Source organism: Perlucidibaca aquatica (genome assembly GCF_001676655.1).
Taxonomy (GTDB): Bacteria; Pseudomonadota; Gammaproteobacteria; order Pseudomonadales; family Moraxellaceae; genus Perlucidibaca; species Perlucidibaca aquatica.
In genome coordinates, this window is record NZ_LZDB01000002.1 from 1 (window position 1) to 230,686 (window position 230,686).

Consider the following 230,686-nt stretch of genomic DNA (forward strand, 5'->3'; position numbering starts at 1 on the left):
GCATCCCTATAATGCGCCCCACACCGCAGCGATGCTGAGGTGTAGCGAAGAAAGCTTGTTGAAAAACAATGACTTAAGTAGCGATAGCGGGTGATTTAGAGGTTCCGCTAGTTGATTCGAAGATGCTGAAAAATTTCTGCAAATTCTGATTGACACGGTGATGAGAATCACTAGAATACGCCTCCTCGCAAGACGCACTGCAGACGATGCAGTGATGAGTTCTTTAACAGTTTAGTCAAACAACTTGTGTGGGTTTTTGCAGTTGTGAGTGACATCGAAAGATGAAAACTATCAACGGCAATAACTTACTCGTGAATTCATGAGAAAGACCAATTGTTCGTTGAGCCAAGCTTGGTGCTCTTAAGGCACTATGTAGTATTAAACTGAAGAGTTTGATCATGGCTCAGATTGAACGCTGGCGGCAGGCTTAACACATGCAAGTCGAGCGGTTTGGTTAGCTTGCTAACCAGATAGCGGCGAACGGGTGAGGAATGCTTGGGAATCTGCCTAGTAGTGGGGGATAACGTTTCGAAAGGAACGCTAATACCGCATACGCCCTACGGGGGAAAGGGGGGGATCTTCGGACCTCTCGCTATTAGATGAGCCCAAGTCGGATTAGCTAGTTGGTGAGGTAAAGGCTCACCAAGGCGACGATCCGTAGCTGGTCTGAGAGGATGATCAGCCACACTGGAACTGAGACACGGTCCAGACTCCTACGGGAGGCAGCAGTGGGGAATATTGGACAATGGGCGAAAGCCTGATCCAGCCATGCCGCGTGTGTGAAGAAGGCCTTCGGGTTGTAAAGCACTTTAAGCGAGGAGGAATGGCTGAGGGTTAATAACCTTCAGCAGTGACGTTACTCGCAGAATAAGCACCGGCTAACTCTGTGCCAGCAGCCGCGGTAATACAGAGGGTGCAAGCGTTAATCGGAATTACTGGGCGTAAAGCGCGCGTAGGCGGTTACGTAAGTTGGATGTGAAATCCCCGGGCTCAACCTGGGAATTGCATTCAAAACTGCGTGGCTAGAGTGTGGGAGAGGAAGGTAGAATTCCAGGTGTAGCGGTGAAATGCGTAGATATCTGGAGGAATACCGATGGCGAAGGCAGCCTTCTGGCCTAACACTGACGCTGAGGTGCGAAAGCATGGGGAGCAAACAGGATTAGATACCCTGGTAGTCCATGCCGTAAACGATGTCTACTAGCCGTTGGGGGACTTGATCCTTTAGTGGCGCAGCTAACGCATTAAGTAGACCGCCTGGGGAGTACGGTCGCAAGACTAAAACTCAAATGAATTGACGGGGGCCCGCACAAGCGGTGGAGCATGTGGTTTAATTCGATGCAACGCGAAGAACCTTACCTGGCCTTGACATGTCTGGAATCCTGTAGAGATACGGGAGTGCCTTCGGGAATCAGAACACAGGTGCTGCATGGCTGTCGTCAGCTCGTGTCGTGAGATGTTGGGTTAAGTCCCGCAACGAGCGCAACCCTTGTCCTTAGTTGCCAGCACGTAATGGTGGGAACTCTAGGGAGACTGCCGGTGACAAACCGGAGGAAGGCGGGGACGACGTCAAGTCATCATGGCCCTTACGGCCAGGGCTACACACGTGCTACAATGGTCGGTACAAAGGGTTGCCAACTCGCGAGAGTGCGCTAATCCCAAAAAGCCGATCGTAGTCCGGATTGGAGTCTGCAACTCGACTCCATGAAGTCGGAATCGCTAGTAATCGCGGATCAGAATGCCGCGGTGAATACGTTCCCGGGCCTTGTACACACCGCCCGTCACACCATGGGAGTTTGTTGCACCAGAAGTAGGTAGCTTAACCGCAAGGAGGGCGCTTACCACGGTGTGGCCAATGACTGGGGTGAAGTCGTAACAAGGTAGCCGTAGGGGAACCTGCGGCTGGATCACCTCCTTAATCGATTACGATGCCTCTATCTGCAAGAACCCACAACAAGTTGTTTGACTAAATGAAGTAGCCCGGACTTAGAGGGCCTGTAGCTCAGTTGGTTAGAGCACACGCTTGATAAGCGTGGGGTCACAAGTTCAAATCTTGTCAGGCCCACCACTAAGTTGGCTGGTCATAGACTAGAGGGCGAGCGACACCTTGAGGGGCCTTAGCTCAGCTGGGAGAGCGCCAGCTTTGCAAGCTGGATGTCATCGGTTCGATCCCGATAGGCTCCACCACTTATGTGAATAGCAAATGTGGTTGCAAGCGGTAAGGTAGATGAAGCGAGAGCTCAGACCTTAATGACGAAGTTCGTTATTAAGGTCTGGATTTTCCAGGTTGACCGGGATGACCGGCAACATGATCTTTAACAATTTGATTCGAGTCTAGGTTTGTTGGATTCAATTAATCGGGAGTAATTCTGGTTATGCGATGAATGCAATATCTAAAAATAGAGAACTGAGTCAAGCGACTTTGGTACTTCTTAGACACTGATCAAACGTCAGATAGGCTGTTTGAATGTAAATTCAATCAGACTGTTTGGGGTTATATGGTCAAGTGAATAAGTGCACACGGTGGATGCCTTGGCAGTCAGAGGCGATGAAAGACGTGATAGCCTGCGAAAAGCTTCGGGGAGGTGGCAAATAACCTTTGATCCGGAGATCTCTGAATGGGGAAACCCACATGGGGTTAATGCCCATGTATCACATACTGAATACATAGGTATGTGAGGCGAACGGGGGGAAGTGAAACATCTCAGTACCCCTAGGAAAAGAAATCAACCGAGATTCCGTCAGTAGCGGCGAGCGAACGCGGAAGAGCCTCTAGTCTTTAGCATCGGTGTTAGTGGAGCAGTCTGGAAAGTCTGGCCATAGTGGGTGATAGCCCCGTACACGAAAACAACGATGTGGAACTAAGTCTAGGACAAGTAGGGCGGGACACGTGACATCCTGTCTGAATATGGGGGGACCATCCTCCAAGGCTAAATACTCCTGACTGACCGATAGTGAACTAGTACCGTGAGGGAAAGGCGAAAAGAACCCTGGTGAAGGGAGTGAAATAGATCCTGAAACCGTGTGCATACAAGCAGTGGGAGCCGACTTGTTCGGTGACTGCGTACCTTTTGTATAATGGGTCAGCGAATTATTCTCAGTAGCAAGGTTAACCGTATAGGGGAGCCGTAGGGAAACCGAGTCTGAATAGGGCGTTAAGTTGCTGGGAGTAGACCCGAAACCGAGTGATCTATCCATGAGCAGGATGAAGGTTCGGTAACACGAACTGGAGGTCCGAACCCACTGTCGTTGAAAAGCCAGGGGATGACTTGTGGATAGGGGTGAAAGGCTAATCAAACTCGGTGATAGCTGGTTCTCCCCGAAAGCTATTTAGGTAGCGCCTCGGACGAATACCCACGGGGGTAGAGCACTGTTTCGGCTAGCGGGTCATCTCGACTTAGCAACCCGATGCAAACTCCGAATACCGTGGAGTAATATCCGGGAGACAGACGGTGGGTGCTAACGTCCATCGTCAAGAGGGCAACAACCCAGACCGCCAGCTAAGGCCCCAAATTCCTGGTTAAGTGGGAAACGATGTGGGAAGGCATAGACAGCTAGGAGGTTGGCTTAGAAGCAGCCACCCTTTAAAGAAAGCGTAATAGCTCACTAGTCGAGTCGGCCTGCGCGGAAGATGTAACGGGGCTCAAACCAGGAGCCGAAGCTGCGGATTTGCACATGTTGCAAGTGGTAGGGGAGCGTTCTGTAAGCCTGCGAAGGTGAGTTGAGAAGCTCGCTGGAGGTATCAGAAGTGCGAATGCTGACGTGAGTAACGATAATGGGGGTGAAAAACCCCCACGCTGAAAGACCAAGGGTTCCTGCGCAACGTTAATCGGCGCAGGGTGAGTCGGCCCCTAAGGCGAGGCTGAGAAGCGTAGTCGATGGGAAACCGGTTAATATTCCGATACAACTCATTATTGCGATGGGGGGACGGAGAAGGCTAGGTATACCGCGCGTTGGTTGTCGCGGGGAAAGGTGGTAGGCAGGTCCCTTAGGCAAATCCGGGGGATCGTTAATGCTGAGAACTGAGACTAGGTCCCATGTGGGCTGAAGTTACCGATGCCATGCTTCCAAGAAAAGCCTCTAAGCTTCAGATAGTGAGTTACCGTACCCGAAACCGACACAGGTGGTCAGGTCGAGAAGACCAAAGCGCTTGAGAGAACTCTGGTGAAGGAACTAGGCAAAATGGCACCGTAACTTCGGGAGAAGGTGCGCTGCTGCGCGTGAAGGACTTGCTCCGTAAGCGCATGGCAGCCTCAGAAACCAGGCCGCTGCGACTGTTTATTAAAAACACAGCACTCTGCAAACACGAAAGTGGACGTATAGGGTGTGACGCCTGCCCGGTGCCGGAAGGTTAATTGATGGGGTTAGCGAAAGCGAAGCTCTTGATCGAAGCCCCGGTAAACGGCGGCCGTAACTATAACGGTCCTAAGGTAGCGAAATTCCTTGTCGGGTAAGTTCCGACCTGCACGAATGGCGTAACGATGGCGGCGCTGTCTCCACCAGAGACTCAGTGAAATCGAAATAGCGGTGAAGATGCCGTTTACCCGCGGCTAGACGGAAAGACCCCGTGAACCTTTACTGCAGCTTGACACTGAACTTTGACTTTACTTGTGTAGGATAGCTAGGAGGCTTTGAAGTGGCGACGCTAGTTGCCATGGAGCCGACGTTGAAATACTAGCCTGGTAACGTTGAGGTTCTAACCTAGGCCCCTTATCGGGGTTGGGGACAGTGTCTGGTGGGTAGTTTGACTGGGGCGGTCTCCTCCTAAAGAGTAACGGAGGAGCACGAAGGTGCGCTAATCACGGTCGGAAATCGTGAGGTTAGTGTAATGGCACAAGCGCGCTTAACTGCGAGACAGACACGTCGAGCAGGTACGAAAGTAGGTCATAGTGATCCGGTGGTTCTGTATGGAAGGGCCATCGCTCAACGGATAAAAGGTACTCTGGGGATAACAGGCTGATACCGCCCAAGAGTTCATATCGACGGCGGTGTTTGGCACCTCGATGTCGGCTCATCTCATCCTGGGGCTGAAGCAGGTCCCAAGGGTATGGCTGTTCGCCATTTAAAGAGGTACGCGAGCTGGGTTTAGAACGTCGTGAGACAGTTCGGTCCCTATCTACCGTGGGCGTTTGAGATTTGAGAGGAGCTGCTTCTAGTACGAGAGGACCGAAGTGGACATACCTCTGGTGCGCCGGTTGTCACGCCAGTGGCATAGCCGGGTAGCTACGTATGGAAGGGATAACCGCTGAAAGCATCTAAGCGGGAAGCCCACCTCAAGATGAGATCTCACTGGAGATTTAATCTCCCTAAAGAGCCGTTCAAGACCAGGACGTTGATAGGCACGGTGTGGAAGCGCAGTGATGCGTGAAGCTAACGTGTACTAATTGCTCGTGAGGCTTGACCATATAACACCCAAGCAGTTTGAGCTTTTAAGATCAAGCTAGCGTTTGCGGTGTCTGAGAGTATCGAAGTTGTTTGACGCTGTTCTCTATGACTCGAATCAAGAATTTGGACGGTGTTGTGTTGAGTAATCAGCAGCGACATCAGGTCCGCCGAATTGCCTGGCGACCATAGCGAGTGTGAACCACCTGATCCCTTCCCGAACTCAGAAGTGAAACCACTCCGCGCCGATGATAGTGTGGCAGTAGCCATGCGAAAGTAGGTCATTGCCAGGCACCTAATGCACGAACCCCTGATCAGTTATACTGTTCAGGGGTTTTTGCTTTTTAGATCAACTACATTTCAGAGCAGATTATGGCGCCCATACTCAGTAAAGGATTTTATCGCCATTACAAAGGGCGCTATTACGAAGTGCTTGATCTAGTCAGGCATTCTGAAAGTGAGGAGTGGCACGTGCTGTATCGCACGTGCTATGGCGACTTCTCGCTGTGGGTACGGCCGTTCGATATGTTTACCGGAACGGTTTTGATTGATGGAGTTGGGCAGCAACGCTTTGCCTATGTAGGGAATCAGCATCCAGAAGGCGTTGTAGCTAGTAATTAGGCTGAAGGACTTAGATTAATAGGGATCAGATAAGTCGCATCGATAAATCGATGGCTTTAATGTCCTTGGTCAACGTGCCCAGCGAAATATAGTCCACGCCTGTTTCGGCAATGGCGCGTAGGGTGGTTTTGTTTACACCACCGGATGCTTCTAGCTGAGCACGACCCGCTGTGTGAAGCACGGCCTCACGCATTTGTTCTAAAGAGAAGTTATCGAGCATGATGCGGTCAGCGCCCGCAGCCAGTGCTAGCTCTAGCTCCTGATGATTCTCAACTTCAACTTCGACCATTTTTCCGGGCGACTGAGCTCTCGCCGTGTTGATTGCTGCCGCAATTGAGCCTGCGGCCATGATGTGGTTTTCTTTAATCAGGAAGGCGTCATAAAGCCCCATACGGTGATTCTCACCGCCACCAATCAGAACCGCATATTTTTGCGCCACACGAAGGCCGGGCAGCGTTTTACGCGTGTCGAGCAGTTTGGCGGATGTATCACGAATTAACTCGGCAAGTTCGCGCGTCTGCGTAGCTGTTGCGGATAAGGTCTGTAGGAAATTCAGTGCGGCGCGCTCGGCGGTTAACAGGCTGCGCGCCTTACCCGTAATTTCAAATAACGTGCTGCCGGCCGCCACTGCTTGGCCTTCATCCACCATCCATTGCAAATTAAGCTGTGGATCAACCGCCATGAAGGTGGCCTCAACCCACAGTTTTCCTGCTAGTACCATTGGGTCGCGAGTGATTACGCGTGCCGTCGCGATGCGATCTTCAGGGATAAGTGCAGCAGTGATGTCACCGTTACCAATATCTTCAACGAGAGCTGACGCTACATTGGCGGCAAGGGCTGCTTTTACGAGCTCGGGGGTCATCATGTGAAAAAATCCAAGACCAGATAGGGGAGGCTGTCCGTTAAGGGCCTGCATTGCGCTAGTATAAATCACCTAATGTCTGTCTTGGAGTTTGCATGCGCATCAGTGCAACGCATTGGCTAGATGCAGCGAGGCATTGCCCCTCTCCATTTTTTAATCAGCGCCCTCAGGCTGAAATATCGCTGACGGTAATTCACAACATTAGTCTGCCACCCTCGCAATTTGGGGGACCGTTTATCGAGCAGTTATTTCTCGGTTCCTTAAATGCGAACGATCACCCTTACTTTGCTGAGATTCATCGGCTAGAAGTGTCGTCACATTTGTTGATCCGTCGTGATGCTGAAATCATCCAATTTGTAGCCTTTGATCAGCGGGCTTGGCATGCCGGTCGCTCTCAGTACTTAGGGCGAGATAACTGTAATGATTTCTCCATTGGTATTGAGTTAGAGGGCAGTGATGATCAGCCCTTTGAGGATGCGCAGTATGAAAGATTGGCACTTGTGATAAAAACTTTATGGCAACATTATCCCGAGTCTATAGGCCGCTTGGTGGGTCATAGTGAGATTGCACCGGGCCGGAAGACCGATCCTGGGCCTTTTTTTGATTGGCCTCGACTGAATCAATTATTAGCAGAGAGGCGTTAAGCCTCCGTTTTATGACGCTGAGTAGGAGCGAACGTACATGAGTTTGTTATTAGCATTGTTGGCCTTGGCAGCCTACTTCGCCTTGCCTTTAGAGTGGCGCCAAGCCGTTGCTAAGCCCGGCAGTCATTGGTTGGGCTGGTGCAGTCAGTTGCCCAAAAGTTTGAGTGCGGGCATTCGGCTGTCGCTCACCTTGTTAATTCCGATGGTTGTTCTGGCAGTCTGCTTGCAGGCACTCAAAGAGCTGGGCTTAAGTCTGCTTATTTTTGTGCCTAGTGCATTAGTGTTGCTCGTTATTTTTGGCGATATAGCGCAGCCATCTGCCGCTGCTAAGCATTTGGAGAATTGGAAGCAGCGCCCGTGGGCCACGCCCATTCCGGATGCGGAACAAAATGACTGGGTCACGCCTGACCTCGCATTGTCGGCAGAGTTAGGTGAGGCACGTAAAGACATGCTGCGTGAGTCCTTGCAGCAGCTTTTCTCACCGTTATTCTGGTTTTTGCTGGCGACCCCGGTGGCAGCCTTGGGCTACTATTTTTTACGCTTGGCTGAACGTGAGTCAGAGGCTGAAAACCAAGACTTGGTCAGTCACTGGCTGACATTGGCCGATTGGATTCCAACTCGGTTGTTGGCATTGAGTTTTGCCTTGGCGGGTAACTTTACGGCCACGTGGGTGGTCATTCGCGAGCGTTTGTTGAAACCCGATGCGCCAGGTCATGAGCTCATTGACGAAGCAGCAGAGGCTGCGGAGCCGGTTGATCTGGATTCTCATGTTGAACCGTCTGTAGCCCTCTCGGAGGCCATGACGGGCTTGCAGGCTCTGCTGCAACGCGCGTTGATCGTGTGGATGGTGATGTTGGCTTTGCATACCTTGTGGCCCGGCGCTTGAGTCAATCCTTATGGCTGAGGAGTGTCATTGCACTTTTGGCCCTGTTGAGTACGGCGTCTCAAGCTCAGCAATCGCCGGCCAAGGCGGCGGTAACACTCACTACTTGGACAGACGACAACCGCCAAGCATGGCAGGTACCGCAGACGCTACCCAAGCGCTGGGTCGTGTTGGGGCCACATCTGGTTGATATGCTGCGGGATCTTCAGGTCCAACATGTCATTGTGGGAGTTCAAGATGATCACCCTTCGGTTGGCCGCTGGCAAAAAAGTCTGACGGGCTTTCCCGTGGTGGCTCAGGCGAGCCAAATCAACGAAGAGCAAATACGACGGGCGAGGCCGGATCTTGTGGTCTATTGGCCTTCTGGGCTTGCTGGAAATCAACAAGCACGTTTGCGTCAATTGGGTATCCCCATGCTCGCCATCGACCCCAAAAAACTCGAAGATCTTCCCGCACGATTAAATTGGCTGGGTGCTTTGGCAGGGCAGTCAGCGCGTGCCGCTAATCAAGCCAATGAACTTCAGAAGAACTTGCAAGAAACCCGGCTACGCTATGCTCAAGGTCCGCGTTTGCGCGGCTTGTATCAGGTCTGGTTACAGCCTTTATATAGCCTTGCGCCACAGCATGTCGTCAGCCAAGCCATGGCTGTGTGCGGGGTAGATTCAATCGTGCCGAAAACATCGGTTCCCGCACCCATTTTGCAATTAGAGTTTGTGTTAAAGGCTAGGCCGGATGTCATTTTGCTCTCGCAAGATCAATTGCTGCCTTCACAAAAGTTTTGGCAGCGCTTTCAGCAAATACCGGCGGTAAAAAAACAACGCTTAGTGGTTGTGAATGATCGTGAGCTCACGCGCCCCGGTCTGTCTTTACTGCGCGAATTACCCACACTCTGCGACCAATTATTACCTTTCCGTACTTTGCCCAACTGATCAAGTATGTCATGCTCGTTGTGACCGATCAGTCACGCGAAATTCTTTACCCAAGATTGTCGTTAGGCTGATCATGACCCGGCTCAACAGGCCGCAATCCGGTATCGGAAAGGAGGCAACATGGCACGGCTTCGTCATTACGGCGACCGCGACCACGTGGAAACACAAGAGTGGTTAGATGCATTGGCATCCGTCGCAGAAAACGATTCACCAGAGCGTGCAAGGCAACTTCTGGAATGGCTGAATAATCATGCACCCAGCTTCGGCGTGCATATTGGCCGACTTAACACCCCCTATGTAAATACCATTCCCCGCGAGCAAGAACCGCTGATGCCGGGCGACCCGAACCTGGAGTGGCGTCTGCGCTCGCTGATTCGCTGGAATGCCTTAGCGATTGTGATGCGGGCGAACCAAAACGATGACGAACTGGGTGGCCATATCGCTACTTTTGCATCATCGGCCACGCTGTATGATGTCGGCTTCAATCACTTTTTTCGTGCACCCAGTGCCGAGCACGGCGGCGATTTAATCTATTACCAAGGGCATTCAGCGCCTGGTATCTATGCGCGTTCCTATCTCGAAGGCCGCCTGAGCGAGGACCAGCTCAACAACTTCCGGCGTGAAGTCGGTGGCAAGGGCTTGTCGAGCTATCCGCACCCCTGGCTGATGCCGGAGTACTGGCAGTTCCCGACGGTATCAATGGGGCTGGGGCCGATCATGGCTATCTACCAGGCCCACGTCATGAAGTACCTGATCAATCGCGGCGTGCTGCCGGATCAGAATCGCAAAGTCTGGGCCTTCCTCGGCGATGGCGAAATGGATGAGCCGGAGTCGCTCGGTGCCATTGCGCTCGCCGGTCGTGAAAAGCTCGACAACCTGATCTATGTCATTAACTGTAATTTGCAGCGTTTGGATGGCCCGGTGCGCGGCAACGGCAAAATCATTCAGGAGCTGGAGTCGGTATTCCGTGGTGCCGGCTGGAAAGTCATCAAGGTAGTCTGGGGCAAGAAGTGGGATCCGTTGCTGGCGCGCGATGTCACCGGTGCCTTGCGGGAACGCATGGATGAAGCGGTGGACGGCGAGTACCAAGCCTTCAAGAACCATGGCGGCGCCTATACCCGCGAGAAATTCTTCGGCAAATATCCGGAGCTGGCCGAGCTGGTTAAAGACCTGAGCGATGAGGAAATTGCCGCCCTCGATCGCGGTGGTCATGACCCATTCAAGGTCTATGCCGCCTACGCTGAAGCCATGGCTACTAAGGGGCAGCCGGTGGTGATTCTGGCCAAGACGGTGAAGGGTTATGCCACGGGAGCTGGCCAGGCCGCCAACAAGACTCACCAGATGAAGTCGCTGGACATCGGTTCGCTGCGCAAGTTCCGTGACCGCTTCGACATGCCGTTCAACGATGAGCAGCTCGAAGAGCTGCCGTTCTATCGGCCGCCCGAGGGCAGCCCTGAACTGAAGTATCTGCACGAGCAGCGTGGCAAGCTCGGTGGCTATCTGCCGCAGCGTCGTCCCCAAAGTCGGGCGCTGCCGGTGCCGAGCATCGAGAGTCTGGCCACAATTACGGCGGCCTCGGAGCGACCGATTTCGACCACCATGGCGCTGGTTCGCCTCATGGGCGTGCTGCTCAAGCAGGAGGGGCTGGGTGATCGCATCGTGCCCATCGTGCCGGATGAGGCGCGTACCTTCGGCATGGAGGGTATGTTCCGGCAACTCGGTATCTACTCCAATGTCGGCCAGCTCTACGAGCCGGAAGACAAGTCACAGCTCATGTATTACCGCGAGGATGTGAAGGGTCAAATTCTCGAAGAGGGCATCAACGAGGCCGGTGCGATGAGCGCCTGGATAGCCTGCGGTACGGCTTACAGCATCCACGATCAGCCGCTGGTGCCGTTCTACCTGTTCTACTCCATGTTCGGTTTCCAGCGCATTGGCGATCTGGCCTGGGCAGCGGGCGACAGTCGCGCGCGCGGTTTCCTGGTAGGTGCCACCTCCGGGCGTACCACGCTGAATGGAGAGGGCTTGCAGCATGAGGATGGCCATTCGCATGTGCTGTCGTCGACGGTGCCGAACTGCATTTCCTATGACCCAACCTACAGCTACGAGATAGCGGTCATCGTGCAGGATGGCCTGCGTCGCATGTTTGGCGAGCAGGAGGACGTGTACTACTACCTGACCACGCTCAATGAAAGCTATCCGCACCCGGCGATGCCGAAGGGCGCGGAAGAGGGCATTCGTCGTGGCTTGTACAAGCTGCAGGCGGCTAAGAAGGGCAAGGGTGTCGAGGTGCAGTTGCTCGGCGGCGGGGCCATCTTGCGCGAGGTCGAGGGCGCGTTGCCCTTACTCGCCGAAGAGGGTGTGCGTGCCACGGTGTGGAGCGCCACCAGCTTCACCGAGCTGCGTCGCGAGGGTCTGGAGGTGGAGCGCTGGAACATGCTGCATCCCGAGCAGAAAGCGAAGCAGGCCTGGGTGACGGAGCAGTTGGCCGATAGCACTGGGCCGATCATTGCGGCCAGCGATTACATGAAGGTGCATGCCGATCAGATTCGCGCCTTCCTACCGGCAGGGCGTAGTTATCGCGTGCTGGGGACGGACGGCTTCGGGCGCTCGGATGCGCGCGGGCAGCTGCGACGACACTTCGAGGTCGATGCTGCGCATGTGGCCTACACGGCCTTGCTGGCACTGCATGAAAGCGGCGACATCAGCACGGCTAAGCTACTGGCGGCACGTGAGCGTTGGGGCATTAATCCGGAACAACCATCAGCGGCGAAGGCCTAGGGAGATCGTTATGGCGACGCATATTGCGGTGCCTGACCTCGGCGTCGAGCAGGCTGAGGTCATTGAGTTATTGGTACCGGCAGGGAGCTCGGTGAAGAAGGATCAACCGATTGCACTGCTGGAATCGGATAAGGCCAGTTTGGAGCTGCCGGCAACGGCGGATGGCATGCTGGTCTCGTGGTCGGTCAAGGTGGGCAGCGTGGTTAAGGCTGGCGATGCGCTGCTGGTACTTGAGGATGCAGCTATTGCAGAGGTGGCCCCTGAGGCGGATGCTGCTCCGCTAGCCATGCCGTCTCCTCCGGTAGTTGCTCAAGCCGCTCAAGCACAGACCATGACCGCGGCGGACGATGACGTTGCCGCCGGCAAGTGCCATGCGGGTCCAGCAGTGCGTAAGCTGGCGCGAGAATTAGGTGCCGATCTCACGCAAGTGCCGGGCACCGGCCCGCGTGGACGAATTCTAAAAGATGATCTGCACAATTGGGTAAAGCAGCGCCTGACGCAACCCGTCGTTGCCGCTTCCTCAGGCGGCATGGCGGGCCTGTTCGGTGACTTACCTCCCGAACCGGACTACTCGAAATGGGGTGTGGTCGAGCTGACGCCTCGTTCGCGCATCCAACGCAAGTCGGCAGAAAATCTCGCGCGCTCAGCGCTGATCGTGCCTCAGGTGACGCAGTTCGACCTTGCCGACATCACCGAACTGGAAGCTTTCCGTCTAAGTTTGCGGGATAGCTTTAAGCAAAACGGACAGGCACTGACCATGACCGTATTGGTGGCAAAGGCGGTGGCTTATTTGCTGCGTGAGATGCCAATGTTCAACAGCTCGCTGGCGCGGGATGGCGAAAACCTCGTGGTGAAAGACTACGTCAACCTCGGCATCGCTGTAGATACGCCCAATGGACTGCTGGTGCCACTACTGCATAACGCCGATCGCATGAGTTTGAGTGAGATGGCTCGCAAGCTCGGCGAATTGTCCGAGCAGGCACGTACCGGCAAGCTGCCGCCGGCCGCAATGCAGGGGGCGACATTCACCATTTCATCGTTGGGTGGAGTGGGTGGAACGGCGTTCACGCCGCTGGTGAACTGGCCCGAGGTTGCCATTCTCGGGCTGTCACGAGCCAGTCAGCAGCCGGTGTGGGATGGCCAGGGCTTTATGCCTCGGCTGATGTTGCCCTTGTCACTGTCCTACGATCACCGTGTGATCGATGGCGCAGCGGCAGCTCGCTTCACGACCCGACTGGCCGTGCTGTTAGCGGATATCCGACGCTTGCTGGTGTAAAGATGACTTAAACGCGTCGGTTTATTTCTCTACAAACGCCCGCTCAATCACGTAGTGAGCCTGTTGGCCGTGGCGGGACTCTGTAAAGCCGCGCGCCTCCAGCATGGCCACTAAGTCTTTCAACATGCTCGGGCTGCCGCACATCATGACTCGATCCGTTTCAGGATTGAGTGGCGGCAGGCCGATGTCGGAAAACAGCTTGCCACTCTCAATGAGGTCGGTGAGACGACCTTGATTGCGGAACTCTTCACGGGTGACCGTGGGGTAATAAATCAGCTTTTCGCGAGCTTCAGCGCCAAAGAACTCATTGTCATGAATTTTTTCGCTGATGTATTCGCTGTATGCCAGCTCGCTGACTTGGCGCACGCCGTGGCAGAGCACCACGTGATCGTAGCGCTCGTAAACTTCCGGATCTTTGATGATGCTCATGAACGGCGCCAGCCCCGTGCCGGTGGACAGCATATAAAGCGTTTTGCCCGGCAGCAGGTTGTCCATGATCAGTGTGCCCGTGGGCTTGCGGCTGACCATCAGCTTGTCCCCGGGTTTCAAATGTTGCAGTTTCGACGTTAACGGACCGTCTTGCACTTTGATGCTGAAGAACTCCAGGTGCTCTTCATAGTTTGCGCTAACAATCGAGTAGGCGCGCATCAATGGCTTGCCTTCGGTCTCCAAGCCAATCATCACGAAATGACCATTGTGAAAGCGCAAGGCAGGATCACGTGTGGCCGTGAAGCTAAAAAGCGTGTCGTTCCAGTGGTGTACGCTGAGGATGGTCTCTTGGCCGATCGTAGACATGTGGTTTCTCTAAAGTAAGCTGCCCGCTCAGGCAGCATTAGCAAGGTATGGAGTCATTTTAACGGGCAGCCTATATCAGTGCCAACGCAAATATTTGATTTTATATATCAGCAAAGCTGACTATGCGGAGCGCTCGCTCAACCAGTTGGCCATCAGGCGCCAGGCCTCTTTAGGCGCTTTGCTGCCAGCCAAGATGCCCATATGGCCACCCGAAATGTGCTCAAAGCGGCTGTCGCTACTGCCCACGAGTCCGAGCAAGGGCCGAACGGCATCGGCGGTGACCATGGTGTCGCTCTTGCCAGCGAAGGCAAGTAAGGACGCTTTGATTTGCAATAAGTCGGCGGTCTGTTCGCCAATCGTCATCAGGCCGTCGGCTAAATCATTGTCGATCCAGACGCGAATCAGCATGTCCTGAACAATGCCGCCCGGGTAGGCCACCATGTTGTCTAGGAAAGCGCCGTTGGTGGCATGGTTGACCACATACTCGCGATCGCCGAGCTGCTTGAGTAAGTCCCAATAGCCCATGATGGAGCCCACAGGGCTGAGCATTTTAAAGGCCAGCACATTGGCCCAGCCCGGCGTGTGTAGCCAGTTCGGATTGATGTTATGCACTCTGAAGCTGGTGTTTTTACGAACCCAGTTCGCCTGCTTGGCGAGCTGTTGATACATTTTGCCAATGGCCCCAGAGGCATGACCGTCAATCGGTGTGCCCACAATCACGATGTTGCGAATGTGGGGGTCACGACTCAATGCGCTGTAGCCCAGCGTGAATACCCCGCCTAGGCTCCAGCCATGGAGGGTTAAGTCCTCAACGCCGGCATGGGCACGAATACGTTGCAAAAACTGTGGCATGAATTCGCTGATGTAGGTATTTAAGTTGAAGTGGGTGTGCTTGCGCCCTGGCACGCCCCAATCAATGAGATAGACCTCATAACCCCGCGCCAACAGGTACTTCACCAGGCTGCGGTCAGGAAATAAGTCATAGATACTCATTTTCACGGCTAGCGGCGGCACAATGACCACCGGCACACGGTGACGGCGCTTCTCGACTTGCAGGGTTTCACCGTCAACGGGAATGCGTTCTTCATTCAACGGTAAGTAATAACGCAGCTTGATGAGGCCGTCATCGAAGAGCACCCGAAAGAGCGTTTGGTCAGCTAGCGTGAGTTTGTCGGCGCGAAAAAATCGGTCGCTGGCATTGGTGAGCGCGACTTCGGCGCGTGCTCGAACACGCTGCGAGGATTGATTCAAGGTGGCGGTCTGTTCACGCACACGCTGGCGAATGTTCTGTGTCAGATCATTAATATTCACGGTAACCCCCTGACGGCACGGCATGGAATGCAATTGCCGCGAAATATAGCCTAGCTGGGGCTTAAAACACTGACCCAATTGAAGAAATGCGCGGCCATTTCGGACAATTGCAATGGTTTGTGGCAGAGTCTGCGGCATTCAAATAACGCCATTTTTTGAGGAGCGTGTTATGTCGTTAAGTCATCAATTACAGGTCGTAAGCTCAGTTTTTGCCTCAACGTTTGCGGCTTGGCGTGGTTCTTCCGTGTTCAAGCAACGCAAGCAGCCTGCTGAGCGACCCATCCTTTTTGATATTGAAGCTTCGCCATACTGCCGTCTGGTGCGTGAAGCCTGCACCGCGTTACAGTTGGATATTGACATTCGCCCCTGCCCCAAAGGCGGCACGCGTTTTCGTTTAGAGGCCGAGCGGTTGGGTGGAAAGCAGCAGTTCCCGCTATTGGTCGATCGCAATAGTGGCGTTGTGTTGTATGAGTCTGCCGACATCATTGCCTATTTGTTTAAAGCCTATGGTCGGGGCGAAACCCCGCCACGCTATCGTGCGTCGGCCCTGCAAAAGGGTGGCAGCTATGTGGCTACAGTGGCTCGAGGCCTGAAGGGATTGAAGGCTAAGCCTTCCCAAGCCCCAGCACAGCCCTTGGCGCTGTGGAGCTTTGAGTCCAGCCCCTATTCGCGCTTGGTGCGAGAGCGTCTCTGTGAGCTCGAGCTGCCCTATACCCTCTACAACTTAGGTAAAGAGCAGTGGGCGGATGTAGGCCCGGCGGTACGCCGCGTAAAATCAGGGCCGTATGTACCGATGGTTGGCGGTAAGCGCGAAGCCTTTTTGCAGCAGTATGGCCGCGTGCAAGTGCCTTATTTAGAGGATGCCAATACAGGTGCGGCGCTGTTCGAGTCGGAAGATATCCTTGCCTATTTAGACCAGACCTACGCGCGCTAAGTGCACGGAGTTTGCTATGACGATTTTGACCCACCCTGTTGTTGCCGCACTCTTTGAAGCGCATGTGCAACATAGTCATGCGCTTTTAACCGGCGATGGTTTGATCCCGCACCTAACCCATGAGCTGGACGCGGATCTTGCTAATGCCAGCTTGCTGACCCTCAATGCCGTCGTGACCCGCGACATGATTAAGTCGACGGTGCACGCCTATGCCGTAGAGATGCCCATGGCTGGCGGTATTCCCGAGCTGGTTGGCGATATTGCGCGCATGCTGCATGCGCATCCCATGCAGGAAACAACGCGGCTCATTGATGTCATTTCTGATCAGCAAGTGCGTGAAATCGTCGCTAAAGCCGTGGAGATGCGTGAAGTTCGTGAGCGCGTTATTCATGAGGTACTGGGTAATCCGGTCTTGGCCGATATGGCCGGCGATTTAATTCTGCGGGGCATTAAGGGCTATTTGGCGCAGGGCAACGAGGCGGCAAAAAGTATTCCAGGCGCATCGGCACTGATGGGCTTTGGCAAGTCCATGCTCAGTAAGGCATCCCCAGACTTGGAAAAGAAGCTGGATGAAGGCCTGCAAACCTATGTTCACAAAAGTACGCAGGCGACCCTGCGCAGCAGCGAAAAAGCCTTACTCGAGCGTCTCAACGATAAGGCCTTGCAGCGCATTGCGTTGGACTTCTGGGCCGAAATTAAGCACCAGCCAGCAAGCGCTTTGCGCCGATTCGTGACAGCGGAAACGCTAGAAGAATGCTTTGTGATTGGCTACGAATACTGGCGCAGCGAGTTACGCAAAACGCCGTATTACCAGGCCGTTATTGACGTAGGTGTGGATGCGTTCTTCGATAAATATGGCGACAGCTCCTTGGCCTTTATTCTTGAAGAGGTGGGGGTGACGCGCGAGATGATCCTGCGTGAAATCGTACGCTTTGCTCCGCCAATTTTGGCGACCTTGCATGAGCAGGGGCTTTTAGACGGCATTATTCGTCGCCAGCTCCTGCCCTTTTATGCCTCAGGCCGTATTGAAGCGGTCTTGGCGGCGCACGGAGTGTAAGCGGTGGCTATTTCGTTAAAGGATCAGCTGCTAAAAGCGGGGCTCGCCGATAACAAGCGGGCACGCCAAGCCGATCATGTCAAGCGCCAAGCGGCCAAGGGTAAACACGAGGGCGAAAGTGCCGCGTTAGCGGTGCAAAAAGCCCGCGAAGCTCAGGTTGAAAAGGACCGCGAGGCCAGCCGGCAGTTCGTTTTGCAGCAAGAACAGAAAGCGGTTGCCGCGCAGATTCGCCAGCTGATTGAGGCGCATCGTATTGAGCGTAAAGGCGGTGAATTGAGCTACCAATTCACCCACGAGCGTAAGGTGAAAAAGCTCTTAGTCAGCGAGCCGCAGCAGTATCAACTCATTCACGGTCAAATTGCGATTGTCACCTTGGATAGTCAATACGAACTCGTGCCGACTGCGATTGCAGAGAAAATTCAGCAGCGAGATCCTTCGCCTATTGTGCTGCTGAATACGCGCCAGGCCAGTGCCGTGGCAGATGATGACCCCTATGCCGACTATCAGATTCCCGATGATTTGATGTGGTAATACCCATTGATAGCGCTGGGCGAAACATGCCGGTTGAGGTTTTTAGAAAATGTTGAAGTGGATGGTTTTAGCGGTGTTCATTGCTTCTGCACTGTATGTGCAGCGCAGGGGCAAAGTTCAGCACAAGTTTTCGCGCCAATTCTTTGATCATTCCACGTTGATGGCCCCCATTAACGTCATCATGTACTGGTGGTCGAAAGTGCCCACCACGCCGTATCTGTCGAGCGATCACTTTGCCGACCTAAAAGTGTTGGAAGCGAACTGGGAAACCATTCGCGATGAAGCCCAGGCGCTGGCGGATAAAGGCCTGATCAAGGTCTCGGCGGAGTACAACGATGCCGGCTTTAATTCTTTTTTCAAAGTGGGCTGGAAGCGCTTCTATTTGAAGTGGTACGAGGATGGCCATCCGTCTGCCGCCGAGCTCTGTCCGAAAACCACGGCCTTGGTGCGTAGTCTCGACTCGGTCAAGGCTGCAATGTTTACCGAGTTACCGCCGGGCAGCCGTCTGGTGCGTCATCGTGACCCGTATGCCGGCTCCTTGCGCTACCACTTAGGACTGATGACCCCGAATGATGATCGTTGCTTTATTGATGTTGACGGTGAGCGCTACAGCTGGCGCGACGGTCAGGGGGTGATGTTTGATGAGACCTACATTCACTACGCTGAAAATGGCACGGATCAGAATCGTATTATCTTACTCTGTGATATTGAGCGGCCGATGACCGCACGCTGGGCGCAAGCCTTCAATGGCTGGTTCTCGCGCCATGTAATGACGGCGGCAAGTTCGCCCAATACGGAAGGCGATAAGACCGGTGGGATCAATCAGGCGTTTCGTTATTTGTATCAAGTGCGCTTGCGCGCCAAAGCCCTGAAAAAGACCAATCGCACGCTTTATTACGTACTGAAGTGGCTTATTTTGGGCGGCCTCATGGCGTGGATATTCATTTTCTGATGCGACACTCATGACGCAAGATCACGCCGGACAATCCTTTAGCGACTACGCTCGGCTGTCGCCGGACCTGGTGATCGATGCCATCGAGCATACGGGGCGTCTGTCAGATGCCCGCGTGTTTGCGCTGAACAGCTATGAGAACCGGGTCTATCAGGTCGGCATTGAAGATGAGCTGCCGCTAGTAGCCAAGTTTTATCGTCCCGGTCGCTGGAGCGACGCGCAAATCCGCGAAGAACACAGTTTCACGCGGGAACTGGCGGCGGCCGAGCTGCCGGTCATCGCGCCCATTGCCAATGACGATGGTGAAACGCTGTTTGGCTATGGCGATTACCGCTTTGCGCTGTTTTTGCGTAAGGGCGGGCAGGGACTGGAGGCTGGCGACCTCGATCAATTGCATCGGGTGGGTATGTTGCTTGGGCGAGTGCATCAGATTGGACGCCAGCAGGCATTCAGCCATCGCCCAGTACTCGATATTGAGCGTTACCTGACGCAGCCTGTGTGTCGGGTCGAAGCTCGCCTGCCAGCACATTTGCTGGCGGCCTATCGCACGGTGATCACGCAGTTGCAGGTCTTAATTCAGGCCAGTGGCCTAGGCCAATTGCGTCATATTCGCACGCAAGGAGACACCCATCCGGGCAACATCCTTTGGACGCGTGACGACGGCCCGTGGCTGCTTGATTTCGACGACTGCCAGTCGGCTCCAGCGGTGCAAGACTTATGGATGTTATTGAGCGGCTCGCGACCTGAGCAGGAGCTACAACTCGCCGAATTGCTAGACGGCTATCAGATGTTTTGCGATTTCGACGCCCGTGAGTTGGCGTGTATAGAGGCATTGCGTAGCTTACGCATGATTCACTACGCCGGTTGGCTGGCTTTGCGTTGGGAAGATCCTGCTTTCCCCGCAGCCTTTCCTTGGTTCGATACCCCGCATTACTGGCAAACCCATATCGGCGAGCTGCAAATGCAGATCGAGCGCATGGGTGAGCCGCCACTGCGCATGCTCTAATCTCATCACTTACCACTGGTCGCTCGTTTTGGTTGACGCCAATCAGCGCCAGACGAGAGGTAGTGTGCGCTGCATGAATACTGGCGTATGGTCTTATTTGACCTGACGAGTGTCGGGTTACCGAAATCGGAGGCCTGTCGTGACGCCGAATACCTTCAATGATCTGCTCAAAGACTGGACTGCGCGGCAGCTATCGCAGCGGCAGAAGGTGACTCGCACCATAAGCTTGTATGACACCGACATGGTCAAGGTGAAAGCCTTGGCTGCAGTCTTTGGCCTGAGTGAGCAGGAAATTGTGGCGAGCATTATTCACCACGGACTGTTCGAGCTGGAATCAAAGATTCCCTATGAGCAGGGAAACAAAGTGATACGCGTCGAAGAGGGCGAAGATGTGTATGAAGATATCGGCATGATGCCGCGTTATATCGACAAGATTAGAGAAATTACGCGAGGGCGGTGAGGTTGCTTAAGGATTCATGGGTTTTTGCCCGAGCTCGTGCGTGATGCCGAGCTCGGGCTTTTTTTCTTAACCCTGACTAAAAATGAAATTGCGGAAGTTTGGCTTGCGCATCTTCATCCAGTACTTCCAAGTAAAGCCGGGCCAAATGGTGAAGTTGCGGCCGGTTTCATTGTCGATATACCAGCTCTTGCAGCCACCTTCGCTCCACACCATTTTCTGCAGTTCGGCTTGGATTTTGTCATTGTAGGCAGCCTCAGCCGCCGCCTTAACTTCAATGACGTTGGCTTGCTGGCGGTCCATCTCTTCCAAGCAGGAAATAACGTACTTAATTTGCTGCTCAATCATGAAAATGATGGAGTTGTGACCCAGTGCCGTATTAGGCCCAAGCAACATGAACAAATTCGGTAAGTCTTTCAGTGTTGTGCCAAGGTAGGCGCTCATGCCGCCTGTCGTTTCACGGGTTTCAATGCCACTACGTCCGTAAATCTTTAATGGACCCAGCGGATCGGCCACATCAAAGCCGGTGCCGCAGATGATGGCATCAACCTCATGCTCAACGCCGTTGCTGTCAATGACGCTATGGGCGCGCACTTCTTTAACGCCAGCAGCAACAACATCCACATTGTCTCGCGCTAATGCGGGGTAGTAGTTGTTGGAGAACAGTACGCGTTTGCAACCGATGGTGTAGTTGGGCGTGAGTTTCTCTCGCAGAACGGGGTCTTTGACTTGGTTAGCGAGGTGCCAGCGTGCCAGCTTTTCAATCACGACCATGAGCTTGGGGTTAACAAAGCCCAACGCAAAGCCTTCGGCTTGCCAATAAATGCTGGCGCGGAATAACCGCTGTGAGCTTGGAATGAACTTGAATAGCTTCTTCACGTTATCGTGCATCAGGCCGTCGGGCTTTGGCACTAACCACGGTGGCGTGCGCTGGAACAGCACCAACTTGTCGACCTTGGGGGCGATTTGCGGCACGAATTGAATGGCGCTGGCGCCTGTACCAATAACGGCGACGCGTTTGCCAGTGAGGTCGTAATCATGGTTCCACTGGGCGGAATGGAACATCGTGCCCTTGAAGCCATCAAGGCCCTTTACATTGGGTAGCGCCGGGCGGCTCAGACCGCCGATACCGGACACGACCACGCGAGCTGTGTAGTGATCGCCGTTACCTGTAGTGAGCTGCCAGTGCTTTTTGGCTTCAATCCAGCGCGACTCAATGAGCTCACTGTTGCCACGGAAGTGTGGCATCAAGTCATATTTGTTCGCGCACTTCTTCATGTAGGCGAGAATTTCTGCTTGGCCGGAGTAAAAACGCGACCAATCAGGATTCTGCTCGAAGGAGAACGAATACATATGCGAAGGCACATCACAGGCCGCACCAGGATAGTGGTTGTCGCGCCAGGTGCCGCCGATGTCGGCTGCTTTTTCGAGGATGATGAAGTCGCTACGGCCGGCTTTTTTCAAAAAAATGCCCATGCCGAGGCCAGAAAATCCGCTACCAATAATGGCAACGTCGTAATGAGGAATTGTCACTGATTGCTCCTGTCGCTGCTGCCGACTAAGGTCGACAATGGATGTAGCGAGAGGCTATCACGAATATGACAGTGCGTGATGTAAGGGTTTTGAAAATGGCCTGGTGAGCAGGCCATTTTTGGATTAACGCTTGATCGGTGTGATTTTACTGCCTTCAATGCTTAGGCTGGCCATCAGGCCTTGTTGATCAAAGATGAATGCATAGGTGTCTCCGGTGAGCGTCGTTGATGTCAGGCTTTTTGCGACGCCCTCATTCACGACAACCACATTAGGCCCAACGCCGACTTCCCAGCCCTGGCTGGTTTCCAGGTATCGCAGCGATTTCTCATTCATGAGAAACAACACATAACCAAACGATTGAGCGCCTGCTTGCAGCCCCCAAGATGCGGAAACGGAGTTGAAGTAGCCATTGGCTGCGCCATTTTTAAGCAATACGCCTTCGCCATAGCTGCCGCCAAAAATCAGACCCGCTTTAACCACATTCGGAAATACCAGAATGCCACTGGCTTGCTTGCCCATCGCCGCGGCAACGGGGTTGCTGCGATAGAGTTTGTCGAGTGCCTGGTTGGCAGAGCGATTCAGATCTTCAGCGCTGGCCGCAGCCGCTACGGGGCTCACTAAAGCCAAAGACACCGGGGTCGCAATGCCGAGCAAAAGCGAAAGTGAAGCACTTTGAATGATATTCATAACAGTCTTCTTTTGAGTGGGTTGTGCTAGCACTAACGCTCAACGTGGTATTTGGTGCGCACACGGAACTCACTATAGACTGAGCGCCATTTTCTTCAGGAGCAACACAGCATGTCGAACTCGCCTCAAGCCAGCACCATCAGCATCAATGGCAAAGACCGTTACCATGAGCCAGCACCTGAGCACATTAATGTCGAAGAATTCCGTAAGGTGGTGATGAGCCGACGCTCGGTGCGTAAGTTCACCAGCAAGCCTATCCCTCAGACGGTTGTGGACGATTGCTTGGATATGGCTCTGCTGGCCCCGTGTTCTTCAGGGCTACAGCCTTGGGAGTTTTATGTTGTGCGCACGCCAGCCAAAAAAGCCAAGTTGGTTAAGGCTTGCATGAGTCAGCTAGCCGCGAAAACAGCCTCTGAGCTGATTGTGTGCGTCGCCCGCACCGATCGTGTTGAAGAGTTCTCGCGCAAAATGCTGCGGGAATGGCCCATGCCGGATGTACCGACCTTGGTTAAGCGCTATTACCAGCTAATCCCCTATAACTACGCGCCGGGTCCGCTGAACAGCTTCGCCATGGTGAAGAAAGCCGCGTTTGCGGTGGGTGGTCTGGTGGCTCCTGTGCCACGTGGTCCATACACCAGTTCGGAGGTGCAGCTCTGGGCTGCCAAAAGCACGGCATTAGCCTGTGAGAATTTGGTGCTGGCCTTCCGCGCTCATGGCTATGACACGTGCATGATGGAAGGCTTCGATGAGGTCCGCGTACGTAAGTTACTTAAACTAGAAGACGCTGCTTTCCCGGTCATGGTCGTTGGTGCGGGTGAGCGTGCCGATGATGGCGTATTCTGGCCTCAGGTACGTTTCGAGCGCGAACTCTTTGTGCATGAGGTCTGATATGACGATTCAGTCATGGATGATTTATGGCGCCAACGGCTATACCGGCGAGCTGATTGCTCGTCAGGCGGTAGCGCAGGGCTTACGTCCGATGCTTGCTGGACGCAGCGCAGGAAAACTGCAGGCATTAGCCACTGAACTAGGTCTTGATTACCGGGCCTTTGGTCTTGGCCAGCCGGACACCGTAAAGGCTGGCCTGGCGGGGATCGATCTGGTGATGCATTGCGCGGGTCCGTTCTCAGCCACCAGTGCACCGATGGTTGAAGGCTGCCTCGCGGTTGGCGCGCACTACTTGGATATTACCGGTGAGGTTGCCGTATTCGAGCACATACATAGGCTGACCGCGCGGGCCCGCGAGGCCAATGTCGTGCTTTGTCCAGGTGTGGGTTTTGATGTCATCCCCACGGATTGCGTGGCGGCTAAGCTGAAGCAGCTACTGCCGGATGCAGAGTACCTTTCGTTGGGCTTCCAATCGCCCACAGGACCATCCCCTGGCACATCAAAAACACTACTGGAAGGACTGTCTAAAGGCAGCATCGAGCGCCGCGACGGGCGACTCGTTAATGTACCTATGGGCAGCAAGCATCGCGACATTGACTTCGGTCGCGGGCCACGTACGGCCATGTCTATTCCGTGGGGTGATGTGTCGACGGCATATTACACCACCGGCATCGCCAACATTGACGCGTGGATTCCCTTGCCAAAGTCGGCCATATACGGCGCCAAGGTCATGAACCTAGGCAAATCCATCTTTGGCCTGGCCTTCGTGCAAAACTTTCTCAAGGGTCAAATTGATTTGCGCGTGAAAGGCCCCGACTTAGCCACGCGAACGGCGCAGCCGACCTATGTGTGGGGTGAGGCGCGTAATGCCGCAGGCATCACGCGAACGGTGCGTATTCGTACGAATAATGTCTACAGCCTGACGGTTGATGGGGCGTTGGCTGTGGTGACCTGGTTGCTCAACAATCAACCCACGGGCGGCAGCTACACGCCAGCGATGTTGATGGGGCCGGAGTTGGTCGAAAGCTTACCGGGCTCGGGTACGTTCCAAGTGAGTTAATGCTGGATTGGCGATGCGTCATCCTGCGAATTCCCGCGGCCTGAAGCATCGCGTTCATTCGTCATTAGGGTAAGCTTGCTGCCGCGTTACGCGTTTGACTGAAATAGCCTGAGCCGCGTCTGACTTTTCCACAGAGATAAATCATGAAAAATTTATGGGCAGCCTTTGCGATCATGTTGGCGTTTACGCTGACCACGGAAGTGGCTCATGCCAAGCGTTTTGGTGGCGGTAAGTCATTTGGCCGTACGTATCAAACCACGCCTGCACAGCCAAGCAAGTCCAGTGCTGATGCCCCTGCGCAGCGACAGCAGGCAGCCGCTCATTCAGCCGCGCAGCCTGCAAAGGCTGCAGGCAAAGGTATGATGGGCGGCCTGTTAGGTGGCTTACTGGTCGGTGGCCTGTTTGCGGCTCTCTTCGCGGGCGGTGCGTTCGAAGGTCTACAGTTTATGGACATCCTGATTGCGGCGGCGCTGGCCTTCGTTGCCTACAAGATTTTCCGTTTGCTGCGGCAGGGTAATGCGCCTGCTGGAGCCGCTACGCGTGCGCCACAGCCTGCCTATGCAGGCACGCCGAACACTGCACCTCCTGTCTTTGGCAATCGTCGAGATAACTTTGTGAGCAGCAGCCCGGTGAGTGCAGGCAGCGATGCAGTGCCTATGACGTTGCCCCTAGGCTTCGATACACCCGCTTTTCTGGATGGTGCAAAAGAACACTTCCGCACGTTGCAAGACGCCTGGAACCAGAATGATCTGGCCAAAATCGAAGAGTATGCGACGCCTGCGTTGTACGCCGAGTTGGTCGCCGAACGCGCCAGCTTGTCCGGTGCTCAACACACCGAAGTCATTCGTGTGGATTCTGAGCTGGTTCGTGCCGATGAAAAATTCGGTCTCGCCGAAGTCAGTATTCGATTCAGCGGCCGCTATCGTGATGTCGTGGAAGGTGTGGAAGAAGATTTTACCGATGTGTGGCACCTCGAACGTGATGGTTCTAAGGCCGAAAATCCTTGGCTGATTACGGGTATTGAATCGACTTAAGCGGCAGTCGCATGACGCGCTACGCCGTCATCGATTTTGAAACCAACGGCCTCATGCCAGATCAAGGCGGCCGAGCCCTGGAAGTGGCCGCCGTCTTGCTGCAGGATGGCCAGATTGTCGATTCCTGGCAGAGCCTGATGAACCCCGGCGTTCGCGTGCCGCGATTCATTACCTCGCTCACCGGCATTACGCCCATGATGATTCGCGGAGCACCCGCGCCTGAGCGGGTGATGGCTGAAATTGCTGAGTTTGTCGGTGATGCCATCTTGGTTGCCCACAACGCCAGCTTCGACCGCAAATTCTGGCAGCATGAGCTTTCGCGAATAGACCTAGCGCATCAGCACGAATTTCTCTGCACCGTCCTCATCGCCCGCCGGCTCTATCCCTGGGCCAGCAACCACAAGCTCGCCACCCTCGTAGACCTGCACAACATCCCTGTCGACGGTCGTCATCACCGAGCTCTAGCGGATGCCAGCATGACCGCGCACTTATTTCTGCGCATGCAAGCCGACCTGGCCGCATTATATCAAGGCGCTGAAACCAAGCCCGGCTTCCTCAACACCTACCAGAAAACCGTCAAAACTCAACTCAAGTCCGCCCCTAGCTCACCCCGAACACATGTCTGACAGCTGCGGGCTCGCCGAGCTATTTATGCACTGAAGCAGGTCTGGCGCTGAGGGGGAATGGTGCAGGAAACGTTCGAGGCATGGATGCCGAGAAGAGCGCTCAGGGATGGGTTCACAGCGTTTTCCAGCACCATTCCCCCTCAGCGCCAGACCGTCGTTAAAGCGCATAAAAAAGCCCGGAACAAGTCCGGGCTTTTCGCGCATCAGTTCAACGAGATCAGGTCAATTGAGCCATGTTGATCTTGTCGGCCTGATCCGTGTACTCGCTCATCTTATCGAAGTTCAAGTAACGGTAGATGTCGGCAGACATGGCATCGAGCTTGCCTGCGTACTCCATGTACTCGGCTACGGTTGGCAGTTTGCCCATCACCGCGGCAACCGAGGCGAGCTCAGCCGAGGCCAGATAAACATCAGCGCCCTGACCGAGACGGTTCGGGAAGTTGCGGGTCGACGTGGAAACGCAGGTAGTGTTCGGCGCGACGCGAGCTTGGTTACCCATGCACAGCGAGCAGCCCGGCATTTCGGTGCGGGCACCGGCACGGCCGTAGATGTTGTAATAGCCTTCTTCCATGAGCTGGTGCTCATCCATGCGGGTCGGCGGAGCCAGCCACAGGCGGGTAGCGAGCGAACCGCCTTCCACCTTGTCGAGCAGTTTGCCGGCAGCACGGAAGTGACCGATGTTGGTCATACACGAGCCGATAAACACTTCATCGATCTTGGCGCCAGCGACTTGCGACAGTGGCTTGGCATCGTCTGGATCGTTCGGGCAGCACAGGATCGGTTCTTTGATCTCGTTCAGATCGATCTCATAGATGGTGGCGTATTCGGCATCTTTGTCAGCGCGCAACAACGATGGGTTGGCCAGCCACTTCTCCATGGCAACAATACGACGAGCCATGGTGCGAGCATCGCCGTAGCCGTTCGAGATCATCCACTTCAGCATGGTGATGTTCGAGGTCAGGTACTCGGCAACCGACTTCTCGCTCAGGGTGATCGAGCAACCGGCGGCGGAACGCTCAGCCGAGGCATCGGACAGTTCGAACGCCTGTTCAACAGTCAGATCTTCCAGACCTTCGATTTCCAGGATGCGACCGTTGAAGACGTTCTTCTTGCCCTTCTTCTCGATGGTCAGTTCGCCACGCTGGATGGCCGCGTAGGGAATGGCATGCACGAGGTCACGCAGGGTGATGCCAGGCTGCATCTTGCCCTTGAAGCGAACCAGTACCGATTCCGGCATGTCCAGCGGCATGACACCGGTGGCAGCGGCGAAAGCGACCAAGCCAGAACCGGCTGGGAAGGAAATGCCGATCGGGAAACGGGTGTGCGAATCGCCGCCGGTGCCGACGGTGTCCGGCAGCAGCATGCGGTTCAGCCAGGAGTGGATGATGCCGTCACCGGGACGCAGCGAAACCCCGCCACGGTTCATGATGAAGTCCGGCAGCGTGTGGTGAGTCTTCACGTCGACGGGCTTTGGATAAGCGGCAGTGTGGCAGAACGACTGCATGACGAGGTCGGCAGAGAAGCCCAAGCAAGCCAAGTCTTTCAGCTCGTCGCGGGTCATCGGGCCGGTGGTGTCCTGGGAGCCGACGGTGGTCATGTGCGGTTCGCAGTAGGTGCCGGGACGCACACCTTGGCCTTCAGGCAGACCGCAGGCGCGGCCGACCATTTTCTGAGCCTGGGTGAAACCTTTGCCTGTGTCTGCAGGTTGAACCGGTGTACGGAACAGAGTAGAGGGTGCCAGACCCAGCGCTTCACGAGCTTTCTTAGTCAGGCCACGGCCAATGATCAAGTTGATACGGCCACCGGCACGTACTTCGTCGAGCAGTACGGGCGTCTTCAGCGGAGCCTTAGCAATTTCGGCGCCGTTCTTGGTGGCGGTAACTTCGGCGGATTCGTGGTTGATGTGCAGGACAATTTCATCGCCCATGTTCATCTGGCCAACATCGAGCTCAATCGGCAGTGCGCCAGCATCTTCCATGGTGTTGAAGAAGATGGGGGCGATTTTGGAGCCGATGCAAACACCACCGTCACGCTTGTTCGGGATGTGCGGCAGGTCGTCGCCAGTGAACCACAGCACCGAGTTGGTGGCGGACTTACGGCTGGAGCCGGTGCCGACCACATCGCCGACATAGGCAACAATGTTGCCCTTGGCCTTGAGTTCTTCGATCAGCTTGAGCGGACCGACTTCACCCTGCTTAGCGGGAACGATGCCTTCGCGGGCATTCTTCAGCATGGCGTTAGCATGCAGTGGAATGTCTGGACGGCTCCACGCATCTTGGGCTGGCGACAAATCGTCCGTGTTGGTTTCGCCGGTGACTTTGAACACCGTGACCTTGATTTCGCGAGCAACTTCCGGACGGCTGGTGAACCATTCGGCATCGGCCCAAGACTGGATGACGGCCTTGGCATAAGCGTTGCCGCCCTTGGCTTTTTCTTCCACGTCGTGGAAGGCGTCAAATACCAGTAATGTTTTCTTCAGGGCTTCAGCGGCGGTAGCGGCGAGGGCTGCATCATCTAAAGCTGCAACCAGCGGCTCGACGTTGTAGCCGCCGAGCATGGTGCCGAGCAGGTAGGTCGCGCGCTCTTTGGTCACTAGCGGGGAACTGGCTTCGCCTTTCGTGACGGCAGCCAAGAATGCAGCTTTTACATAAGCGGCTTGGTCCACGCCTGGCGGAATGCGATTTTCGAGCAAATCAACGAGGAATGCTTCTTCGCCCTTAGGCGGGTTTTTCAGTAATTCAACCAGCGAGGCAACCTGGGCTTCATCCAGGGGCTTCGGGGGAACGCCGAGAGCGGCGCGTTCGGCAACATGTTGACGGTAGGCTTCGAGCACGGGGTGTGTCCTCTACGGGGGCGGCGGAATGCTGCCCCAATGGGCTGCCGTCACCGAAGCACACGGCATGCCAATTGGGGAAAGCACGAAATTCGGTTGAAAAGTGTAGCGGAAAGACCTGCTAAAAGTAAGGCTGTTCATCCTTTGCAACAGCATCCGTTAGTCTCAAATGAACAGCGACCAGTAAATCGGCTTATTTAAAGCCGAAGCGCTCATCCAGCGTGCCCTTATCTTGCGGGCTTTTGGTTGCGTAGTCGCGGGGGGGCTCGTAGCCGATCAGTTCGCTGTCCGCATACTGATCATAAGTGTGGGGTTCGCGAGCTTCGGGCGTACTGATGCTGGTAAATGCGTTCGCTGGATTTGAGTCTTTGCTTCGTTTCGGGTCATCGCACAGTAATTGTGCCCCTTGAATTAAGTGCTGGTGCACTTCCCGATAGCGCTGCGTCAGTTCATTAACGAGTTCGGCGGTTTCGCTGAAATGGTCACTAACATCGCTCTGATAGCGATCATGGCGCGCTTGCAAGTCTTGCAGCAGCATTTCGAGCTCTTGAACTCGGCGATCAGGCGCTTGGCGTTTCGTGAATACGACGCCCGCCGCTGCACCTAAGATAAAAATCAGCAAATAGACCAAAACACCCATCTTACGCTTCTCCTGAACAGCCGTGCTCAAACCTAATTGGCATTGGCGCGGCTAGGCACTATCTATACCATCTGCCACCACTCGTTTGAAAGTGCAGCGTACAGGAGTGCTCATGGCCGAGGCCATTGTTGTTTCGTCACAATCGTTATTGCCAGCCACTTTGGCGGCCGGTGAGCATCACCTGCTGTTAACAACCGCTACGTCTGTGATTGAGTTGGCGATCCACGTACCGAGTGTTCAAGCGGTCGGTTTGGCCTTGGTGTGTCACCCACATCCCTTAATGGGCGGAACGTTTGAAAATAAAGTTGTCACCACGCTTGCGCGCACGTTCCGTGATCAACGTTTAATGGCCATTCGATTTAACTTTCGCGGCGTTGGGGCTAGCACGGGTCAGTTTGATCACGGGCAGGGTGAGCAGGACGATGCCTTGGTGGTGATGCGCTGGGCACAGCAGCAATTTCAATTGCCCTGGCGACTGTTGGCGGGATTCTCCTTTGGTGCTTTTGTGGCGTTGCGTGTGCACACCGCATTGGCGTCGAATAGCACGGTTGAGCCGCCACCGCTTCCACGACTCTGTTTGGTTGCGCCGCCGGTCACGCGCTTCGACTTGTCGGCAGCGTCCCTCGTCGAGGGTACGGAAGTGATCTACGGTGATGCAGATGAAGTGGTCGATCCGCAGGCGATCGCGCAATGGCTGCTTGCAGCAGGTGCGGGTGTCAGAATCACTACCGTGCCAGGGGCGGGCCACTTTTTCCACGGTCAGTTGGCGGTATTAAAGGGGTGGGCTCAACGAGTCTGCGAAAAATTGATGAATGCCAGTGAAGAGCAACGTTAAGCATGACGCCATTGCAGTGTTACGAGCGCGATATCGCGAGTGGTCAGTTTCAATTTGATCCGGCGCAGTCGGAAGCAGTGATTGCATTGACTGAGGTTCATGCGGCGCTGCAGCAGCGTTTTGACGTGGCTAAAAAAGTCCGTGGCCCGGCGCGCTTGCGAGAAATTAAGCGGCAGAAAGTCCCGGCTCAAGGCTTGTATCTGTGGGGCGGGGTGGGGCGGGGTAAAACCTACCTCATGGATTTGTTTTATGAGCAAATTCCGTTTCGCCGAAAGATGCGCGTGCACTTTCATCGCTTTATGCAGCGTGTGCATAAAGATTTGGCGGCCCTGCAAGGCACAAAAAACCCCTTAACGGTTGTTGCCGAGCGTATACATGACGAAGCGGTGGTGATCTGCTTTGATGAGTTTTTTGTCACCGATATTGCCGATGCCATGATACTCGGCGGGTTGTTTGAGGCGTTGTTTGCTCGGGGGGTGACCTTGGTGGCAACGTCCAACATTGTGCCGGATCGTCTTTATGAGAATGGCCTGCAGCGGCAACGATTTTTGCCGACTATCGCCATGGTTAAACAGTTCTGTCGTGTCTTAAATGTTGACTCTGGTGTGGACTATCGCTTGAGAGTGTTGGAGCAGGCGGAGTTGTATCACTCGCCACTGGGGGATGCGGCAACACTGTCTTTAGCGAAATCGTTTCGCGAAATCACAATTGGCCAGCAGATTGTGCAAAGTCCTATTGACATTAATGACCGCTCGGTCGAGGTTATGTCCCGCACCGACGATGTGCTCATGTGTCGTTTTTCGGAGCTGTGCGAAAAGCCCCGAAGCGCTCACGATTACATTGAGATTGCGCGCGAATATCACTCGGTTGTGTTGGCAGATGTGCCGGCGCTGGGGGCGTCCAATGATGACGCTGCTCGCCGCTTCATCAATCTCGTCGACGAGTTTTACGACCGAAGTGTGAAGCTGATTATGTCTGCGGAGCTACCCATTCTTCAGCTTTACAGCGAAGGCCGGTTGAGTTTCGAGTTCCAGCGCACGCAAAGTCGACTGCAAGAAATGCAATCGCGAGACTATTTGGCGCGCGAACACCGCCCTTGAGTTTTTACCGACTCTAAACAGCGGCGGCGCGGGCCTTGTACTACGCCAACCCACTATTTGGAGAAGAACCATGATTCCACGCACCCTGTTTTCGCCCGAGCATGAAGGCTTTCGTGACACGTTGCGGAAGTTCCTAGAGAAAGAGTCCGTTCCGCATCACGCCCAGTGGGAAGAAGACGGTCAGGTTTCGCGAGAGCTATGGCTGAAAGCCGGCGAAAATGGGTTTCTATGCCCTACATTGCCAGAGGCTTACGGTGGGCCGGCAGCGGACTATCTCTACTCCATCATTGTCATGGAAGAGATTGCACGCATGGGTCAGAGCGGCATTGGCTGGGGGCTGCATACCGATATCGTCGCGCCGTACATCGAGCATTACGGCAACGAAGAGATGAAACTGCGCCTGCTACCGAAAATGGTTAGCGGTGACTTGATTGGTGCCATCGCCATGACAGAGCCGGGCGGTGGGTCTGACTTGCAGGCAGTGAAAACGACCGCGATTGATCAGGGTGATCACTACTTGCTGAATGGGTCGAAAACCTTCATTACCAATGGCCAGATGGCCGACATCGTTATTGTGGTTGCGAAAACAGACCCTTCGCAGGGTGCCAAAGGCATTTCGCTGTTTGTGGTCGAGCGCGGCATGCCTGGCTTTGAGCGTGGTCGTAACTTGCACAAAGTCGGGATGAAGGCTCAAGACACCTCTGAGCTGTTTTTTAATGACGTTAAAGTGCCCAAAGCCAACTTAATTGGCGCCGAAGGCATGGGCTTTGTCTATCTAATGCAGGAATTGCCCCAGGAGCGTTTAGGCATTGCCGTTAACGCGGTGGCGCAGATGGAGGGCGCGTTGCAGCTGACCCTAGACTATGTGCGTGAGCGTAAAGCCTTTGGTAAGCGCGTCGGCGACTTCCAGAACACCCAGTATAAGTTAGCCGAGATCCACACCAAGATTGAAGTGGCACGGACCTATGTTGACCGTTGTATTGAGCTGCATATGCAGAAGAAGCTGGATATTCAGAGTGCAGCTGCGGCAAAATACTGGGTAACCGACCTGCAGTTCGAAGTGGCTGATGAATGTGTTCAGCTCTTTGGCGGCTATGGTTACATGTGGGAGTATCCGATTGCGCGTATGTGGGCAGATTGCCGCGTACAGCGTATCTACGGTGGCACCAATGAGATCATGAAGGGCATTATTGCTCGCACACTGATCTAATTGCGGCTCGTCTGAGTGCTTAAAGCGCCCAATCGAGAATTTTTATTCGCTTGGGCGTTGTCAAAGTCGAAGACCTTGGGTACTATTCGCGACCTCATTGCGACAGCCTGATTTTCAGGGGTCGCGGACTCTGTTTTTATGAAGGCATGTTGACATGAAGACTTTCAGTGCCAAGCCCGCAGACGTTAAGCGCGACTGGTTCGTCGTTGACGCAGACGGCAAGACTCTCGGTCGTTTAGCGACCGAAATTGCAAGCCGCCTGCGTGGCAAGCACAAGCCGGAGTTCACTCCGCACGTTGATACAGGCGACTACATCGTAGTTGTGAATGCCGCTAAAGTTGCTATTACTGGCAACAAGGCTCACGCCAAAGTTTACTGGCACCACACGGGTTTCCCCGGTGGTATCAAGGGCGTCAATTTCGAGAAGCTCATTGCTGCTAAGCCAGCTGCGCCAATCGAGATCGCTGTCCGTGGCATGTTGCCAAAAGGCCCATTGGGTCGCGACATGCTGAGCAAGCTGAAGGTTTACGGTGGCGCCGAGCACCCGCATTCTGCACAGCAGCCCAAAGAACTGATCATCTGAGCTGAATGCTATGACAACAAATTACGGAACAGGCCGTCGTAAGACAGCTACTGCACGCGTTTTCATCAGCCCAGGCACTGGCAACATTGTTGTCAATGACCGTCCGCTGGATACCTATTTTGGTCGCGAAACTGCGCGTATGGTTGTTCGTCAGCCACTCGAGTTGGTTGAGCTGCTGACCAAGTTTGACATCAAAGTTACTGTCGCTGGCGGCGGTATCGGTGGTCAAGCTGGCGCAATCCGTCACGGCATTACCCGTGCGCTGGTTGAGTACAACGAAGAGCTGAAGTCGCCGCTGCGTAAGGCTGGCTTCGTGACTCGTGATGCCCGTGAAGTTGAGCGTAAGAAGCTCGGCCTGCGTAAAGCACGTAAGCGTCCACAGTACTCCAAGCGTTAATATTGGCCGCCTTAGGGCGGCTAATAGTGGGGAATCGTCTAACGGTAGGACTACGGTCTCTGACACCGTCTGTCTAGGTTCGAATCCTAGTTCCCCAGCCAATTTAAAAGCCCAAGACCTTTGTCTTGGGCTTTTTTGTTTCTCAGGATGTTTGTATTTCATCCGGACAAACCCCATGCAATACGGCTGTTTCAGGCGATCAATTACCTTGTCAGTGGTAGGTGATTTCATTACCATTACTCGGTTTTCTAAGCAGAGCCGAAATGCCCGTCTTGCGTGCATTTTCGGTGGCCATTAGCTGATTCGGAGAGTGCGTCAATGAGTACTGACGGCGTAAATGTTGATCGCCGGCGCCTGTTGATTGGTGCCACTGCAGCCATGGGCGCAGTTGGCGTCGCAGCGGCTGCGGTTCCCTTTGTAAAGTCCTGGAACCCAAGCGCCAAAGCAAAAGCCGCGGGGGCATCGGTCAAGGCCGATATCAGCCAACTTGAAGTTGGCCAGCGTGCGGTCTTCGAGTGGCGCGGTAAGCCGGTTTGGGTTGTGCGACGCACGCCACAAATGCTGGCTGACCTTCCGAAAAATGATGCGGATCTGAAAGATCCTACGTCGTCGGAAGAAGGGCAGCAGCCAGAGTACGCACGCAATGCGGTGCGCTCTATCAAGCCTGAGTTTCTGATTCTGACGGGTATTTGTACGCACTTGGGCTGCTCGCCGTTGTTTAGGCCTGAAGTTGCTGCAGCCGATCTCGGCGCGGATTGGAAAGGCGGCTTCTTCTGCCCTTGCCACGGCTCGCGTTTTGATTTGGCCGGTCGCGTTTTTAACAATGTGCCTGCGCCGACGAACTTGGTGGTTCCGCCCCATATGTATGAGTCGGATGCAATCGTGATCATTGGCGAGGAGAAAGCATAATGGCCAATATCGGCAAAAGCTTGATGGGCTGGGTGGATGCGCGCTTCCCCGCGACTGAAACTTACGAATATCACATGTCGAAGTATTACGCCCCGAAGAACTTCAACTTCTGGTACTTCTTCGGCGTGCTGTCCATGATCGTGCTGGTCAATCAGCTGGTCACCGGCATTTGGCTCACGATGTCCTACAACCCATCGGGTGAAGGCGCATTTGACTCCATCGAATACATCATGCGTGATGTGGAATACGGTTGGTTGTTGCGCTACATGCACTCGACGGGCGCGTCGGCGTTCTTTGTGGTGGTTTATCTGCACATGTTCCGTGGCTTGCTCTACGGTTCGTACAAAAAGCCACGCGAGCTGGTGTGGTTGTTCGGTATGGCCATCTACTTGGCACTGATGGCTGAAGGCTTCTTCGGCTACCTGCTGCCTTGGGGCAACATGTCGTACTGGGGTGCTCAGGTTATTCTGAACTTGGCTGGCGCTGTACCTGTTGTGGGTGAAGAGCTGGTGACTTGGGTGCGTGGCGATTACCTGATTTCGGGTATTACGCTGAACCGCTTCTTCGCGCTGCACGTGGTCGCGATTCCGTTGGTGCTAGTGGCGCTGGTGTTTATGCACTTGGTCGCTCTGCATCACGTGGGTTCCAACAACCCTGACGGCGTTGACATCAAGAAAGTGAAAGATGAAAACGGCATCCCGTTGGATGGCGTGCCGTTCCACCCTTACTACACCGTTCATGATTTGGTGGGCATTGTGGTGTTCTTGGCAGCGTTTAGCGCGGTCTTGTTTTTCTTCCCAGACGGTGGCGGCTACTTCCTGGAGCGTCCGAACTTTGAGCCGGCGAACCCCCTGAAAACGCCCGAGCACATTGCACCGGTTTGGTACTACACCCCTTACTACGCGATTTTGCGTGCGGTGCCGTCGAAGCTTGGTGGTGTGATTGCCATGGGCGCTGCCATTGCTATCCTGTTTGTGTTGCCTTGGCTGGATAAGAGCCCAGTCAAGTCCATGCGCTACAAGGGTACGCAGAGCAAGATCTGGTTGGGCTTGTTCGTGGTCAGCTTTATCGGTCTGGGTTACCTGGGTGCGGTACCTTCTGACCCCATTAAAACGATGATTTCGCAGATTCTGACGATCATTTACTTCTTGTTCTTCTTACTCATGCCGTTCTACACCTCGATGGAGACGGTCAAAGCCGTACCTGACCGTGTCACAGGGGGAGCACACTGATGAAAAAGCTGATTCTTGCCCTTTGTCTGGTTTTCGCTCCCTCGTGGGTCTTGGCCTCGGGTGGCGGCGGTTGCGGTGAGTTGCATGAGTGCGAAAAAGCTCCCGTTGACTTGCGCAACAAGGAGTCACTGCAGCACGGTGCTCAACTCTTTTTGAGTTACTGCTCGGGCTGCCACAGCGCCAAGTATCTTCGTTATGAGCGTATGGCTCAGGACTTAGATATTGAGCCTAAGCTGGTTGAGAAGTACATGATGTTTGCGGCGGACAAGATCGGTGATCCGATTGACCCCAAAGTAAATCAAAAGGATCAGGCGAAGTGGTTCGGTAATGCACCACCTGACCTGTCCTTGGAAACACGTTTCCGCTCACCCGATTGGGTTTATACCTACCTGTTGAACTTCTATCCCGATGACAAGCGTCCTTGGGGTGTGAACAACCGTGTCTTCAAGGACGTAGGTATGCCACACGTTTTGGATCCGCTGGAGCAGCAGTTAGGCCCAGAGGAGTTTGAAGCGGCCGTGGGCGACCTGGTCAATTTCATGACTTACATGGCTGAGCCTAGCCGTGTGACACGTGAGAGCATGGGTGTTTGGGTGCTGTTGTTCTTGGCGCTGCTGATGGTGCCAGTGTACTTGCTCAATAAAGAGTTTTGGAAAGACGTCAAATAAGCTAGTCGGCTGCACATGCCGTGCAGTCGGCTTTTGACAAAGGGGGACGTCTAAACGGGCGTCGCCCTTTTGTCTTTTTTGTTGTTAGGAGGGTTTCATCATGGCAACCGCTGCGCGTCGCGCCTCAATGACGTTTTATTCGGATGCTGCCGATCATTACAGTCACCGTGTCCGCATTGTTTTAGCGGAAAAAGGTGTTTCTGTTGATGTCATCAATGTGCGAGACAATAATCGCCCTGCGGACTTAGCAGATTTGAATCCGTACAACCAGCTTCCCGTTCTCGTGGATCGTGAGCTCTCGTTGTACGAAACCAAGATCATGATGGAATACCTCGACGAGCGTTTTCCGCACCCGCCTTTATTGCCGGTTTATCCTGTGGCGCGTGCTCAGGCTCGACTGCTGGCCTATCGTATCGAGCGCGACTGGTGCGCCTTGGTGGATGCAGCCTTGACAAGTAAGGGCAAGGAGCTGGTTATTCAGAAGGCGCGTAAAGATTTGCGTGACAGCCTGATTACCATTGCGCCGATTTTCCAAGAAAAAGCGTTCTTTATGAGCGATGAGTTCTCATTGCTGGATTGCATGTTGGCGCCCATCCTGTGGCGTTTGCCGATTCTCGGCATTGATCTGCCCGAAAAAGCCTGTGCCCCGATGTTGCGTTACATGGATCGTATCTTCCGTCGTGATGGCTTCTTGGCTAGCTTGACGGATGTCGAGCGAGACATGCGTCGCGGAGGCTAAGCGATGTCGTTGAAGGGTACGCGTCCCTACTTGGTGCGGGCATTGAATGAATGGATTTTAGATCAAGGCTGGACGCCGTATTTATTGGTCAATGCCCAGTGGCCCCAAGTGCAGGTGCCTGAGGCATTTGTTGAAGACGGCCGGATCGTGTTGAACATCAATCCGTCTGCGGTTCGTGAGCTGCAGCTGAACAATCATGAAGTGACTTTTTCAGCACGCTTCGCGGGCTCGCCTCAGTGGGTTCAAGTGCCCATCGGTGCGGTCTTGGGGATTTATGCGCGAGAAAATGGCGACGGCTTATTCTTTGATGAGGATGAGTACACGCCAGATTCGGCGCCAACCGCTGACGTGAAGGCGGCTGAGTTACCTAAAAAGGAAACTAAGCCACGCCCCAGTCTGCGTGTAGTGAAATAAATCAGCTGGCGGTATCAGGCAAAATATCCACAATCTTGACAATGCGAGTCACGCCATCCAGTGCTTGTAAGCGAACGATGGCGCGATCGGTTTCGCGTTGCGTTAACTTGCCCATCAAATAAAGTGTGCCGTTAATGGCGGTTACCGTGGCCTGGCTGCTGCGTAGGCCATCCGCTGATAGCAGGCTGAAGTTGGCTTTGCGTTCCAATAAGTCATCACCTAAGCGATCGCTGATTGAGCGATTCAGGCCAATGCTGAGTTCGTTGTGCACGACCTTCACATCGGTATAACGCTTTGCCACGGCACCAATTTGCGCCTTAATGTCTGCATTGGGCACTTCACCGACCAGAAGGACGGACTGGTAGAAGCTAACCACTTCAATGCGAGCGTCTTTGGCAGCAGGCACCATCTTATAAACATCGACGCGAACTGACTGCGCCAGCGTGAAGTCATTGATGCGCGAGGAAGTGGTGCGCGTCCCGGGCTCGGCAACACTTGGGCCTACGCCGACTTTAGCCAGGGTGGTGCAACCAGCTAAAACCGTGGTGGCGAGGGCTAGGGCTGTAAACGTTCTGGTGCGTTTTAGATTAAGCAAGGTCGGGATCTCCGAAAAGTGAGGTGTCGATTAACGCGCAACAGCAGTGCAATGTAAACAATTGTGCTTCATGAACCCGATAAGCGCGATGTTCCGGTATTTGAATGAGTGCATCGCCAGAGGTGAGCAGGCGTGCCACTTCACCGCCATTGGCGCCAGTAATGGCAACTACGGGGCAGCCGCGCTCCTGCGCTGCTTGCACGACCGAGACAATATTCGCAGCGGTAGCGGTAGCGGACAGCACAATGAGGACGTCGCCTGGCTGTGCAAATGCTAAAAATGGGCGTGAAAAAGATTCGGTCAGGCGATTATCTTGCGCAAGGGCGCTGAGCGTCACACTGTCGGGTGCCAGCACGAAGGCGGGCAGGGCGGGGCGTTCATGTTCAAATCGATTGAGCATTTTGCTGACAAAGGACTGGGCATTGGCGCCCGATGCACCATTGCCGCAGCAGATAATTTTGCGCTCATGAATCAGGGCGTCGACCATAACCAGTGCGGCTTGGGATATCGCTTCAGCCTGCTCTTCAGCTAGGCGCGATAGCATATTCATGCTGTCATGACACATCTGGGTGATTTGAGCTTGCATCTGAACTCTCTAAAAAGCGTTAAAGGCAGCCTGTATCCACCGTTGCTGCCAGGTGGGTGGTATTCCTTCAAAAAGCATGACATCAAAACGCAGGTGGTATTGCTGCCAGTGCGGTTCTCGGCATAAAAAATAGCGCGCCGCCGCAATGATGCGCTGTTGTTTCTGCGCTGTTATTGAGGCGGCCGCACCACCAAAGTTGCTGTGGCGGCGCCAGCGGACTTCGGTGAAAACAAGCCAGCGATTATGCAAGGTTATTAAGTCGATTTCCCCACGGCGACAATAAACATTGTGCGCGATCAGTTCATGGCCTTGTTGCCGTAGAAAGTTGAGTGCCGCGTTTTCGGCGAATTGACCCGCTTTTTGGCTGGGGGAGCTGGCAATTAGGGGCACTGGTTTCATTGGGCATCATCCGTGATGGTCTGGCTAAGTTGTAGTTCAGCCGGGGAGATATCGCTAGTTTGTCTTGGTGATGACTCGCGATGCCGCGATAATGCGCCAACTTTGACGGAGGCCCGTGAGCATGACTGTGACGATTAAGCCGGGCTGCTTGTATGTGGTGGCAACCCCCATTGGCGATGTAGGCGACATGAGTGTTCGTGGGCGTGCTGTATTGGCCGCAGTCGATCAGGTCGCGGCTGAAGATACGCGGACTTCAGCGAAACTTTTCGATCAATTGGATTTGCGCACGCCGCTCACCGCTGTTCATGACCATAACGAGGCGCATCGAGTGCCGGGGCTGATTGCCAAGCTGCAAGCCGGAGAGTCGTTGGCATTAATTTCAGATGCGGGTACGCCCTTAATCAGCGACCCCGGATATCGCCTCATCGCCGCTGCGCATGATGCGGGCATTCGCGTGGCTCCTGTTCCTGGTCCTTGTGCGGCGATTGCCGCATTAAGCGTAGCTGGATTGGCATCTGACCGATTTCATTTTGAGGGCTTTTTGCCCAGTCGTCAGGGGCCGCGAGTCGCGCGTCTGAGCCTATTGGCGGAGGCAACACCCACCTTGATTTTGTATGAGGCGCCGCATCGCATCGTGGAGACCTTGGAGGACTTAGTCGCTACGTTTGGCGCGGATCGCCTGGCAACGCTGGCGCGAGAAATCACCAAAACCTTTGAGACGATTAAGCGTGCGACTCTGGCTGAGCTATTGGCTTGGGTGATGGCGGACAGTAATCAGCAGCGCGGCGAGATTGTCTTGGTGGTAGCCGGTGCGCCGGAGCGTGATGCTGAAGACACGCGTCCGCTCTCTGCGGAGGCTATTCTGCGAGTGTTAGTGCGTGAGCTTCCGGTGAAGCAGGCTGCAGGCTTGGCAGCCGAACTGATGGGGCTGAAGCGCAATGGACTTTACGATATGGCGCTTAAGTTAAAGCAGGAAAGCGATTCGCCTTGAGTTAAGGGGGCTTGAGCCTTAAGCTGCGCGCCGGAGTCGGCTGGATGATCGCTGCCCTGCTTGCAGGGGGGAGGAAAGTCCGGGCTTCATAGGGCAAAGTGCCAGGTAACGCCTGGGCGGCGTGAGCCGACGGAAAGTGCAACAGAGAGCAGACCGCCGAACGCTTCCACTATCGTGGGGTGCATTTGTCGTCCGCAAGGACGACAAAGTGCCCCCACACCGCCGCTTGCGGCGGAGTGGGGCGTGGTAAGGGTGAAACGGTGCGGTAAGAGCGCACCACGAGTCTGGTAACAGACCGGTACGGCAAACCCCACTTGAAGCAAGACCAAATAGGTGTCCATACGCGCGGCCCGCGCGGGACACGGGTAGGTTGCTCGAGCCCATCGGCGACGATGGGCCTAGAGGAATGATCGTCCACGACAGAACCCGGCTTACAGGCCGACTCCGACCTAATCTCTTTGCGTGTAAGGTTTGTACGACTAATTCACTTATAGCAAAAAATTCTAGCGCTTCTGATAACCTAAAATATTCTGCAAGATAGTTTCGTAAGTAATTGATTTTAATGACCTACGACTCCTTGGTCTATTTGATGTGAATTCAATAAGTTCTTGATTTAAATAAGATAAATACCGCTTATAACCACCGCCCTTTGATGTTGACGGATTAGGGGGCGCTCTCTATATTTGCCCGCAGAGTGGGGAAAAGTGTGGGTTTGTGGTTTTTATTTCAAATAATCACCCGCTCTAGGAAGAAAAACGCATGTTTCGTGGTTATGACGAACTGACTATGGACGCAAAGGGACGCATCGGCTTGCCGACGCGCTACCACGACCGCGTCATGACTGAAAGTCAGGGCAAGTTCGTGCTGACCGTGGATATTCGTGAATCTTGCCTTGTGCTTTACCCGCTAACCGAGTGGGAACAGATTGAGCTGCGCTTCAACGCCTTGCCAACGTCCAGCGTGGCGATGACTCAGTTAAAGCGCCGCATTTTGGGTTATGCCACCGAAGTCACGCTGGACAGTGCGGGTCGATTCTTGGTGAGCCCTGAGCTGCGCCAGTTCGCGCACTTAGATAAAGCGGTCGTTGTCGCTGGCCAAGGTAAGAAGTGTGAAATTTGGCACAAGCCCGCTTGGGATGCGCTGCAGGCCGAGCTGCTGAATGCAGATTTCTCTGCGGCTGAATTGGCGCAAGCCATCGACACTCTGGCGCTCTGACCATGACTGACTTCCAGCATCTCACCGTACTGTGTGATGAAACCGTGGATGCGGTGCTGACGCAGACTTCTGGCTGCTATATCGATGCCACGTTCGGCCGTGGTGGTCATACACGCAAGTTGTTGGCGGCATTGAGCCCAACGGCTCGTGTCATTGCGTTTGATAAAGACCCCAAAGCTATCGAGACGGGAGAGGCGCTGGCTAAGGCGGACCCTCGTTTCAGTATCGTTCATGATTCTTTTGCGAGCATGAAGTCGCATGTGGCGGGTCTTGGCTTGCTGGGGCAGGTCACTGGCGTTTTAGCTGACTTGGGCGTGTCTTCCCCACAGATTGATGACGCTGAGCGTGGCTTCAGCTTTATGAATGATGGCCCGCTGGATATGCGTATGGATACCACGCGTGGTCAGAGTGCAGCTGATTGGCTGGCGACGGTGAGTGAGGCCGACTTGGCTGATGTGCTGAAGACCTATGGTGAAGAGCGTTTTGCCAAGCGTATTGCGCGTGCGATTGTGACGGCGCGCGGCCAGGCTCCCATTACTCGCACCAAGCAGCTGGCGGACATTGTTGCCGTCGCGCACCCAGCGTGGGAAAAGCATAAAAATCCAGCAACGCGCAGCTTTCAGGCTATTCGCATTGCGGTCAATCGTGAGCTCGGCGATTTAGAAGATTTTCTCGAGCAAAGCTTGGCGGTATTGGCTCCCGGCGGGCGCTTAGCGGTCATTAGCTTTCACTCTTTAGAAGATCGCATGGTTAAACAATTCATTAACCGTGAGGTCAAGGGCGATGACTTTCCGCCGGGCCTGCCAGTGACCTGGCAGCAGATGAAGCCTGGCCTTAAAAAGATCGGCAAAGCCATTGAGCCAAGCCCGAGTGAAGTGGCCATGAACCCGCGTGCGCGCAGTGCGCATTTGCGCGTGGCTGAGCGCTTGCAGGTGTTCTCATGATGTGGTCCACACGCTTAAGCGCAATGGCTCGCATGATTGTGCAGCCCGAAATGCGCCAAGTTGCCGCCATTTTGATGGCCCTGATTGCTGCGTCACTGGGCGTTGCTTACAGCGTTCATAAATCCCGCGTCTATCTCAACCAATTGCAAACCTTGCAAGTAGAGCGAGATCACCTGGAAGTGGAGTGGGGTCAGCTATTACTGGAGCAGCAAGCTTGGGGCGCTTATGGTCGTATTGGTAAAGTCGCTACCGATGAATTAGGCATGCGTACCCCCGCGCCCCATGAAGTCATGATGGTGCGGCCATGACACAAATTCCTCTCAAGAAGAACACCACCACGGGCGGCACTGCATTGCAGTTCCGCCATCGTCATTTCTTCTTGGGCGGCGCCTTGCTGTTTTTGTTTGCGGGCTTGGTTACGCGTGCCGTGTATTTAACCGTGGTAGACAGTGAGTTTTTGCGTAAGCAGGGCGATGCGCGATCCCTGCGTATTGAGCCTGTTATGGCCATGCGCGGCATGATTTTGGATCGTAACGGGGCGCCGCTGGCGGTCAGCACACCCGTGGTGTCTATTTGGATTAATCCACGCCAAGCCTTGGCAGCGAATGCGTCGATTGCCGATTTGGAGCGCGATTTGGCGCTGCCTGCGGGCTCCTTAGTTGCGCGCGTGAAGCGCAATGCGCGCAAAGGCTTTATGTATGCCAAGCGGCATTTATCGCCTGCGGCCGCCGAGCTGATTCTGGCCAAAGATATGCCAGGTGTGTATGGCATGACGGAATATCGTCGTTTCTATCCTGAGGCAGACGTAACGGCGCACATGATTGGCTTCACAGACCTCGATGACCAAGGCAAAGAAGGTCTTGAGATGGCGTTCAATGATCTGCTGTCGGGTCAGACTGGCGCTAAGCGAGTCGTGAAGGATCTCAAAGGGCACCGTGTGCAAGATGTGGCACTTATTAAGGCGGCCCATCCCGGTAAAAACATTACATTGAGCTTTGATACCCGCGTTCAATATGCGGCGTATCGGGAGCTGGCTCGAGGTGTCGCTGAGCACAATGCATCCGCTGGCGCATTGGTGTCTCTGGATGTGGATACAGGGGAGGTATTGGCCATGGCGAATATGCCCTCCTATAACCCGAATAACCGTAAGCAATTGACCGTTAATGCCCTGCGTAATCGTGCGGTTACCGATCAGTTTGAGCCGGGCTCAACCCTCAAGCCATTCACTGTGGTGGCTGCGCTAGAGAGTGGCAAGTATTCAACGCATAGTCACTTCAATACTCATCCCGGCACCTACAAGGTGTTGAATAAGTTAATTCGGGATCATGAGAATTACGGGGTGATTGACATGTCGACGTTGCTCACCAAGTCCAGCAACGTGGCGTCTGCACAAATTGCAATGGCGCTGCCCCGCGATACCTTGCCGCTGTTGCATCGTCGCCTGGGCTTTGGGCGTAACACCGGCAGCGGCTTTCCTGGAGAAAGCGCCGGCAGCATGCAGCCACAAAGTCGTTGGAATCCCGTGGAAGTGGCGACCATGTCTTATGGCTACGGCGTCACAGTCACGGCGTTGCAGTTGGCTCAAGCTTATGCGGTTATCGCGAGTGGCGGCATTCAACGCCCGGTGAGCTTTACCAAGGTCAACGGCCCGGTCGCGGGCAAGCGCATCATGGATGAGAAGATTGCACGTGCACTGATTCCGATGATGGAGACCGTGGTTACTCAAGAAGGTACAGCCCTGCGCGCAGCGGTTCCAGGCTATCGTGTTGCGGGTAAAACGGGCACTGCGCACAAAGCGCAAGCGGGAGGATATGCCAGCGATGCTTACATGTCATTGTTTGTTGGTTTGGCTCCCGCCAGTGCGCCTCGCGTGGTAACCGCAGTGATTATTGATAACCCCCGTAAAGGCGGTTACTACGGTGGCCTTGCAGCAGCACCGGTTTTCTCGCGCATGATGTCGGACACGTTGCGACTAATGAATATTGAGCCTGACCGCAGTGCGGAGCGCTTAGCGGAGCAGCATCGTTACCCTCACCCATCAACGTGGGCTCGCCCAGGGCGGGAGGGCTAAATGAAAACGCTGGCGCAAATTTGGTGGGATGTACCGGCTGAGTGGGCTGATGTGCCTGTGCCCTCGCTGGTCTCAGATTCTCGTTTGGTTAAGCCGGGTGCAGTTTTTGTAGCCCTAGCAGGTTTGCACCACGATGCGCGTAGCCATGTGCCGGCAGCCTTGGCTGCAGGTGCCGGAGCCATTCTGGTGGAAGCAGGTGGGGAGTGGCTGGTTCATGCTGAGCAGGCCGGCGTGCCCGTTTTAGTGGTGCCGGAGCTGACGCAGCAATTAGGCCATTTTGCTGCGCGTTTCTATGATCAGCCAGCGGCTGAGATGACCGTTATGGCCGTCACCGGCACCAACGGTAAAACCAGTATTGCTAACTTAATGGCAGGCGCGGCTCTTCAGCTGGGTCGTCGTAGTGCAGTGATTGGTACGCTGGGCAATGGCTTCTATGGTGAGCTAGCGGCATCGCAATTCACCACGCCGGACCCGCTGCAACTCCAGCGCCTACTTGCAGAGTTCCGTGATCGCGGTGCTGAGCTGGTTGCAATGGAGGCGAGCTCGCACGGTTTAGAGCAGGGTCGAATGGTGGGCACTCCCATCCATACCGCGCTGTTTACGAATTTAACGCGTGATCATCTGGACTATCACGGCGACATGGCGAGCTACGCAGCGGCTAAGGGACGTTTGTTTTCCTGGCCTGGCCTGCGTGCAGCCGTCATAAATGCCGATGACCCGCAGGGTGAGCTTTATCGCCAGCAACTCGCTGCCGACGTGCAATGCTTGCGCTACAGCTTGAACGCCACCAGCGCTGCCGATGTGGTTGCTGAGCAAGTAGCGCCTTCGCTGGACGGTCTGCGGATGCAAGTGCGCTACGGCCATGTGTCGGTGAGTCTTCACAGCCCGCTTCTCGGCCGTTTCAATGCGAGCAACCTACTCGCCGTGTTGGCAGGCTTGCTGACACTGGGCTATGACCTGAAAGCGGCCGCAGATGCACTGGCATCCGTGCCACCCGTCGCGGGGCGCATGCAGTGTCTTCGTCAAGGTAACTCGCCTTTGGCGGTTGTGGATTACGCCCATACCCCCGATGCCTTAGAGCAAGCGCTCAAAGCCGCGCGCGAACACACCGCGGGCAAGCTCTGGTGTGTATTCGGCTGTGGCGGCGGTCGTGACACCGGTAAGCGAGTGGACATGGGCCGTATTGCGGCTGAGCTCGCCGATACGTTGGTGCTGACCACGGACAACCCCCGTGAAGAGGCGCCGGAATCCATTCTTCACGATATTCAGCAAGGCCTTCAGGGTCGTGCGGCGGTGGTGATGGTGGATCGCGCCCAGGCCATTGCCTATGCCCTTGCCCATGCAGCCGCCGATGACGTGGTACTGGTGGCAGGAAAAGGCCATGAAACCTATCAAGAAGTGATGGGTGTGCGTTACCCCTTTAGTGATGTTGAGCAAGTACAGCTAGCGCTAAGCAAATGGAGTGCAGCATGAGACTGTCTGAAATCGCACGCGTGGTGTCGGGCGAATTAATTGGCCTGGATGCGGATGTCGGAAGTTTTTCCAGTGATACCCGTTCGCTGCAGACCCATGATGTGTTTATTGCGTTGTCAGGGCCCAATTTCGACGCCAATGCCTTGGTGTGTCAGGCCGCTGAAAAAGGCGCCGTTGCCGCTGTGGTCTCGCGCATGGACCCCAATGCAGGTATTCCCCAAATTATTGTGAGCGATTGCCACCGCGCCTTGGGTGAGATAGCTGCTGCGTGGCGTGCGCGTTTCCCGCAATTAGTGCGTGTTGCCATGACCGGTAGTGCCGGCAAGACCTCGACGAAAGAAATGACCGCGCGCATTTTTGAACAGCAGGGCGAAACGCTGGCGACTCTGGGCAACCTCAATAACGACATCGGCGTGCCGCTGACACTATTGCGTATTCGCGAAGAGCATCAGTTTGGCGTGTTTGAGTTGGGCGCTAATCATGCCGGCGAAATTGCTTACACCTCTGGCTTGGTTCAGCCCCAAGCCGCCGTGATTATTAACGTTGGTACCGCCCATCTGGAAGGCTTTGGCAGCCGTGCAGGCATTGCCAAAGCTAAAGGTGAGATCTACGACGGCCTCACGCCAGACGGCATCGCCATCGTCAATATCGATGACGACTTCGCCTCGTATTGGTTAGAAAAGTTGGCAGGCCGTCGCGTGCAAACCTTCTCGGAGCACACGATTGCCGATGTCTATGCCACCGACATTCATGCCGGCGACATGCCGCTGTTTGCCTTCACGCTGCACATTGGGGCGCAGAGCTCGCCGGTTCAGTTACAGATTCTGGGTCGTCATCAGGTCATGAATGCGTTGGCGGCAGCCTCGCTGGCACACGCCTGCGGCATCAGTCTGGCACGCATTGTTGAAGGCCTGCAAAAGACACGAGCCTATGCTGGTCGAAGTGTGCCGCACAGCTTGGGTCATCAACGCTATGTCATTGACGATAGCTATAACGCCAACCCGAGCTCTGTTAAGGCCGCGATTGACCTGTTGGCAGCCCTGCCGGGTCGTCATGTCTTGGTGCTTGGGGATATGGGGGAATTGGGCGATGCCACGGCATCGGGTCATCTTGAAGTCGGAGAATATGCAGCTATGAAAAATATCGACGCCCTTTATGCAACGGGGCAGCACAGCGCCCATTATGCCGCCGGTTTTGGCAGCCAAGCACAGCTGTTTCCGGATCACCAAGCGTTGCTGAAAGCCTTGGAGGCTGAGCTGCAAGGCGTGGTGACCATTCTCGTGAAAGGCTCGCGCAGCGCACGTATGGAGCGCGTTGTGCAAGGCCTGACGGGCGAAGTAGGAGTGCACTGACATGCTACTTTGGCTTGCCGACCAACTGGCGCAACACTACAAGGGTTTCGGGGTATTCAACTACCTGACCTTCCGCTTCATGCTCAGCATTGTCACCGCGTTCGCGTTGTCGCTGTGGTGGGGCCCCCACTTGATCGAAAAGCTCAAAGAAATGAAGTTTGGTCAGGCTATTCGTAATGATGGCCCGCAAACACATTTGGCAAAAACCGGTACGCCCACCATGGGAGGCGTACTGATTCTGCTGACTATTGCAGTGAGCACGTTGTTTTGGGCGCGCTTAGACAATCTCTACATCTGGATTGTGTTGGCCGTCATGGTGATTTTTGGTTTCGTCGGATGGGTCGACGACTACCGTAAAGTGGTTGAGAAAAACCCACGGGGTCTGCCCAGTCGTTGGAAGTATTTTTGGATGTCGGTCGGTGGTTTAGGTGCGGCCATTGTTCTTTACCTCACCGCGAAGACACCCATTGAAACCAGCTTGATCGTGCCGTTCTTTAAGGACGTGATTATCCCGTTGGGCCTGTTCTACATTGTGCTTAGCTACTTCGTTATTGTCGGGGCCAGCAATGCGGTGAATCTCACCGATGGCTTGGATGGCTTAGCCATTATGCCGACCGTTATGGTCGCGGGTGCGCTGGCAATCTTTGCCTACCTGACCGGCAACATCAAATTCGCCACCTACTTACAGATTCCATTCGTAATCGGTGCTGGTGAGCTCATCATCATTTGCGGCGCCATTATCGGTGCCGGCCTCGGCTTCCTCTGGTTCAACGCCTATCCCGCGCAAGTATTCATGGGCGATGTCGGTGCGCTGTCGCTGGGCGCGGTGCTCGGCACCATCGCTGTCATCGTGCGTCAAGAAATTGTGCTGTTTGTCATGTGCGGCGTCTTCGTCATGGAAACAGTCTCGGTGATGTTGCAAGTGGCCAGCTTCAAGTTGACCGGCAAACGTATTTTCCGCATGGCACCGATTCATCACCATTTTGAACTAAAGGGCTGGCCAGAAACGCGTGTGGTTGCGCGCTTTTGGATCATTAGCTTCATGTTGGTGCTGGTTGGTCTTGCGACCTTGAAACTGCGTTAAGGAGTGGCGGGCATGCTTATTCAGCGCGACGGTTTGCGGGTGGTCATCGGTCTGGGAAAGACTGGGCTGTCCTGCGTCCGTTATTTAAAGGCGCAGGGTTATCCCGTTGCGGTTAACGATACGCGTGAGCATCCGCCAGGCCTGGCTGAGCTGCGGGCAGAGTTTCCAGATGTTGAGGTCAGCCTCGGTAAGCTCGATGCGGAATTGTTCTTGCGTGCCAGCGAAGTCATCAGCAGCCCTGGTATCTCCATTCGCGAGCCGGCCATTGCCGCTGCAATGGCTGCGGGTGTCTCTGTGGTCGGTGATGTGGAGTTGTTTTGCCGTGCGGCAAAGGCACCGATTGTGGCAATTACCGGTTCCAATGCGAAGAGTACGGTGACCACGCTGGTTGGCTTAATGGGCGAAGCTGCCGGTAAGCGTACGGGCGTTTGCGGCAATATCGGCACGCCGGTGTTGGACATGCTCGCTGAGGGTGAAAAAGACCTGTACGTGATGGAGCTGTCGTCATTCCAATTGGAAACAACACACTCCCTGAAGGCGGCCGTCGCGGTCGTGCTGAACCTCAGCGAAGACCATATGGATCGCTACACCGGCATGGTGGACTACCACCAAGCCAAGCATCGTATTTACCGTAACTGTGAGCGCTTTGTGTTTAATCGTGAGGATGCGCTCACAGTGCCATTAATTGCCGATGATCTGCCCCGTGCCAGCTTTGGTTTGGGCGTGCCAGATTTGAATGATTTTGGTGTACGTGTCGTCGAGGGGAAACCCTACTTGGCGCGCGGTCGCGAGACGCTCATGCCGGTCAGTGAGCTGCAGATTTTTGGTGATCACAACGTGGCGAATGCGCTGGCCTGCCTAGCGCTAGGTGAGGCCGTTGGCCTGCCCATGGATGCCATGCTGAACACGCTACGTTCATTCACCGGTCTAAAGCATCGCTGCCAGCGCGTGGCCATGCACAATGGCATCGGTTGGTACAACGACTCTAAGGGCACCAATGTTGGCGCGACCCTGGCAGCGATCAACGGCCTAGGCGCAGCGATTAGTGGCAAAATTCTGCTGATTGCTGGCGGTGTAGGCAAAGGGCAGGACTTCACACCGCTTTCGCCTGCCATGGCACAGTTTGGTCAGTCACTTATTCTCATTGGCGAAGATGCCTCGGTTATTGATGTGGCTGTCGCGGCGGCATTGCCACGCTTCCATTGCACAAGTCTGGATGAAGCCATTGCTCAGGCGCTGCGTTTAGCCAAGCCGGGCGATGCCGTGCTGCTGTCTCCTGCCTGTGCCAGCTTTGACATGTTCAAACATTACGAAGATCGCGGTGATCAATTCGTTGCGGGCGTTCGTCGTTTGGTTGAGGGGCACGCATGACCAGCCAAAGCATGAATCAACCGGTGCAACTGCTACGAAATGTCGTTGCTGAGCTAACGGAGCGCCAGGTCTTGCTGGTCGCTTCCGGCTTCTTGTTGTGTATCGGTTTGATCATGGTGGGGTCGGCTTCAATGGGTGTTGCCGAGGCCACATTCGGCAATCCGTTCTACTTCTTTATTCGTCATGCCATCTACCTCTGCATCGGGCTGGTCGTGGGTGCCGTGGTACTGCAAGTGCCGATGCAGTTTTGGAGTCGCTACAGTTACTGGGTGTTCTTGGTCGCGTTGATCCTAATCGCGATTGTGTTGATTCCAGGCATTGGTCGTCGCGTCAATGGCAGCATGCGCTGGATTGGCTTTGGCGGCATCACCATGCAGCCCTCTGAAGTGATGAAACTGGCGGCGGTTTTGGCGATGTCGGCCTACCTCGTGAGACGTCAAGAGGAAGTTCGCAGTCGCGCAATGGGATTCGTTAAGCCCTTAGTGGCGCTGTTTTTTGTGGTCATGTTCCTCATGCTAGAGCCCGATTTTGGTGCCAGCATTGTGGTCATCATGGCGACTACCTGCATGCTGTTCCTGGCGGGTGCGCCGCTTAAGCAGTTTCTCGCCGTCATGGGTACGGTGACGCTGGCGGGTATTCCTGTCGTCATGATGGAGTCCTACCGTATGAAGCGCCTGTTGGCCTTCACAGACCCGTGGGCTGATCAGTACAACACCGGCTATCAATTGGTTCAGAGCTTGATTGCATTTGGGCGTGGTGACTGGTTCGGTGTGGGGCTGGGTCACAGCGTGCAAAAACTGTTTTATTTGCCCGAAGCACATACCGACTTTGTCTTTGCGGTCTATGCCGAAGAGTTTGGCTTGATTGGTGTGCTGGTTTTGCTGCTGGCGGTGGCTTCCTTGGTCACAGCCGCTCTGCGCATTGGCCAGCGAGCTGAACGTGCCGGCCAATATTTTTCTGCCTACGTCGCCTACGGTTTGGCGGTGATGTTGGGCGTGCAGTCCGCGATCAATATCGGTGTAAACATCGGCTTCTTCCCAACCAAAGGTTTGACGTTGCCGCTGGTGAGCTACGGTGGGTCGAGTCTGGTCATGGTCTTCGTGATCCTCGCCATTCTGCTGCGCATTGATGCCGAGTCTAGTCAGGTCAGCGAGCGTGGTTTGCGACGCACAGAGGGAGGCAACCATGGCGCTCGTTAAATCGGTTGTCGTGATGGCGGGTGGTACCGGTGGCCATGTGTTCCCGGCATTGGCAGTGGCTCGTGCTCTGCAGGCGCAAGGTGTCCGTATTCACTGGCTCGGCACGAAAGCTGGCATTGAGGCAGATCTAGTGCCCAAGGCGGGCTTCGATATTACTTATCTCGATGTTGGCGGCTTGCGCGGTAATGGTTTAAAGCCGCTGCTGAAAGCCCCCACCAAATTGCTGCGTGCCGTCTGGAAGGCCACTCGCGTGTTTTCGTCAGTGAATGCCGATGCCGTGATTGGCTTGGGTGGCTATGTCACGGGTCCTGGCGGCTTGGCGGCACGGCTGTCCGGCTTACCGCTGTATATCCATGAGCAAAACGCGATTGCCGGATTTACCAACAAGGCTTTATCCAAGTTTGCAACGCAGGTTTTGCAGGCATTTCCTGACGCATTTGAGCCCTGTGAAAAAGTGACTTGGGTTGGCAACCCGGTCCGCGATGAAATTGCCACACTGGCTCAGCCCAATGCGCGTTATGCCGCTCGCCGAGGCCCACTGCGCGTGTTGGTCTTGGGCGGCAGTTTGGGTGCCGTCGCATTAAATGAATTGGTGCCTGCTGCCTTTGCGGAGCTTCCCGAAGCACAACGTCCAGTGATTCGTCATCAGGCGGGGCGCAAGCATGCCGATAAAGCCGCTGAGGTTTATCGCAAGCTCGGTGTGCAAGCCGACATCCTGCCGTTTATTGATGACATGGCCGCGGTTTACGACTGGGCTGACTTAGTCATTTGCCGCTCGGGCGCACTCACGGTGTCTGAAATTGCCGCGGCTGGTGTGGCTTCAATTCTCATTCCCTTCCCGCATGCGGTTGATGATCACCAGACCGCGAATGCACGTTTTTTAAGTGATATAGGGGCGGCTCGCCTGTTTCAGCAACGCGATCTGACGCCCGCTGCGTTTGCAGTCACGCTGGCGGAGTTGCTCGATCGTAAGACGCTGCAGCAGATGGCAGAAAAAGCCCGCACGCTGGCCAAGCCCGATGCGACGGCTTTGGTCGTCAACGCTATTTTGAGAGGTCATGCATGAAAGCCATTCCGCGTACGCGCTTAATTGAAATTCCAGAAATGCGCCGCATTCGCCGTATTCATTTTGTCGGCATTGGTGGTGCGGGCATGTGCGGTATCGCTGAGGTGCTGCTGAACCAAGGCTATGAAGTAGCTGGCTCGGATGCGAAAGCGGGCAAGACCACTGATCGACTGAAGTCCTTCGGCGCCGAAATTTTTATTGGTCACGACGCGGCACATATTGAGAAGGCGGATGTGTTGGTGGTTTCCACTGCCATCGATTCGAGCAATCCTGAAGTGAAGGCTGCGCAGGAACGTCGTCTGCCTATCGTTCGCCGTGCCGAGATGCTGGCAGAGCTGATGCGCTATCGCCACGGCATTGCCATCGCGGGTACGCATGGCAAGACCACCACGACCAGCCTGATCGCATCGATCCTGGGCGAGGGCGGCTTTGATCCAACGTATGTGATTGGCGGCCTGCTCAACAGCGCCGGCACCAATGCCAAGCTCGGCAGCAGCCGCTATTTTGTTGCCGAAGCCGACGAGAGCGATGCTTCCTTTTTGCATTTGCAGCCCATGGCCTCGGTCGTCACCAACATCGACGCCGATCACATGGATACCTACGGCGGCGATTTCGAGGTGCTCAAGCGCACCTTCATTGAATTCCTGCACAACCTACCGTTCTACGGCCTCGCCGTGGTCTGTGGCGATGATCCCGTGGTGCGTGAGCTGTTACCGAAAATTGCGCGCCCAACCATTACTTACGGTTTCGATGCTGATAACGATGTGCGTGCCACCGATGTGCATCAGGAAGGCCTGCAAACTCACTTCACCGTGCATCGTTTAGGCCGTGAACCGCTGCGGGTCACCTTGAATCTGCCAGGTCTGCACAACGTACTGAACTCGCTGGCGGCTATTGCGATTGCGACGGATGAAGAAGTGGAAGACAGCGCCATTCTCAGTGCGCTCGGCAACTTCCAAGGCGTGGGTCGTCGCTTCCAGCGTCTTGCCGAAGTGGGTGATGTGCAGCTCGTGGATGACTACGGGCATCACCCCCGTGAGGTAGCCGCGACGATTGCCGCAGCACGTCAGGCTTTCCCTGGTCGCCGCTTGGTCATGATGTTCCAGCCGCATCGTTACAGCCGTACTCGCGACTGCTTCGAAGACTTCGTGCAAGTGCTGTCTACCGTGGATCAGTTGCTGCTGCTCGATGTCTATAGCGCGGGTGAAAAAGCCATTGCCGGTGCCGATAGCCGCACGCTGGCGCGCAGCATCCGTACGCGTGGCTTGGTTGATCCGGTGTTTGTGGAAAAGGCCGAAGAGCTGGCTCAGCTGTTGCCTTCGCAATTGCGAGCCGGCGATGTGCTGCTGACACAGGGCGCAGGCACGGTCGGCGCGATTGCGCTGGAGCTGGCTCAGAACGGTCTGTATCTGGCCGCTGGGAAAAAGTGAGATTGATGATGACTATGATTGATGTGAAGCGTTTTGGCCGTGTTGCCGTGCTCATGGGTGGCACTGCGGCTGAGCGTCCTATTTCGCTGATCAGTGGCGCTGCGGTGCTGAAGGCATTGCAGGCAGCGGGCGTTGATGCCCATGCGTTTGATCCAGCCGAACGTGACATCGTGGAAGTCCAAGGCTATGACCGCGCATTCATCGTCCTGCATGGCCGTGGTGGCGAAGACGGTGTGATGCAAGGCGTACTCGAGCAGTTTGGCGTGCCTTACACCGGCAGCGGCGTTATGGCCTCTGCCATTGGCATGGACAAGGCACGCACTAAGCAGTTGTGGCTGGGTTGTGGTCTGCCCACACCGACCTATCGTCGCCTGTCGGCTGGCTGTGATTTTGCCGCTGTGGTGGCCGAGCTGGGTTTGCCACTCATGGTCAAGCCCTCACGCGAAGGCTCCAGCATTGGCATGGCTAAGGTCTACACCGTGGATGATTTGGCCAAGGCTTATGCCGTCGCCGCCGAACACGACAGTGAAGTGATTGCTGAGCACTTTATTGAAGGCAGTGAGTACACCGTTAGCATGCTGAACGGGAAGGCGCTGCCGGTGATCCGCATGATCCCAGCTAACGATTTCTATGACTTCGAAGCCAAGTATCAGCGCAACGATACGCAGTACAAGATCCCCTGTGGCCTAGCTGCAGAAGAAGAGCGCCAGTTGCAGGCCATTGCTGAAGAAGCCTTTGAGGTGATTGGCGCAAAGGGTTGGGGCCGCATTGATGCCATGCGCGATAGCCAAGGTCGTTTTTGGCTGCTCGAAATCAACACGGTGCCCGGCATGACCGATCACTCACTGGTGCCAATGGCCGCTCAAGCAGCCGGCTTGGATTTTAGCCAATTGGTGTTGGCGATTTTGGCTCAAACCTTTGGCAGCGAGTCAGCCTAATGTCTAGCCAAGTCACACGCCGCCCCATTGCTCGTCCTTCAGCCCCGCGTTCGGGTCTGTGGTCGGCTTGGGTTGCACGCGCTGAGGGCTTGGGTGAGCAAGGCTCGCGAGTCTTGAATGTATTGGTGTGGGTCATGTCCTTGAGTGCCGTGCTGGTGATTGGTGCGGGCCTGCAAGTGATGGCTAAAAACTGGGCATTGGAAACACCGATTCGTCACGTCGAAATTGCAGGTGACTTGGTGCAGACGCAGCGTGAAGAGTTGTTGGCTTCACTTGAGCGCACGGTCAGAGGGAATTTTTTCACAGCCAACGTTAGCGAGTTGCAAGCCTTGGCACAGCGCTACCCTTGGGTGGCTCAGGCGCAAGTCAGCCGCCAATGGCCGGATAACCTGCGCGTGACATTGGTGGAAAAACGCGCCCTGGCGCATTGGGGCGATGACGGTTTAGTGAGCAGTCATGGCGATGTGTTTCGACCACAACGAGTCATGGGCTTAGCAGATCTGCCGCGTTTGGATGGCCCGCGTGCGCAGTCGCGATTTGTATTGCAGCAGTACCAAGCGATGGACCGTATTTTGCACCGAGTGGGCTTGCGTATTGAGTCCTTGCAGTTAACGGGTCGGATGAGTTGGTTGCTGACGTTAGAAGGAGGCGTCGAGGTGTTGGTCGACGCACAAGACACCTTGGCCAAACTAGAGCGCTTTACCGTGCTTTATGACCGCCAGTTAGCCGCGGATATTGGCAGCATCGCACGCATTGATCTGCGCTATCGCAATGGCGTTGCCATTGGCTGGCGTCAGGGTTGATTTTAGTTTTTTGATTGAGGTAATCGGTCGCTCGCGACCAGGAAGGCAGAGATGGCAAATATGACACAGGCTCCCATGATTGTTGCGTTAGACATCGGCACCTCTAAGGTGGTTTGCATGGTCGCCCAAATTAACCAGGCAGAGCAGAGTCTGGAAATTGTGGGCTATGGCATGAAGCCATCGAAAGGCATGCGAAAGGGCGTGGTGGTCAATATTGACCAGATGCAGGAAGCCATTCAAAGCGCAGTAGCTGAAGCGGAATTGATGGCCGATTGCCGAATTCACTCGGCCTATATTGGTATCGCCGGCAGTCACATTGGTGGCCGCAATTCGCAGGCTGTTGTGGCTATTCGGGATGGCGAAGTTACGCAGACCGACATCGAGCGCGTGATCGATGCCGCTAAGTCCGGTGCCAACCCCGCAGACCAACGCATTCTGCATGTGTTGCCTCAGGAATTTATTGTGGACGACCAAGGGGATGTGCGTAACCCCTTAGGCATGGCGGGTGTTCGTCTTGAAGGCCATATCCACCTGGTGACCTGTTCGGCGAATGCAGCCCAAAATTTGGAGAAGTGCGTTCGTGGTGCTGGCCTCGCCATTGATGACATCGTGCTTGAGCAAGTGGCTTCCAGCCATGGCGTGCTCACCGATGATGAAAAGGATTTGGGTGTTTGCTTAGTCGATATTGGCGGTGGCACCACCGATATCGCTGTCTTTGTGCGCGGCGCGATTCGCCACACGGCCGTGATTCCCATTGCCGGCGATCAAGTCACCAACGACATCGCCATGGCCTTAAGAACGCCTACGCCTGCCGCCGATGAAATTAAAGTGCGCTACGCCTGTGTCGTGCCACAAATGGTCGACCCTGAGCAAACCATCAGCGTGCCCGGCATGGGTGATCGCCCGGCGCGAACCCTGGCCCGTCAGACCTTGTCGGCCGTGGTTGAGCCACGCTACGAAGAGCTCTTCAGCATTGTGCAGATGGAGTTGGAGCGTTGCGGGTATGCCGATCAATTAGCTGCTGGTGTGGTAATGACGGGCGGCTCAGCCAAGATTGAGGGTGCGGTGCAGTTAGCCGAATCCATTTTCCATTTGCCCGTTCGCATTGGCATGCCGAAATCATTGAAGCTCGGCGGCATGGAAGAGCTCTTACATAACCCGATTTATGCCACCGGCATTGGCCTGTTGTTCTACGGGATGCAGCGTACCCTGGCCTCCGGGCTGACAGGGTCAAATCGTGTGCAGCGTCGCGAAGACGAAGGCGCCAGTTTTATTGGAAAAATGAAGGGCTGGTTCGCCAGCAACTTCTGAGTATTGGCTCTCACGAGCAACAGTTTTACCAATGGCTAGGCGGGCCATCGGAAAGGGCAGGAAGCCTCACGGCGCAACACTTATAAAAAACGGCGGAAGCCCTTAGGGGCTGGAGAATTAACATGACGAACATTTTCGAATTTGCAGACAACACGCCGGAACTCGGCACAGCCATCATTAAGGTGATTGGTGTGGGCGGTGGCGGCGGCAACGCAGTTGAGCACATGGTTAATAGCGATGTGCAAGGCGTTGACTTCATCTGCGCGAATACCGATAAGCAGGCACTCAATAAAATGAATGCCAAAACCTTGCTGCATCTGGGTGACAACGTGACGCGCGGTTTGGGCGCTGGCGCAAATCCTGAAGTAGGTCGTCAGGCAGCGGTTGAAGATCGCGATCGTATTCGCGAAGCGCTGCAAGGCTCCGACATGGTGTTCATTACCGCTGGCATGGGCGGCGGTACGGGTACCGGCGGTGCGCCAGTGGTTGCTGAAGTCGCCCGTGAGATGGGCATTCTGACGGTTGGTGTGGTGACTAAGCCTTTCCCGTTCGAAGGCAAAAAGCGCATGGATGTGGCCGAGCAGGGCATCGAATCGCTGTCACATCATGTGGACTCGTTAATCACTATTCCTAACGGCAAGTTACTGCAAGTCCTCGGCAAGGTGTCGCTGGTAGACGCCTTCAAGGCCGCCAACAATGTGTTGCAGGGTGCCGTACAGGGCATTGCCGACATGATTCTGAATCCCGGCGTCATCAACGTCGACTTCGCCGACGTGCGTACGGTCATGTCCGAGCAAGGCTTGGCCATGATGGGCACCGGTTCGGCAAAAGGTGAAGAGCGTGCGCGCATCGCTACCGAAATGGCCATCCACAGCCCGCTGCTCGATGATGTTCAGCTCAAGGGTGCTCGTGGCGTGCTGGTGTCGATTGCTGCCAACGAAAGCCTGGGTCTGGATGAGTTCTCCACGGTCGGTGACATCGTGTCGAATTTTGCCTCTGAAACTGCCACGGTGGTGATCGGTACGATTCTCGACGAAACCTTGGGCGATGAAATTCGCGTCACGGTTGTTGCCACGGGCTTGCCGAAGGCCAGCGCAATGCGTGCTGCACAACCCAAGGCGGGTATGACTCTGGTGGCAGCGGCGCCAACCGTGCAAGTGGTGCAGCAACCCACGATGGCCGTGCCCGTGCAGCAGGTCGTTAATGGGGGTTCGGTGCCAGCGCCTGAGCAAGATCCGTATGCGAAGTACGATCGCCCAACCTGGGAGCGAAACAAAGAAGCCGGCAGTACACGTCGTGGCGATACCAGTTTGCTGAACATTCCAGCATTCCTGCGTCGTCAGGCTGATTGAGCAGTCAGGGCGGCTCTGCTACCATGAGCCACCTTTGACATGATTTGTTACAAATGCTCAAGCAACGTACCGTCAGACAAGTCATCCGCGCCAGCGGTGTCGGCCTCCACAGTGGCGAGAAAGTCTTTCTCGCCCTGAGGCCTGCGCCTGTCGATTCGGGCATCGTGTTTCGCCGCACGGACCTCGAACCGCCAGTCGTTATTCCGGCACAAGCCTTGCTGGTGCGCGAGACCATGATGTCATCCAATCTGGTGATGGGTGATGTCCGTGTCGGTACCGTTGAACACATCATGTCGGCTCTCGCGGGCCTTGGCATCGACAACGCCGTGATCGATGTCAGTGCTCCCGAGATTCCAATTATGGATGGCAGCGCTGGGCCTTTCGTGTTTCTGATTCAAGCCGCCGGAATCGTGGAACAGGAAGCGCCCAAGCGTTTTGCTCGCATTAAGCGCCGCATAGAAGTTAGAGACGGTGACAAGATTGCCGCCTTCGACCCCTACGATGGCTTCAAAGTGTCCTTCACCATCGACTTTGATCACCCCGCTTTTCGGGATGAGCATCGCTGGGCCAGCGTCGACTTTTCGACCACCGCCTTTGTCAATGAAGTGAGTCGCGCCCGTACTTTCGGGTTTCTGCGTGATATTGAATACCTTCGTGCCAATAACCTCGCTCTCGGTGGCAGCATGGACAACGCTATCGTGGTCGATGATCAAGGTGTCATGAACCAAGATGGCCTGCGTTTTGAGGATGAGTTTGTCCGTCACAAAATGCTGGATGCCATTGGCGATCTGTATTTGTTCGGTATGGGCATTTTAGGTGCGTACGAAGGCTTTAAGTCTGGTCATGCGCTCAACAACAAACTGCTTCGAGCCCTGTTTGATCATCCCGATGCGTGGGAAGAGGTCACTTTTCCAGATGAGCGCCTGACCCCGATCAGCTACGTCAAGGCGGATGCGATCCATTAATTGGCGCGTTGAATGCGATTGAAAAGATAAAAAACGCGCTTAAATTGCGCGTTTTTTATTCGTTTGTACCCTTGCGATTCTTATGGGAATAGCTTGCCAAACGACGGAAACCTCCGCTAAGCTCCGAATTCTCCAAGGAATCTGCCATTTCTTGCAGATGCTTTGCCGCATTTTCACTTAGGGTTGGCAAGGGTTTTGCAGAGGTAGGTGGGCACGGGGACGCTGTTGAAATGAGAATGCGCAAGCGCTGAACGGAGTTGAATTCAGTGTGTTGCTTCAGTTGTTGCAGCAGGATTTTCTGCAGGTAGCGCAACTGGCTGGCGGTGGTCGCATGATCTGCGCACACGGTGAGTGTTCCTTCTCGCAGCGAAGTTAACCGGCAAGAAGACCGGATGGATTCATCAACTATTTGTTGCCAAATCATCTCATGGGTTGCGCGCAGGGAGTTCCCCCGCAGCAATGGCGAAAAGCTGCCGAGCTTGAGTAAGTCTTTAAGTGCGGTCGGTTGTGCTTTTCGATTCATGAGTAGTGGTCGCAGATCAAGGCGTTCAGCATGCGCAAAGTGCGCGCGTTCGCCAAGAGGTATTCGAGATGAACATTATTTTTTTTAACCGCAAGCATAATCGTCCGATTCGCCTGCAGTTAAATCCTAAAATTATTGGCAGCGCGGCAGCAGGTCTGTTTGTGCTGGCCAGTAGCATCGGCGCGACCGGCTATTGGGCTTACAACAAGCTCACGTCCTCGCCGGTGGCGCAGCTCAGTGCGGCTGACCTTGCGCAGCAGGAAGAGCTTGCTGCCATGGCGGCACGCATGGCCGATATTCAAGCCCGCATGATGCGTATCGATGCGTTGGGCGCACACTTGGCTGAGAGTGCCAAAGTGAAAGGCGACGAATTTGATTTTTCTCGCAAGCCGCCGATGGGTGGTCCAGAGCAGCCCATTGAGTTGCCTGAAACAACAGCCGACGTCGATAAATCTTTATCTTCCTTAGGTACCGCGCTTGAGCTGCGCGAGGCGCAATTGTTAGCGCTCGATAAAGTGCTGCAAAGCCGTCGTCAGCAGGTCAATCTCAATAACATGCCGGTGCGTGACGCCTACATCAGTTCAAACTTTGGCTATCGTGCGGACCCCATGACGGGTCGTACCGCATTCCATGGCGGCATTGATTTCGCCGGGACTGAAGGCAGCGATGTGTACTCAGTAGCGGACGGCGTAGTGACGTATTCTGGCCAACGCACAGGTTATGGCAATGTCGTTGAAATCAATCACGGCGATGGCTTGGTGACTCGCTATGCACATGCTCGTGCGGTCGCGGTGAAAGCTGGCGATATGGTCAGCAAAGATCAGCTGGTGGCCTATATGGGCTCGACGGGTCGATCCACGGGGACGCATTTGCACTATGAAGTGCTGCGTAACGGCAAACAAATTGATCCCACCACGTTTATTCGAGTCGCAAAACGCTAAATTTGCCTGTTTTTGCGGTTCTAATAGCCCGGCCCTTGTGCCGGGCTATTGCTTTCTGCATCTCTCTAGCACGCAACACTTTCCAGACTAGGGAAAGCAGGTAGAATGTTGCGCTGATTTGCCTATCTTCTGAGTAGTGACCATGTTTTCTCGTTTTGTCAGCGGCTTGTTCGGTACCAAAAATAATCGTGAACTAAAGCGTATGCGTCAGATCGTCGAGCGTATTAATGCGCTTGAGGCCACGACCGATGCACTGTCTGATGATGAGCTTCGGGCTAAGACGGCCTCGTTCAAGCAGCGCTTCCAAGCCGGCGAAAGTCTGGATGCGTTTTTGCCCGAAGCCTTTGCCGTATGTCGTACCGCTGCCCAGCGTGTCTTGGCCATGCGTCATTACGATGTGCAGATGATTGGCGGTATTACACTGCATGAAGGCCGTATTGCGGAAATGCGTACGGGTGAAGGTAAAACGCTGACGGCAACACTGCCGGCGTACTTAAACGCCTTGTCTGGTGAGGGCGTGCATGTGGTTACGGTGAACGATTACCTGGCCGCACGTGACGCTGAATGGAACCGTCCGCTGTTTGAGTTCCTTGGCCTCACCGTGGGTGTGGTGCGCTCGCAGCAGCCGCCAGATGAGAAGCGCGCGGCTTATCGTGCCGACATCACCTATGGCACGAACAACGAGTTCGGTTTTGATTATCTGCGCGACAACATGGCGTTCCGATTAGAGGATCGTTTTCAACGCGGCCATGCTTATGCATTGATCGACGAAGTCGACTCTATCCTCATTGATGAAGCACGCACTCCCTTAATTATTTCTGGCGCTAGCGAAGACTCTTCGCGTCTGTATACCCAGATCAATTTGTTAATTCCGCGCCTCACGCGCCAGGCTCAGGAAGAAACGGTCGATGGCGGTCACTACTGGATTGACGAAAAAGGCCGCCAAGTTGAGTTGACGGAAGCTGGTCATGAGTTTGTTGAGCAATGCCTGGTAGAGATGGGGTTGTTGGCGGACGGTGAGAGTCTGTACTCACCTGCTCATTTGAATTTGCTCCACCATGTGCATGCCGCGCTCAAGGCGCATGTGCTGTTCCAGCGTGATGTGCATTACATCATCACGGGCCGTGACGTAGTGATTGTGGATGAGCACACCGGTCGTACCATGCCGGGTCGTCGCTGGTCCGAAGGCCTGCATCAAGCCGTGGAAGCCAAAGAAGGCATGCCGATTCAGGCAGAAAACCAAACGCTGGCCACCACCACTTTCCAGAACTTGTTCCGCCTGTATCGCAAATTGTCCGGCATGACCGGTACGGCCGATACGGAAGCGCCCGAGTTCCACCAAATTTATGGCTTAGATGTGGTGGTGATTCCAACGCATCGCCCGATGGTGCGTGTGGACCATGATGACTTGGTCTACTTAAGCCCAGACGACAAGTACTTGGCGATTGTTAAAGATATTAAAGAATATCGAGAGAAGGGTGCGCCGATTCTGGTCGGTACTGCGACGATTGAGACCAGTGAATTACTGTCGCGCCAGTTGCAGAAAGAAGGCATTGAACATCGTGTTCTGAACGCCAAGTTCCACGAGCAAGAAGCTGAAATTGTGGCCCAGGCGGGCCGTTCCGGTACAGTCACCATCGCGACCAACATGGCCGGCCGTGGTACCGATATTCTGCTCGGCGGTAACTGGAAAGCCGAAGCCGCTAAATTAGGCGACGACATTACGCCGGAGCAAACCGAGGCGCTGCGTAAGGCCTGGGAAGAGGATCACGCCCGCGTGATCGCGGCGGGTGGCTTGCACATTATTGGCTCTGAACGACATGAGTCTCGCCGTATTGATAACCAGCTGCGTGGTCGTGCGGGACGTCAGGGCGATCCGGGTGTGACGCGTTTCTATCTGTCGCTAGAAGACGATCTGATGCGTATTTTCGCCAGCGATCGTGTGAAGAGCATGATGCGTTCACTGGGCATGAAGCCGGGCGAAGCGATTGAACATCCTTGGGTTTCAAAGTCGATCGAAGGCGCGCAGCGCAAAGTAGAAGCGCGCAACTTCGACATCCGCAAAAACTTGCTGAAGTATGACGACGTGGCCAACGAACAGCGCCGTGCCATCTATACCCAGCGCGATGACATCCTCAGCACGGGCAGTATTCGTGAAAACGTCACGCTCATTCATGATGACGTGGTGGACAGCATTATTAATGCCTACATCCCGCCGTTAAGCCTCGATGAGCAGTGGGATATTGCCGGTCTTGAGCAGGCATTACAGACTGACTTTGGCATGACCTTCCCCGTGCAGCTCTGGCTCGATGAAGACAGCAAGCTCGATGAAGAAGGCGTGCGTGCGCGTCTGCGTAAAGCGATTTTGCAAGCTTGGTTGGATAAGCGCGAACGCATGGGCGATGACACGGCTAACCAGCTAGAAAAGCAGGTCATGCTGCAGATTATCGACCGCCATTGGAAAGACCATCTGGCCGCCATGGACTACCTGCGCAAGGGTATTCATTTGCGCGGCTATGCCCAGAAGAATCCTGAGCAAGAATATAAGCGCGAAGCCTTCCAGCTCTTCGAACAGCTCATTAACGCCGTTAAGTTGGAGCTGATTCAAACGCTGGCGCGTCTGCATGTGCCGACAGCGGAAGAAGTTGCTGCCATGGAAGCTCAGCGCGAAGCAGAAGCCAACGCCATGGCCCTGCACTTTGATCATGCCGATGCCGCTACCGCTGAAGCCGAAATGGCTGCGATTGAGGCCGGTGAGCCACTGCCGACACCCGCCCGTGCTGAAGAACCGCAAACCTTTGTTCGCGACGGCGCGAAAGTAGGTCGCAACGATCCTTGCCCGTGTGGATCGGGTAAGAAATTCAAACATTGTCACGGTCAGCTGGCCTAAGCCAGCTTAACGCTTAGTAAGGAGTTCGACATGGCTGTGGGTGATCTGTCGCTACCCGTCATGCTGCCCATCAACGGCGTGCGTATTGGCATTGCTGAGTCGGGCATACGGTATAAGAATCGTCGCGACCTCGTGGTTTTTGAAATTGCGGAAGGTGCAGCGACGGCGGCTGTGTTTACCACCAACGCCTTTTGTGCCGCTCCGGTGCATGTGGCCAAAGCGCATCTGCAAGCGGGCTCGCCACGTTACTTAGTGATTAACACAGGCAACGCCAATGCCGGTACCGGCGAGCCCGGTATGGTGGCTGCTCAGGTGTCTTGCCAAGCATTAGCGGGCTTGACGGGTGTGGCGCCTGAACAGGTACTGCCCTTTTCCACCGGCGTTATTGGCGAGTTATTGCCGGTAGCGCGCTTGCAGGCGGGCTTGCCTGCCGCCTTGGCAGCGCTGGATGCGGATAGCTGGACTGCAGCTGCGCACGGCATCATGACCACGGATACGCTGCCGAAAGGTGCCAGCGAGCAATTTACGGTAGACGGTAAGACCTACAAAGTGACGGGCATCTCTAAAGGTGCGGGCATGATTCGTCCGAACATGGCCACTATGCTGGGCTATGTGGCGACGGACGCTGCGGTAGCGCCGGATGTGCTGCAAGCCTTGTTGCGTGATGTCGTGGAAGGCTCTTTCAATCGCATCACCATCGACGGCGATACCTCCACCAACGATGCCTGCGTCCTGATTGCTACCGGCAAAGCGGGAAATGCGCCAGTGACCCGACCTGAAGGCGAGCTTTATAGCGCCCTGCATACGGTACTGACCCGGGTCTTCTTGCGCTTGGCGCAGCTCATCGTGCGTGATGGTGAAGGCGCGACGAAATTCATGACGGTTCGCGTAGAAGGCGGCGGCAATATTCAAGAGTGTTGTGATGTGGCCTATGCCGTGGCACATTCGCCATTGATTAAAACCGCGTTCTTCGCCTCTGACCCGAACTGGGGTCGTATTTTGGCTGCGATTGGTCGCTCCGGTGTGCCGGCCTTGGATGTGTCGAAAATCAATGTCTGGTTAGACGATGTTTTGCTCTGCCAAAACGGCGGCGCGGCAGCGTCCTACACCGAAGCTCAGGGCGCCGCTGTGATGCAGCAGGCCGAGATCACTATCCGCATTGATTTGGGTCGTGGCAACTATAGCGATACGGTATGGACCTGCGACTTCTCTTACGACTACGTCAAAATTAACGCGGACTACCGTTCTTAAGTGCGTAAGTTCGCCCGCTCTGATGTCTAGCGCCTTGCTTCGCGTGGTTGCCGCGGTCATTCGTGATCGCGATGGCCGCGTGTTGCTCGCGCAGCGTCCCTTGCACACGCATCAGGGAGGCTTGTGGGAGTTTCCCGGGGGCAAAGTCGAGGCGGGCGAGACCGAAGCGCAAGCCTTAAGTCGCGAGCTCACCGAAGAGCTCGGGCTAACACCTACCGCGCTTGAGCCGCTCATTCGTATTCGCCATGACTATCCCGATAAATCGGTTGAATTATCGGTGTGGCAAGTTACACGTTGGACCGGCGAGTCTTATCTAGCGGGTTTATCGGGAACGCCTCACCAACTAGGCCGAGAAGGGCAACCCGTAGCGTGGGTAAGCCCAGATGACCTACTTCAACGTCCTTTCCCTGCGGCCAACCGACCCATCGTGTCGGCTGTGCGTATGCCCATGCGGTGGCGTATTACTCCCGCGTTAGCATCGCTGACGGATCTTCAGTCCTGGGCTGAGCAGCGCCTACCGGCTGCCCTGCAAGCCTCTTCAGATCAGCGCGAGGGCTGGCTGCTGCGCCTACCGCACTGGTCCGCACAGCACTATGCTCAGGCCGCCGACTATCTTCAGCGCTTTTTGTTGACGCATGCCGCACACGAACGTGTTGCACTGAGCCTGCATGGCGAGACGGACTTGCTGAAGCAGTGGCCGGCCGTAACGCATTTCCACCTAACGCAGGGGCAGGTTCAGCAGTGTCTAACGCAGGGCGTGGTGCTGGAGACGCTTAAGGCGAGGCCAGAGCAGCAATTCACAGCGGCCTGCCATAGCGCCGACGAGCTCGCCAGCGCCACGCAGCTAGGGGTGGATGCTGTGTTCTTGTCGCCTGTGCTAGACACGCCATCCCATCCGGGTGCGGCGACCTTGGGTTGGTCGTCATGGGCTTCGCTTGTGCGCGGGGCCACGGTGCCGGTTTACGCCTTGGGGGGCGTTACGCCAAGTGATGCGGCTTACGCCCGCTCATTAGGCGGGCAGGGTGTGGCCGGTATCAGTCAGTTTTAGCGGTATCGAAATCATCCAGATCAGGCGGTGTAGCGGCTGGAATGGCATATTTTTCGCTAGCCCACGCGCCTAGATCGAGCAGACGGCAGCGATCGCTGCAAAAAGGCTTGTAGGTCGCCGCTGCACCCCAAACCACGGGCTTGCTGCAACTCGGGCACTGCACCACGCGGGTGACCGAGGAGGATGTGTTTTCCGCTGTCATGCTGACGCTAACTCCAAATACTGTTGATGCAGGGTATCTAACTGACGCTGCAAATCCGCCACGCTGCCTTCATTGCTAACGATGTCATCGGCTCTTGCCAACCGTTGGCCACGCGACCATTGCGCTTGCATGATGGCCTTAATCTGCTCTGCGCTAACGCCATCGCGTTGGCTGGCACGGAGCATTTGCGTGGCCTCGCTGACATCAATCAACAGGGTGCGTTGCACAAAATTTACCTGGCCACTTTCCCACAGCAAGGGCGAAGCCAGTACCGCATAAGGTGATGTAGCGGCCTGCAGTTGTTGTCTCAAGCCTTCGCGTATGGCCGGGTGAGTAATCGCCTCAAGTGCCAATCGTTGCTCTGGATCGGAGAACACCCGCTGACGTAGCCACGGACGATTGAGCTGGCCATTTTCGAGCAAAGCCTCATCGCCAAAATACTGATGAATAGCCGTTAACGCGGGCTGGCCCGGCGCCACAATTTCCCGTGACACCACATCGGCATCCACAATGGTGATGCCCAGGGAGTGTAAGTAGTCCGTTGCCGCCGTTTTCCCGGAGCCAATGCCGCCGGTGATGCCTAAAATCCAGCTTGCCATGCTGCGTTTTCTCTACAAAGGAATTGGGAACCAGAACAACAGCAACCCCGAGGCTGCAAGCGCAGGGCCGAAGGGGAACTCCCCCAGCGCACCTTTGCGGACTCTGAACCAGAGCGCAATGAGCAACCCCAGCAACGATGACATGAGCAGAAGTTGGGGCAGCACTAAACCACCCAGCCAGGCACCCAGCGCGGCGAGCAGTTTTGTATCGCCACCGCCCAAGCCGTCGCGACCGGTGACTAATCGGAAGCCGGTCGCCATGAGCCAGAAAACGGAGAAGCCGGCCATGGCACCCCAGAGCGCTTGCTGAAGGCTTAGGCCTAACGGGTTTTGGCCGATGCTGGCGAGAAATAGCCCTACCCAAAGCAGCGGCAGGGTGATGCGATCGGGCAGCCATTGGCTATTCCAATCGATGATGCCACCGACCACCAGCGTCATTGAGAAGCCGTAGACCGCAAGCGTGCCCAACACATCTCCGGTGAACTGCCACGCCACTACCGCTAAGGCTGCGCTAATGAGCTCCACCAGTGGATACCGAATACTGATGGCGGCGTGACAGTGGCTGCAGCGTCCGCGCAGGAATAGCCAGCTGAGCACTGGGATGAGGTCACGGTAGCGAATGGGGGTAGCGCACTGTGGGCAGTGAGAGCGAGGCAGGCTCAGCGACAATGAGGGCGTGGGTGAAGCGGAATCCGGCTTGATGCCTTGCTCCACCAGGTAGGCCTCCAGTTCTGCTTGCCACTCTTGCTCAATGATGCGCGGCAAACGATAAATCACGACATTGGCAAAGCTGCCCAAAATGAGGCCAAGCAGGGCGATTAAGGCCAGCAGCAGGGTGTTATCCATCAAATCGCATTTCCTAGTTCAAACAAAGGCAAGTACAGCGCCATAACGATGATCCCGACGAGCACACCGAGGCCAGCCATTAATGCCGGTTCAAGCAACTTGAGTAGCAGAGTGCAGCGGCTCTCAAGCGCATCTTCAAAGTGTTTAGCCAACTCATCGAGCAGACTGACGAGCATACCGGATTCCTCGCCAATCGCGATCATCTGTGCGCTATGGGAGGGGTAAGTTGCCTGTGATGTAAGGCTATCTGAGAGTCGTTGGCCCTGAGCAACCGCTTGATAAATCTCCGCTTGGGCAGGAGACAGTGGCGACTCCGCCACCAGGCTCGCGGTTTCAGTGAGGGCGTCCAATAAGGGGAGCCCGGCACGTAAGGTTTCGTGGAGTGTGCGGTGCCACAAGCCTAGCCAATAGGCTTTGGATAGGCCGCCGGCTAAGGGTAAATGCCATAAGACCTTGAGTAAAAATGAGCGAAATGGCGCTTGGGTTCTCCAACTGTGCCTAGCCCAAAGCAACAGCACTGTAAGTAGCACGATGCAGGGAAGGGTCAGCCATTGAACGAGCGTACTCAGCGCCATGATCTGGAGAGTCAGCCACGGTAATTCAGCACCAAAGCTTTGATAGAGATCGGCAAAGCCGGGCACGACCCGCCACAGCAGAAAAGTGGTAACGGCCAGAGCGCCCCAAAGCACAGCCAATGGATAGCGTATCGCAGCTACCACTTGGGCCTTTAATTGGATGCGCCGCGCCTGCCACTGCGCTAGGCGCTGAATCTGAAGATCGAGCTGACCAGAGCGCTCCGCCACGGCCAGCAGTTGCACATCGCTGCGTCGGAATCCGGCTTGATGCGACAGCGTTACGGCAAACCCTTGGCCTTGCTCGATGCCCATCAGAACCGGCTGCCAATAGGCTTGCAGGCTGCTAGAGCACTGCAGATGCAGCAGCGATAACGCAGGGTGAAGGGCAATGCCCGCGTGTAATAACGTCGCCAGTTGCTGAAGCCAGCGTTGCTGCTGAAGCGCAGAGGCCGGCTTAGGCTTCCTCATAGCCCAATACGCGATGCAATTCATGGCGACTCACACAGCCTTGTTGCCACAAGGCTTCACCGTTAGCGCGTAGGCTCGACCAGCCCGCTTTTACCGCACAGGCTTGAAGCGCATGCCTGTCTGCACCCGAAAGGCAGAGCTGGGCCAGTGCGGGTGACATCTCAATATGCTCGAACAAACCAATGCGCTGGCTATGGCCTTGTTGACAGGCCTCACAACCGTGTCCGGCGCTAAAACCACCGTGCTGGGTGTCAATGACTTTGCACCGATCACACAAGCGCCGAATAAGTCGCTGCGTGACAACTAAGCGCAAACTATCGGCGAGCAGGTAGGCAGGAACACCTAAATGCCGCAATCGGCCGAGTGCTTCAATTGCAGTGCCTGAATGTAATGTGGACAGCACGAGATGCCCGGTTTCCGCGGCCTGTAAAGCCATTTCTGCGGTTTCACGATCACGAATTTCACCGACCATTAAAACGTCTGGGTCCTGACGTAGCAGGGCTTTAAGTATTTCAGCAAAGCCCAAGCCAATACGCGGTTGTATGGGCGTTTGGTTAATGCCGGGTAGTAGTCGCTCAACGGGGTCTTCAATGGTAGCGATGTGACGGTGACGGGCATTTAGGTGCTGTAAACAGGCGTAGAGCGAGGTGGTTTTGCCGGCGCCGGTGGGGCCGGTGATCAGAATCAAACCGTCCGGCCGGGTCAAATGATGAAGCAAGGCATGCTCAGTGCTCGCGGGAAGATGTAATGCGGCCAGCGTTGCCGTGTGACCTGCATCCGCTAGTCGCAAGCACAGCTTCTCGCCATGAAGAGTGGGGATGCTCGCCACACGAATGTGGCTCAGCCCCTGGCCAGCATCGCCTAAGCGACCATCTTGAGGTAGTCGCTTCTCGGCCAGATCCATTTGCGCCATAACTTTCAGCCGAGACACCAGTCGTGGCTGCCAAAGTGGGGGTACATCGAGCCAGTCCTGAAGCAAACCATTAATCCTTAAGCGCAGGCAGGCTCCTTGCGGCTGCGGATCAATATGCAGATCAGATGCCCCGAGTTGCTGAGCTCGTATCAAGAGCGAGGTGACCCAGGGCACCACCTCTTGGTCTTGCCGAGGCAAAACCAAGCCTTCTGACAACATCAGGCTCATGGCAGTTGCCCTTAAATTGCGAGACCGGTTTGCTGTTTGCTGCAGCTAGGCGCAGACCCGTTGGCCACCGTTTTTCCAGTCCAGATGGCATCGCCGGCACTGGTGTCGACCTGCATTTCAATTTTGCAGGACCCCGCTTCGTTATTCCCTATGACCGCGACAGTCAGGGTTGTGCTGGTGCTCGACACGGTGATGCCATTGCTGGCCGAATACTTGGGCTGAGGCAGGGTGGTTTGAATTTCAGCAGCGGTATCGCACGCTGAACTGGTCATTCCGTTTTCAAGCAAGCATTCGGAGATGGCCAGCTTTAGCGGTTCGATCTGGCTGAGATTGACGGACCATTTCGCCCGCATAACGTAGTTTTGATATTGCGGAATTGCCACGGCGGAGAGAACGCCGACGATCGCGATCACGATCATGAGCTCGATCAAGCTAAATCCGTGTTGTGATGGGTGCTGTAACTGAACGGGATATTTCATGGTGTGGCCTCCTTGCCAAGGCGGGAGATGCTGAGTGATCTCACGCAGAGCCGCATGCTCATGACTAAAGGCTAGGAACGAAACATCGCTTTCGCTAGGGCCGTCTGAAACTAAATTTCAAGCAGGTCGGTGTGGGGGCTGCGCTTGTCAGGGCGAGGGTGGCTCGTTATTATCGCCGCCCACACAAACGCTCGTTTGTGCTTTTGCCGGCATAGCTCAGTAGGTAGAGCAGCGCATTCGTAATGCGAAGGTCGGGGGTTCGACTCCTCTTGCCGGCACCATATAAATCAACAGCTTGGCGTGAATAATGCGCCGTCTGTCGCTCAGTTATCGAATGATTGTCCAATTGCTGTCGAGATGTACTTCTGGAAAATGGGCGTAAGCCTTCCCTAAAACTGAACATCAGTTCTTAGAGCCTGCGTCCTGTTGTGTATTGGTCTCCGCTATTGCGCAGCGACGAATTCTGCCTTGCCTCGCAACCACCCTCCCAGCGCGCCAAACAACGATCCGCCGATTATGTTGAGCACCGGCAGTATCCACAGAGGCTCCGGCAATGGCACGAGTGCGGGATTGCCGACTGCAATATGCGTACCGAGCACGCCCGTGGTGAAGAAGGTTGCGCCACACGCGCCACGGCAAAAGCCCGTGATCGGCGTAAGGTGCTCATAACCTGCCATCACACCGCCGAAGACACTGAGGATGAGGAGAAACACGTAGGCTGGTATTGACCAGCCTAGTGCAAGGCCGGTGACGGCGCCAAAAGTGAGCGGCAGGAATAAGGTTGCAAGCAAGGCTATCGGCAGGGGCTGCGACGACAGCAGTTTAATCTTCGAACGTAAATCAGCCATAACGGTTGCTCTTTTTCTTACGGTCTTATCGGCAGGGCTGGCTCATCAAGTTTCCGCAAGCGGGCGCTGGCGGTACGTTGGGTGGTGCGGCTACGCGCCCCAAGACCAGCTTTGAGGGCCGGTCTTTCGCGTGATAAATCGTGTTCACACTGGGAACGAAAGAGATCATGAAGCCCCAGTCTCCGGTGACGGGAGACGGGGTATCGATAATCAGGCGCAGGGCGCTGCCTTTGCGTATGCGGTGGGCAAACGGCAGTACTTCGGCGCGCACTTCGACCACTTCGCCGGGGCTGAGTGCTACGCCATCTTTGCGCAGGAATGTCGGTACGGGATGCGTAGCCGTCGTTAGTTTTTCATCGAGCGTTCGTTTCGACGCACGCTGCCAGCCACGCTGGATGTAGACCTCTTTACCATCGGCCCGAATTTCAGAAAGCGTAACTTGAATATCGATCTCGTTAGACGTGCTGCTCAACCATAAGTCGGCACTGCCAGCGCCTAGATATTGCTCATCCTGCGTGAAGGGCTGTGTTGTAAAAACGGCTTGATGTAGTGGCGAGCCGGGTACCTTCCAAAGCTCATCTAGTGCCGAGGCGGGAATGAAGTTGGGTAACAAGGTAGGAATGGGTAACCCACCTGGAAAGGGGTTTATGCCGGGTGAAAGTGAGGGGTACAGGTAGTTTGTGGAGGCGGCATCTTGGACTTTTTCACGCGTCATCGCGCCATTAGCACCGAGATAGAACGTGCTGGCTTCAGGCTTGGGTAGCTCGTTATAGGTGGTGATCCAATTCGGTTTTTCATCGTCTACCCGCACTTCGTGCAAAATTTGAATGTGCGGTGTTCGTTCCCAGCCATTTTTTTCTCCGCGCAAATAGTGGTCGAAGAATTTTTCTGCGAGGTCGGTGTAGGTTTTGTTGTGGTAGGTAAAGTCGTGATTCCCGTTAGACCATAATGTCCACACATTGCCGAGCTTGGTCTTGTCAAAAAAGCCCCCGGGCTGAATAAAGCCGCCCATGCGCGAGCCGGTTTGTTCATCCTGCCAATACAGCACATTGAGCATGGGTACGGTGATCTTCGATAAGTTTCGGCTAACGCTGCGTTTATCGTAGTCAAAGGCATCGTCGCGATAGGTACCGTGGAGCAGGCCCTCCACTGCGAACGAGCGGTAAGTGGCAAGGTTGGTGGCGTGATTGGCGGCGCATTCGGCGTCACTCGCGAGTACGGCGGTGGGTACGGCGGCTAAGCTGGGCACTTCTTGCTGTACGGTAAACAAGCCAGTGAAAGTGGCGTTCAGTATGCCGCCGGGGGCTCCCACGTCGGCGTATAAATCGGTGAGGACATTCGCGGGCGCAATGGCTTTCAGGTGGGGTGGCTGCTCTGCCGCCGTAAACAATTGCATGATGCCGGGATAGGAGTAGCCGAGCATGCCGATGTCACCATTCGACCAGGGCTGTGCTGCGGCCCATTCCACGACCTCGGCACCATCTTTAGCCCATTGCGGCGAGAACAAATCAAAATTGCCACCGCCCGAACAGCCGGTGCCGCGTATTGATACTCCTAAGAAGCGGTAGCCTTTGGGCAGCAGTCTGGCTTTTAGGTCGGGTAACGAACCAAAGTCGGGGCCGGTTCCAGCGCTATAGCCATCATATTGCAGGAGTACCGGCCCCTTTTCTGCGCCCTCTAAATACTCGAGGTAATAGCGCAGTCGAACGCCATCGCTAACCGCAACATAGTCTTCTTGAATGACCGTTTTCGCCGTTGTTGGCGCGAGTGCTGGGGTTGCTGGCGTAGAAGCGGTCTCTTCTTTGTTAAAGCCGCAACCACTGAGTAGCAGGGCTAGCAGCAGTGGTTTCATTGCGTTCATAGGGTCAACCTAGGTTATTTTTATTGTTAGATTTGACCGGGGCAGTGTAAGCCGTTCCCTCTAGAACGGCTTAGTGCCACATTTAAAAAAGTAGGGCAAAGAATTGAGCGGTGCCGGTACGGTGACATCGGCGGGACCCTTAAATTCGCGGCTGGTTTCCACATGCTGCCAGCAGCCTTTAGGTAAGTAGACCTTTCGCGTGACCGCGCCTTGAGTAACAACCGGCGCAACGATGACATCCGGCCCCAGCATCCATTGTTGGTCCTCAGAGCGTGCGCGGGCGTCGTCTGGGTAGTGGAACCAGAGGCCGCGTGTGGGCGGAATGCCGGTCTCTTGCGCTTCCTTCCACAAACGCATAATGAGAGGCGCTGCGGCCAAGTGTAAATCTGCCGCTTTGCGCCAATGCGCTAATGTTTGGTCACCGTAGAACCATGGCATACGCACGCCATTGCTGGATGAGTTATGCACTCGGAAAACGGGCGATAGCGCGGCCCAGAATGACCAACGGGTAAACAACTCCGCATCAGCAGCGCCTACATGGTAGTCAAAGTAGCCACCAATATCGGTATTGAAACCATAGGAGCCTGTCGCGCTTCGGCTCAACATGTCGGTGGTGAGCGAGGCGATGCCAGAGGCGCGTGACCAGTCACTGGTTTCATCGCCAGGGAAGTTGGCCGACTCATAGGCGGAGCTGCCTTTGCGACCGGAGTAACCTGCGCGAGTCCAGAAAAATACCTTGCGCCCTGTTTTTTTCTCGACTTCATCCAGCACTTCACGCGTGGTTTTATGGAATAACGTGGGGTAGTGGTTATGCATGGTTTCGCCGGTGCTGCCATCGTGAAAATGCATATCCAACGCAATGTGTTCGCCAAAGTCTTGCATGAAGCCATCGGCGCTGAGATCCAGAACCATTTCACGGATGCGACCCTGCCACCACTTCACTGCTTCTGGGTTAGTGAAGTCGATAGCCGCTCCGAGACCACCAAAGGGCGTGCCAAAGAGATAGGGCAGGCCCAAGCGGTCGGTGGTGACATAACGGTTGGTAATCGCCTCCACAAATGTCTCTTGGCGCTCGGTATTGGCGGGGTCAATGCCCACATAGTTGCGAATATACAAATAGGCTCGAATGCCGCGTTTATGCAATGTTTGGATGATCTCTCGGCTGGTCTCACGCGGGAGAATTTCCCAGCCTTCAAATACGTAGCCCTTAATCGGCAACTTGTCTGCGTCAATGCGCTTTAAGTCGTCGCGTATTTTCGCTTCATAGGTCTCGGCGGTATCGGCCTCGGCAGAGAGTACGCGCACGGCACGGGACAGTGTTGGGCCCAAGTCGGCGGGGTCGGGCACGCGGTGCCGCCCTTGAATGCTCGACAGGCTTTTCACAATCGAGGGCAGGCTACCGGGAATGACCAGGTAGGTCATTTCAGCCCCAAGGGTGTTGACTTGCCACGCATTCGGGTTGGCAGCGCCCAGGTTGTAGCGCGAGGGTTTGGTGCTATCCAAAAAGAAGCCGTAACCGCCCGTGGACGCAAAGGCCGTGGAAATGTAGTAGGCCGAGTCTTCACCGGAGGGAAACATGAACGAATTGCCGCTGCCGGAGAGTGGGTCGGCAACAGGCGCTGCGGGCCCAGCTCCCACATTTTGTGCCTGAATGAAGTTGGTTAACGACTTGCCGCGTTGGTTTACCGCGTTGTGGCGGCCGCCAAAACCATGAAAGGATTCATCCGCTTTCAGGACAAAGCTGTCGGCGATAAATGCGACGCCGGCAGAAGGCGTGACGGAGACGCTGACTGCGAAACTGGAGGCTTCGTCTTCAACAATGCGTGCGGTAATGACGCGACCCGTCGGGTCATTGGTGGCAATGGTGAGTTCAACGCCACGAGGAATGGCCTTCGCCGCAGTGACTTGGGTGCCGTGAAACTGAACGCCGACCAGAGCTTGAGTAATGTAGTTCCCTACCCACGGCGTGGCGCGTAACTGCGGCGATACGGAGGCGCCCAGCAAAAAACTGAATGGGGCATGTAGGAGTTGGTCTGGAATCAGATTGCCGCCTGCGGGTTGATCCAGTACAAGCCCGGGTTGCAACGGGCCAGCGGGGGAGCTTGCCTGTTTAAGCACCAAGGCATTTTGCGCATTAAAAAATCGGACTTGCAGGGGGTTGCGATCAATTTCGACGCGACCCGACGCGGACTTGAGCGTGAGCATTTGCTCACCCATGACCAACTGCGACGCAGCGGCTTGGCGACTGGCAGCGGTCTCTTTTTCGCTATTACAGGAACTTAAAGCGAAGGGAAGTAGTGACGCACAAAGTAGCAGCGACCAACGCGTGGATCGTATTTTTGGCCGCAAGGTTGCAAGGAAGGAAGGGCGCATCATTTTAAGCTCCGCTAAATAAATTCAAATTGACGCAATCGGCCATGGCTGCATAGCCCAGTGGACTGGGGTGCAAGTTGTCGCCACTGTTGTATTGAGGTGCTAGATAGCCCGGCCGGTCTGGGTCACTCAGGCAAGCCTCGAAATCCACTACCCCGTCACTTAATTTTTGCTGACGAATCCACGCGTTGGTTTCATCACGGCCCCGGCGCGCTTCTGCAGTGCCGTGCAGGATTTGCACATGCAAAGGGGTCGCGCCTAAAACGGGAAGGCCATCCCAGACGCTGCCTTCGGCTGGCGGGATAGTGCCCAGCACAATTTTTAGGCCAGCCGCTTGCACGCGTTCCACAACGGATTTCAAGCCCGCAATCATTTCTGCAGAGGTGGGGGCCGCGCCAAGATGGGGGTTGCCAAAGTCATTGGTGCCGATCATCAGCAACACATGGCTTACGCCGGTGGTTTGCAGAACGTCCGTATCCAGTCGTTTCACGAGTGCGGGGCCAAACTGGGGCAACCAGCCATCATTAAGCAGTTCGTTGCCGCCAATCCCGGCATTGGCCACAGCAATGGGAAGCCCGGCTTTGAGAATGCGGCGCTGTAAATGATCCGGATAGCGTTGATCGGTGGCGGTCATGCCTTGGCCTTGGTTGCCGAGAAAGCTCGTGGTGGAGTCGGAGCCATCCGTAATCGAATCCCCCACAACGACCAGTATTTTTACACTCGGGCGACTCAGCACCTCTAGAGCTTCAATGACCAGGAAGTTGCTGGTATAGCCTTCGGGTGATTGCTGATAGGCGGCGCCACTGGCATCGGCGGCATGATCCCCGGGTGTGCTGAGATAAACGAACTCATTTGCCCCCAAGTGGCGCGTGACTTGTGGCGTGAGGCCTGGGGCATGAAAGCTAATGCTAATGCGCTCAAATGGGGTAATCGAATAATGAGTCCAATCACTGACGCGCGTTTCACCAGGCTTTAGGGTGACTTTGGATTGGCCATCAAATGTGAGCAAGCACTGACTGTCTGGTATGACATCGGCGCTGCCAGGCGCGCGTTCGCGTGCAACATGCACACGATCCAGCTCTACCGGCAGGCTAGAATAACGATTGGTGATGCGAAGGCGAACAGTCTGTCCTGGCCAGTGAGGTGCGAAGGACTGGCGCACCGAGAGGCCAGAAATCGGGTGGGTAATGAGGGCGTCACTGGGGGCATTTTTCCAGGACGTCACGATGTGCTGCTCGTGGGTATCGGAGACCGGCGTGCAGGGCTTCTCGAGCGATGACGCAGGACGATTGTTGGCCGACTCCTGTTGGCTGGGACGGTCGCTACATGCCGTTAGTAATGCAAACGCCAGTGCAGGGAAGGCAAGCAAGCCGAACGTTGAAACGTGAGAAGTCATGGTGGCTTGAATACCTTCTTATTCTTATGGGATGAGCCGCTAAATCTTATTTGATACGCTGAAGTGTCAGAATAAATGTGATACTTTCCAGTGTCAACTTCCTTTATGTAGCCGTTATGACTTCGCCCACGACTGATTCGGCATCTGAAACAACCGCAGCTACTGGCAAACAGGGGCGTCCTTATGCGGGCATGGCGGCAACACAGCGCCAGCTTGAACGACGGAATAAACTGATCGAGGCGGGTGTGGTTCTGATTGGCCGCGATGGTTTTGCGACGGTCACCATTGATGCTGTTTGCGCGGAGGCGGGGCTCACCAAACGCTATTTTTATGAGGCCTTTTCGAGTCGTGAAGGTTTGCTCACGGCGGCTTATGAGTCAGTCACCCAAGAGTTTTTGCAAACTATTTTGATCGCGACCCTGCCGCATCTTCAGGATGCGCGCCAGTTGGTTCGCTCGGGGCTAACTGCAACCTTTGGTTTTGTGAAACGACATCCTGATAAAGGCCGCCTGTTAATGATTGAGGCGATGTCGGTTCGCGGGCAGTTAAGTCACGTCTTTGGTCAGCGCTATGACGACTTCGTGAAGTTATTAATCGACTTTACGCGTCCCCTGTTGGTGCAGGGCGCTCCTTCAGATGTTGTCTTCAATATCATGGCAAAAAGCATGGTGGGCGCCATTATTCATCTCTGTCATGGTTGGATTGCGACTGACTTTAAGCAGCCCGAGCAGGAGCTGATTGAAGGAATGGAGCGGATCATGGCAGGTATAGGCACGAGTTTGGGGGTCAAGGGCTGGGTCGTTCCCTCGTAAGCCGTCACGAAGCAGCAAGCGAATTTCTCCGTATATTTTTTAAGCTGGCGGCTTAGTGGCTTTCGCTTTAAACTGACATTACAGCCGGTCAAAAAAGCCGGTAATAAAAATAATAAAGAGAAATGTCATGCGCCATGTTCTGAGCTCATGCCTGTGGCTGACTACTGCCTTTTTAGTCGCCTGTGGCGAAGATTCGTCCGTCAAAATTCCCAGCTCACGTACGTTGCCCACGATAACATTGCAGGTCAGTCCTGCGGCTGTGCCAGAGGGGGATGCCCCTCGCGTTCTGGCACTCACACTTCGGCGCCAAGGCGAAGACCTATCTGCCGCGAGTTCCGTGCGCCTTCAGGCGTTGCCGAACACCGCGACCGCTCAAGATTTTCAGGCACTGGACACGGTCGTGACCTTTGCGACGATGCAAACCGAAGCTACGGCCAATCTCACCATTCTCGGTGATACCACTGTTGAGCCCGATGAAACTTTGACGTTGCGGTTATCCGAGCCGCAACAAGCCACCCTATCGATGTCGACTCAAGTCCTAACCTTACTCAATGACGACCAAGCGCAAGCGCGGGTGAGTGTGCTGGGCCAATCGGTGGCTGAAGGTCAGCGTGGCGTAACGCAGGCCGTGGCAACGTTTCGGTTAGCAGAGGTGTTGGATCAAGCCACTGTGGTCAAGTTCACCAGTCTTGATGAGTCAGCTATTAGCACGGGTGATTTGGCAGATTATGTCGGGCGTGTCAGTGACTCAGTGACCATCCCTGCGGGCCAGCTCTCGGTAGCGGTGCCTTTTGATGTTCGTGGCGATGGGCGCTTTGAGCCCGATGAATCCTTCACCGTCAAAATTCTAGAGGTCGTTGGTGGGGTTGCCGAAGCGGGTCAAGATCGTGCGGATATCACGATCCGTAATGACGACCTGAAGTCGCCTTTTAAAGTCGGTGCCTCTCGTGTGGATAGCACGCCCACTGAATCCTTATGCACCGGCGGCTATGGCATTTTCTGCGGCTGGTATGCCACGGCGTCTCGACCCAATGCGATTGGAGGCCAGGACACGCTGTTTACCCGTGCGATGGTGGTGAGCCGCGAGGCGATTGCCACTGAGCCAGAGCAGTCGGTCGTCATCATCACGACCAGCGCTATTGGTGTTTTCGCGGCCTATAAAGATGAAGTGACCACCGATGGTCGTGTGCTTAAGCGTCCTGGCCTCTATGACACGCGAGTGCGTTTGGCTGAGGCTTTGGGCATCCCCGTGGACCGGATCTTTATTCAGTCGGACCATTCGCATCGTGCCCCAGACACCATTGGTATCTGGGGTGGCGTGCCAGCCAGTTTCTACAGCCGACTCCAGCAAGACATGCTGACGGCTGCCAAACAAGCGTGGCAGCAGCGTCAGCCCGCTGAGCTGTATGTTGGGGCGATTGATGGCGACAAAATTGCCTGTCCTGCCCAGTATTTTATTGATGCAAACGCGAACCTCGGAAAGTCTAAGTTGCCGCGCTGCACGGTGAAGTCGCTGTACAACTTCGACCCTAATAAGTGGGTTGATGACGAGTTTCGTGTCCTGGAGGCGCGTCATCCCGACACTGGGGCGCGTATTGCCACATTTATTAATTATTCGCCTCATGCCACGGTGCTCGACGACACCGGCGATGCTGTTTTTTCCGGTGACTGGACCGGTTGGGCCGCCGCCATGTTGGATAAAGATGGTGCCGTGGGCTTGGCTACCGTGGGTACGTTGGGCCGCACCGACTTCAAGTCTGAAAATGATGAAGGCGATGGCACTGTACGTAATTTAGCGCGGGAAAAATCGGCCCGTGCGCGTCTGCGCTATTTCCTTGATTCGCTTTATCACAGCGAGTCCGCGATGACCGTGGTGGCAGGGGTGACGCCCTTTGTGCGCGTAAAGGGAGACCGCATCGCGAGCGCAGAATGGTTTATTCGTGAAACCGTGACGAACCCCATTTTCTTTGGCAACTATGCGCCCTTTGTTGGCATTCCTGGACGCGGCTACCCCTCCGATACTCAGGCCAGCATTGATCGCGCTATTTTGCCGCCGTTCCTCAACGGTAATATTCTGGGTACGTTTGCGGGCGCATTCCGTATTGGCGATTTGTTCTTCGGCACGGCCCCCGGCGAAGAGTTCCCAAATGCTCAGCAACAGCTGCGTGACGCCGGTGGGGTAGGCGGGGCGCAAATGCATTTCTTCTTAGGCGCCACGAATGACTTCCTCGGCTATATGGGGCCGGCCAGTAGTTATGATCAGGTCGTCGCCCAAGGTGCGACGTACTTTTTCTGCCCGCCGGGCGAGTTTGAAAGCAACGGTCGCGATGTACTAAGCCCCATTACTTCGCCCCTAGGCTATGAGGCGGGGCGCTTAATGGATGAGGGCTCTTGCCCGGATCATTTTGTGCTTATGTCATCGCCTCATATTGGCGATCATGTGGCCTGCTCGATTCAGAAAGCCAGCGCGCGCATCGGCTTCACCGCCGGTGAGCTGCCGCCACAGTGCCAGCTGTTAACGGCCACGGACGATGTCTTATCACCTTCCCAATCGGTGGGCGCTCAAGTACCTGTGGGCGCTGATCGCTCGGCACCTGTCAGTCTGATGGGCATGGTGCAAGATGCGCTGGTGGATCTCCTGAATACGATCCAAGCAGCCATTTCCGGGCAATGGAATGGGGTGGTGAGCGGTGTCCAAACATTACTGAGTCACGCCATACAAGCCGGGAGTGAGTTATTGAATTCCGGCTTGGCTGCGTTTGTCAGTGAGGACCCGGCGACGGGCCTGAGCAATTTGTTGACGGGTGTGTCACCTGGTGATGTGGCTAGGGCCGGTGTTGCCGTCGTGGATATGACGCCCGATGTTGGTTACTGCGCTGGCCAGTATTGCGATGTCACCGATAAGCCAGATGGCTTAAGTGGTGGCGACATTGACCCATTCCTGACGCATAAGGCTAAAGAGTCCAGTTATGGTGTGCAGTCGCGCTTAACGGCGCGTGCCATTGTGTTGGAAGGGGTTAATAAGAAGCGCATTGCGCTTATCAAGACCGACAATTATTTAGCGCAAGATGCATTGCTGCGGCGCGTTGGCCAGCTCTTGCAAGCCGCAGGTTCGCAGGTCGGCTACGAGCAAATTCTACACATGGTGACGCACAATCACTCGTCGTCCTACTCTGCTACGCCGGCCTGGGGTGTCTGGGTTTTCCAAGATATTTTTGACCCGCGTTTCTTTGAGCGCCAAGCACGTGCCATGGCCTCCGCCATTTTGCAGGCCGAAACCAATCTAGTGCCGGCGCGCATGGGTGCCACGGAGGTTCGCCACAAGATATTCAAAGGTAATGTGGTGAGATTGGCAGTAGCCAATGACGGCACGCCGGCAGGTTATCCGCTGGAGTACGGTGATCTTGGCCTCACCGTGATGCGTCTGGACGATATGTCTAATCCGCAAGCACCTAAGCCTTTGGCGATTTGGATGAACTGGGGTGAGCACCCAGAGTCTTTAGATACCCACAAGCTGCATAGCGCCGACTTTCTCGCGGCGTTGGAGCGATTTGTGGATCGTGAGGCAGGTGTTCCCTTGGTCTTTAGTCAGGGCGATGTGGGCAGTGCGGAAGCCTCGGGCAATAGCGAGCAGCTCATTGCCGATGATGGCCAAGTGTGTGGTCGTCATGCGCCCTCGGGCGCACGGGACTCGCAATGTGCGCCAGGCCAAGGCGTGGTGCGTGATTGGAATCACAAAGGCTATGCGCAGGTGGAGCGTGCCGTGCGCTTTCTCGCCGATGATGTTCTGAAGGCCTGGCATACCATTGGCCGTAACGAAGGTACGGTGAAATTAAGCAGCGACTTTGTCGTGGATTATCGCAATGCGAAAGTTCCTGGACCGCTGTCGCACCCATACCCTGCGGTGTCGAATTGCAGTACCAAGACGACCGTAGAGGGTGATGTGGGGGTGCCCATAACCGGGTTGCCAGATTGTGGACGCTATGGCTTCCCCGGCGATAATCCGCTAAGTGGCCAGCTCGGATTGGTCTATGCCACGCTGAAGGCCGAAGGTGTTCCCTTGCCCGACCATTACGATGCCACCGCTTATACCGGTATTGAAGAGAATTTGCGTATCTATCTTCAGGCCTTTCGTATTGGGGAGGTTTTGTTGGCCTCCTGTGCTTGCGAGGCTCAGGCTGATCTTATTTTGAATTTGGAGTCTCGTTTGAACCAAGTGCCGGACGACATGTATGCCGGCTTTGATTGGTATTGTGTCGCAGAAGATAAGGGTTTGCTCCCCCGCGACTCACGCTATGCCGCTGCCTGCGATTTGCAACGTGATAAATATTACGATGTCCGTGAGTTCCCCACCAACATCCCCGGCGTCTTAGATAACGAGGGAGGCCGACGCGATCGCGTGCGTGCGCAAATTCATAACGATGCCCAAGGTTGGGATCGTGTGGAGAATGTCTTGGTAGCGAATGCCGAGGCCGCAGATACACGCCGTATTTGGGGCAATTTCAGTCGCACGGAGCTACCACCTCAACGCGGATATGCATTGCCGGTTGGCATTGGTCATGCCGGCGATTATGTCGGCTATACGGTGAGCTATCGAGAGTTCATGAGCCGTGACAGCTACCGTAAAGCGCTAACCAGTTACGGCCCGCATACCGCGGACTATATGGTGACTCGACTAGTGCAAATGGCTGGCGCGATGAAAGGTGGCCCTGAGTTATTGGCCGAGCCGCATGATGCCTTGGCGCAAGTGGATGAAGTGCGTCAAAAGGCGCAATCGTTGGCGTTGGGCCAAGTCACCGGTGCTGCCTACGATGCCTGGCTGGCGGCATTGCCCGCTGACCAGGGGCCGGCGCAAGCGGTGCGTCAGCCCAGCACGATTCCGCTCTTTAGCGCAGCTACCTTCCGTTGGCGTGGGGGCAATACCCAAGTCGATAATCCTTTCGTCACGGTCTCGCGTTGTGTTCAGGAAAATGCAGGTAGTTGCCAGAGCTGGCAAGCGTTTGCGGACATGACCGGTGAAGTGCAAACGCGCGTGCATTGGCCGCAAGGTTTGCCGGGCATGGTGTCTACCTATGCAGGTCAATTTGCTTGGGAGTGGACGGCCAACTTTGAGGCCTTTAAAGCCTTCCCTGCGCGTATGGGTAGTACGCCTCTGGGCCTGTATCGCTTCGAGGTCACCGGTTGTATTCAGGATGTGATGACCGCCCCAGCCGATCACTTGCCCGGCCGCGCAGCAACGGGTTTGCGTGCGCTACTACCGGATCTGCTCGACCATCAGCTCAGCAACATCATGCCGATGGATTGCCCAGGCGGTGCCACGCGTTATGCACTGAGCTCGAATGCCTTCCGCGTTACCGATGGGCCGTGGCGTCGTACGTATCAGTCTGAGTTTCCCTACATTTCTGACGAGTCGGGTAGAGACACGCGCTTCTGCGAGCAGTGCAGTTTTAGACCGTGGATGCAGTAAGTCGTCGCAGCCTGCGTGGGGCATAAATCATGCCCCACGCAGCGGCTTCTTGATGCTTAGGCGAGTGCCGCGATTTTCTCGCGCTGTGCCGCCAGTGCCGCTTGAGCGCGCTGGTTATCCGCGATTTTCTCGCGCTCTTTCGCAACGACATCAGCCGGTGCGCGCGCCACGAAAGACTCATTACTGAGCTTGGCTTCAACGCGGGCGACTTCCTGCGCCAGTCGGGCGATTTCTTTATCTAAGCGCGCGACCTCCGAGGCCACATCAATCAGCCCGGCCAGGGGCACGCCCAGTGTCATGTTACCGACGAGTGCGGTCGATACGGGTGGCAGCTCGGCTTCGCTGGCAATCACGCTAATGCTTTCGAGGCGACCCACGAAGCGTAGCAGCGCGGCTTGGCGGTTGAGGCGGGCGGCGTCTTCCGTTGAGGCATTGGTGACCAGCAGCGGTAGCGGTTTACCCGGTGAGATGCCGAGCTCGCCACGGATGTTGCGCAATCCAGCAATGACCTGTTGAATCCACGCCACTTCGGTTGCTGCGTCGGCATCTACCCGTGACAAATCAGGCTCTGGGAAGCGCGCCAGCATGAGGAACTCGCCCTCAACGCCTGCCAGCGGCTTAACGCGCTGCCAAATTTCTTCGGTAATAAACGGCATCAGCGGATGAGTCAGGCGCAGGATGGTTTCGAGCACACGCACCAAGGTACGGCGAGTCGCGCGCTGCTCATCGGCGCTGGCTGTTGTGCCTTCCGCTAATACCGGCTTGGTCAGCTCCAAATACCAATCGCAGTACTCATTCCAGACGAAGTCGTAGATGGTCTGAGCGACGTGGTCGAAACGGTATTCCTGCATTGAGGCGATGACGGCGGCCTCGGTCTCCTGCAGGCGCGAGATGATCCAGCGGTCGGCCACCGAGCGCGCCAGCGGCAGCGACTCATCGAGCCCTACATCCTGACCTTCTGTCTGCGACAGCACATAGCGCGTCGCGTTCCAGAGCTTGTTGCAGAAGTTGCGATAGCCTTCGACTCGGTTCATGTCGAACTTGATGTCGCGACCGGTGGAGGCCAGCGCGCAGTTGGTAAAGCGCAGGGCATCGGTGCCGAAGGCGCGGATGCCTTCCGGGAATTCCTTGCGCGTTGCCTTCTCGATCTTCTCGGCCATCTTAGGCTGCATGAGACCGGTGGTGCGCTTAGCCACGAGGTCATCGAGCGCGATGCCGTCGATGATGTCGAGCGGGTCAAGCACATTGCCCTTGGATTTCGACATCTTCTGGCCTTCGCCATCGCGCACGAGGCCGTGCACATAGACAGTCTTGAACGGGACTTGCGGCGTGCCATCCTCATTCTTCATGAAGTGCATGGTCATCATGATCATGCGCGCGACCCAGAAGAAGATGATGTCGAAGCCAGTGACCAGCACATTAGTCGGATGGAAGGTACTGAGGTCCGGCGTCTTGTCCGGCCAGCCGAGCGTGGAGAAAGTCCACAGCGCCGAACTGAACCAGGTGTCGAGCACGTCGTCATCCTGACGCAGCGCGAAGTCGTCGGCGAGGCCGTGCTTGGCGCGCACTTCGGCTTCATGGCGACCGACATAGACGCGACCTTCGTTGTCGTACCAGGCCGGAATGCGATGGCCCCACCAGAGTTGTCGCGAGATGCACCAATCCTGAATGTCGCGCATCCAGGCGTAGTACATGTTCTGGTACTGCTCGGGTACGAACTTGATGCGACCGTCCTCGACGGCTTCCAGCGCGGGTTTGGCAAGCACGGAGGCCTTCACGTACCACTGGTCTGTCAGCCAAGGCTCCACGACCACGCCGGAGCGATCGCCGGTCGGCACTTTGAGCGCATGTGGCTTGATCTCTTCCAGCCAGCCCTCGGTTTCCGCCAGTGCCACAATCTGCTTGCGCGCTACGAAACGGTCGAGGCCAGCGAAAGCGGCCGGGCAGGTCTCGGCAGGCAGCGGCGCGAACGTACCGCCGGCCATGACTTCGAAGGTCGCGAGAATGGCTGCGTTGCGGTCAAGGACGTTGATTAGCGGCAGGTCGTGGCGCTTGCCGACTTCATAATCGTTGAAGTCGTGCGCCGGCGTGATCTTCACGCAGCCGGTGCCGAAGTCCTTGTCCACATAGGTGTCGGCGATGATCGGAATCAGGCGGCCGGTGACCGGCAGGCGGATCATCTGGCCAACGAGGTGCTGGTAGCGCTCGTCGTCCGGATGCACGGCGACGGCACTGTCACCCAGCATTGTTTCCGGACGCGTGGTGGCAACCACGAGATGGCCATTGCCCGACGCCAGTGGGTAGCGGAAGTGCCACATTGAGCCCGTCTTCTCTTCCGAAAGCACTTCCAGATCAGAGATGGCCGTGTGCAGCTTCGGATCCCAGTTCACCAGACGCTTGCCGCGATAAATCAGGCCATCTTCGTGCAGGCGCACAAAGGCTTCCTGCACGGCCTTCGACAGCCCGGCGTCCATGGTGAAGCGCTCGCGCGACCAGTCCACTGACGAACCGAGGCGACGAATCTGGTTGGTGATGGTGCCGCCCGACTGTTCCTTCCATTCCCAGATTTTCTCGAGGAATTTGTCGCGGCCGAGATCGTGGCGACTGACGCCGTTGGCGGCGAGCTGGCGCTCCACCACCATCTGCGTGGCGATGCCGGCGTGGTCGGTGCCCGGCTGCCAGAGCGTGTTGTGGCCGCGCATGCGGTGGAAGCGCACGAGGGCATCCATGATGGCGTTGTTGAAGCCGTGACCCATGTGCAGCGAGCCAGTGACATTCGGCGGCGGGATCATGATGCAGTAGGGCGTGCCAGTGCCTGATGGCTTAAAGCAGCCTTCGGCTTCCCAGCGCTCGGCCCAGCGGCTTTCGATATCGGCGGGGTTAAAAGTCGGTTCCATCATGATCTCGCAAAAAACTAGTCGGCTACCCCGGCATGCACAGCGAGGTAGCGTGGAAAACGCCGATTATAGCGGGGTGCTGGCGTTGCGTGTGGCGCCGGCGCGCCAAACTTGCAGAAGTGCCACCGGATACATCACCACGCCGAAGGCACAGAGCGCCGTCATCACCGTCTCAGCAACGGTGAGTTGGCTGGCCACCAGCGTGGCGGCGGTGAGGTTGCGAATAACGACCATGCTGTTTAGGCCTTTATGCGGTACTGTGGCTTGGTGGCTGACCAGCCCCAGCAAAATTGCCAGCCCTGCAGCGGCAGCAGCGATTTGGGGGTGATCGGGCAGGCGCGGAAGTTCACGCCAGGCAATCAGCACAATCAGCACTAAGACTGAGAGTGAGGCCATGCGCTCAAGATTGGCTGCCAGACTGGGAGAGACGGGGTGACGTTGAAACCACGCCAGCCCGAGTTGGAAGGGCAGCCATTGCGCCAAAATCAGTGAGGCTAAAACCACAAAGGCGCTGATGGAGGCCTCATGGCCTCCCAGTAAGACCAACGTGGCTAATGGCAGGGTCACAATCGCTATCGCGGCGCTGGCCACCATGAGTGCCACGACGCTGCTCGAGGCCGTGCCGGTCTTACGCGCAAGGGCGGCGCCTGAGGTGCCACAGCCCGACAAGAGGCAAATGAGCAATCCTAGGCTTGCCAAATGGTCGATGAATGCAAGGAATTGCAGCAGCAAAATGAACGACGTGGGCAGGGCGTAGGCCCAAAACACGTGCCGTAGCGTCAGTAATTCACGAAACGGCAGGCGGGCCTCACCCGCAGCACGCGCGCTCAATGCAAGCATGACCAACCAAGCACTGAGTGGCGACAACACGGCGAGCCAGTTCATCTCAGCTTTTCAACTCATGAGCCTGAACGGCATAGCCTAAACGCTTGTATTCCTTCCAGTGCCCACGCGCCTGCTCGCGCTCCTCGCTGCTACCGGCGACGATCTCGATCACACGCTGAAAACGTTCGAAACCGGCGGGAATGTCGGCGCTGAGATTGATCAGAATGTCGCGGCTGTCACTGGGCAGTGCGTCCCAGCCGATGCGTACCGGCGGTGGCGGCGTGGGGCCGTCACCGACCAAGTGATGAGGAATAAAGGCTTCGGCCTTGAAGGCCCAGAGCAGCTCATCCAGCGCTTCCGCTTCGGCACGACTGGCCGCCTGCAACAGGATCTTGCGATTCTGTTGCCAGGCTTTATCGACGAGCCGGCAGGCGGTGGTCAGGCGTGCCGACAAGGGCGCGTCCGCTGCCAGCACATAGAAGGTGATTTCCACGTGCGCCTCAGACAGCCGCGCGGGCGCGCAGGAATTCCAACAGCAGCGGCACCGGGCGACCGGTCGAGCCCTTCTGCGCGCCACTCAACCAAGCCGTGCCGGCGATGTCCAGATGTGCCCACGGATAGGCCTTAGTGAAACGTGCCAAATAGCAGGCTGCCGTAATGGAGCCGGCCGTGGGGCCGCCGATGTTGGCGATGTCAGCAAAAGGCGAGTCCAGCAGTTCTTGGTAATCGTCCCAGACGGGCATGCGCCACGCACGGTCATCGACACGCTGGCCCGCCGCGAGGAGTTCGTCAGCCAGGGCATCCTGAGTTGAAAACAGGCCGGAGGCGACCTTGCCGAGTGCGACCACACAGGCGCCAGTGAGGGTGGCAATATCAACCACGGCGGCCGGCTTGAAACGCTCCACATAGGTCAGCGCGTCGCAGAGCACGAGGCGACCTTCGGCATCGGTATTGAGAATTTCCACGGTCTGGCCAGACATGGTTTTCACGATGTCACCGGGGCGCGTGGCCGTGCCCGATGGCATGTTCTCGGCGCAGGCGATCACGCCGACCACATTGAGCTTGAGCTTGGCGAGCTTGATCGCCGCCATCACGCCCAGCACCGAGGCCGCGCCGCACATGTCGTACTTCATCTCGTCCATGCCGGCACCCGGCTTCAGGCTGATGCCGCCGGTGTCGAAAGTGATGCCCTTGCCGACCAGCACCACCGGGGCATCCTTGGCCTTGCCACCGTTGTAGGTCATGGTCACCAGCTGCGCTTCGTGCGCGGAGCCGGCCGATACCGACAGCAGGCAGTGCATGCCGAGCTTGTGCATCTCGGCTTCACCGAGCACGTCCACGCTGACGCTGCCGTCATCACCGAGCGCACGCGCCATCTCACTGAGATAGCCGGGGTAGGCCACATTCGGCGGCTGGTTGCCGAGGTCGCGGGCGAAGCTCTGGCCGGTGCCGATGCATTGGCCCCAGATCAAGGCATCCTTGGCGATTTTCAGCTCGGCTTTGTCGGCGATGGCCAGCGTGAGCCTGGCGAGCAAATCGCCAGCCTCCGGCTTCTTCGACTTGTAGTTATCGAAGCGATAACTTGCTTCCAGCGCAAAGCGCGCGAGGTCGCTGATGCGGCTGGCCAGCGAGCTGCCAGCCACCGGCAGTTCGGCCAACGTCGACAGCGCCTTGCCGATTTTGCCCGGAACCGCTTTCACGCTGGCCAGCGCAACCTTGTGCCAGACCTGCAATGACAGCTCGCCGCTGTCCGGCAGTGCACCCGTGCCGACGACCAGCACCAGACCGGCCTTGATGCCGGGTAGGCTGTACAGCGGTAGCGTCTGGCCAGCCTTGCCGTCGAAGCCGGCATGCGCCAGTGCCATGGCTAGAGCACCTTCCGAGGCGGCATCTAGGGCGGTAGCGCCGGCGCTGAGGGTTTTTCCTGAGACAGCCACAATCAATGCCGGGTGTTTATCCAATGCAAGGGCGGCAGGGGCGACAGCAGCAACGGCAAGATCCATGAATTTCTCCAGACAAAATGCAGGGTTATGGCGGTAACATCATGTGGCAAGACAAAGCCGGATGGATGTTTGATAATCTCGCCCTAGTGTAATGGTCAGGACGGCTTTTGCCAGTGCGAAGCACATGCCCTGATCGCTATTTTCAATGTGTCGTTTATTCAAGGACGCCTGTGTGATCATCCGTCGATACCTCGCCACGCAAGTCTTGGCGACCAGCTTTGCGGTAGCCGGCTTGCTCACGGTGATTCTGATGAGCAGCCGCGTCATTCAGTTTTTCGAGAAGGCGGCGAATGGCAAAATTGCGGTGGACCTGCTCACCGCCGTGCTGTGGTATCGCTTGCCGGGTTTTCTCGAGCTCATTTTGCCTCTGGGTCTTTTCATTGGTCTTTTGTTGGCGCTAGGCCGACTCTATTTAGACAATGAAATTGCCGTGCTCGCGGCGGCGGGGATTGGCCCTCAACACCTCATGCGCTGGCTGCTGCCTAGCATGCTCTTTGTGATGGGCTTAACCGCGTTGATGGCGCTTTGGTGGTCGCCCAGCGGGGTTGCCGAATCCAATCGTATTTATGCTGAGCAAGCCAACCGAAGTACCTTTGAATTGATTCAGCCCGGGCGCTTTCAGCGGGTTGGGGAGCGCATGCTGTATGCCGATTTAAGCCCTGATCGCTCCGTTTTGCGCTCGGTAGTGTTGTTAGAGACGCGTGCAGAGAATGATCAAGCCACGGGAGAGCGACAGGTCATTGTCAGGGCGCGCGAAGGTCGACGCGTTAATGATCCCATTCTTGGTCCCGATACCGTCGAATTACGCAATGGTGAGCGCTGGCTGTTGCGTGCTGGCAGCGCCGACTATCAACGCGTGGCGTTTGAAAGTTACCGCTTACGTTTAAAGCAAACGGAAACGCCAGTGGCCGGCAAGGATTTATCGGCGTTATCAACGCCGGCGCTTTGGCAAGAACGCACAAACTCGCCCATGGCCGCGGCTGAATGGGGCTGGCGTACTTCCTTGGTATTCATGGTGCCGATCATTGCTTTGTTGGCTTTGCCTCTTGCCAAAGTTAATCCACGGCAAGGACGCTATCTCAAATTGTTGCCCGCAATCGTGTTGTATTTGAGCTATGTGGTGCTGCTGGCGGCTGTGAAAAACGGTGTTGAAAAAGAGTCATTACGCAGCAGTGCGTATTGGGCCGTGCATGGGCTTTATCTATTCTTAGCCTTGGTCATGTTGCATGGCAAACCCCGTCGGAGTGCTAGCAAATGAGTCGTTTAGGGCGATACGTCAGTCTGACGGTGCTGGCCAGTATGTTGTTGGTTCAGGCCTTGCTGCTTGGGCTTGATCTGGTCTTTAGCTTTATTGGCGAATTGGATAACGTCAAAGGCAGTTACGGCGCATGGGATGCTTTCCGCTACACCCTGTATGTTATGCCGGGTCACATCTATACGATTTTGCCGATGTCGGCGCTTATTGGTGCATTGGTAGGCCTAGGCTCACTGGCATCCAGCTCTGAACTTACCGTCATGCGGGCTGCCGGAGTGAGTATTTCGCGCATTGTGGCGTGGGTCATGGCCGGTGCGCTGAGCATCATTATCATGGGTCTGGCCTTGGGCGAATTTGTGGTCCCACATACCGATCAGCGCGCAGAAACATTGAAAGCCCGTGCCCAGGGTCAAGACTATACGCCGGGTCGTATCAGTGGGTATTGGCAGCGCGAAGGGCAGGAGCTGATTAACATCCAACTCGTGACCCCAGAGGGTCAGCTGCTCGGTGTGAGTCGTTACCGATACAACAGCGAAGGCCTGTTGCAGGAAGCCAGTTTTGCCGCCACGGGAGAATACCTTGGCAGCAGTGGTTGGCGCTTAAGCGATCTGCGCGTGACCACCTTTTTGTCGGATGGCCGCAGCCAAACCTCAACACAGCCGCAGTTGCTCTGGCCGGTGCGTTTAACCCCTAATTTTCTGCGCGTGGCTGCGGCAGACCCTGAGCAACTGGGCTTAGCTGACCTGCGACTGTATTCGCGGTATTTGCATAAGCAGGGACTGGATGCGGGAAACTACGAACTGCAATTCTGGAAAAAAGCGCTCAGTCCCTTAGCCGTATTTTCGATGGTGCTGATTGCCTGCTCGTTTATTTTTGGACCCTTGCGTTCAGTGACCTTGGGTTTACGCATCATTACGGGTGTGCTGGTCGGTCTGGTTTTTCGTTACACGCAGGATGCGGCCGGGTTTGCCAGCTTGCTCTTTCACGCCTCGCCATTCTGGGCCACGTTATTGCCCATTGCGCTCTGCCTCAGCGCTGGCGCCTACGCTATTTACCGGGTGCGATGATGACCAGCTGGCAGCGATGGTCGGCAACCGATATTGGCAATCGCCGAGCCCAAAATGAAGATGCGTTAGTGTGTCGCGATTACGACGGGCTTTGGGCTGTCATCGACGGCATGGGCGGCATTAACGCCGGAAATGTCGCCAGTGCCGCCCTTGCACATGCCATTGAGCACATGGAGCTAAAGTCCTCTTTGCCGGATGCGGTCGATCAAATTGAAGATTTAGTACTGGCTGTGCACGATCAGTTGCATGACTTTGCTCAACAGGAAATACCACGCCGCACACTGGGTTGTACCCTGGCTTTAATGCGGTTAACGCAAACGTGGGGATTGGTGGTCTGGGTGGGTGATGTGCGACTGTATCGCTGGCGCGATCAGGCCCTGACCCGTCTCACGCAGGACCATCTGGATGCCAGTCATGAGCTTACGCGACTTATCGGCGATGGCCTGCTCTTGCCGGACTTCGCTGTGGTGCGTGTGCAAGCAGGTGATCGCTATTTACTCGCCAGTGACGGCTTGCATAACGAATTGAGCGATGCGCGCTTGGGCTATTGGTTGGCGCAGGCGCCAGAGTTGGCACAGCGAGAGCTGGTAGCAGAAGCGTTAGCGGCTGGGGGGCGAGACAACCTCAGCTTGATCATTCTTGAGGTGGAAACGGATGCCATCAGCTCGAGTCGGAGCATTCAGCCATGAACTCACGTGATGACTTGTGTGAAGTGAATGCTGCGCTTCTGGAGTTAGTGCGCCTGCAGTTAGCGGGTGAGCTGGATGCTTCAACGGCATGGCATACCCGCCGCGATATGCTCAGCTCCGTAGAGGCAGCTTGGCATGATTTGAGCCAGGACTTAACGCCAGAAGCGCTGGCCAGCCTGCAACCCGTGGTTGCTCCGGTGCGAATCAGTTGGCGTGAGCGCTGGCAGAATAGATCTCGGTTCTCGTGGGAATTCAAATGGCCGTCATTCAAGACGGTCAGACTGCCGACCTTGCCCACGTTCAAGTTTCGTACCATGGCACCTCAGCAGCTTGTCTCACGGCTGGCTGAGCTGCCTTGGTGGACGCTGTTCTTGGCGTTGGCGATCGCTACCTTCTACTACGTCAGTACTCTCTAAGCGGCATTAGTGCTGCGACTTATCGCCAAATAGACCTAAAAATCGATACGGTTTGCGCTCGGGCGCAGGCACTCGCAAGACAGCGGTCTGCGACAGTTGGTCGTGCATGCTGCGCCCCGCACCCACGCTGAAGGGCAGCAAGGCCCAGAGATAGTTCGCCGCAAAACCGATGGCGACACTCCAGCTCAATGCTTTGGCATCCTGCGGGTTTAGCACCCATGAGGCGGTGGCACTCAGAAATGGCAAGGCACAGGCCGCTAAAAAGCGCTGAAAGCTACGCATCCACGTCAGGCGTTGCCCATTCAGGTCGCGTACTTCCAAACGCCAGGTTTGCATGCCCAGCGTTTGCCCACTGCGCGTCCAGCAATAACCGTAAAACAGGAAAATGGCTGCAAACGACAAAGGAAACATCAGCCCTTGGCGTATCGCCGGCGAGAGCAGGGTGGCGGTGCTGCCGGTCGCAGCTGCGGATGGGGTGAATAGCGCAATCACAATCACGTTAATGACCGCAACCAAGGCAACCAGCAAAAGACTGTCGTAGACCAAGGCAATGAGTCGAACGCCTACGCCAGCGCGGGGCAGCGCTTGGGTGGTAGGGGCTAATGCGGCTGGGGTACGTTTTTTGCGAGCAACTGTGCGACGAGACATGACTTCCGCTCAAGCATTAAGACAGCTGAATGGTAACGGACTGCAAGCAAATTAGAGAGGTAACACGAGGTAAAAATTGGTGCCGAGAAAGGGAATCGAACCCTTACGATGTCTCCACCGGCGGATTTTGAGTCCGCTGCGTCTACCAGTTCCGCCATCTCGGCCCGAGAAGGTGCGCGGATTATAGCGATGCCATGCAGGTCGTCAAGCCCTGTTATACTGCGCACCCATTTTCTGGCCGAGTGTGGATGGAATGCAGCGCAGTGATTTTAATTTCGACTTGCCCGATGAGCTGATTGCGCGCTATCCCCTAGCCGAGCGCAGCGCGTCGCGTTTGCTTTGTCTGGAGGCGGACACTGGCGTTGTGGCGCATCGTGGTATGCGAGATTTGCCGGCACTGTTAGCACCCGGTGATTTGCTGGTGTTTAACCAGTCACGTGTGATGCCGGCGCGTTTGTTTGCCCGCAAAGCCAGTGGCGGGCAAACAGAAATTCTTATTGAGCGACTGCCGTCGCCGCAGGAAGCCTTGGCGCATGTGCGCGCCAGCAAGTCGCCCAAGCCCGGCAGTGAGTTGCTGTTGGCCGATGGTACGCGCGTCTGCATGCGCGAACGGGTCGGCGATCTGTTTCTGTTAGTGGCCGACGAACCCTGGCAAGGCATTATGGCCCGTCTCGGTGAAATGCCGCTGCCGCCATACTTTGGCCGGGCGGCCGAAGCCTCCGATTTAGAGCGCTACCAAACGGTCTATGCAAAAGAAGCCGGCTCGGTGGCAGCGCCCACCGCAGGGCTGCATTTTGACGAGCCCTTGTTGGCTGCGCTGCGTGATCGTGGCATTGAAACCGCCTTTGTGACCTTGCATGTGGGGGCGGGCACGTTTCAGCCCGTACGTGCCGACGATGTGCGCGATCATGTGATGCATGCCGAGTGGCTGACACTCAGCCCCGAGACCGTGGCTGCCGTGCAAGCGGCGAAAGCCCGGGGTGGTCGTGTCGTGGCTGTAGGGACGACGAGTGTGCGTGCCTTGGAGTCGGCCGCATGGGCGGGGCAGGGCGTTGATCCTGATTCGTGGTCGTTGGCTGCTGGTTTTCCCGCCGGTAACGGGCGTTCCGTTGAAACGCTCAAGCCGTTTGCGGGCGATACCCGTATGTTCATCACGCCGGGCTATCCTTGGCAGCTGGTGGATGCGTTGGTGACCAATTTTCATTTGCCCGAGTCGACCTTGCTCATGCTGGTGTCGGCGCTGGCATCACGCGAAACGGTGCTGGCGGCGTATGCCGAAGCCATCGCTCAGCGTTATCGTTTTTTCAGTTATGGCGATGCCATGTTCATTGCCCGCGACCTCACCTCACCTGAGCTCGCGGCTAGTGGCGTGAGTCAGCCTTCGGAGTCCTGATGCAATTCACCCTTAAAGCCACCGACGGCAAAGCACGTCGCGGTGAACTCACGTTTGATCGCGGTACGGTGCAAACACCGGCCTTTATGCCGGTGGGCACCTATGGCACGGTCAAGGGCATGTTGCCTCGGGATATTCACGCCATCGGTGCGGAAATTATTCTCGGCAATACCTTTCATTTGTGGCTGCGGCCGGGCACCGAAGTCATCAAGGCGCATGGCGATCTGCATGATTTTACGCAGTGGCAGGGGCCTATCCTGACCGATTCCGGCGGCTTCCAAGTGTTCAGCTTGGGTAAGCTCCGCAAGATCACCGAAGAGGGCGTGAAGTTCCAGTCGCCGGTCGATGGCAGCAAGGTTTTCCTCAGTCCCGAAGAAAGCATGCGTATTCAGCGTGACCTCGGCTCGGACATCGTGATGATTTTCGACGAGTGCACGCCGTATCCGGCCACACATCAAGAAGCCGACAAGTCGCTGCAACTGTCGCTGCGCTGGGCCAAGCGCTCGAAGGAAGCGCATGGGGATAACCCCAATGCCCTCTTCGGGATTGTGCAAGGCGGCATGTACGAAGATTTGCGCTTGCAATCGCTGGCGGGGCTAGAGGCGATTGGTTTCGACGGCTATGCCATCGGCGGACTGTCCGTGGGAGAACCCAAGGAAGACATGATTCGTATCTTGGACTTTTTGCCAGAGCATTTGCCCGCCGACAAACCGCGCTATGTGATGGGTGTTGGCAAGCCTGAAGATTTGGTCGAGGGCGTGCGCCGTGGCATCGACATGTTCGACTGTGTCATGCCCACCCGCAATGCGCGCAATGGCCACTATTTCGTCACCGACGGCATCGTGCGTATTCGCAACAGCCAGTACAAGACCGACACCGGTCCGCTCGATCCGCACTGTGATTGCGAGGCCTGTACCGGCTTCACGCGTGCGTATCTCTATCACCTCGATAAATGTGGCGAGATGCTCGGTGCTCAGCTCGGCACCATCCACAATCTGCGCTATTACCAACGCCTCATGGCGGGTTTGCGCGGCGCTATTGAAACCGGTAGATTGCAGGCCTTCGTGGATGATTTCTATGCCCGACGTGGCTTGCCCACGCCCCCGCTTAACCCTTAAAACTGGAGTGTTGTAATGAGTTTCCTGATTTCTGATGCCATGGCTGAAGGTGGCGCTGCTGTTGCTGGTCAACCGTCCATGACGGGCCAGTTGGTGATGCTGGTCGGTTTTGTGGTGATTTTCTACTTTTTGCTGTGGCGCCCACAGGCCAAGCGTCAAAAAGAAGCGCGCGCACTCATTGATAACCTGCAAAAGGGTGATGAAGTCGTGTTTGCCGGTGGCTTATTGGGTCGCATCGTTAAACTTGAAGGCGACTTTGCCGTGATTGCATTGAATGACTCCTTAGAAGTCAAAGTGCAGAAAGCTTCCGTGGTTGCCAGCCTGCCAAAGGGTACGCTGAAGAGCCTCTGAGTGTTCCCGCGCCCGACCCCGTTGGGCGCTTTCTTTTTTTGTGTCTGCAGGTGTTCGCATGCGTTTCCCCGCCTGGAAATTTGCTCTGATCTTCGTCGTCATGATGGTCAGTACTATTTACGCCCTTCCTAACTTTTATCCTGATGAGCCCGCTTTGCAGGTTTCGGGTTCACAAGCCAGTGTGCCGGTGGATGCGGATTTACTTAAGCGCGCCGCCTTTGCTTTGGACGAGGCGAAAATACCTCACCATGGTGATGAAGTGCAGGCCAAAGGCGTGCTGCTGCGCTTGAAAACGCCAGAACAGCAGGTCCAGGCGCAGGCGATCTTACGCCGTGCTTTGGGTGATAACTATGTGGTGGCGCTGAACTTGGCACCGACCACACCCGCTTGGCTGAGCAGCATTGGCGGTAAGCCGATGAAGCTAGGTTTGGACTTACGGGGTGGCGTGCACTTCAAGCTGGAAGTGGACGTCAACAAAGCGCTTGAGCAGCGTCAAGAAGGCTATGTTGTCGATATTAAAAAGCTGTTGCGTGACAAACAGCTGAGCTATCGCACGGTCTCTGAGCTGCCTAATGGGGCGCTAGAGGTGCGCTTTGCCTCCGCTGCGGACCGTGATGAGGCGCTGGCCTTACTGCGCACGGATCTGCCTGATTTTCTGGGCACGGCAGTGGAAGGTGCTGAGGGGCCAACCCTGGCGCTGGATTTCACGCCAGCCAAACGTCGTGAAATCACTGACTATGCGATTGGTCAGAACTTAACCACGCTGCGAAATCGTATCAATGAGCTGGGTGTGGCGGAAGCCGTCGTGCAGCGTCAGGGCAGTAATCGCATCGTGGTGGAATTGCCTGGCTTGCAAGATACCGCTGAAGCGAAACGTATTCTGGGTCGTACAGCCAGTCTGGAGTTCCGCTTTACCAGCATGGATTCCGCAGAAGGCTTTACCACGCCACCCGGCACTGAGCGTTTCGAGCGCAGTCAGGGCGGCATGGTGTTGCTGGAGAAGCGTAAGATTGTGACGGGTGAGCGCGTCACCAATGCGCAGTCGAGTTTCGACGAGTTCTCCCAGCCCCAAGTCAATATTAATTTGGACACCCGCGGCGGACGCCTAATGGCAGATGCCACTCGCGACAACGTGGGTCGCCAGATGGCCGTATTGTTCGTGGAAAACAAGCAACGCGTGCGCTTTGATACGGATGCAGCCGGCAAAGTGACGGAAGTCCGTGAGCCGTATGTGGACAAACGCGTCATCAACGTGGCCACGGTTCAGTCGGTGCTCGGTTCGCAATTCCGTATTACCGGTTTGGATTCGCCGGCTGAAGGTCAAGAGCTCGCGCTGCTGTTACGTGCCGGCGCTTTGGCTGCGCCCATGTACTTTGTTGAGGAACGCACGGTAGGTCCTAGCCTAGGCCAAGACAACATCGACAAGGGCATGCTGTCCACGCAAGTCGGTTTCGCGTTGGTGGCTATATTCATGGCGATTTTTTACCGTGTCTTCGGCTTGGTGGCCAATGTGGCACTGTTTTTTAACGTCGCGGTGCTGATTGCGGTGATGAGTACTATTGGTGCTGCGCTGTCCTTGCCCGGTATTGCGGGCATTGTCCTCACAGTGGGTATGGCGGTGGACGCCAATGTGCTGATTTTTGAGCGTATTCGTGAAGAGGTTGCGCGTGGTCTGTCACCGCACTCGTCGATCGTGGCTGGTTACGATCGAGCCTACGGCACAATTTTGGATGCCAACTTAACCACGCTCATTGTCGCCGTCATCCTGTTTTCGATCGGTACCGGCCCCATTAAAGGCTTTGCCGTGACGTTGGCTATCGGCATTCTCACTTCGATGTTCACGGCGATTACGTTTACGCGTGGCCTCGTGCAATTAATTTATGGTGGCCGTCGCGTCACCCGCTTGAGTATTTGAGGACGCGTCATGTCTGAGCCCCGGATTATTCGTTTCATGCGGTTCCGCCGCGGCATGGCCATTTTTTCGGCTGCCGTGGTATTAGTGGGTTTTGTGTCATTGGTGACTAAGGGTCTGAATTTAGGTTTGGACTTCACCGGAGGCACGGCCGTTGAGTTGCATTTTGAGCAAGCGGTACAGCAACAGGAAATTAGCCGAGCACTGGCAGCGGCCAATGTGGACGATGCGGTCGTGCAATATCTGGGCGATGCAAACTCAGTGATTGTGCGTATGCCGCCGCAACCGGGCGATGCCACTAGTCTGGGTCAGAAAATTGCTAACTTAGCGAGTACGCCGGGTAACCCTGCCGTGGTTCGCCAAGTCGATAGCGTGGGCTCGCAAGTGGGTGACGAGCTCTACGCTAACTCGCTGATGGCTGTTGGCTTATCTTTGGTCATGATGATGTTGTATGTGGCGGTTCGCTTCCGCTTCAAATTTGCCGTCGGCGCCGTGATATCGCTCTTCCATGATGTGTTGTTCACCGTTGGGATGTTCTCGCTCTTAGGCTTGCCCTTTGATCTCACCGTGCTGGCGGCGGTATTGGCACTTATTGGCTACTCACTTAACGACACCATCGTGGTCTTCGACCGTATTCGCGAAAATTTCCGCAAATTACGCAAAGCCGATGCCATTGAAATTGTCGATATTTCGCTCACTGAAACCTTGCGTCGTACCATCATGACCGTTGCAACAGTGGCACTGGTGGTTTTTGCCCTGCTACTGGTGGGCGGGCCCGCCTTGCACTGGTTCTCGGTGGCGATGTTGATTGGCTTGTTTGCAGGCACCTACTCATCGATTTACATTGCGACCAGTTACGCTTTAGCCATGGGTCTATCAAAAGAAGACTTTATTGTTGAAGTCAGCAAAGAAGAGGATGACCGTCCATGATTCGCGTCCACCACCTCAATAATTCGCGCTCGCAGCGTATTCTCTGGTTGCTAGAAGAGTTGGGCTTGGCCTATGAGGTGGTGCGCTATCAGCGGGATGCCAAGACGATGTTAGCGCCGCCTGAGTTACGAGCGGTGCATCCCTTGGGTAAGTCGCCTGTTATTACTGATGACGACATTACCGTGGCGGAGTCGGGTGCGATTATTGAGTATCTCGTCGAGCGCTATGGCCAGGGTCGATTGCAGCCCGCGCTAGGCACCCCTGAGCGCCTGCGGTATACCTATTGGCTGCATTTTGCCGAAGGCTCGGCCATGCCACCCTTGTTGCTTAAGCTGGTCTTTTCCTTCTTGCCTAAGTCGCCGGCCCTGCCAGCCCTGCTGCGCCCTTTGGTGCGTAAGGTCTCGGAAGGCGCTCAAAAAAGCTTTATTGATCCGCAAATCTTGCAGCAACTGAACTACTTTGAAGCGGAGTTGGGTCGCCACGAGTGGTTTGCTGGCGACAGCTTTTCAGCAGCGGACATTCAAATGAGTTTTCCGCTGGAGGCCGCTGCAGCACGTGGTGGTTTAGATAAAAAATGGCCCAAAGTGTCGGCGTTTTTGCAGAAAATCCATGACCGGCCTGCCTATCAGCGTGCCTTGGAGCAGGGTGGTCCCTACCAGCTGATGAGCTGATGGGCACGCAAGTACTACAAAGCAGTCACAAAAGTGGCTTGTTGTTGTTGAAAATTTAGGCAATTCTTTACGCATACTTCACTCAGTGAACGTGATGGCTATGAAAAAGAAGCTGGTATTGGCAATTTCTCTCTCGGCAGGCGGTGCTTACGGTGCCGAGCTTCAGCCGTGGCTGTCCTTAAAAAACCTCTTCGCTGTGTTACCTGCAACATTGAAGCCCCTGAGCCCTGAAGAAAAGCGACTGCGCAGTGCTTTTGATGCCATTGAGGGCGGAATTAATGCCCCCAATGTCGGTTTAAGTCTGGTGAGTAGCGAGTCAAAACTGGACGGTGTGGCTTGCCAAGCAAATGGCTGTGAAAACGGAGATGCGGTCAGTCTCAGTCAGCAGCGCAATGGCTTGTCTTGGAACTTGCCCAGCGCGGGTGATTTTTCGTTTTCGCCACGAGCCGAAGTGGTTCGCTATCAGTGGTCTAGCCCTAGCCAAAATTTGGTGAGCAGCAGTAATTTCGGTATGGGTGTAGGCATAGACAGCCTATACAAACTAAGCGATAGCTATTCGGCGTATGCCAGTGCGGGCATGATGCAAATGACCAAGGGCAGTGCTTACGAAGGGCTGTTCGGAGTGCGTCGACAGTTCAGCGATGCCAGTTTGTTTCTGGAAGCCCGTTGGGCTGACTTGAGTCAGCCCAAGCAGATTGAAAATGCCTATGACTTTAGTAACTTGCGCATAGGCATTTCACATCAGTTCAAAGGACTTTAGCGCTTTAAGGCTTCGGGTAAATGCGGTGCTAGCGTCGTTAGCAAGCCTTTAAACACCTTAGCGTTGCCTGCAACAATATTGCCGGATTCCAGATAGCCGTGACCACCGGTAAAATCTGAAACCAAGCCACCTGCTTCACGAATAATCAGTTCGCCCGCGGCGATATCCCAGGGTGCTAAGCCAAACTCAAAGAAGCCATCTAGACGACCCGCAGCTACGTAAGCGAGGTCTAGCGCAGCCGAGCCTGCACGACGTAAGCCTGCTGTCTGACCGGCCACGGCTTTGAACATATTCAAATAGCCATCCATCGCATGCATTTGGTCAGGACGGAAGGGGAAGCCGGTACCGATGAGCGCGCCTTCCAAGCCACGACGTTCCGACACACGGAGGCGACGGCCATTCATGGCGGCACCGCCGCCACGGCTGGCGCTAAAGGCTTCGCGGCGCATCGGGTCCAGTACCACCGCATGCTCGGTCACGCCATTTTGCTGAATAGCAATGGACACCGCATATTGCGGAAAGCCATGAATGAAGTTGGTGGTGCCATCGAGCGGGTCGATGATCCAGAGCCATTCCTGTTCGCCACCTTTGCCCGCCTGAAAGCCTGACTCTTCCGCTTGAATGGCATGGGTGGGGTAGGTCTTGCGGACAAATTCAATAATGGCGCGCTCGGCGGCTTTATCGACTTGTGTTACGTAGTCGTTAAGGCCTTTGGCTTCGACATCGACGAGGTCGAGGCGATCGGCGGCCTTAGCGATAATGTCGGCGGCCAAGTTAGCGGCGCGCAGCGCCATGGTCAGCATGGGTTGCATGGAACAGACTCTGATAAAGAACGGTTGAAGCGCATAGTGTAACATGCGCGACCTATGAACATCTCGACTCGCATCATCCTCGTCAACACCTCGTTGCCGGCTAACATCGGTGCCGCCGCACGCGCCATGAAAACGATGGGTCTTTACGACCTCGTTTTGGTGGCACCGAAACAATTTCCGCATGCCGATGCCAGCTCCCTGGCCTCTAGTGCATCAGATGTGCTCGCCAACGCGCGGGTCGTCGCGACGCTCGAGGAGGCCATTGCAGACTGCCAGCTTGTGTTGGGCACGAGCGCGCGCAATCGTACGATTGGTTTGCCCCAGCTCGATGCGCGAAGCGCTGGCTCGACCGCGCAGCAGCATGAGCAAGCGGGAGCTAAGGTGGCGATCATTTTTGGCCGCGAAGACCGTGGCCTCACTAATGAAGAGCTCATGCTCTGCCATGCCCATGTGTTTATCCCAACCAATCCTGTCTATGGCGTTCTGAATGTCGCCGCCGCGGTGCAAGTATTGGCCTACGAAGTCCGAATGGCCTGCTTGTTGGCTGAAGATACGTGTGATGAGTTTACCGGGACGTACTCGCAGCGTCCCCAGCCTGTGCCCGATCCGCTGGAGCAGCAAGGCATGCCCATCACGCTAGTGCCATGGGATGAAGAGTTGGTCAAAGGCGAAGACATGACGCAGTTCTACGAGCACTGCGAGCGCACGCTAATTGCGGTGGGTTTTTTGGATCCGGAAAATCCCCGTCAGATCATGACGCGTCTGCGCCGACTGTTTGGGCGGACACGATTGGATCGCCCAGAGTACAATTTGTTGCGTGGTTTCTTTAAGCGCGTATTGGCGTTGAGCGGCGAAAAAGTTGGCCGTGGCGGCGTTATTCTTACCGCGAAGTCTTCGGGGAAAAACGATGTTTGAACGCATTCGAGAAGATATCGACTCTGTCTTTGCTCGTGACCCGGCTGCGCGGACCCGCTTTGAAGTTTTTCTAAACTACCCCGGTCTACATGCCGCGATGGCGCATCGCTGGTCGCATGCGCTATGGCATGCGAATTGGAAAGGGCTGGCCCGTTTCATTTCGACCCTATCGCGATTTTGGACCGGAATTGAAATACACCCCGGCGCGAAGATAGGCCGTCGTTTTTTTATCGATCACGGCATGGGCGTGGTGATTGGTGAAACGGCTGAAATTGGCGACGATGTGACTCTATATCACGGCGTCACGCTGGGCGGTACTTCCTGGGATGGTGGCAAGCGCCACCCCACGCTAGAAAATGGGGTGGTTGTAGGCGCCGGTGCCAAGGTGTTGGGTCCGATTACTGTCTCGGCTGGTGCACGTATTGGCTCGAATGCCGTCGTCGTGAAACCTGTCCCGGCTGGTGCCACCGTTGTGGGTACACCGGGTCGCATCATTATTCGTACCGAAGTGGATGCAGAAGAGCAGGCGCGCCGAGACTATGCGGCAAAAATTGGCTTTCAGGCCTACGCCGCTAACCCTGACTTACCCGATCCTGTGTTGGACGCCATGCGAGATATCTTGGATCACATGCAGGCCAATGAAGCGCGCATGGATATGTTCTGCAAAGCACTGAAAGAGGCCGGTATTAATGTCTGCGATCAAAAGCCGGACGCTCTACTAGCCACTACTTTGGCTACGGTAAAACCCGATTAAGTGGCAGGGGCATGCGGACTCTAGAGTCATGCTTGCCCCTAAATTACTGATCGCGGCGTCTGGCAATCTGAGGCTGATCTCCCTACAATCCCGACCGTTCTACTGGGTCTAATACTTGACTGTTTTACTTGGTTTTAATACCCTAGTGAAATACTGGGTTAAGTAGTGGAGATGTTGCATGCGATTAACGACGAAAGGCCGCTACGCTGTAACGGCGATGTTGGACTTGGCGCTGCATGCGCAAAAAGGCCCAGTCAGCTTGGGCGATATTTCCGATCGCCAATCGATTTCGGTGTCGTATCTCGAGCAATTATTTGCCAAGTTACGCAAAAGCGGCTTGGTCAGTAGTGTGCGCGGCCCCGGTGGCGGTTACCAGCTGGCGCATCTGGCCGGCGAAATTTTTGTGGCCGATATCATTGATGCAGTGGATGAGTCGGTGGATGCCACCCGCTGTGGCGGTCAAGGCGATTGCCAACAAGGCGTAACTTGTCTGACGCATGAACTATGGAGTGATCTCAGTGATCAGATCCATCATTTCTTGGCCAACATCAGCTTGCAAGAGTTGCTGACGCGGCGTCAGGTGCAGGCCGTGTCGATTCGCCAAAGCGAAGCACAAGCGCGCCGTCGTCTGGATATTGAAGCTGGTGCCAGTCTGGCAGTAGCTAACTGAATTGAGTGTTAGGGGTAATTCATGAAGCGTCCGATCTATCTCGACTATTCCGCGACCACGCCGGTGGACCCGCGTGTGGCCGAAGCCATGATGGATTGCCTGCGGGTAGAAGGTAATTTTGGCAACCCAGCGTCGCGTTCGCATTTTTATGGCTGGCAAGCCGAAGAGGCGGTTGAGGATGCGCGTGGTCATGTGGCTGCGTTAGTGAATGCCGACCCGCGCGAAATTGTTTGGACATCCGGTGCGACCGAGTCCAATAACCTCGCCATTAAGGGCGTTGCCGGTTTTTATAAGAGTAAGGGCAAGCACATTGTGACCTCGAAGATCGAGCACAAGGCCGTGTTGGATGCTTGTCGCCAGCTTGAGCGCGAAGGCTTTGAAGTAACCTATCTTGACCCGGAAGCCGGCACCGGCCTGATTCATCCGGCGGCGGTTGAAGCCGTGTTGCGCGATGACACTTTGCTGGTTTCGCTGATGCATGTGAACAACGAGATTGGCACCATCACCGACATCGCAGCGATAGGCGAGATCACGCGTGCGCGCGGCATTCTGTTTCATGTTGATGCCGCTCAGTCGACCGGCAAAATTGACATTGACCTCGACAAAATGAAAGTCGATTTGATGAGTTTCTGTGCCCACAAAACCTACGGTCCGAAAGGTGTTGGCGCGCTGTACGTCCGCCGCAAGCCCCGCGTACGTTTAGAAGCACAGATTCACGGTGGTGGACACGAGCGCGGCATGCGTTCGGGTACTTTGGCCACGCACCAGCTGGTCGGCATGGGTGAAGCCTTCCGCCTCGCGAAACTGGAAATGCATGAAGAGCAGGCACGTTTGCGTGTATTGCGCGACAAGCTTTGGATGGGCTTGCAGGGGCTGGAGCAAGTGTTTCTGAATGGCGATGCCGTTCAGCGCATCGCCGGCAACCTCAATGTCAGCTTTAACTTCGTTGAAGGCGAGTCGCTGATCATGGCGCTGAAAGATCTTGCCGTTTCGTCAGGTTCTGCCTGTACCTCCGCCTCACTCGAGCCTTCCTACGTGCTACGCGCCTTAGGTCTCAGTGATGAGCTGGCACATAGCTCCATTCGTTTTACCCTCGGTCGCTTTACCACCGAGGACGACATCGATTTCGTGATTGGCCACGCCAGCCAAGCCGTCAACCGCCTGCGTGACCTGTCTCCTTTGTGGGATATGTACAAAGACGGCGTAGACATCAGTTCCGTGGAATGGGTCGCGCACTAAGCGCACCCTCTGCAACCAGGAGAAATATCATGGCTTACAGCGAAAAGGTCCTCGACCACTACGAAAATCCACGCAATGTCGGCAAGCTCGATAAGCTGGATGACTCCGTCGGCACCGGCATGGTGGGTGCACCAGCGTGTGGCGACGTGATGCAGCTGCAAATCAAAGTGAACGAAGCCGGTATTATCGAAGATGCCCGCTTCAAGACGTATGGTTGTGGTTCAGCCATTGCGTCCAGCTCGCTGGTGACCGAGTGGGTCAAGGGCAAGACCCTGGACCAGGCTGCCACGATCAAGAACACCCAAATTGCGCAGGAGTTGGCTCTGCCGCCCGTGAAAATTCACTGCTCGGTGCTCGCTGAAGATGCCATTAAGGCAGCGATTGCTGACTACCGTCAGAAGCACGGCGCCTAAGCGCAATATGTTTACTGGGGCCCGTGCCGAAAGGCGCTGGCACAGCTGAGGAGACACGAGTGGGTATTACCCTGACAGAATCGGCCGCGCGCCACGTTCAAGCTTGCCTCGAGGGTCGGGGCAAGGGTGAAGGCATTCGCGTCGGCATCAAGACATCCGGCTGCTCAGGCTTAGCCTATGTGCTGGAGTTTGTTGATGCGGTAGAAGAGGCTGATCAAGTCTTTGATTCTTTTGGGGTAAAAGTCATTGTTGACCCGAAAAGCTTGGCCTATCTCGATGGCACCCAAATGGACTTCGTTAAAGAAGGCCTGAACGAAGGCTTCAAGTTCACTAACCCGAATCAGAAGGGCGAGTGCGGTTGCGGTGAGTCTTTCACCGTTTAAGCGGAGTGTGGGTGTGAACCTGAATACGGACTACTTCAGCCTCTTTGGCTTGCCCGTGGTATTTGAGCTAGATGCCAATGCCTTGCAGCCTGATTGGCGAGCTTTGCAGCAACAACATCACCCAGACCGTGCCCCTGCTGATGATCCCGTAGCGCAACGTCAGGCGCTGCAAATGACATCGCACATTAATGCTGCTTATGACACGTTGCGCGATCCTGTGCGCCGTGCCCGCTACCTGCTGGAATTAGTCGGGCAGGGGGGAGATGCTGAGCGGGTCAGCGTCATGGACACGGATTTCCTGATGGCTCAGATGGAACTTCGCGAGTCGTTGGAAGAAGCTGCCGCCGTCCATGAGCTGGATGCCATTGAGGCAGAAGCCCAAGATTGGCTGGATGCGCTGCTGCGCGAGTTTCCTCTCGATTACGTGGCGCAGGATTGGCCTGAAGCCACAGATTGCCTGCGAAAAATGCAATTCATGACACGCTTGCTGGCGGAGATCCGCGAGCAGCGTGAACGCCTCGAAGACGAACTGGACGATTTCTGATGGCCTTGCTGCAAATCGCCGAACCTGGCCAGAGTCAAGCGCCACACCAACATAAACTGGCCATCGGGATAGACCTTGGCACCACGCATTCTCTCGTGGCCACGATGCAAAGCGGCTTGCCGCGTGTATTACCGGCAGAGGACGGCAGTTTCTTGTTGCCTTCGGTGGTTCGCTATCTGGCGGATGGCGCGGTGGTGGTGGGGGAGGCGGCACGCCAAGCGGCAGCCAGCGATGCCCTGAATACCTTAGTTTCCGTGAAGCGCTTCATGGGTCGCGGTCTTGAAGCGGCCCATCAGCTCGGCGACCAGCTCCCCTACGAGTTGGTCATGCACGACAACGGCATGCCCTATTTCAACACCATCGCGGGTCTAAAAAGCCCCGTGGAAGCGTCGGCTGAAATTCTCAATGTGTTGCGGGTGCGCGCCGAAGCGGCCTTAGGCGGCGATATTACCGGTGCGGTGATTACCGTCCCGGCCTACTTTGACGAGGCGCAGCGCCAGGCCACCAAGGATGCCGCCACGCTGGCTGGCCTGAAAGTGCTGCGTCTGCTCAACGAGCCCACGGCGGCGGCTGTCGCCTATGGGCTTGACCAACAGCACGAAGGTATCCACGCCATTTATGACCTTGGCGGCGGCACCTTCGACATCTCTATTTTGCGTCTGCATCAAGGTGTGTTCGAAGTGCTCGCCACCGGTGGCGACTCTGCGCTGGGTGGCGATGATTTCGATCATGCTATCGCCAGTTGGATTATGGCAGGAGCCGGCATTGTTAATCCGGATGCTGAAATTCAACGTCGTCTTTTGCAGACGTCGCGGCGCGTGAAAGAAGCGCTTAGTGCGCGTGATTCGGTGCCCCTGTCGTTGGCGGCCGGTACCGGTGGCGCACCGGCAGATTGGCAGGCGACGCTGACTCGCGAACATTTCGAATCACTTATTGCTGCCCGCGTGGATGACACCTTAAAGGCTTGTCGCCGCGCCCTTCGCGATGCGGGTCTGAAGCCTGCAGATTTGAGCGAAGTCGTCTTGGTGGGTGGCTCTACGCGTGTGCCGCTGGTGCGTCGTCGTGTCGCTGAGTTTTTCGGTAAGCCTGCATTGGATCATCTTGATCCAGATCAGGTTGTGGCCGTGGGCGCGGCGGTACAGGCCAATATTCTTGTTGGCAACAAGCCCGATAGCGACCTGCTGCTGCTCGATGTTATTCCGCTTTCGCTGGGCCTCGAAACCTACGGCGGCTTGGTTGAGAAGGTCGTGCCTCGCAACACCACCATTCCGGTGGCACGTGCGCAGGAATTCACCACCTTTAAAGATGGCCAAACCGCGATGAGCCTGCACGTATTGCAAGGCGAGCGTGAGATGGTCAGCGACTGTCGTTCGCTCGCGCGCTTTGAGCTGCAAGGTATTCCGCCGATGGTCGCCGGTGCGGCACGGATTCGCGTGTTATTCCAGGTCGATGCGGACGGCCTGCTCAGCGTCAGTGCGGAAGAAACGACATCCGGCGTGCGTGCTGAAATTGTCGTCAAACCATCTTGGGGTTTGCAGGATGACGACATTCTGCGCCTGCTGCGCGAGTCGCAGGCTGCCGCCGTGCAGGACATGCAAGCGCGTGCATTGGCCGAGGCCCGTGCGGAAGCCGAGCGCCTCTGGATTGCTACTGAAGCTGCCTTGGCGCAGCAGGGTGAATTGCTAAGTGCCTCCGAGCTGGCCGAGTTACAGGCCGCCGTGCAGGGCCTGAAAGCCCTGGCCATTGCCGACGATGCCGCTGCCATTACCGCTGCTGCTGAGGCACTTAACCACGCCAGCGAAACTTTTGCTGCCCGGCGCATGGACGCCGGCATCCGTCAGGCCTTTACTGGCAAGACGCTGACTGATTTCGAGGAACACTGATATGCCCAACATCATTCTGCTGCCGCACCACGAGATCTGCCCGAACGGTGCCGTGATTGAGGCTGAAGTCGGCGAAACCATTTGTGATGCGGCCTTGCGTCAGGGTTATGCCATTGAGCATGCGTGCGAGAAGTCCTGCGCCTGCACGACCTGTCATGTGGTGGTGCGCGAGGGATTTGATTCGCTTAATGAGCTCGATGAGCTGGAAGAAGACATGCTCGACAAAGCCTGGGGGTTGGAGGCGGAGTCGCGGTTGTCGTGTCAGGCGGTCATGGGTACTGAGGATCTCGTCATTGAGATTCCTCGCTATACGCTGAATCATGCTTCGGAGAAGCATTGATAGGGTGGGGCCGGCGCTAACGGGTGATACAGGTGCGCGCTCGCCGTGAATACGTCCAGCCCGCGCGTTGCATCGCGCGGTCGTTCACGCGGTTCGGCGCGATGCGCCGACAAACCCCGCGCTCACCCCTGTAGGCTCTCATGCGCCATTCATGGCGCATGACGGCGCGACCTGTTTCACCCGTTAGCGCCGACAGCTCTCTCATACGTCCCCGAACTTCCGGATTCCAAGAGGGTTCGCTGCGCGTCCCTCCTGAGATATTTAGCTGACTGCAGACGCGGGGCCACACGCTGAGCGCCCGAGGCGGGGAGTAGTTGTACAAACCGTCATGCGCCATGGATGGCGCATGGAGCCTCCATGGATGGATTCACGGCGTGTTTGAACAGCTCAATCCTGCCTCGGAAGCGGGCCAGCTAAAGAACCCAAACCATCTCTAGCAGTTACCCACAGACGCCGGTATAATCCGCGCCCAAGTTCTGGCATGACATGTGCCCGACGCCTCTTTCTAAATTGTGACACTGGAGCCCACCATGGCCGTTGAACGCACACTTTCCATCATCAAGCCCGACGCCGTTGGCAAGAATGCCATTGGTGCTATTTTCAGCCGCTTCGAAGCTGCCGGTCTGAAGATTGTTGCCACCAAAATGAAGCACCTGTCGAAAGCAGAAGCCGAAGGCTTTTATGCTGAGCACGCTGGCCGTGGCTTCTTCAACGACCTGGTTGCTTTCATGACTTCCGGTCCTGTTGTGGTTAGCGCTTTGGAAGGCGAAAACGCCGTTCTGGCCCACCGTGACATTCTCGGCGCCACCAATCCAAAGGATGCAGCGCCAGGCACCATTCGTGCTGATTTCGCTGTTAGCATCGATGAGAACGCTGCTCATGGTTCGGACTCGACAACCTCCGCTGCTCGTGAAATCGCTTACTTCTTCAGCTCGCTGGAAGTTTGTGCACGTACCCGTTAAGGTTGCGTAGGGCTCTGCGCTTTAATGGCGCAGAGCGGCCGTGAAAGCGGCGAGTTGATGCAAAGGCCGCAATACCTGAGTACTGCGGCCTTTGTGCATGATAAAAGTGGTAAAAATGACATGACTGACGCTGCCCCTATCGACGTAACTGTACCGCCCAAGGTCAATTTGATCGGGCTCAGTCGCGAGCAAATGGAGGCCTATTTCGCCACCCTGGGTGAGAAGAAATTCCGCGCCGGTCAGGTGATGAAATGGATTCATCAGCAAGGCATCACAGAGTTTTCTGAGATGACCAATCTGGCGAAGTCGCTACGCGTCAAGCTAGAGCAGTATGCGGAAGTGCGTCCGCCCAAAGTCACACACAAGCATTTCTCAGCGGATGGCACGCGTAAGTGGATCATCGAAGTGGCACCCAATGCTATGGTCGAGACCGTGCTCATTCCCGACGGCGATCGTAAAACCCTCTGTGTGTCGTCTCAGGTTGGTTGTGCCTTGGACTGCAGCTTCTGCTCGACGGGCAAGCAGGGCTTTATGCGCGACCTGACGCCGGCAGAAATTATTGGCCAGGTTTGGATTGCCAATCGCTCCTACCTCGATGATGGCGAATTCAGTGGTCGAAATGCGGACGGCGAATTAACCCGGACGCGCGCGTTGACCAATGTTGTCATGATGGGCATGGGTGAGCCGCTACTCAATCTCGATGCGGTTTTGCCGGCTATGAGCTTGATGCTGGATGACTATGCTTACGGTTTGTCTAAACGTCGTGTCACGCTATCCACCTCGGGCGTGGTGCCTATGATGGACAAGTTCACGCAGGCCATCGATGTGTCGTTAGCGGTGTCATTACATGCGCCCAATGACGAGCTGCGTAATGAGCTAGTTCCCATCAACAAAAAGTACCCGCTGAGTGAGCTAATGGCAGCGTGCAAGCGCTGGTTGGTGCACCATCAGGGCAGTGAAGTGGGTCGTCGTCGCGTGACCATGGAATACGTCATGCTGGCAGGCGTCAATGATCAGCCAGAACACGCGACCCAATTAATTGATCTGCTGCGCGATGTGCCCAGCAAGATTAATTTGATTCCGTTTAATCCTTTTCCGCATGCGCCCTATGACAGTACGCCGCGAGCACAGATTATTGAGTTTCAGAATCAGCTGATTCGTGCCGGCTACACCTGTACTATCCGTGCCACGCGGGGTGATGATATTGATGCCGCCTGTGGTCAGTTAGTTGGTCAAGTTAAAGATAGAACGCGTCGCGCTGAGCGCTGGCAGGCACAGACGCGCAGTAATGAGATTATTCGAGTTTAACTCGTTGAATTTAGAAATTTTTTGAGGATAGTTTCTGTGAGCTCGTCAGACGAAATGAGTGTATCTGCAAATGGCAATAGCACTAGCTCAACGCCCGGTCAGCAACTTCGGCTGGCGCGCGAAGCCTGTGGCTTGTCATTGAATGATGTGAACGCAGAAACCAACTTGTCAGTTAAGTATCTACAGGCGTTGGAAGCAGATGATTTTGCTGCCCTGCCCGGTTTGGCGTTCGCGCGTGGCTATGCTCGTCGCTATGCACAACTGGTGCACTTGGATGGCGCCACATTGATTGCCGAAATTGATGCGCTTGCTGCTTCAAAGGGCATTGTTGTTACGCCCGCCTTAGCAAGCTCCAATCCTGCGATGCAGCGAGCTAGTCTCGGTTTTTCGGAAGTCAATGCGCGGAAAGCGAGTGATGTGCCGAGTGTCATCCCTAAGCTGATGGCCATGTTGCAGCAAATCAGTATTTCGCAGATTTTATCGTTAGGCTCATTGGCACTGCTGCTGCTGTTATTGCTGGGCACATTGTTTTGGCAGGGTAATAAAACTGACGTCGTTGAACCATTAGCTGATCACGGCGTGCTTGATATCGACGCTGATGTAGCACAACAAGTTCCACCGGAAGCACCAGTGACTCCGGAGGTCATTAGCCCAGTGCCGCCTGTGGGTTCTGAGCTTGTCGGTGCTGTTACTACAGCGCAGCCCGCCACTGACCCAGCGTCAGCAACAGCAACAGCAACAGCAATTGCGCCTGATGCATCAGCTTTGCCTGCAGCCACGACCCCTGCGCCATTGTCGACACCGCAAACGCCTGTTCCAGCGCCTGTTGCCGCACCAGCACCAGCCCCTGCGCCGGTAACAGCCCCGGCATCGGCAACGAAAGCCACCACCGTTGCGCCAGCGCAGGCATCCCTCGTACCTGCTCCAGGCTCTACAGCGGTTGCTAGCAAGCCGATTGCACCTGCCACTAAGCCGGCCTTGGTGGCTGCGCCGGCACCTAAGCCGGTAGCGCCAACGCCTGTACCTGCCACGGCTATCAAGCCGGTAGCGTCAGTAGCACCGCCCCCCGGTATTGATAGCCTGAATTTTAGCTTTATCGGTAAGTCCTGGATCAGTGTGCGTGATGCCACAGGTCAGGAGTTGGTGTACGGCCTAAAAAATGCCGGCCAAGCTGTGACGGTGACAGGACAAGCGCCATTCTCGATCAACATTGGAAATGTTCACGTCACGTCATTGAGCCGTAATGGTCGGAGTGTGAACTTGAAACAGTATGCGCGTGGCGAAATTGCTAGTTTCCGTCTTGCACCGGTAGCGCCGGCACCCGTGCCTAAGCCCTAAGTATTTAAGCCCGTAACACCCAGTTAATGCGTTGTTGTGATTGAGGATGTGCCAAACATGCATGAGTCGCCGATCAAGCGCCGTCTGACCCGCAAAATTCGGGTGGGCAATCTATTTGTGGGTGGTGATGCGCCAATTTCGGTGCAGACCATGACCAATACCGAAACCTGCGATGTAGCAGCGACGGTGGCACAAATTCAGCGCTGTGTGACGGCAGGTGCAGACATTGTTCGTGTGTCAGTACCTTCGATGGAAGCAGCAGCAGCGTTTGGGCAAATCCGTAAGCAAGTGCCGGGCGTGCCGTTAGTAGCAGATATCCATTTTGATCATCGCATTGCCCTAGCGGTTGCCGAGCAAGGGGTTGATTGTTTGCGCATTAATCCGGGCAATATCGGATCGGACGACAAGGTTCGTGAGGTGGTAGCGGCAGCGCGTCATCATGGCATTTCAATTCGCATTGGTGTGAATGCCGGCTCGTTGGAAAAAGACCTGCAGAAGAAATATGGTGAACCGACGGGCGCTGCGTTGCTGGAATCCGCGATGCGCCATATTGATATTCTGGATCGACTGAACTTTCACGAGTTTAAAGTCAGTGTGAAAGCGTCCAATGTTTTCCTCACCTTGGATGCCTATCGCTTGCTCTCCGCGCAAATCGATAACCCACTCCACCTCGGGCTCACCGAGGCCGGTGTGTTTCGTTCGGGAACGGTAAAGTCAGCCGTCGCGATGGGTGGGCTGCTTTTGAACGGCATTGGAGACACCTTGCGCGTTTCCTTGGCTGCTGAGCCAGAGGACGAGGTCAAGGTTGGCTTTGATATTTTGAAGTCGCTAGGCATTCGCTCCAACGGCATCAACTTCATTGCCTGCCCTAGCTGTTCGCGTCAGGAGTTCGATGTCATTCGGGTTATGAATGCCCTTGAGGCACGACTCGAGGATGTCCGAACACCCATGGATGTGTCCGTCATTGGCTGCAAGGTCAATGGCCCGGGTGAAGCCAAGGAGGCGGATATCGGCGTGGTGGGTGCGTTGCCGAAAAGCTTGGTGTATCGCAACGGCGAAAAAAGCCATCTGATCGATACCAACAATCTGGTCGATGAAATTGAGGCCATGGTTCGCGCTAAGGTGGCCGACAAAGCCGCTGCTGATGCCAAATTAATTATTAAAGCGTCGGCAGAATAAGCCGACGCTTGCTGAGAAAGTTTAATGAGCCGTATTAACGCCATTCGTGGCATGAATGACATTCTGCCCGAGGCGACCCCTCGCTGGCAGCAGCTCGAGACTGCACTGCGCAGCTTGATGCAGCGCTACGGTTATCGCGAAATCCGTCTGCCGGTTGTAGAGCCCACGCCGCTCTTTAAGCGCGCCATTGGTGAAGTCACCGATATCGTTGAAAAAGAAATGTATAGCTTTGAGGATCGTAGTGGTGAGTCACTCACGCTGCGACCTGAAGGAACGGCAGGGTGTGTCCGCGCCTGTTTGGAGCACGGCCTAACCCATAACCAGAGCCCTAAACTTTGGTATACCGGCCCGATGTTTCGCTATGAGCGTCCTCAGAAAGGTCGTTACCGCCAGTTTCATCAGTTTGGCGTTGAAACCTTCGGCCAAGCTGGCGCAGATATGGACGCCGAACTCATTTTAATGACGGCGCGTTTGTGGCAATCGCTTGGTTTGACCGATGTGGTCTCCTTGGAGATCAACAGCCTCGGGGAAAGCGAAGGCCGTGCGGCCTATCGCCAAGCGCTGGTCACGTATCTGGAGCAATTTAGAACCCAGCTCGATGATGATTCTCAGCGTCGCCTAACGACCAATCCGCTCCGCATTTTGGATAGTAAGGATGCCAATACGCAGGCGATCCTAGTCAATGCTCCGCAGCTGAGCGACTACCTGGATGAGGGATCACGCCAGCACTTTGCGACTCTCTGTGCCCAGCTCGATGCGTGTGGCGTGACCTACCGCGTCAATCCAAATTTGGTGCGCGGTCTGGATTACTACAATAAAACCGTTTTTGAGTGGGTGACAACGGCGCTGGGCTCACAGGGTACTGTCTGTGCCGGGGGTCGTTATGATGGATTGGTGGCACAGCTGGGTGGGCAAGCAACGCCTGCCGTGGGTTTTGCCATTGGCTTAGAGCGACTGGTGTTATTGCTGGATGCAGTGCATCCCGTCTGCGAAAGCGCGGAAGCAGATGTCATGGTGCTGGCGCTGGGCGAGGGTACGGCCCAGCATGCTATTTGTCTGGCCGAGCAACTGCGGGATGCATTACCCGCGTTGCGTATCGTGTATAACTGCGGCGGTGGCAGCTTTAAATCGCAATTTCGTAAGGCCGATAAATCCGGCGCACAACTGGCATTAATTGTCGGTGAGGCCGAGGTCACGACGAATACGGTGGGAATTAAATGGCTGCGCGTGGATCGAGAACAAATTTCCTGTGCAATGTCGGATGCTGCTGAACACATTCAGCAGGTTTGGGCATAAGACTGATTATTGAGGGGTAGGTTGTGAGCTATAACGAAGACGAAACGCTAGATCAATTGAAAACGTGGTGGGCTCGTTACGGCACGCCATTGTTGCTGTCGGTGGCGGTCGTTTTGCTGAGCTTCTCGGGCTGGCGTTATTGGACGTCGAGCCAGTTAGAGGCGGCTAGCGAAGCCCAAGCCTTGCAGCAACAAATGGCAACGGCCATGCAGCGTTTAGCGGTGAATACCGAAGATAAAGCGGCCAATACCGATGTGCAGCGTTTGGGTCAGCAATTAATCAATGAATATGCCCGCACCCCTTATGCGGTGGATGCGGCCCTGCTATTGGCAAAGCGCGCGGTTGATACGGGTGATCTCGCTGCCGCTGAAAAGCAACTGCGTGCCGCGATTGATTTGAAGCCATCGGCTGAAATCACGCTGTTGGCTAAGACCCGACTCGCGCGTGTATTGGCCGCCCGTAAGCAATATCCAGCGGCCTTGGCGGTCTTGGATGAGCTAGGTGATGACGATGCAGCAGCACCGTTAGTGGCTGAAGTCCGCGGCGACATCCTCTTGCTACAAGGTCAGCGCGATGCCGCAGCGAAAGCCTATGCGGCTGCAGATGCAGCCCTGGCTGCGCGGGATGAAGCCCGTCCCGTATTGGATTTGAAGTTGGCCGATGTGGGCTTAACGCCGGCTAAACGTGCCAGCGACGCAGACTCGGGAGTTTCTCCATGAGCACGGAAGGAAAGACCTTAGGGGTCTTGAGGCCTCTGCTGCTGGCGGCTTTAGTGTCCGCTATCAGTGCTTGCAGCAGCGTGCCTTCGGGCGACGCAGCGGCGCCTGCCGTGGCAGCCCCCTTAAAAGCGGGAGAGTTGCCTCGACTGCCGGAAAAAGCCATTAACATTGAAGATCGCTGGTCGGTCAGTGTGGGGAATGGTGCGGGCGGTGAAGCTTTGTCTTTGGAGCCAGCCGTTCAAGCGCCGGCCATTTATGTGGCGAGTCGTAACGGGGTGGTGAAGTCCATTGGCAGAGCGTCCGGTACTGAGCGTTGGGAAATCAAGCTCACCGATGGCGTTACGGGTGGCGTCGCCGTAGACGATGACTTGCTGATCGTGGGTACAGACCAAAGTGATCTGCTCGCCATCAATAACAAAAACGGCAAACCTGTTTGGCGCGCGCCGCTCGGCTCGGCGTTGTTATCCACGCCGCGCATCAATGCAAAAGTGGTCGTTGTACAAACCTTAGATGGCCGTGTGCAAGTCTTTGAGCGCACCACTGGCAAGCGTCGCTGGCAGTTTGATACCCCGGTTCCGCCACTGTCACTGCGTGGCAATGCGGCGCCGGTGATCAGTAATGACAAGCTTTATGCGGTCAGTGGCCAAGGCGATTTGTATCAGCTCGATCTCGCGACTGGCCTGCCGATCTGGCAAACGCGCGTGACTAACTCGCGCGGTCGCGGTGAAATTGAACGCCTCATGGACATTGATGGCGACCTCGTGCTTGACAGCAATGGCACGCTCTACACCGCAGGCTTTCAGTCGCAATTAACCGCAACCGACACACAGCAAGTTCGTCGCCGCTGGCAGCTTAATGTTTCCACCACGCAGAGTGTTGGCGTGGACAATGCGCAAGTCTATGCCGTGGATGTGGATGGCACGCTGGCAGCAGTGAATCGCATTACCGGTGCATTGGTGTGGAAGCAAGAGTCGTTGAAAGGCCGCAAATTGCTCGCGCCGGTGATTTGGCGAGGGCTGGTAGTGGTTGGCGATAGCGAAGGCTATCTGCATATTTTTAGTCCTGTCGACGGCGCCGTGCGTGGCCGTGAACGCGCCGCCCGCGATCCGCTCATGAGCGTGATGGTGGATGCGCCGCAACTGTTAACGCTGACGGTTGATGGCACCCTGCGTGCCTGGGACATGAAGCTGTAACCGGCTGTTTGCCGGCTTTGAGAATTTGAGATGAAACCTGTTATTGCCCTTGTAGGGCGCCCTAATGTCGGCAAATCCACGCTGTTTAACCAGCTCACGCGTAGCCGCGATGCGCTGGTTGCTGACTTGCCTGGTCTTACCCGTGACCGTAAATATGGCGATGCCAAGAACGAAAACAAATCGTTTATTGTGATCGACACCGGCGGTATTGGTGAGTCAGAGCAGGGCATTGATGCCCCGATGGCAGAGCAATCGCGCTTAGCCATCGAAGAAGCAGAAATCGTGCTGTTTCTGGTCGATGCGCGTGCGGGGCTTACGCCATCCGACACGCAAATCGCGACAGAGCTTCGCTCACTGAGTAAGCGCGTACACCTCGTCGTTAATAAGATTGATGGTATTCAGGAGGAAGTCGCCTTGGCGGACTTCCATGCCTTAGGTTTTGGCGAATTGCACGGTATTGCGGCCAGTCACGGCCGTGGCATCACGCAGATGATTCAGGCCGTACTCATTGACTATCCGGAAGATGAGGAAGAGGTTGATGACCCTGAAGCGGGCATCAAAATTGCGATCATCGGCCGTCCGAATGTGGGTAAATCAACGCTGGTTAATCGCTTATTGGGCGAAGATCGCGTGGTCGTTTACGACATGCCGGGTACCACGCGTGACAGCATCTATATTCCCTACGAACGTCAGGGACAGCGCTATACCCTGATTGACACGGCGGGTGTTCGTCGTCGTGGTCGCATTGATGAAGTCGTTGAAAAGTTCTCGGTGATTAAGACCCTGCAAGCCATTAAAGATGCGCATGTGGTGGTCATGGTCATGGATGCGCACGAGAGCATTGTGGATCAGGATCTCAACCTGCTGGGCTTTGCGCTGGAAGCGGGTCGCTCCATCGTCATTGCGATTAACAAATGGGATGGCATGACTGACTATGAGCGGCAGACGCTAAAGACCGACATGCTGTTGCGCTTCGACTTTATTCCGTTTGTGAAAATCCACCTCATCTCCGCGAAATTTGGCACGGCTGTTGGTGATTTGTACCCGTCCATTCAGCGAGCGTTTGAGTCGGCGATGATCAAAGTGCCGACCAGTCAACTCACACAGCTCTTGGCCGATGCAATTGAGCAACATCAGCCTCCGCTAGTTTCTGGTCGTCGTATTAAGCTGCGATATGCCCACATGGGCGGCTCGAACCCGCCGCTGTTTGTGATCCACGGCAATCAGACCGAGTCCGTGCCAAAAGACTACAAGCGCTATCTGGAAAATGTGTTCCGTAAGCATTTACGCCTGCAAGGAACGCCTATTCAGCTGGAATTCAAGACCAGTGATAACCCGTATAAGGATCGTGTGAATAAACTCACGGAAGCGCAATCTGAGCGCCGTCGGCGCTTTGTTCAGAAGCATAAGAAGCGTGAACGCAGATAGCGCTTCGGGTTGGATTAAAGTCTACTTAGCGACATGGGTGGTCGGCTCATCTCTGTCGCTAAGTGCCGATGAGCTAGGTTTTGATGGCAATCAGGTTGCCATTCCCACGGTCATTTCCGCTGCACGACTCACGCAGTCAGTTCTTGACACACCCGCCTCCATTACCGTGATTGATCGCGCCATGATTCGTGCTCTTGGCACGCGTGAATTGCCCGATATTTTGCGCTTGGTACCTGGCATGGTGGTTGGACGAGAGTCTGGCTCTGAGGCTTTTGTTGGCTATCACGGCACATCCGCCGACGGCGCTCGGCGTATGCAGGTGCTGGTGGACGGACGATCCATTTATGAAGCCGCGTTGGCGCGTGTGGATTGGATAGGCTTGCCCTTAGATGTGGAAGACATCGAGCGTATTGAGGTCGTTCGCGGCCCAAACTCAGCGACTTATGGCGCCAATAGTTTCTTTGCGGTAGTCAATATCATCACACGCAATGTCCAGGAGGTGCCCAATGCGGAGCTCTTGGTTAGGGCTGGTGATGATCATATCCGCGACGGATTTGCCCGATTGTCACTGCATGGCCTAGGTGGCGATTGGGCGTGGTCCGTATTTCATCGCGAAGACACAGGCTTTGATATTAATGCCCGGAAAAAGACACCATTCAAAGACGATAAAGTGGTGGACGGTGGCTATGGCAAAGGCCAATACACGACAGTTAACGATGGCTTGCTCACACTGTCGGCTGGCTTTTCGCGCATGGTGGCCGAGCAGGCGCGGCGCAACGATACCTCCATTTACCGCGAGCTACCCGTCGCCACATTAGAGACAGGCTATGTGGGCGTGCACTGGGATCAGCCCCTAAACAGCCAGCATCGACTTAATCTTAAGGCCAATATAAATACGCTGAACCGCGATGAGCCTTGGTATGTGCGCATTCCCTATTTGGTGGTATCACCGGAGTTGACGGCACTTTTTGCACAAGACAAATCGCTCGCTAATCGCTTTGCAGATGACCCCGTGATGACCTGCGCGAGCCCAGACTTCGTCACCAATGCGCGACTTCGGGCGGTTTGCTTACGGCTAGCGGATCGCAACTACACGGACTTGCGGAATTACACGACCAATCAAGATTATCGCGAACAGCGTGTTGAGTTTGAAGTGAGTGACCTTTGGTTGCCGTTGCCATCCTTGAGAGTGGTGCTCGGCGCTAACCTGAGTCAGTCGCAGGCGAGCTCCGTAAACTTCCTCAATGGGGACGCAGAGAATCGGGTGAGCTCAGGCTTTGGTCATGCGGAGTGGCGCCTGAGTGATCAGTGGCTGTTGAATGTGGGCGCTGCGGCTGAGCGGGATGATCAGTCGGGAGAAAATTTTTCACCGCGGGTGGCGTTGTCGTGGCAGCTCAAACCGAACCAAGTGCTACGCGCCATTCACTCGCGGGCTGTGCGTACGCCAGATATTGCTGAGAGTCAGTTCAATGCACACTACTATGCGACCACAGACGACCGTTCGCAAAGTGCCTACGATGGGGCTTTTTTTCAATCTGCCGTTGCCGACGGTAGTGCGAAAACAGAGCGTATTCGCTCCAATGAAATTAGTTATTTCGCCCAGTATCAACGGCTACCGGTCAGTCTCGATGTGCGCCTATTCCGTGACGAATTAGACCTTACACGGAATCAGTTGGAAATCGATGACCTCATCATCGGGGGCTACGAGTACTATCTCATGCGGGGCGCGGAGGTCAGTACCGAGTGGCGGCCGTCGAGTTTCCAGCGTGTGCAACTGAATTATGCCTATCTGCGCGTTAATCGACCTTCAGATCGGGGTAATGAGAATACGGATTTCGTACCCACGCACAGTGGCAGTGCCATTTGGGCATGGTATGACCCTAATGGCTGGCGGGGCTCACTGGCCTACGGTTTTTACAATAATTTAAATAAAGACCTGTTTTTTGACCGACTCGACGCCCACGTTGGGCACGTGCTGCGCGTGTCCGAAAAACAGACCTTAGATTTGGGGCTGACGGCTCAAGTTCGCCTGACTCGTGATGCTGAGTTGAGGCGAGATAACGGTGTGGATTCGCCGCAGCGAATTTGGGCCAGCGTCGGCTGGCGATATTAATTCTGACTAGGCTATCAAGGATGATTGCACGCAGCAGAGAGCGAGGTTCGCGTAGTTGGCAGCGATGCGTGGCCTTCACCTGCGCGATGGTTGTGTGCTTTTTTTCGGTCAACACACACGCCATGACCCGAGTCGGATTGTGGGGTGCACCTTCTGCGGTAGTGCAGCAGTTGCGCTCCACGCAACCGCAGATCGATTGGCAGGCCGAGCCTTTGGGGGCGGACACGCAGCTCCATATCGCGTGGCATGCCGATGCCTACGATCGGTTGCTGACAGCGGAAAAGCGTGAACCCATCCTGCTGCTAATTTCCTCTCTGACACAACGCAATCTCGCCCGCGCACACGATTCGGCTTTGCTTTGGGGGCCGCCGCTCCTCCAGCAAGTGCGATTGGCTCGACGTGTTATGCCGTTGGCTAAACGTGTGGGGGTGATTGCTCGCCAAGGGCTGGATCGTGAAGCGCAACTGAGCCAGGCGCGCCACCTAGAGACGCTTGCTGCAGGTGTGAGGTCGGAAGGCATTACCTTAGTTCCCTTACTCTTGACGCCACCCATCTCGGCGCGCGCCCTCGCGGAAGCATCAGAACAAGTCGATATTTTTGTGGCGACTAACGACGAGGTGTTGTTTAACCGCGATACAGCAAAACTGATTTTGCTCACCGCCTACCGGCATCAAAAGGCTTTGATTGGGCCCAGCCCTGCCTTTGTGAGTGCCGGTGCCGTGGCGACGATGGCTGTTCCCAAGTCGGCACTGATTGCGGAATTAATTGCGCGTGTTGAGCATTGGCAAAAAACCGGTCGGCTTGGGGAGCCCAAGACGGTAGAGCAGTTTCAGCCATTACTTAACCCACAAGTCGCACGTTCACTGGGGCTTTATTTGACGCCTGACTTACTTCGTGAGGCTCAGCCATGAGTCAACAAATTCGACTCAGCCAACAGCAGTTACGTATGGCGGTTTTGGTGCTCGCCTTAGTGCCTGCTTTGGTGGTTATGGCGCTGGTGTTAGGCACGACTACGAACATCCGTTTGCAGGATGATCTGAAAGGCCTAGATATTTCAGCTCAGCAAACAGCAGATCAATTGGCTGCAAGCGCCGACTACGCACTGATGTCGAATCAGCAAGACTTGATGAGTGCCGGCATTGAGCGTGTCACCCGCCGGCCTGAAGTTGCGGCAATTCGTGTGTTTGATGCACGGGGCCAGCTGTGGCTGCATAAGGGCAGAATGTCCTCAGAGTCGCTCTTCGCGGATGATGAGCTACGCCAGTATCGTGCCGTAGTGGTGGTGCCCAAAGCCACGGCCGATCCCAACGATTGGTTTGCAGGTGAGTCTAGTCAAACCGATGCTGAGCGTTTAGGCGAAGTCCAGCTCTGGGTCAGCACGAATCAGATTGAGCAGCGTGAGCGCAGTGTGTTGGTGCAAGTGACACTGCTGGCCATCTGCGTCTTGCTGCTGACGTTGGCCCTAGCGTGGGGCATCTCTGAGCGCGTGTTGGCACGATATGCCTTGCTGGATTATGACGCGCAACGGCAACGTTTAATTAGCCAAGATCTGATGCGCCAAGCGAATAAGCACTGGCGCACAGAGCAGGCGCTGCAATTGCGCTGGGGCAAATGGTCACACGATGTGCGTACGCCACTCCATGGGGTCAGCGGCTTACTGGAATTGCTCGACACCACCACCCTGGATGACGAGCAGCAAACCTACGTGCGATCAGCACGCGATGCGGCACGCGCACTGGAAATCAGCTTGCGCAATAACCCGTTGGCGACCACGAGCGATCAGCTCGACGGTTTGAGCGATGAAGCATTGAGCGAAGCTCAACGGCATTGGTTAAAAAGACGAATTTTGTTGATTGAAGACGACCCGGTCAGTACGCACCTAATGACCAGTTTGTTGCAGTCCTGGGGCGTCGAGTTGACCGCGGTGGCCACGGGTCATGAAGGCCTGCAGGCGCTTCAAGCGAGTTGGGATTTGATTTTGTTGGATGGTGAGCTGCCCGATTATGACGCCGTGTCTTGGTGGCAGGCCATGCAAGCATTACCGTCGAGCGCCTGCGCGTTGCAAGGGCCTGTGGTCGTTATCACCGCTCACGATGATGACAAATACCTTGCTAAGTATCAGGCAGCGGGTCTGGATCCGGTGCTGATCAAGCCCGTAAGAGGGCGGCAGTTACTTAGTGTGTTAACGCCGCTGCTCCGCGTTCACTGACTCATTTCTTTTTCTGTGCGGGCAACAGAATAGCCGGGTTGATGCGGCTGTCGTTCAGGCTCACGGTCCAGTGTAAATGCGGGGCAGTCGCTCGCCCGGTGGCACCCACCAAGCCCACAACCGTTCGCTTTGTTACCTGCTGCCCCACCGTCACCTGAATGTCGCTGAAGTGGCAAAGCATAGAAAACAGGCCCTGACCGTGATCAATAATCACGGTACGGCCATTAAAGAAGTAATCACCGATTAGCGCGACGGAGCCCTCTGCAGGTGCCAATACCGGCGTGCCTTGTTTGCCCGCAATATCAATACCTAAGTGGGGCGCGCGTGGCTCGCCATTAAAAAAACGACGTAAACCAAACTCACTGCTCACACGGCCATGCAGTGGCCACTGGAAGACGGGCCATGGGGCGACGTTTTGTCCGCTATACACCCGATATACCGCTTTTTGTTCCGCCGCTTCGCGTTCAAACCGGGCGTTTTGCTCGATGTTGGGCGTGACATATTGCGTTTGCGTGAGCTGAAGGTGTTGCTCTGCATACGCCCGCTCGCGCACCGTAGTTGCTGCAATGAGTTCACCGCGATTATTGACCAGCTGCTGTGAGCCGATGTCGCTAAGGCCTATGCCGATCATTGCCGTGGGTTGATTGTTGACGAGACCCACCCAAACGGGACGGTCTTGATATCGCAGCGGGTTGCCCTGTGCCGCTTGAGTCAGTACCTCCGCTGTTACCGGCACAGACCAGAGGCCGCCATTCACCACTGTCTGGTCGGTTTGAGCTTGAACGGTGGCGCAGCTGGATAGCAACCAACTGCCGAGTAGGAGTGCGCCAAGTCGCATTATTCCTGTCTGTTGCGAGTTCGTCTTGACCGTCATTTTGGGTTCTCAAAAGCAGTGGCATGAATTGCCGTGATGGATGCGGAGACTTCGCCCGCATTCAGTTTTGCGCGCACAACATCGCCCACGCGAACCTGTGTTGCATCGCGGAGTACGCTACCGTCCTGCTTGGAAATAATCGCGTAGCCACGTGACAGTACGGCGAGCGGGCTCACCGAATGGGCGCGCTGCATTAAGTTATGCAAATGCTGTTGGCGTTGCACTAGGCGCTGCTGTATCGCCCGCAATGCTCGCTGTTGCAGCGTCGATACCCGTTGCGCGAGCGCGGGTATTTGCCGTGCAGGATCACGTGCTTTTAAGCGGATGATGCGTTGTTGCAGTCGCTCACGGCGCTGTGTCAACAACTGTCGAAGCTGGCGTGTGAGGCGTAATTCCAATTCGTCTAAACGCTGACGCTGATCCAGTAATTGTCGAGCCGGACTGCGTAAGCGTCGTTGCACGACATGAAGGGCTAATTGACGGCGCTGATGGTCGCGTTGCCACGCATTGAGCAGACGCGCCTTGGCCAACTTGGCTTGCTCCCGCCACTGTTGTTGATTTGGGCTGACGAGTTCGGCCGCCGCCGACGGGGTAGGGGCACGAACGTCCACCACAAAATCGGCAATGGTGAAGTCAATTTCGTGGCCAACACCGCTCACCACGGGCACCGGCATGTCCGCTAAGGCGCGAACGACGGCTTCATCGTTGAAGGCCCAGAGATCTTCAAGCGATCCGCCGCCACGAGCCACAATCACCACATCAAAGGGCGGAATACGTTGCCCTTGGGTGTCTTGGAAATCATTTTCAAACAGGGATTTTAGTAGCGCCAAGCCCGCCACAATGGCGGGTGGTGCTTCAGTGCCTTGCACGGGTACCGGAATCAAGGTCACTGGCAGCCCAGGCGCACGCCGTTTTAATACCTGCAGGATATCCCGCACGGCCGCCCCGCTGGGTGAGGTCAGCACGGCAACCCCGCGTGGGTTCGCGGGGAGTGGGCGTTTGCGCTCTGCCGCAAATAAGCCTTCAGCCGCAAGACGTGCTTTCAGCATCTCATAAGCCTGTTGCAGGGCGCCTAACCCAGCATCTTCGAGATGCTCTACCAACAGTTGATAATCGCCACGCGGCGCGTAAAGGCTGACACGAGCGCGAACCAGCACTTGTTGCCCATTTTGCGGCGGCTGTTGCAACCTTGCTGCCGTGCGTGCGCCTTTAAACATAGCTGCACGCACCTGTGCCTGGTCGTCTTTAAGGGTGAAATACAAATGCCCGGAGCTGGGTGCCGATACATTAGACAGTTCGCCACGCAGCCAAATTCGCCCGTAATTGAATTCCAGTAGCTCGCGCACACTGCCGTTGAGCTGGCTGACCGTGAGCACGGAGGGCGGAGCAGACATAGCAAGCACTCAAAGAGTTTGTTGGAGGTTTAGTATAGGCAGTCCAGGGGCAATGGAGAATTGCTCATGCATGTCATCAAGTCTGCGCTTGCTACCTGACGGGAGCGACTGAAATCGTTATACTGCGCGGCTAATTTCGGTTGCCCAATGGAGTAGCGCCATGCTCGACATCGTTCAAGAAGCCCTGACCTTTGATGACGTCTTGCTGCTGCCCGCATACTCCAACGTGCTGCCCAAGGATGCCTGCCTAAAAACGCAGCTCACCCGAGGCATCCAACTCAATGTGCCATTGGTCTCTGCGGCCATGGACACCGTCACCGAAGCGCGCATGGCCATTGCCATGGCGCAGGAAGGCGGCATCGGCATTCTGCACAAGAACATGGACATCGCCGCTCAGGCCGCCGAAGTGCGTCGCGTGAAGAAATTCGAAGCCGGCATGGTGCAAGACCCGATCACGGTCAGCCCGAAGACCACGGTCGGCGAGCTCATCGAGCTGACCCAGGCCAACCGCATTTCCGGCGTGCCGGTCATGCAGGGCGACCAAGTTGTCGGCATCGTCACCAGCCGCGACCTGCGTTTCGAGACGCGCATGGATCTGCCGGTATCGGCCATCATGACGCCGCAAGACAAACTGGTCACGGTGAAGGAGGGCGAGTCGCCCGAGCGCATCAAGGCCCTGCTGCACGAACACCGCATCGAGAAGGTGCTGGTTATTGATGATGACTTCCGCCTAAAAGGTCTGATCACGGTCAATGACTTCCAGAAAGCCGAACGCTTCCCGAACTCTTCCAAAGATGCCCATGGTCGTCTCCGCGTTGGCGCTGCCGTCGGCACCGGCGCTGAAACGCCGGCTCGCGTCGAAGCGCTGATCGAAGCGGGTGTAGACGTGCTGGTGGTCGATACCGCTCACGGCCACAGCCAGGGCGTTATCGATCGCGTGCGCTGGATCAAGCAGAACTACCCATCCATGCAGGTTATTGGCGGCAACATCGCCACCGGTGAAGCGGCGCTGGCGCTCATGGAAGCGGGTGCCGATGCCGTCAAGGTCGGCATCGGTCCAGGCTCGATCTGCACCACGCGTATCGTCGCCGGTATTGGCGTGCCGCAGATCTCCGCTATCGACCTCGTGGCGCGTGCGCTAAACAACCGCATCCCGCTTATTGCCGACGGCGGCATCCGTTTCTCCGGCGACATCGCCAAGGCCATCGCCGCCGGTGCCAGCTGCATCATGGTCGGCTCGTTGCTCGCCGGTACCGAAGAGGCGCCGGGCGAAGTCGAGCTGTTCCAAGGTCGCTACTACAAAGCCTACCGCGGCATGGGCTCGCTCGGTGCCATGGCGCAGCGCGGCGGCGGTTCCGCTGACCGTTATTTCCAGGATGCCTCCGCGGGCGTCGAGAAGCTGGTGCCGGAAGGCATCGAAGGTCGCGTTGCTTATAAGGGCCCCATGAGCGGCATCATCCACCAGATGCTCGGCGGCCTGCGTTCGAGCATGGGTTACACCGGCTCGGCCGATATCGAAGACATGCGCAGCAAGCCCAAGTTCGTGAAGATCACCTCGGCCGGCATGAAGGAATCGCATGTGCACGACGTGACCATCACCAAAGAAGCCCCGAACTACCGCGTAGGTTGAGAGCCGTAACATGACCCATGATATTCACGCCCACCGCCTGCTCATCCTCGATTTCGGCTCCCAGTACAGCCAGCTCATTGCCCGCCGCGTGCGTGAGCTCGGCGTGTATTGCGAACTGCGCGCCTTCGACATGACGGACGACGAGATCCGCACCTTCAATCCCAAGGGCATCATCCTCTCCGGTGGCCCGGAGTCGGTGACGGAAGCCGGCAGTCCGCGTGCGCCGGACAGCGTGCTCACGCTCGGCGTGCCGGTGCTGGGCATCTGCTACGGCATGCAGACCATGGCCGAGCAGCTCGGTGGTCGCGTCGAGGGTTCGGATATCCGCGAATTCGGCTATGCCGAAGTCACCGTCGAGTCGGATCTGGCGCAGGCCACCAACAACAGTGCCGACACCCGTCACGATGCTTTCTTCGGCGACTTGCATGACCGTCGCAACGCTGACGGTGAATCGCTGCTCGATGTCTGGATGTCGCATGGCGACAAAGTCGTCGCCATTCCCGACGGCTTCCGCATCACCGCGTCCACACCAAGTTGCCCGATTGCTGCCATGGCCGACGAGGCCCGCGACTTCTACGGCGTGCAGTTCCACCCGGAAGTCACGCACTCTAAGCAGGGCGGTGCCATGCTGCAACGCTTCGTCCACGACATCTGCCAGACGCAGGCGCTGTGGACCCCGGAAAACATCGCCGAAGACGCCATCCGCCGCGTAAAAGCGCAAGTGGGCGATGACCAGGTACTGCTCGGTCTGTCCGGCGGCGTCGACTCTTCCGTGGTTGCCGCGTTGCTGCACAAGGCCATCGGCGACAAGCTTACCTGCGTGTTTGTGGACAACGGTCTGCTGCGCAAGGGCGAGGGCGATCAGGTCATGGCCATGTTCGCGCAGAACATGGGCGTCAAGGTCATCCGTGTCGATGCCGAGGACGAGTTCCTTGGCAAGCTCGCCGGCGTCGCTGACCCGGAAGCCAAGCGCAAGATCATCGGCAATACCTTCATTGATATTTTCGACCGCGAATCCGCCAAGCTGGCAGCCGGCGGCGTGAACTGGCTGGCTCAGGGCACGATCTATCCGGATGTCATTGAGTCCGCTGCCAGCAAGACCGGCAAGGCTCACGTCATCAAGTCGCACCACAATGTGGGTGGCCTGCCCGAACACATGAAAATGCAGCTGGTCGAGCCCCTGCGCGAGCTGTTCAAGGACGAAGTCCGCAAGCTCGGTCTCGCCCTGGGCCTGCCTTACGACATGGTCTATCGCCACCCGTTCCCTGGCCCCGGCCTGGGCGTGCGCATCCTCGGCGAAGTGAAGAAGGAATACGCGGACATCCTGCGCGAAGCCGACCACATCTTCCTCGAAGAGCTGCACGCGGCCGGCTGGTACCACAAGACCTCGCAGGCCTTTGTCGTGTTTCTGCCGGTGAAGTCTGTCGGTGTCGTCGGCGATGGCCGTCGCTACCAGTGGGTAGTGTCGCTGCGTGCCGTCGAGACCATCGACTTCATGACCGCGCGTTGGGCGCATCTGCCCTACGAGCTGCTGGAGAAGGTCAGCAACCGCATCATCAATGAGATCAGCGGCATTTCACGCGTGGCTTACGACGTGAGCAGCAAGCCGCCGGCCACGATTGAGTGGGAATAACCGTTTTCTTGTGGTGCTAAGTCACAGGCCTTAGTATGACTGAAATCTATAGGACGGTTTCAGTCATGCCACAGTCTGGTCAAGCCACAGAAAACGCTACCTTGCAAGCTGTGCGTGCGCTATTGCCGGCATTAGTGGCGCAAGGTGTCAGCACAGTCATCGTGTTTGGCTCGGCGGCGCGCAATGCCTTACATTTCGACAGTGACTTGGATATTGCTGTGCAATTGGCCCAGCCGCTTTGCTTGGCGAAACGTCAGCAATTGATTGAATTGCTGACATTAGCCACCGGTCGCGCCATTGATTTAATCGACTTGCGTACGGTAGGCGAGCCACTGCGCGGGCAGATTCTTCATACGGGTATTCGCCTGCACGGCAGCACGGAAGATTACGCCAACATCATGCAAAAGCATGTTTATGATATGGAAGACTTTATGCCCTATGTGGCTCGCCTGCACCAAGAGCGGCAGAAAGCATGGCTCAAGTAATCAACAGTAAACTCGATTCGCTTCAGCGCTGCTTGGCGCGTATAGAGGCGCGCTGCCCGGTCTTGCTGGAAGATTTGCTGACCGATTTGGATGCGCAAGATGTGGTTGTGCTTAATTTAAGTCGCGCGGTACAGATCAGTGTCGATATGGCGTTAATGGTGTTGGCATCTAAACAGGCGCCAAGCCCAGATACCATGGGTAAGGCATTCGAAGCGCTCGCCGAACTGAATATCATTTCAGAGGCGCTCTCAATGCGTCTGCGAAAAGCGGTAGGTTTTCGCAATCTCGCGGTACACAGCTACGATGCCATTCGTTGGGAAATTGTGTTTGCTATTGCCCGCGAGCACTTAAATGATTTCCGAGATTTCGCGAAACACATTCGTCAGCATGTTTGAAGCCAATTTACGCGGCGAAGATTTTACCAGCTCAGACGAGCACTTCATGCGCCTCGCCCTCGCCGAAGCCGAGCTCGCCGCGGGCAAAGGCGAAGTCCCGGTCGGTGCGGTGATCGTCGCGCCCGATGGCGAGACCGTCATTGCCCGTGGGCATAATCAACCCATCACCACCCACGATCCCACCGCCCATGCCGAAGTGGTCGCCATTCGCGCAGCGGCGCAGGCGCTACAAAATTACCGGCTGGATGGCTGCAGCTTGTTTGTTACTCTGGAGCCCTGCACCCAGTGCGTCGGGGCACTGGTCCATGCACGCCTGAAGCGCGTGGTGTTTGCGGCGAGTGAACCGAAAGCGGGCTCCTTGCAGAGTGCACGCCAGCTCATGGCGCCGGAGTCGGGCTATTTCAACCATCGCTTTGTCTGGCAGGGTGGGGTGCTGTCGGCGGAGGCCAAAGCGCAGTTGCAGGCCTTCTTTAAAACGCGTCGGTCGTCACTGGCTGTTTCCGTGGCTCAACGCCCGGACGATGAAAGGCCGCTGATTTAGAAAGCCGATTGATTTGTGGCCTGCAATTTGCTTGAATGCGTGGCATTGGTAGCGACTGCGCCCGTTGCCGTCGCCGCACGTCAATGCTGTCATCGGCTTGTCTTGTTTGGCGAATACTTTTGCGCACACCAAGGAGAATGAAGATGAAAAAGTTGCAAATGATTGCTCTCGCAGCCGCACTGTCGGTAACCGGCGCTCACGCTGCTGTGGCTGAAGCCACGGTGTCCACGGCTGCACAAAGCGGCTGGACCGTTGGTTCCGTGGTGACAGCCATGGGCGGCACCTTCACCGTGATCGCTATCACGGCAGGCGTTGCCACGCTGGCCGTGGTGGCTGCCAACAACGGCGGTTCGTCGGGCACCACCGGTACTGTTGCGCCAGTTCTGAACTAAGCAGTCTGTGGTGAAAACAGAGGCATGTGCGTAACCACATGCCTCTGTTGTTTGTGGTGAATAGGTTTCAAATTAAAGGATTTAGCGCATGAAAGTAGCAGTTCGCTGGGCAGTTCCCGTGGTATTGGCGATGGTGAGCAGCGGTTGTGTACTGGCACCGGGTCAATCCGTGAATCCGCCGAACGCCTTCTTTCGTGACGATGCCGATGTGCAAGTACTGCCCATCTCCAGTAAATTGATGGCGCAACTGCAAGCGTCAGATCAGGCTTCGGCGCAAGTGCCGACGGAATTGCTGACGCACAAACCGTCCGACTACCGTGTTGGTTCTGGCGATGTGCTGAATGTCACCATTTGGAACCAGCCCGAACTGATGCTCACGGGCACCTCCAGCACCAATCCAGAGCAGGCCGGGCGTGTGGTTCGCCCCGATGGCACCATTTTTTACCCGTTTGCCGGGGTGGTGAAAGTCACGGGCCTCACGCTCGATGAAGTGCGCACCACGCTCACGCAGCGCCTCACCAAAGTCTTGCAAAGCCCCCAGTTAGATGTGTCCGTCAGCCGTTACGGCAGTCAAAAAGTCTATTTGGGTGGCGCTTTCCGTCGTTCACAGCCGCTGGAAATTACCACCGTACCGCTGTCGCTCACCGAAGCCATTGGTCGCGGCGAAGTCAGCACCACCGACGCCGACTTGTCGGGCCTCATTTTGAAGCGTGACGGCGTGACCTACCCCATCAACCTTGAAACCTTGGGTTTAGACGGCACCAACACCAGCCGCATCTACCTCAAGCACAACGACGAGCTTTACATTCCCTACAACGATCGTCGCAAGGTGTATTTGATGGGTGAGTTGCAGCAGCAGCGTGCCTTGGCCTTTAAAACCACCGGCATTAGCCTAGCCGATGCCCTGAGCTCGGCTGGCGGCCTGCGTCAGGAAACCTCGAAGTCGGAAGCGGTCTATGTGATTCGTGACACCAGCCCGGCGGGTCGCCCGGGTGCCGTCACCACCATTTTTACCTTAGACAGTGATTCGCCCACGGCCTTGGCGCTGTCGGCGAGCTTCCAGCTCAAGCCGTCGGATGTGGTGTATGTGGGCACGGCGCAAATCAGCCGTTGGAACCGTTTCTTAAGCCAGCTCTTCCCTTCGGCGAGTTTGGTGAATCAGGCACAAAACATTCGTAACGATAACTAAGCCATGACTATTCGCCTCATGATGCGCCTCGCGGGGGTTTTACTGGCCGCGGTTGCCAGCGTGGCCTGTTCGCCGCTCTGGCAGGGCACCGTGCAGGGCCTGCGTGACAGCGTGAAGTCGCCGGCGGCACAGCTCATGGCGAAAGCGCCGGCCGAGGCGGGCAACCTGCTGTATGTGGAAAGCGCGGGGCGTGCCGCGATTCATGTCGGCGTGCCATCCCCGAATGACCCCAATACCGTGTGGTGGGCGGCGCCCGATGGCGTCACCTTGACCTTGCACGACGGTCGGCTGCTCGCGACTGACGGCCTGGATGGCGACCTGCGCGATGTGCGTTGGGCCGAAGCGCCATCGAGCTGGGCATTAGACACCCTGACGCAAGCGAGAATGGTGAAGCAGCGCGATGCCTTTGCCGGCACCGTGGCCGATACCCAGTACACCTACGGCTTTAAAGCCCAGCCTGCGCGCGCCAGCGTCTGGGGCCCGAGTCAGCGTGAGCTGACCTTGGTACAGGAAGTCCCACAGGCTAAGCCAGCGCTCGGCGTGGCCTGGCCCGGTGATCGTTACTGGCTAGACGCCAGCACCGGCCTCGTGCATCGCGCCGAAATTTACTATCGCCCCGACCGCTTCCTGGTGTTGGTGCCGAAAACGCCGTGGTCGTGGCAGCCCAGCAGTACCGCAGGCCTGCAGCGCGTGCTGTCGGTGAATCGCGACGCCGACCCACTGACCCTGCGCTTTACCCTAGACGGCCCGTTGCGTCTGCACCAAGCCTTGGCGCGCTTACCCGTGCAAGATCCCCTCGCGGTGCGCGTGTTACAGCGCAGTGCCGTGGCTGAGCAAGCGGCGAATCAGCGTTTTCTGGCCGCTAGCCTGCAATCCGTTACGCAGGATGTCCGCTTTCCCGGCCTGCCCGCATGGCGCGACAAGCTGGGCAGTATTCCGAGCAATGGCCTGACGCCCATTCCCGCCCTGAATCCCGTGCGCTTGGAGCTCATGCCCACCGCGAATCCGGTGTTGGCGCAAGGCGATGTACTGGTACTGGGCCATCGCCAACAGCACATTACGGTGTGGGATGCTCGCTTGGCCCAGCCCTGTCGGCAAGATTATCAACCGTGGTTGCCAGTAACTGGCTACGTGAATGCTTGCTTGGGTGATCTCGCCGGCTCAGACGTGGTCTGGCTGGCTCGCCCCGATGGACGGATTCAGTCGCTGGCGGTTGCTGCCTGGAACGCTGAGGCTGCGCCGTGGCCTGCGCCCGGCACCCATGTAGTCATTGATAACCCTGCCTTGGCGCGCAGCCTGGCGCACCCCGAGCTCATTCGCGATTTCGCTTGGGCCTTAACCCGTGATTTTGAAGGTGGGCGAGCGCCATGATGCGGTTGAAACTCACTCAACTCAGCCTAGCCGTTGGCCTGCTAACCGGCAGCCTAAATGTTTACGCCGTGGATACCAGTGCCAATGACTTTGGCATGACGGGCGTTTTGCAAACGCCAACCGCGCGCATGCGCGAAGCTGGCGACTTGTCGTTTAGCGTGAACCAAACCGAGCCTTACACGCGCATCAATATGATTCTGCAGCCCTTTGATTGGCTGCAGGGTGGCTTTCGTTACATCGATGTGTCGAATCGCTTGTTTGGTCCGGATATTGCCGGTGGCCAAAGCTATAAAGACAAAGGCATTGATGTGAAGTTTCGCTTAGCGAAAGAGTCACGTGACCTGCCGGAACTGGCGGTGGGCCTACAAGATTTAGGTGGCACAGGCTTGTTTGCGGGGGAATACCTGGTCGCGTCGAAACAGTATGGCGAATTTGATGTGGCAGCGGGTTTAGGCTGGGGCTATGTCGGTGCGCGGGGCGATTTTGCTAACCCGTTAAGCGTGATCAGTGATAGTGCCGATGAGAGGCCTAAGTTTCGTGATAACGCAGGCGATGAAGCTGGCGACATTAACGCCAAGCAGTTTTTCCGTGGTCGTGTCAGCCCCTTTGCCAGCGTGCAATATCAGCCCCTGCATTCCCCCTTTATTTTCAAATTGGAATACGAAGGCAACGATTATCAATCCGAGCCGCAGGACAATAATCAAGAACAAGATTCGCCGTTTAACGTGGGCGTGGTGTGGCAAGCAGCCCCCTTTATTGATTTTCAGCTCGCCTTGGAGCGCGGAAATACGCCCATGGTGGGGCTAACCTTCCACACCAACTTAGCGAAAACGGCTATCCAACCGCGTCGCTACGACCCTGCGCCGGTGCCGCTACGCCCAGAGGGGACTGCACCCGATGTCACATCAGAGGTTAGCGCTAGTGACTTAGCGGCATGGGCTCCAGTGCTGGAAGAGCAAGCCGGGTTGGTGATTCAGCACATGAGCCTGCGCGGCGATGAATTAATCATTGAAGCGGAGAGCCAGCGCTATCGCCACGGCAGTGAAGCGGCGAGTCATGTCGCGCGGGTGCTCGACCAGCGAGCGCCTGAACAAATTCGCTGGTTTACGTTGCAGCAGGAAACGTATGGCCTAACCTTGGCTGATACCCATATCGACCGTCCGCTGTGGCGGAAAACGCAGTTAGCGCCTAGTACCCCCGGTGAGCAAGCCGCGGCGATACAACTAGAAGCCCCGGCGCTGCTCGCCGCAGACAGTGCGCCCGTACATTACCAGCCCCCCCAGGATCCACTAACCGGCGGCATTGGCTTAGGTTATCAACAAACCCTTGGTGGCCCAGACGGCTTTGTGCTGTACCAGCTCTCGGTCAATGCCGAGGCGGAATACCGCCTAGCGCCCGGTGCGTGGTTCAGTGGCGTGGCCAGCTATCGATTCTTTGATAACTACGACAGCTTCGATTACACCGGCCCCAGCAAGCTCCAGCGTGTGCGCACCTTTGCCCGTGAATACCTTACCACCAGTGACATCACCGTGCCCAATGCGCAATTCACGGCGGTGACTGACCTCGCGCCGAATTGGTTTGGCATGGTCTATGCCGGTTACTTAGAGAGCATGTTTGCCGGGGTGGGGGGCGAAGTGCTGTACCGGCCCTTTGGCCGCGGTCTGGCGGTGGGCTTTGACCTGAACTACGTGCAACAGCGCGACTTCGACCAGCTCGCCGGGTTTTGTGACACCGCCGACGACAATGGCACGACAGTGAACTGTGATTATCGCGTGCTTACCGGCCATGCCAGCTTGTACTGGCGCACGGGCTGGGAAGGCGTATTAGCCACGGTGAAAGCCGGTCGTTACTTAGCCAAAGATATGGGTGTGACGCTGGATGTTAGCCGTCAATTCCCCAACGGCGTGGAAATGGGGGCGTATGCCACTGTGACCGATGCCGGCAGTGACTTTGGTGAGGGCAGCTTCGACAAGGGCATTTACGTGAAAGTACCGTTTGACTTGTTCCTGCCCAAGGCCACGCGTTCGGTGGCTAACATTAACTGGAACCCGCTCACGCGAGACGGCGGTGCCTTGCTGAATCGCAAATACCCGCTGTTTAACCTCACGGAACAGCGCGAGCCCGCATTATTCAAAATGCCCGGTACTTTCTAACAAATTCTTACAGCACATCGTTTAGAATTCAGCCGTTTTCATAAGACGGCTGTTCTACAAGCTACGCACGGATACGCGTTTTCAAGATCACACGCCAAATCTTGTGGCGGTAGCGTGTCTAAACTGGGGTAAGCCGCGTGTTTGATCGTATTTTGGTGGTGTGTGTGGGCAATATTTGCCGCAGCCCTACCGCGGAGTTCCTGCTAAAAGCACAGTTGCCCAGCAAACACATCAGCTCGGCAGGTCTCGGTGCCTTGGTGGGCCATGACATGGACGCGAAAGCACGGCGCGCAGCCGAAGCGCAAAGCCTGAGTTGCCCCCCGCATCAAGCGCGCCAGCTCACCCGTGAGCTCTGTCACGCAGCTGATCTCATTTTAGTCATGGAAAACCGTCATCGCGAAGGCGTGACCCAGCTTTGCCCCGAAGCCCGTGGCAAAGTCTTTCTATTAGCACAGGGCCTAGTGCCCAGCGATATTGCCGACCCGTACCGCAAAAGCGATGCGGTGTTTGCGCAAACCTATGAACAGTTGCAACAAGCCTGTGCGGCTTGGGTGCAGCGTTTAACCCGTTAAGTTTTCGATAAAAGCAGGTGACCCCCTTGGTTAATTCCCAAACGCCCGTCGCGCAAGCGCCGCAATTGCCTCGCTATAGCCAGAATGACGATGAAATTGACCTGCGTGCCTTGGTGGCCAATGTGTTGGGCGCACGCAAGCTCATTGGCGGTGTTACCGCCGCTGCGTTTGCTCTTGGCTGTTTCTATGCCTGGGTGGCCACCCCGATTTACCAAGTGGATGCCAGTGTTCAGGTTGAAGACAGTAAAGGCAGCGCTTTAGGCGGTGCAGTGAAAGACTTGGAAGGTCTGTTCGATACCAAATCGCAAGCTACCACCGAAATTGAATTGCTGCGTTCACGTATGGTGCTGGGCCGAACGGTAGACATGCTGGGGCTAGACATTGTCGCCGAGCCCGAGTACTTCCCACTGATTGGACGCGCCGTGGCACGCCGCCACCAAGGCCTGCAGCCGGCTAACGCGTGGCTGGGGTTGGGTGGCTGGGCTTGGGGGGGGGAAAGCCTGAAAGTGACACGCCTGTTAGTACCCGAGGCTTGGGAAGGCAAGGCACTCACGGTCATTGCCCAAGCGGGTGGTCGTTACGACGTGCTAGACCCTCGCGGTGAGCTGTTAGGCCGTGGCCGGGTGGGGGAAGAGTTCCTGCCGGTGTCGGGGCAAGGCCAAGTGGGCCTGTTCGTACAAGCCTTGGTGGCAAAGCCCGGTGTGCATTTCACCTTGGTGAAGCGCCCACGCTTAAGCACTATTAGTAGCGTGCAGCAACAGTTCTCTGCCAGTGAAAAGGGTAAACAGTCCGGCATTATTCAGCTCACACTGAAAGGGCCGAATGCAGCGCAGGCGGTGCGAACGCTGAATACCATTGCTAACCAATACGTGCGACAAAATGTGGAGCGTAAGTCGGCCGAGGCGGAGCAAACGCTGAAATACTTAGACCAACAGCTGCCGGAAACCAAACAGCAGTTGGAAGCTGCCGAAGTGCGCTTTAACGAATACCGTAGCCGTAACGGCACGGTGGATGTGACCAAAGAAAGTGAGCTGTTGTTGCAACAGTCGGTCGCCGCCGAAACCGGTTTGGTGGAGTTGCAGCAGAAGCGAAAAGAATTGCTGGGTCGATTTACCGCGGAACACCCCAGTGTTAAAGCCTTGGATGCGCAAATTGGCGCCATTCAAGCGCAACGTAGCAAGTTTGCCGGTGAAGTGGACGGCTTACCGAAAACGCAACAAGAAGTGTTGCGTTTAACCCGCGACCTGCAAGTGAACCAAGAAATTTACACCGGCCTGTTGAATAACGCGCAACAGCTGAAAGTGGTGCGCGGTGGCACCGTGGGCAATGTGCGCGTCATCGACTACGCGGAAAAGCCCTTAAAGCCCGTTGAACCTAAGCGCTCGATGATTGTGGCGTTGTCACTGGTGCTCGGGGTGCTACTCGGTATTGTGCTGTCTGCGTTGAAGCAAGCTTTGCGTCGGGGCATTAAAGAAGCCCGTGAGATTGAGTCCAAATTGGGCTTGTCGGTGTTTGCCACCATTCCGCAGTCGGCTATGCAAGACCAATTGGAACGTTCACGCTCCCGCAGCGACGGCAAGGTGTACCTGTTGGCGCATCACGACGAGCAAGATACCGCCATTGAAAGCTTGCGCTCGCTGCGCACGACGTTGCATTTTGCTTCCTTAGATGCACGCAACAATGTGTTGCTGATCGCCGGCCCGGCACCGGGTGTGGGTAAATCGTTTGTGTCAGCGAACTTGGCTGCGGTGTTGAATAAAGGCGGTGAGCGCGTGCTACTCATTGATGCCGACTTACGTCGTGGCCATTTAAACGAGTATTTTGGCCGTCCCCGTGGCACTGGCTTGAGTGATTACATAGCCGGAAAAGCCACCGTAGATGCCGTCATACAGTCCACAGGATTGACTGACTTTGACTTTATTGCCACCGGCAGCATTCCACCCAACCCCTCCGAATTGCTGCTGCATCCGAATTTCGAGCGACTGCTGCTCGACATGAGCAGCCGCTATGACCGTGTAATTGTGGATGCGCCACCCGTGATGGCGGTGACCGATGCCGCAATTATCGGGCGACATGTGGGAACTGTTCTAATGACGGTGCGCTATGCACAAACCCCATTGGCCGAATTGGAAGGCGCGAGTCGCCGCCTGCAACAAGCGGGCGTGACCGTTAATGGGGTCTTGCTGAATGGTATCGACACCTTTGCGGGTTATGGGTATGGCTACGGCTATCAATACACCTACGCGTACCGATCGAAAAATTCAGATTAAACAAGGATTGTGAGATGACAAAGAAAGCATTAATCACCGGCATTACTGGCCAGGATGGCTCCTATCTGGCCGAATTTCTGCTGGAAAAAGGTTATGAAGTTCACGGCATTAAGCGCCGTGCGTCATCGTTCAACACCGAGCGCATTGACCATATTTACCAGGATCCGCACACGCCGAACCCCAAGCTTAAGCTGCACTATGGCGACCTGACCGACACATCAAACCTGATCCGTATTTTGAAAGAAGTGGAGCCGGACGAGGTCTACAACCTCGGCGCGCAGTCGCATGTGGCGGTGAGTTTTGAATCGCCGGAGTACACGGCCGATGTGGACGCCATGGGCACGCTGCGCCTGCTCGAAGGCATCCGCTTCCTGGGTCTGGAAAAGAAAACCCGTTTCTACCAGGCTTCAACCTCTGAGCTATACGGTCTGGTGCAAGAGATTCCGCAAAAGGAAACAACGCCGTTCTACCCGCGCAGCCCGTATGCCGTGGCCAAGATGTATGCCTACTGGATCACGGTGAACTACCGCGAGGCCTATGGCATGTATGCCTGCAACGGCATTTTGTTCAATCACGAATCACCGCGTCGTGGCGAAACTTTCGTGACACGCAAGGTCACGCGTGGCTTGGCCAACATCGCGCAAGGGCTGGAGCAGTGCCTGTTCATGGGCAACATGGACTCACTGCGTGACTGGGGTCATGCCAAAGACTATGTGCGAATGCAGTGGATGATGCTGCAGCAAGATGTGCCAGACGACTTCGTGATTGCCACGGGCGTGCAGGTCACGGTGCGTGAGTTTATCCGCCGTGCCGCGCTGGAGCTGGGTGTGACGCTGCGCTTTGAAGGCGCTGGTGTGGATGAAATCGCGGTTGTCGAAGCCATTAGTGGCAGCAAGGCCTCGGCGCTTAAGGTAGGCGATGTCATCGTGAAGGTAGACCCGCGCTACTTCCGTCCAGCCGAAGTGGAAACGTTGCTGGGTGATCCGACCAAAGCCAAAGAGAAACTGGGCTGGGTGCCGGAAATCACGCTAGACGAGCTGATCGAGGAAATGATTGCACATGATTTGAATAAAGCGAAACAATACGGGTTACTTAAGAGCATGGGCTACAATGTTCCGATAGTGTGCGAGTAATACGGTTGGTTGAAAAGGCAGACTGATGAAGTTTATATTTCCTTCTCGCATAAAAAAGATTTTTTTTGCAGTATTTCTTGGCAAAGGACTTATGGCAGGGCGCCAACTCCTACTAGTTCCAGTATTTTTGAGTGCTTGGGGTGTTGATTATTACGGAAAGTGGTTGGTCTTGAGCGCTCTGCCAACTTTTCTGAGTATGTCGAATCTGGGTGTAGGAACCTCAGCAAATATAGCAATAGCAATTGAGGCCAGTGCACAGCGCAAAGATAATGCAGAGCGAATTTTCTTAACATCGCAGTGGATGATTCTGGCAGTTGCTTTTCTGACAATATTATTCCTGTTGATTTTCATGCAACTCACCGGCTGGGGAGATGAAGAAAATCAACTTGAGCATGCCCGTTTAATTTTAATATTTCTCTTGGTAGGTGTTTTTGTGCAGATGCTGGCATCACCAATTTTTGGATGGTGGACAAGCATCGGAAAGCCCGAAATAAGTTATCGCATGCTGAACACACTCTCTATTGCAAGCATCGCTATCAGCATATTTATTCCCAGTGTGGGAGGTAGTGCGCTAGATTTATCAATAGGGATGTTGATATGCAATATAGTATGGCTGGCGTATGTAAACGTGAGGACATATCGAGCACTGGAGTGGAGTCTGAAAGTATACTCACGTCAGTTATTCGACTTCTCGCTGTCAAAAAAACTCTTGCAGACAGGACTAGGACATCAGCTCACACCACTTTGGCAAGGGGTCTTTTTTCAGGGCTCTATCATAATGGCTGGTAGCATGCTCGGACCTTCTGGTGCTGCACTCTGGGGTACTCTCAGAATAGTGATAAGAAGTGGCAATCAGGTTTTGGAGCTGGTCAGTCAGACTTTGTGGACGGAGTTTCAAGCTTTATACGCAAGGAAAGATGTAGCTGCATTAAGGCGGATGCACAGGCTTGGACTATTGATTTCATTGGCGTTGTCGTCATTAGTAGCTCTTTTTCTGGCAACTTGCGGGCCGTTTCTGTTTGATTTTTGGACCGGAGGGAAGTTTGTCGTCGATAATACTTCATGGTTTGCTCTGATTTGCTCACTGATTCCCTTTTCACTATGGTGGCTCAGTAGCGAAATGCTTAGAGCAGTTAATCGACCATGGCTTATTAACGCTTGGGCGCTAGCGTTTAGTTTAGTTTTCCTGATATTGATCCAACTGCTTAAAGTTAAGGGTATAGCAGCATTTTCAATATCTTCCTTAATTTTTGATTTATTAATGATGGCAGTGATAATTCCGACTGTGCACAAATTCTTACGAGAGTTGGAGCGTAATGAAGATGGAAAATCGCTAGGAGAAAAGCAATGAATGATTCCTTAGTCTCTCATCACAAGCGATCGCAAGAAGCTTTAGCTAAGATGTGCTACCCAGCTTTTAAGTTACTCCTATTGTTAGGGAGGTTTGCCAAAAAAAAATTGAAGTTTGAAGGAGTTTTTTTTGCAGTGAGAAGAGCCTATTGGCGCGCCATAATAAATCAGCTTGGTGCCTATAGTGATATTAGCCCTAATGTAGTAGTAAAGAATCCACAAGGTTTGAGTGTCGGCATTAGGTCATGCATTGGCTCGGGTTCATTTGTTGATGCAGCTGGCGGAGTGAAGATAGGTGATTATGTAATGATCTCACATATGGTATCAATTAACTCGATAACGCACCCTATCGAGCCGCCATATCATGCTGTAGTAAAGGCTGAAACAAAAATAAATGATTATGTATGGATTGGTGCTGGTTCTATTATTTTAGAGGGTTGTGAGATAGGTGAGGGAGCAATTGTTGCTGCTGGCTCCGTAGTAAGGCAGTCAGTAGCTCCCTGGACTATTGTGGCAGGTATTCCAGCTCGTCATATTAAGAGCCTAAAGAAGCCAAATCTTGAGTAATGATGTTCATTTAGAAGTTGTGCATCATATTTCTATATTATAAAAATCCTAGACTAGGGGAACAAAAGCGTGCGTCAGGCTAAATTGAAAGCAATTGTGTCTAACGGCAGTTACAAGTTTCATTTGGCACCTTTGGCATCAGAGCTTTCAAAGCGCGATCATTTGGCTGCCTTCTTGACGGCAGGCTATCCAGGCGCTGCTATCAGAAAATTTGCTTATTTTTTTTCTGGTAATGCTAGTCTGCAGCGTCTTGTTGATCGCGCTGAGGATATTCCTGACTCTCAAGTACATGCGCTCGGCGTACTGGAGCTGCTTTTCAAGTCGGCAGATATTCTGATTCGAAAGCATTCAATTACTTTGCAACAACATATTCATTGCTTTGCTTTCAGGTTATATGCAGCTAGTGCTGGGTATTTCCTTAAAAGAACGCCAACTGATATTTACCATTATAGAAACTGTTATGGAGGCAGTTCAGTATTTTTGGCGCAAAAACTAGGTATAGCTACTATCTGTGACCATTCGATTGCTAACCCCAGATTAATCGGCTGGCTGATCGATCATCGGGGTCAGTTTCCAGATTTATCACAATATGCAGCTCTACGAGAGCAGATGCTCCCTCTTTATCGCGCTATGGAAGATGATCTGCAGCATGGCGATACGATTCTTGTAAATTCAGATTTTGTTCGAGAGAGCTTAGTCCGGTATGGCTATCCTCCAGAGAGAGTCAAGGTGGTCTATTTGGGTGTGGATGATGCTTTCATATCAGCATTGGATAGTGCATGCGAAAAAAAAGTTAATGATTCAACCCGTTTGCTTTTTGCAGGTGGCTGGCAGTTTCGTAAAGGTATAATGGATTTAATCGAAGCATTAAGTGACTTAGATCGACCGTGGTCTCTAGAAATTGCTGGAGGTGCTGATCCAGAGGTGCTATTAGATAAGCGCATGCAGAGTTTTATGGCGGATGAACGTGTAACTTGGTATGGGACTATTCCAAGGCAAGATTTATCAGCTTTGATGGCTAGAAACAAGATATTTATTTTTCCAAGTTATTGTGAAGGATCGGCGCGAGTAATCTTCGAAGCTATGGCTGCAGGTATGTTTATTATTACAACTGAGAACGCTGGTTCAATTGTGAAGAATGGTGTTAATGGCATAATTGTACCTCCAGGTGATATAAAAGCACTAATGGTTGCAATTGTAAGTGCTTTTGAAAATGAAGCATGGGTTGATAGTGTTGGGAAAGGCAATGCAGATTTAGTTCGTGAAAAGTACTTGCAGCGAGATTATGCGGACCGCGTGCTATTAGTATATAATGATATCCTAGGAATAAGTCTAAATTAATTATATTTTTAAAAAAAATCCTAGTTGTAATTTTCGATATTAATTTATGTGGCGCAGTTTGGGCATCAATAATTTTCCCTGTTTTTTATTGGGAAAATAATATTATTATGTGTCGATAATAATAATTGTGCGGCTAAATTAATGATAATTTACTAGTCTCTCCACTATCGAAGTAAAATGCTCACTCAAAGTTGATGAAAAACTAACCAATTCTTTAGTAGTATTCCAACATGAAGCTTTCGATATAAATTGAGTCGATCGAGTTTTAATTAATTTTATTGCAAAGATAGTTTTAGTATCGAGGCTCGTGATTAGGCCTAACCTTCAAGCCGGCAACAATGACGAATTATATGAAATAACTGCAATGGAGCTATTTATAGAAATTGATTTGCTTAAAAATAATAGAGTCGCGATTAATGCACGATTAAAGTTATTCTATAGTAATGTTTATTTATGCAAGAAATTTTTATTATGTATCGATTGAGTGCCAATTTAAATTTGGCGTGGATATAATTGGTGAGTAGCTTGACGGCAGGGTTAAATGCATCGTTCTATTACGATAGAATGGATAGAAATTTTTCGAGAGCTGGTGATTTTTTAGTTTTATTGCTACCGTCTTTGGGGCTTTTGAAATTTTCATTAATTGGCGAGCTTTTTTTTAATGAAGTTCTACTTGTTTTATTATTACCATTTATGGCTTCCTCGGCATTGGCTTCTATAAAAATAAGACGGATATTTATTATATTAATTATGGCATTACTCTGGTTGATGTCGCAGATCGTAACTGATATTTACAGAGGGACTGTAACAGAAGATTTTCTTCGAGGATGGTCAAAAATTATTTTTTTTATGGCTAGTCTTATCAGTTTAGCTGTTTTAATTAGTACTCCAAAAAGAGTATTTCTCTGGTTTGCAGGCTGTATTGTGCCTTTATTTTTTAGATCTATTGGAGCCTTTTCTGGTGATTTTTTCACGGTTTGGAAGTTTGGAACTGGTGCTGCTATTTTGTCTCTGATATCGTTGCCGTGGATTTATATGTTTTTTAAAGATCAATATGATAAAAAATCGTTATTTGTAATTGCTGGTTTTTATTTTTTTATTGGGATTCTGTCGTTTTTTTTTAATTCTAGATCTTTTGCAGGCTTAAGTATATTGACTGGATTAATAATATTAATTTTCTCAAGATATAAGTGGAAAACGCTAGGTACTCGTTCAATTATTTTAGGCTCAATATTGATTGCATTTGTAGGATTAGTAATATTGCAGATATATTCTGTAGGGTCATCAGAGGGGATTTTCGGTGAAGTTGCAAAGCAAAAATATGAGATGCAAAAATCCAGTAATAACCAAGGATTGATTGGCCTTGTTGTTGGTGGAAGATCGGAGATTCTAGTTAGTACGGAGGCTATTTTTGATTCCCCTGTGCTAGGTCATGGATCATGGGCTAAAGACTTTAAGTATACTGCTCTTTATCAGGAGCTATTGTGGGAGAAAACATTAATTAATGAAAATTCGCTTAATGCATCAGCTTCAGTTGATGGTCTTATCCCAAGTCACTCTTATTTATTTGGTGCATGGGTTGAGGCTGGGCTTTTAGGTGGGATTTTTTGGATATATATTTTTCTAATTTCAATATTTCGAGTGCTGCCAGCTATTTTTTTAGTTGGGAATGGCGTTGCGCTTATTGCCTTATTGGCATTGCCGGGTTGGATTTGGAATATATTTTTTTCACCATTCGGCGCTAACGTACGTGTTGATGCTGCTGCTGTCATAGTTATATTTTCTGTAGTTATGATTTCAGGCGATAGAATTCGAACAAATAATAGGCTAAATGTACAATGAAAGTCTCTGTTGTAACAATTTCATATAATCAGGCTGAGTATATAGAGAGAGCTTTACGCTCTGTTATTGAGCAGGAAGGCATTGATCTAGAGTATATTGTAGTTGATCCGGGCTCATGTGACGGAAGTCGAGATATAATTCTTCAATATTCATGCATGATTGACCGAATTATTTTAGAAAAAGACAATGGCGCTGCTGATGGACTCAATAAAGGTTTTGCAGTCGCAACAGGTGATATTTTCGCTTTCATTAACTCTGATGATGAGCTTCTTCCTGGGGCTTTAGCAAAAGTGGTTTTAGAGTTTGAGCGGGATAAAAATCTTAATATTATCTCTGGTTGCGGATATTTTATTGATGAGTCTGATAAGTCTTTGAGGCGAATTATCCCGTCTGAATTTACTCCTTGGCTTTATGCTCATGGTGCAGTTACTCTATTTCAACAAGGAACATTTTTTAGACGTGAATGTTTTACTCATATTGGCGGATTCAATCCTGAAAATCGCACCTGTTGGGATGGTGAACTTTTCTTAGATATGGTTTTGGCTGGCTTTAAGCCTAAAATAATTTATGAGGATTATGCGAATTTCAGAATGCATGGCAGTTCAATAACTGTATCGGGGCGCTTAGAAAAAAGCTATAAAGCTGACATGAGTAGACTTTTTGAGAAGGCTATGGGAAGAAAGACAGATAGATATTATATATTTACCTGTTATATTGCACGGCTTTTGAAATTGGCATTTCAGCCAAGCTATCTTTGGAATAGTATTTTTCGCTGAAATTACTGTTCTAATTTTTCTATTAATTAATCATAATGTGCTTTTTCCTAAAACTGTCAAGTGCTAGTAGATATCCATTTCTTCCCTTTTGCACACTGCATCTGAGTTGCACTAAGTTGCTTAGTAGGTCTTCTAGTTGTGACTTGTCTAGAGCTCTGTGTGTTGTTAATTTTATATTTTTTATGGGTGTGGGACATTTTAGTCAGATCATCTGGTGTCGGCATGGAAAATATGGAAGTCTGTTCAGAAATAAGTGATATGACGGTTGTCTTTTTTTAATTAGTAACGCTCAATAATCCTTTCGAGAGCCACACTTTAGTAAATTTTTAATTTTCGTCACTGTTAATCATAAAGGCTTCCTTCTGCTATGAAAATTAATGAAAAACTATTTTCAGACCCTTTTAGAAGGCCAGCGCATTCTATGAAAAATAAAATAATGCGTGTAATATGGTCCTGCGTTTACTTTTTTTTGTTCAGACCCTCTCCAAGATTATTATTTAATTATAGGTCAATGTTGCTTAGATTATTTGGTGCAACTATAGGTCATAGATGTGCAATCTATCCAAAAGCAATCATATGGGCACCTTGGAACCTTTGTTGTGAAGATGCCGTTGCAATTGCAGACTATGCTGAAATATACAATCCAGCGTTGGTAACATTGAGATCTCACGCTATTGTTTCTCAAGGCGCATACATATGTACAGCAAGTCATAAGATTAATAGTTCTGACTTTGAGCTATTTTCAAAGCCTGTGATAATTGGTCGTTATGCTTGGGTGTCTGCGCGAGCATCCGTACTTCCGGGAGTGGTTTGTGAGGATGGTTCTGTACTCGGTCTTGGCGCAGTTACAAGCAAGAATTTGATGGCCTGGACTGTCTATGTGGGAAATCCATGCCGCAAGGTTAGTGATCGCAAGAAAACAAATTTTTTATAAGGGCGATTAACATGAATCGTGTTGCAGCAAAGTCACCATACAGTTTTTCCGAAAAACTTAAGATGGCTCTATGGTGGTTTTCTGAGGCAATTTTTTTCAGACCCTCGCTTCACAAGATGAACTTTTGGCGTTGTTTTATCTTACGTTTGTTCGGTGCTCATGTTGGGAAAAATACATTTATAAACTCTAAAGCAAAAATCTGGTTCCCATGGAATCTCAGTATTGGCGATAACTCTGGGATTGGTTTCGATGCCTTAATATATAATCTCGATCTAGTAACTATTGGAGATTGGGCAACAATATCTCAGCGTGCCCATATTAATACAGGATCACATGATTATAATAATCCAGAGTTCACTTTGCTGACTCGACCTGTTAAAATTGGTGATGGTGTTTTTGTTGGCGCTGACACATATATTGGATGGGGTACTAAAATAGGTGAGCGTGCTGTTATTGGTGCCAGAAGTGTGGTGATTTCCGATATTCCAGAAAGGGTTGTTGCAGTTGGGCATCCTTGCAAAGTAATTAGAGAGCTCGATTAATATGTCCGCTTTGAAGTTTTCGGTGATTGTCCTGACTCGTAATGAGGAGCAGGATTTGCCCGGTTGCCTTGAAAGCCTAAAGTGGTGTGATGACATACATGTCTTTGACTCGTTGAGTGATGACCTGACCGTTGAAATTGCACGTGCCCATGGTGCCCATGTAACACAACGGGCCTTCGATAATTGGTCGTCGCACCAGAATTGGGGCTTACGGAACATACCCTTCAAGTACGAGTGGGTTTACTACTCTGACGCGGATGAGCGGGTGACACCCGAACTTGCGCAGGCCATGGCAGATTTTGTTGCCTCACAACCTAGCGCAGTGGCGTGTCGCGTTCGACGCAGGGACTACTACATGGGTACTTGGCTGAAACATGTTAGTGCTTCGCCCTTTAATATTCGCTTATTTAAGCCAAATTTTATACGCTACGAACGATTGACTAATCCGGTTACTATTGTCGAAGGTGAGGTGGCGGACCTTCCCCAGCATTTTGACCACTTCCCTTTCAGTAAGGGCATGACGCACTGGATCAATAAGCATAATAACTATAGTACCTTCGAGGCGCGCCAGATCATTGCAAACCAAGATAACGGTAACGATTTCAGTGTCCTGAAAGCTTTTCTCTCCAGCGACAGGAGCGTTCGGCGCTACAATCAGAAAGAGCTCTATTACCGAATGCCTCTCCGACCCGTGATCATGTTTATCGCCATGTATGTGCTGCGTTTCGGTTTTCTGGATGGGCGTGCAGGATTTTCATATTCATTGCTAAGAGCAATTTACGAGTATTTTATTGTCTTGAAAGTTAAAGAAATTCGAAAAAACCGTGAATAACATAGCTATTAATTTCTCGCACAAATTTATGCCCATATTTTTCGGAATATATTTTAAGTATTATTATCTGTTATTTTATATTTTTTTGCCGGGTATCATGCAGGAGTCATTTCTGCTATTTTTGATTAAATCAAAAATCGGGTTTGTAAGAATCTGATTACGTGCATACATAACGACCTCTTCTATCAAACCGCTGTGCAAACTTTTTTGTTCCCATTGAAAAGCTGGATGTCGTTATTTTAGCTGCTGCCATATGTGAAAAAATCATCATGATGAATTGTATTATCTTCCATGAAGCATATAAGGGTTATTGTGCAAATGTTGTTTTTCTTGGGCGCTTCTTGCTTTTATCCAAACCGAGCCCCGCAGCTCACGTCGGAAAGCTGCCTGCTTACCTACACGCTGGGGTCCATTAACGAGCTTAATGCCGTCGCCAAAGTCGTCGGCATTAAACTATACGAAAGCTATAATCGCCACTACGGCATTGACCATTGCAGTGTGATATCAACCTGTATAGTCCGAACGATAACTTTCACCCGACCAACAGTCATGTGGTATCGGCCATGATTTTCCATTCCCACGAGGCTATTCATAACGGGTTTGAAGGAGTTGTGGTGCGGGCCAGCGGTTCGCCCATGTGCGTATCTCTGCATGTGGGGAACATGGCTGGGGTTTCGCAGTTTGAGCTCGAGCTCTACCGCGAAATCTATCTACAGAATACTCTGCCCATGCTTTCACACATCAATGTGAGCATTGGCACTTACGTAAGTATTCGACAAGTGTGCGAGTCAGTTGCTGAAGTCAGCAGTTTCAAAAGCAGTTTGTTGTTTGACACCACTAATCTCTATTGCATGTTACGTAAGCTCATGGAGATTAGCACCCTGGCCGCGATGGGCTGGCGTGCTCGCATTCAGCTACGTGAATGTATGACCGATGCCTACCGTTGGTTTCCGGAAAGTGCCAAAGAGGTACGTGCATGAGGGTCCTGGTGTATGGCATTAATCACGCGCCCGAACTCACGGGTATTGGTAAATACAGTGGTGAAATGACCGCTTGGCTGGCGCAACAAGGTCATGAAGTTACTGCAGTCACTGCGCCGCCGTACTACCCTGACTGGCAGTTGCGACAGGGATATTCGCGTTGGCGTATCACCCGTGCGGTAGAGCAGGGCGTCACAGTTTACCGTTGTCCGCTTTATGTGCCACGCCAACCTTCCGCTCTTAAACGCATGCTGCACTTGCTCAGTTTCTCACTCACCTCTACGTTTGCCTTGCTTTGTCTGTTGCGTTGGCGCCCCCAGTTGGTGGTGTTTGTAGTGCCCACGCTCTTTTGTGCTCTGCAGGCTTTACTTTATGCACGACTGACCGGTGCTCGCGTCGTGCTGCATGTACAAGATTATGAAGTAGATGCCTTGTTTGGGTTGGGCATGGCTAAAGCGGGTCTTCTGGCTAGATTTGCTTACGGCTGTGAGCGCTGGCTTATGCGGCGCTTTAATCGAGTCTCTACCATTTCCACCGGTATGCTGCAGCGTGCCCGCCATAAAGGTGTACCGGGAAGCCGACTGATGTTTTTCCCAAACTGGTCTGAAGTAGTTCGATTTCAAGGTGTAGCACGCAGTTCGGATTTACTGCGGCGTTTAGGCGTGAACCCGTCCCATCGCGTGGTGCTGTATGCTGGCAACATGGGTGAAAAACAGGGTTTGGAGCAAGTGCTTGAGGCGGCATTGCGCCTCCAGAGCGAATCCATGCTCTCTTTTTTGATGGTGGGTGAGGGTAGCGGTCGCGAGCGCTTGCAGGATTTGGCGCAAGGGCTACCCAACGTGATTTTTGCACCCCTGCAACCTTATGAAGTGTTACCCGCGCTGCTGGCTTCTGCCGATGTGCATTTGGTGGTGCAGAAACGAGGTGCGGCTGATGCCGTGTTGCCCTCCAAACTTACCAATATTCTTGCGGTAGGCGGCAATGCTGTCATAACCGCCGATTCTGACACCACGTTAAGCCAGCTCTGCCAAGATCATCCCGGTCTAGCCGTCTGTGTTGAGCCCGAGTCGGTCACGGCGCTTGCGCAGGGTATTCAGATGGCATTAGCCATGCCAACAGTCAATCATGCCGCTAGAAAGTATGCCCAACAGCACCTCGATAAGGATGCCGTGCTGAATCGTTTTATACATGAAGTAATGAGGCCTATGGCCAAGGATGCAGCATGAAGATTTTACAGGTGATTTCTACCGTAGACCTAAAAGCTGGTGGTCCCATTGAGGGCATGATTCAGCAAGGCCTTGAAATGCAGCGGTTGGGTCATGAAGTGCATGCACTTACCCTCGATATCCCTGGGTTGTCGTTGGACCCTCGCTTGGAAGCCCGTTCGGTTATATTTTTGGGGCCTTCACAGTTAAATTATGGTTTCAACATTCGCCTAGAGCCGTGGCTGATTGAGCACGGTGCTTCTTACGATGTGGTGATTGTGCATGGTATGTGGCAATACCATGGCCTAGCGGTCCGCAATGCGGCTGCTGTAGCGGGCTTTCCCTACGTAATTTTTTTACATGGCATGCTTGATCCCTGGTTTAAGCACGCCTATCCGTTAAAGCATGCAAAAAAGTGGCTGTATTGGGCCTGGGCTGAATACCGTGTGCTGCGCGACGCGAGTTTGGTGCTGTTCACTACTCAAGAAGAGTTGCTGTTGGCGCGCCAATCGTTCTGGCTGTACAGAGCGCGCGAACGGTTGGTGGGGTATGGCATTCGAGATCGAGCTATTCCACGGGGGCAGGCCGCCTCGGCATTTTTGCAACAATTTCCTGCCTTGCAAGGTAAGCGTTGCTTACTGTACTTGTCTCGTATACACCCTAAGAAAGGCTGCGACTTGCTGATTCAGGCGTTGCCTGCAGTTCTTCAGCATGACCCTGCGCTACACTTGATTATGGCCGGGCCCGATTCTGCTGGCTGGGTAGCCGAGCTGCAGGACATGGCCGAAAAGGTGGGTGTGGCGAATCACGTCACGTTTACGGGCATGCTCACCGGTGATGTGAAATGGGGTGCTTACGATATTGCGGATGCCTTTGTGCTGCCATCACACCAAGAAAATTTCGGCATTGTGGTTGCCGAGGCACTGGCTTCGGGTTTGCCCGTGTTAACCACGCATCAAGTCAATATCTGGCGCGAAATTGAGGCAGCAGGGGCAGGGGTTATTTGCCCAGACACGCTCGAGGGCACGGTTATTGCTCTTGAGCAATGGCTGCTCATGCCCACGGATGCCCAGCAGCGGATGCGCGAACATGCGGTTGCTTGTTTCCACAAGCATTTCGAGATTGTGCAAGTCACGGGCAATTTGATTAACGCATTAAGCGATGTCGCCGAGGGAGTGGTGCCAGACCATACGTTTCAGGGATCCTTCTTTTGATTTTTCAGGCGCCTGAAGTTATGCATGCTTTTCGTCGTTGGGGTATCACGTTCGTCAATCTCGGAGCGTTAATCGCCATCGCCGGTATTGATGTGTGGGCTGGGCAGCAGGTTTCCTTGTGGGTGCTTTATGTCTTGCCTGTCCTGGCAACGACTTGGCGCTTAGGTCTTGGTCCTGGTGTCTTATTTTCGTTCTTTGCGATTGGGCTGAGCTTCGCAGTCGGCTGCCTATTTGGTCACCCATTTGCTGGGTTGTCTTTTTTTGTGATTGCCAGTTTATCTCGGAGCGTAATTTTGCTTTTGTTGGTTTGGCTGGTGTCTCGACTCAGAGAGAAAGAAGTCGTACGGGTGCATGTGGGGCGTATTAATTTTGATTGATCTCTACGTTATTGCATGTATCTTTATGGCCCCAAGATGATTGAGCGGGAAGTCTTGCCGTATAAAAATCGGCTTTCTGGACATATTGAGCAGTATATTAGCGCTGTTATCGATAATCCAAAAGTTCGCTATGATGAGTTTTCGAAACTATCTGCTGTGGCAGATTTAGTGTTTCCAAAAAATATTTTGGAGTTTTCTGCTGAAGGCCGAATGTTGGAGTATTTTTATTCCCATGCATTAATTCACAGGGCTGATCTCTTAGATATGACCAAGACAGGCCAGTCAGCCGTGATTGGCACTACTTGGGATATGATGAATTTAAAGTCTTTGCAATATGATGCCGTTCTTTCTATTGTGCCTATTCATCATGCAACAGATACTGAAAAGATGAGTTATCTTAAAGGGGCTTTTCGAGTCCTGCGTCCTGGTGGTGTTTTGGCATTCGCTGAAGTAGAAGAGGGTTCTCCGGTGCATGCCTTTCTTGATGGTTTCGTTAATCAGTATTCCAGAGCGGGTCATATCGGTGCATATCTTAAAGCGTCATTCACACAAAAAATGTGTTCAGCAGGTTTTGAGGATGTTACTACGGTATTAAAACCTGTGGTTTGGCATTTTCTTAATGAAGAAGACATGTGCGCTTTTATGATAAAGTTGTTTGCGCTGGATTCACCGCCACAGAACACACTTCTCCATGTGTTGCAAACGCAATTAGGCTTGAGTCAAGATATCCATGGCATTCATTTGAACTGGCCGCTACGTTATTTTCGAGGGGTCGTTCCATGTTGAGGCCACTCTTTGCATTTGCAGATCTCTTAGCCCGCTACTTGACGTTTAGACTACTGTCTCATCGGGCTCTTGAACCATTGGGGCGTAGATTTATTTTTATTTATGCATATTTACGTTTTATTTGGGTGCATCGTCGAGTCCCTCGAGATAAGCGGGATCATTTTAATGATTTTTTATTTCGTGTAAGAGTCAGTGGTGTTTTGCGCGAACCATTACGAAAAGCGATTACGGATAAAATACTTGCAAAAGAGTATATTGCTCAGAGGTTAGGCCCAAATTATACAGTTCCAACAGTGGTAGTACTTGACACAGATGAGGAAGTTAGAAATTACCATTCCAATTGTTTTCCACTAGTTTTCAAGCCATCACATTCTTCAGGCCGCATACTAATTGTGAACAATATCAATGAGTATTATGCAAAATTAAAATATTTGTCTGACTGGCTTAAGCATGATTATTTTTTTCAGTCACTCGAAGAGAATTATCGCGGTTTAGTTGGTCGAATATTAGCGGAGCCTTTTATTTCCGCAGAATTTTTTCTTGAGGGCTCTATTCACTGCCGACAAGGTATGCCCAAAATAGTAACTTTTATTGATCGCTTCAATCCATCCAAAAGTCGGGAGTCGTTTGATGTTAATTTTCAAGCACTCAATGTGGCATTGGGTTGTCCTTATCAACCGTTAGCATTAGATCGACCTGTTTTTTGGCAGGATTTACTGAATGCTGCCACCAAACTGGCACATGATTTTGCTTATATTCGTATTGATTTCTATGCAAGTCGCGATGCTTTTTTAATAGGTGAGCTGACAAATTTACCCGCTGGAAGCTACGGTCGCTTTAGCTCACTCGATGGCGCTGATCGTTTTTCTGCGGCATTTTTTAATTGATAATATTTTCTTTGCGTTTATATCAGAATTTCCGCTATAAAATTTGTTTGCTATCTAGTGCCTTTGCATGTGTGTTCTTAGTAATAACTATTTTTGCGTTATCACCTCAGCCTCTCACGGTTCAGACCCTCCCGAACCAAGATAAATGGGAGCACATACTGGCGTTTGCCGTGCTCCAAGCCCTTGCCTCGCTTCTCTTTCGTGCACATGTGCTTCCCGTCGCCGGTATGCTCGTCACCTATGCGGGAAGCATTGAGCTGATTCAGTCAACCATGCCAGGGCGAACCGGCTCTTGGGCGGATTGGGGGGCAGGCGTGGTGGGAATTCTACTGGCACTATTAGTGCACATAGGCATTACGCGATACAGGGCAGGTCTGAAATGATGATGAAGATTGCGGTCGTCGGTACCGGCTATGTCGGTTTATCGAATGCTTTGTTGTTGGCGCAACACCATGAGGTGGTGGCGCTGGATGTGGTTCCCGAGCGGGTAGCCAGTTTGAATCGTCGCGAGTCCCCGTTGGCCGACCCCGACATGCCCGGCTTCCTCGCCAACCCTCGCTTACATTTTCGCGCCACGCTAGACCCTCGTGAGGCATACAACAGCGCGCGCTTCGTGATCATTGCAACCCCTACCGATTACGACCCAGTAACGCTTAGCTTCAATACCCGTACCGTTGAAGGGGTGGTGGCCGATGTGCTGGCTCATAACCCATCGGCCATCATGGTGATTAAGTCCACCGTGCCCGTGGGATTTACGGCCAGCCTACGTCAACGTCACCCCGAGGCCGCTATCTTGTTTTCGCCCGAGTTTCTGCGCGAAGGCAAAGCGCTGCACGATAACCTGTACCCGTCGCGCATCATTGTAGGGGAGCGTTCGGCACGAGCCGAGGAGTTTGCGGCCTTGTTACGTACCGCCTCGCGGAATTCGGATGTGCCAGTACTCTTCACGGACGCCACCGAGGCCGAAGCGATTAAGCTGTTTGCCAATACCTATTTAGCCATGCGCGTGGCCTACTTCAACGAGCTCGATTCCTACGCCATGACGCATGGCCTAGACAGTCGGCAGATCATTGAAGGCGTGGGGTTGGATGCGCGCATTGGCATGCACTACAACAACCCGTCCTTTGGTTATGGCGGTTATTGCCTGCCGAAAGACACCAAGCAACTGCTAGCCAATTTTCAAGAAGTGCCCAGCAACCTGATTCAAGCCATTGTGGATGCCAACCGGACCCGCAAGGATGTGATTGCCGAGGCTGTGCTGGCTCGTCAGCCTCGCGTGGTGGGCATTTACCGCTTGGTCATGAAAGCGGGCTCGGATAATTTTCGGGCCTCTGCCATTCAGGGCATCATGAAGCGCATAAAAGCCAAAGGGGTTGAAGTCATTTTGTTTGAGCCCGCCTTGAATGAGCCAACTTTCTTTAACTCCCGTGTGATCACTGACTTGCAGGCCTTCAAGGCCGAGGCCGATGTAATTGTGGCTAACCGTTGTACCTCGGAGCTTGCCGATGTCACGGCCAAAGTGTTTACCCGTGACTTGTTTGGTCATGACTAAATCCCCCTCCCTCTTATTAAGACCCTGAGTACCCCTAGATGAAGAAAGCATTAATCACCGGCATTACTGGCCAGGACGGCTCCTATCTGGCCGAATTTCTGCTGGAAAAAGGTTATGAAGTTCACGGCATTAAGCGCCGTGCGTCGTCGTTCAACACAGAGCGAATTGACCATATTTACCAGGATCCGCACACGCCGAACCCCAAGCTGAAGCTGCATTACGGCGACCTGACCGACACCTCAAACCTGATCCGTATTTTGAAAGAAGTGGAGCCGGACGAGGTCTACAACCTCGGCGCGCAGTCGCATGTGGCCGTGAGCTTTGAATCGCCGGAGTACACGGCCGATGTGGACGCCATCGGCACGCTGCGCCTGCTCGAAGGCATCCGCTTCCTCGGTTTGGAAAAGAAAACCCGTTTCTATCAGGCTTCAACCTCTGAGCTATACGGTCTGGTGCAAGAAATTCCGCAAAAGGAAACCACGCCGTTCTACCCGCGCAGCCCATATGCCGTGGCCAAGATGTATGCCTACTGGATTACGGTGAACTACCGCGAGGCCTATGGCATGTATGCCTGCAACGGCATTTTGTTCAATCACGAATCGCCGCGTCGAGGCGAAACCTTTGTTACGCGCAAGGTGACCCGTGGCTTGGCCAACATCGCGCAAGGGCTGGAGCAGTGCCTGTTCATGGGCAACATGGACTCACTGCGTGACTGGGGTCATGCCAAAGACTATGTGCGCATGCAATGGATGATGCTGCAACAAGATGTGCCAGACGACTTCGTGATTGCCACGGGCGTGCAGGTCACGGTACGTGAATTTATCCGCCGTGCCGCGCTGGAGCTGGGCGTGACGCTGCGCTTTGAAGGCGCCGGTGTGGATGAAATCGCGGTTGTCGAAGCCATTAGTGGCAGCAAGGCCTCGGCGCTTAAGGTGGGCGATGTCATCGTGAAGGTAGACCCGCGCTACTTCCGCCCGGCGGAAGTGGAAACACTGCTGGGTGACCCGACCAAGGCGAAAGAGAAACTGGGCTGGGTGCCGGAGATCACGCTGGACGAGCTGATCGAAGAGATGGTAGCCCACGATCTGGACAAGGCCATGCAGCATGCCACGCTGAAGCAGGCGGGGTTCAAGGTCTCGGTGAGCCACGAGTAAGTCATGACAACACTCTCACCGAATTCGCGCATTTATGTGGCAGGTCATCGCGGCATGGTCGGTTCGGCCATCGTGCGGCAATTGCAGGCGCGTGGCTGTAACAACCTGATCACACGGACGCATGCCGAACTGGAACTGGTCGATCAGGCCGCTGTTCGCGCCTTCTTCGCGGCCGAAAAGCCGGAGGTCGTCATACTGGCCGCGGCTAAGGTCGGCGGTATTCTGGCCAACAACAACTTCCCGGCGGACTTCATCTACGACAACCTCATGATGCAGTGCAATGTCATTCATGAAGCCTACCGCACCGGCGTGCAACAGCTGCTCTTTCTGGGCAGCTCCTGCATCTACCCGAAGCTGGCACCGCAGCCCATGCCGGAGTCCTGCCTGCTCACCGGCACACTGGAACCGACCAACGAGCCCTATGCCGTGGCCAAGATCGCTGGCATCAAGCTCTGCGAAAGCTACAACCGCCAGCATGGCACGGACTACCGCAGCGTCATGCCGACCAACCTGTATGGCCCGCACGACAACTTCCACCCCGCAAACAGCCATGTGGTACCGGCCATGATTCGCCGCTTCCACGAAGCGGTACAGAGTGGTGCCGACGAGGTCGTGGTCTGGGGCACCGGCACGCCGATGCGCGAATTCCTGCATGTGGATGACATGGCAGCTGCCTCGCTGTTTGTGCTGGACCTCGATCGCGAAATCTATTTGGCCAATACCGAGCCCATGCTTTCGCACATCAATGTCGGCACCGGCACCGATGTGACCATCCGCGAGCTCGCCGAAACCATTGCCGCCGTTACTGGCTTCAGTGGCCGACTCGTGTTCGACACCAGCAAGCCCGACGGCACACCGCGCAAACTCATGGATGTGAGCCGTTTGGCCGACATGGGCTGGCGTGCCCGCGTTCAGCTGCGGGACGGCTTGCAGGATGCTTACGACTGGTTCCTCGACAATGCCCATGTGGTTCGCGGCTGAGGCGCTTGCCATGACGGCTTTGCTCAGCGCACAGGACTTCACCCACGTGGTGCGTCATGCGCCCTTGATCTCGCTCGATCTCGTGGTGACGAATTCGCACGGTGAGGCGTTGTTGGGGCAGCGTCTGAATCGACCCGCACAAGGTTACTGGTTCGTGCCCGGCGGGCGTGTCCGTAAGGATGAGCGGTTAGCCCAAGCCTTTCTGCGGCTCACGCAGGAAGAGTTAGGCCTAGCGTTGCCGTTGAATGAGGCGCATTGCTTAGGGCCTTACGAGCACCATTATCCCGATAACGTTTTCGGTACGGATTTCAGCACGCATTACGTGGTGCTGGCCTACCAACTTACCCTAGATCTGGATTTAGCGGCGCTGCCGCAGGCGCAACACGGTGCCTATCGGTGGTGGCCGCTCGCCGAGTTGCGCGCAGCCCCCGACGTGCATGTGCATACGCAGTGGTATTTTCCGGCCTGATGCCGATGTCATTACTCATTACAAGGAGTTGCTGTGACTAATTCTTCCTCAATGTTGCTGCCCGTGATCATGGCGGGGGGTTCCGGCACACGCCTGTGGCCGCTCTCGCGCGAGGGTTACCCCAAGCAGTTTCTGGCGCTCGAAGGCTCGCTGACCATGTTGCAAAACACCTTGGCGCGCTTGCAGGGGCTGAACACCGCACAGCCGCTGGTGATTTGTAATGAGCAGCATCGTTTTCTGGTGGCCGAACAGCTGCGGCAAGTGGATGCACTACACCGCAATATTTTGCTCGAACCGGTGGGTCGCAATACCGCACCGGCTATTGCCTTGGCGGCACTGCAGGCTGTGGCGTCGGGCACCGACCCCCTGCTGTTGGTGTTGGCTGCAGACCATGTGATTGAGCAGGTGGATGCCTTTCAAGCGGCGATTTGCCGTGCCTTACCGCAAGCCGAAGCCGGCGCGTTAGTCGCCTTTGGCATTGTGGCGCGTAGCCCGGAAACGGGGTATGGCTACATCCGACGGGGTGAGCCGGTAGGCGCTCAGTCGGGTGAAGGCGCTTTCCGCATTGCCGCGTTCGTGGAGAAGCCTGCGCGTGACGTGGCGGAGCAATACCTCGCCAGCGGTGAATACGATTGGAATAGTGGCCTGTTTCTGTTTCGTGCCAGTCGTTACTTGGACGAGTTAGCCACCTATCGTCCGGATATTCTGGCAGCCTGCCGCCAAGCCATGGCGGCTGCCCAGACCGATATGGATTTTATTCGCGTCGATGCGGAGGCCTTCAAGCAGTGCCCGGATGACTCGATTGACTATGCGGTGATGGAAAAGACCACGCGTGCGGTTGTGGTGCCCATGAGTGCCGGTTGGAGCGATGTCGGCGCGTTTGCGTCGCTGTGGGAAGTTCTGCCGAAAGATGATGCGGGAAATGCCACGCGCGGCGATGTCCTGCATACCGATAGCCACAACAACCTGTTGTTTGCTGAAAACGGCTTAGTGGCAGCGGTGGGCCTGCGAGACATGGTGGTGGTGCAAACCAAAGATGCTGTGCTGGTAGCTCCCCGTGACCGTGCTCAAGAGGTCAAGCAGATTGTGGCGCGCCTGAAGGCCGATGGCCGCACCGAGCATCAGCTCCATCGTGAAGTCTATCGCCCCTGGGGCAAGTACGATTCGGTCGATTTTGGCACGCGCTACCAAGTCAAACGCATCACCGTGAAGCCGGGCGCCAAACTCAGTGTGCAAATGCACCATCACCGCGCCGAGCACTGGATTGTGGTGTCGGGCACCGCTCGCGTCACCTTGGATGGCGTTGAACGCCTGCTCACGGAAAACCAGAGTATTTATTTGCCGGTGGGTGCCGTTCACGCGCTGGAAAACCCTGGAAAAGTGCCGCTAGAGCTGATTGAAGTGCAAGTGGGCAGTTATTTGGGCGAAGATGACATCGTGCGGTTTGAAGATCGTTACGGACGAGCCTGAGGGGTTAAGGTTGCTGTGAGCGCCACCAGCTTTTCATCAGCAACCAGCCATTGCAGGCGATGATGACGGGTAGTACGACGTAAACGAGTAGGCTCATGGCGGCACTCCGGATTCTGTCAATGAATGCCATGACTGTAGTGAAAAAAAGCCAACCGTTATAGGCCATAACGGTTGGCTTTTTTTATGCGTGTGTAACCGCGAGCCGTGTAAACACGAGCTTAGTAGGCGTTTTTTCCGAAAAAGCCTTTCAGTGCCGTGAGCACAATAATCTTGATATCCAAATACAGAGACCAACGACGAATGTATTCAATATCGTATTCGATGCGCTTTTGCATTTTTTCCAGCACGTCGGTTTCGCCACGCCAACCATTGACCTGCGCCCAGCCCGTAATGCCCGGTTTCACTTTATGGCGCAGCATATAGCCCGGAATCTGCTGTCGGTAGAGTTCGTTATGCGCCACCGCGTGCGGTCTGGGCCCCACAACAGACATGCTGCCGCTCAGCACATTCATAAATTGAGGGAGCTCATCCAGCGAGGATTTGCGTAAAAAGCCCCCGATGGGTGTGAGACGGCTATCGTTTTGCGTTGCTTGTTTAACCTCGGCGCCGTTGTCTTCGGTGGTCATGCTGCGAAACTTCCACACGCGGATTGGCCGACCATTTAAGCCATAGCGTGTTTGTTTGAAAATGGCTGGCCCCGGTGACGTGAATTTGACGGCGGCGGCAATACCCAGCAACAACGGGCTGAGTAGGAGCAGGGCGGTACTGCTCACGACAATGTCTAAGCTGCGTTTGAGTAGCTGATCGGCCAGCGTGAAGGGGGTGTCATAAATGCTGATGGTGGGTAGGCCATCGATGAGCTCGGTGCGCGCATTGAGTAAATCAAAGGTAAACACATCCGGCACAAGATACACCGAGCAACTGGTATCGGCTAATTCGGCAATGAGGTCTTGCACGGCAGCCTGCTCGCATAACGGTAGCGCGAGGTAAATTTGATCATAGCGCCCTTGCCGAGCTGCCGTTAAAAAAGCATCGCGTTGACTCAGCGAGTAACTTTGCTGAACCGTAATGCCCATCCACGGGTTGTTGTGGAGGCGGGTACGCAAAGTGCTGGCCGATGGGCTATCGCCCACAATGCACGCACTGCGTTGATTCAATCCCCATTTGCGAAAAATGCCCAGCACGGGGCGGTACAGTAGGCGTACTCCCAGCATGAGCAGCAAGGTGGTCATGAGCCAAGGCATTAAGACCTGCTTGGGGGTGAGGGCTAACAAGCGTCCGGACAAATAACTGAAAAAAATGAGCACGCCAAACGCAATGACAACCGTTACCGTGGTTCGGAACAGCAAATGACTGAGGTTACGGCTGCGATGAGAAACATACAGGCCGCTTAGCGCCGCCGTGAGTTCAAAACTGAGCGCAACAATGCCCAGCATGATCAGTGTGGTGTCGGTCAGCAAAGTCTCAGGGTTGTGCAGCCGCCACGCGGTTAAAATCAGTAATAAATCTAAGGCGCGTTGCGCAAAATCGACCGATTTTTGGTGGCCTGAAATAATCCCGGTTCGTTCCATGGTAAAGCGGCTTCCTCATCTGCTCATCGACGGCAGGTGTTGCATTCTAGTCGGCTTTACCGTGAGGTCAACGTCAAGAAAAAACGATAGACGCAACCGCAATTTCAAGCATAAAATATGCGCATAGTTCCATGCGCATGGAGATACATATGCCACTTACTCCATTTGTTGCCGGAACGCGTCCTCGTTCATCGGGAAAACGCGCGACTAACCTCAGCCTCAGTGCCGATGTATTAGAGGCTGCCAAGGCGTTACAAATTAACCTCTCGCAGGTCTGCGATAGCTACCTGCGAGAGTGCGTTCAGCGTGAGCAGGAGCGTCGCTGGCGCGAAGAGCATGCGGCGTTCATGGCCGCTTACAATGCCACGATAGAAGCTGAAGGCTTGCCACTGGATGCGTGGAGAAGCTTTTGATGGCGCGTTTCGATATTTATGCCAACCCCAGTGCGCAGGCCGGCACAACGCCTTATTTGCTGGATGTACAAAGCAATTTGCTGGATGGCTTAGATAGCCGAGTGGTTATCCCCTTGCGTAGTCTGGGCAGTTTTGCCAAGGTCAAATTGCCCGAGCGCCTTACGCCTGTGTTCACGATAGATGGCCAAGACTTCTTGCTCGAAACGCCCAAAATGGCTGCGGTGCCACAGCGTATCTTGAAGTCGCCGCTGGGCTCACTGGCGGCAAGCCAAGCCGAAATCACTCGTGCACTGGATTTCTTATTTAACGGCTATTGAGTCGTTCATCCAATCTCTACAGGGAGTGTGATCGCGTGATCTCCACCGTTGTTCTACCCGTTGCCGGTCTCGGCACCCGTTTCCTGCCCGCCACCAAGTCGGTCCCCAAAGAGCTGCTGCCCGTGGTGGATCGCCCCTTGGTGCAATATGCCGTGGAGGAGGCGTTTCGTGCCGGCATTCGTCATGTTGTGCTGGTCAGTTCGCCGGTGAAGTCGGCGTTGGAAAGGCACTTGCAGCCGGCCGATGCCGCGCTGGTGGCAGAGCTGGAGGCTAAAGGTAAGCACGACTTAGTGGCGGCCCTGCAATCGGCCACGCCACCCGGCATGACGGTGACCGTGGTGTATCAGGCGCAGGCCTTGGGGCTGGGCCATGCCGTGCTGTGCGCGCGTGACGTGTTGGCGGCGTTGCCCGGTGGTGAGCAACAAACCTTTGCCGTGATGCTGCCCGATGACTTTATTGATGCGCCTGCGGGCCAAGCCGGTTGCTTGGCCGACATGGTCGCCCTGCATCGCGACACCGGTGCGTGGTCGTTGGCGGTGGAAGAAGTGCCGCGCGCGCAAACCGACAAATACGGCGTGGTGAGCTTGGCCGAGGGTTCGCTGCGCATGACCGCCATGGTCGAGAAGCCGAAACCCGCCGATGCCCCGAGTAACTTGGCCGTGGTGGGGCGCTATGTGCTGCCTGGCGCAGTCTTTGCCGCCTTGGCCGATGTTAAGCCGGGTGCCGGCGGCGAAATTCAACTCACCGATGGCATTGCCGCTTTGCTCGCCAGTCACGATATTCGCGCCCATCGCTTTGCCGGTGTGCGCTACGACTGCGGCAGCAAACTCGGCTACGCCAAAGCCAATATCGCCTTAGCCCTGCGCGACGCCGACATGGGGCCTGCGTTAAAAGCGTGGCTAGGCAGTGGAGTGTTGGCGTGACGAAGCCACAAATTAACCGCGAACTTCGCCACCAGCTGCCCAGTTGGCAGCACCTGCGCTATGCCGAAGTACCGCGCTGGCAGGCCTTGCACTTGCGCGAGGTCTGGGGCGATGCCACGCAAGCAGCACAGCGGGTGCACGACTTAACCCGGTGTCACGATGGCTTGCGCCTCGATTTCAGTAAGCAACGCATCGACCCGCAAACCTTGTCGCATTTGCTCTCGCTTGCCGAGGAAGTGCAGCTGCCAGAGGCCATTGCCGGGTTGATGCGCGGTGATCGCGTCAACCTCACCGAAGACCGTGCGGCCTTGCACACGGCCCTGCGCTTGCCGAAATCGGCCGAGCTGGTGGTGGAGGGTGAGGATGTGGTGGCGCAGGTGCACTCCAGTTTGGCGCGCGTGCGTGGCATGGTGCAGCGCATTCATGAGCGTCAGTGGCGCGGCGTGACCGGTGAGGCCATGACCGATGTGGTGTGCATTGGCGTGGGCGGCTCCGATCTCGGCCCGTATTTGGTGACCAACGCCCTCGCGGAGTTTGCGCCGCCCATGGCCCAGGCCTTGCGAATCCATTTTGTCAGCTCGATTGACGGCACCCAAATTGCCGACTTGCTCAATACCCTGCGCCAAGACAGTACGCTGTTAGTCATTGCCTCGAAGTCGTTTACCACGCTGGATACCTTGTCCAATGCCGAGACCGCGCTGACGTGGATGCAGTCGCGCCTGAAACAGCGCGAGCGCATTTTGCAGCACCACGTGGTGGGCATTTCGGCGAAGCCGGAGAAAATGACCGCGTACGGCATTCCCGAAGCCAATCAAATTCGCTTATGGGACTGGGTGGGTGGCCGCTTTTCCTTGTGGAGCGGCATTGGCTTTCCCATCGCCCTGAAGCTCGGTATGGCCGGCTTTGAGCAGCTGTTGGCGGGCGCGCACGCCATGGATGAGCACTTCCGCACAGCACCACTGGCTGACAACCTGCCCGTGATCATGGGCCTGCTCATGGCCTGGAACTCGACGTTTCTGGGTATTAACGGTCAGGCCATTTTGCCCTACGACGCCCGTTTGAAACTGTTCCCCAGCTACCTGACGCAGCTGGAAATGGAAAGCAACGGCAAGTCGGTGGATCGCTACGGGGACCCCGTACCTTACGACACCTGCCCCATTCTCTGGGGCGAGGTCGGCTCCAACGCGCAACATGCGTTTTACCAATTGCTGCATCAGGGCACGCAACCGGTAGCCTGCGATTTTATTGCGCCGATTCGCCGTTACCAGCGAGCCGATGAGTCGGGCTTAGCCTTGCAGCATCAGCACGAGTTGTCGTTGGCGAACTGCTTTGCTCAAGCGCGTGTGCTCATGCTCGGCGACGACACCGGCGTGGCGCACCGCTATTACCACGGCAATCAGCCGTCCAGCACACTGCTCATGGATGTGCTCACTCCGTACCGGCTGGGTCAGCTCATTGCGCTGTATGAGCACAAAGTGTTTGTGGCGTCGGTGATTTGGGACATTAACCCCTTTGACCAATGGGGCGTGGAGCTGGGTAAGCAGTTGGCCAGCAGCACGCACGCGGCCATGACTCAGCGACAGCCGGATCTTTCTGCGTTTGATGCCTCCACTCAGGCTCTGTTAGAGGCGGTGCGCTCATGAATTTAGTGATTCACGGCAATACCTTGTTTGCTTGGACGGCCGCGGCGCAAATGGCCGCTCAGGGCCATTCGGTGCTGCTCTGCCCGGCGTGGAGCGTGCTCATTACGGTGCCCGACGACGAGGTGCTGCGCGAGCCCGGCTTGCGTGAGGCCGCATTGATGCAGCAGCGCGCGGGTCGCTTGCGGCTCGGCAAAGGCGTGGATGTGTTGTTGGCTGCTCCGGGTACCGCGCCGGATGTGCTACCCGTGCATCAGCATTGGCTGGCGCAAGATGCCGGCCCGCGGCGCTTGCAAGATCACTGTGAGGCCTTGCTCGTGGCGGCCTGCCAGCAGGCTAGCGCGGCCAGCAACCTGGTGCTGCCAGCATTCGCTGTACTCACACCGTACCCGATTGGCACCTTGGTGAGCCTGAACGCGCATTTGCAGGCCGTTTATGCCTATCAATGCCAGCAGGCCAAGGCGGATCAGCGGCCTGTGCCATCGCGGGCGCCCGTGCTCTATCACTTTCCCCTGTTCGTGCGTGGCGGTTTTGCCTTGCACGATTTCATGAACCCCTCGCTGCTGCTACTGGGATGCGATGAATCCGATGCGGAGGCGTTTTTGTTGGAGGGCCTGCGTCCCATTTTGCGCCGGGCTCAAGAAACGCTGTGGGTGTCGTTAGCAGCGGCTGAAGTCATTAAGAGTGGTGTTAATGCCATGCTCGCCACGCGGGTGAGCTTCATGAATGAGCTCGCTGAGCTCTGCGAAGTGTTGCAGGTGGATGTGGAGGATGTGCGCCAAGGGTTGGCTGCCGACCCGCGCATTGGCAGTGCGTATTTGGAGCCCGGCTGTGGCTTTGGCGGCCCCAGTTTTGCCGATGAAGTCATCGATTTTTCGCGGACCTTGGAGCAGTCGCTGGACCGGCCGTCGCTGCTCGGCACGGTCATGAGCATTAATCAACGCCAGCGCGAACTCTTGTTCCGGAAAGTCTGGCGTTATTTCCAAGGGGATTTGGCAGGGCGTTGTTTTGCTGTTTGGGGCGCGTCCTACAAGCCGGGTTCCTCGAGCGTGCAAGGTTCGGCGGTGCATCCGTTGCTGCAGGCACTGTGGGCGCAAGGCGCCAGCACGGTGGTGTATGACCCCATGGCCGGTGCCAACTTGGCCGCGCAGTACACCGACCAACCCTTGCTGACCGTGGCCAGTTCTCAGGCCGAGTCATTGCAGGGCTGCCGTGGCCAGGGTGTAGACGCCCTGTTGCTGGTCACCGCCTGGGAAGAATTCAGTGCGCCGGATTACGCCCTGCTCAAGCGCGCCTTGCGTACGCCGGTTATTTTTGATGGCCGTAATGTCTACGATCCAGCGTTTATGCAGAGCCAAGGATTTACGTACGTAGGCATTGGTCGTGGCGAGATTGTTTAGTATGATTTTGTTCTGCTTTTGTATCAGAAGGATTTCATACACATGGGCTACCGAGTCAAAGTGAAGCGCGCCACGGGGCTATCCTTAGTGATGCTGCGTGTGTTCCAGCAGCCGTATCGCTTAGTCAATGCGCGAGAGCTGCACATCTTGCCAGAGCTTTATCGTGAAGCAGCGGTGATTGATCAGGCCATGGATGCCTATATTGTGCGGCGTCAAAAAGGCTGGTTGGCATTTTGGCTAGACCAACTGCTGGTGCTGTTGCATCTGCGCACGCGTGAGTCATCCAGACCCTCCGCACATTAAGCGCGTTGCAGATTTTTCCACGCCGTGTGAGTAAACTCACGCGGCGTTTTTATTGGAACTTCACTTGGATAATCGGCTCATGACACACCCTGCCAAGCTCCCTGCATTTAAGGCCTACGATGTGCGTGGCCCGGTCCCCGCGCAGCTGCACATCGATATGGTCTATGCCATTGGCCGTGCCTATGCCCGCGTGATTCAGCCGCAGGGCCCCGTGGCCATTGGTTATGATATTCGCGATACCAGTGCGGCGTTTGCCCGTACGCTGGCCGCTGGCTTAAATGCCGAGGGCGTGGCCACGCGTGACATCGGTCTGGGCGGTACGGAAATGGTCTATCACGCGGCAGGCCAGCCCGGCATGGGCGGCGGGTTGATGGTCACCGCCAGTCATAACCCGGTGGGGGACAACGGCATCAAGATGGTGCGTGGCGAAGCGCGGCCCATCAGCGGCGATGATGGCTTGGCCGAGATGGAGGCGCTGACGCGTCAGCTATTGGCAGAACAGGCACAGGCCTTGGGGCAGGGCTATGCCACAGGCGATGCCGTGGCTTATGCCTTTGGTCCGCTGACCGATGGCAGCCAGTACCAACCTCACCCTGCGTTGCATGCCACGCTAGACTTGCACGCGAGCTACATTGCAAAAGTCCGTTCATTTGTAAATTTCCCGGCCTTGCAGCAGGCCTTGCAGGCGAGTGCCGACGCGGGCCGCCCCTTGAAACTGGTGGTCAACGCCGGCAACGGCTGCGCAGGTCCAACCTTTGATGCGCTGGTGGACGGCTTGCCGCTCAGCATCACCCGAGTTTTTCACACGCCCGATGGCCAGTTCCCCAATGGCGTGCCCAACCCGATGTTGGCCAAATGCCAAGACGATACGGCCAGCGTGGTACGGGCAGAACAGGCCGACGTGGGGATTGCCTGGGATGGCGACTTTGATCGCTGCTTTTTCTTTGATGAAGCCGGTGGCTTTATTGAGGGCTATTACCTCGTGGCCCTGCTCGGCACGCAATTGCTGCAGCATGAGCGCAACGGCGCCGTGGTCTATGACACGCGCTTAACGTGGAACACCATCGCGCAGGTGGAGGCGGCGGGCGGTCGCGCCTTGGTGAGCAAATGCGGTCATAGCTTTATTAAAGCGGCCTTGCGTAGCGAAAATGCCGTGTACGGTGGCGAGATGTCGGCTCACCATTATTTCCGCGATTTTCATTATTGCGACTCCGGCATGATTCCGATGTTGTTACTGCTGGAGCGCTTAGCGCTGAGCGATCAACCGTTGTCGGCCTTAGTCAATGAGGCGCAAGCGGCTTACCCCTGCAGTGGCGAAATTAACTTTAAGGTCAGTGACGCCCGCGCGGCGATTGCGCGGGTGGAGGCGGCAGTGCAGGCCGAGTTGGACGCAGGGCGTGAGACGCTGGTGGCCGAATCGGCGCTCGATGGCCTAAGCCGTGAGTTCCCCCAATGGCGTTTCAACCTGCGCATGAGTAATACCGAGCCGGTAGTGCGTTTAAACGTGGAGTCACGTGCCGACGCTGCCATGATGCAGGCCAAAACTGCCTGGCTGCGGGAGCTGTTAAGCGCGTAGCGGAGAGTCGTATTAGTGCTCCAGTTTTTTGCGCTCGCGCTCAATTTTGTAAACATAGTGTTTTGGCGCAGTGCCTAAGTGAGGCTCAAGTAACGGGTACTCCATGGGGTTGCCCGCTTGCTTGGCGGAACGTTTAATATTTCCGAGTCCCGCGTTATAGCTGGCAAACATGAATTTGCGTCGTTGGCTGGGGTCATCAATGTGCGACCATGCATCGTAAAGTTGACGGTTGTAATAAATTCCTGCGGCAATACTGTAGTGCGGGTCAAACGGATCGGATAGGTGTGGATTTCGTGACCGAATTTCTTGAAATGTTTTCGGCATAATTTGCATTAAGCCCATGGCACCGGAATGTGACCGCGCTCGTGGTTTGAGTTCGGACTCAACCATGGCTTGTGCTTTGAACCAGCGCCAGTCGGTAACGATGCCAAAATAGTGCTTGCTGTACTTGCGAAAATGGTCATCAAAAGCACTTTGCGATTTGTGACGTTCACCACGTCGTGAGTCATGCAAGTTGATGTGAGCTACCGAGCTTTTTTTATCTCCAGCAGCGGGCTCCATCGTAACGGCGTCCGTCTCTGAACCCGTAAACCAAGATTTAGCTTTGCTTAAAAAGCTGGTGTTCGTGGTTTCGGGTGGGGGGCTACTTTGGTCTAATGTGCCGCCCTCTAATGTACGTGCGACCTTGTTTTTCTGGTCTACAGTATCGGATAGCCGGATAACAACTGTAGGGGGTTCCGACTCACGCGCATGTGCAAATGACGGGTCGAACAAAGGCAGCAGGAGAGCGACAAGCGCCCTACTACTTGGTCGGGAGAGAGGCATGACGGTTAATTCAAGCTGAGGCCAATGATGATACCCATGCCGATGCCATTGCCGACAAAGATACCTAGCATGACAAGCCCAACCGATAAATTGCCGGCAGACAACGCATCCTTTATCCGAAAGCCCATGCGCTTTTCAAAGACGGCGCTGGCTGTCCAGCTAATTAACAAGCTTAAGATGGAGCCGGTGGTGGCATAAATTAAGTTCAAAATGATGGGGTCAAGGTCGCTCATGGTATGACTTCTGGTGAGTTAGTGAATCTTGATTGTAACTTTATGTAAACGGATTGCTAGTGTTTTGTCTGTGCTTTACGTCATCAATTGACGGAGCGCATTCAGCCGCTCTCACGAGGATAATTCATAGGATGGATGTTTATGCGTTGCGCCAATGGTATGTCTTGCAGTGTAAACCGCGGGAAGTGTTTCGCGCGGTAGAACAGTTGGCCAATCAGAGTTATGAGGCGTTTGCGCCCTCGTTTCGTCGCGAGGCGATCCGCAAAGGCAAGCGCGAGGTGGTGGTTGAGCCTCTATTTCCGCATTACTGTTTCGTGCGCCTCAGTGATATCGCCGATAACTGGGCGCCGATTCGCTCCACCCGGGGCGTGAGTAAGTTAGTGCGCTTTGGCGATTTGCCCTTGGCGGTGCCGGACGCCATTGTGACCGCGCTTCAGGCGCGGGAGGCCGCGCTGGATAACCCGCATGCGCAGCCGGAAGCGCTCTTTATGCCGGGCCAAACAGTGACGATTACCGAGGGCCCGCTGGCCGGATTGTCGGCCGTATTCGATGCGCGTGATGGCGATGAGCGCGTGATTTTGCTGCTGAAGCTGCTGCATCAACAGCAGCGCGTTTATCTGCCCATTAGCCATGTGCAGGCCGTAAAGGATTAAACTACGCGTCTGTTTGGCCGCGCTCACGAGAAGTCAGTTATGACCCGCTATTTGCTTTCCATCGACCAAGGTACGACCAGCACCCGCGCCATCGTCTTCGACGAACTGGGCAACAAACGCTCCATGGCACAGGTCGAATTGCAACAGCATTTTCCAGCGGACGGCTGGGTCGAGCACGATGCCATGGACATTTGGTGGGCTACCGAAACGGTCTGTCGCGATGTGCTGCGACGTGTCGGTTTACATGCTCGTGACCTCGCGGCAATTGGCATCACCAATCAGCGCGAAACCACGGTGCTATGGGATCGTAGCAATGGCATGCCGCTGCATAAAGCCATTGTTTGGCAAGATCGACGCACTGGCGAGACCTGTGCTCAGCTGAAAGCGGCGGGGCATGAGCCGATGGTGCAAGCCAAAACCGGCCTGCTGCTCGACCCGTATTTCTCCGCCACCAAACTGGCTTGGCTGCTCGATAACGTGCCCAACGCCCGCGAGCGTGCTGAACGCGGCGAACTGGCCTTTGGCACCATTGATAGCTGGTTACTCTGGCGTCTCACCCACGGCCGCCAACACGCCACCGATGCCACCAATGCCTCACGAACCTTGCTGTTCAATATCCACACCCAGCAATGGGATGACGAGCTGCTAACGCTTTTCCGTATTCCGCGCTCCGTGCTACCGGTGGTGAAAGATTCCAGCGATGACTTTGGCATTTCTGCGCCCGATTTCCTCGGTGCCAGCGTGCCGATTTGTGGCATGGCAGGCGATCAACAAGCGGCACTCATCGGCCAAGCGTGTTTCCAGCCGGGCATGGTGAAAAGCACCTATGGCACGGGCTGCTTCATGGTACTCAACACCGGCTCCACAGTCGTGCAGTCGAGCAACCGTCTGCTTTCCACCGTGGCATATCGCTTGAATGGTCAGCCCACCTATGCCGTGGAAGGCTCGATTTTTGTGGCTGGAGCCACCATTCAATGGTTGCGTGACGGCCTCAAGCTCATCGGCTCCGCGTCCGAAACCCAGGCGATTGCTGAGGCCACCGGCGACAGCCGAGGCGTTTACATGGTGCCGGCCTTCACCGGCCTTGGTGCACCGTACTGGGATCCCCGCGCGCGCGGCGCTATTTTTGGCCTCACGCGTGACACCGGCATCGGTGAAATTGTCACCGCCGGCCTACAGTCTGTCTGTTTTCAGACACGTGACCTCATGGAGGCCATGACGCGTGATGGCGGAGATCCTGTCATTACCCTGCGTATCGACGGCGGCATGGTCGTCAACAACTGGGTCGCGCAATCCTTGGCCGATATTATTGGCGTACCCGTGGATCGTCCCACCGTGACCGAAACCACCGCGCTGGGCGCCGCATTTTTGGCCGGCTTGCGCGTTGGCGTGTTCGCGTCTTTAGATGATATCACTGCGCTTTGGCATTGCGATCGCCGCTTTGCGCCAACGATGCCAGCGGATAAGCGCACTAGCCTCTATGCGGGCTGGCTCGACGCCGTGCGCCGCGTGGCGTCGCAGCCGCCCGCGGCGGAATAACCTAAGGATTTTTTTGCTGGTGCGGGGGCTATGTCCTTACGGACGCGTTTAGAACCCCAAAATGCGGTGAGCAAATTTTAATCACCGCATTTTGGGGTTCTAAACGTGTGCAAAACAGGTGCGCCCTCCCAAGGAGCTTCAAATGTCGACGTATTTAGTGACTGGTGGCGCAGGTTATATTGGCTCTCACACGGTGCTGCAGTTGCTGGAGCAGGGCGACCACGTGGTGGTATTTGATAACCTCAGCAACAGCAAGCCCGCTGCCTTGCGTCGCGTTAGAGCCATTGCTTCGAGCACGCTGGGCTGTGCGCCAGCGGAGGTGCCGCTGACGTTTTGCCAAGGTGATATTCGAGATGCCAATGCCTTGCGTGAGGTGTTTCAAGCGCACCCGGCGATTGAGGCAGTGATTCATTTTGCGGGCTTGAAGGCGGTGGGTGAGTCTGTACAGCAGCCGCTACGGTATTACGACAACAATGTGGTGGGAAGCATACGCCTACTGGAGGCGATGGCAGCGGCGGGCGTGCATCGACTGGTATTCAGTTCATCCGCCACGGTGTATGGCGACCCGCATGAGGTGCCGATTCGTGAGCATTTCCCGTTAAGTACGACGAATCCTTACGGTGCCAGTAAGTTGCATATCGAGGATATGTTGCGCGACTTGCATGCATCAGCGCCGGAGCGCTGGCAAATTGCGATCTTGCGCTACTTCAATCCCGTCGGTGCTCACGCGAGTGGTGAGATTGGCGAGGACCCGAACGGTATTCCGAACAATCTCATGCCCTATATCGCTCAAGTCGCCAGTGGCAAGCTGGAGCAGTTGCGTGTGTTTGGCAGTGATTATGCAACGCCGGATGGCACGGGCGTGCGTGATTACATTCATGTCGATGACCTTGCGCGCGGTCACTTGCTGGCCTTGCAGCGTTTAGCGCGCGGAACCGCAGCGGCAACGGATGAGTTGACTGGGAATTTGGTTGCGGTCAATTTGGGTACGGGTAAGGGCTATTCCGTGCTGGATATGGTGGCGGCATTTTCAGAAGCGGCAGGGCGACCTATTCCTTATCAGCTTGCGCCTCGTCGGACAGGCGATGTGGCGCAATGTTTTGCTGACCCGAGATTGGCCGTGCAGGAGTTGGGCTGGTCAGCCACCAAAGATCAAGCCGATATGTGTCGAGACCACTGGCGTTGGCAGTCTAAAAATCCGCTGGGCTATGAGGATTAATCCGATCACGAGGCTGCCTAGGTAGGCAGCCCCACCAGCAAGAACTCCAGCAGCGCCTTCTGAGCATGGAGCCGGTTCTCGGCTTCATCCCAGACTACGGCGCGCGGGTCGTCGAGCATGTCTTCTGAAATTTCTTCGCCACGATGCGCCGGCAGGCAGTGCATGAACAAGGCGTCGTCTGCCGCTAAATCCATGAGGCGCGGATTGACCTGATACATGGCGAAGCGCCGCTTGCGCACGCTCTGCTCCGACTCCTGACCCATGCTGGTCCAGACATCGGTGGCGACCAGGTGTGCGCCTTCAGCGGCTTCCTCGGCGGTCTTCACCAGTTCGGCACAATGCGCGTATTGCTCCAGCAGCTCGGGGTCGGGCTCGAAGCCGTAAGGGCAGGCGATGCGCAGCTTGAAGCCGAACTGATGCGCGGCATGCACATAGCTGTTGCACATATTGTTGCCGTCACCGATCCAGGCGAACTGGCGGCCGGCGAGGGCACCGCGATGCTCCACGAAGGTTTGCAAGTCGGCCAGCAGCTGGCAGGGGTGATGGTCATCGGTCAGCGCGTTGATCACCGGCACCCGCGAATGCGCGGCAAAGCGCTCGATGGTGCTGTGCTCGAAAGTACGAATCATCACGGCATCGACCATGCGCGAGATCACGCGTGCCGAATCCTCGACCGGCTCGCCGCGACCGAGTTGGGTATCGCGTGGCGACAGGAAGATGGCCGAGCCACCAAACTGCGCCATGCCAGCTTCGAACGAGACGCGGGTACGCGTCGATGACTTCTCGAAGATCATCGCCAGTACGCGATTTTTCAGTGGCTCATGCACCACACCGTCGCGCAGCATTTTCTTCAGCACGATGGCGCGATCGAGCACGGCTTGCAGTTCGGCCGGCGTGAAGTCGAGCAGGGTGAGAAAGTGGCGCGTACTCATGCCGCCACCACGCCTTCGGCGCTCAGAAAGTCACGCACAAGGGCGCTGATGCGATGCACGAGCTCGTCGCTCTCGGCCTCACTAATGATCAGCGGCGGCAACAAGCGAATACGATTTTCGGCGCTGACGATGAGCAGCACGCCGGCCTCGCGGGCCAGGGCCACCAGCGGCGCGGCAGAGGCGACGGGCAGAATCACGCCGATCATCAGGCCGGCACCTTCAACGCAAACACCGTAAGCGCCGAGTTCGTCGCGGAAACCCTGCATGATGCGCTCGCCCATCGCAGCGGCATTGGCAATCGGGCCTTTCAGCAACTCCTGAACGGTGACCAGCGCCGCACGCGAACCCAGTGGCGTGCCGCCATAGGTGGTGCCGTGCTTGCCGGGGCTGAACAGGCTGGCAGCTTTGCCGGCGACCAGCGTGGAGCCGATCGGGAAGCCATTGCCCAGGCCTTTGGCCGTGCTCACCACATCGGGCAGGATGCCGGCGTGCTGATAGGCAAAGTACTGGCCGGTACGGCCGTTGCCCGTCTGGATTTCATCGACCATGAGCAGCCAGTCGCGCTGATCGCAGATAGCGCGCAGATCCTTGAGGTAGTCAAAGCCGTTGTGTGCGGTACGCACGCCGCTTTCGCCCTGAATCGGTTCGACCAGGATAGCGACGATATTCGGATTGCCCGCGGCCACTGACCGGATAGCGTCTAGGTCATCAAAGGGGACGCGTACAAAGCCTTCCACCAGCGGCCCAAAACCTTCTTGAATTTTGGCATTTCCGGTGGCGGTGAGCGTGGCCATGGTGCGGCCATGAAAGCTGTTTTCCATGACGATGACGGTGGGGACGGCGATGCCTTTTTTATGGCCGTGCAGACGCGCCAGCTTGATGGCTGCTTCGTTGGCTTCGGCACCGGAGTTGCCAAAAAATGCGTGCTGCATGCCCGAGACTTGGCAGAGCAGGTCGGCCAGCTCCTCTTGCAAGGGCACACGATACAAATTCGAGGTGTGAACCAACGTCGCGGCTTGGTCAGCAATCGCCGCCGCAACAATTGGATTCGCATGGCCGAGACCGCAGACCGCGATGCCTGCGGTAGTGTCTAAATAGCGCTTACCGTCGGTATCCCAAAGCCAAACGCCTTCGCCGCGCACAAAAGCCACTGGCTGACGGGCATAAGTCGGCATCAGGGCGGGCGTGATCGGGGGCAGCGCAGGCGTGGTCATAACAAATCTCGACGGCAAGTCTTGGGGTAAAAAGGCTCAAGGCCAGCAGGGTAATCGCGGAGTGTAGCGCGGGTGCTGTTGCACGCCAAGAACGCGCAACATCTGCTACCATTTAAAACATCCTGCAACGGGTTATTTGGAGAGCACCATGGACATCGAAACCCTGATTAAGAAACAAATTGCCGACAACAGCGTCATTCTTTACATGAAGGGTACGCCACAGTTCCCCCAGTGCGGATTTTCCGCGCGCACGGTGGAGGCGCTGACACAGGTTGGCGAGCCGTTCGCTTATGTGAATATCTTAGAAAACCCTGAAATTCGTAGCACGCTGCCACGCATTGCCAACTGGCCGACCTTCCCGCAACTGTGGGTGAAGGGCGAGCTCATCGGTGGCTGCGACATCGTCATGGATATGGTTCAGAAGGGCGAGTTGGCCCCGCTCATTAAAGAAGCGGCAGTTAAAGCCTAACGCGGTAATTTCACCCTGAGCCCGGAGGTTTCCATGTTACCCCTTGTCATGATGGCACTGCTGTTTCTTGCGGTGCTGGTTGTTGTCCTGAGTGTTAAGCAGGTTCCGCAAGGCTATGAATGGACCGTGGAGCGCTTCGGGCGCTATACCCATACGCTAGGCCCAGGCCTACACTTCATCATGCCGTTTTTCGATCAGATTGGTCGCAAACTCAGCGTCATGGAGCAGGTGCTGGACATTCCGGCGCAGGAAGTGATTTCGCGTGATAACGCCATGGTGCGTATTGACGCGGTCTGCTTCTATCAAGTCATCGATACCGCGCGCGCAGCGTATGAAGTGCAAGGCCTTGGCTACGCAATTCAAAACCTCGCCATGACCAATATGCGTACCGTCATCGGTTCGTTGGATCTGGACGAAATGCTGTCGCAGCGCGATCAGATCAATGGCCGCTTGCTGGCCGCCATTGACCAGGCCACTAGTCCGTGGGGCATCAAGATCACCCGCGTTGAAATCAAGGACATCACGCCACCGACCGATCTGGTCGAGGCCATGGCCTCGCAGATGAAGGCTGAGCGTATGAAGCGCGCCTCGATTCTGGAAGCGGAAGGCCGTCGACAGGCGGAAATTCTCACGGCTGAGGGTGAGAAGGTCGGTCAGATTTTGAAAGCAGAAGGTGAGCGCCAGGCGGCTTTCCTTCAGGCGGAGGCGCGTGAGCGTCAGGCCCAGGCGGAGGCGAATGCCACCACTGTGGTGTCGGATGCTATCGGCAGCGGTAACCTGCAGGCCATTAACTACTTCATTGCACAGAAGTATGTTGAAGCCTTTGGTCAGCTGGCTGCGTCAAACAACACCAAAGTCATCATGATGCCGGTCGAGGCGACGCAGCTCGTGGGCAGTGTGGCGGGTATTGGCGAGCTGATGAAGGCTATTCAGGGCGGCACCGACGCTGCTGCGAAGCGCTAATCATGACCGCCTCGCTGTGGTGGATTGTGGCGCTGGTATTGGGTGGTTTAGAGCTGCTCAGCGGCTCTTTCTATCTACTCATGTTGGCTGTCGCGGCCGCGATGACTGGCATTGCAGCGTTTTTTGGCCTAGCAGATACGATTGCTCAAGGTGCTCTGTTTTCGCTCTTGGCGCTGCTGCTGTGTGTGCTGTGGTCGCGGCGCAGACCGGCGGTACTGAAGTCTCAGGCCAATGTCATTAATCGGGGCAGCGGGCGCTGGCTGGGTCGCGAAGTGACTTTGCCCGATGGCATTGTGAATGGGCTAGCGCGCGTGCAACTCGACGACAGTCATTGGACGGTTCGCGGCCCGGACTGCCCGCCCGGAACGCATGCTGTGATCACGGAAGTAGACGGTAATGTCCTCGTGGTGACGCTGAAGGATTGAAAAACAATGCTGCGCCAAGCATGCTTAGCGCAGAAATGATTAACCCCCCACTCTTATAGGAGATGCCTCATGGCCGTTCTCGTTGGCAAACCAGCACCAGACTTTACCGTACCCGCCGTTCTCGCCGATGGCACCATTGTTGAAGATTTCAGCTTCAGTGCAGCCACTAAGGGCAAGTATGCCTTGGTGTTTTTCTATCCACTGGACTTCACCTTTGTTTGCCCATCCGAGCTGATTGCTCTGGATCACCGCATTCCAGACTTCAAAGCCCGCAATGTGGAAGTCGTTGGCGTGTCCATCGATTCTCACTTCACCCACAACGCTTGGCGCAACACCGCGGTGAACGACGGTGGCATCGGCCAAGTGAAATACACGCTCGCCGCCGACATCACGCATGAAATTGCCAAGAACTACGACGTAGAGTCCGCTGGTGGCGTGGCTTTCCGTGGTGCTTTCCTGATCGATCCAGAGGGCGTTGTACGCTCGCAGATCGTAAACGACCTGCCGCTGGGCCGTAGCATGGATGAAATTCTGCGCCTGTTTGACGCCCTGCAATTCCACGCTGAACACGGCGAAGTCTGCCCAGCAAACTGGAAGAAAGGTGATAAGGGTATGGACGCATCGCCAGCAGGTGTTGCCAAGTACCTGTCTGAGAATGCAGACAAGCTCTGAGTTCGGGCTGCCTGTAGCCTGAGTTGAAAGCAGAAGGCCTTGTTTCGCCGGCTAATCATGCCGGTTAAACAAGGCCTTATGCTTTCAGGGCAGCGTACGGGTGCCGAAACTCAGCACACCTCGGAAGTTGAAACTCCCTGTGCAGAATCCCTGAAATGCTGCAGAGATCAAGAGCTGCCGTCCCTGCGGGAGGAAGATGCTTTTAGCGGGCATTCTAGCCCGCTAAAAGCATCTTCCTCCCGCAGGAGCCACCCTCAAAAAATGCACCATTACATGGCACAAGGCTTGCAAAGAGACCTTGGTAACCAGGACGGAATGCCATGAGTGTGATTGCAACCCCTTTTGATGAGATGTACGCCGGTACTGGCAAGGTACGCCCCCATTACCGTCACTATGCTGAGTGGTTGGCGCAACGCCCGGCCGAGGAGATGGCGCAGAAGCGTCAGGAAGCGGATCTGCTGTTTCGCCGTGTTGGCATCACCTTCGCGGTGTATGGTGATGAGGCGGGTGCAGAGCGGTTAATTCCCTTTGATACCATTCCGCGCATGATTCCTGCCTCAGAATGGGGCGTTTTGGAGCGCGGTCTGCGTCAGCGTGCACTCGCCTTGAACCTCTTTCTGCACGATATTTATCATGAGCAGAAAATCCTCAAGGCGGGAGTGATTCCGACCGATATCATTTTGAAAAATGCCGATTACCAGCAGGCCATGGTCGGGATTACGCTCCCGAATCAGGTCTATGCGCATATTGCGGGCATCGATTTGGTGCGTGGTGATGACGGCACCTACTACGTGCTTGAGGACAATCTACGCACACCCAGTGGCGTGTCGTACATGCTCGAAAATCGCAAGATGATGATGCGGTTGTTCCCTGAACTATTTGCCACGCATGGCGTCGCTCCAGTGGATCATTACCCCACGCTGTTGCTAGAGACGCTGCAAGCGGCTGCGCCTTCGGGTGCCAATAGTCCAACGGTGGTTGTGCTTACCCCTGGCCGCTACAATTCCGCCTACTTTGAGCATGCCTTCCTGGCTCAGCAAATGGGTGTGGAGCTGGTAGAGGGGCCCGATCTGTTTGTGCGTGATGGCTATGTGTGGATGCGCACCACCTCCGGCCCCAAGCGCGTGGATGTGATTTACCGCCGTATTGATGATGCCTTCCTAGATCCATTGGCTTTCAACCCTGATTCTGTGCTTGGCGTGCCCGGCATTCTTGCCGTGTATCGTGCCGGTCGTGTGGCCATTACCAATGCCGTTGGCACCGGCGTGGGGGATGACAAATCTATCTACCCCTACGTGCCGGACATGATTCGGTTCTACCTGACCGAAGAGCCGATTCTGCAGAATGTGCCCACGTGGCTGCTGCGAAACCCGGATGATCTTAAATATGTGCTGGATCACTTGCCTGAGCTGGTGGTGAAGGAAGTTCATGGCTCGGGTGGCTATGGCATGCTCATTGGGCCGACCAGTTCAAAGGCGGAAATCGAAGCTTATCGACTGCGTATTTTGGCCAACCCCAGCGAATTTATCGCGCAGCCCACGCTGTCTTTGTCGACCTGCCCGACCTTTGTCGAAAGTGGGGTGGCGCCACGGCATCTCGATCTGCGGCCGTTTGTGCTGTCTGGCAAGGAAGTGGTGATGGTGCCTGGCGGCTTGACTCGTGTCGCGTTAAAAGAGGGCTCGCTGGTGGTGAACTCGTCTCAGGGCGGCGGCACCAAAGACACTTGGATTGTGGAGGATCGCGCATGTTAAGCCGTACCGCATCCTGCCTGTTTTGGATGGCGCGTTACATGGAGCGCGCAGAAAATTTGGCACGACTACTCGATGTCAGTCAGCAACTGACCTTAATGCCAGGAGCGGATGAGTCAGTGCTTGCCATGCCCCTCGATATCATTGATTTGCGCGAGCAATTCATGGCGACCAACAAACCGTTGAATGCGGAAGAAATCGCCTACTTTCTGATGTTGCAGCACGATAGCCCGTCCAGCATTTATGCCTCGTTGAAGCAGGCGCGTGAGAATGCGCACGTGGTGCGCGGTACCATTACTGGGGAGCTTTGGGAGGCGGTAAACGCCACATGGTTAGAAATGAAAAGTCTGACCCGTGCAAAATTACGCAGTCAGGGCTTCAGTCGGTTTCTGGAGTGGGTGAAAGAGCGCTCGCATCTGTATCGCGGCGTGTTGGTCGGGACGAGTCAACGCAACGACGCCTTTCATTTCTCGCGCCTCGGTACTTACTTGGAGCGCGCCGACAACACCGCGCGTCTCTTTCGTTATCACCTAGAAGCTTTTGCCGCGCCGGATCAAACCGGGCGACCCTCCTACTACGCTTGGGCCGCTCTACTGCGTTCGCTATCGGCGTTTGAGGCCTATCGCGATAGTTACCGAGACAGCCTCAGCGTAGACCATATTGGCGAGTTGCTTGTGTTGCGCGAGGACTTGCCGCGCTCCCTGCATGCTTGCTTTGCCGAAATTAATGAGACCCTGGCGCAAATTCAGGGTGAGCAGGCGAGAGAAGTGCGTCGTTTAGTGGCAGAAGGCTATGCGCGCTTGCGTTTTGGCTCATGGCACGATGATTTTGCTGCCGACCCTGTGGCGGTGCTCGATCAACTCATCATTGATTTTGCTATTATTGGCGAAGCCATTGCCCAAGCCTATTGGGCAGAAACTTAAGGGAAACCACCTGCCCATGACGTACTGTATTGCCCTCAACTTGGCCGAAGGTTTGGTCATGGCCTCCGATACCCGAACGAATGCTGGCGTCGATCACATTGCCACATTCGCTAAGATGACTGTTTTGGAGGCGCCAGGCCGGGCGGTCTTGGTGCTGATGTCGGCGGGCAACCTGGCGACCACGCAAAGCGTCCTGAGCTTGCTGCGGCAGCGAGTGGGTGATGACGGTCAGCCAGCCATTTTGCAGGTGCGATCGCTCTATGATGCGGCGGTAGAAATCGGTCAGTTGTTACGCGAAGTGATTTCGCGTGACTCCGGTCAGCACGCCAGTGGCGTAGATTTTGGCTCGTCGTTTCTGCTCGGCGGCCAGGTAGGTGGCGAGCCACCGCGCTTATTCAATATTTATCCGCAGGGCAACTTTATTGAGGCCACCGTGGATACCCCCTATTTTCAGATTGGCGAGGCGAAGTACGGCAAACCCATTATTGATCGCGTTGTGAATTTTCAAACACCGCTGAAGGAAGCCAGCAAGTGTGTGCTGATTTCCTTTGACTCGACCATTCGCTCGAATTTGTCGGTGGGCTTGCCCATTGATTTGCTGCTGTATCGTCGTGATGGTTTTCAGGTCAGCAGTAAGCAACGCATTGGCGAAATGGACCCGTATTATCAGATGATTCGCCAAACGTGGTCGCAAGGTCTTCGCGAGACCTTTGCGCGTTTGGCAGATCCTGACTGGGCTAATTAATCGCTGGTGACGTCGTCGCTCGCGGACTCAGCAAACGGGTAAGCCATTTCCCACCGATTCACGATGCCGCAAAACAATTCCGCGGTGATGTGCGCATCGTAGAGCGCCGAGTGCGCCTCACTTTGATTGAATGCCAAGCCTGCCGCCTCGCACGCACGAGCCAACACCGTTTGGCCATAGGCCAGCCCTGCGAGAGTGGCCGTGTCAAACACGGAGAACGGGTGGAAGGGCGATTGATTTTTTAAGTTTTGGCGATCAATGGCCGCATTGAGGTGGGCTAAGTCAAAATTGGCATTGTGCCCAACTAAGATGCAGCGCTTGCAGCCTGTGTCTTTTTGAACTTTCTTTAATGCCGCGAAAATGGTTTTCAAGGCATCCGCTTCGCTCACCGCTAGGCGTAGTGGATGGTTGGGGTTAATGCCGTTGAACTTCAGCGCTGCAGGGTCCAGTACTAAACCTGGCTCGGGCTTCAGATGGGCATGGAAGCGTTGTACTGGCTGCCATTGCCCCTCTGCATTAGGTAATACCACGACGGCAGCGACCTCTAGCAGGGCATGTGTTCCCGCATCGAAACCGGCGGTTTCAACATCCACCACCACCGGCAGAAAGCCGCGAAAGCGCGCTTTAACTGCCGGGTTGCTGGCGAGTGTGTCGAGGTCGGGGGCCGTCTCAAATTCACTCACGCGTGCACCTGCCAGCTAATATTTTCACCGGCGCGCACGGGGACAACTTCCGTAGTGCCAAAGGGGTAGCTGGCGGGGACAGTCCACGCCGATTTAACCAGCGTGATGGTGTCTTGATGGCGCGGCAGGCGGTAAAAGTCTGGCCCGAAGAAGCTGGCGAAGCCTTCCAGTTTGTCGAGCGCGGCAACCGACTCAAAGGCTTCGGCATAGAGCTCGATAGCGGCATGCGCGGTGTAACTACCGGCACAGCCGCAGGCACTTTCCTTGGCCCCCTTCGCATGCGGTGCGCTGTCGGTTCCGAGGAAAAACTTCGGGCTGCCACTGGTGGCTGCTTCCAGTAAGCGGACTTGGTGGCGACTATGTTTGAGGATGGGCAAACAATAGAAGTGCGGGCGAATAGCCCCTGCGAGCATGTGATTGCGATTGAATAACAGGTGATGCGCGGTGATGGTGGCGGCAACGCGGTCGGGTGCGGCTTTGACGAAGTCCACGGCATCGCCGGTTGTAATGTGTTCCAGTACGACGCGCAGGGTGGGGTGGCGATCCACCAGCGGCGCCAACACGGTGTCGAGAAAGACCTTTTCGCGCTCGAAAATATCAATGTGGTTGTGTGTCACTTCACCATGAATTAGCAGCGGAATGCCGACTTCTGCCATGGTTTCAAGAACGGCATCGACCTTGCTTAAATCGGTCACGCCGGATTGTGAATTAGTCGTTGCCCCAGCAGGGTAAAGCTTGACGGCATGAACAAAGCCGCTGGCCTTGGCGCGCAAAATGTCATCACGCGTGGTGCCTTCAGTGAGGTACAGCACCATCAGCGGCTCAAAGCTGGAACCTGCGGGACGGGCAGCTAAAATACGTTCGCGGTAGCTGCCGGCTTGTTCGGGCGTGACCGCAGGCGGAATTAAATTGGGCATAATGATCGCGCGGCCAAAGTAACGGGCCATCGCCGGGACGGTGTGAGCGAGCAGTTCGCCATCGCGCAGGTGCACGTGCCAGTCGTCGGGGCGTGTAATAGTCAGAGATTGCATGGCCATTCCAGGGGTCGTCAAACGCAGTAAAGACGCATAGGCTACCGGATGGCGACGAGTCGGCAAAGGTCGCAATGACATTGAGTGCAAATATGGCAGGCGATAAATCCACAAAAGCAGCAGCCTGGGAGGCTGAGTACGACACCATACGCGAGCTCTTGTCGCATAAATTCGGTGTTTTGCGCTTTCCTAAGCCGCTAGAGACAGATGTTCGCGAGTATATGCACCAGCGTGCGGTAGCGACGCTGCGTGAAAGTTATTGGATGGTTTTTCTTCTTTATATTTGCTCTGTGGTCTTGGCGGTTCAGCAATTTGCGGCACCTTGGCGGTTACGTCAGTTCCCTGAAGATTTCCAAGTCACGCTGTGGTTGTTTACGGCCACGGGGATTGCTGTGGTGTTGGTGGCCACGTGCATACGCTTTAAAGCGCTGGATCGTTACCACATTTGGTATGTCACAGCGGGTTCGGTGATTGCCTTGATCTCGCTCACCATAGGGCCCTCCTTTTACATCGATGACTCGCTGCAACAGCAATCCTCCTATTTCATGATTTACGTGCTGCTCATCATTTATGGCGTGGCTAACTTGCGGTTATTGCAGGCGGCAGCTATTGGCGGATGCAGCCTGTTGGCATCGCTTGCAATTCTTTATGTGACCGGTGAAACCAAGGAAGTGAGTACGCTGATGCAGTACGGCGTCATGGCAAATCTAGTGGGCTGTGGCAATGCCTATGTGCTCGAAATACGCGATCGTCGCTTGTTTTTGCAGTCACGCTTGCTTGAGCTGGAAAAGCGTCAGCTCAACCGACTCTCCGAGCGCATGGTGCAGTTGGCACGTGAAGATGGTTTGACCGGTTTAGCCAATCGCCGCCACTTCAACGATACGTTTATGGTGGAGTGGGAACGTGCTCGACGTGAGCGTCAGTCACTGGCCTTAATCTTTGTTGATGTTGATCACTTCAAGGCTTACAACGATAGTTATGGGCATCTCGAAGGCGATAGGGCGCTGGTTGCAGTCGCTGCCACCATGAAGCCCTTGGCCCGGCGAGCCGGTGACTTGGCGGCACGCTATGGCGGTGAGGAGTTTGTTCTATTGCTGCCCAACACCTCTAGTGAGGGCGCAAATGAAGTCGCCGAGGAGTTATTGAGCCATGTGGATAACCGCCAAATTCCACACAAAGCCTCGTCGGTAGGGCGCTTTCTGAGTGTCAGTATTGGTGTTGCCAGCATCGTGCCCGATGTTCATTTAGCACCGTCGCAGCTCATTGATTTGGCCGATGCTGCGTTGTATGCGGCGAAAGAGAGCGGTCGCCACCAGATTGTGGTGAACGATCTGGGCTAATGCCAAGATTTGCAGCGGTTCCCCGCGACGCGCTGTTTCGCGTACAATTTGCCGCCTGCTTTCGCTGCAACCCGTTTCAGCGTTTGCCCCCTTATTTCTCCTGCGCGTGAGTTCAATTCATGGCTGACATCAAGAAGGTCGTTCTGGCCTATTCCGGCGGTCTCGACACCTCCGTCATCGTTCGCTGGCTGCAAGACAACTACGGTTGCGAAATCGTCACCTTCACCGCTGACCTCGGTCAGGGCGAAGAGGTCGAGCCGGCACGCGCCAAGGCTCAGGCCATGGGCATCAAGGACATCTTCATTGAAGATCTGCGCGAAGAGTTCGTGCGCGATTATGTGTTCCCGATGTTCCGCGCCAACACCATCTACGAAGGCGAATACCTGCTCGGCACCTCGATTGCGCGTCCGCTGATCGCTAAGCGTTTGGTTGAGATCGCCAACGAAGTCGGTGCTGATGCCATTTCGCACGGTGCCACCGGCAAGGGCAACGACCAGGTTCGTTTCGAGCTCGGTGCTTACGCGCTGAAGCCGGGCATCAAGGTCATCGCGCCGTGGCGTGAATGGGATCTGACCTCGCGTGAAACGCTGATGGCCTATGCCAAGACCCGCGATATCCCGATTGATTTCGCCAAGGCCGGCAAGAAGTCGCCGTACTCCATGGATGCCAACCTGCTGCACATCTCTTATGAAGGCGGCGTACTGGAAGATCCGTGGACCGAGTGCGAAGAGTCCATGTGGCGCTGGTCGGTGGCCCCGGAAGCGGCTCCCGATGTTGCTACCTATATCGATCTGACTTTTGAGAACGGTGATGTGGTTGCCATCAATGGTGAGAAGCTGAGCCCAGCCACCGTGCTGACCAATCTCAACCAGATCGGCGGTGCCAATGGCATCGGCCGTCTCGACTTGGTCGAGAACCGCTATGTCGGCATGAAGTCGCGCGGCTGCTACGAGACGCCGGGCGGCACGATTTTGCTCAAGGCGCATCGTGCCATTGAGTCGATCACGCTGGATCGCGAAGTCGCCCACCTTAAGGATGAGCTGATGCCGCGTTACGCGTCGTTGATTTACAACGGCTACTGGTGGTCGCCAGAACGCCTGCTGTTGCAGGGTCTGATCGATAATTCGCAGGTGCATGTGAACGGTGTGGTTCGCCTGAAGCTGTACAAGGGCAATGTCATCGTGGTGGGTCGTCAGTCAGCCAACTCGCTGTTCGATACGCGTATCTCGACCTTCGAAGATGATGGTGGCGCCTACAACCAGGCCGATGCTGCCGGCTTCATTAAGCTCAATGCGCTGCGTATGCGCATTGCCGCCAACAACGGACGCGCACTGCTCGGCAAGTGATGTCCGCCGCTCCTGCCGCGCTTATGTTTCCTGGGCTACGGATGCCCGAGAAACATAAGCGCGGCGGCAGCGGACTAGGCTACGGCGTAGTCAGCTTGAGCGGCACCACCAACATCCCTTCGGTGGCTACCCCTTGCCCCTGATCCAGCAAAAATATCCGCTCAGCCGGCACCACTTTGCTCTCCAGCAGCGCCGTGACAATGACCCGCCCGCGTTGCTGCGCCAGTGCATTGAGCGCGTTGTCGCTGACGACTTGCAGCCCGGCAAGGGCATCCATTAAGCGTGCTTCATAGCCGGCCTCGTTGAGCTCCATTTTGCCGCTAGGCGCGGGCACTTGCGACAGCTCGCGCAGGGCGCTTACGGCTGATCGGCTTTGGGCCTGACGCAGCAAATATTCCAAGGCTTCGATGCGACTGTCTTTGCGGCCTTGCAGACGCTGGGCAATGGCGGCGTCGACTTTCTGGCGCTGCAAAGCTGCACGATCCGCTTTGGCATCGCTGAGTCCGCGTACTTCAAGTTGCAGGGCGGGGCGTGCGCTCAGTACCTTTTCCAGCTTGCCAAGGTTGTCGCGAGCCGCCGGGCTGAGCTCCGTGCTGCCGAGTGCGAACGGGACTTCGCCGAGGCTTGCCCCATCACCACCCAAAAGGTTGCCGAGCACGCTGAAAGGCGCAGTAATGGCGCGTTGCAGCAAATTCACGAAGGCCTGCCAGATAATCGGACCGATAGAAAACTCGGGGTTGTCGAGGCTGCCGCTCAGGGGTAAATCGATGTCGATGTTGTCATCGACATCGCGCAGGATGGCGACCGCCAGTTTCAGCGGCAGGCCAATAGATTCCGGCGAATCGACCTTTTCACCCAGACGTAGCTGGCGCAAGACCACCTTGTTGTCGGCTTTCAACTGTCGCTTTTGAATTTGATAATTGAGGTCGAGATCGAGCTTGCCACGGTCGATGCGGTAACCGGCAAAGCGTGCGGCATAAGGTGTCAGGCTGCTCAGTTCGAGCTGACGGAACTGTAGGGCCATATCGAGGCTAAGGTCGCTGGCAAGCGGATTCATCTGGCCACGAATGCTGACTTCGCCGGAGGGTGAGACCACGCCTTTCAGATCGACTTTGGCACTGGCAACATCACGACTGTCGAGGCCGGTAATGCGGCCTTGCAGCTTTTCGATGCCGGTAGCAAAGCCCGGCGTCATGCTTTGGTCACCAAAGAGCATGGCGCTGCGGCGAACGCTTACCGTGTCGATGCGGACAGACATCGGCTTGCTGGCAGTAGCAGGTGGAGGCGGCGGTGTTGTGGCCTCGGCCTTGGGCGCGATGGCCAATTGCGCCAGATTGAGCTGACGATCCGGAGAAATGAGCACCTGCCCGAAGAGGCCGTCGGTATCGATGTTGTTGATACGCAGCTGATTGCGCTCAAGTTGCAGGTTGAGCCCGTTAATTTGCAGGCGCTGGGCGGCGAGTAGGCGAACCTGGTCCTTGCTGTTGAGGATGTTGAGCTGAGAAATGCCCGCATTACCGGTCAGGCGCACACCCGATTCTGGGTCCCATTTCAGTGCCAGTTCGCTACTTGCGGTGCCTTGTTTGAGCTCGATGGCCAGTTGTTGTGCAAGATAGGGTTGTGCCAGCGTCAGCGGCAGGGCGCTGCTGCTCAGGTTGAGGCTAACGGATGGCTGCTCAATGTCGACCTCACCCGCGATGGCGATGCGCCCTTGCTGGAGCTGCGCGGTGACTTGCAGTGGCAGTGGTTTAGGTGCTGGCCAGAGCAAGGGACCCGTGCTGACATGAATGTTGTTCAGCGTCGCTTTCATGGCGGGTTGCGTGCTGGCATCACGCCAATGGATGGCCCAGTCAGTCAAAGCCAGTTGATCTAGGGTGAGTTGCCAAGGTTTTGCCGGGGCGGTGGTTTTGGCCGCAGTTTCTGCAGCGTCGGCCTTGGCATTGCCGCGCTTGTTAGGCTGCGCCAGTGCCTGCAGCAGGGGCAGATTACCTCGGCTGTCGCGCTGAATCTGCAATTCAGCGGTGGCGGCACTGATCTGGCCAATGTGCACCGTCTGCGCCGGCCAAGCGACATCGATTTGGCTGATGTCTAGGCTGGGTAGATCAAACAGTGGTTGCTTAAGCTGACGCGGAAGGCGCAGCGAGAGGTCGCGTAATTGCAGGGCCGCTTGAGAGATTTTCGCCGAGGCCTGAGCGTTCACGACCTGGGCTTGATAGGGGAGTTGCAGTGCAAGCCGACCACTGTTCACGGTCAGCGGTAACGGCTCCGGCAGCATGGCTTGCAGGCGGGTGAGTGGCAGATTGGCGAGGCTAAACCTGCCTTGGCTGCTGAGGTTTTTCAGATCGATGCGGCCATCCCACGTCAGCTCGGTATCGTCATCGAGACGTGTGCTGAAGGCGATGCGGCCCTCTTCTTTGCTGGCATAGGAACGCAGATCGTGCACTTCAATGCGGCTAGAGGCCAAGCGCACATCGACCACCGGCTTCATCTTTTCGTCGCGGAAATGCAGCTTGCCCTGATCCAGCAAAAAGTGGTCGATTGCCCAGCGCAGGTTGGATGGCGGCTCGTTAGGGTCCGATGCGGGCACCAGTTTGAGCAGATTGAGCTCACCCGCAGGGTTGATGATGGCGTTCACTTCCGGGCCGATTAGCGCAACATCATCGAGGCTGATGCTGCCGCGCCAGAGCGAGGCCAGCGAGAGGTTGACGCGAATCTGCTCAGCGGCGACTAATACATCGCTGCCATCTTGAATCTTTAGGTGTTGCAGCGCCAACTCGCCTCGCAGTGGATTGAGACGGATGTCGCCAACACTCAGCTGCACGGGTAGTTTTTGCGCGACCGCCCAAGGCAATAGGCGTTTCAGTAAGGGTGGGCCGCCGAGCCAAAGTAGCAGGCAAAATGCCAGCCAAGCGACCAGCAGACGAAGGCTCCAAATGTGCCAGCGAGGGCGTGTCTTAGGCGCTGTATTCGGCGTCGCGCCACTGAGTTGCTTGCCTTGTGTAGCCGTGGCTTCAGTCATATTGCTTGTCCTTGAAATCGCATAAGTCCTCGATCCGGCAGCTTCCGCAGCGCGGTTTGCGCGCGATGCATGTGTAGCGTCCGTGGAGGATGAGCCAATGATGGGCATCTTGCCGGAATTCTTGAGGTACGTGGCGCATCAACGCTGCTTCCACGGCATCTACATCTTTGCCTTTGGCAATGCCTGTGCGGTTGCTGACGCGGAAAATATGCGTGTCCACCGCAATAGTGGGCCAGCCGAACGCGGTGTTGAGCACCACATTGGCTGTCTTGCGGCCAACGCCGGGCAAGCGCTCCAAGGCGGCACGGTCTTCCGGTACTTCGCCGCCATGCTCGTCGAGCAGAATGCGGCAGGTTTTAATGGTGTTCTCCGCCTTGGTGTTAAACAGGCCAATCGTTTTGATGTACTGCTTCAGCCCCTCAACGCCAAGGGCCAGCATTTTTGCTGGGGTGTTGGCGATGGCAAACAATGGCCCCGTGGCCTTATTCACGCCAACGTCGGTGGCTTGCGCCGAAAGCAATACGGCAATAAGTAACTCAAAGGGATTGCGAAAATGTAGCTCAGTGGTTGGGTGCGGATTGTCGGCACGCAGGCGAGCAAAAATTTCCTGGCGTTTAGCGGCATTCATGGCGGGCAACACAGATGTTTAATTTCAGGCATTCTATCGTGCAATTTAAGCAGTGGTATGAATAGGAGTGATGACGATGACGAATCGTAGCGGGAAGGGCGCATTGATTACCGGCGCATCAGCGGGTTTAGGCGAGGCATTTGCTCGCTTGCTGGCTGCTGAGGGGCACGATGTGATGTTAGTGGCGCGCCGCACGGAGCGACTGCAAGCGCTCGCCGATGAGCTGTCGGCAACGCATGGCGTGCGAGCGATTGTCTGCACACTGGATTTGTCGGTAGTCGGCTCGGCAGCTCAGGTCCAGGCAGCAGCGGAGTCTGCCGATTTTCAAGTGGATATTCTGATTAACAATGCTGGGCTAGCCGAGCCGGTCTCGTTTCTGAATTTACCCGTCGACAATGTGCGCGCCATGATTGAGGTGATGATTACCGGACTCACCGAGCTGACGCATCGATTTGCTCAGGGAATGGCTGACCGTGGCTGGGGTCGCATTATCAATGTCTCGTCCTTGTCCGCCTTCGCTCCCAACTCACCCGGCATGCTCTACACCGGCATTAAGTCGTATGTGTTGAATATCTCGCAGGCATTAGACATGCAGCTGAAGCCCTCTGGCGTGCACGTCACGGCGTTGTGCCCGGGCTTCACATGGACAGAGTTTCATGACACCCAAGGCACACGGGAGTGGGCGAATCAGTTGCCGGCCTTTGCTTGGCAGGATGCGCCGACCGTGGTGAAGGCGGGTTGGGAGGCGGTGACTCGTGGTGAGCCGGTGTGTGTGCCGGGTGTGGTGAACAAAGCCGTGGCATCGTTTACCAAGCATTTGCCTGAGCGTCTGCGCTATTTATTTGGCAAACACGCGCGGATGGTTCATTAAGCCAGCGCGGATTTCTCTAAAGCGTCCTGGGCTGCCTGGGCTGCTGCGCGCAGTTCAGGCAGCTGCGCCAGCAATACCTCACTAGTTTCCCCCCGTGCTTGTATGGCACTGAGCTGTTTCTCGGCTTTTTTGAGCTGGCTGCGCGCCATGGCGGCCGCAATCATCAGGGCGCTGCGTTCGGCATCGGTGAGCGCGGGCTTGGCTTTTTCGGCCTTGCGCTTAGCCAGCGCCTCTGTTGCTAAGGCTAAGCGGCTATTACGAGCCAGAAAGCGTTCGCGGGCTTTATCGGCGCGATTTTTTGCCTGCTGAAGGGCATCAGCAGATTCGTTCTGCGGTGGGTGCCACGTGAGCGGAATGTCAGCACCCGGCACTAGGTCAATACAGTCCACGGGGCAGGGGGCCACGCAGAGATTGCAACCCGTGCACTCCGCCTCAATGATGGTATGCATGAGTTTAGCCGCGCCAACAATGGCATCGACCGGGCAGGCTTGAATGCACTTGGTGCAACCGATGCATTCATCTTCGCGAATAAAAGCCACCAAGCGATGGCTGGGTGTGATGCCATAGTCGGGGTCGACCTGCTCCGGGGCTTGCACCTGTAACAAGTGGGCAAGTGCCTGAATCGTCGGAATGCCACCGGGTACGCAATGATTGATGGCCTCGCCCTGAGCCATTTGTTCGGCATAGGGACGGCAGCCGGACGTTTTGCACAGGCCACATTGGGTTTGTGGCAGCAGGGCATCAATCCGATCCACGAGGTCGATCGTGACAGTTGCGATGCGAGAGTTGGGCGTGGGTGACGACATGGGCTGAGCTGGCTTAAGTCAAAAATCGGCGCACTGGCAGCGGAATAATGGGTTGATTATTGCATCGTGACGCAGACTACGGCAAAGTCGGTCGTCTTTTAATTCTGGCAATTGACCATGTCTGATCTTTTACATCTCTCGGCAACGCAATTAGCCGCTCGAATTCGCTCCGGTGAAGTCTCATCGGCTGTGGTAGTAGAAGCGCATATTGAGCGCCTGCGTCAGGTTAACCCTATCATTAATGCCGTGGTGGTAGAGCGTATTGCGGATGCCCGAGTAGAAGCAGCGAATGCCGATCGTGAAATTGCTGCGGCACGCGCAGCGGGCACGCTCGATCAGCTGCCACCCTTTCTGGGCGTACCGTGCACCATCAAAGAAAGCTTCCATTTTGCAGGCATGCCTAATACCTCGGGTTTGGTCAGCCGCGTGGGCTTGAAGGTCGCAGAGGATGCGCCTACCGTGGCGCGCCTGCGAGCAGCCGGTGCAATTCCGCTGGGTGTGACCAATACCTCCGAAGTCTGTATGTGGATGGAAAGCTATAACCATGTCTATGGTTTAAGCCGCAACCCCTACGACCCTTCGCGTACCGTTGGCGGTTCCTCGGGTGGCGAGGGCGCGATTGTTGGCAGTGCCGCATCGCCCTTTGGTTTAGGGGGGGATGTGGGTGGCTCTATTCGCATGCCGGCGTTTTTTAATGGCGTCTTTGGCCATAAGTGCTCGCCGGGTTTAGTGCCAAATGAAGGTCAATTTCCTGGCCCCTCCGGCAATATTGATCGTCACCTGTCAACAGGCCCCTTGTGCCGTCGCGCAGAAGATTTGGAACCCCTGCTGCGTATTATGGCGGGTGATGGCGCGGATCAGTTGAAGCCGGTTGGCGACGTTGATGTGTCTCGCCTGCGTGTTCTGCAATTTGCTCGTGAGCTAGCCATTTCGCCAGATGCCGATCAAATGGGCGCACGCGATCGTGCCGTACAAGCCCTGATGGCTCGCGGCGCTCGTGTTGAGGCCGTGCACTTGCCGTTAATGGCCAAGGCTCGCGACTTGTGGACTGCCATGCTGGCTACTGCTGGCAGTGAGCACACGTTTGCAGACCACTTGTTTGGTTCGCGCAGCCCCGTACCGGCGCTGAAAGAGTTTGGTAAGTTGGCATTAAAGCGCTCGGATCACACCTTCCCCTTGGTGGTGTTGGCGCTATTTGAGCGCCTGCCCGAGCTGACCCCGGCGCGCACCGCAAAATTGCGAGCAGAGGCCCTCACCTTGAAGGCTCAACTGGAAGATTTGCTCGGCGATGACGGCGTGCTTATCACACCGACCTATCCCACGGTGGCGCCTAAACACCACAAGGCTTTGTTGCCGCCCTTTAACTTTGTGAATTGCGCGGTATTTAATGCCCTGTCCTTACCGGTCACGGCCGTGCCGACCGGCCTCAACGCGGCGGGCGTTCCCACCGGTGTGCAGGTGGTTGCCAAAGAGGGTAACGATCACCTGACCCTGGCAGCAGCACTGGCGCTCGAAACAGCCTTGGGTGGCTGGGCTTATCCTGTGGTTCAAGGCGCTGTAGCGCGTTAAGGAGTAGTAAATGGAAATTCGTCGTGGCATCGCCGAGGCTAATGGTATTGAACTGGCCTATGAAGATATGGGAGATGTCCTGCATCCCACCATTCTGCTGATTATGGGGCTGAGTGCTCAGCTCACCTTATGGCCACTGGGCTTTTGTGAGCAGCTGGTGAAAGCGGGCTATCGTGTGGTTCGCTTTGATAACCGCGACATTGGTTTATCCACCAAATTGTCGCATTTAAAAGTCACCGGCCCCGTGTGGAAGCGCTTTCTGCGTGCTCAACTCGGCTTGTCCAGCCCCGTGCCTTATACGCTGCACGATATGGCGGAAGACGTACGTGGTCTGCTCGATTTCTTGCAAATTCCTAGCGCGCACGTGGTGGGTGCATCCATGGGCGGCATGATTACTCAGGTCTTTGCGGCCAAGTATCCGCAGCGCGTACGCTCAGTCGGCATCATTTTCTCCAGTACCAATCAGCCCTTCTTACCTCCGCCCAAGCCGTCTGCCTTAAAGCCATTGATGTCTGGGCCGGGCAAGGGTGCTACGCGCGAACAGATCATCGCTCATTCCGCTAAGTTCATGCGCACCATCGGCAGCCCCAAGTATCCGTTTACGCAGGATGAGTTGGTGGCCATGGCAACCGAGCTGAATGCGCGTAGCTATCATCCTGCCGGTGTGGTGCGTCAATTCAACGCCATTATCGGTACCGGTAGCCTGAAGCCGCTCACGCGTCGTATTGATAAACCCACCGTGGTTATTCACGGCACAGCCGATCCGCTGGTGCGTCCTGCTTGCGGCAAAGCCATTGCGCGCAATATCCCCAAGGCGCGTTTGGTGATGATTCCGGGCATGGGTCACGACCTGCCGCCTGGCGTGTGGGAGCGCATTACGCATGCGTTAATCGTGAACGCTAAGCAAGCCTAAGCAATCGGCAGTATGGAAAAGGCCGGCTGGGTTCCCCCGCCGGCCTTTTACTTTGTACGGAATTTACTGGAATGAGCTTTCGAATTAGGCCGCTTTCGCGACCTCACCCTCCAGCTTTTCACGCCAGTAGGCCACGAGGGCGCTGTTTTCGTGATCCCAGGGGTGGAAATCCGGCTTAAAGAAGTCCAGATATTCGCTGGTTAGATTGCTCAGGATGCCGTTGCGGCCGAACAGCTTGTTCAGGCCAAAGGCCCAGCTGCGCAGGTTGAACAACTGCTTGTCGCGCGCCATGAACTGCAGCTGGAAGGCCGATACCACGGCAGCGAGGATGACCGTTGCCAGCACCTGAAACACCACGCGTTCAGCATAGTTGTTACCCGGCACCTGCTTGTAGAGATCGAAGGCAACGGCTTTGTGCTCGGTTTCTTCGATGGCATGCCACATCCAGATCGGGCGCATCTCATTCGACAGATTGTTCATGGTGTCGGTATCGGTGAGCAAACGGTTGGCGATGATGCCGGTGAAGTGCTCCAGCGCCACGGTCACGGCCAGCTGCTGACGCTTGGTCAGGATGCGACGACCCAGGTTGAGTAGGCCGAGGGTGAACTTTTCGGCACGCAGCGCGGGCAGTCCCTTGGCTTCCAGCATGTGGTTCATGCTCACATGCTCTAGCGAATGCATGGCTTCTTGGCCAATGAAACCAGAGATGTCTTTGGCGGTGACATTTTCACCTGCATGCTCACGCAAGGCGCGCACGGAGTCGACGAAGAAACGTTCGCCAACCGGAAAAAGGGTGGATAGCGTGCCCATGAAGTGGGTGCAGAACGGGTCATTGAAGGCCCAGTGGTCTGGCACCTGATTGGCATCGAAAGCGAAATCCATGCGGGTCGGTTTAATCTGAATGACATCCGGCGTGGCTTTGCGTGCGGCTTTAGTACCCATGGTAAGAACTCTCATAAGCGTGACCACAGCGTCACGACAAGAGAGAACTTACCGGTTCTATGTAACAGTGTCAAATGTAAAGGTTTGAGTATTTCCAACCTAATTGGGTTTCAGGCCTTCTTCACGAACTCGGATTTCAGCTTCATGGCGCCGATGCCGTCGATCTTGCAATCGATGTCGTGGTCGCCATCGACCAAGCGAATGTTTTTCACCTTGGTGCCGACCTTGACCACCAGCGATGAGCCTTTGACCTTCAGATCTTTGATGACGGTGACGGTATCGCCGTCCGTCAGCACATTGCCGTTAGCGTCTTTGATCACGCGTTCGCTGTTACCGGCTTCGGCGCTATCGGTGGCTGACCATTCATGCGCGCACTCTGGGCAGACCAGCTGGCTGCCATCCTCGTAGGTATAAGCAGAACCGCAGATTGGGCAGGGTGGGAGCGTTGTCATTTATATGTTCCGTGGGTTAGAGGCGAGCGCGCAGCCAAGTGCCGATGTCGTCGAGTTCATCCATACAGACGGCATGGGCCATGGCGTATTGCTGCCAGGCTACCTGGCCACCGAGGGCGGTGACCACGTCGCAAGCGGCGCGTCCCATGCTAGGTGGTACGACATCGTCATGGCTGCCATGGGCGGCGAAAATCGGTGTACGAAGGCAGTCCGCGTTCAGCTCATCGCGCAGCAGTGCCGGGCTGGGCAGATAGGTCGACAAGGCCAAGATGCCTGCTAGCGGCTCGGCGTGGGTGAGGCCGGCGATCCAGGCAATGGCACCGCCCTGCGAAAAACCAGCCAGCACGATGCGACTACAGGGGATGCCACGGGCATTCTCGCGGGCGATAAGGTCTCGCACGATGTCGCGGCTGGCGCGGATGCCCGCCTCATCGACTTCGCGCTGGTCACCGTCTAGCGAGAGAATGTCGTACCAGGCCGGCATGACATAGCCGCCGTTAATGGTCACCGGAATCGAGCTTGCCGTGGGGAAAACAAAGCGGACGGCGGCATCGGTGGGCAATCCCAGTTCGGGAATGACCGGAACGAAATCGTTGCCATCAGCCCCGAGGCCGTGCAGCCAAATCACGCTGAGGGTTGGGTTGGGCGCGGTTTCGCGCTCGATGACTGCGGGCATGGTGTAGAGATCCTGATGAAGTGCAGGTGCGGGAGTGTAGCGGTGATTGACAGGGCGCGACGAGTGTTGCCTGCTTGCGCCATCGCTAAAATGGCTTGATGAGGATTTCCGCATGAGAAAATTGCCGCGTGATGCGCAAAACGACTACACCCGCGAAATGGCCACTGCTCGCCGCGCAGTGGTGACGGCCGAGACCGGCGCCGAGCTCAATCATACCGGTAGCTATTCGCTGGATCCGGCGCTGTTACCCGGCAATATCGAAGGTTTTTCCGGCATCGTGCAGATGCCCATGGGTTTTGCCGGCCCGCTGCTGGTCGATGGCGAGCACGCGCAGGGCGAGTTCTATGTGCCCATGGCGACCACCGAGGGCACGCTGCTGGCCAGCTACAGCCGCGGCATGCGCCTGACCCGCGAGGCCGGCGGCGTGCGCACGACCGTGATTGATGACGCCATGCAGCGCGCGCCTATTTTCGTGTTCAGCGATGCCCGCCACGCCCGCGACTTCGGCCATTGGGTCACCGCCAACTTCGCGCAGATCGCCGCGGCGGCGGAAGAGACCACGCGCTCAGGCCAACTCCGCGACATCCAGCAGTTCAGCATGGGTAAGATGCGCTGGCTGCGCTTCAACTTCACCACCGGTGATGCTGCCGGCCAGAACATGGTGAGCAAGGCCACGCATCACGCCTGCCAGTGGATGCTGGCGCAGCAGCTGCCTGGCCTGGAGCACTTTTCGCTGGCCGCCAACTTCGATACCGATAAGAAGCACTCCCAGGTCAACAGCCTGCACACGCGCGGCAAGCGCGTGGTGGCCGAGGTCACGCTGCCGGCCGCGCTGCTGCGCGAAGTTATGCACACCAGCGGTGAGGCGCTGTTCAAGCAGCGGCAGCTATCCAACATGGGCGCCCTTATGGCCGGCTCGGTCAACAACGGCGCGCACTTCGCCAATGGTATCACCGCCCTGTTCATCGCCTGCGGGCAGGATGTGGCGAATGTGGCGGAGTCATCCGCCGGCTATGTGCATGGCGAGCTGAAGGCGAATGGCGACTACTATTTTTCGGTGACGATTCCGGCGTTGATTGTGGCGACCTATGGCGGCGGTACGGGATTACCGACTCAGCGCGAATGTCTGGAGGTTATGGGCTGCTATGGCGAGGGCAAGGTCCGCAAGTTGGCTGAGATCGTCGCCGCCACCGTGCTCTGCGGCGAGCTGTCACTGGCGTCGGCTATTGTTTCGGACCAGTGGGTGTCGAGCCATGACAAGTACGGTCGCAACCGGCCTTGAGCAGAGCCGGCATAGCCTCATGAAGCCTTAGAGACTGGTCTGCAATCGATCAATATCTTGCTTCAGCAAGGTATTAGCCAGTACTGAAAGCTCGACGCCACGAGCTTTTGCCAAATCCATGAGTGCTAGCTGCAGGGATTGATCGAGATAAACAGGCAGCAAAATTTCTTCGCGAACATGGAAAAATTTACCGCGCTCCCCGTGACTGAAGTCATATTCATTTTGCATGGCTTTACCCTCTGTACTGGCGATTTTCATGCGCAGTCGCTAAACGTGCAGAGATGATGCGGATGCGTATCCGGCTTGGATCTCTGTCACGCCATGTATGTATTACAACAGCAATCCGTTGCTGTCCAATCTCACCAAGCGTGATCCAGCGCTCTTCGATATCACTGTGCTCTGTGTCCGGGATAGTCAGTGCTTGTGGATCTGCAAACACTGCCGCGGCCATTTCAAAGCTGATGCCGTGCTTCTTCAAGTTGGATGCTGCTTTAGCGGGATCCCACTCGATGTGAAGACTCATGCTTACTTCACCGCCATCCCCGGCTGCGCGCCGTCATCCGGCGTGAGCAGGAAGATGTCGCTGCCACCCGGGCCAGCGGCCAGCACCATGCCTTCGCTCATGCCGAACTTCATCTTGCGTGGGGCGAGGTTGGCGACCATGACGGTAAGGCGGCCGACCAGCACCTGCGGGTCCGGGTAGGCACTCTTTATGCCGGAGAAGACCTGACGGGTTTCGCCACCGAGATCGAGCTGCAGGCGCAGCAGCTTGTCGGCACCGTCGACATGCTCAGCTGACAGGATGCGCGCCACGCGCAGATCGACCTTGGCAAAGTCATCGATGCCGATGGTCGCAGGCGTGGCCGTATCGGCGGGCTTGTCGGTCTTTGCCGAAGCCTTGGCATCAGCCGGCTTTGCGGCAGCTTTGGCCGGCGCAGCAGCAACCGGCTGGGCATTGGCCAGCGAGTCCGTCGAGTCCGCCACCATCGCCGCTACCAGCGCTGGATCGACGCGAGTCATCAGTGCTTGGAAGGTTTGGATGTGCTGGCCGAGCAGCAGGGAACGGCGGGACTCCCAATGGAAGTCGGGCAGATTCAGGAAGCCGGCGCTGGCCTCGGCCATGGCCGGCAGCACCGGTGCGAGATAGGTCATGAGCTGGCGGAACAAGTTGAGGCCAACTGAGCACACGGCCTGAACTTCGGCATCCATACCCTCGACCTTGGCCAGCGCCCACGGCTTCTTCTCGTCGATGTACTGATTGGCGCGGTCAGCCAACACCATGATCTCGCGGATGGCGCGGCCGAATTCACGGGCTTCGTAATGGGCAGCGATGCTGTCGCCGGCGGCGATGAAGTCATTGAGCAGCTGCGGCTCGGCACAGTCGGCGCTGAGCTGGCCATCGAAGCGCTTGCTAATAAAGCCGGCGCAGCGGCTGGCGATGTTGACGACCTTGCCGACCAGATCCGAGTTCACGCGCAGGGTGAAATCTTCGAGGTTGAGGTCAATGTCTTCAACCTTGCCCGAGAGCTTGGCGGCAAAGTAGTAGCGCAGGTACTCCGGGTTCAGGTGCTTGAGGTAGGTCTGCGCCTGGATGAAGGTGCCGCGCGACTTCGACATCTTCTGGCCGTTCACGGTCAGGAAGCCGTGCGCGAACACGCCGGTCGGCTTGCGATAGCCCGCGCCTTCGAGCATGGCCGGCCAGAACAGGGCGTGGAAATAGACGATGTCTTTGCCGATGAAGTGGTAGAGCTCGGTGTCGCTGCCCACCTTCCAGTAGTCATCAAATTGCAGCGTCGGGTGGCGAGCGCACAGGTTCTCGAAGCTGGCCATGTAGCCCACTGGGGCGTCCAGCCAGACATAGAAGTACTTGCCCGGCGCATCCGGAATCTCGAAGCCGAAGTAGGGCGCATCCCGCGAAATATCCCAGTCGGCGAGGCCGGACTCGAACCACTCCGCAAGCTTGTTGGCGACTTCTTCCTGCAAGGTGCCGCTGCGTGTCCACGCCTTCAGCATGGCCTCGAAATTCGGCAGCTTAAAGAAGTAGTGCTCGGACTCTTTCTCGATTGGCGTGGCGCCGGAGATGGTCGAGCGCGGGTTCTTCAGCTCGGTCGGCGAATAGGTGGCACCGCAGACTTCGCAGGAGTCGCCGTACTGATCCAGCGCGCCGCACTTCGGGCAGTCGCCCTTGATGAAGCGGTCGGCCAAAAACAGTTGCTTTTCCGGGTCAAAGAGCTGGCGGATGGCGCGCGTGGCGATATGACCACCGGCCTGTAGTGAGTCAGCCGCTGCGCCAGGGATGCCATCACGCAGGCGAGTGTAGATTTGCGAGGCGCGGGCGCGGTTCTCGTCGGAGTGCGTGGAGTGATAGTTGTCGAAACGAATGCCGAAACCGGCGAAATCACGCTCGTGCTCAGCCTTCACGTTGGCGATTTGCTGCTCTGGCGGCAGGCCATTCTGCTCGGCCTTGAGCATGATGGCGGTGCCATGAGCGTCGTCGGCGCAGACATAATGCGCTTCATGACCGCGAGCGCGCTGGAAGCGCACCCAGATATCGGTCTGGATGTATTCAACGAGATGGCCGAGGTGGATCGGGCCGTTGGCGTAGGGCAGGGCGCTGGTAACGAGCAGGCGACGGGTCATGAGCAACTTCGTTAGGTCAGAAAACAGGTGGGTAATGATAGCATCGCCCTGCCGCATTACACTGCCTTGCAAAACCTCATGTCGTTAATCGTCTACGTTGGGAAGCTGTTATGGATATGCCAGAAGTGATTATTGTGGGGGCAGGCCTAGCGGGCTTGAGCGCCGCTCGACGACTACAGCAGCAAGGTGTGAGCGTGCAGGTTCTAGAAGCACGCGATCGCGTTGGTGGACGTAGCTGGACGGAATGGCATGGGCAGACGCCCGTGGATCGCGGCGGCGCTTGGATAGGCCCAACGCAAAATCGGATGCTGGCCTTAGCCAAAGAATTTGGCCTGAAAACGGTCGCTCAGGGTCGCGAAGGGCGCTCTGTGTATTGTGTCGGCAACTCCCGCAAGGTGCATGGCGATAAGCTGCTGGGTTTGATCTCCACCAGTGGGGCACCCCATGATTGGCGCATTCTTCCCGATCTGCTGAAGTTAGAACATCGACTGAACGCTATGTCCGCCACCGTGCCGGTCGGTCGTCCTTGGGATGCGGCAAACGCTCAAGCTTGGGATAGCCAAACACTGGGCGACTGGCTGCGTCAGCAAATATGGCAAGAGCGCACCCGTGTGTTGGCCGAAGCCACGTTTGAAACCGTCTGGGGCGCTAATGCCCACGAGATGTCGCTACTCTATGCACTGCATTACATTGCGGCGGCGGGGGATGAAACTCATTTGGGCACGTTTAATCGCCTAACGGCGAGCATCGACGGTGCGCAAGACCAGCGCTTTGCGCTGGGCAGTCAGTCCGTGTCGCTCGCGCTGGCAGCCAGCTTGGGGGATGCCGTGGTGTTGAATGCCCCGGTGCATCGCATCAGCCAAAACGACGAGGGTATTACCGTCGAGGCCGGAGAGCGTGTTTGGCAGGCTCAGCACGTCATCGTTACCGTTCCGCCCTTATTGCGGCCCAGCCTGGGCTTTGAGCCCGCTTTACCGCAAGCGCAACTTAGCCATTTGTCGCAGATGCGAATGGGGCGGCTCATGAAGTACGAAGCCATCTATGACCGCCCGTTTTGGCGGGATGCCGGATTGAATGGCACGGCCGTTTTGGCGGATGGCTTAGTGAATCTTGTTTTTGATGTATCCCCTGCGCAGGGCAATGAAGGCGCGCTACTCGCCTTTATTGGGGGCGCGCATTTAGATTTAGCGCAAGAAATGTCACCCGAAGCACTACGCGAGCACGTCTTGTCCGCATTTGCGCGTTGTTTTGGCGATGCGGCGCTGACGCCACTGAACTGCATTGTTCAAGATTGGACGCAAGAAAGTTATAGCCTGGGCGGGCCGACGGCGATCTCTGCTGTGGGGACCTTAACGCAATATCGCGATGCCTTATCGCGGCCCGTCGGCCAGATTTTTTGGGCGGGAACCGAGCTGCCCGGCTATTGGACCGGCTATTTAGAAGGGGCTGTTTTGTCCGGGGAACGTGCTGCCGAGCAAGTGTTAGCTGCTCGGCAGCGTTAATGGGCTAGGCTGCTTGAGTCGCTTTTAACGCATAGCTTTCCAAGGCTTTCACACGTGCTGCGATGAGGTGGCGATTATCGTGCTGCCAGGGGTGGAAGCCGGGACGGTAGAAGTCTAGGTACTCTGGGATAATGCGAGTCAGCATGCCCGGCTTCACCAGCAAGAACTTGGCGAAGCCCAGAGCATCTCGCCAGTTTCCCAGCTGATTGTCGTGTTTAAGCAGGCTGTATTGCATACGCAGCGTAATCAGCAGGAAGAAGAATGTGGCCTGCGCCATGCCCCTCACTCGCAGCCAGTAGTCGTCTTCTGTGGCGGTAAACACATCAAAAGCAACGGCTTTATGCTCCGTTTCTTCGACGGCATGCCACATAAACATGTCGGCATAGACGCCTTGAATATCTTCAACAAAATCCGTTTGTTTCAACATGAGGTTAGCCAAGATGGCCGTGAAGTGCTCAAAGCCCACGGTGAGGGCCAACTGCTCCCGCCGTGAATAGCGCTTCTTGGCGAAACTCAGCGCTTTTTTCATGAAGGTGATTTTGGATTCAAGCGGTAACTTGTGTTGATCAATTAAGGCCTGATTAAAGGCTTCGTGTTCTTTACCGTGATTGGCCTCTTGACCAATGAACGCCCGAATCTGAGCTCGTAATTCTGGGTCAGTAATTTCGTTTTCATAATTCCGAACCGCATGAATAAAGAAGCGCTCACCATCAGGGAAGGTGGTGGAGAGTGCATTCATGAAGTGTGTGATCCACACATTCCCTTTGTACCAGTATCGCGGCAGCGCGGGGATAGCAAAGTCCATGCGGCGAACGGTAATGGGCAGAGGCGTTTTGCTGATCATGTAGTACCTCGAAATTAAATAGTGGGTAGTAAGAACCCTACCTATCGAAGCGTGACTGATGAGTCTTTTGATGAGTAGGCGGTGAGTTGCCGTAAATCGGTCATTTGTGGCCAGGTGGTCCATTGTAAGTGCAATACGCCAAACCTATACACACTTACCACGCAATAAGGGTTCAACGCAGCGAGTGACGCAGTAGTGTAAAGCCATCTAAAAAATTTTAATGGCTAGGCAATAGTCATATTAAAAGTAAAAGGCTAGGCCATGACAAAACTTAGAAGATTAAATGCAAGGGTGTGGCTAATTTCGAAGCTAAGAAGCTATAGCCCATTAGCGTTTGCTTTATCGTTATTTGTTGTTGGTACTTTACTTACTTCTAGTATTAGTTATTTGATATATATTCAATACAAAAACAATGCTCAGCTAGAATTTGAAAGTGAATCAAAATATGCCGTAGGAAAGATACAAAACATTATATCTAGCTATGAGATTGTTTTGCGGGACTTGAGGAGTCTTATCTACTCGGTTGGTTTGGAAAATATCAACAGGAAAAACTTTAAAGACTATTTTGTTTATCGAAATGTAGCACAAGAATTTCCGGGCGCAAACGGGTTAGGATTTGTAAGAAAAGTAAAACAAAATGATTTGGATAGATTTATAAATCTAACACGAAATGATGGGTATGCTGATTTTAAAGTAAAAAACTTTTTTCCATATAACGGCGACAATTGGATTATTGAATATCTTGAGCCTTCTTCTTCAAACAAATTGGCTATTGGTCTCAATTTGGCATCAGAGCCTAGTCGATTAAAAACTATAGGGGAAGCAATAAAGTCTGGACGTGCGATGCTGACGCCGCCCATTACGCTGGTGCAAAATAAGAATAAAATTAATAACGGATTATTGTTTATATTGCCAATATATCATCCGTTTGTCGTGTCGAAAAATAATCCAAATAAAAAAAAATGAGGCGTTTGGGCTTACGTACTCGCCGTTGCTGCTTGATTATTTAATGAGGGATTTTTATAGACTGCAAAATACGGTAAATGTAGATATTTATGCGAAAAATATAAATGGTGATTTGGTTGTACTATATAAAAGTAAGAATAGAAAAGCTGATATTGATCCGGAAAAATCATTTCATCATGTTGTGGATGTTTACGGACAAAAATGGGACTTCTACTTCACGCCGAGCCAGGAGTTCTCCAAGAAAACGGCGAGAAGCATTGCTCCAATTTTAATTTTAATGATTTTTTCAAGCATCCTGCTATCTGTAATTGGATATTTCTATGCGCTAAACAATTTGCGCAAAATTGAGATGATGGCCGATAGCGCAAAACTAGGTGCCATTATTAGTAATGCCAATGATGCAATCATTTCATTTGATTTGTACGGCTGTATTACTTCATGGAATGAGGCTGCAGAAAAGATTTTTGGCTATAAGCAGGCACAAGTGCTTGAGAGTAAATTTTCAGATTTTTTTGTTCCAGACTATGTAAAAAATGTACATGATTCAATACTTGAAAAAATCATGTCTGGAGAGTCAATTTCACATTTTATTTCACCCCTTACTCGAAATAATGGTCAGACCTTCCAGGCTGAAATGACTTTTTTCCCGATTAATCAAGGTCAGTTGAATAGTACCGGTTATGCCATGTTTGTTCGAGATGTGACAATACAGGTTGAGTCTGAAGAGCAAGTAAGGCTGCTTAATGAGAATTTAGAAAATTTAGTGTCTCTGCGTACATCTGAGTTAGATATTGCACGACGAGATCTGCAAATGATTTTTGACTCAATGCCTTCCATGATAGGTTACTGGGATAGTAATTTAATAAATAGAGTTGCTAATAAGGCTTACAATGATTGGTTTGGGATTGATCATAGTAACCTTAAAGGTAAATCTATGAGGGAAGTCATAGGGGATGAACTATTTGAAGATAATAAAGTCTACATAAATGGAGTTTTGGCAGGTGAGCCGCAAACGTTCGAGCGAAGCGTGAAGAGTAAGCATGGTGATATCGTTCGACATAGCTTGGCTCACTACATACCAGATATTATAGATGGAAAAGTAAAAGGATTTTATGCTATTGTAAATGATATTACTGAGGTTAATAATAATAGGCTGCAGTTGGAGTCGTTGCTCAGACATAATCAAGTGCTGCTAAGTACAATCAGTCAGCAAATGCTTTATTCAGTTACGGATAATCGAGGAAGAATCATCGAGGTGAATGATAACTTCTGCCGGGTCAGTGGTTACTCTCGCGAAGAGCTCATTGGTAAAACTCACCAAATGATTAATTCTGCTGAGCATCCAAAAGAGTTTTGGGTGGATATGTGGCGAACCATCTCCTCGGGTAATGCCTGGCATAAGGAGGTGTGCAATCGCAGCAAAAATGGACAAATTTATTGGGTTGATAGCGTAATCGCTCCGTTTACAGGCTCAGCTGGCAATATTGAACGCTATGTTTCGCTACGCACTGACATTACCCTAAGAAAGAGCGCCGAGTCTGAGCTCGCTCACGTAGCGGATCTTCTTAGCAATGTGTTGCAAGCCGCTTCTGAAATGTCCATTGTCGCGACCGATCAGTATGGTCATATTTCGCTATTTAATGCTGGTGCAGAAAATTTACTGGGTTATACCTCGGATGCGGTGGTTGGCAAAATGCCGAATGAACTACTGCATTGTGCATCCGAAATTAAGCAGCATAGTGAAGAGTTATGTGAACGATTTGGTGTATCACTGGATGGGTTTCAGGTGCTCGTTTTTGGCGCTGAACAGCGCGGTGTGGAAGTGCAAGAGTGGACCTATTTGACCCATTCCGGCAAAGCGCTACGTGTATCTTTGGCTGTGACGGTGATGCGAGAAGCCAATGGTGATGTTTCAGGCTATCTCTTTATTGCCCAAGACATTACAGAGCGACTTCGTAAAGATATGGCTTTGCAGGAGGCTAAACGCTTTGCCGAGCAAGCTAATGAAGCAAAAAGCCAGTTCTTAGCCAATATGAGTCATGAAGTGAGAACTCCCATCAATGGCATTATGGGCTTGTGTTACATGCTTGAACGCCAGCCTTTGCCCGCGGCCTCACATCAACTCATTAGTAAAATTCAATTGGCCAGTCAAAGCCTTTTGGAAATTGTGAATGACGTACTCGATTTCTCGAAAATTGAAGCGAATAAAATCGATATCGAGCAAGTGCCCTTCAAGCTTAAAGAGCTTATCGATAATGTTTCTGGTATTGCTCGTGCAGCGATTCGAGACAAAAAGGTCGTGTTGGAAGTTAGTTCATTGCCAGAGTCTGCCAATCAATTAATTGGTGATCCTTTACGTATCGGCCAAGTGCTAACGAATTTGCTGAGTAACGCGCTTAAGTTCACCGCCAGTGGCTTTATTAAACTAACCGTGACGCAGTTATCTCAAGATGTTGATGAGTCTACCGTTCGCTTGCGCTTCAGTGTGTCGGATAGTGGTATTGGTATTCCTGAGACTAAGCTAATACAAATTTTCGATGCTTTTAATCAAGCGGATTCCTCTACATCGCGTAGCTATGGCGGTACCGGTCTAGGTTTAACCATTAGCCGAAAATTGACCGAACTCATGGGTGGTGTCATTTCAGTTGAAAGTACAGTGGGGCAGGGCAGCGAGTTTATTATCGATCTGCCGTTTGCGCTTGCAGCAAACGTCCCCAGTAAGAGCACGGGAGCTGGCCGGTCGCAGGCCAATGGCGTCATTCCTGAAAAACGGCTGGAAGGACTTAAGCTTTTAGTTGTGGATGACAGCGACTTAAATCGTGAAGTTGCTGAGTACATCTTACGGGCAGAGGGAGCTCAGGTCGAAACTGCATTTGACGGTGTTGACGCAGTCGAGCGTGTATTAGGCGCAAATCCGGCGTTTGATTTGGTGCTTATGGATATTCAAATGCCGCGCATGGATGGTTACGAGGCTACGCTTGCCATTCGTCAACATGCACAGTTTGCTGATTTACCTATTGTGGCTCTGACTGCCGGAGCAATGGGCTTTCAGCGCGATGCAGCCCTGGCCGCAGGCTTGATTGGATTTGTAACGAAGCCCTTTGATGTGGATCAGCTGATCGATGAAGTCTGTCAACACACACAACGGAAAGAAAGTGTGGGCAACGAACACGATGAGATCATGGATGCGGAGCTCCTTTCTGCACTGCAAGGTTTTAAAACTCGCTTCCTCAGCAATCGCTTACCTAAGCACGTGCAGCAAATGCGAGAGTACCTATCGAACCCAGCGCCGGAAATGTTGTCTAAGTTGACCCCGGTATTGCACTCCTTAGCAGGCGAAGCCGGCATGGTGGGCTTATCTGAGCTGGGCGAGTACGCGCGCCGAATTGAAACGGCCATAGCCTCACAAGCAATCGAGCCTAAAGACTTAGTTGAGCAAGTTGAGTTACTCGTCACTGAAATTGAGCAGGTATTGATACGCGGTGCTTAGGTGCATTCGTGACCTGAGACCGCTAGCATACAAGCTCATTTTTTTGGACGTCTCACACCCATGAGTATCACCCGCGCCGTGGTCGATGCCGTACTGGCCGCGCATCACGATCCTTACCTTGGTCCTGACGCAACTTACCTCTTGTTAGCGGTCCCGCAGGACACGCAGGTCACAGACGATGGCCGTGTTTTTGTGCACATGGCACTGCCGTATCCCCACGCCAATCCTGCTGAAGCCTTTGGCACTAAGCTAGAAGCCGCATTGCATGTGGCCGGTGCGCGTGACGTTCATATTCGTTGGTCATTAGCCATTCCGCGTATCAAGCCTCAGGGTGAGGTCGCGCCGCTGACCTTGGCGCGAAATGTCATTGTGGTGGCGTCCGGTAAGGGCGGTGTGGGCAAATCCACTACCGCCGTGAACTTGGCTCTGGCCCTGGCCCGAGAAGGTGCCAAGGTGGGCTTGTTGGATGCCGATATCTACGGCCCCAGCCTGCCCACAATGCTCGGCGTGGGTAACGGCAAATACCCCGACACGGTGGACGACGCCTGGTTTGTGCCGCATCACGCGCATGGCATTGAAGTCATGTCGATTGGTTTCTTACTTCAGGGCGATACCCCTGTGGTTTGGCGCGGGCCGAAAGCCACCGGCGCGCTCATTCAACTCGTTACGCAGACGCGCTGGTCATCGTTGGATTATCTCGTAGTGGATATGCCGCCGGGCACTGGCGATATTCAGCTCACGCTGGCACAGCGCGTGCCCGTGGGCGGCGCCGTCATCGTCACCACGCCGCAAGACATTGCCACGCTGGATGCCAAGAAGGGCATCGAGATGTTCCGCAAAGTCGACATCTCCGTGCTGGGTGTGGTCGAGAATATGGCGCAGCACATCTGCTCGAATTGCGGTCACACCGAGCATATTTTCGGTGAGGGTGGCGGTGCCCGCATGGCGGCGCAGTACGACACCACGCTGCTGGCGCAGCTACCGCTGGACCGTCGCATTCGCGAACAGACGGATAGCGGCGTGCCGACAGTGGTGGCCGAGCCGAATGGTGAGCTGGCCGGTTATTATCGTGAGATGGCGCGTCACACCGCTGCCCGCTTGGCGCTGGGGCCGCGTGTGGCCGATACCCGTATTCCTTTGAACCCAACGCACTGAGTGCATTGAACGAGACTGCAGCATGAGCATCAAATCAGATCACTGGATTCGTCGCATGTCCGAACAGCACGGCATGATCGAGCCCTTCGAGCCGGGTCAGGTTCGTCAGCAAAATGGCCAGAAGATTGTGTCTTACGGTACCTCGAGCTACGGCTACGATGTGCGTTGCGCGAATGAATTTAAGATCTTCACCAACATTAATTCGACCATCGTGGACCCTAAGAATTTCGACGAAAAGAACTTCGTGGATGTGGTCTCGGATGTTTGCATCATCCCGCCGAACAGTTTTGCGTTGGCGCGCACGGTGGAGTATTTCCGGATTCCACGCAGCACGCTGGTGGTGTGTCTGGGCAAGAGCACGTATGCGCGTTGCGGCATTATTGTGAATGTGACGCCGCTGGAGCCAGAGTGGGAGGGGCATGTGACGTTGGAGTTTTCTAACACCACTAACCTTCCAGCCAAGATCTACGCTAATGAGGGTGTGGCGCAGATGTTGTTCTTTGAGTCGGATGAGATTTGTGCGACTTCTTATAAGGATCGGGGCGGCAAATACCAGGGGCAGACGGGGGTTACGCTGCCTAAAACTTGATTCCGCCATCCGGTGCGGCCTGACACTGGAAAACACGCCGCAAGTACGTCCCTGTAGGCTCTCATGCGCCATCCATGGCGCATGACGGTTTTCCAGTGTCAGGCCGCACCAGATGAACAGCGTTCTCTTTTCGGGCGTTCGCGCCGTGAGCTTGGAGTTTCCTAATGTCGCATCGCCTTACGCTCGATTTTTTGTTGAATGATTGGCTGAACGCCGAAGCCCTTTGCCAGCGCGCGTTTCATGCGGAGCATAGTCGCGACACCTTTGCTGCGGTGCTGGATCTTAGTGAGCAGATTGCGACGGAGCAGTTTGCGCCGATTAATCGGCTCACGGATATCCAAGAACCGGAGTTTGACGGGGTGACGGTGCATCTGCCGAAGGAGATGCCGATTGCGCTGGCGGCCTTCAATGAGGCCGGGTTGATGTCGGCGAGCAAGCCGGCGGAGGTCGGTGGCATGCAGCTGCCGACCGTGGTCGAGATGGCGTCGATGAGTTTTTTCTATAAGGCGAGTGTGTCGCTGGCGGCTTATCCGATGCTGACGCGCGGTAATGCCAATACCATATTTGCGCATGGCACGCCGAAGCAGGTCGAGGTGTTTGCGAAGACGGGCTTTGCCGGTACGACCTACGGCACGATGTGTTTGAGTGAGCCGCAGGCTGGCTCTAGCTTGTCCGATATTGCCACGCGAGCGGTGCCTGATGCGGGTGGTGAAGATGACCCGCTGGGTGCGCGCTATCGTTTAACCGGCAACAAGATGTGGATCACCGGCGGCGAGCACGAGATGGGCGACAACATCATCCACCTGGTGCTGGCGAAAATTCCGGGGCCGGATGGTAAGCCGGTGGCGGGCGTTAAGGGCATTTCGCTATTTATCGTGCCGCGTATTTTGGTGGATGCCGAGGGCCGACCTACAGGTCAGCGCAATGATGTGGCGCTGGCCGGGCTCAATCACAAGTGTGGCTATCGCGGGGCGGTCAATACGCTGCTCAACTTCGGCGAGGGCAAGTTCCTGGTCGAGGGTCGGGCGGGGGCGGTGGGCTATCTGATCGGCGGCGAAGGCAATGGTTTGCGCTGCATGTTCACGCTGATGAACGAGGCGCGCATCGCAGTGGGTCTGGGCGCAACCATGCTCGGTTATGCCGGTTACGAAGCCTCGCTGGATTATGCCAAGCAGCGTCCACAGGGTCGTCATGCCGGTGCTGGCGGCAAAAATCATAGCAGTCCACAAGTGCCGATTATCGAGCACACCGATGTGAAGCGCATGCTCATGATGCAGAAGGCGATTGCCGAGGGCGGGCTGGCACTGGGCCTGTTCTGTGCACGCTTGGTCGATGAAGAAAGTACCGGCACGCCGGAGCAGGCGAAGGCCGCCGGGCTGCTGCTGGAGCTGTTGGTACCGATTGCCAAGAGCTGGCCCAGCGAGTGGGCGCAGGAGGCCAACAGCCAGGCTATCCAGATTCTCGGCGGCTATGGCTACACGCGCGATTTCCCGGTGGAGCAGTACTGGCGCGACAACCGTCTGAACATGATCCACGAGGGCACGCACGGCATTCAGGGCCTGGATTTGCTCGGCCGCAAGGTGCTGATGAACGAGGGTGCGGGGCTGAAGGCGCTGGCTGCGCGCATCGGCGAGACGGTGACACGTTCGGCCTCGGCGGATGCCGGCTTGCAGGCTCATGGTCGGGCGTTAAAGGCGGCATTGCAGGAAGTCGTGGCGGCAACGCAGGCGGCCTGGGCGACGGGCAATCCGGCCGAGGCGCTGGCGAATGCGACGAGCTATCTGCAGGGTTTCGGGCATGTGGTGCTGGCGTGGATCTGGCTGGAGTTGGCGCTGGCTGCGCAGGCCGCCGATGCGGGGCAGTGGCCTTCCGGCTTCCTGGCCGGCAAACGCGGGGCTTGTGATTACTTCTTCCAGTATGAACTGCCGAAAATCACGCCGTGGCTAGGTGTTGTTGCCCGGCGTGAAATGGTGTGTGCGCGAGCTTCCGCCGACTGGTTCTGAGTTTCAAGGCTTCGCCAAATTGTTACATCCGACATCCGGTGCGGCCTGACACCGGAAAACACGCCGTGAATACTTCCCTGTAGGCTCTCATGCGCCATCCATGGCGCATGACGGTTTTCCAGTGTCAGGCCGCACCAGATGACAGCGGTCACTTTTGCGGATTTGGGGCGCAAATTTTCGCATCTGTCCCTGATGCATCACCGCGCAAACTGGCCGCGGCAGAGGCATCGTGGAGATATTAGGTTTCCGAACCGATGTCGCTTGTCGGTGACTTGGCCGCGAAAGGATAGGCACTACCGCCTTTACCCTTTGGTGGAATACGCAGGGACAGCAACATGGTGGCAGTCAGCGTTAGCACGGTGAACGACAGTGACCAGACGACGGGGATTTTGTAGATGTCGATGATCAACATCTTGATCCCGATAAACGCCAAAACCAGAGCCAAACCGTAACTCAACAAGTGGAAGCGTTCGTGGACGCCGGCCAGCAAGAAGTACATGGCGCGTAGACCGAGAATGGCGAACACATTCGAGGTCAGCACAATGAAGGGGTCCGTGGTAATGGCAAAAATGGCCGGAATGGAGTCCACGGCAAAGACCACGTCCACAATACCGATCAGGACCACGACAACGGCCAGTGGCGTTACCACGCGGACACCGTTAATGAACGTGAAAAACTTTTCACCATCATAATCTGGGGCGATACGTACCTTGCGTCTTAACCATTGCAGGGCAGGATTGGCCTCTAAGTCCGGTTCTTTGCCAGCAGCCCACCACATCTTGATGCCGGTAAAGAGCAAAAAAGCGCCAAAGAAATACAGAATCCAATGGAATTTGGCGATCAGCCAGGCACCAATCAGAATCATCACAGCACGCAGGACCAGCGCGCCCAGCACCCCGATCATAAGGACGCGTTTCTGAAATTCCGCGGGTACCGCAAAGTAGGTGAACAGCATTAGGAAGACAAAGACATTGTCTACAGCCAATGCTTTCTCAATCAAATAGCCGGTAATGAATTCGACGGCTTTGGTGTTGGCCAACTCACGAGCAACGGCATCACTGCCAGTCCCGCCAAGGTGCCACCACATCCAGCCCATGAAGACAAAGGAAAGCGCGACCCACACCAGGGACCAGATGCCGGCTTCACGCATCGAGACTTTGTGCGAGCCCTGACGATTGAGCACAAAAAAATCCAGGACCAATGCGAGCAGCACAAAAAGTCCAAACAAGGACCACATGAGCGGGGTGCCAATGGTTGTCATAAAAATGCCTGAATAATAAATAAACGAAAATGCAAGCTAGCCGTCACGGCTAGCTTACTGTCGGTAAACCTGACGGGTCTAGCGTACCGTAATCACATCACGATGCTTGACGCCAAGACTTTGAGCCGTTCGCCCGGCGCTTGGCGTCGCGGGATTGGTTACGGGAGCGGCACGCAGCGCGTCGCGGATGGCTCGGAAGGCGGCAATAGACTCGGGGAGATTGGCACGGAAGTCCGGATCCACGCTGGTGCGCGCGATGATCAGGTTGTCCGGTTCAGAGACGTATACATACTGCCCCCATACGCCGGCAGCGAAATACTCGCGCTGATAGCCTTCCCACACCCACCATTGGTACTGATAGCCGCGCGCACCGTAATCGTAAGGCGAAACGCCGGGCTCCAAATGAGGCCCTGCCGGCGTGGTGGCCTCCGCCACCCAGCCTTCGGGTAGCAGCTGGATGCCGTTCCAATTGCCCTGATGCAAGTACAAGCGCCCGAGCTTGGCGAAGTCGCGCAGGCGAGCGTTAAGGCAGCAAAACGCCATTTCCATGCCGTCTTCGCTTGGCTGATCAATATTCCAGTAGGCATCGCCCTCCATGCCGAGCGGTTGCCAAAGCTTTTCCTCGAGCACGGCGGACAAGGACTTTCCGTATAGCCGCTGCAACATCATTCCCAAGGCCTGAGTATCTACACTGATGTAGTGGAGCATCTCGCCGGACGGGCGTTCACGCCCGTAGTCGTGCATGACTCGATCGATGCGCTGACCGAGCACATACACCTTGATAAACAGCCGACTGATATCGGAGTGACGACTGACATAATTTTCGTCGAAATCTACGCCGGACGACATTTGCAAAACATGTCGGATTGGCACGCCTTCATAGGCGCTACCCTTTAGATCAGGCACATAGTCCGTGATCGGGTCGTCCAGTGAGCGAATGCGACCTTCCTTGAGTGCAATGCTCACGAGCGTTGCGACAAAAGACTTCGCCACCGACCAAGAGGTGTGCCGGGTAGTCGCATCCGCGCCATGGAAATAGCGCTCCATGATGATTTGATCGTCTTTGACCACCAGTAATCCGGTTGCCGTCGCCCGCTCCAAAAACTCATCGAGCCGGCGTGTCTCGCCGTTGAATGTATAGCGGATATCCAGCGGCCGCTCGGCACGCGAGAACTCAAAGGGCGTGGCGGCGCGGACCACGCGATAGGGCAGCACCTGCTCCATGCTGCGAAAGTTCTGGATGCGCTTATCGGGCGCAAACAGCGCGTTGAGTTTCAGTGGGTTGTACTCCGCCCAAGGTCGGATCAGTACCAACAACGCCAGCAACACGAGCGACAATATTGCGCCGCCGATTTTCAAATGCCGTCCCTTCATAGTTGTTATCCGCTTACCGTATAAATTGAGTTGGAGACTTCCAGTGAGCCACGCGCCGTACAGTGCAACAACGAAGCCAGAGCGAGATGCATGATGCGTTGGTGTTGTGACTGGAGAGGAAGCGCTAGGCCGACGATACCAATAGACTGCTTGGCCTCTCTGACACTCCAACGGGCATACAGTGCTGCTAGGCTGGCTGCTATGATCGCTAGTGCGGCAAGAGATTGCTCCCAGCTCATTGCGTAGTGCGCAAAGTACCGTGTCCGTTCGAGCGATTGGTGAGGCGTCACCATGGCACTGCGAGTTCTCATAGCGCGTGATCCATCGATGCGCATGCCTTAAGCTCTCCTAGTGACCACACGAGGTTGTACGACTCACGCCATGTGATCACGACGTGCCCATCGCTACCAAGAAGTTCCCATGTGACAGTCGCGAAGACAGCACCAGACCCTACAGCGACGATATTCAGGTCTTTGTGCCGGCAGCTACGGCAGCCAGTCCGATGGTACTTGTCGAGAACGTTCTGAAAGTAGTCGGCGATGTCCTCGCGCGAGACGAAAGACTCGGAGGTGCCATCACCTCGCACTGCCAGATAAGGTGCAGCGTAGCGGGTTGCAACTACGTTCCCGTCAAACGTGGAGAATGCCGCATTGAACTCGGAAAAGAATTTTTTAGCGGACTCGTAAAGGCTGGTGGTTTGCATAACTCCCCCTTCTCCGCGCCATCAACTCATCGGCACGACCAGCGTCGTGACGCCCAACGCCTAGGTTCAGCCGGGGATTAGCCGTAAGGCGAATATCTCGGGTGGAACCGCTGGTTAGAGGGCTTATCCAACGACGGGTACGCCGACTATGTATGGCGGCAACCCTTGATCGTGACGGGTAGCGAACTTTGCAAAATTGGCCTGATAAAGCGGGGTTGCCTCAGCGTGCGTAAGCCATAGACGAACACCGGATATCATTTCCTGGCAGAACATCTGAAGATCGATGCACAGTGCCTTGTTCAGTGTGCAGTAGTGAAAGCTGTTACTCGTTGCGTGTGGTTCAATGAATATAATTCGCTCATACGGGCTCTTCGGATGCTGCGTGCTTCCCTGATGCAGAAGTGAGCAGCGGAATCTGTAACAAGCATCCCCGTCCAAAGGATTAACTACGTTCAGAACCTGACCGGGGAAGTTGGCGGAGAGTGTGGCTTGAACTGTTTCCGCCAAACGAGGTCGGACCCACTGCTCGTACCAAGCAGCGTAGCGCACCCCTGTCGCTTTCCCATCCTGCGCGTTTAGCGCGCCCGCAATGTCAGGCAATGTCAGCGCGGTAAACAGTGACAAGAAATAGTTACCTGATGCTAGGGAGTTTTCGAGCTGGTCGATCAGAAGACGCATGTGCTAATGCCCTCTAGCGCATGAGTTAAGCCGACCCGTGGCGGAGCGGCGGACACGGTCAAGCATAGCGCAAAAGCAAGTGGCCGACGCCACGGGGTCGGCTTGAACGAATTGTTAGGTATCACTTGGATTGTTGATGCCCCACCACTTTGGGCGCTTTGAAACGTAGGAATGAGATTGCGGCGCAAGCTCTTGGCGATTGGGTGAATCAAATGTGCCCAGAGCAAGCGCTAAGGTGGGTTTATCATCAATTGCGCCAATTGTGCTGCCGCACACCGAACAAAATGCACGGCTTGACCATTCTGACGACCGCCATTTCGAAGGCGCTCCACCAGAACCTGTCCATTGAACTTGATCTCGTGTGAATTCAACCCAAATTTGTGTAAGTGAACCAGAGTGGCGCTGGCATTGTTTGCACGAACAGGTGTGAGGCTTCATTGCTGGACCAGTAGCTATAAAGCGGATGTTTCCGCACAAGCAACCGCCCTCATAGGTCTTCGGCCTTGCCATAGTGATTACCTGACTCAATTTGTTATGAAGCCTAACGATTGAGCGAAAAGTTATGCACTACCTTCACGCTCAATGACGAGAATTCTAGCCTCACCAATCGGATGGGCTACGTGCTCGGTGCCTACCGCCGCATAGAAGACGTCGCCGGTTTCCAGGATGGTGCTGTACTCAACGCCGGCGTCCCTATAGCGCATCTCGACTTGACCATCAAGTACGGTGAAGACCTCCTCCCCGTCGTTGATGTGCCATTTGTATGGCTGGTCTGTCCAATGAAGGCGTGTGGTTATGCCGTCCATGTTGGCAATTTCTGCAGCCCCCCAGGGGCGATCCGCTTTGTATGTGCTTCCGCGAAATACTTTCATGATGTGCCTAACTTAGTTTATACCGCAGTACTGCGGTGTAATTATTCTGGTTTGCTGCATAAGGCGTGAGCGCTGGTAGGAAGCTCAAGGCTTTCAACACATTGGCAACTTGAACACAGCACTCCCTGCCGACAAATACCGCAATTACCATACTTCCGAGAGTGCCATGCAGGCACGGCGCAAGTAAACCTACTGCCCAACCCCGCCGGCCCCTGAACCACCACCGCAGCCCCGACCCTGAGCGCTGTTCACCTGAGAATCCCCGACACTGGAAAACCGTCATGCGCCATGGATGGCGCATGAGAGCCTACAGGGATGTACTTGCGGCGTGTTTTCCAGTGTCGGGGATTCTCGGGTGGCTGAGCCAGCTCAGTGAGCTGCTAAGGAAGTTCAGCGCACCGGCGGAGCCGGCATATCCCACGGCGTCCCCTTCAACAGCTTTAGCCCGCGCAACCCCGTAGCCTTTGGGTATCGCCTCTGCAAGGGCATTACAAACTCCTCCGCCAATCCAGAAACCACGAGAGGTGCTTGCCGCAACCAGCTGGCAATCCCCGAAGCCTGCAACCGCAAATCCACCTGCGCCCGCGCCTCTGCCGTCAGCGCCCGATAAGCCAACAAAATCTGCTCCCGACACGCCACGCGATACCGCACCACCGCCATCTGCGGATACACCGTATCCCCCAGCGTCAAATCAAAATGCTTCTCGCCGCGCGCATACGCCGTCGCATTCACATCCAGATAGGTCAGATAGTCCCGACTGATCTCGCCAAAAATCGCATTCCAATCCGAGCTGGCAAAGTCCTCCAGTTCAGCGTGCGACGGTGTATTGCCGCCATGCGCATTCCAAACCCGGCCGACCCAGGCGTATACGGCCGGTGCGGTGTCGATCATCTGTTTGGCCGAGTGCGGGTCGAGCGCGAAGTGGCGGAACATGGAGGCGAAGAAGGCGAAGTCGACAATGCTGGGGCGTTCGCCGAGCAGGAACGGTCGGTCTTTCAGGCGCTGGCTGAGCTGCGCCAGCGTGCGCCGGTACAGCGCTTGCACCTGGGCCTCGTTGTGCGGGCGGATGCCGTCGTCGCGGACGAAGGTCAGGTACTGCCGCCAGCGCATGTACCAGCCCAGGCCGGCGGCGGGATAGCGCGTGCCATCCGAGAGTTCGCGGCCGAGGCGATGCCGCAACAGGCGGTGCGAGTCGGCGAAGTTCCAGCGGTAGTACATGGCCGGTCGCCACAGCCACTCATCGGCATAGTCTTCGATGAGCAGGGCGATGAAGTGGCTGGCGGGGTCAGTCGGGTAGATCGATGGCCGGCCGTGCTGCTGGTCGAGCCAGCGCATCATCGGCGTGGTGTCTTTCAGCCAGCGGCCATCCGGGCATTGCATGGCCGGTACTTTCATGACGCCGGTGGCGGGCAGCACGGTGTTGCGTAGCGTGTCGGTGTTGACCTCGATGCGCTCATGGTCGATGCCGGCGTAGCGCAGGTAGGCTTCGAGCTTGCCGCTGTAATACGACACATCAGAAACATAGGCGCGATAGCGCGCCGAGGGCGTGGCGGCAGTGCTCATGGCTTACTCCGGGGCAACGCGCAGAGCGATTTGACGCAGGCGCGGGATGGCCAGCTTCATGGCATCGCCAGCGCCGATGCTTTCCAGCCAGCTCTGCACGCTGGCCTGTTCGGCGGCGGGCAGGGCGTGGAAGGTGTCGAAGCTGCGTTGTGCCATCCACAGGCTGAACGGGCGTGCGCCGATGCGCAATTTGTCGCGGCCCATGGGCACGTCAATCATGCCGAGCATGCGTGACCAGCCGCGACCCGGTTTGAGGCTGGAGCGGGTGCGTTCCATCTCGCCCAGGGTTAGTTCCAGCTGCGGCCAGAAGTCGGCGAATACCGATTTGAACAGTGGCAGCAGCGTGTCGGGGATCGCGTCATCTGCGAGGAAGTTGCCGGCCTGGGGCTGTGGCGGATTCATCATGCGTTTAACCCAAGCGTGCAAATTAGGGCGCTTGGCAATGAGTTCGCGTGCCGGCCAAGGGTCGCGCCCAAGGTGGGCGTAGAGCGGGCCGATGAGGCCGAAGTCACCGAGGCAGGGTTTGCTGCCGAGCAGGTAGCCGTATTGGCCGAAATGAGTGTCGAGCAGGTCGAGCTGTTCGTGCGTCCAGCGTTCGATGATCTCGTGCTGGCCGGGCACGACACCGACGCCGGGCAGGTAGCTGCGCAGCAGCGTAGCGACTTTGGTCACGGCGCGGTTCTTGATGAAGCGCGGCATGAAGGGCAGTAAGTTGTCACCCACTTCAGGCTGGAAGCGGTCGCGGAAATTCTCCGGATAGCTCCAGCGGAAATGCATGGCCGTGGGCAGCCAGTATTCGTCCGCCCAAGCTTCGATCAGGCTTGAGGCCAGCTTCTGCCGTGGTGTGGTAGGTACGACCGGCGCATTCGGGAAGCGTTGTTCCAGCACATCAATAATATGCGAAGTGTCTTGCAGCCATTCGCCTTCAGGCGTAACCACCACCGGCATAACCTGAGCGCCGACCTTTTTCTGGATGGTCGGCATGGTCCACAGATGAATGTTCTTCTCCACAAACGGAATGCCCTTGTAGCGCAGGTAGGCGCGGGTCTTGCCGCTGTACAGGGAAATTTCCCACGCGTAATGCAGGTAGGGACGAGTCATTTGGCAGGGGCTCCTGTTGTGGTTTTATGTGGGGCAGCTTTTGCCGCAGCGGCGTCGTCCACAAAAATGGGCGATGACCAGGCGCGATGTTCGGCAGGGGCGAGGCATTCGTCTTTACTGTCGGTGCGGTCGTCGCCATAGCAAGGCTTCACGGCAATGCAGCGGCCCTGCGCGTCAAATTCGCAGCGTAAGTTCGCGGCGTTGATGGTGGGCGAGGCCTTTTGCACGGCGCGGACGTAGTAAATGGCTTCGCGGCCCTGACGCTTGGCGGAGGTGTCACTGAATTCCACGGTACAGCCAGCTGGGTCGCCGCTACAGGCGAAGGTTTTCCATGGGTCTTCGATCAGGTCTTTCACGTTTTCACCGCGTTGGTTCTGCGGCAGGATGCGCACCACTTCAATGCGGTCAATGAGCTTGCGTGTGTTCGACGGGTTGTAGCATTCGCCGCGACAGATTTGCTCCACTTGCTTGCTGCCCAGTGCCGTCAGGCTCTGCTCAGGGCAGCCCGGAAGCTGCTCAAAATCACCCACCGCACGCACACGGAAGGAAGGATTACCCACGCCTTTCACCTCCGAGCCCATGGGTGCGGTCATGCCTTTATCACCGAGTAGGTCGAACCAGAGCAGCATGCGCTCGCCGGAGGTGGCATAGACTTCGCGGCGCTTGAGTGCGCCCCAGATGGCATCGCGTGAGCGACCCGGGCTGTGCACAGCGACTAAGCCCCCGGTATAAAAGTAAGACTGTGCGCGCTCGCTTTCGTTCACTTGCAGGAAGTTGAAGCGACTCTGGTTAATGTCGAAGGGCACTGACTCGGGCTTTTTGCCGGTGGGCTTGGCTTCATCAATGAAGAACTTGCGTAGCGGCATATCCTGACCATAGGCCTCGGTGTTTTCATGTCGGCCCACTTGTTTAAAGCCGGTGCCGGGTTGTGCCGCGTGATTGTCGCTGGAGGCAATAAAGCCAAAGCGGAAGCGCAGCGGACCTTTGCCGTTTTCGCCCGGCTCGTCAAAGTTAGACAGTGCGAGTGCGTATTGCGTGGAGCCACCGGCGCGATAGTTGAAGGCAGGCAGGAAGCAGTCGGTGCACTGGCCGGCGTCTAGCCAATCTTCAGGCTTCACGCCAGGCACCACGAGATGGCCGCCACGGCCTGCAGCAAGGTAATCACGACGCGCTTTCACCACACGTTTTTCGCAGTCGGCGGCGGGTAATGAACCACATCGGCTTCGAATGATTTCCCCTGCACGCCAGCACGAAGGGAGATAGTTTTTACTGGGCGCCGGGCAAGTGGCATTGCCCTCGGCATCAAAAGCGACTTCCTTCCAGTCGCGGTATTGTTCGGAGTTGCCATGACCGGAGTACACCTCAATGAGTCGCTGGCGTTCGGGGTCGTGCTGCTTGCGCGTGAGCTGTTTTTCCCAGCCGGAGCCCAGTGGGGTGTAGAAGCCCCAGGTGTTGCCATGCGGGATGACCAAGCTCTCGCTACCCCAATCCCGGAGCTTGGCAAACAGGTCGGCGGGGGTTGTCGCGTACTCCACGCACTCTTTGGGCAGGTCGCGTACGGGGACCCCTTCGGCACAGACATTTTGGCGGCGCAATTCGGCGAGTTTGTATTGCTGATCGAATTGCGATTGCCGGCTGGCAAAATCCATATAGGGCGAGATTACATCTTGCCAATACGGGCGGCCGTTGGCGCGCATGGCGGAGGCGGCAATGCTTCCGGCGCTAATGGGACGCGCAGGAATGTTGGCGTCGTCGGTATCACGCAGAATGACATTTTTGTGGCCGTAATGGGTTTCTGGGGTGTTGCCCATCTGCGTCCATTCCCAGCCCAGGAAAGTCACCATGTCGGGGTTGGCCGGATCACCTGCCACGGCGTTGCATTGCCGGACGGTATCCTTCAAGTCTTGCCAGTGCCGAGGTGTGAGCGATTCACCATGTTCGGTGCTGGCCCAAAAATCCAGACCGGAACAGAAGCGGGCGTAGTCGCAGGCTTCGGCAGGTGGGTGTACGCCGTTGCCATGCAAAACCGGCATGCTCCAGGCAAAGGCATCCACGGAGTAGGTCGTGTGCACATGCAGATCGCCAAAGAGAATCTGCTTAGCATCGGCACGCTCGCCAGAGGCTGCTGCAAGCGCATCGCGGCGGGCCTTTAGAATTTCTTCGGATACCGACTGGCCACTGATTACGCCCGGCGTTTCGGGGTGAGGTTCACGATCCAGGTAAAGCCATGCCGCGACGGCGACCAGGGCGATGCTGATGATGCTGATTTTTTTTATGTTTTTGCTCATGGATTTACACCAGTAATCGGGTCAAGAACCAGAAAATGCCCAGGCCGGCAACGGCGGCAGAGACCCCTTGGCTGCTCCAGGCAGCCACGTGTGGAAAGCGTCTTAACAGATGTAGCAAGGGCCAGATCAGCGCGATGATGAGTATCTGCCCCAATTCGACGCCGAGGTTGAAGCCCAGCAGACCCGGCAAGAACTGCTCGGCAGGTAATGCCAGCTCGCCCATGAGTCCGGCAAAGCCAAAGCCATGGATTAAGCCAAAAATAAAGGTCAGGGCGAGGCGCCAGCGCTGAGGTTGAGGCGCGCTGGCCAGCAAACCGAAATAACAGGCGGTAAACACAAATAGGCTGAGCAGCAGCGGGAGCTGACTAAAACCACTAATGAATAGCCCCAGCCCAGCTACTCCGATGAGGGTGATGAGCAGTAGACGAGGTATCCAAGGGTCGCGCGCGCTCTGCAACCATAGATTTTCGGCTGCAACGAGAGCAATGGAAAACCCAATGAGCGCCTCAATTCGAGCCTGATCTACGATCACCCAACCTAAGCTGGCGGCTGCCAAGGTGAGGCTGTGGGCGAGGGTGAAACCAGTGGCCAGCCACACCACATCGCGTAGCCGTGGGGCCAATAAAATTAACATCAGAATAAACGCGAGATGGTCCCAGCCACTCAGGATATGGCTCAGACCAATGCCAATAAATTGCTGCAGCGAGTTCGCTTCAGGCGCGGTGGCACCTAGCGTCAGGCTGGGATGGGCAAAGTTCAGCACACGCTGTTGTGTTGGCTGCTGTGGCGCATCAATACGGACAAAATGCAGGTGCGATGGCGCCACGTTCTCCAGTAAACGCGTGCGTAACGTCCACGGTTGTGCTGACGGACAGTCCACGTGCCAGCGCGCACTCACCCAGCCGTCGGCCTCGATTTGAGCCTTTGCCTCTTGAGCCGTGCAACGCTGTTTCTGCGCCCACAGTTGGAGATCACGCGCCAATAAGGTCGCTACTTTTTCGGCGTACTGCTCGGTGTAGCGCGGATCAAGCTGTAACCGACTCAGTTGCAATTGGGAGATACGCGCCGTGACCGAGGCACCGGATTCGCTGAGCTGCCATTGCGAGTAGGAGGTACCCAAGTTATGGGCATGAGCCCAACCACTCACGACCCAGAGGCAAAGAAGCCAGTAGCGATAAAACGTCATTGTGCATCGACTCGCGTGACGCGGTATTGCTGACGCAAGTCATCAAGCAGTTCACGCACTGCGCGCTCGTCACGCTGGCGGCGAAGCTCGCGAAGCACAGGCTCGCGAACGGCTTCGAGTGCAGGTGCAGGGGCAAGTTGCTGCTCGCTGACGAGCAAAACCACCTGTTGACCTTGGTTGGCGATGGGCCGACTTTCTTGACCCAAGGGCAGAAGCATGGCGGCCTTGACCAGTTCCGGCCCTAAGTACTGTTGCAGTTTATGCAAGGGCAAAAGGCTGTTCGGCAAGGGCGGCAAAAAGGCTTTGCGCTCACCCGCTGATCCGAGTATCCAGGCCTGCACCCGGAGCTGAGCAGGCGGCACAAATAAGCCTACATTGGCGCGATAAAACGACTCGAGCTCAGTTTCGGCTATCGCGTCATCGGACAGGCTGGCGGTGGTGCTGAAGAGCACTTCGGCAATGAGCTGGCCGCGCAAGCGTTGATCGTGTTCAACCAGCCCCAAGCTCAGGCCATGTTGTACCAGCAGCTCTTCGTCGATTAGGCGATCTAAGATTTGCGTCTGCTGTGCTGTCGTTAAGGGCGTGCGACGCTCGGAAGCAGCGGCTGCCACACCTTTCAACCACTCATCGCGCAGAATCAGGCGCTCGCCCACTTGAGCCATGGCCCCGCTGGGTAGACCCGCCGCGGGCACTTGCCGAACGACGCTAATGCCCGAGCCCACCATGCCCGCGAGGAGGCCGGCCAGCAGCAACAGTCGAGGCATGGGCATAGTTTTCACCGCGAACCCACCTCAATCGCTTTTGTGCCCACGGGCAGACTAATGAAGTCGCCATCCTGAGCAATCCGGATTGGGCCTTTGTAGCGCTCTTCAGCATCGGCCAGAAAGGCTTTTTTCAGGCCGGAAAGTGGCAGCGGCGGCACAATGTGATTCAGTAAAAGATAGCCAACCTTGGCTTCCTCGGCGACCTCTGCGGCCTCGGGCGGCGAGGTGTGATAGTTCAGAATATCGGTGAAAATTTGCTTGAGGTTTTGCCGACCTACGGCATCAGCACTGTCGTGCAGAATGCCCACGAGTGGCGCAGAGAGTGCTTCATGCACCAGCAGATCCACGCCTTGCGCGGCTTCGGTAACGGCGGCTGATTTGCTGGTGTCACCACTGATCACCACGCTGCGACCTTTGTAGCGAATTCGGTAGCCAACAGCCGGGTGCACGGGTGAGTGCGCTACGGCGAAGGCGGATATCTCCAGGTCTTTATCCTTCACAATGACGGCATGGCCCTGCGCTGGAACTTCGAACGATTTAGCAACGCCGCCAAAGCCCGTGCTGGGCATGATGTGATTGCCATGATGCGCTACACGATATTGATGATCTGGCTCATATGCTTGTAAGAAGCCTGCCACCACGGATTCAACACCTCGCGGGCCATAAATGGTGACGGGCTGTTGATTCGCGCTGGCACCCCAGCGTTGCAACATTAACTCACCCAAACCATCTATATGGTCAGAGTGGAAGTGTGTGAGAAAAACGGCCTCAATGCGGCCTGGGTTAAAGCCCATGGCGTTGATGTGGCGCGCGCTGCCGCTGCCGGTGTCAATCACGAATAAGCGCTGGCCCGCAATAATGAGGGTGCATGGCCCGGAGCGCAGGTCATCTGGGAAAGGAGCCCCAGCGCCACAAATGCCAATGTGCAAGCCATCGGCTAAGCCGTTCATGTTGTCGGTGCTCAGTCGTTTCGTGGCCACTTGCTTGACTAAGGCCAGACTGACCGGCACGGCTAGGAAGTGGTAGGCCACAGCGCCCGAGAGCAGGAGCGCTGCTGCTACGATAAGTTTTTTGGTCATGATGGAACCTTGTCAGTGACAGCTGTTTTCAACAATTCGTCAGCCACGACCCATAGACGGTCCTGACCCCAAGTACAGACGTTACCTACTTTGAAAGACGGCACGCCCCACAGTCCCAAAGCAAACATGTCATCGCGATTACGTTCGGCTTGAAGGCGCCAATTGTCATTTCGTAAGGCTTGTTGTGCTTCGATCCAGTTCAGGCCGGCACGCTCGGCAATGCGACGCAGGCCGCGATCACTACCGGCATTGATGCCTTCGGCCCATACGCCTTGCATAAAAGACATCACATAGGCTTCGCCGCGCCCAATACGCTCGGCATAGGCAATCAGGGCCAGGCCACGCTCCGTGGGCTTACCTACAGGGTCATTGATGCAGCCAAAAGGAATGTTGCGAACGAAGGCTTCGCGCGCGGTGTCATGGCTGATGTAGGACCGTTTATCGGCAGGAACTGGCAAGCCCCGCATGACCATGGGCAAGACATAACGCAGTTTTACGTTTGCCCCCGTTAAGCGCGCCAGCTCAAAAACGCGTGGGGCCACAATGGCTGAATAGGGGCTGCGGAAGGAAAAGAAGAAATGAATATCAGGCGGATTAACGCACGACACGGGTGCCTTAAGGTCGGCTGCGGGCGGAAATAACAGCGAAGTGACTGCGTGTTTTTGAACCGCTAAAGCCTGTAATCGCTGCTCTAGGTGATAAAGCCGATCAATGCCCCAATACCATTCACCGGCATAAAAAAACGTGGCACCCAAGTAATGCCCTCGCCGTGCGCGGAGTTGATTAGCGGAGGCTTTGTGTGCCGCCACGGCAGCTGAAGACGCACGAGGATATGTCATGTGTGAATCAAGTCCGGCGCAAAGATCGGCTTTGAACTGCCAGAGGTTTTTCGATACCTGTCCTGCGATTTTTGCAAAAGCCTCGGCCTCGTGATTGGCCACCAGCAGCGCACTGGCTTCAGCGATGGCTTCGGCGCTGGGTTGCCGACCCGCATCGCTAAATTCCAAACCATAGTGTTTGGCTAGGCGCGCGGCATCGAGGCGGCTGTAGGCAATGAGCTTGTCGCGTTCAGGCGCGGCCGAATCGGGTGGGGCATCCACAATATGAACGTTCAGAGCGATGTTGTAGCGTGCAAGCAACTCGGGCAGCGCGCCGGCAGTCAGTACGCTATAGGGGTCATCGACCTGATGAAAGTAATGCACGACGTGGGGCGCATCTTTGGCAATACGCAGACGTTCAGCGATGGCGCGTTTGGCGAGTAGCCGCTGGCGCGAAAAAAGCTGACGGCTAATCAGCGGCATTAAAAGTGTTTTGAGTGACATGGTGTTCAATCTGCCTATTATTTTTATGTGGGCAAAATGCCACGTTCAAAAACGTGTATTAGCACCATGACAGATTGTTTTTTTTAAGGCAACCAATGGTTTAGCGGAAAATGCCGCTGGCGCAAAATCATAATTTTATGGGCGAAAATGATGCCCGCGCAGCGTTTTCAAGGGCCGGTTTTGATGCGTTTAGCTGTTTTCGTGCTGTGCTTTGTGTCGGTACTGCGTGGGTGAGCATTCCATTTTGCTGCGGAAGGCTAGGGTGAAATTACTTTGATGGCGATAGCCCAGGCGCTCTGCGATATCACTTAAGCGCAGGTTGGTATTGCTTAAATAATGCTGCGCAAGCTCCAGGCGTACTTCATGCAGTAGTTCGCGAAAGGGCAGGCCGGCTTGTTGTAGTTGCCGCTGCAGGGTGCGCCCACTCATGTTTAACTGCGTTGCAATAAAGTCGATGTGCGCGACTTTCTGACCTACTCGATGGCGTAAATGCTGCCGCACTTGGGCGATTAAGTCCTGATCGTCCAAGGCGATTAATTGCCGCTGTAGAAACGCATCGTGAAGGGCGGCAATGGTGGCGTCAGCACCAGGTACAGCTTCGTTTAGCGCATCCGCATGAAGGTGAATGGCGATGCAATCGTGGCCCCAGGAAAGCTGTTCGCCAAATAGGTTCTGCCACGGGCGGATATCGGCGGGTTGCTGGCGCATAAGCTCCACGCGCTGCGCCATCAGCGGCTGCGGGATCAGTAAGCGAATAAGTTGAAACGACGCGCCAACATAGGCCTCAACACGGCTTTCTTCGAGCAACTGTGGAAAGGCAAATCGCGTACGAAAGGTCAGTGTGTCGGGACTTTCGGCACTGAGGTCGAAATACAAGGCATCGGTCATGAGGCGAGAGAACTGCGTCATGCGCTCTAAAATCTCACCCAAATGGCGGCTGCTCAGCAGGGCCTGCCCCAGTTGCGCCCAATGTTGGGGGCGGAAGTGTTGTGCCACCAATAAGCCCGCCTGTTCGCCCAGTCGGGCGTCGGCCAATTGCCAAAGCGGCACCAGCCGATGCACCGGGTGACGCATTTGCGCAAAGTCGTCTTGTGCGCGCAAATGCATGAGCTCCAGCAGGGTGTCACGCGTGCATCCATCGGCCTCCAGGACCTCAAACAACGCGACGACCCAACTGCCGTGGATATGCATACTAGGGCGAGGGTACGCCGTCGGCTGGATTTGCTTCTTGATCGGCTAAGCACGCTGCAAAACGCTGCTTGGGCGTGCGGTTAGGCTGATCGAAAATCTCAGGGCGACAGTAAGTCGTTTGCGGTGCGAACTCGCCCATAACCTCGTTGATATCGGTGCCTTGAGGTACGCGCTTAATGGCTTGCGGGTAGTTGTCATCCACGAGCATCTGGCGATATAGCAAGAGGCCATCAGGGTATGCACCCCAAGGTAGCCAGGTAATGCCTTGCGCGGTTGTGGCGTGTGTGGGGCGTTCGGCCGTGTCGGAAACGGCAACCGTGAAGTAGCCATCGGCATCTAAAACAGTGTCTTTGTCGGCACTGCAATCGGTGTAACGCTGAGTGAGAAATTCATTTTGGCAAATAGACCAGTAGCGCATTTGCTCTTGACCAAATGTCACGCCCTTTTTATCGCGGAAGCTGGGGGCTTTTGCACGCAGTAAGAACAGGTTGCCATAGCGTCTGGCAAAGGCCGACGTGGTGTAATCATTGTGAACATTGCTCAGGAAGCCACCACCCCCGGTAGTAGGCAGGGCGGGGAATTGACTGGCCTGTTCAGCAATCCCTAGTTGATCAATGATCATGTTCATGGCGGTTTGCGGCAGTCCGTAGAACGGGCGTGTTTTAGCGGGATACACCGCTGTTGGAAACGGCAGCGCGAGCTGATTGGGGTAGTCGGTCTGGTTAATGAGTTCATTAAAGCCGAAGTCAGGCAGGAGCCCCCCAAAGCTAGGTAAAAATGGCTCGCTACAGGTGGGTAAGGTGGCAATGGCTTGCCCAGTGCTCGATTCCAAGGTGAGTATAGGCAGTGCCACGCCACCGTCTTGGCGCTCACCGCTGGCTAAGTAGGTGCGATAAATAATGGGCACCACAGGGCCATTCGGGAGCTGCACAGGACCTGCACCAATCGCGCCACTGTAAAAGCTATTGGCAGCTCTCTTTTCCGGCGCAGCGCCGAAGTTCAGGAAGGCGGTATAGCGACCGCCAGGACTGGCGCCAGCTTCAGTGAAGGGATTTCGTGAGCCCGCTTCCGGGATGATTTCTCGGTCGGCAATAGCATCAGTCGGGCGCAACGCCAGATCGTAACTATTAAACGAAAAGTAGCGTGCCTTTGGGTATATGCCTTCAATACGCAAACGATTACCGGGTGTCATGGGCGCTAAGGCGACCCAATAACGCGCGGCCTTATCGGGAAAGGCGATGTTGGCGTTATCGGCATCGGAGGCTGCAATCCAGCCACAGCCCAAGCCCTTGAGGGTATCGGCATTAGTTGCCGAGGATTCCTCTTTTGGTGAGTCATTCTCAGTGGGTTCAGAGCCACCCAGCATGGACATGAGGCTGGCGAGTGGGCTTGTGCTCGATTCCGGGCTTGTGGTTTCTGTAGTTTTTTCTGTACTACCAGAGCCGCAACCTAGGAGCGTAAAGCTCAGGGCGATAGTGGCAAGGCGACGCTGATTCGTGCGGTGCATATTGTTCTCGTGATACCGACGCTAAAGTGCCAGAATCGTACTAATGCGCTTGTATTAATGCAAGTGCATTTTATTAGCGCTTTGCTTGTGGCAGACTAGCGTCATTCTCTGGTTGAGTATTCTTTGTGAGCGAAACTGCTGCTGTATACCAGCAAGACACTGCGTTAGCCGAACCTGCAGAAGGGCGTCAGGCGCTCTTAACGGCCGCGCTAAAAAGCTTTGCCGAGCATGGTTTGAATGGCGTTTCTTTGCGCACCATTACCGCGCAAGCGGGGCAGCTAAATCAGTCGGCCATTCGATATCATTTTCGTGACAAAGAAGGCTTGGTGGCTGCTGTCTTGGCGGATGTCATGGCGGCGTTGGCGCCTCATCAGGCACAAGCTTTAGCGCAGTTAACGGCGCGGGGAAGTGAGCGTCCATGGACCATGCGTGAGCTCACGCAGGTCATGTTTCAGCCCTTCCTCATGGTGTATTTAGGTGGGTCTATAGGGCTGCAGCGGATTCGATTTTTGTCGCGCCTGACCTGGCAAGAAGGTGGCAAAGGGCAGGCGATGTTGGTGTCGGCAGTTCAGCCGTATTTCTTGCAATACACCGCGACACTGCAGGCTCTTGCACCGCATAAGTCCGAGGCCGCGTTGGCGCTACACACCTACCTGACAGTGAATACGCTGATTCATGGTCTGGCCGATGCCTCTTTACTTCAGGCGCATCCCGTCTTTGGCTTGGATACCTTGCACGAGACCCAACCCGGCGCCTTATTGGACTACTTCTATGACTATCTGGCGGGCGGCTTAGCGAGCAGCTGAGTTATTGCCTAGCCACGTCATGCGATAGGTTTCTGCGCCATCTTGATGGGTGATTTGTAGCGGCAAAAACTGCTGCTTAGGGTCTAGCCATAAGGTGGTGATGCGCGAGCCTTCGGCGTTGCGACGCTGGAAAACGCGAACCGGAATAGTCTGCTCGGCCACGGCCAGTGTCTCGGCGGGTAGTTCCGTCAAGGTGATAACAGTCACCCCTTTAATATCGGCCAAGGCGTATTGAGTTTGGGCTTTGCCAGTCAGCAGTAAATCACTGCGTAATTGGGCTTCTAGGCTCAAGCTATCAATCAGGTTGGCTTGGTCTGGGTATTGGCGCACTTTACCTTTGCGATCGGTGGTGGCCACTTGGCCATCGCTACCGCGCAAAATGCGTACGGTTTGCGGAAAAAACAGTAATTGCAGCTGCCGCTGATAGCTCTCAAATTGCACCTTGCCAGCCTTCCATGCGAACTGGCTGCGCTCATCTAAGGAGCCTATGCCGGGCACACTGGCTGCGGTGTGCAGGCTGCATACTTGCTGCTGACAACTCAAGCTTCGAGTGGCATCGCCACTGAGATTGCCATCCCAGCTGAAACGGTAGCGATGACTGCTGGCCGACACGGGGAAGTCGTTGGCGTTGGCAACGGCATTGGTAGCGCTAGCGATGGTGTCCGTTGTGCTGGCGCTGGCGGGGCTGATGGTGTTGGCTGGCTGGCTAGCACAGGCCACTGAAAAGGGTGTTATTACAGCAATGCAGACTAGGCCGCGAAATAAAGACATGACAACTCCGTGGCACGAGGCCGGTTGAGACATTACGTCGCGAGCTGCTGAGCGGCGATTAAGGGCTGACCATCGAAGTAAATTAGACCCGCATTCAATGTCAGGCGCTGCTGGGCAAGCCAAGACAACACCGTTGGATAAAGTCTGTGCTCGGCAGCGTGAACGCGCGCAGCAAGCGTTTCCACACTATCGTGGTCTCTAACGTCAACCACGGCTTGCGCGATGACCGGGCCGCCGTCTAATTCGGGCGTCACAAAGTGTACGGAGCAGCCATGAATGCGGTCGCCGGCATCCAGCGCTCGCTGGTGGGTGTGTAGGCCTTTGTATTTGGGCAGCAGGGACGGATGAATATTGATGAGTCGCCCCTGTAGGGCATTAACGAAACCGGGGCTGAGGATGCGCATAAAGCCCGCGAGCACCACGACGTCGGCCTGCCAGGCTTCAATTTGTTTCAGCATGGCGGCATCAAATTCAATACGGTCGGCAAAGTCGGTGTGCGCTAAAACGGCTGTCGCAATGCCCGCGTGTTGGGCGCGCTGCAAGCCATAGGCATCGGCTTTATTGCTTAACACACCCACTACGCTGCCCGGAATACTGACCGGTGCCGTCGCCGTGGCGGCTTGGCCGCAGGCATTCAAAATGGCTTGAAGATTGGAGCCTGACCCCGAGATCAAGACGACCATACGGAATGACATGGCTCAGGCTCCTGTGTTGCGATACCGCAAAGGTTAGGCAAACACCACGGTCGGTTCGCTGTGCGTGGACGGCACGATCTTGCCGAGCAGCCAAGCGTCGTCACCGGTGGATTTAAGCTGAGCAATAGTGGCTTCAACTTGATCTGCTGGCACCACAACCACCATGCCCACACCGCAGTTAAAGGTGCGGTACATCTCGAAACGCTCCACATTGCCCTGGGCCTGCAGCCATTGGAACAGCGGTGGCCAGTTCCACGACGATTCATCAATGACGGCATCGCAGCCTTCCGGCAGCACGCGCGGCAAATTGCCGGGCAGGCCGCCGCCGGTGATGTGCGCCAGCGCGTGTACCGGCAGCGCCTTAATCAGCGCCAGCATGGACTTCACGTAGATGCGCGTCGGCGTCATCACCACATCGGCGAGCGTGCGGCCATCTAGGTCCTGATTCAGATCGGCCCCGGAGACTTCAATGATCTTGCGGATCAGCGAATAGCCATTGGAGTGTGCGCCGCTGGCGGCGACGCCGATGAGCACATCGCCGGCCTTCACTTTCGAGCCGTCGATGATTTCCGATTTTTCCACGACGCCCACGGCGAAACCGGCGAGGTCGTAATCATCACCTTCGTACATGCCCGGCATTTCAGCGGTTTCGCCGCCGACCAGTGAGCAGCCGGCCTGCAGACAGCCTTCACCGATGCCGGTGACCACGGTCGCGGCGGTATCGACATTGAGATGACCCGTCGCGTAGTAGTCGAGGAAGAACAGCGATTCGGCGCCGCACACCACGATGTCATTGACGCACATGGCCACCAGATCAATGCCGATGTGCTCGTGACGATTGAGCTGCAAAGCCAAGCGCAGCTTGGTGCCAACGCCGTCGGTGCCAGACACCAGCACCGGCTGCTTATAGCCGGCCGGGATCTCGCAGAGTGCGCCAAAACCGCCGAGGCCGCCCATGACTTCTGGGCGCTTGGTCTTCTTCGCGACACCCTTGATGCGTTCGACCAGATGATCTCCGGCGTCGATGTCTACACCGGCATCTTTGTAACTGAGCGAAGGCTTGGCGTCTGTCATGGCTAAAAACTCGGCGGGTTGCGGCAAATGAGGCGCGCATTCTATCAGGACAGTGCTTGCCCGTCATGGCTCTGGCTACGCACAATAGCGACTCCTTGATATTCCATCGCATGAGTGCAGGATGTATGCATGAAAGATCGTAATCGCTGGCTGATCGTAGTAGCCCTGGCGACGCTTGCTGGCCTGCTCTATGCCTTGCAACCTATCTTGTTACCCTTTGTGGTTGGCGCGCTGCTCGCCTATCTCGGTAATCCTTTGGTGCATCGTCTCATGCGTGCCGGCTTTAGCCGCGTCATGGCGGTGAGTGCCACCTTCGCCACCTTGTGCCTAGCCGGCACGGTCACGCTGGTGCTGGTGCTACCGCGCTTGTGGGAGCAATTAGTCTACCTGGAGTCGCGCATTCCCTCCGTTTTGCGCTGGATGAATCGTCAGGGCATTCCGTGGCTGGAGCAAAGGTTGCGCGTCAACATTGATCGGATCGATATGGATTTGATCACGGAGTGGCTCACCGCCTTTTGGCGCGGTGCGGATGCCACCACCACCGACATGCTCACGCAAATTGCACAATCTGGCCTGCATGTGGCGGCCACGCTCGGTCTTATTGCGCTGATCCCGGTGGTGACTTTTTACTTGTTGCTGGACTGGGATGAGCTGGTACAGAAGTTACGAAACCTGTTACCGCGTCAATATGAGCCGCAATTGGTGTCGCTGGCAGAGGAGTGCGACAGCGTATTAGCGGCGTTTTTACGTGGCCAGCTCATGGTCATGATGGCCCTGGGCCTGATTTATGGCATAGGCCTGCAAATGGTAGGCATTAAGTTAGCGATGGTTATCGGCTTAGTGGCTGGTCTGGCCAGCATTATTCCGTATTTTGGTTTTACGCTGGGGATTGTCATTGCCAGCTTGGTGGCGCTATTTCAGTTTGGTTTATTTATTAAACCCTTGTTATTGGTGTGGGCGGTGTTTGGTATTGGCCAGCTCATTGAAAGTTGGATACTGCAGCCGTGGTTGGTTGGCGATCGCATTGGCTTACCGCCAGTGGGCGTGATTTTCGCCATCATGGCGGGCGGTCAGCTCTTTGGCTTTTTTGGCATGCTGTTGGCTTTGCCTGTGGCAGCCATCCTCGTGGTCTTGTTGCGCCATGCTCAGCGTCGCTATTTAAACAGTCATTGGTATCACGGCGGAGAGCCTCCGCTTGTCTAATTCGGACGATCTCTTCATGCCCGAGGAGCAGCTGCTGCTGCCCCTGCAGTCGCGCCAGGATGTGACCTTGGCAGATTTGCCCGCCCAGGCCTTTGCGCCGGTGCTGTCTGCGCTTGAGCAACTGATGTCGGGCGCATTAACGCAGCTGCATGTTTACGGCGAGCCTGGTTCTGGCCGTTCGCTACTGCTCTCGGCTGTTGCGGCAGAAGCGGCACACCGACTCGGCCAATGTATTTTGCTGCCTTTGCGCCAAGTCGTGTTTCTGCCCGCGGATATGTTGCAGGGTTTGGAAAGCTGCCCGCTGGTGGTGCTCGATGACATCGAGGCCGTGGCCGGTTGGCCGGAGTGGGAAGAGGGATTGTTTAATCTCTATAACCGCCTGCAAGAGCAGGGTGGGCGTTTGCTGGTCAGTGCCGCCATGATTCCGGCCGATCTGCCGCTGCAATTGCCCGATTTGCGATCACGCTTGGCGCGGGCCAGCGTGCATGTGTTGCCAACACCGGACGACGCCATTCGGCAGGAGTTGTTGCAGACCATCGCACAGCGTCGTGACTGGCAGTTGGAGCCGGAGCTGGTGCGCTATTTGATCGAGCGAGGACCGCGCGGTTTGGGGCGATTCACCACGATGCTCGACAAACTTGAGCAGCGTGCCCTACGCGAAAAGCGCGGTATTACCGTGCCATTAGCGCGAGCAGTATTGGGCTAAATGCGTGAGTCCAAGTTAGAGTGCGCCGCCCTGCGTGGCGCGCTTGGCTTTGACGAAGCGAATGGTCAACACAAACACGCCAACAATCAGCAGGCACTCAATCATGGCCAGTTGGCCTTTTAAGCCCGGGGCAAAGGCCGACAGCACGGCAAAAATGAAATACAGCATCAGCACATAACCCAACCAGGCGGCACTGCTGGCATTACCTCGGCGCAGGCCGGGCAAAAACCAAAGCAGGCCAATTGCCTGCACCAGCCAGACCACCAGTGACGCCAACAGTGACAGCTCGGTAAAGGCGACTTCAACGGCCATCCATACCAATAGCGCAATTAAGCTCCACACGGTGTAGCGCTGTAATTGCGCGGCTTGAACCTGGAGTAACTCGGCATCATTCATGGGTTTTGTCTCAGCAAATCGGTATTGGGTTGAGTTCGGTTTACGTCGTGGGGCGCATTTTTGCCCAGCGTGCCACACGGCGTCCGAGGGCCAGGCAGAGCGCGGCTTCATCGGGCGAGATGGGGTGCTGGCCATCACCACCGGCCCAGTGCGACGCACCATAAGGCGTGCCGCCGGTGCGCGTATTAAGCAAAGCCGGTTCGGCATAGGGTAAACCCACCAGCACCATGCCGTGATGCAACAACGGCAGCATCATGCTGAGTAAGGTGGATTCTTGACCGCCATGCAGTGAGCCGGTGGACGTAAAGGCGGCGGCAGGTTTGTCGATGAGTGCACCGTTAAGCCACAGCGGCGTCGTGCTATCAAGAAAGTATTTCAGTGGCGCGGCCATGTTGCCGAAGCGGGTCGGGCTGCCCAACAAGAGACCACTGCAATGGGCGAGGTCATCGAGCGTGGCATAAATATCGCCGGTGTCAGGAATCTCGGGAGCGGTCTGCTCACAATCGGCTGAAATCGCCGGCACGGTGCGTAGGCGAGCGCTCATGCCGGTGCTTTCAATGCCACGAGCAATGAGCCGAGCCATCTCGCGGGTGGCGCCTTGACGGCTGTAATACAACACCAAAATGTAAGGATCTGACATGCTTGCCTCGACAGCCACGGGTCTGGCGGGAATACTAGCGCGAAGCCACTGAGGATTGCTGCATGAAGCGTTCGGCACGACAACAATTCAGCACGATTGGGCATTTGCTGCGCACCGCCGGCCAGCACTTCCTGAGCGACAACTGTCGCGGGCATGCCGCTGCGTTGACGTTCACCACCTTATTTGCCGTGGTGCCGATGATGACGGTGGTCTTTACCGCACTGGCAGCGGTCCCTTCGCTGAAGCCCGTCAGTGCCGAAATTCAGCAGTTCATCTTCTCCAATCTGGTGCCCAGCACCGGCGAAGCCGTGCAGCAGCATCTCAGCGAGTTCGCCCAGCAAGCCAGTGAGCTCACGCTAGTCGGTATCGGCATGTTGTTTCTCACAGCCATCATGATGCTCGTCACCATCGAGCGCGCCTTTAATGAAATCTGGCAGGTGCGCGCGCCCAAGCAAGGCCTGATCAGCTTTCTGCGCTACTGGGCGGTGCTTAGCTTGGGGCCATTCCTGCTCGGGGCCGGCTTTGTGCTGTCGTCGTATTTGATGTCGCTGCGTGTGCTCAGCGATACGGTTGATATGGTCGGCACTGTGCTGCCTGGGGTGGGTCTCATTCCGCTGTTGTTTACGGCGCTCGGTTTCACGCTGCTCTATACCGCTGTTCCGAATTGCCGCGTGCCTTGGCGCGCGGGCTTGATCAGTGGCTTTGTGGCGGCCTGCTTATTCGAGTTAGCCAAACGTGGCTTCGGTATCTTTGTCACGAGTTTTAGTTCGTATGAGTTGGTTTACGGCGCGTTCGCTGCTTTCCCCGTGTTCCTGCTGTGGATTTATCTGTCATGGCTAATCATTTTGTTTGGTGTGGAGCTCAGCCGAAGTTTGGTGCTGCATGATGTGGAAGCGCGTCCGTCGCAGCATCCGGTGCTCGCGTTGATGACGCTGTTGCAGTGCTTAAAAGCACGCCATCACGAGGGCATGGGACTGAGCGAAACCGAAATCATGCGCATCCTGCAACGCAGCACACAGTGGGGCTGGTCACAATGGCAAGACTGGCTGCTGACGCAGCGGTATATGGTGCGCACGGCCGATGGCGATTTTCGTTTAGCGCGGGATTTGAGCCAGGTTGATATTGCACAGCTCTTGCCCAGTTTGCCTTGGTCCTTGCCAGCTCCAGACGCACTCAATCCCGATGAAACGCTGGACCGATCGCAGCCTTGGCGAGTGGCTCTGCGGGATTGGTTGGCGCCGCTGCACGTGGCGAGTCAACGCCCGCAATCACTTAGCGCACTACTGCAGGGTGAAACCTTGCCCTGTAGCGAAAAAATGGAGGCCGGTCATGGCACTAACCCTCGTCACGCCTAGCGCAGAGACACGAAAAACTCTGTACTTACGGCGCGATCAACTGACGCTGACGGCATGGTTGGAAGGCCCAGAGCACGCGCCCTTGGTCATGTTGGTGCATGGTTTC

At 55.3% G+C, this 230,686-nt stretch carries 212 protein-coding genes, 5 tRNA genes, 3 rRNA genes and 1 other RNA gene (1 of these 221 cut by a window edge); 154 read left to right on the forward strand and 67 right to left on the reverse strand.

What is annotated here, in order from left to right:
• Positions 1-380: 380 nt before the first annotated feature.
• From A8710_RS03605 to A8710_RS03630, 6 genes are all read left to right on the forward strand, one after another.
• Positions 381-1,915, forward strand: a 16S ribosomal RNA gene (locus A8710_RS03605).
• A gap of 73 nt (positions 1,916-1,988) precedes the next feature.
• Positions 1,989-2,065: transfer RNA gene (locus A8710_RS03610), tRNA-Ile, on the forward strand.
• A gap of 43 nt (positions 2,066-2,108) precedes the next feature.
• Positions 2,109-2,184 (forward strand) — tRNA-Ala (locus tag A8710_RS03615).
• Between the two features lie 313 nt (positions 2,185-2,497).
• A 23S ribosomal RNA gene (locus tag A8710_RS03620) occupies positions 2,498-5,402 on the forward strand.
• Between the two features lie 155 nt (positions 5,403-5,557).
• Positions 5,558-5,672 (forward strand): 5S ribosomal RNA (gene rrf / locus A8710_RS03625).
• Together the 16S, 23S and 5S rRNA genes with 2 tRNA genes alongside form the textbook arrangement of a ribosomal RNA operon.
• A gap of 79 nt (positions 5,673-5,751) precedes the next feature.
• Positions 5,752-6,000, forward strand: a complete 249-nt coding sequence (locus A8710_RS03630) for a DUF1653 domain-containing protein (protein ID WP_068858156.1) — start codon at positions 5,752-5,754, stop codon at positions 5,998-6,000.
• A 25-nt stretch (positions 6,001-6,025) separates the two neighbouring features.
• Here A8710_RS03630 and nadC read toward each other — a convergent pair whose 3' ends face one another.
• Complete coding sequence (gene nadC, locus A8710_RS03635) at positions 6,026-6,865, reverse strand: carboxylating nicotinate-nucleotide diphosphorylase (protein ID WP_068858157.1); 840 nt, start codon at positions 6,863-6,865, stop codon at positions 6,026-6,028.
• A 92-nt stretch (positions 6,866-6,957) separates the two neighbouring features.
• Here nadC and ampD point away from each other — a divergent pair, with 92 nt between their 5' ends.
• From ampD to A8710_RS03660, 5 genes are all read left to right on the forward strand, one after another.
• Entirely contained in the window at positions 6,958-7,506 is a 549-nt protein-coding gene (gene ampD / locus A8710_RS03640) for a 1,6-anhydro-N-acetylmuramyl-L-alanine amidase AmpD (RefSeq protein ID WP_068858158.1), read from the forward strand.
• Between the two features lie 37 nt (positions 7,507-7,543).
• Positions 7,544-8,392 carry a hypothetical protein gene (locus A8710_RS03645; RefSeq protein WP_068858159.1) on the forward strand — a complete coding sequence of 283 codons (849 nt, stop codon included), beginning with the start codon at positions 7,544-7,546 and terminating at the stop codon, positions 8,390-8,392.
• Positions 8,389-9,318, forward strand: coding sequence for an ABC transporter substrate-binding protein (locus A8710_RS03650; protein WP_157686267.1), 930 nt, complete (start codon positions 8,389-8,391; stop codon positions 9,316-9,318). Before A8710_RS03645 ends, A8710_RS03650 begins: the two co-directional genes overlap by 4 nt.
• Positions 9,319-9,438: 120 nt before the next feature.
• Positions 9,439-12,099, forward strand: coding sequence for a pyruvate dehydrogenase (acetyl-transferring), homodimeric type (gene aceE / locus A8710_RS03655; protein ID WP_068858161.1), 2,661 nt, complete (start codon positions 9,439-9,441; stop codon positions 12,097-12,099).
• A 10-nt stretch (positions 12,100-12,109) separates the two neighbouring features.
• Positions 12,110-13,375 (forward strand): 2-oxo acid dehydrogenase subunit E2, encoded by a 1,266-nt coding sequence (locus tag A8710_RS03660; protein WP_068858162.1) that lies wholly within the window; start codon positions 12,110-12,112, stop codon positions 13,373-13,375.
• Positions 13,376-13,396: 21 nt separating this feature from the next.
• Here the strand turns inward: A8710_RS03660 and A8710_RS03665 are convergent, their stop codons facing one another.
• Both A8710_RS03665 and A8710_RS03670 read right to left on the reverse strand, forming a co-directional pair.
• On the reverse strand, positions 13,397-14,170 hold the full coding sequence (locus A8710_RS03665) for a ferredoxin--NADP reductase (RefSeq protein ID WP_068858163.1): 774 nt from the start codon (positions 14,168-14,170) through the stop codon (positions 13,397-13,399).
• Positions 14,171-14,290: 120 nt separating this feature from the next.
• Positions 14,291-15,481 (reverse strand): alpha/beta fold hydrolase, encoded by a 1,191-nt coding sequence (locus A8710_RS03670; RefSeq protein WP_157686271.1) that lies wholly within the window; start codon positions 15,479-15,481, stop codon positions 14,291-14,293.
• Positions 15,482-15,650: 169 nt separating this feature from the next.
• Here A8710_RS03670 and A8710_RS03675 point away from each other — a divergent pair, with 169 nt between their 5' ends.
• From A8710_RS03675 to A8710_RS03700, 6 genes are all read left to right on the forward strand, one after another.
• On the forward strand, positions 15,651-16,415 hold the full coding sequence (locus A8710_RS03675) for a glutathione S-transferase N-terminal domain-containing protein (protein ID WP_068858164.1): 765 nt from the start codon (positions 15,651-15,653) through the stop codon (positions 16,413-16,415).
• A gap of 16 nt (positions 16,416-16,431) precedes the next feature.
• Complete coding sequence (locus A8710_RS03680; RefSeq protein WP_068858165.1) at positions 16,432-17,472, forward strand: hypothetical protein; 1,041 nt, start codon at positions 16,432-16,434, stop codon at positions 17,470-17,472.
• Positions 17,473-17,475: 3 nt separating this feature from the next.
• The gene (locus A8710_RS03685) at positions 17,476-18,003 is read left to right on the forward strand and encodes a DUF2058 domain-containing protein (protein WP_068858166.1); all 528 of its coding nucleotides are present in this window, start codon (positions 17,476-17,478) and stop codon (positions 18,001-18,003) included.
• Positions 18,004-18,052: 49 nt separating this feature from the next.
• Entirely contained in the window at positions 18,053-18,955 is a 903-nt protein-coding gene (gene lpxO, locus A8710_RS03690; RefSeq protein ID WP_068858167.1) for a lipid A hydroxylase LpxO, read from the forward strand.
• Between the two features lie 10 nt (positions 18,956-18,965).
• Complete coding sequence (locus A8710_RS03695) at positions 18,966-19,961, forward strand: serine/threonine protein kinase (protein WP_068858168.1); 996 nt, start codon at positions 18,966-18,968, stop codon at positions 19,959-19,961.
• Between the two features lie 139 nt (positions 19,962-20,100).
• Positions 20,101-20,421, forward strand: a complete 321-nt coding sequence (locus A8710_RS03700) for a hypothetical protein (protein ID WP_068858169.1) — start codon at positions 20,101-20,103, stop codon at positions 20,419-20,421.
• Positions 20,422-20,487: 66 nt separating this feature from the next.
• On the opposite strand, the gene A8710_RS12510 is transcribed toward A8710_RS03700, so the two are convergent.
• Positions 20,488-21,951, reverse strand: coding sequence for a flavin-containing monooxygenase (locus tag A8710_RS12510; RefSeq protein WP_068858170.1), 1,464 nt, complete (start codon positions 21,949-21,951; stop codon positions 20,488-20,490).
• A 123-nt stretch (positions 21,952-22,074) separates the two neighbouring features.
• Positions 22,075-22,638 (reverse strand): lipid-binding SYLF domain-containing protein, encoded by a 564-nt coding sequence (locus tag A8710_RS03710; RefSeq protein ID WP_068858171.1) that lies wholly within the window; start codon positions 22,636-22,638, stop codon positions 22,075-22,077.
• Positions 22,639-22,749: 111 nt separating this feature from the next.
• Between A8710_RS03710 and A8710_RS03715 the strand changes: the two genes are divergently transcribed.
• From A8710_RS03715 to A8710_RS03730, 4 genes are all read left to right on the forward strand, one after another.
• Complete coding sequence (locus A8710_RS03715; RefSeq protein ID WP_068858172.1) at positions 22,750-23,526, forward strand: nitroreductase family protein; 777 nt, start codon at positions 22,750-22,752, stop codon at positions 23,524-23,526.
• A 1-nt stretch (position 23,527) separates the two neighbouring features.
• The gene (locus A8710_RS03720; protein ID WP_094078669.1) at positions 23,528-24,586 is read left to right on the forward strand and encodes a saccharopine dehydrogenase family protein; all 1,059 of its coding nucleotides are present in this window, start codon (positions 23,528-23,530) and stop codon (positions 24,584-24,586) included.
• A 143-nt stretch (positions 24,587-24,729) separates the two neighbouring features.
• Positions 24,730-25,620: a Tim44 domain-containing protein gene (locus A8710_RS03725; protein ID WP_068858174.1), complete on the forward strand. Its 891-nt coding sequence runs from the start codon at positions 24,730-24,732 to the stop codon at positions 25,618-25,620.
• Between the two features lie 11 nt (positions 25,621-25,631).
• Positions 25,632-26,246, forward strand: coding sequence for a 3'-5' exonuclease (locus A8710_RS03730; RefSeq protein WP_068858175.1), 615 nt, complete (start codon positions 25,632-25,634; stop codon positions 26,244-26,246).
• A 217-nt stretch (positions 26,247-26,463) separates the two neighbouring features.
• Here A8710_RS03730 and A8710_RS03740 read toward each other — a convergent pair whose 3' ends face one another.
• Entirely contained in the window at positions 26,464-29,079 is a 2,616-nt protein-coding gene (locus A8710_RS03740) for a bifunctional aconitate hydratase 2/2-methylisocitrate dehydratase (protein ID WP_068858177.1), read from the reverse strand.
• Positions 29,080-29,272: 193 nt separating this feature from the next.
• Positions 29,273-29,719, reverse strand: a complete 447-nt coding sequence (locus A8710_RS03745; protein ID WP_068858178.1) for a YhcB family protein — start codon at positions 29,717-29,719, stop codon at positions 29,273-29,275.
• Positions 29,720-29,831: 112 nt separating this feature from the next.
• Here A8710_RS03745 and A8710_RS03750 point away from each other — a divergent pair, with 112 nt between their 5' ends.
• The 11 genes from A8710_RS03750 (at position 29,832) to A8710_RS03800 (ending at position 37,806) form a co-directional block, all read left to right on the forward strand.
• Complete coding sequence (locus A8710_RS03750) at positions 29,832-30,554, forward strand: alpha/beta hydrolase (RefSeq protein ID WP_198341615.1); 723 nt, start codon at positions 29,832-29,834, stop codon at positions 30,552-30,554.
• Positions 30,555-30,556: 2 nt separating this feature from the next.
• Positions 30,557-31,654: a cell division protein ZapE gene (zapE, locus tag A8710_RS03755; protein ID WP_068858179.1), complete on the forward strand. Its 1,098-nt coding sequence runs from the start codon at positions 30,557-30,559 to the stop codon at positions 31,652-31,654.
• A gap of 70 nt (positions 31,655-31,724) precedes the next feature.
• On the forward strand, positions 31,725-32,864 hold the full coding sequence (locus tag A8710_RS03760) for an acyl-CoA dehydrogenase family protein (protein WP_068858180.1): 1,140 nt from the start codon (positions 31,725-31,727) through the stop codon (positions 32,862-32,864).
• 154 nt (positions 32,865-33,018) lie between these two features.
• Complete coding sequence (gene rplM, locus A8710_RS03765) at positions 33,019-33,447, forward strand: 50S ribosomal protein L13 (protein WP_068858181.1); 429 nt, start codon at positions 33,019-33,021, stop codon at positions 33,445-33,447.
• A gap of 10 nt (positions 33,448-33,457) precedes the next feature.
• Positions 33,458-33,844: a 30S ribosomal protein S9 gene (gene rpsI / locus A8710_RS03770; RefSeq protein ID WP_068858182.1), complete on the forward strand. Its 387-nt coding sequence runs from the start codon at positions 33,458-33,460 to the stop codon at positions 33,842-33,844.
• A 27-nt stretch (positions 33,845-33,871) separates the two neighbouring features.
• Positions 33,872-33,945: transfer RNA gene (locus tag A8710_RS03775), tRNA-Gln, on the forward strand.
• A 217-nt stretch (positions 33,946-34,162) separates the two neighbouring features.
• Positions 34,163-34,753, forward strand: coding sequence for a ubiquinol-cytochrome c reductase iron-sulfur subunit (gene petA / locus A8710_RS03780; RefSeq protein WP_068858183.1), 591 nt, complete (start codon positions 34,163-34,165; stop codon positions 34,751-34,753).
• 23 nt (positions 34,754-34,776) lie between these two features.
• Positions 34,777-35,985, forward strand: a complete 1,209-nt coding sequence (locus A8710_RS03785) for a cytochrome b (RefSeq protein ID WP_068860553.1) — start codon at positions 34,777-34,779, stop codon at positions 35,983-35,985.
• Entirely contained in the window at positions 35,985-36,653 is a 669-nt protein-coding gene (locus A8710_RS03790; protein WP_068858184.1) for a cytochrome c1, read from the forward strand. The genes A8710_RS03785 and A8710_RS03790 overlap by 1 nt, the downstream gene beginning before the upstream one ends.
• A gap of 100 nt (positions 36,654-36,753) precedes the next feature.
• Positions 36,754-37,392, forward strand: a complete 639-nt coding sequence (locus A8710_RS03795) for a glutathione S-transferase N-terminal domain-containing protein (RefSeq protein ID WP_068858185.1) — start codon at positions 36,754-36,756, stop codon at positions 37,390-37,392.
• A 9-nt stretch (positions 37,393-37,401) separates the two neighbouring features.
• Positions 37,402-37,806 carry a ClpXP protease specificity-enhancing factor gene (locus A8710_RS03800; RefSeq protein WP_319822948.1) on the forward strand — a complete coding sequence of 135 codons (405 nt, stop codon included), beginning with the start codon at positions 37,402-37,404 and terminating at the stop codon, positions 37,804-37,806.
• A gap of 1 nt (position 37,807) precedes the next feature.
• Here the strand turns inward: A8710_RS03800 and A8710_RS03805 are convergent, their stop codons facing one another.
• From A8710_RS03805 to A8710_RS03815, 3 genes are read right to left on the reverse strand one after another with little or no spacing between them, the layout of a single operon-like run.
• Positions 37,808-38,401 carry a BON domain-containing protein gene (locus A8710_RS03805; RefSeq protein WP_068858187.1) on the reverse strand — a complete coding sequence of 198 codons (594 nt, stop codon included), beginning with the start codon at positions 38,399-38,401 and terminating at the stop codon, positions 37,808-37,810.
• Positions 38,394-38,951: a D-sedoheptulose-7-phosphate isomerase gene (locus tag A8710_RS03810; RefSeq protein WP_157686273.1), complete on the reverse strand. Its 558-nt coding sequence runs from the start codon at positions 38,949-38,951 to the stop codon at positions 38,394-38,396. Before A8710_RS03810 ends, A8710_RS03805 begins: the two co-directional genes overlap by 8 nt.
• A gap of 45 nt (positions 38,952-38,996) precedes the next feature.
• Entirely contained in the window at positions 38,997-39,386 is a 390-nt protein-coding gene (locus A8710_RS03815) for a YraN family protein (RefSeq protein WP_068858189.1), read from the reverse strand.
• Positions 39,387-39,507: 121 nt separating this feature from the next.
• On the opposite strand from A8710_RS03815, the gene rsmI reads away from it, so the two are divergent.
• From rsmI to lpxC, 18 genes are all read left to right on the forward strand, one after another.
• Positions 39,508-40,377 carry a 16S rRNA (cytidine(1402)-2'-O)-methyltransferase gene (gene rsmI / locus A8710_RS03820; RefSeq protein WP_068858190.1) on the forward strand — a complete coding sequence of 290 codons (870 nt, stop codon included), beginning with the start codon at positions 39,508-39,510 and terminating at the stop codon, positions 40,375-40,377.
• A 32-nt stretch (positions 40,378-40,409) separates the two neighbouring features.
• An RNA gene (rnpB, locus tag A8710_RS03825) (RNase P RNA component class A) lies at positions 40,410-40,827 on the forward strand.
• A 309-nt stretch (positions 40,828-41,136) separates the two neighbouring features.
• Positions 41,137-41,592 carry a division/cell wall cluster transcriptional repressor MraZ gene (gene mraZ, locus A8710_RS03830; RefSeq protein WP_068858191.1) on the forward strand — a complete coding sequence of 152 codons (456 nt, stop codon included), beginning with the start codon at positions 41,137-41,139 and terminating at the stop codon, positions 41,590-41,592.
• Between the two features lie 2 nt (positions 41,593-41,594).
• Complete coding sequence (gene rsmH / locus A8710_RS03835; RefSeq protein WP_406609589.1) at positions 41,595-42,536, forward strand: 16S rRNA (cytosine(1402)-N(4))-methyltransferase RsmH; 942 nt, start codon at positions 41,595-41,597, stop codon at positions 42,534-42,536.
• Positions 42,533-42,844 (forward strand): cell division protein FtsL, encoded by a 312-nt coding sequence (gene ftsL / locus A8710_RS03840; protein ID WP_082968639.1) that lies wholly within the window; start codon positions 42,533-42,535, stop codon positions 42,842-42,844. The genes rsmH and ftsL overlap by 4 nt, the downstream gene beginning before the upstream one ends.
• A complete protein-coding gene (locus A8710_RS03845; RefSeq protein WP_068858193.1) occupies positions 42,841-44,607 on the forward strand; it encodes a peptidoglycan D,D-transpeptidase FtsI family protein in 1,767 nt (588 codons plus the stop codon). The genes ftsL and A8710_RS03845 overlap by 4 nt, the downstream gene beginning before the upstream one ends.
• Positions 44,608-46,080, forward strand: a complete 1,473-nt coding sequence (locus A8710_RS03850; RefSeq protein ID WP_068858194.1) for a UDP-N-acetylmuramoyl-L-alanyl-D-glutamate--2,6-diaminopimelate ligase — start codon at positions 44,608-44,610, stop codon at positions 46,078-46,080.
• Positions 46,077-47,432 carry a UDP-N-acetylmuramoyl-tripeptide--D-alanyl-D-alanine ligase gene (locus tag A8710_RS03855; protein ID WP_227512990.1) on the forward strand — a complete coding sequence of 452 codons (1,356 nt, stop codon included), beginning with the start codon at positions 46,077-46,079 and terminating at the stop codon, positions 47,430-47,432. Before A8710_RS03850 ends, A8710_RS03855 begins: the two co-directional genes overlap by 4 nt.
• Before the next feature lies 1 nt (position 47,433).
• Positions 47,434-48,516 carry a phospho-N-acetylmuramoyl-pentapeptide-transferase gene (gene mraY / locus A8710_RS03860; protein ID WP_068858196.1) on the forward strand — a complete coding sequence of 361 codons (1,083 nt, stop codon included), beginning with the start codon at positions 47,434-47,436 and terminating at the stop codon, positions 48,514-48,516.
• Positions 48,517-48,528: 12 nt separating this feature from the next.
• Positions 48,529-49,887 (forward strand): UDP-N-acetylmuramoyl-L-alanine--D-glutamate ligase, encoded by a 1,359-nt coding sequence (murD, locus tag A8710_RS03865; RefSeq protein WP_068858197.1) that lies wholly within the window; start codon positions 48,529-48,531, stop codon positions 49,885-49,887.
• Entirely contained in the window at positions 49,884-51,086 is a 1,203-nt protein-coding gene (gene ftsW / locus A8710_RS03870) for a putative lipid II flippase FtsW (RefSeq protein ID WP_068858198.1), read from the forward strand. Before murD ends, ftsW begins: the two co-directional genes overlap by 4 nt.
• On the forward strand, positions 51,073-52,152 hold the full coding sequence (gene murG, locus A8710_RS03875; protein ID WP_068858199.1) for an undecaprenyldiphospho-muramoylpentapeptide beta-N-acetylglucosaminyltransferase: 1,080 nt from the start codon (positions 51,073-51,075) through the stop codon (positions 52,150-52,152). The genes ftsW and murG overlap by 14 nt, the downstream gene beginning before the upstream one ends.
• Positions 52,149-53,582, forward strand: a complete 1,434-nt coding sequence (murC, locus tag A8710_RS03880; RefSeq protein ID WP_068858200.1) for a UDP-N-acetylmuramate--L-alanine ligase — start codon at positions 52,149-52,151, stop codon at positions 53,580-53,582. Before murG ends, murC begins: the two co-directional genes overlap by 4 nt.
• Positions 53,583-53,587: 5 nt before the next feature.
• The gene (locus A8710_RS03885) at positions 53,588-54,520 is read left to right on the forward strand and encodes a D-alanine--D-alanine ligase (protein ID WP_264753524.1); all 933 of its coding nucleotides are present in this window, start codon (positions 53,588-53,590) and stop codon (positions 54,518-54,520) included.
• Entirely contained in the window at positions 54,520-55,323 is an 804-nt protein-coding gene (locus tag A8710_RS03890) for a cell division protein FtsQ/DivIB (protein WP_068858202.1), read from the forward strand. Before A8710_RS03885 ends, A8710_RS03890 begins: the two co-directional genes overlap by 1 nt.
• Positions 55,324-55,374: 51 nt before the next feature.
• Positions 55,375-56,634, forward strand: a complete 1,260-nt coding sequence (ftsA, locus tag A8710_RS03895) for a cell division protein FtsA (protein WP_068858203.1) — start codon at positions 55,375-55,377, stop codon at positions 56,632-56,634.
• A gap of 131 nt (positions 56,635-56,765) precedes the next feature.
• Positions 56,766-57,986 carry a cell division protein FtsZ gene (ftsZ, locus tag A8710_RS03900; protein ID WP_068860557.1) on the forward strand — a complete coding sequence of 407 codons (1,221 nt, stop codon included), beginning with the start codon at positions 56,766-56,768 and terminating at the stop codon, positions 57,984-57,986.
• Between the two features lie 53 nt (positions 57,987-58,039).
• Complete coding sequence (lpxC, locus tag A8710_RS03905; RefSeq protein WP_068858204.1) at positions 58,040-58,951, forward strand: UDP-3-O-acyl-N-acetylglucosamine deacetylase; 912 nt, start codon at positions 58,040-58,042, stop codon at positions 58,949-58,951.
• A 55-nt stretch (positions 58,952-59,006) separates the two neighbouring features.
• On the opposite strand, the gene A8710_RS11995 is transcribed toward lpxC, so the two are convergent.
• Positions 59,007-59,474 (reverse strand): DUF721 domain-containing protein, encoded by a 468-nt coding sequence (locus A8710_RS11995; protein ID WP_082968640.1) that lies wholly within the window; start codon positions 59,472-59,474, stop codon positions 59,007-59,009.
• Between the two features lie 68 nt (positions 59,475-59,542).
• Here A8710_RS11995 and A8710_RS03915 point away from each other — a divergent pair, with 68 nt between their 5' ends.
• From A8710_RS03915 to A8710_RS03930, 4 genes are all read left to right on the forward strand, one after another.
• Complete coding sequence (locus tag A8710_RS03915) at positions 59,543-60,415, forward strand: M23 family metallopeptidase (RefSeq protein WP_068860559.1); 873 nt, start codon at positions 59,543-59,545, stop codon at positions 60,413-60,415.
• A 142-nt stretch (positions 60,416-60,557) separates the two neighbouring features.
• Positions 60,558-63,305, forward strand: coding sequence for a preprotein translocase subunit SecA (gene secA, locus A8710_RS03920; protein ID WP_068858206.1), 2,748 nt, complete (start codon positions 60,558-60,560; stop codon positions 63,303-63,305).
• Positions 63,306-63,335: 30 nt separating this feature from the next.
• Complete coding sequence (gene argJ, locus A8710_RS03925; protein WP_068858207.1) at positions 63,336-64,556, forward strand: bifunctional glutamate N-acetyltransferase/amino-acid acetyltransferase ArgJ; 1,221 nt, start codon at positions 63,336-63,338, stop codon at positions 64,554-64,556.
• A gap of 22 nt (positions 64,557-64,578) precedes the next feature.
• Entirely contained in the window at positions 64,579-65,604 is a 1,026-nt protein-coding gene (locus A8710_RS03930) for a Nudix family hydrolase (RefSeq protein ID WP_068858208.1), read from the forward strand.
• Here A8710_RS03930 and A8710_RS03935 read toward each other — a convergent pair.
• Genes A8710_RS03935 through A8710_RS03960 form a run of 6 tightly spaced genes read right to left on the reverse strand, consistent with a single transcriptional unit; the run spans position 65,591 to position 69,914 of the window.
• A complete protein-coding gene (locus A8710_RS03935; protein ID WP_068858209.1) occupies positions 65,591-65,806 on the reverse strand; it encodes a DNA gyrase inhibitor YacG in 216 nt (71 codons plus the stop codon). The genes A8710_RS03930 and A8710_RS03935 overlap by 14 nt on opposite strands.
• Complete coding sequence (coaE, locus tag A8710_RS03940) at positions 65,803-66,405, reverse strand: dephospho-CoA kinase (protein ID WP_068858210.1); 603 nt, start codon at positions 66,403-66,405, stop codon at positions 65,803-65,805. Before coaE ends, A8710_RS03935 begins: the two co-directional genes overlap by 4 nt.
• 12 nt (positions 66,406-66,417) lie before the next feature.
• A complete protein-coding gene (locus A8710_RS03945) occupies positions 66,418-67,251 on the reverse strand; it encodes a prepilin peptidase (protein ID WP_068858211.1) in 834 nt (277 codons plus the stop codon).
• Positions 67,251-68,294, reverse strand: coding sequence for a type II secretion system F family protein (locus A8710_RS03950; RefSeq protein WP_068858212.1), 1,044 nt, complete (start codon positions 68,292-68,294; stop codon positions 67,251-67,253). Before A8710_RS03950 ends, A8710_RS03945 begins: the two co-directional genes overlap by 1 nt.
• Positions 68,281-69,435, reverse strand: a complete 1,155-nt coding sequence (locus A8710_RS03955; protein WP_082968643.1) for a GspE/PulE family protein — start codon at positions 69,433-69,435, stop codon at positions 68,281-68,283. The genes A8710_RS03950 and A8710_RS03955 overlap by 14 nt, the downstream gene beginning before the upstream one ends.
• Before the next feature lie 11 nt (positions 69,436-69,446).
• Positions 69,447-69,914, reverse strand: a complete 468-nt coding sequence (locus A8710_RS03960) for a pilin (protein ID WP_068858214.1) — start codon at positions 69,912-69,914, stop codon at positions 69,447-69,449.
• Positions 69,915-70,119: 205 nt separating this feature from the next.
• Here A8710_RS03960 and A8710_RS03965 point away from each other — a divergent pair.
• Positions 70,120-70,195 (forward strand) — tRNA-Thr (locus A8710_RS03965).
• Between the two features lie 162 nt (positions 70,196-70,357).
• Here A8710_RS03965 and A8710_RS03970 read toward each other — a convergent pair.
• From A8710_RS03970 to A8710_RS03985, 4 genes are read right to left on the reverse strand one after another with little or no spacing between them, the layout of a single operon-like run.
• Complete coding sequence (locus A8710_RS03970; protein ID WP_068858215.1) at positions 70,358-70,762, reverse strand: hypothetical protein; 405 nt, start codon at positions 70,760-70,762, stop codon at positions 70,358-70,360.
• Between the two features lie 25 nt (positions 70,763-70,787).
• Positions 70,788-72,623, reverse strand: a complete 1,836-nt coding sequence (locus A8710_RS03975; protein WP_082968644.1) for a CocE/NonD family hydrolase — start codon at positions 72,621-72,623, stop codon at positions 70,788-70,790.
• A gap of 60 nt (positions 72,624-72,683) precedes the next feature.
• Positions 72,684-74,999 carry a TIM-barrel domain-containing protein gene (locus A8710_RS03980; RefSeq protein ID WP_068858217.1) on the reverse strand — a complete coding sequence of 772 codons (2,316 nt, stop codon included), beginning with the start codon at positions 74,997-74,999 and terminating at the stop codon, positions 72,684-72,686.
• A gap of 1 nt (position 75,000) precedes the next feature.
• On the reverse strand, positions 75,001-76,392 hold the full coding sequence (locus A8710_RS03985; protein WP_068858218.1) for a GDSL-type esterase/lipase family protein: 1,392 nt from the start codon (positions 76,390-76,392) through the stop codon (positions 75,001-75,003).
• Positions 76,393-76,508: 116 nt separating this feature from the next.
• Between A8710_RS03985 and A8710_RS03990 the strand changes: the two genes are divergently transcribed.
• Both A8710_RS03990 and A8710_RS03995 read left to right on the forward strand, forming a co-directional pair.
• Positions 76,509-77,204, forward strand: coding sequence for a TetR/AcrR family transcriptional regulator (locus tag A8710_RS03990; protein WP_082968645.1), 696 nt, complete (start codon positions 76,509-76,511; stop codon positions 77,202-77,204).
• Between the two features lie 127 nt (positions 77,205-77,331).
• Entirely contained in the window at positions 77,332-82,671 is a 5,340-nt protein-coding gene (locus A8710_RS03995; protein ID WP_068858220.1) for a Calx-beta domain-containing protein, read from the forward strand.
• A 56-nt stretch (positions 82,672-82,727) separates the two neighbouring features.
• Here A8710_RS03995 and A8710_RS04000 read toward each other — a convergent pair whose 3' ends face one another.
• The 4 genes from A8710_RS04000 to A8710_RS04015 form a co-directional block, all read right to left on the reverse strand.
• On the reverse strand, positions 82,728-85,568 hold the full coding sequence (locus tag A8710_RS04000) for a valine--tRNA ligase (protein WP_068858221.1): 2,841 nt from the start codon (positions 85,566-85,568) through the stop codon (positions 82,728-82,730).
• A gap of 66 nt (positions 85,569-85,634) precedes the next feature.
• Positions 85,635-86,453, reverse strand: coding sequence for a hypothetical protein (locus A8710_RS04005; protein WP_068858222.1), 819 nt, complete (start codon positions 86,451-86,453; stop codon positions 85,635-85,637).
• 1 nt (position 86,454) lies between these two features.
• Positions 86,455-86,886, reverse strand: a complete 432-nt coding sequence (locus A8710_RS04010; protein WP_157686275.1) for a DNA polymerase III subunit chi — start codon at positions 86,884-86,886, stop codon at positions 86,455-86,457.
• A 7-nt stretch (positions 86,887-86,893) separates the two neighbouring features.
• Positions 86,894-88,396 (reverse strand): leucyl aminopeptidase, encoded by a 1,503-nt coding sequence (locus A8710_RS04015; protein ID WP_068858223.1) that lies wholly within the window; start codon positions 88,394-88,396, stop codon positions 86,894-86,896.
• Between the two features lie 172 nt (positions 88,397-88,568).
• Between A8710_RS04015 and lptF the strand changes: the two genes are divergently transcribed.
• Genes lptF through A8710_RS04035 form a run of 4 tightly spaced genes read left to right on the forward strand, consistent with a single transcriptional unit; the run spans position 88,569 to position 91,823 of the window.
• Positions 88,569-89,654 (forward strand): LPS export ABC transporter permease LptF, encoded by a 1,086-nt coding sequence (lptF, locus tag A8710_RS04020; protein WP_068860563.1) that lies wholly within the window; start codon positions 88,569-88,571, stop codon positions 89,652-89,654.
• Positions 89,651-90,718 carry an LPS export ABC transporter permease LptG gene (lptG, locus tag A8710_RS04025; protein ID WP_068858224.1) on the forward strand — a complete coding sequence of 356 codons (1,068 nt, stop codon included), beginning with the start codon at positions 89,651-89,653 and terminating at the stop codon, positions 90,716-90,718. Before lptF ends, lptG begins: the two co-directional genes overlap by 4 nt.
• A complete protein-coding gene (locus A8710_RS04030; RefSeq protein ID WP_068858225.1) occupies positions 90,718-91,407 on the forward strand; it encodes a PP2C family protein-serine/threonine phosphatase in 690 nt (229 codons plus the stop codon). The genes lptG and A8710_RS04030 overlap by 1 nt, the downstream gene beginning before the upstream one ends.
• Positions 91,404-91,823, forward strand: coding sequence for a hypothetical protein (locus A8710_RS04035; protein ID WP_068858226.1), 420 nt, complete (start codon positions 91,404-91,406; stop codon positions 91,821-91,823). The genes A8710_RS04030 and A8710_RS04035 overlap by 4 nt, the downstream gene beginning before the upstream one ends.
• 6 nt (positions 91,824-91,829) lie before the next feature.
• On the opposite strand, the gene A8710_RS04040 is transcribed toward A8710_RS04035, so the two are convergent.
• The gene (locus A8710_RS04040; RefSeq protein ID WP_068858227.1) at positions 91,830-92,471 is read right to left on the reverse strand and encodes an RDD family protein; all 642 of its coding nucleotides are present in this window, start codon (positions 92,469-92,471) and stop codon (positions 91,830-91,832) included.
• A gap of 77 nt (positions 92,472-92,548) precedes the next feature.
• Positions 92,549-92,635: transfer RNA gene (locus tag A8710_RS04045), tRNA-Leu, on the reverse strand.
• Positions 92,636-92,724: 89 nt separating this feature from the next.
• Between A8710_RS04045 and queA the strand changes: the two genes are divergently transcribed.
• The 7 genes from queA (at position 92,725) to A8710_RS04080 (ending at position 99,606) form a co-directional block, all read left to right on the forward strand.
• Entirely contained in the window at positions 92,725-93,864 is a 1,140-nt protein-coding gene (gene queA / locus A8710_RS04050; RefSeq protein WP_068858228.1) for a tRNA preQ1(34) S-adenosylmethionine ribosyltransferase-isomerase QueA, read from the forward strand.
• Complete coding sequence (tgt, locus tag A8710_RS04055; protein ID WP_068858229.1) at positions 93,864-94,982, forward strand: tRNA guanosine(34) transglycosylase Tgt; 1,119 nt, start codon at positions 93,864-93,866, stop codon at positions 94,980-94,982. Before queA ends, tgt begins: the two co-directional genes overlap by 1 nt.
• Before the next feature lie 15 nt (positions 94,983-94,997).
• Positions 94,998-95,333 (forward strand): preprotein translocase subunit YajC, encoded by a 336-nt coding sequence (yajC, locus tag A8710_RS04060; RefSeq protein WP_068858230.1) that lies wholly within the window; start codon positions 94,998-95,000, stop codon positions 95,331-95,333.
• Positions 95,334-95,391: 58 nt separating this feature from the next.
• Positions 95,392-97,248 carry a protein translocase subunit SecD gene (gene secD / locus A8710_RS04065; protein WP_068858231.1) on the forward strand — a complete coding sequence of 619 codons (1,857 nt, stop codon included), beginning with the start codon at positions 95,392-95,394 and terminating at the stop codon, positions 97,246-97,248.
• A 9-nt stretch (positions 97,249-97,257) separates the two neighbouring features.
• Positions 97,258-98,175 carry a protein translocase subunit SecF gene (gene secF / locus A8710_RS04070; protein WP_068858232.1) on the forward strand — a complete coding sequence of 306 codons (918 nt, stop codon included), beginning with the start codon at positions 97,258-97,260 and terminating at the stop codon, positions 98,173-98,175.
• Entirely contained in the window at positions 98,172-98,846 is a 675-nt protein-coding gene (locus tag A8710_RS04075) for a glutathione S-transferase family protein (protein WP_068858233.1), read from the forward strand. The genes secF and A8710_RS04075 overlap by 4 nt, the downstream gene beginning before the upstream one ends.
• Before the next feature lie 100 nt (positions 98,847-98,946).
• On the forward strand, positions 98,947-99,606 hold the full coding sequence (locus tag A8710_RS04080) for a hypothetical protein (RefSeq protein WP_157686277.1): 660 nt from the start codon (positions 98,947-98,949) through the stop codon (positions 99,604-99,606).
• Here A8710_RS04080 and suhB read toward each other — a convergent pair.
• Positions 99,603-100,418 (reverse strand): inositol-1-monophosphatase, encoded by an 816-nt coding sequence (gene suhB / locus A8710_RS04085; RefSeq protein WP_068858235.1) that lies wholly within the window; start codon positions 100,416-100,418, stop codon positions 99,603-99,605. The genes A8710_RS04080 and suhB overlap by 4 nt on opposite strands.
• A gap of 54 nt (positions 100,419-100,472) precedes the next feature.
• On the opposite strand from suhB, the gene A8710_RS04090 reads away from it, so the two are divergent.
• The 20 genes from A8710_RS04090 (at position 100,473) to A8710_RS04185 (ending at position 121,304) form a co-directional block, all read left to right on the forward strand.
• A complete protein-coding gene (locus tag A8710_RS04090) occupies positions 100,473-101,333 on the forward strand; it encodes an RNA methyltransferase (RefSeq protein ID WP_068858236.1) in 861 nt (286 codons plus the stop codon).
• Positions 101,326-102,087, forward strand: a complete 762-nt coding sequence (cysE, locus tag A8710_RS04095) for a serine O-acetyltransferase (protein WP_068858237.1) — start codon at positions 101,326-101,328, stop codon at positions 102,085-102,087. The genes A8710_RS04090 and cysE overlap by 8 nt, the downstream gene beginning before the upstream one ends.
• 178 nt (positions 102,088-102,265) lie before the next feature.
• Positions 102,266-102,757, forward strand: a complete 492-nt coding sequence (gene iscR / locus A8710_RS04100) for a Fe-S cluster assembly transcriptional regulator IscR (protein WP_068858238.1) — start codon at positions 102,266-102,268, stop codon at positions 102,755-102,757.
• A gap of 21 nt (positions 102,758-102,778) precedes the next feature.
• A complete protein-coding gene (locus A8710_RS04105; protein ID WP_068858239.1) occupies positions 102,779-103,996 on the forward strand; it encodes an IscS subfamily cysteine desulfurase in 1,218 nt (405 codons plus the stop codon).
• A 29-nt stretch (positions 103,997-104,025) separates the two neighbouring features.
• On the forward strand, positions 104,026-104,409 hold the full coding sequence (gene iscU, locus A8710_RS04110) for a Fe-S cluster assembly scaffold IscU (RefSeq protein ID WP_068858240.1): 384 nt from the start codon (positions 104,026-104,028) through the stop codon (positions 104,407-104,409).
• Positions 104,410-104,468: 59 nt separating this feature from the next.
• Positions 104,469-104,792 (forward strand): iron-sulfur cluster assembly protein IscA, encoded by a 324-nt coding sequence (gene iscA, locus A8710_RS04115; RefSeq protein WP_068858241.1) that lies wholly within the window; start codon positions 104,469-104,471, stop codon positions 104,790-104,792.
• 13 nt (positions 104,793-104,805) lie between these two features.
• Positions 104,806-105,336: a Fe-S protein assembly co-chaperone HscB gene (hscB, locus tag A8710_RS04120; protein WP_157686279.1), complete on the forward strand. Its 531-nt coding sequence runs from the start codon at positions 104,806-104,808 to the stop codon at positions 105,334-105,336.
• Complete coding sequence (gene hscA / locus A8710_RS04125) at positions 105,336-107,219, forward strand: Fe-S protein assembly chaperone HscA (RefSeq protein WP_068858242.1); 1,884 nt, start codon at positions 105,336-105,338, stop codon at positions 107,217-107,219. Before hscB ends, hscA begins: the two co-directional genes overlap by 1 nt.
• A 1-nt stretch (position 107,220) precedes the next feature.
• The gene (gene fdx / locus A8710_RS04130; RefSeq protein ID WP_068858243.1) at positions 107,221-107,559 is read left to right on the forward strand and encodes an ISC system 2Fe-2S type ferredoxin; all 339 of its coding nucleotides are present in this window, start codon (positions 107,221-107,223) and stop codon (positions 107,557-107,559) included.
• 530 nt (positions 107,560-108,089) lie between these two features.
• Positions 108,090-108,521 carry a nucleoside-diphosphate kinase gene (gene ndk / locus A8710_RS04135; protein WP_068858244.1) on the forward strand — a complete coding sequence of 144 codons (432 nt, stop codon included), beginning with the start codon at positions 108,090-108,092 and terminating at the stop codon, positions 108,519-108,521.
• A gap of 120 nt (positions 108,522-108,641) precedes the next feature.
• On the forward strand, positions 108,642-109,829 hold the full coding sequence (gene rlmN, locus A8710_RS04140) for a 23S rRNA (adenine(2503)-C(2))-methyltransferase RlmN (protein ID WP_094078691.1): 1,188 nt from the start codon (positions 108,642-108,644) through the stop codon (positions 109,827-109,829).
• A gap of 54 nt (positions 109,830-109,883) precedes the next feature.
• Positions 109,884-111,167 carry a helix-turn-helix domain-containing protein gene (locus tag A8710_RS04145; protein WP_068858245.1) on the forward strand — a complete coding sequence of 428 codons (1,284 nt, stop codon included), beginning with the start codon at positions 109,884-109,886 and terminating at the stop codon, positions 111,165-111,167.
• Between the two features lie 57 nt (positions 111,168-111,224).
• Positions 111,225-112,346: a flavodoxin-dependent (E)-4-hydroxy-3-methylbut-2-enyl-diphosphate synthase gene (ispG, locus tag A8710_RS04150; RefSeq protein ID WP_068858246.1), complete on the forward strand. Its 1,122-nt coding sequence runs from the start codon at positions 111,225-111,227 to the stop codon at positions 112,344-112,346.
• Between the two features lie 24 nt (positions 112,347-112,370).
• Complete coding sequence (gene hisS, locus A8710_RS04155) at positions 112,371-113,642, forward strand: histidine--tRNA ligase (protein ID WP_068858247.1); 1,272 nt, start codon at positions 112,371-112,373, stop codon at positions 113,640-113,642.
• A gap of 23 nt (positions 113,643-113,665) precedes the next feature.
• Positions 113,666-114,361, forward strand: a complete 696-nt coding sequence (locus A8710_RS04160) for a YfgM family protein (RefSeq protein WP_068858248.1) — start codon at positions 113,666-113,668, stop codon at positions 114,359-114,361.
• Positions 114,358-115,554 carry an outer membrane protein assembly factor BamB gene (gene bamB / locus A8710_RS04165; RefSeq protein ID WP_068858249.1) on the forward strand — a complete coding sequence of 399 codons (1,197 nt, stop codon included), beginning with the start codon at positions 114,358-114,360 and terminating at the stop codon, positions 115,552-115,554. Before A8710_RS04160 ends, bamB begins: the two co-directional genes overlap by 4 nt.
• A 30-nt stretch (positions 115,555-115,584) precedes the next feature.
• Positions 115,585-116,982, forward strand: coding sequence for a ribosome biogenesis GTPase Der (gene der / locus A8710_RS04170; RefSeq protein WP_068858250.1), 1,398 nt, complete (start codon positions 115,585-115,587; stop codon positions 116,980-116,982).
• A complete protein-coding gene (locus A8710_RS04175; RefSeq protein ID WP_068858251.1) occupies positions 116,969-119,095 on the forward strand; it encodes a TonB-dependent receptor plug domain-containing protein in 2,127 nt (708 codons plus the stop codon). The genes der and A8710_RS04175 overlap by 14 nt, the downstream gene beginning before the upstream one ends.
• Positions 119,096-119,217: 122 nt before the next feature.
• The gene (locus A8710_RS04180; RefSeq protein WP_157686280.1) at positions 119,218-120,006 is read left to right on the forward strand and encodes a type 1 periplasmic-binding domain-containing protein; all 789 of its coding nucleotides are present in this window, start codon (positions 119,218-119,220) and stop codon (positions 120,004-120,006) included.
• On the forward strand, positions 120,003-121,304 hold the full coding sequence (locus tag A8710_RS04185; RefSeq protein WP_068858253.1) for a response regulator: 1,302 nt from the start codon (positions 120,003-120,005) through the stop codon (positions 121,302-121,304). Before A8710_RS04180 ends, A8710_RS04185 begins: the two co-directional genes overlap by 4 nt.
• A gap of 1 nt (position 121,305) precedes the next feature.
• On the opposite strand, the gene A8710_RS04190 is transcribed toward A8710_RS04185, so the two are convergent.
• Positions 121,306-122,178, reverse strand: a complete 873-nt coding sequence (locus tag A8710_RS04190) for a M23 family metallopeptidase (protein WP_082968650.1) — start codon at positions 122,176-122,178, stop codon at positions 121,306-121,308.
• Positions 122,175-123,572, reverse strand: a complete 1,398-nt coding sequence (xseA, locus tag A8710_RS04195; protein WP_068858254.1) for an exodeoxyribonuclease VII large subunit — start codon at positions 123,570-123,572, stop codon at positions 122,175-122,177. Before xseA ends, A8710_RS04190 begins: the two co-directional genes overlap by 4 nt.
• A gap of 160 nt (positions 123,573-123,732) precedes the next feature.
• Here xseA and guaB point away from each other — a divergent pair, with 160 nt between their 5' ends.
• From guaB to A8710_RS04350, 32 genes are all read left to right on the forward strand, one after another.
• The gene (guaB, locus tag A8710_RS04200) at positions 123,733-125,202 is read left to right on the forward strand and encodes an IMP dehydrogenase (RefSeq protein ID WP_068858255.1); all 1,470 of its coding nucleotides are present in this window, start codon (positions 123,733-123,735) and stop codon (positions 125,200-125,202) included.
• Between the two features lie 10 nt (positions 125,203-125,212).
• Positions 125,213-126,835, forward strand: a complete 1,623-nt coding sequence (guaA, locus tag A8710_RS04205) for a glutamine-hydrolyzing GMP synthase (RefSeq protein ID WP_068858256.1) — start codon at positions 125,213-125,215, stop codon at positions 126,833-126,835.
• A 65-nt stretch (positions 126,836-126,900) separates the two neighbouring features.
• The gene (gene mntA / locus A8710_RS04210; RefSeq protein WP_068858257.1) at positions 126,901-127,320 is read left to right on the forward strand and encodes a type VII toxin-antitoxin system MntA family adenylyltransferase antitoxin; all 420 of its coding nucleotides are present in this window, start codon (positions 126,901-126,903) and stop codon (positions 127,318-127,320) included.
• The gene (hepT, locus tag A8710_RS04215; protein ID WP_068858258.1) at positions 127,308-127,715 is read left to right on the forward strand and encodes a type VII toxin-antitoxin system HepT family RNase toxin; all 408 of its coding nucleotides are present in this window, start codon (positions 127,308-127,310) and stop codon (positions 127,713-127,715) included. The genes mntA and hepT overlap by 13 nt, the downstream gene beginning before the upstream one ends.
• The gene (gene tadA / locus A8710_RS04220) at positions 127,708-128,256 is read left to right on the forward strand and encodes a tRNA adenosine(34) deaminase TadA (RefSeq protein ID WP_068858259.1); all 549 of its coding nucleotides are present in this window, start codon (positions 127,708-127,710) and stop codon (positions 128,254-128,256) included. The genes hepT and tadA overlap by 8 nt, the downstream gene beginning before the upstream one ends.
• Positions 128,257-128,399: 143 nt before the next feature.
• Positions 128,400-128,648 carry a hypothetical protein gene (locus A8710_RS04225; protein ID WP_068858260.1) on the forward strand — a complete coding sequence of 83 codons (249 nt, stop codon included), beginning with the start codon at positions 128,400-128,402 and terminating at the stop codon, positions 128,646-128,648.
• A gap of 88 nt (positions 128,649-128,736) precedes the next feature.
• The gene (locus A8710_RS04230; RefSeq protein ID WP_068858261.1) at positions 128,737-129,837 is read left to right on the forward strand and encodes a polysaccharide biosynthesis/export family protein; all 1,101 of its coding nucleotides are present in this window, start codon (positions 128,737-128,739) and stop codon (positions 129,835-129,837) included.
• Between the two features lie 3 nt (positions 129,838-129,840).
• Positions 129,841-131,208 carry a YjbF family lipoprotein gene (locus tag A8710_RS04235; RefSeq protein WP_068858262.1) on the forward strand — a complete coding sequence of 456 codons (1,368 nt, stop codon included), beginning with the start codon at positions 129,841-129,843 and terminating at the stop codon, positions 131,206-131,208.
• Positions 131,205-133,361, forward strand: a complete 2,157-nt coding sequence (locus A8710_RS04240) for a YjbH domain-containing protein (protein WP_082968651.1) — start codon at positions 131,205-131,207, stop codon at positions 133,359-133,361. The genes A8710_RS04235 and A8710_RS04240 overlap by 4 nt, the downstream gene beginning before the upstream one ends.
• A 137-nt stretch (positions 133,362-133,498) precedes the next feature.
• Positions 133,499-133,933, forward strand: coding sequence for a low molecular weight protein-tyrosine-phosphatase (locus tag A8710_RS04245; RefSeq protein WP_068858263.1), 435 nt, complete (start codon positions 133,499-133,501; stop codon positions 133,931-133,933).
• 26 nt (positions 133,934-133,959) lie between these two features.
• Complete coding sequence (locus A8710_RS04250; RefSeq protein ID WP_157686282.1) at positions 133,960-136,203, forward strand: polysaccharide biosynthesis tyrosine autokinase; 2,244 nt, start codon at positions 133,960-133,962, stop codon at positions 136,201-136,203.
• Positions 136,204-136,217: 14 nt separating this feature from the next.
• Complete coding sequence (gene gmd / locus A8710_RS04255) at positions 136,218-137,336, forward strand: GDP-mannose 4,6-dehydratase (RefSeq protein ID WP_068858264.1); 1,119 nt, start codon at positions 136,218-136,220, stop codon at positions 137,334-137,336.
• 25 nt (positions 137,337-137,361) lie between these two features.
• The gene (locus A8710_RS04260; RefSeq protein WP_068858265.1) at positions 137,362-138,687 is read left to right on the forward strand and encodes a lipopolysaccharide biosynthesis protein; all 1,326 of its coding nucleotides are present in this window, start codon (positions 137,362-137,364) and stop codon (positions 138,685-138,687) included.
• Positions 138,684-139,253: an acyltransferase gene (locus A8710_RS04265; RefSeq protein ID WP_068858266.1), complete on the forward strand. Its 570-nt coding sequence runs from the start codon at positions 138,684-138,686 to the stop codon at positions 139,251-139,253. The genes A8710_RS04260 and A8710_RS04265 overlap by 4 nt, the downstream gene beginning before the upstream one ends.
• A gap of 69 nt (positions 139,254-139,322) precedes the next feature.
• Positions 139,323-140,594, forward strand: a complete 1,272-nt coding sequence (locus tag A8710_RS12000) for a glycosyltransferase (RefSeq protein WP_082968653.1) — start codon at positions 139,323-139,325, stop codon at positions 140,592-140,594.
• 516 nt (positions 140,595-141,110) lie between these two features.
• On the forward strand, positions 141,111-142,436 hold the full coding sequence (locus A8710_RS12300) for a hypothetical protein (protein WP_198341616.1): 1,326 nt from the start codon (positions 141,111-141,113) through the stop codon (positions 142,434-142,436).
• Positions 142,433-143,212, forward strand: a complete 780-nt coding sequence (locus tag A8710_RS04285) for a glycosyltransferase family 2 protein (RefSeq protein ID WP_068858270.1) — start codon at positions 142,433-142,435, stop codon at positions 143,210-143,212. The genes A8710_RS12300 and A8710_RS04285 overlap by 4 nt, the downstream gene beginning before the upstream one ends.
• A gap of 367 nt (positions 143,213-143,579) precedes the next feature.
• Positions 143,580-144,146, forward strand: a complete 567-nt coding sequence (locus A8710_RS12005) for an LbetaH domain-containing protein (RefSeq protein ID WP_082968654.1) — start codon at positions 143,580-143,582, stop codon at positions 144,144-144,146.
• Between the two features lie 11 nt (positions 144,147-144,157).
• Positions 144,158-144,688 carry a DapH/DapD/GlmU-related protein gene (locus A8710_RS12010; protein ID WP_082968655.1) on the forward strand — a complete coding sequence of 177 codons (531 nt, stop codon included), beginning with the start codon at positions 144,158-144,160 and terminating at the stop codon, positions 144,686-144,688.
• 1 nt (position 144,689) lies between these two features.
• Positions 144,690-145,520, forward strand: a complete 831-nt coding sequence (locus A8710_RS04290) for a glycosyltransferase family 2 protein (RefSeq protein ID WP_068858271.1) — start codon at positions 144,690-144,692, stop codon at positions 145,518-145,520.
• 563 nt (positions 145,521-146,083) lie between these two features.
• On the forward strand, positions 146,084-146,500 hold the full coding sequence (locus A8710_RS04295) for a Rossmann-fold NAD(P)-binding domain-containing protein (protein WP_157686286.1): 417 nt from the start codon (positions 146,084-146,086) through the stop codon (positions 146,498-146,500).
• Complete coding sequence (locus A8710_RS04300) at positions 146,497-147,726, forward strand: glycosyltransferase WbuB (RefSeq protein ID WP_068858273.1); 1,230 nt, start codon at positions 146,497-146,499, stop codon at positions 147,724-147,726. The genes A8710_RS04295 and A8710_RS04300 overlap by 4 nt, the downstream gene beginning before the upstream one ends.
• Positions 147,723-148,919 carry a glycosyltransferase gene (locus A8710_RS04305; protein WP_068858274.1) on the forward strand — a complete coding sequence of 399 codons (1,197 nt, stop codon included), beginning with the start codon at positions 147,723-147,725 and terminating at the stop codon, positions 148,917-148,919. The genes A8710_RS04300 and A8710_RS04305 overlap by 4 nt, the downstream gene beginning before the upstream one ends.
• A gap of 20 nt (positions 148,920-148,939) precedes the next feature.
• Entirely contained in the window at positions 148,940-149,296 is a 357-nt protein-coding gene (locus A8710_RS04310) for a hypothetical protein (RefSeq protein WP_157686288.1), read from the forward strand.
• A 15-nt stretch (positions 149,297-149,311) separates the two neighbouring features.
• Positions 149,312-150,082, forward strand: a complete 771-nt coding sequence (locus A8710_RS04315) for a class I SAM-dependent methyltransferase (protein WP_068858276.1) — start codon at positions 149,312-149,314, stop codon at positions 150,080-150,082.
• Positions 150,076-150,969, forward strand: coding sequence for an ATP-grasp fold amidoligase family protein (locus tag A8710_RS12015; protein WP_082968656.1), 894 nt, complete (start codon positions 150,076-150,078; stop codon positions 150,967-150,969). Before A8710_RS04315 ends, A8710_RS12015 begins: the two co-directional genes overlap by 7 nt.
• A gap of 71 nt (positions 150,970-151,040) precedes the next feature.
• Entirely contained in the window at positions 151,041-151,352 is a 312-nt protein-coding gene (locus tag A8710_RS12560; RefSeq protein ID WP_227513015.1) for a VanZ family protein, read from the forward strand.
• A 2-nt stretch (positions 151,353-151,354) separates the two neighbouring features.
• Positions 151,355-152,521 carry a nucleotide sugar dehydrogenase gene (locus A8710_RS04330; RefSeq protein WP_068858279.1) on the forward strand — a complete coding sequence of 389 codons (1,167 nt, stop codon included), beginning with the start codon at positions 151,355-151,357 and terminating at the stop codon, positions 152,519-152,521.
• A gap of 38 nt (positions 152,522-152,559) precedes the next feature.
• Complete coding sequence (gene gmd / locus A8710_RS04335) at positions 152,560-153,675, forward strand: GDP-mannose 4,6-dehydratase (protein WP_068858280.1); 1,116 nt, start codon at positions 152,560-152,562, stop codon at positions 153,673-153,675.
• A 3-nt stretch (positions 153,676-153,678) separates the two neighbouring features.
• Complete coding sequence (gene fcl / locus A8710_RS04340; protein ID WP_068858281.1) at positions 153,679-154,656, forward strand: GDP-L-fucose synthase; 978 nt, start codon at positions 153,679-153,681, stop codon at positions 154,654-154,656.
• 10 nt (positions 154,657-154,666) lie between these two features.
• A complete protein-coding gene (locus tag A8710_RS04345; protein ID WP_068860571.1) occupies positions 154,667-155,125 on the forward strand; it encodes a GDP-mannose mannosyl hydrolase in 459 nt (152 codons plus the stop codon).
• A 51-nt stretch (positions 155,126-155,176) separates the two neighbouring features.
• Positions 155,177-156,595 carry a mannose-1-phosphate guanylyltransferase/mannose-6-phosphate isomerase gene (locus A8710_RS04350; RefSeq protein WP_068858282.1) on the forward strand — a complete coding sequence of 473 codons (1,419 nt, stop codon included), beginning with the start codon at positions 155,177-155,179 and terminating at the stop codon, positions 156,593-156,595.
• Between the two features lie 218 nt (positions 156,596-156,813).
• Here the strand turns inward: A8710_RS04350 and A8710_RS04355 are convergent, their stop codons facing one another.
• Positions 156,814-158,166 carry an undecaprenyl-phosphate glucose phosphotransferase gene (locus tag A8710_RS04355; RefSeq protein ID WP_068858283.1) on the reverse strand — a complete coding sequence of 451 codons (1,353 nt, stop codon included), beginning with the start codon at positions 158,164-158,166 and terminating at the stop codon, positions 156,814-156,816.
• A 149-nt stretch (positions 158,167-158,315) separates the two neighbouring features.
• Between A8710_RS04355 and A8710_RS04360 the strand changes: the two genes are divergently transcribed.
• From A8710_RS04360 to A8710_RS04390, 7 genes are all read left to right on the forward strand, one after another.
• Positions 158,316-158,579, forward strand: a complete 264-nt coding sequence (locus A8710_RS04360) for a type II toxin-antitoxin system CcdA family antitoxin (RefSeq protein WP_068858284.1) — start codon at positions 158,316-158,318, stop codon at positions 158,577-158,579.
• On the forward strand, positions 158,579-158,896 hold the full coding sequence (locus A8710_RS04365) for a CcdB family protein (protein WP_068858285.1): 318 nt from the start codon (positions 158,579-158,581) through the stop codon (positions 158,894-158,896). Before A8710_RS04360 ends, A8710_RS04365 begins: the two co-directional genes overlap by 1 nt.
• Before the next feature lie 35 nt (positions 158,897-158,931).
• Entirely contained in the window at positions 158,932-159,819 is an 888-nt protein-coding gene (locus A8710_RS04370; RefSeq protein ID WP_068858286.1) for a UTP--glucose-1-phosphate uridylyltransferase, read from the forward strand.
• Positions 159,816-161,462 carry a glucose-6-phosphate isomerase gene (gene pgi / locus A8710_RS04375; RefSeq protein WP_227512991.1) on the forward strand — a complete coding sequence of 549 codons (1,647 nt, stop codon included), beginning with the start codon at positions 159,816-159,818 and terminating at the stop codon, positions 161,460-161,462. Before A8710_RS04370 ends, pgi begins: the two co-directional genes overlap by 4 nt.
• The gene (locus A8710_RS04380) at positions 161,459-162,859 is read left to right on the forward strand and encodes a UDP binding domain-containing protein (RefSeq protein WP_068858287.1); all 1,401 of its coding nucleotides are present in this window, start codon (positions 161,459-161,461) and stop codon (positions 162,857-162,859) included. The genes pgi and A8710_RS04380 overlap by 4 nt, the downstream gene beginning before the upstream one ends.
• A gap of 42 nt (positions 162,860-162,901) precedes the next feature.
• Positions 162,902-163,162, forward strand: coding sequence for a hypothetical protein (locus A8710_RS04385; RefSeq protein WP_068858288.1), 261 nt, complete (start codon positions 162,902-162,904; stop codon positions 163,160-163,162).
• 79 nt (positions 163,163-163,241) lie between these two features.
• Positions 163,242-164,738: a phosphohexomutase domain-containing protein gene (locus A8710_RS04390; protein WP_068858289.1), complete on the forward strand. Its 1,497-nt coding sequence runs from the start codon at positions 163,242-163,244 to the stop codon at positions 164,736-164,738.
• Positions 164,739-164,750: 12 nt separating this feature from the next.
• On the opposite strand, the gene A8710_RS04395 is transcribed toward A8710_RS04390, so the two are convergent.
• Together A8710_RS04395 and A8710_RS04400 are read right to left on the reverse strand one after the other, a co-directional pair.
• On the reverse strand, positions 164,751-165,563 hold the full coding sequence (locus A8710_RS04395) for a transglycosylase SLT domain-containing protein (RefSeq protein WP_082968657.1): 813 nt from the start codon (positions 165,561-165,563) through the stop codon (positions 164,751-164,753).
• Between the two features lie 5 nt (positions 165,564-165,568).
• Entirely contained in the window at positions 165,569-165,796 is a 228-nt protein-coding gene (locus A8710_RS04400) for a hypothetical protein (protein WP_068858291.1), read from the reverse strand.
• A gap of 131 nt (positions 165,797-165,927) precedes the next feature.
• Between A8710_RS04400 and rfaH the strand changes: the two genes are divergently transcribed.
• The 3 genes from rfaH to galE all read left to right on the forward strand — a co-directional run bounded on the left by rfaH (position 165,928) and on the right by galE (position 169,207).
• Positions 165,928-166,449, forward strand: coding sequence for a transcription/translation regulatory transformer protein RfaH (gene rfaH / locus A8710_RS04405; RefSeq protein ID WP_068858292.1), 522 nt, complete (start codon positions 165,928-165,930; stop codon positions 166,447-166,449).
• 39 nt (positions 166,450-166,488) lie between these two features.
• Positions 166,489-167,988 (forward strand): glycerol kinase GlpK, encoded by a 1,500-nt coding sequence (glpK, locus tag A8710_RS04410; RefSeq protein WP_068858293.1) that lies wholly within the window; start codon positions 166,489-166,491, stop codon positions 167,986-167,988.
• A 142-nt stretch (positions 167,989-168,130) separates the two neighbouring features.
• Positions 168,131-169,207, forward strand: a complete 1,077-nt coding sequence (galE, locus tag A8710_RS04415; protein ID WP_068858294.1) for a UDP-glucose 4-epimerase GalE — start codon at positions 168,131-168,133, stop codon at positions 169,205-169,207.
• A gap of 17 nt (positions 169,208-169,224) precedes the next feature.
• Here galE and argF read toward each other — a convergent pair whose 3' ends face one another.
• Both argF and A8710_RS04425 read right to left on the reverse strand, forming a co-directional pair.
• Positions 169,225-170,139 (reverse strand): ornithine carbamoyltransferase, encoded by a 915-nt coding sequence (gene argF, locus A8710_RS04420; RefSeq protein WP_068858295.1) that lies wholly within the window; start codon positions 170,137-170,139, stop codon positions 169,225-169,227.
• Positions 170,136-171,353: an aspartate aminotransferase family protein gene (locus A8710_RS04425; RefSeq protein WP_068858296.1), complete on the reverse strand. Its 1,218-nt coding sequence runs from the start codon at positions 171,351-171,353 to the stop codon at positions 170,136-170,138. The genes argF and A8710_RS04425 overlap by 4 nt, the downstream gene beginning before the upstream one ends.
• 148 nt (positions 171,354-171,501) lie before the next feature.
• Between A8710_RS04425 and grxD the strand changes: the two genes are divergently transcribed.
• The 7 genes from grxD (at position 171,502) to A8710_RS04460 (ending at position 177,298) form a co-directional block, all read left to right on the forward strand.
• Positions 171,502-171,822 (forward strand): Grx4 family monothiol glutaredoxin, encoded by a 321-nt coding sequence (gene grxD, locus A8710_RS04430; RefSeq protein ID WP_068858297.1) that lies wholly within the window; start codon positions 171,502-171,504, stop codon positions 171,820-171,822.
• Positions 171,823-171,870: 48 nt separating this feature from the next.
• Positions 171,871-172,785, forward strand: a complete 915-nt coding sequence (locus tag A8710_RS04435; RefSeq protein WP_406609597.1) for an SPFH domain-containing protein — start codon at positions 171,871-171,873, stop codon at positions 172,783-172,785.
• A gap of 2 nt (positions 172,786-172,787) precedes the next feature.
• Complete coding sequence (locus A8710_RS04440; RefSeq protein ID WP_068858299.1) at positions 172,788-173,210, forward strand: NfeD family protein; 423 nt, start codon at positions 172,788-172,790, stop codon at positions 173,208-173,210.
• Between the two features lie 69 nt (positions 173,211-173,279).
• A complete protein-coding gene (locus A8710_RS04445; protein WP_068858300.1) occupies positions 173,280-173,882 on the forward strand; it encodes a peroxiredoxin in 603 nt (200 codons plus the stop codon).
• A gap of 326 nt (positions 173,883-174,208) precedes the next feature.
• Positions 174,209-175,633: a circularly permuted type 2 ATP-grasp protein gene (locus A8710_RS04450; protein ID WP_068860573.1), complete on the forward strand. Its 1,425-nt coding sequence runs from the start codon at positions 174,209-174,211 to the stop codon at positions 175,631-175,633.
• Positions 175,627-176,553 carry an alpha-E domain-containing protein gene (locus A8710_RS04455; protein ID WP_068858301.1) on the forward strand — a complete coding sequence of 309 codons (927 nt, stop codon included), beginning with the start codon at positions 175,627-175,629 and terminating at the stop codon, positions 176,551-176,553. Before A8710_RS04450 ends, A8710_RS04455 begins: the two co-directional genes overlap by 7 nt.
• Before the next feature lie 16 nt (positions 176,554-176,569).
• Positions 176,570-177,298, forward strand: coding sequence for a proteasome-type protease (locus A8710_RS04460; RefSeq protein ID WP_068858302.1), 729 nt, complete (start codon positions 176,570-176,572; stop codon positions 177,296-177,298).
• On the opposite strand, the gene rnt is transcribed toward A8710_RS04460, so the two are convergent.
• Positions 177,295-177,981 (reverse strand): ribonuclease T, encoded by a 687-nt coding sequence (gene rnt / locus A8710_RS04465; RefSeq protein WP_068858303.1) that lies wholly within the window; start codon positions 177,979-177,981, stop codon positions 177,295-177,297. The two genes, A8710_RS04460 and rnt, sit on opposite strands and share 4 nt — an antisense overlap.
• Complete coding sequence (pyrC, locus tag A8710_RS04470; protein ID WP_068860575.1) at positions 177,978-179,012, reverse strand: dihydroorotase; 1,035 nt, start codon at positions 179,010-179,012, stop codon at positions 177,978-177,980. The genes rnt and pyrC overlap by 4 nt, the downstream gene beginning before the upstream one ends.
• 92 nt (positions 179,013-179,104) lie before the next feature.
• Between pyrC and A8710_RS04475 the strand changes: the two genes are divergently transcribed.
• Positions 179,105-180,352: a GGDEF domain-containing protein gene (locus A8710_RS04475; RefSeq protein WP_068858304.1), complete on the forward strand. Its 1,248-nt coding sequence runs from the start codon at positions 179,105-179,107 to the stop codon at positions 180,350-180,352.
• A gap of 119 nt (positions 180,353-180,471) precedes the next feature.
• Positions 180,472-181,698: an argininosuccinate synthase gene (locus tag A8710_RS04480; protein WP_068858305.1), complete on the forward strand. Its 1,227-nt coding sequence runs from the start codon at positions 180,472-180,474 to the stop codon at positions 181,696-181,698.
• Positions 181,699-181,777: 79 nt separating this feature from the next.
• Here the strand turns inward: A8710_RS04480 and A8710_RS04485 are convergent, their stop codons facing one another.
• A complete protein-coding gene (locus tag A8710_RS04485; protein ID WP_068858306.1) occupies positions 181,778-184,717 on the reverse strand; it encodes a DUF748 domain-containing protein in 2,940 nt (979 codons plus the stop codon).
• On the reverse strand, positions 184,710-185,345 hold the full coding sequence (gene nth / locus A8710_RS04490; protein ID WP_068860578.1) for an endonuclease III: 636 nt from the start codon (positions 185,343-185,345) through the stop codon (positions 184,710-184,712). Before nth ends, A8710_RS04485 begins: the two co-directional genes overlap by 8 nt.
• 76 nt (positions 185,346-185,421) lie before the next feature.
• Between nth and A8710_RS04495 the strand changes: the two genes are divergently transcribed.
• The gene (locus A8710_RS04495) at positions 185,422-186,216 is read left to right on the forward strand and encodes an SDR family NAD(P)-dependent oxidoreductase (protein WP_198341618.1); all 795 of its coding nucleotides are present in this window, start codon (positions 185,422-185,424) and stop codon (positions 186,214-186,216) included.
• Here the strand turns inward: A8710_RS04495 and A8710_RS04500 are convergent.
• On the reverse strand, positions 186,213-187,022 hold the full coding sequence (locus A8710_RS04500) for an RnfABCDGE type electron transport complex subunit B (RefSeq protein WP_068858308.1): 810 nt from the start codon (positions 187,020-187,022) through the stop codon (positions 186,213-186,215). The two genes, A8710_RS04495 and A8710_RS04500, sit on opposite strands and share 4 nt — an antisense overlap.
• A gap of 117 nt (positions 187,023-187,139) precedes the next feature.
• Between A8710_RS04500 and A8710_RS04505 the strand changes: the two genes are divergently transcribed.
• Positions 187,140-188,591: an amidase gene (locus A8710_RS04505; protein ID WP_068858309.1), complete on the forward strand. Its 1,452-nt coding sequence runs from the start codon at positions 187,140-187,142 to the stop codon at positions 188,589-188,591.
• Between the two features lie 10 nt (positions 188,592-188,601).
• Positions 188,602-189,504, forward strand: coding sequence for an alpha/beta fold hydrolase (locus A8710_RS04510; protein ID WP_068858310.1), 903 nt, complete (start codon positions 188,602-188,604; stop codon positions 189,502-189,504).
• A gap of 84 nt (positions 189,505-189,588) precedes the next feature.
• Here the strand turns inward: A8710_RS04510 and A8710_RS04515 are convergent, their stop codons facing one another.
• From A8710_RS04515 to A8710_RS04525, 3 genes are all read right to left on the reverse strand, one after another.
• Positions 189,589-190,446, reverse strand: a complete 858-nt coding sequence (locus tag A8710_RS04515; RefSeq protein WP_157686292.1) for a metal-dependent hydrolase — start codon at positions 190,444-190,446, stop codon at positions 189,589-189,591.
• Positions 190,447-190,556: 110 nt separating this feature from the next.
• Positions 190,557-190,898, reverse strand: a complete 342-nt coding sequence (locus A8710_RS04520) for a zinc ribbon domain-containing protein YjdM (protein ID WP_068858312.1) — start codon at positions 190,896-190,898, stop codon at positions 190,557-190,559.
• 16 nt (positions 190,899-190,914) lie between these two features.
• Positions 190,915-191,574: an alpha/beta hydrolase gene (locus A8710_RS04525; RefSeq protein WP_068858313.1), complete on the reverse strand. Its 660-nt coding sequence runs from the start codon at positions 191,572-191,574 to the stop codon at positions 190,915-190,917.
• A gap of 112 nt (positions 191,575-191,686) precedes the next feature.
• On the opposite strand from A8710_RS04525, the gene A8710_RS04530 reads away from it, so the two are divergent.
• Positions 191,687-192,856, forward strand: coding sequence for a hydroxymethylglutaryl-CoA reductase (locus tag A8710_RS04530; RefSeq protein ID WP_068858314.1), 1,170 nt, complete (start codon positions 191,687-191,689; stop codon positions 192,854-192,856).
• 27 nt (positions 192,857-192,883) lie between these two features.
• Here the strand turns inward: A8710_RS04530 and A8710_RS04535 are convergent, their stop codons facing one another.
• From A8710_RS04535 to metG, 3 genes are read right to left on the reverse strand one after another with little or no spacing between them, the layout of a single operon-like run.
• Positions 192,884-193,084: a hypothetical protein gene (locus tag A8710_RS04535; protein WP_068858315.1), complete on the reverse strand. Its 201-nt coding sequence runs from the start codon at positions 193,082-193,084 to the stop codon at positions 192,884-192,886.
• A 4-nt stretch (positions 193,085-193,088) separates the two neighbouring features.
• Complete coding sequence (locus A8710_RS04540; protein WP_068858316.1) at positions 193,089-193,379, reverse strand: BrnT family toxin; 291 nt, start codon at positions 193,377-193,379, stop codon at positions 193,089-193,091.
• Positions 193,380-193,381: 2 nt separating this feature from the next.
• A complete protein-coding gene (gene metG / locus A8710_RS04545) occupies positions 193,382-195,496 on the reverse strand; it encodes a methionine--tRNA ligase (protein WP_068860580.1) in 2,115 nt (704 codons plus the stop codon).
• A gap of 110 nt (positions 195,497-195,606) precedes the next feature.
• On the opposite strand from metG, the gene A8710_RS04550 reads away from it, so the two are divergent.
• Positions 195,607-196,998: a flavin monoamine oxidase family protein gene (locus A8710_RS04550; protein ID WP_068858317.1), complete on the forward strand. Its 1,392-nt coding sequence runs from the start codon at positions 195,607-195,609 to the stop codon at positions 196,996-196,998.
• 4 nt (positions 196,999-197,002) lie between these two features.
• On the opposite strand, the gene A8710_RS04555 is transcribed toward A8710_RS04550, so the two are convergent.
• The gene (locus tag A8710_RS04555) at positions 197,003-197,842 is read right to left on the reverse strand and encodes a metal-dependent hydrolase (protein ID WP_068858318.1); all 840 of its coding nucleotides are present in this window, start codon (positions 197,840-197,842) and stop codon (positions 197,003-197,005) included.
• 261 nt (positions 197,843-198,103) lie between these two features.
• Between A8710_RS04555 and A8710_RS12020 the strand changes: the two genes are divergently transcribed.
• From A8710_RS12020 to A8710_RS04575, 5 genes are all read left to right on the forward strand, one after another.
• Complete coding sequence (locus A8710_RS12020; RefSeq protein WP_082968661.1) at positions 198,104-198,808, forward strand: CHASE domain-containing protein; 705 nt, start codon at positions 198,104-198,106, stop codon at positions 198,806-198,808.
• Positions 198,809-198,851: 43 nt separating this feature from the next.
• The gene (locus tag A8710_RS04560; RefSeq protein WP_068858319.1) at positions 198,852-202,298 is read left to right on the forward strand and encodes a PAS domain S-box protein; all 3,447 of its coding nucleotides are present in this window, start codon (positions 198,852-198,854) and stop codon (positions 202,296-202,298) included.
• Positions 202,299-202,358: 60 nt separating this feature from the next.
• Complete coding sequence (gene apbC / locus A8710_RS04565) at positions 202,359-203,453, forward strand: iron-sulfur cluster carrier protein ApbC (RefSeq protein ID WP_068858320.1); 1,095 nt, start codon at positions 202,359-202,361, stop codon at positions 203,451-203,453.
• Positions 203,454-203,475: 22 nt separating this feature from the next.
• Entirely contained in the window at positions 203,476-204,042 is a 567-nt protein-coding gene (dcd, locus tag A8710_RS04570) for a dCTP deaminase (RefSeq protein WP_068858321.1), read from the forward strand.
• 164 nt (positions 204,043-204,206) lie between these two features.
• On the forward strand, positions 204,207-206,045 hold the full coding sequence (locus A8710_RS04575; protein WP_068858322.1) for an acyl-CoA dehydrogenase: 1,839 nt from the start codon (positions 204,207-204,209) through the stop codon (positions 206,043-206,045).
• 238 nt (positions 206,046-206,283) lie between these two features.
• Here the strand turns inward: A8710_RS04575 and A8710_RS04580 are convergent, their stop codons facing one another.
• The 15 genes from A8710_RS04580 to A8710_RS04650 all read right to left on the reverse strand — a co-directional run bounded on the left by A8710_RS04580 (position 206,284) and on the right by A8710_RS04650 (position 222,934).
• Positions 206,284-207,306, reverse strand: coding sequence for a TerC family protein (locus tag A8710_RS04580; protein WP_068858323.1), 1,023 nt, complete (start codon positions 207,304-207,306; stop codon positions 206,284-206,286).
• A 78-nt stretch (positions 207,307-207,384) separates the two neighbouring features.
• A complete protein-coding gene (locus tag A8710_RS04585) occupies positions 207,385-208,680 on the reverse strand; it encodes a serine hydrolase domain-containing protein (protein WP_068858324.1) in 1,296 nt (431 codons plus the stop codon).
• Positions 208,681-208,987: 307 nt separating this feature from the next.
• Entirely contained in the window at positions 208,988-209,383 is a 396-nt protein-coding gene (locus tag A8710_RS04595; RefSeq protein WP_068858326.1) for a hypothetical protein, read from the reverse strand.
• Between the two features lie 123 nt (positions 209,384-209,506).
• Positions 209,507-210,061, reverse strand: a complete 555-nt coding sequence (locus A8710_RS04600; protein ID WP_068858327.1) for a hypothetical protein — start codon at positions 210,059-210,061, stop codon at positions 209,507-209,509.
• Positions 210,062-210,175: 114 nt separating this feature from the next.
• Positions 210,176-210,571 carry a GFA family protein gene (locus tag A8710_RS12025; protein WP_082968662.1) on the reverse strand — a complete coding sequence of 132 codons (396 nt, stop codon included), beginning with the start codon at positions 210,569-210,571 and terminating at the stop codon, positions 210,176-210,178.
• A 50-nt stretch (positions 210,572-210,621) separates the two neighbouring features.
• Entirely contained in the window at positions 210,622-210,933 is a 312-nt protein-coding gene (locus tag A8710_RS04605) for a cupin domain-containing protein (RefSeq protein WP_068858328.1), read from the reverse strand.
• A 390-nt stretch (positions 210,934-211,323) separates the two neighbouring features.
• Entirely contained in the window at positions 211,324-212,496 is a 1,173-nt protein-coding gene (locus tag A8710_RS04610; RefSeq protein WP_068858329.1) for a glutathione S-transferase family protein, read from the reverse strand.
• A gap of 3 nt (positions 212,497-212,499) precedes the next feature.
• A complete protein-coding gene (locus A8710_RS04615) occupies positions 212,500-213,597 on the reverse strand; it encodes a glutathione S-transferase family protein (protein WP_068858330.1) in 1,098 nt (365 codons plus the stop codon).
• Positions 213,594-215,885 carry a DUF3604 domain-containing protein gene (locus A8710_RS04620; RefSeq protein ID WP_068858331.1) on the reverse strand — a complete coding sequence of 764 codons (2,292 nt, stop codon included), beginning with the start codon at positions 215,883-215,885 and terminating at the stop codon, positions 213,594-213,596. The genes A8710_RS04615 and A8710_RS04620 overlap by 4 nt, the downstream gene beginning before the upstream one ends.
• Positions 215,886-215,889: 4 nt before the next feature.
• A complete protein-coding gene (locus tag A8710_RS04625; RefSeq protein ID WP_068858332.1) occupies positions 215,890-217,071 on the reverse strand; it encodes a HupE/UreJ family protein in 1,182 nt (393 codons plus the stop codon).
• Positions 217,068-217,841 (reverse strand): peptidylprolyl isomerase, encoded by a 774-nt coding sequence (locus A8710_RS04630; protein WP_157686294.1) that lies wholly within the window; start codon positions 217,839-217,841, stop codon positions 217,068-217,070. Before A8710_RS04630 ends, A8710_RS04625 begins: the two co-directional genes overlap by 4 nt.
• A gap of 5 nt (positions 217,842-217,846) precedes the next feature.
• Entirely contained in the window at positions 217,847-218,914 is a 1,068-nt protein-coding gene (locus tag A8710_RS04635; RefSeq protein ID WP_068858334.1) for an MBL fold metallo-hydrolase, read from the reverse strand.
• The gene (locus A8710_RS04640) at positions 218,911-220,236 is read right to left on the reverse strand and encodes a DsbA family protein (RefSeq protein WP_068858335.1); all 1,326 of its coding nucleotides are present in this window, start codon (positions 220,234-220,236) and stop codon (positions 218,911-218,913) included. Before A8710_RS04640 ends, A8710_RS04635 begins: the two co-directional genes overlap by 4 nt.
• Positions 220,237-220,425: 189 nt before the next feature.
• Positions 220,426-221,427 (reverse strand): helix-turn-helix transcriptional regulator, encoded by a 1,002-nt coding sequence (locus A8710_RS04645; RefSeq protein ID WP_068858336.1) that lies wholly within the window; start codon positions 221,425-221,427, stop codon positions 220,426-220,428.
• Position 221,428: 1 nt separating this feature from the next.
• Positions 221,429-222,934: a hypothetical protein gene (locus A8710_RS04650; RefSeq protein WP_068858337.1), complete on the reverse strand. Its 1,506-nt coding sequence runs from the start codon at positions 222,932-222,934 to the stop codon at positions 221,429-221,431.
• A 125-nt stretch (positions 222,935-223,059) separates the two neighbouring features.
• On the opposite strand from A8710_RS04650, the gene A8710_RS04655 reads away from it, so the two are divergent.
• The gene (locus A8710_RS04655) at positions 223,060-223,740 is read left to right on the forward strand and encodes a TetR/AcrR family transcriptional regulator (RefSeq protein ID WP_068858338.1); all 681 of its coding nucleotides are present in this window, start codon (positions 223,060-223,062) and stop codon (positions 223,738-223,740) included.
• Here A8710_RS04655 and A8710_RS04660 read toward each other — a convergent pair.
• The 3 genes from A8710_RS04660 to purM are packed head-to-tail and all read right to left on the reverse strand — an operon-like array spanning position 223,726 to position 226,280.
• Entirely contained in the window at positions 223,726-224,511 is a 786-nt protein-coding gene (locus A8710_RS04660) for a DUF3108 domain-containing protein (RefSeq protein ID WP_068858339.1), read from the reverse strand. The two genes, A8710_RS04655 and A8710_RS04660, sit on opposite strands and share 15 nt — an antisense overlap.
• Before the next feature lie 32 nt (positions 224,512-224,543).
• Positions 224,544-225,206 (reverse strand): phosphoribosylglycinamide formyltransferase, encoded by a 663-nt coding sequence (gene purN, locus A8710_RS04665; protein WP_068858340.1) that lies wholly within the window; start codon positions 225,204-225,206, stop codon positions 224,544-224,546.
• Positions 225,207-225,239: 33 nt separating this feature from the next.
• Positions 225,240-226,280 carry a phosphoribosylformylglycinamidine cyclo-ligase gene (gene purM, locus A8710_RS04670; protein ID WP_068860582.1) on the reverse strand — a complete coding sequence of 347 codons (1,041 nt, stop codon included), beginning with the start codon at positions 226,278-226,280 and terminating at the stop codon, positions 225,240-225,242.
• A gap of 129 nt (positions 226,281-226,409) precedes the next feature.
• Between purM and A8710_RS04675 the strand changes: the two genes are divergently transcribed.
• Together A8710_RS04675 and hda are read left to right on the forward strand one after the other, a co-directional pair.
• On the forward strand, positions 226,410-227,483 hold the full coding sequence (locus tag A8710_RS04675; RefSeq protein ID WP_068858341.1) for an AI-2E family transporter: 1,074 nt from the start codon (positions 226,410-226,412) through the stop codon (positions 227,481-227,483).
• A complete protein-coding gene (hda, locus tag A8710_RS04680) occupies positions 227,476-228,189 on the forward strand; it encodes a DnaA regulatory inactivator Hda (protein ID WP_157686296.1) in 714 nt (237 codons plus the stop codon). Before A8710_RS04675 ends, hda begins: the two co-directional genes overlap by 8 nt.
• Before the next feature lie 15 nt (positions 228,190-228,204).
• On the opposite strand, the gene A8710_RS04685 is transcribed toward hda, so the two are convergent.
• Complete coding sequence (locus A8710_RS04685; protein WP_068858343.1) at positions 228,205-228,585, reverse strand: DUF2069 domain-containing protein; 381 nt, start codon at positions 228,583-228,585, stop codon at positions 228,205-228,207.
• A 40-nt stretch (positions 228,586-228,625) separates the two neighbouring features.
• Positions 228,626-229,225, reverse strand: coding sequence for an NAD(P)H:quinone oxidoreductase (wrbA, locus tag A8710_RS04690; RefSeq protein ID WP_068858344.1), 600 nt, complete (start codon positions 229,223-229,225; stop codon positions 228,626-228,628).
• 62 nt (positions 229,226-229,287) lie between these two features.
• Here wrbA and A8710_RS04695 point away from each other — a divergent pair, with 62 nt between their 5' ends.
• Together A8710_RS04695 and A8710_RS04700 are read left to right on the forward strand one after the other, a co-directional pair.
• A complete protein-coding gene (locus A8710_RS04695) occupies positions 229,288-230,580 on the forward strand; it encodes a YihY family inner membrane protein (protein WP_068858345.1) in 1,293 nt (430 codons plus the stop codon).
• On the forward strand, positions 230,555-230,686 hold the beginning of the coding sequence (locus A8710_RS04700; protein WP_068858346.1) for an alpha/beta fold hydrolase. The gene runs 783 nt beyond the window's last position; the window shows 132 of its 915 coding nt (coding positions 1-132); its start codon is at positions 230,555-230,557; its stop codon lies beyond the right edge, outside the window. Before A8710_RS04695 ends, A8710_RS04700 begins: the two co-directional genes overlap by 26 nt.

Excerpts from the sequence above, each read along its gene's own strand:
- A8710_RS03630 (WP_068858156.1), top strand. The coding sequence starts at position 5,752 with ATGGCGCCCATACTCAGTAAAGGATTTTATCGCCATTACAAAGGGCGC.
- nadC (WP_068858157.1), bottom strand. The coding sequence starts at position 6,865 with ATGATGACCCCCGAGCTCGTAAAAGCAGCCCTTGCCGCCAATGTAGCG.
- ampD (WP_068858158.1), top strand. The coding sequence starts at position 6,958 with ATGCGCATCAGTGCAACGCATTGGCTAGATGCAGCGAGGCATTGCCCC.
- A8710_RS03645 (WP_068858159.1), top strand. The coding sequence starts at position 7,544 with ATGAGTTTGTTATTAGCATTGTTGGCCTTGGCAGCCTACTTCGCCTTG.
- aceE (WP_068858161.1), top strand. The coding sequence starts at position 9,439 with ATGGCACGGCTTCGTCATTACGGCGACCGCGACCACGTGGAAACACAA.
- A8710_RS03660 (WP_068858162.1), top strand. The coding sequence starts at position 12,110 with ATGGCGACGCATATTGCGGTGCCTGACCTCGGCGTCGAGCAGGCTGAG.
- A8710_RS03665 (WP_068858163.1), bottom strand. The coding sequence starts at position 14,170 with ATGTCTACGATCGGCCAAGAGACCATCCTCAGCGTACACCACTGGAAC.
- A8710_RS03675 (WP_068858164.1), top strand. The coding sequence starts at position 15,651 with ATGTCGTTAAGTCATCAATTACAGGTCGTAAGCTCAGTTTTTGCCTCA.
- A8710_RS03680 (WP_068858165.1), top strand. The coding sequence starts at position 16,432 with ATGACGATTTTGACCCACCCTGTTGTTGCCGCACTCTTTGAAGCGCAT.
- lpxO (WP_068858167.1), top strand. The coding sequence starts at position 18,053 with ATGTTGAAGTGGATGGTTTTAGCGGTGTTCATTGCTTCTGCACTGTAT.
- A8710_RS03695 (WP_068858168.1), top strand. The coding sequence starts at position 18,966 with ATGACGCAAGATCACGCCGGACAATCCTTTAGCGACTACGCTCGGCTG.
- A8710_RS03710 (WP_068858171.1), bottom strand. The coding sequence starts at position 22,638 with ATGAATATCATTCAAAGTGCTTCACTTTCGCTTTTGCTCGGCATTGCG.
- A8710_RS03715 (WP_068858172.1), top strand. The coding sequence starts at position 22,750 with ATGTCGAACTCGCCTCAAGCCAGCACCATCAGCATCAATGGCAAAGAC.
- A8710_RS03720 (WP_094078669.1), top strand. The coding sequence starts at position 23,528 with ATGACGATTCAGTCATGGATGATTTATGGCGCCAACGGCTATACCGGC.
- A8710_RS03725 (WP_068858174.1), top strand. The coding sequence starts at position 24,730 with ATGAAAAATTTATGGGCAGCCTTTGCGATCATGTTGGCGTTTACGCTG.
- A8710_RS03730 (WP_068858175.1), top strand. The coding sequence starts at position 25,632 with ATGACGCGCTACGCCGTCATCGATTTTGAAACCAACGGCCTCATGCCA.
- A8710_RS03745 (WP_068858178.1), bottom strand. The coding sequence starts at position 29,719 with ATGGGTGTTTTGGTCTATTTGCTGATTTTTATCTTAGGTGCAGCGGCG.
- A8710_RS03750 (WP_198341615.1), top strand. The coding sequence starts at position 29,832 with ATGGCCGAGGCCATTGTTGTTTCGTCACAATCGTTATTGCCAGCCACT.
- zapE (WP_068858179.1), top strand. The coding sequence starts at position 30,557 with ATGACGCCATTGCAGTGTTACGAGCGCGATATCGCGAGTGGTCAGTTT.
- A8710_RS03760 (WP_068858180.1), top strand. The coding sequence starts at position 31,725 with ATGATTCCACGCACCCTGTTTTCGCCCGAGCATGAAGGCTTTCGTGAC.
- rplM (WP_068858181.1), top strand. The coding sequence starts at position 33,019 with ATGAAGACTTTCAGTGCCAAGCCCGCAGACGTTAAGCGCGACTGGTTC.
- rpsI (WP_068858182.1), top strand. The coding sequence starts at position 33,458 with ATGACAACAAATTACGGAACAGGCCGTCGTAAGACAGCTACTGCACGC.
- petA (WP_068858183.1), top strand. The coding sequence starts at position 34,163 with ATGAGTACTGACGGCGTAAATGTTGATCGCCGGCGCCTGTTGATTGGT.
- A8710_RS03785 (WP_068860553.1), top strand. The coding sequence starts at position 34,777 with ATGGGCTGGGTGGATGCGCGCTTCCCCGCGACTGAAACTTACGAATAT.
- A8710_RS03790 (WP_068858184.1), top strand. The coding sequence starts at position 35,985 with ATGAAAAAGCTGATTCTTGCCCTTTGTCTGGTTTTCGCTCCCTCGTGG.
- A8710_RS03795 (WP_068858185.1), top strand. The coding sequence starts at position 36,754 with ATGGCAACCGCTGCGCGTCGCGCCTCAATGACGTTTTATTCGGATGCT.
- A8710_RS03810 (WP_157686273.1), bottom strand. The coding sequence starts at position 38,951 with ATGAATATGCTATCGCGCCTAGCTGAAGAGCAGGCTGAAGCGATATCC.
- A8710_RS03815 (WP_068858189.1), bottom strand. The coding sequence starts at position 39,386 with ATGAAACCAGTGCCCCTAATTGCCAGCTCCCCCAGCCAAAAAGCGGGT.
- rsmI (WP_068858190.1), top strand. The coding sequence starts at position 39,508 with ATGACTGTGACGATTAAGCCGGGCTGCTTGTATGTGGTGGCAACCCCC.
- mraZ (WP_068858191.1), top strand. The coding sequence starts at position 41,137 with ATGTTTCGTGGTTATGACGAACTGACTATGGACGCAAAGGGACGCATC.
- rsmH (WP_406609589.1), top strand. The coding sequence starts at position 41,595 with ATGACTGACTTCCAGCATCTCACCGTACTGTGTGATGAAACCGTGGAT.
- ftsL (WP_082968639.1), top strand. The coding sequence starts at position 42,533 with ATGATGTGGTCCACACGCTTAAGCGCAATGGCTCGCATGATTGTGCAG.
- A8710_RS03845 (WP_068858193.1), top strand. The coding sequence starts at position 42,841 with ATGACACAAATTCCTCTCAAGAAGAACACCACCACGGGCGGCACTGCA.
- A8710_RS03850 (WP_068858194.1), top strand. The coding sequence starts at position 44,608 with ATGAAAACGCTGGCGCAAATTTGGTGGGATGTACCGGCTGAGTGGGCT.
- A8710_RS03855 (WP_227512990.1), top strand. The coding sequence starts at position 46,077 with ATGAGACTGTCTGAAATCGCACGCGTGGTGTCGGGCGAATTAATTGGC.
- mraY (WP_068858196.1), top strand. The coding sequence starts at position 47,434 with ATGCTACTTTGGCTTGCCGACCAACTGGCGCAACACTACAAGGGTTTC.
- murD (WP_068858197.1), top strand. The coding sequence starts at position 48,529 with ATGCTTATTCAGCGCGACGGTTTGCGGGTGGTCATCGGTCTGGGAAAG.
- ftsW (WP_068858198.1), top strand. The coding sequence starts at position 49,884 with ATGACCAGCCAAAGCATGAATCAACCGGTGCAACTGCTACGAAATGTC.
- murG (WP_068858199.1), top strand. The coding sequence starts at position 51,073 with ATGGCGCTCGTTAAATCGGTTGTCGTGATGGCGGGTGGTACCGGTGGC.
- murC (WP_068858200.1), top strand. The coding sequence starts at position 52,149 with ATGAAAGCCATTCCGCGTACGCGCTTAATTGAAATTCCAGAAATGCGC.
- A8710_RS03885 (WP_264753524.1), top strand. The coding sequence starts at position 53,588 with ATGATGACTATGATTGATGTGAAGCGTTTTGGCCGTGTTGCCGTGCTC.
- A8710_RS03890 (WP_068858202.1), top strand. The coding sequence starts at position 54,520 with ATGTCTAGCCAAGTCACACGCCGCCCCATTGCTCGTCCTTCAGCCCCG.
- ftsA (WP_068858203.1), top strand. The coding sequence starts at position 55,375 with ATGGCAAATATGACACAGGCTCCCATGATTGTTGCGTTAGACATCGGC.
- lpxC (WP_068858204.1), top strand. The coding sequence starts at position 58,040 with ATGCTCAAGCAACGTACCGTCAGACAAGTCATCCGCGCCAGCGGTGTC.
- A8710_RS11995 (WP_082968640.1), bottom strand. The coding sequence starts at position 59,474 with ATGAATCGAAAAGCACAACCGACCGCACTTAAAGACTTACTCAAGCTC.
- A8710_RS03915 (WP_068860559.1), top strand. The coding sequence starts at position 59,543 with ATGAACATTATTTTTTTTAACCGCAAGCATAATCGTCCGATTCGCCTG.
- secA (WP_068858206.1), top strand. The coding sequence starts at position 60,558 with ATGTTTTCTCGTTTTGTCAGCGGCTTGTTCGGTACCAAAAATAATCGT.
- argJ (WP_068858207.1), top strand. The coding sequence starts at position 63,336 with ATGGCTGTGGGTGATCTGTCGCTACCCGTCATGCTGCCCATCAACGGC.
- A8710_RS03930 (WP_068858208.1), top strand. The coding sequence starts at position 64,579 with ATGTCTAGCGCCTTGCTTCGCGTGGTTGCCGCGGTCATTCGTGATCGC.
- A8710_RS03935 (WP_068858209.1), bottom strand. The coding sequence starts at position 65,806 with ATGACAGCGGAAAACACATCCTCCTCGGTCACCCGCGTGGTGCAGTGC.
- coaE (WP_068858210.1), bottom strand. The coding sequence starts at position 66,405 with ATGGCAAGCTGGATTTTAGGCATCACCGGCGGCATTGGCTCCGGGAAA.
- A8710_RS03945 (WP_068858211.1), bottom strand. The coding sequence starts at position 67,251 with ATGGATAACACCCTGCTGCTGGCCTTAATCGCCCTGCTTGGCCTCATT.
- A8710_RS03950 (WP_068858212.1), bottom strand. The coding sequence starts at position 68,294 with ATGAGGAAGCCTAAGCCGGCCTCTGCGCTTCAGCAGCAACGCTGGCTT.
- A8710_RS03955 (WP_082968643.1), bottom strand. The coding sequence starts at position 69,435 with ATGAGCCTGATGTTGTCAGAAGGCTTGGTTTTGCCTCGGCAAGACCAA.
- A8710_RS03960 (WP_068858214.1), bottom strand. The coding sequence starts at position 69,914 with ATGAAATATCCCGTTCAGTTACAGCACCCATCACAACACGGATTTAGC.
- A8710_RS03970 (WP_068858215.1), bottom strand. The coding sequence starts at position 70,762 with ATGGCTGATTTACGTTCGAAGATTAAACTGCTGTCGTCGCAGCCCCTG.
- A8710_RS03975 (WP_082968644.1), bottom strand. The coding sequence starts at position 72,623 with ATGAACGCAATGAAACCACTGCTGCTAGCCCTGCTACTCAGTGGTTGC.
- A8710_RS03980 (WP_068858217.1), bottom strand. The coding sequence starts at position 74,999 with ATGATGCGCCCTTCCTTCCTTGCAACCTTGCGGCCAAAAATACGATCC.
- A8710_RS03985 (WP_068858218.1), bottom strand. The coding sequence starts at position 76,392 with ATGACTTCTCACGTTTCAACGTTCGGCTTGCTTGCCTTCCCTGCACTG.
- A8710_RS03990 (WP_082968645.1), top strand. The coding sequence starts at position 76,509 with ATGACTTCGCCCACGACTGATTCGGCATCTGAAACAACCGCAGCTACT.
- A8710_RS03995 (WP_068858220.1), top strand. The coding sequence starts at position 77,332 with ATGCGCCATGTTCTGAGCTCATGCCTGTGGCTGACTACTGCCTTTTTA.
- A8710_RS04000 (WP_068858221.1), bottom strand. The coding sequence starts at position 85,568 with ATGGAACCGACTTTTAACCCCGCCGATATCGAAAGCCGCTGGGCCGAG.
- A8710_RS04005 (WP_068858222.1), bottom strand. The coding sequence starts at position 86,453 with ATGAACTGGCTCGCCGTGTTGTCGCCACTCAGTGCTTGGTTGGTCATG.
- A8710_RS04015 (WP_068858223.1), bottom strand. The coding sequence starts at position 88,396 with ATGGATCTTGCCGTTGCTGCTGTCGCCCCTGCCGCCCTTGCATTGGAT.
- lptG (WP_068858224.1), top strand. The coding sequence starts at position 89,651 with ATGAGTCGTTTAGGGCGATACGTCAGTCTGACGGTGCTGGCCAGTATG.
- A8710_RS04030 (WP_068858225.1), top strand. The coding sequence starts at position 90,718 with ATGACCAGCTGGCAGCGATGGTCGGCAACCGATATTGGCAATCGCCGA.
- A8710_RS04035 (WP_068858226.1), top strand. The coding sequence starts at position 91,404 with ATGAACTCACGTGATGACTTGTGTGAAGTGAATGCTGCGCTTCTGGAG.
- A8710_RS04040 (WP_068858227.1), bottom strand. The coding sequence starts at position 92,471 with ATGTCTCGTCGCACAGTTGCTCGCAAAAAACGTACCCCAGCCGCATTA.
- queA (WP_068858228.1), top strand. The coding sequence starts at position 92,725 with ATGCAGCGCAGTGATTTTAATTTCGACTTGCCCGATGAGCTGATTGCG.
- tgt (WP_068858229.1), top strand. The coding sequence starts at position 93,864 with ATGCAATTCACCCTTAAAGCCACCGACGGCAAAGCACGTCGCGGTGAA.
- yajC (WP_068858230.1), top strand. The coding sequence starts at position 94,998 with ATGAGTTTCCTGATTTCTGATGCCATGGCTGAAGGTGGCGCTGCTGTT.
- secD (WP_068858231.1), top strand. The coding sequence starts at position 95,392 with ATGCGTTTCCCCGCCTGGAAATTTGCTCTGATCTTCGTCGTCATGATG.
- secF (WP_068858232.1), top strand. The coding sequence starts at position 97,258 with ATGTCTGAGCCCCGGATTATTCGTTTCATGCGGTTCCGCCGCGGCATG.
- A8710_RS04075 (WP_068858233.1), top strand. The coding sequence starts at position 98,172 with ATGATTCGCGTCCACCACCTCAATAATTCGCGCTCGCAGCGTATTCTC.
- A8710_RS04080 (WP_157686277.1), top strand. The coding sequence starts at position 98,947 with ATGAAAAAGAAGCTGGTATTGGCAATTTCTCTCTCGGCAGGCGGTGCT.
- suhB (WP_068858235.1), bottom strand. The coding sequence starts at position 100,418 with ATGCAACCCATGCTGACCATGGCGCTGCGCGCCGCTAACTTGGCCGCC.
- A8710_RS04090 (WP_068858236.1), top strand. The coding sequence starts at position 100,473 with ATGAACATCTCGACTCGCATCATCCTCGTCAACACCTCGTTGCCGGCT.
- cysE (WP_068858237.1), top strand. The coding sequence starts at position 101,326 with ATGTTTGAACGCATTCGAGAAGATATCGACTCTGTCTTTGCTCGTGAC.
- iscR (WP_068858238.1), top strand. The coding sequence starts at position 102,266 with ATGCGATTAACGACGAAAGGCCGCTACGCTGTAACGGCGATGTTGGAC.
- A8710_RS04105 (WP_068858239.1), top strand. The coding sequence starts at position 102,779 with ATGAAGCGTCCGATCTATCTCGACTATTCCGCGACCACGCCGGTGGAC.
- iscU (WP_068858240.1), top strand. The coding sequence starts at position 104,026 with ATGGCTTACAGCGAAAAGGTCCTCGACCACTACGAAAATCCACGCAAT.
- hscA (WP_068858242.1), top strand. The coding sequence starts at position 105,336 with ATGGCCTTGCTGCAAATCGCCGAACCTGGCCAGAGTCAAGCGCCACAC.
- fdx (WP_068858243.1), top strand. The coding sequence starts at position 107,221 with ATGCCCAACATCATTCTGCTGCCGCACCACGAGATCTGCCCGAACGGT.
- ndk (WP_068858244.1), top strand. The coding sequence starts at position 108,090 with ATGGCCGTTGAACGCACACTTTCCATCATCAAGCCCGACGCCGTTGGC.
- rlmN (WP_094078691.1), top strand. The coding sequence starts at position 108,642 with ATGACTGACGCTGCCCCTATCGACGTAACTGTACCGCCCAAGGTCAAT.
- A8710_RS04145 (WP_068858245.1), top strand. The coding sequence starts at position 109,884 with ATGAGTGTATCTGCAAATGGCAATAGCACTAGCTCAACGCCCGGTCAG.
- ispG (WP_068858246.1), top strand. The coding sequence starts at position 111,225 with ATGCATGAGTCGCCGATCAAGCGCCGTCTGACCCGCAAAATTCGGGTG.
- hisS (WP_068858247.1), top strand. The coding sequence starts at position 112,371 with ATGAGCCGTATTAACGCCATTCGTGGCATGAATGACATTCTGCCCGAG.
- bamB (WP_068858249.1), top strand. The coding sequence starts at position 114,358 with ATGAGCACGGAAGGAAAGACCTTAGGGGTCTTGAGGCCTCTGCTGCTG.
- der (WP_068858250.1), top strand. The coding sequence starts at position 115,585 with ATGAAACCTGTTATTGCCCTTGTAGGGCGCCCTAATGTCGGCAAATCC.
- A8710_RS04180 (WP_157686280.1), top strand. The coding sequence starts at position 119,218 with ATGACCCGAGTCGGATTGTGGGGTGCACCTTCTGCGGTAGTGCAGCAG.
- A8710_RS04185 (WP_068858253.1), top strand. The coding sequence starts at position 120,003 with ATGAGTCAACAAATTCGACTCAGCCAACAGCAGTTACGTATGGCGGTT.
- A8710_RS04190 (WP_082968650.1), bottom strand. The coding sequence starts at position 122,178 with ATGACGGTCAAGACGAACTCGCAACAGACAGGAATAATGCGACTTGGC.
- xseA (WP_068858254.1), bottom strand. The coding sequence starts at position 123,572 with ATGTCTGCTCCGCCCTCCGTGCTCACGGTCAGCCAGCTCAACGGCAGT.
- guaB (WP_068858255.1), top strand. The coding sequence starts at position 123,733 with ATGCTCGACATCGTTCAAGAAGCCCTGACCTTTGATGACGTCTTGCTG.
- guaA (WP_068858256.1), top strand. The coding sequence starts at position 125,213 with ATGACCCATGATATTCACGCCCACCGCCTGCTCATCCTCGATTTCGGC.
- mntA (WP_068858257.1), top strand. The coding sequence starts at position 126,901 with ATGCCACAGTCTGGTCAAGCCACAGAAAACGCTACCTTGCAAGCTGTG.
- hepT (WP_068858258.1), top strand. The coding sequence starts at position 127,308 with ATGGCTCAAGTAATCAACAGTAAACTCGATTCGCTTCAGCGCTGCTTG.
- tadA (WP_068858259.1), top strand. The coding sequence starts at position 127,708 with ATGTTTGAAGCCAATTTACGCGGCGAAGATTTTACCAGCTCAGACGAG.
- A8710_RS04225 (WP_068858260.1), top strand. The coding sequence starts at position 128,400 with ATGAAAAAGTTGCAAATGATTGCTCTCGCAGCCGCACTGTCGGTAACC.
- A8710_RS04230 (WP_068858261.1), top strand. The coding sequence starts at position 128,737 with ATGAAAGTAGCAGTTCGCTGGGCAGTTCCCGTGGTATTGGCGATGGTG.
- A8710_RS04235 (WP_068858262.1), top strand. The coding sequence starts at position 129,841 with ATGACTATTCGCCTCATGATGCGCCTCGCGGGGGTTTTACTGGCCGCG.
- A8710_RS04240 (WP_082968651.1), top strand. The coding sequence starts at position 131,205 with ATGATGCGGTTGAAACTCACTCAACTCAGCCTAGCCGTTGGCCTGCTA.
- gmd (WP_068858264.1), top strand. The coding sequence starts at position 136,218 with ATGACAAAGAAAGCATTAATCACCGGCATTACTGGCCAGGATGGCTCC.
- A8710_RS04260 (WP_068858265.1), top strand. The coding sequence starts at position 137,362 with ATGAAGTTTATATTTCCTTCTCGCATAAAAAAGATTTTTTTTGCAGTA.
- A8710_RS04265 (WP_068858266.1), top strand. The coding sequence starts at position 138,684 with ATGAATGATTCCTTAGTCTCTCATCACAAGCGATCGCAAGAAGCTTTA.
- A8710_RS04285 (WP_068858270.1), top strand. The coding sequence starts at position 142,433 with ATGAAAGTCTCTGTTGTAACAATTTCATATAATCAGGCTGAGTATATA.
- A8710_RS12005 (WP_082968654.1), top strand. The coding sequence starts at position 143,580 with ATGAAAATTAATGAAAAACTATTTTCAGACCCTTTTAGAAGGCCAGCG.
- A8710_RS12010 (WP_082968655.1), top strand. The coding sequence starts at position 144,158 with ATGAATCGTGTTGCAGCAAAGTCACCATACAGTTTTTCCGAAAAACTT.
- A8710_RS04290 (WP_068858271.1), top strand. The coding sequence starts at position 144,690 with ATGTCCGCTTTGAAGTTTTCGGTGATTGTCCTGACTCGTAATGAGGAG.
- A8710_RS04295 (WP_157686286.1), top strand. The coding sequence starts at position 146,084 with ATGATTTTCCATTCCCACGAGGCTATTCATAACGGGTTTGAAGGAGTT.
- A8710_RS04300 (WP_068858273.1), top strand. The coding sequence starts at position 146,497 with ATGAGGGTCCTGGTGTATGGCATTAATCACGCGCCCGAACTCACGGGT.
- A8710_RS04305 (WP_068858274.1), top strand. The coding sequence starts at position 147,723 with ATGAAGATTTTACAGGTGATTTCTACCGTAGACCTAAAAGCTGGTGGT.
- A8710_RS04310 (WP_157686288.1), top strand. The coding sequence starts at position 148,940 with ATGCATGCTTTTCGTCGTTGGGGTATCACGTTCGTCAATCTCGGAGCG.
- A8710_RS04315 (WP_068858276.1), top strand. The coding sequence starts at position 149,312 with ATGTATCTTTATGGCCCCAAGATGATTGAGCGGGAAGTCTTGCCGTAT.
- A8710_RS12015 (WP_082968656.1), top strand. The coding sequence starts at position 150,076 with ATGTTGAGGCCACTCTTTGCATTTGCAGATCTCTTAGCCCGCTACTTG.
- A8710_RS04330 (WP_068858279.1), top strand. The coding sequence starts at position 151,355 with ATGAAGATTGCGGTCGTCGGTACCGGCTATGTCGGTTTATCGAATGCT.
- gmd (WP_068858280.1), top strand. The coding sequence starts at position 152,560 with ATGAAGAAAGCATTAATCACCGGCATTACTGGCCAGGACGGCTCCTAT.
- fcl (WP_068858281.1), top strand. The coding sequence starts at position 153,679 with ATGACAACACTCTCACCGAATTCGCGCATTTATGTGGCAGGTCATCGC.
- A8710_RS04345 (WP_068860571.1), top strand. The coding sequence starts at position 154,667 with ATGACGGCTTTGCTCAGCGCACAGGACTTCACCCACGTGGTGCGTCAT.
- A8710_RS04350 (WP_068858282.1), top strand. The coding sequence starts at position 155,177 with ATGTTGCTGCCCGTGATCATGGCGGGGGGTTCCGGCACACGCCTGTGG.
- A8710_RS04355 (WP_068858283.1), bottom strand. The coding sequence starts at position 158,166 with ATGGAACGAACCGGGATTATTTCAGGCCACCAAAAATCGGTCGATTTT.
- A8710_RS04360 (WP_068858284.1), top strand. The coding sequence starts at position 158,316 with ATGCCACTTACTCCATTTGTTGCCGGAACGCGTCCTCGTTCATCGGGA.
- A8710_RS04365 (WP_068858285.1), top strand. The coding sequence starts at position 158,579 with ATGGCGCGTTTCGATATTTATGCCAACCCCAGTGCGCAGGCCGGCACA.
- A8710_RS04380 (WP_068858287.1), top strand. The coding sequence starts at position 161,459 with ATGAATTTAGTGATTCACGGCAATACCTTGTTTGCTTGGACGGCCGCG.
- A8710_RS04385 (WP_068858288.1), top strand. The coding sequence starts at position 162,902 with ATGGGCTACCGAGTCAAAGTGAAGCGCGCCACGGGGCTATCCTTAGTG.
- A8710_RS04390 (WP_068858289.1), top strand. The coding sequence starts at position 163,242 with ATGACACACCCTGCCAAGCTCCCTGCATTTAAGGCCTACGATGTGCGT.
- A8710_RS04395 (WP_082968657.1), bottom strand. The coding sequence starts at position 165,563 with ATGCCTCTCTCCCGACCAAGTAGTAGGGCGCTTGTCGCTCTCCTGCTG.
- A8710_RS04400 (WP_068858291.1), bottom strand. The coding sequence starts at position 165,796 with ATGAGCGACCTTGACCCCATCATTTTGAACTTAATTTATGCCACCACC.
- rfaH (WP_068858292.1), top strand. The coding sequence starts at position 165,928 with ATGGATGTTTATGCGTTGCGCCAATGGTATGTCTTGCAGTGTAAACCG.
- glpK (WP_068858293.1), top strand. The coding sequence starts at position 166,489 with ATGACCCGCTATTTGCTTTCCATCGACCAAGGTACGACCAGCACCCGC.
- galE (WP_068858294.1), top strand. The coding sequence starts at position 168,131 with ATGTCGACGTATTTAGTGACTGGTGGCGCAGGTTATATTGGCTCTCAC.
- argF (WP_068858295.1), bottom strand. The coding sequence starts at position 170,139 with ATGAGTACGCGCCACTTTCTCACCCTGCTCGACTTCACGCCGGCCGAA.
- A8710_RS04425 (WP_068858296.1), bottom strand. The coding sequence starts at position 171,353 with ATGACCACGCCTGCGCTGCCCCCGATCACGCCCGCCCTGATGCCGACT.
- grxD (WP_068858297.1), top strand. The coding sequence starts at position 171,502 with ATGGACATCGAAACCCTGATTAAGAAACAAATTGCCGACAACAGCGTC.
- A8710_RS04435 (WP_406609597.1), top strand. The coding sequence starts at position 171,871 with ATGATGGCACTGCTGTTTCTTGCGGTGCTGGTTGTTGTCCTGAGTGTT.
- A8710_RS04440 (WP_068858299.1), top strand. The coding sequence starts at position 172,788 with ATGACCGCCTCGCTGTGGTGGATTGTGGCGCTGGTATTGGGTGGTTTA.
- A8710_RS04445 (WP_068858300.1), top strand. The coding sequence starts at position 173,280 with ATGGCCGTTCTCGTTGGCAAACCAGCACCAGACTTTACCGTACCCGCC.
- A8710_RS04455 (WP_068858301.1), top strand. The coding sequence starts at position 175,627 with ATGTTAAGCCGTACCGCATCCTGCCTGTTTTGGATGGCGCGTTACATG.
- A8710_RS04460 (WP_068858302.1), top strand. The coding sequence starts at position 176,570 with ATGACGTACTGTATTGCCCTCAACTTGGCCGAAGGTTTGGTCATGGCC.
- pyrC (WP_068860575.1), bottom strand. The coding sequence starts at position 179,012 with ATGCAATCTCTGACTATTACACGCCCCGACGACTGGCACGTGCACCTG.
- A8710_RS04475 (WP_068858304.1), top strand. The coding sequence starts at position 179,105 with ATGGCAGGCGATAAATCCACAAAAGCAGCAGCCTGGGAGGCTGAGTAC.
- A8710_RS04480 (WP_068858305.1), top strand. The coding sequence starts at position 180,472 with ATGGCTGACATCAAGAAGGTCGTTCTGGCCTATTCCGGCGGTCTCGAC.
- A8710_RS04485 (WP_068858306.1), bottom strand. The coding sequence starts at position 184,717 with ATGACTGAAGCCACGGCTACACAAGGCAAGCAACTCAGTGGCGCGACG.
- nth (WP_068860578.1), bottom strand. The coding sequence starts at position 185,345 with ATGAATGCCGCTAAACGCCAGGAAATTTTTGCTCGCCTGCGTGCCGAC.
- A8710_RS04495 (WP_198341618.1), top strand. The coding sequence starts at position 185,422 with ATGACGAATCGTAGCGGGAAGGGCGCATTGATTACCGGCGCATCAGCG.
- A8710_RS04500 (WP_068858308.1), bottom strand. The coding sequence starts at position 187,022 with ATGTCGTCACCCACGCCCAACTCTCGCATCGCAACTGTCACGATCGAC.
- A8710_RS04505 (WP_068858309.1), top strand. The coding sequence starts at position 187,140 with ATGTCTGATCTTTTACATCTCTCGGCAACGCAATTAGCCGCTCGAATT.
- A8710_RS04510 (WP_068858310.1), top strand. The coding sequence starts at position 188,602 with ATGGAAATTCGTCGTGGCATCGCCGAGGCTAATGGTATTGAACTGGCC.
- A8710_RS04515 (WP_157686292.1), bottom strand. The coding sequence starts at position 190,446 with ATGGGTACTAAAGCCGCACGCAAAGCCACGCCGGATGTCATTCAGATT.
- A8710_RS04520 (WP_068858312.1), bottom strand. The coding sequence starts at position 190,898 with ATGACAACGCTCCCACCCTGCCCAATCTGCGGTTCTGCTTATACCTAC.
- A8710_RS04525 (WP_068858313.1), bottom strand. The coding sequence starts at position 191,574 with ATGCCCGCAGTCATCGAGCGCGAAACCGCGCCCAACCCAACCCTCAGC.
- A8710_RS04530 (WP_068858314.1), top strand. The coding sequence starts at position 191,687 with ATGAGAAAATTGCCGCGTGATGCGCAAAACGACTACACCCGCGAAATG.
- A8710_RS04535 (WP_068858315.1), bottom strand. The coding sequence starts at position 193,084 with ATGCAAAATGAATATGACTTCAGTCACGGGGAGCGCGGTAAATTTTTC.
- A8710_RS04540 (WP_068858316.1), bottom strand. The coding sequence starts at position 193,379 with ATGAGTCTTCACATCGAGTGGGATCCCGCTAAAGCAGCATCCAACTTG.
- metG (WP_068860580.1), bottom strand. The coding sequence starts at position 195,496 with ATGACCCGTCGCCTGCTCGTTACCAGCGCCCTGCCCTACGCCAACGGC.
- A8710_RS04550 (WP_068858317.1), top strand. The coding sequence starts at position 195,607 with ATGGATATGCCAGAAGTGATTATTGTGGGGGCAGGCCTAGCGGGCTTG.
- A8710_RS04555 (WP_068858318.1), bottom strand. The coding sequence starts at position 197,842 with ATGATCAGCAAAACGCCTCTGCCCATTACCGTTCGCCGCATGGACTTT.
- A8710_RS12020 (WP_082968661.1), top strand. The coding sequence starts at position 198,104 with ATGACAAAACTTAGAAGATTAAATGCAAGGGTGTGGCTAATTTCGAAG.
- A8710_RS04560 (WP_068858319.1), top strand. The coding sequence starts at position 198,852 with ATGAGGGATTTTTATAGACTGCAAAATACGGTAAATGTAGATATTTAT.
- apbC (WP_068858320.1), top strand. The coding sequence starts at position 202,359 with ATGAGTATCACCCGCGCCGTGGTCGATGCCGTACTGGCCGCGCATCAC.
- dcd (WP_068858321.1), top strand. The coding sequence starts at position 203,476 with ATGAGCATCAAATCAGATCACTGGATTCGTCGCATGTCCGAACAGCAC.
- A8710_RS04575 (WP_068858322.1), top strand. The coding sequence starts at position 204,207 with ATGTCGCATCGCCTTACGCTCGATTTTTTGTTGAATGATTGGCTGAAC.
- A8710_RS04580 (WP_068858323.1), bottom strand. The coding sequence starts at position 207,306 with ATGACAACCATTGGCACCCCGCTCATGTGGTCCTTGTTTGGACTTTTT.
- A8710_RS04585 (WP_068858324.1), bottom strand. The coding sequence starts at position 208,680 with ATGAAGGGACGGCATTTGAAAATCGGCGGCGCAATATTGTCGCTCGTG.
- A8710_RS04595 (WP_068858326.1), bottom strand. The coding sequence starts at position 209,383 with ATGCAAACCACCAGCCTTTACGAGTCCGCTAAAAAATTCTTTTCCGAG.
- A8710_RS04600 (WP_068858327.1), bottom strand. The coding sequence starts at position 210,061 with ATGCGTCTTCTGATCGACCAGCTCGAAAACTCCCTAGCATCAGGTAAC.
- A8710_RS12025 (WP_082968662.1), bottom strand. The coding sequence starts at position 210,571 with ATGGCAAGGCCGAAGACCTATGAGGGCGGTTGCTTGTGCGGAAACATC.
- A8710_RS04605 (WP_068858328.1), bottom strand. The coding sequence starts at position 210,933 with ATGAAAGTATTTCGCGGAAGCACATACAAAGCGGATCGCCCCTGGGGG.
- A8710_RS04610 (WP_068858329.1), bottom strand. The coding sequence starts at position 212,496 with ATGAGCACTGCCGCCACGCCCTCGGCGCGCTATCGCGCCTATGTTTCT.
- A8710_RS04615 (WP_068858330.1), bottom strand. The coding sequence starts at position 213,597 with ATGACTCGTCCCTACCTGCATTACGCGTGGGAAATTTCCCTGTACAGC.
- A8710_RS04620 (WP_068858331.1), bottom strand. The coding sequence starts at position 215,885 with ATGAGCAAAAACATAAAAAAAATCAGCATCATCAGCATCGCCCTGGTC.
- A8710_RS04625 (WP_068858332.1), bottom strand. The coding sequence starts at position 217,071 with ATGACGTTTTATCGCTACTGGCTTCTTTGCCTCTGGGTCGTGAGTGGT.
- A8710_RS04630 (WP_157686294.1), bottom strand. The coding sequence starts at position 217,841 with ATGCCCATGCCTCGACTGTTGCTGCTGGCCGGCCTCCTCGCGGGCATG.
- A8710_RS04635 (WP_068858334.1), bottom strand. The coding sequence starts at position 218,914 with ATGACCAAAAAACTTATCGTAGCAGCAGCGCTCCTGCTCTCGGGCGCT.
- A8710_RS04640 (WP_068858335.1), bottom strand. The coding sequence starts at position 220,236 with ATGTCACTCAAAACACTTTTAATGCCGCTGATTAGCCGTCAGCTTTTT.
- A8710_RS04645 (WP_068858336.1), bottom strand. The coding sequence starts at position 221,427 with ATGCATATCCACGGCAGTTGGGTCGTCGCGTTGTTTGAGGTCCTGGAG.
- A8710_RS04650 (WP_068858337.1), bottom strand. The coding sequence starts at position 222,934 with ATGCACCGCACGAATCAGCGTCGCCTTGCCACTATCGCCCTGAGCTTT.
- A8710_RS04660 (WP_068858339.1), bottom strand. The coding sequence starts at position 224,511 with ATGTCTTTATTTCGCGGCCTAGTCTGCATTGCTGTAATAACACCCTTT.
- purN (WP_068858340.1), bottom strand. The coding sequence starts at position 225,206 with ATGTCATTCCGTATGGTCGTCTTGATCTCGGGGTCAGGCTCCAATCTT.
- purM (WP_068860582.1), bottom strand. The coding sequence starts at position 226,280 with ATGACAGACGCCAAGCCTTCGCTCAGTTACAAAGATGCCGGTGTAGAC.
- A8710_RS04675 (WP_068858341.1), top strand. The coding sequence starts at position 226,410 with ATGAAAGATCGTAATCGCTGGCTGATCGTAGTAGCCCTGGCGACGCTT.
- A8710_RS04685 (WP_068858343.1), bottom strand. The coding sequence starts at position 228,585 with ATGAATGATGCCGAGTTACTCCAGGTTCAAGCCGCGCAATTACAGCGC.
- wrbA (WP_068858344.1), bottom strand. The coding sequence starts at position 229,225 with ATGTCAGATCCTTACATTTTGGTGTTGTATTACAGCCGTCAAGGCGCC.
- A8710_RS04695 (WP_068858345.1), top strand. The coding sequence starts at position 229,288 with ATGAAGCGTTCGGCACGACAACAATTCAGCACGATTGGGCATTTGCTG.